211 protein-coding genes and 3 pseudogenes (2 of these 214 running past the window's edge) are annotated in these 224,621 nt (G+C 63.4%); 110 read left to right on the top strand and 104 right to left on the bottom strand.

The genetic code is table 11. The features are described from left to right. From ACYQ2U_RS11480 to ACYQ2U_RS11345, 28 genes are all read left to right on the top strand, one after another. Positions 1-298, top strand: partial view of an SIS domain-containing protein gene (locus ACYQ2U_RS11480; protein WP_459950506.1) — the end only. Its footprint begins 311 nt before the window's first position; only the last 298 of its 609 coding nucleotides appear in the window; its start codon lies beyond the left edge, outside the window; the stop codon is at positions 296-298. A gap of 3 nt (positions 299-301) precedes the next feature. Then, a complete protein-coding gene (locus ACYQ2U_RS11475) occupies positions 302-1,015 on the top strand; it encodes an SDR family NAD(P)-dependent oxidoreductase (RefSeq protein ID WP_459950505.1) in 714 nt (237 codons plus the stop codon). Beyond that, the gene (locus ACYQ2U_RS11470; protein WP_459950504.1) at positions 1,008-2,087 is read left to right on the top strand and encodes an AroB-related putative sugar phosphate phospholyase (cyclizing); all 1,080 of its coding nucleotides are present in this window, start codon (positions 1,008-1,010) and stop codon (positions 2,085-2,087) included. Before ACYQ2U_RS11475 ends, ACYQ2U_RS11470 begins: the two co-directional genes overlap by 8 nt. Then, positions 2,074-3,027 carry a phosphoglycerate dehydrogenase gene (locus tag ACYQ2U_RS11465; RefSeq protein WP_459950503.1) on the top strand — a complete coding sequence of 318 codons (954 nt, stop codon included), beginning with the start codon at positions 2,074-2,076 and terminating at the stop codon, positions 3,025-3,027. Before ACYQ2U_RS11470 ends, ACYQ2U_RS11465 begins: the two co-directional genes overlap by 14 nt. A gap of 7 nt (positions 3,028-3,034) precedes the next feature. Continuing rightward, the gene (locus ACYQ2U_RS11460; protein ID WP_459950502.1) at positions 3,035-4,126 is read left to right on the top strand and encodes a pyridoxal phosphate-dependent aminotransferase; all 1,092 of its coding nucleotides are present in this window, start codon (positions 3,035-3,037) and stop codon (positions 4,124-4,126) included. Next, on the top strand, positions 4,123-5,226 hold the full coding sequence (locus ACYQ2U_RS11455) for a Gfo/Idh/MocA family protein (protein ID WP_459950501.1): 1,104 nt from the start codon (positions 4,123-4,125) through the stop codon (positions 5,224-5,226). Before ACYQ2U_RS11460 ends, ACYQ2U_RS11455 begins: the two co-directional genes overlap by 4 nt. A 21-nt stretch (positions 5,227-5,247) precedes the next feature. After that, entirely contained in the window at positions 5,248-6,030 is a 783-nt protein-coding gene (locus ACYQ2U_RS11450; RefSeq protein ID WP_459950500.1) for a 3-deoxy-manno-octulosonate cytidylyltransferase, read from the top strand. Positions 6,031-6,032: 2 nt separating this feature from the next. Then, positions 6,033-6,800, top strand: coding sequence for a methyltransferase (locus ACYQ2U_RS11445; RefSeq protein WP_459950499.1), 768 nt, complete (start codon positions 6,033-6,035; stop codon positions 6,798-6,800). A 68-nt stretch (positions 6,801-6,868) separates the two neighbouring features. Next, positions 6,869-8,728, top strand: coding sequence for a TIGR04326 family surface carbohydrate biosynthesis protein (locus ACYQ2U_RS11440; RefSeq protein ID WP_459950498.1), 1,860 nt, complete (start codon positions 6,869-6,871; stop codon positions 8,726-8,728). After that, positions 8,725-9,663, top strand: a complete 939-nt coding sequence (locus tag ACYQ2U_RS11435) for an SDR family oxidoreductase (RefSeq protein WP_459950497.1) — start codon at positions 8,725-8,727, stop codon at positions 9,661-9,663. The genes ACYQ2U_RS11440 and ACYQ2U_RS11435 overlap by 4 nt, the downstream gene beginning before the upstream one ends. After that, a complete protein-coding gene (locus tag ACYQ2U_RS11430; RefSeq protein WP_459950496.1) occupies positions 9,653-10,561 on the top strand; it encodes a glycosyltransferase in 909 nt (302 codons plus the stop codon). Before ACYQ2U_RS11435 ends, ACYQ2U_RS11430 begins: the two co-directional genes overlap by 11 nt. Before the next feature lie 331 nt (positions 10,562-10,892). Then, entirely contained in the window at positions 10,893-11,261 is a 369-nt protein-coding gene (locus ACYQ2U_RS11425) for a hypothetical protein (protein WP_459950495.1), read from the top strand. Further along, complete coding sequence (locus ACYQ2U_RS11420) at positions 11,261-11,545, top strand: hypothetical protein (protein ID WP_459950494.1); 285 nt, start codon at positions 11,261-11,263, stop codon at positions 11,543-11,545. Before ACYQ2U_RS11425 ends, ACYQ2U_RS11420 begins: the two co-directional genes overlap by 1 nt. Before the next feature lie 611 nt (positions 11,546-12,156). Further along, complete coding sequence (locus ACYQ2U_RS11415; RefSeq protein ID WP_459950493.1) at positions 12,157-13,107, top strand: NAD-dependent epimerase/dehydratase family protein; 951 nt, start codon at positions 12,157-12,159, stop codon at positions 13,105-13,107. Continuing rightward, positions 13,104-14,258 carry a glycosyltransferase gene (locus ACYQ2U_RS11410; RefSeq protein WP_459950492.1) on the top strand — a complete coding sequence of 385 codons (1,155 nt, stop codon included), beginning with the start codon at positions 13,104-13,106 and terminating at the stop codon, positions 14,256-14,258. Before ACYQ2U_RS11415 ends, ACYQ2U_RS11410 begins: the two co-directional genes overlap by 4 nt. 126 nt (positions 14,259-14,384) lie before the next feature. Next, positions 14,385-15,698, top strand: coding sequence for a hypothetical protein (locus tag ACYQ2U_RS11405; protein WP_459950491.1), 1,314 nt, complete (start codon positions 14,385-14,387; stop codon positions 15,696-15,698). 31 nt (positions 15,699-15,729) lie between these two features. Further along, entirely contained in the window at positions 15,730-18,165 is a 2,436-nt protein-coding gene (locus ACYQ2U_RS11400) for a hypothetical protein (RefSeq protein ID WP_459950490.1), read from the top strand. After that, positions 18,162-19,412, top strand: coding sequence for a glycosyltransferase family 4 protein (locus ACYQ2U_RS11395; protein ID WP_459950489.1), 1,251 nt, complete (start codon positions 18,162-18,164; stop codon positions 19,410-19,412). The genes ACYQ2U_RS11400 and ACYQ2U_RS11395 overlap by 4 nt, the downstream gene beginning before the upstream one ends. Continuing rightward, entirely contained in the window at positions 19,409-20,263 is an 855-nt protein-coding gene (locus ACYQ2U_RS11390) for a dTDP-4-dehydrorhamnose reductase family protein (protein WP_459950488.1), read from the top strand. The genes ACYQ2U_RS11395 and ACYQ2U_RS11390 overlap by 4 nt, the downstream gene beginning before the upstream one ends. 31 nt (positions 20,264-20,294) lie before the next feature. Beyond that, entirely contained in the window at positions 20,295-21,287 is a 993-nt protein-coding gene (locus tag ACYQ2U_RS11385; protein ID WP_459950487.1) for a polysaccharide biosynthesis protein, read from the top strand. Continuing rightward, entirely contained in the window at positions 21,280-22,410 is a 1,131-nt protein-coding gene (wecB, locus tag ACYQ2U_RS11380) for a non-hydrolyzing UDP-N-acetylglucosamine 2-epimerase (protein ID WP_459950486.1), read from the top strand. The genes ACYQ2U_RS11385 and wecB overlap by 8 nt, the downstream gene beginning before the upstream one ends. A gap of 4 nt (positions 22,411-22,414) precedes the next feature. Then, positions 22,415-23,362, top strand: a complete 948-nt coding sequence (locus ACYQ2U_RS11375) for a UDP-glucose 4-epimerase family protein (protein WP_459950485.1) — start codon at positions 22,415-22,417, stop codon at positions 23,360-23,362. Beyond that, the gene (locus ACYQ2U_RS11370; RefSeq protein WP_459950484.1) at positions 23,359-23,919 is read left to right on the top strand and encodes a sugar transferase; all 561 of its coding nucleotides are present in this window, start codon (positions 23,359-23,361) and stop codon (positions 23,917-23,919) included. The genes ACYQ2U_RS11375 and ACYQ2U_RS11370 overlap by 4 nt, the downstream gene beginning before the upstream one ends. Positions 23,920-23,981: 62 nt before the next feature. Next, on the top strand, positions 23,982-25,904 hold the full coding sequence (locus tag ACYQ2U_RS11365) for a polysaccharide biosynthesis protein (protein WP_459950483.1): 1,923 nt from the start codon (positions 23,982-23,984) through the stop codon (positions 25,902-25,904). 247 nt (positions 25,905-26,151) lie between these two features. Then, the gene (locus ACYQ2U_RS11360; protein ID WP_459950482.1) at positions 26,152-26,913 is read left to right on the top strand and encodes an FHA domain-containing protein; all 762 of its coding nucleotides are present in this window, start codon (positions 26,152-26,154) and stop codon (positions 26,911-26,913) included. 24 nt (positions 26,914-26,937) lie between these two features. Further along, positions 26,938-29,160: a CHASE2 domain-containing protein gene (locus ACYQ2U_RS11355; protein WP_459950481.1), complete on the top strand. Its 2,223-nt coding sequence runs from the start codon at positions 26,938-26,940 to the stop codon at positions 29,158-29,160. A 147-nt stretch (positions 29,161-29,307) separates the two neighbouring features. Then, positions 29,308-31,686: an ATPase, T2SS/T4P/T4SS family gene (locus ACYQ2U_RS11350; protein WP_459950480.1), complete on the top strand. Its 2,379-nt coding sequence runs from the start codon at positions 29,308-29,310 to the stop codon at positions 31,684-31,686. A gap of 34 nt (positions 31,687-31,720) precedes the next feature. After that, positions 31,721-33,349 carry an HD domain-containing phosphohydrolase gene (locus ACYQ2U_RS11345; RefSeq protein ID WP_459950568.1) on the top strand — a complete coding sequence of 543 codons (1,629 nt, stop codon included), beginning with the start codon at positions 31,721-31,723 and terminating at the stop codon, positions 33,347-33,349. Between the two features lie 96 nt (positions 33,350-33,445). Here ACYQ2U_RS11345 and ACYQ2U_RS11340 read toward each other — a convergent pair whose 3' ends face one another. The 3 genes from ACYQ2U_RS11340 to ACYQ2U_RS11330 all read right to left on the bottom strand — a co-directional run bounded on the left by ACYQ2U_RS11340 (position 33,446) and on the right by ACYQ2U_RS11330 (position 36,597). Beyond that, entirely contained in the window at positions 33,446-34,228 is a 783-nt protein-coding gene (locus ACYQ2U_RS11340) for an IclR family transcriptional regulator (protein WP_459950479.1), read from the bottom strand. A gap of 87 nt (positions 34,229-34,315) precedes the next feature. Beyond that, complete coding sequence (locus ACYQ2U_RS11335) at positions 34,316-34,801, bottom strand: DUF3124 domain-containing protein (protein WP_459950478.1); 486 nt, start codon at positions 34,799-34,801, stop codon at positions 34,316-34,318. Next, positions 34,798-36,597: a cation:proton antiporter gene (locus ACYQ2U_RS11330; RefSeq protein ID WP_459950477.1), complete on the bottom strand. Its 1,800-nt coding sequence runs from the start codon at positions 36,595-36,597 to the stop codon at positions 34,798-34,800. The genes ACYQ2U_RS11335 and ACYQ2U_RS11330 overlap by 4 nt, the downstream gene beginning before the upstream one ends. 76 nt (positions 36,598-36,673) lie before the next feature. Here ACYQ2U_RS11330 and ACYQ2U_RS11325 point away from each other — a divergent pair, with 76 nt between their 5' ends. Next, on the top strand, positions 36,674-37,918 hold the full coding sequence (locus tag ACYQ2U_RS11325; protein ID WP_459950476.1) for a cation:proton antiporter: 1,245 nt from the start codon (positions 36,674-36,676) through the stop codon (positions 37,916-37,918). After that, positions 37,911-39,281: a cation:proton antiporter gene (locus tag ACYQ2U_RS11320; RefSeq protein WP_459950475.1), complete on the top strand. Its 1,371-nt coding sequence runs from the start codon at positions 37,911-37,913 to the stop codon at positions 39,279-39,281. The genes ACYQ2U_RS11325 and ACYQ2U_RS11320 overlap by 8 nt, the downstream gene beginning before the upstream one ends. Before the next feature lie 9 nt (positions 39,282-39,290). On the opposite strand, the gene ACYQ2U_RS11315 is transcribed toward ACYQ2U_RS11320, so the two are convergent. Further along, on the bottom strand, positions 39,291-40,910 hold the full coding sequence (locus tag ACYQ2U_RS11315; protein ID WP_459950474.1) for a diguanylate cyclase domain-containing protein: 1,620 nt from the start codon (positions 40,908-40,910) through the stop codon (positions 39,291-39,293). Positions 40,911-41,103: 193 nt separating this feature from the next. Here ACYQ2U_RS11315 and ACYQ2U_RS11310 point away from each other — a divergent pair, with 193 nt between their 5' ends. Beyond that, positions 41,104-41,493 (top strand): sirohydrochlorin chelatase, encoded by a 390-nt coding sequence (locus ACYQ2U_RS11310; protein ID WP_459950473.1) that lies wholly within the window; start codon positions 41,104-41,106, stop codon positions 41,491-41,493. On the opposite strand, the gene ACYQ2U_RS11305 is transcribed toward ACYQ2U_RS11310, so the two are convergent. Beyond that, positions 41,494-41,799, bottom strand: a complete 306-nt coding sequence (locus ACYQ2U_RS11305) for an antibiotic biosynthesis monooxygenase family protein (RefSeq protein WP_459950472.1) — start codon at positions 41,797-41,799, stop codon at positions 41,494-41,496. Between the two features lie 35 nt (positions 41,800-41,834). Then, entirely contained in the window at positions 41,835-43,310 is a 1,476-nt protein-coding gene (locus tag ACYQ2U_RS11300) for a hypothetical protein (protein ID WP_459950471.1), read from the bottom strand. A 165-nt stretch (positions 43,311-43,475) separates the two neighbouring features. On the opposite strand from ACYQ2U_RS11300, the gene ACYQ2U_RS11295 reads away from it, so the two are divergent. The 7 genes from ACYQ2U_RS11295 to ACYQ2U_RS11265 all read left to right on the top strand — a co-directional run bounded on the left by ACYQ2U_RS11295 (position 43,476) and on the right by ACYQ2U_RS11265 (position 48,594). Continuing rightward, positions 43,476-44,099 (top strand): MotA/TolQ/ExbB proton channel family protein, encoded by a 624-nt coding sequence (locus tag ACYQ2U_RS11295; RefSeq protein ID WP_459950470.1) that lies wholly within the window; start codon positions 43,476-43,478, stop codon positions 44,097-44,099. Between the two features lie 7 nt (positions 44,100-44,106). Next, entirely contained in the window at positions 44,107-44,532 is a 426-nt protein-coding gene (locus ACYQ2U_RS11290; protein ID WP_459950469.1) for an ExbD/TolR family protein, read from the top strand. Between the two features lie 2 nt (positions 44,533-44,534). Further along, a complete protein-coding gene (gene lpxK / locus ACYQ2U_RS11285; RefSeq protein ID WP_459950468.1) occupies positions 44,535-45,539 on the top strand; it encodes a tetraacyldisaccharide 4'-kinase in 1,005 nt (334 codons plus the stop codon). Next, positions 45,520-45,699, top strand: a complete 180-nt coding sequence (locus ACYQ2U_RS11280; RefSeq protein ID WP_459950467.1) for a Trm112 family protein — start codon at positions 45,520-45,522, stop codon at positions 45,697-45,699. Before lpxK ends, ACYQ2U_RS11280 begins: the two co-directional genes overlap by 20 nt. Next, positions 45,699-46,463 carry a 3-deoxy-manno-octulosonate cytidylyltransferase gene (kdsB, locus tag ACYQ2U_RS11275; protein ID WP_459950466.1) on the top strand — a complete coding sequence of 255 codons (765 nt, stop codon included), beginning with the start codon at positions 45,699-45,701 and terminating at the stop codon, positions 46,461-46,463. Before ACYQ2U_RS11280 ends, kdsB begins: the two co-directional genes overlap by 1 nt. A 111-nt stretch (positions 46,464-46,574) precedes the next feature. After that, a complete protein-coding gene (adk, locus tag ACYQ2U_RS11270) occupies positions 46,575-47,240 on the top strand; it encodes an adenylate kinase (RefSeq protein ID WP_459950465.1) in 666 nt (221 codons plus the stop codon). A 94-nt stretch (positions 47,241-47,334) separates the two neighbouring features. Then, positions 47,335-48,594 carry a 6-phosphofructokinase gene (locus ACYQ2U_RS11265; protein ID WP_459950464.1) on the top strand — a complete coding sequence of 420 codons (1,260 nt, stop codon included), beginning with the start codon at positions 47,335-47,337 and terminating at the stop codon, positions 48,592-48,594. A gap of 134 nt (positions 48,595-48,728) precedes the next feature. Here the strand turns inward: ACYQ2U_RS11265 and ACYQ2U_RS11260 are convergent, their stop codons facing one another. Further along, positions 48,729-49,016 (bottom strand): DUF3579 domain-containing protein, encoded by a 288-nt coding sequence (locus tag ACYQ2U_RS11260; RefSeq protein ID WP_459950463.1) that lies wholly within the window; start codon positions 49,014-49,016, stop codon positions 48,729-48,731. Between the two features lie 252 nt (positions 49,017-49,268). On the opposite strand from ACYQ2U_RS11260, the gene ACYQ2U_RS11255 reads away from it, so the two are divergent. After that, positions 49,269-49,490, top strand: a complete 222-nt coding sequence (locus ACYQ2U_RS11255; protein ID WP_459950462.1) for a hypothetical protein — start codon at positions 49,269-49,271, stop codon at positions 49,488-49,490. Positions 49,491-49,498: 8 nt separating this feature from the next. On the opposite strand, the gene ACYQ2U_RS11250 is transcribed toward ACYQ2U_RS11255, so the two are convergent. Beyond that, positions 49,499-50,266 (bottom strand): ParA family protein, encoded by a 768-nt coding sequence (locus tag ACYQ2U_RS11250; RefSeq protein WP_459950461.1) that lies wholly within the window; start codon positions 50,264-50,266, stop codon positions 49,499-49,501. A gap of 166 nt (positions 50,267-50,432) precedes the next feature. Here ACYQ2U_RS11250 and ACYQ2U_RS11245 point away from each other — a divergent pair, with 166 nt between their 5' ends. The 7 genes and pseudogenes from ACYQ2U_RS11245 (at position 50,433) to ACYQ2U_RS11215 (ending at position 55,734) form a co-directional block, all read left to right on the top strand. Next, complete coding sequence (locus tag ACYQ2U_RS11245; RefSeq protein ID WP_459950460.1) at positions 50,433-51,608, top strand: acetylornithine/succinylornithine family transaminase; 1,176 nt, start codon at positions 50,433-50,435, stop codon at positions 51,606-51,608. A gap of 3 nt (positions 51,609-51,611) precedes the next feature. Further along, the gene (argF, locus tag ACYQ2U_RS11240) at positions 51,612-52,535 is read left to right on the top strand and encodes an ornithine carbamoyltransferase (protein ID WP_459950459.1); all 924 of its coding nucleotides are present in this window, start codon (positions 51,612-51,614) and stop codon (positions 52,533-52,535) included. Between the two features lie 33 nt (positions 52,536-52,568). Continuing rightward, a pseudogene (locus ACYQ2U_RS11235) lies at positions 52,569-53,792 on the top strand (argininosuccinate synthase); the annotation flags it as partial. A gap of 140 nt (positions 53,793-53,932) precedes the next feature. Continuing rightward, a complete protein-coding gene (locus tag ACYQ2U_RS11230) occupies positions 53,933-54,142 on the top strand; it encodes a DUF2788 domain-containing protein (protein WP_459950458.1) in 210 nt (69 codons plus the stop codon). Between the two features lies 1 nt (position 54,143). Then, a complete protein-coding gene (ppnP, locus tag ACYQ2U_RS11225; RefSeq protein WP_459950457.1) occupies positions 54,144-54,458 on the top strand; it encodes a pyrimidine/purine nucleoside phosphorylase in 315 nt (104 codons plus the stop codon). A gap of 147 nt (positions 54,459-54,605) precedes the next feature. Beyond that, a complete protein-coding gene (locus tag ACYQ2U_RS11220; RefSeq protein WP_459950456.1) occupies positions 54,606-55,100 on the top strand; it encodes a YajQ family cyclic di-GMP-binding protein in 495 nt (164 codons plus the stop codon). A 19-nt stretch (positions 55,101-55,119) separates the two neighbouring features. Further along, complete coding sequence (locus tag ACYQ2U_RS11215) at positions 55,120-55,734, top strand: 3'-5' exonuclease (RefSeq protein ID WP_459950455.1); 615 nt, start codon at positions 55,120-55,122, stop codon at positions 55,732-55,734. Positions 55,735-55,822: 88 nt separating this feature from the next. Here ACYQ2U_RS11215 and dnaJ read toward each other — a convergent pair whose 3' ends face one another. From dnaJ to hrcA, 8 genes are all read right to left on the bottom strand, one after another. Continuing rightward, positions 55,823-56,956 (bottom strand): molecular chaperone DnaJ, encoded by a 1,134-nt coding sequence (gene dnaJ, locus ACYQ2U_RS11210; RefSeq protein ID WP_459950454.1) that lies wholly within the window; start codon positions 56,954-56,956, stop codon positions 55,823-55,825. A gap of 79 nt (positions 56,957-57,035) precedes the next feature. Continuing rightward, positions 57,036-58,967, bottom strand: coding sequence for a molecular chaperone DnaK (gene dnaK / locus ACYQ2U_RS11205; protein WP_459950453.1), 1,932 nt, complete (start codon positions 58,965-58,967; stop codon positions 57,036-57,038). An 88-nt stretch (positions 58,968-59,055) separates the two neighbouring features. After that, positions 59,056-59,604, bottom strand: coding sequence for a nucleotide exchange factor GrpE (gene grpE, locus ACYQ2U_RS11200; protein ID WP_459950452.1), 549 nt, complete (start codon positions 59,602-59,604; stop codon positions 59,056-59,058). Between the two features lie 128 nt (positions 59,605-59,732). Then, positions 59,733-61,334: a methyl-accepting chemotaxis protein gene (locus tag ACYQ2U_RS11195; RefSeq protein ID WP_459950451.1), complete on the bottom strand. Its 1,602-nt coding sequence runs from the start codon at positions 61,332-61,334 to the stop codon at positions 59,733-59,735. Positions 61,335-61,426: 92 nt separating this feature from the next. Continuing rightward, complete coding sequence (locus ACYQ2U_RS11190; protein WP_459950450.1) at positions 61,427-62,482, bottom strand: hypothetical protein; 1,056 nt, start codon at positions 62,480-62,482, stop codon at positions 61,427-61,429. Positions 62,483-62,587: 105 nt separating this feature from the next. Next, a complete protein-coding gene (gene trxC, locus ACYQ2U_RS11185) occupies positions 62,588-63,022 on the bottom strand; it encodes a thioredoxin TrxC (protein ID WP_459950449.1) in 435 nt (144 codons plus the stop codon). Between the two features lie 16 nt (positions 63,023-63,038). Beyond that, positions 63,039-64,121: a ferrochelatase gene (gene hemH, locus ACYQ2U_RS11180; protein ID WP_459950448.1), complete on the bottom strand. Its 1,083-nt coding sequence runs from the start codon at positions 64,119-64,121 to the stop codon at positions 63,039-63,041. 26 nt (positions 64,122-64,147) lie between these two features. Next, a complete protein-coding gene (hrcA, locus tag ACYQ2U_RS11175; RefSeq protein ID WP_459950447.1) occupies positions 64,148-65,167 on the bottom strand; it encodes a heat-inducible transcriptional repressor HrcA in 1,020 nt (339 codons plus the stop codon). Between the two features lie 137 nt (positions 65,168-65,304). Between hrcA and ACYQ2U_RS11170 the strand changes: the two genes are divergently transcribed. Further along, complete coding sequence (locus tag ACYQ2U_RS11170; RefSeq protein WP_459950446.1) at positions 65,305-66,651, top strand: (Fe-S)-binding protein; 1,347 nt, start codon at positions 65,305-65,307, stop codon at positions 66,649-66,651. A gap of 4 nt (positions 66,652-66,655) precedes the next feature. On the opposite strand, the gene ACYQ2U_RS11165 is transcribed toward ACYQ2U_RS11170, so the two are convergent. Together ACYQ2U_RS11165 and ACYQ2U_RS11160 are read right to left on the bottom strand one after the other, a co-directional pair. Beyond that, positions 66,656-67,597, bottom strand: coding sequence for an AEC family transporter (locus ACYQ2U_RS11165; protein WP_459950445.1), 942 nt, complete (start codon positions 67,595-67,597; stop codon positions 66,656-66,658). A 69-nt stretch (positions 67,598-67,666) separates the two neighbouring features. After that, complete coding sequence (locus tag ACYQ2U_RS11160; RefSeq protein ID WP_459950444.1) at positions 67,667-69,313, bottom strand: methyl-accepting chemotaxis protein; 1,647 nt, start codon at positions 69,311-69,313, stop codon at positions 67,667-67,669. 206 nt (positions 69,314-69,519) lie between these two features. Between ACYQ2U_RS11160 and ACYQ2U_RS11155 the strand changes: the two genes are divergently transcribed. The 3 genes from ACYQ2U_RS11155 to ACYQ2U_RS11145 all read left to right on the top strand — a co-directional run bounded on the left by ACYQ2U_RS11155 (position 69,520) and on the right by ACYQ2U_RS11145 (position 72,724). After that, positions 69,520-70,758, top strand: coding sequence for a TIGR03862 family flavoprotein (locus ACYQ2U_RS11155; RefSeq protein WP_459950443.1), 1,239 nt, complete (start codon positions 69,520-69,522; stop codon positions 70,756-70,758). Between the two features lie 158 nt (positions 70,759-70,916). After that, positions 70,917-72,311, top strand: a complete 1,395-nt coding sequence (gene dnaB, locus ACYQ2U_RS11150; RefSeq protein ID WP_459950442.1) for a replicative DNA helicase — start codon at positions 70,917-70,919, stop codon at positions 72,309-72,311. A gap of 71 nt (positions 72,312-72,382) precedes the next feature. Further along, positions 72,383-72,724: a zinc ribbon domain-containing protein YjdM gene (locus ACYQ2U_RS11145; protein WP_459950441.1), complete on the top strand. Its 342-nt coding sequence runs from the start codon at positions 72,383-72,385 to the stop codon at positions 72,722-72,724. 17 nt (positions 72,725-72,741) lie between these two features. Here ACYQ2U_RS11145 and ACYQ2U_RS11140 read toward each other — a convergent pair whose 3' ends face one another. The 12 genes from ACYQ2U_RS11140 to ACYQ2U_RS11085 form a co-directional block, all read right to left on the bottom strand. Then, a complete protein-coding gene (locus tag ACYQ2U_RS11140) occupies positions 72,742-73,062 on the bottom strand; it encodes a hypothetical protein (protein WP_459950440.1) in 321 nt (106 codons plus the stop codon). Positions 73,063-73,067: 5 nt separating this feature from the next. Beyond that, positions 73,068-73,601, bottom strand: a complete 534-nt coding sequence (locus tag ACYQ2U_RS11135; protein ID WP_459950439.1) for a flavodoxin — start codon at positions 73,599-73,601, stop codon at positions 73,068-73,070. A gap of 165 nt (positions 73,602-73,766) precedes the next feature. Beyond that, entirely contained in the window at positions 73,767-74,450 is a 684-nt protein-coding gene (locus ACYQ2U_RS11130; RefSeq protein WP_459950438.1) for a chemotaxis protein CheD, read from the bottom strand. Between the two features lie 24 nt (positions 74,451-74,474). Further along, on the bottom strand, positions 74,475-75,563 hold the full coding sequence (locus ACYQ2U_RS11125) for a protein-glutamate methylesterase/protein-glutamine glutaminase (protein ID WP_459950437.1): 1,089 nt from the start codon (positions 75,561-75,563) through the stop codon (positions 74,475-74,477). After that, the gene (locus ACYQ2U_RS11120; RefSeq protein ID WP_459950436.1) at positions 75,560-76,381 is read right to left on the bottom strand and encodes a CheR family methyltransferase; all 822 of its coding nucleotides are present in this window, start codon (positions 76,379-76,381) and stop codon (positions 75,560-75,562) included. The genes ACYQ2U_RS11125 and ACYQ2U_RS11120 overlap by 4 nt, the downstream gene beginning before the upstream one ends. A gap of 40 nt (positions 76,382-76,421) precedes the next feature. Continuing rightward, positions 76,422-76,976, bottom strand: a complete 555-nt coding sequence (locus ACYQ2U_RS11115; RefSeq protein WP_459950435.1) for a chemotaxis protein CheW — start codon at positions 76,974-76,976, stop codon at positions 76,422-76,424. A 10-nt stretch (positions 76,977-76,986) separates the two neighbouring features. Further along, positions 76,987-78,609 (bottom strand): methyl-accepting chemotaxis protein, encoded by a 1,623-nt coding sequence (locus ACYQ2U_RS11110; protein WP_459950434.1) that lies wholly within the window; start codon positions 78,607-78,609, stop codon positions 76,987-76,989. 45 nt (positions 78,610-78,654) lie between these two features. After that, a complete protein-coding gene (locus tag ACYQ2U_RS11105; RefSeq protein WP_459950433.1) occupies positions 78,655-80,301 on the bottom strand; it encodes a methyl-accepting chemotaxis protein in 1,647 nt (548 codons plus the stop codon). 14 nt (positions 80,302-80,315) lie between these two features. Further along, positions 80,316-82,514 (bottom strand): chemotaxis protein CheA, encoded by a 2,199-nt coding sequence (locus tag ACYQ2U_RS11100; RefSeq protein WP_459950432.1) that lies wholly within the window; start codon positions 82,512-82,514, stop codon positions 80,316-80,318. 8 nt (positions 82,515-82,522) lie between these two features. Further along, entirely contained in the window at positions 82,523-82,852 is a 330-nt protein-coding gene (locus ACYQ2U_RS11095; RefSeq protein WP_459950431.1) for an STAS domain-containing protein, read from the bottom strand. A gap of 35 nt (positions 82,853-82,887) precedes the next feature. Continuing rightward, entirely contained in the window at positions 82,888-84,159 is a 1,272-nt protein-coding gene (locus ACYQ2U_RS11090; RefSeq protein ID WP_459950430.1) for a methyl-accepting chemotaxis protein, read from the bottom strand. Positions 84,160-84,173: 14 nt separating this feature from the next. Further along, positions 84,174-84,539, bottom strand: coding sequence for a response regulator (locus ACYQ2U_RS11085; RefSeq protein WP_459950429.1), 366 nt, complete (start codon positions 84,537-84,539; stop codon positions 84,174-84,176). A gap of 324 nt (positions 84,540-84,863) precedes the next feature. Between ACYQ2U_RS11085 and bioA the strand changes: the two genes are divergently transcribed. The 5 genes from bioA (at position 84,864) to thrC (ending at position 90,444) form a co-directional block, all read left to right on the top strand. Then, positions 84,864-86,198: an adenosylmethionine--8-amino-7-oxononanoate transaminase gene (gene bioA, locus ACYQ2U_RS11080; protein WP_459950428.1), complete on the top strand. Its 1,335-nt coding sequence runs from the start codon at positions 84,864-84,866 to the stop codon at positions 86,196-86,198. Then, entirely contained in the window at positions 86,195-87,364 is a 1,170-nt protein-coding gene (gene bioF, locus ACYQ2U_RS11075; protein ID WP_459950427.1) for an 8-amino-7-oxononanoate synthase, read from the top strand. Before bioA ends, bioF begins: the two co-directional genes overlap by 4 nt. Beyond that, positions 87,364-88,149, top strand: coding sequence for an alpha/beta fold hydrolase (locus ACYQ2U_RS11070; protein WP_459950426.1), 786 nt, complete (start codon positions 87,364-87,366; stop codon positions 88,147-88,149). Before bioF ends, ACYQ2U_RS11070 begins: the two co-directional genes overlap by 1 nt. Beyond that, positions 88,146-88,925 carry a methyltransferase domain-containing protein gene (locus ACYQ2U_RS11065; protein WP_459950425.1) on the top strand — a complete coding sequence of 260 codons (780 nt, stop codon included), beginning with the start codon at positions 88,146-88,148 and terminating at the stop codon, positions 88,923-88,925. The genes ACYQ2U_RS11070 and ACYQ2U_RS11065 overlap by 4 nt, the downstream gene beginning before the upstream one ends. Before the next feature lie 91 nt (positions 88,926-89,016). Further along, positions 89,017-90,444, top strand: a complete 1,428-nt coding sequence (gene thrC / locus ACYQ2U_RS11060) for a threonine synthase (protein ID WP_459950424.1) — start codon at positions 89,017-89,019, stop codon at positions 90,442-90,444. A gap of 78 nt (positions 90,445-90,522) precedes the next feature. On the opposite strand, the gene ACYQ2U_RS11055 is transcribed toward thrC, so the two are convergent. Genes ACYQ2U_RS11055 through ompR form a run of 4 tightly spaced genes read right to left on the bottom strand, consistent with a single transcriptional unit; the run spans position 90,523 to position 93,690 of the window. Then, positions 90,523-91,224, bottom strand: coding sequence for a SapC family protein (locus tag ACYQ2U_RS11055; RefSeq protein WP_459950423.1), 702 nt, complete (start codon positions 91,222-91,224; stop codon positions 90,523-90,525). 7 nt (positions 91,225-91,231) lie between these two features. Next, entirely contained in the window at positions 91,232-91,675 is a 444-nt protein-coding gene (locus tag ACYQ2U_RS11050; RefSeq protein WP_459950422.1) for a group II truncated hemoglobin, read from the bottom strand. After that, positions 91,672-92,973, bottom strand: a complete 1,302-nt coding sequence (locus tag ACYQ2U_RS11045; RefSeq protein WP_459950421.1) for an ATP-binding protein — start codon at positions 92,971-92,973, stop codon at positions 91,672-91,674. Before ACYQ2U_RS11045 ends, ACYQ2U_RS11050 begins: the two co-directional genes overlap by 4 nt. A gap of 6 nt (positions 92,974-92,979) precedes the next feature. Then, the gene (gene ompR, locus ACYQ2U_RS11040) at positions 92,980-93,690 is read right to left on the bottom strand and encodes an osmolarity response regulator transcription factor OmpR (RefSeq protein ID WP_459950420.1); all 711 of its coding nucleotides are present in this window, start codon (positions 93,688-93,690) and stop codon (positions 92,980-92,982) included. Between the two features lie 112 nt (positions 93,691-93,802). Between ompR and ACYQ2U_RS11035 the strand changes: the two genes are divergently transcribed. Further along, the gene (locus ACYQ2U_RS11035; RefSeq protein ID WP_459950419.1) at positions 93,803-94,168 is read left to right on the top strand and encodes a DUF3106 domain-containing protein; all 366 of its coding nucleotides are present in this window, start codon (positions 93,803-93,805) and stop codon (positions 94,166-94,168) included. 17 nt (positions 94,169-94,185) lie between these two features. On the opposite strand, the gene ACYQ2U_RS11030 is transcribed toward ACYQ2U_RS11035, so the two are convergent. The 3 genes from ACYQ2U_RS11030 to ACYQ2U_RS11020 all read right to left on the bottom strand — a co-directional run bounded on the left by ACYQ2U_RS11030 (position 94,186) and on the right by ACYQ2U_RS11020 (position 97,318). Further along, a complete protein-coding gene (locus ACYQ2U_RS11030; protein WP_459950418.1) occupies positions 94,186-95,154 on the bottom strand; it encodes an alpha/beta hydrolase in 969 nt (322 codons plus the stop codon). 99 nt (positions 95,155-95,253) lie between these two features. Then, positions 95,254-96,522 (bottom strand): glycosyltransferase, encoded by a 1,269-nt coding sequence (locus ACYQ2U_RS11025; protein WP_459950417.1) that lies wholly within the window; start codon positions 96,520-96,522, stop codon positions 95,254-95,256. Positions 96,523-96,541: 19 nt separating this feature from the next. Beyond that, entirely contained in the window at positions 96,542-97,318 is a 777-nt protein-coding gene (locus tag ACYQ2U_RS11020; RefSeq protein ID WP_459950416.1) for a GNAT family N-acetyltransferase, read from the bottom strand. A 210-nt stretch (positions 97,319-97,528) separates the two neighbouring features. Here ACYQ2U_RS11020 and pstS point away from each other — a divergent pair, with 210 nt between their 5' ends. The 8 genes from pstS to crcB all read left to right on the top strand — a co-directional run bounded on the left by pstS (position 97,529) and on the right by crcB (position 104,529). Continuing rightward, positions 97,529-98,554, top strand: a complete 1,026-nt coding sequence (gene pstS / locus ACYQ2U_RS11015; protein WP_459950415.1) for a phosphate ABC transporter substrate-binding protein PstS — start codon at positions 97,529-97,531, stop codon at positions 98,552-98,554. A gap of 72 nt (positions 98,555-98,626) precedes the next feature. Then, positions 98,627-99,592 carry a phosphate ABC transporter permease PstC gene (gene pstC, locus ACYQ2U_RS11010; RefSeq protein WP_459950567.1) on the top strand — a complete coding sequence of 322 codons (966 nt, stop codon included), beginning with the start codon at positions 98,627-98,629 and terminating at the stop codon, positions 99,590-99,592. Further along, positions 99,589-100,452: a phosphate ABC transporter permease PstA gene (gene pstA, locus ACYQ2U_RS11005; protein ID WP_459950414.1), complete on the top strand. Its 864-nt coding sequence runs from the start codon at positions 99,589-99,591 to the stop codon at positions 100,450-100,452. Before pstC ends, pstA begins: the two co-directional genes overlap by 4 nt. A 32-nt stretch (positions 100,453-100,484) precedes the next feature. Next, positions 100,485-101,267, top strand: coding sequence for a phosphate ABC transporter ATP-binding protein PstB (gene pstB, locus ACYQ2U_RS11000; protein WP_459950566.1), 783 nt, complete (start codon positions 100,485-100,487; stop codon positions 101,265-101,267). 11 nt (positions 101,268-101,278) lie between these two features. Further along, positions 101,279-101,998, top strand: coding sequence for a phosphate signaling complex protein PhoU (phoU, locus tag ACYQ2U_RS10995; protein ID WP_459950413.1), 720 nt, complete (start codon positions 101,279-101,281; stop codon positions 101,996-101,998). Positions 101,999-102,014: 16 nt separating this feature from the next. Continuing rightward, positions 102,015-102,737 (top strand): phosphate regulon transcriptional regulator PhoB, encoded by a 723-nt coding sequence (gene phoB / locus ACYQ2U_RS10990; protein ID WP_459950412.1) that lies wholly within the window; start codon positions 102,015-102,017, stop codon positions 102,735-102,737. A gap of 16 nt (positions 102,738-102,753) precedes the next feature. Next, positions 102,754-104,085, top strand: coding sequence for a phosphate regulon sensor histidine kinase PhoR (phoR, locus tag ACYQ2U_RS10985; protein ID WP_459950411.1), 1,332 nt, complete (start codon positions 102,754-102,756; stop codon positions 104,083-104,085). Between the two features lie 60 nt (positions 104,086-104,145). Next, on the top strand, positions 104,146-104,529 hold the full coding sequence (crcB, locus tag ACYQ2U_RS10980; protein ID WP_459950410.1) for a fluoride efflux transporter CrcB: 384 nt from the start codon (positions 104,146-104,148) through the stop codon (positions 104,527-104,529). A 331-nt stretch (positions 104,530-104,860) separates the two neighbouring features. On the opposite strand, the gene ACYQ2U_RS10975 is transcribed toward crcB, so the two are convergent. Then, the gene (locus ACYQ2U_RS10975; protein WP_459950409.1) at positions 104,861-105,649 is read right to left on the bottom strand and encodes a helix-turn-helix domain-containing protein; all 789 of its coding nucleotides are present in this window, start codon (positions 105,647-105,649) and stop codon (positions 104,861-104,863) included. 369 nt (positions 105,650-106,018) lie between these two features. Between ACYQ2U_RS10975 and ACYQ2U_RS10970 the strand changes: the two genes are divergently transcribed. The 5 genes from ACYQ2U_RS10970 to ACYQ2U_RS10950 all read left to right on the top strand — a co-directional run bounded on the left by ACYQ2U_RS10970 (position 106,019) and on the right by ACYQ2U_RS10950 (position 110,567). Beyond that, positions 106,019-108,112 carry a TonB-dependent receptor gene (locus tag ACYQ2U_RS10970; protein ID WP_459950408.1) on the top strand — a complete coding sequence of 698 codons (2,094 nt, stop codon included), beginning with the start codon at positions 106,019-106,021 and terminating at the stop codon, positions 108,110-108,112. Between the two features lie 27 nt (positions 108,113-108,139). Beyond that, positions 108,140-108,406, top strand: a complete 267-nt coding sequence (locus ACYQ2U_RS10965) for a hypothetical protein (protein WP_459950407.1) — start codon at positions 108,140-108,142, stop codon at positions 108,404-108,406. After that, on the top strand, positions 108,403-108,675 hold the full coding sequence (locus ACYQ2U_RS10960; RefSeq protein WP_459950406.1) for a hypothetical protein: 273 nt from the start codon (positions 108,403-108,405) through the stop codon (positions 108,673-108,675). The genes ACYQ2U_RS10965 and ACYQ2U_RS10960 overlap by 4 nt, the downstream gene beginning before the upstream one ends. 6 nt (positions 108,676-108,681) lie before the next feature. Continuing rightward, positions 108,682-110,301, top strand: a complete 1,620-nt coding sequence (locus ACYQ2U_RS10955) for a PepSY-associated TM helix domain-containing protein (RefSeq protein ID WP_459950405.1) — start codon at positions 108,682-108,684, stop codon at positions 110,299-110,301. Positions 110,302-110,369: 68 nt separating this feature from the next. Further along, positions 110,370-110,567 carry a hypothetical protein gene (locus ACYQ2U_RS10950; RefSeq protein WP_459950404.1) on the top strand — a complete coding sequence of 66 codons (198 nt, stop codon included), beginning with the start codon at positions 110,370-110,372 and terminating at the stop codon, positions 110,565-110,567. Positions 110,568-110,925: 358 nt separating this feature from the next. Here ACYQ2U_RS10950 and ACYQ2U_RS10945 read toward each other — a convergent pair whose 3' ends face one another. The 9 genes from ACYQ2U_RS10945 to nifH all read right to left on the bottom strand — a co-directional run bounded on the left by ACYQ2U_RS10945 (position 110,926) and on the right by nifH (position 118,418). After that, positions 110,926-111,903 (bottom strand): hypothetical protein, encoded by a 978-nt coding sequence (locus ACYQ2U_RS10945; RefSeq protein ID WP_459950403.1) that lies wholly within the window; start codon positions 111,901-111,903, stop codon positions 110,926-110,928. Then, positions 111,900-112,649 carry a 4Fe4S-binding leucine-rich repeat protein gene (locus ACYQ2U_RS10940; protein ID WP_459950402.1) on the bottom strand — a complete coding sequence of 250 codons (750 nt, stop codon included), beginning with the start codon at positions 112,647-112,649 and terminating at the stop codon, positions 111,900-111,902. The genes ACYQ2U_RS10945 and ACYQ2U_RS10940 overlap by 4 nt, the downstream gene beginning before the upstream one ends. Then, positions 112,636-112,917: a hypothetical protein gene (locus tag ACYQ2U_RS10935; RefSeq protein WP_459950401.1), complete on the bottom strand. Its 282-nt coding sequence runs from the start codon at positions 112,915-112,917 to the stop codon at positions 112,636-112,638. The genes ACYQ2U_RS10940 and ACYQ2U_RS10935 overlap by 14 nt, the downstream gene beginning before the upstream one ends. After that, positions 112,914-113,627, bottom strand: a complete 714-nt coding sequence (locus ACYQ2U_RS10930; RefSeq protein WP_459950400.1) for a dinitrogenase iron-molybdenum cofactor biosynthesis protein — start codon at positions 113,625-113,627, stop codon at positions 112,914-112,916. The genes ACYQ2U_RS10935 and ACYQ2U_RS10930 overlap by 4 nt, the downstream gene beginning before the upstream one ends. Positions 113,628-113,729: 102 nt before the next feature. Beyond that, positions 113,730-113,927: a 4Fe-4S dicluster domain-containing protein gene (locus tag ACYQ2U_RS10925; RefSeq protein ID WP_459950399.1), complete on the bottom strand. Its 198-nt coding sequence runs from the start codon at positions 113,925-113,927 to the stop codon at positions 113,730-113,732. Positions 113,928-113,968: 41 nt separating this feature from the next. Beyond that, on the bottom strand, positions 113,969-114,193 hold the full coding sequence (nifT, locus tag ACYQ2U_RS10920; RefSeq protein WP_459950398.1) for a putative nitrogen fixation protein NifT: 225 nt from the start codon (positions 114,191-114,193) through the stop codon (positions 113,969-113,971). Positions 114,194-114,291: 98 nt separating this feature from the next. After that, complete coding sequence (gene nifK, locus ACYQ2U_RS10915; RefSeq protein ID WP_459950397.1) at positions 114,292-115,860, bottom strand: nitrogenase molybdenum-iron protein subunit beta; 1,569 nt, start codon at positions 115,858-115,860, stop codon at positions 114,292-114,294. Positions 115,861-115,954: 94 nt separating this feature from the next. After that, a complete protein-coding gene (gene nifD, locus ACYQ2U_RS10910; RefSeq protein ID WP_459950396.1) occupies positions 115,955-117,427 on the bottom strand; it encodes a nitrogenase molybdenum-iron protein alpha chain in 1,473 nt (490 codons plus the stop codon). A 109-nt stretch (positions 117,428-117,536) separates the two neighbouring features. Further along, a complete protein-coding gene (gene nifH, locus ACYQ2U_RS10905; protein WP_459950395.1) occupies positions 117,537-118,418 on the bottom strand; it encodes a nitrogenase iron protein in 882 nt (293 codons plus the stop codon). Between the two features lie 225 nt (positions 118,419-118,643). On the opposite strand from nifH, the gene ACYQ2U_RS10900 reads away from it, so the two are divergent. Then, a complete protein-coding gene (locus tag ACYQ2U_RS10900) occupies positions 118,644-119,426 on the top strand; it encodes an NAD(+)--dinitrogen-reductase ADP-D-ribosyltransferase (RefSeq protein WP_459950394.1) in 783 nt (260 codons plus the stop codon). Positions 119,427-119,545: 119 nt separating this feature from the next. On the opposite strand, the gene ACYQ2U_RS10895 is transcribed toward ACYQ2U_RS10900, so the two are convergent. Continuing rightward, positions 119,546-119,803, bottom strand: coding sequence for a hypothetical protein (locus ACYQ2U_RS10895; RefSeq protein ID WP_459950393.1), 258 nt, complete (start codon positions 119,801-119,803; stop codon positions 119,546-119,548). Between the two features lie 150 nt (positions 119,804-119,953). Further along, positions 119,954-121,876 (bottom strand): putative bifunctional diguanylate cyclase/phosphodiesterase, encoded by a 1,923-nt coding sequence (locus ACYQ2U_RS10890; protein WP_459950392.1) that lies wholly within the window; start codon positions 121,874-121,876, stop codon positions 119,954-119,956. Between the two features lie 205 nt (positions 121,877-122,081). Between ACYQ2U_RS10890 and ACYQ2U_RS10885 the strand changes: the two genes are divergently transcribed. Together ACYQ2U_RS10885 and ACYQ2U_RS10880 are read left to right on the top strand one after the other, a co-directional pair. Beyond that, positions 122,082-122,927, top strand: a complete 846-nt coding sequence (locus ACYQ2U_RS10885) for an SIR2 family protein (RefSeq protein ID WP_459950391.1) — start codon at positions 122,082-122,084, stop codon at positions 122,925-122,927. Positions 122,928-123,027: 100 nt separating this feature from the next. Continuing rightward, on the top strand, positions 123,028-126,018 hold the full coding sequence (locus ACYQ2U_RS10880; RefSeq protein ID WP_459950390.1) for a bifunctional diguanylate cyclase/phosphodiesterase: 2,991 nt from the start codon (positions 123,028-123,030) through the stop codon (positions 126,016-126,018). A 65-nt stretch (positions 126,019-126,083) separates the two neighbouring features. Here the strand turns inward: ACYQ2U_RS10880 and ACYQ2U_RS10875 are convergent, their stop codons facing one another. The 9 genes from ACYQ2U_RS10875 to ACYQ2U_RS10835 form a co-directional block, all read right to left on the bottom strand. Then, the gene (locus tag ACYQ2U_RS10875) at positions 126,084-126,302 is read right to left on the bottom strand and encodes a Nif11-like leader peptide family natural product precursor (protein WP_459950389.1); all 219 of its coding nucleotides are present in this window, start codon (positions 126,300-126,302) and stop codon (positions 126,084-126,086) included. Between the two features lie 53 nt (positions 126,303-126,355). After that, complete coding sequence (draG, locus tag ACYQ2U_RS10870; protein ID WP_459950388.1) at positions 126,356-127,279, bottom strand: ADP-ribosyl-[dinitrogen reductase] hydrolase; 924 nt, start codon at positions 127,277-127,279, stop codon at positions 126,356-126,358. A 25-nt stretch (positions 127,280-127,304) separates the two neighbouring features. Then, positions 127,305-127,664, bottom strand: a complete 360-nt coding sequence (locus ACYQ2U_RS10865; protein WP_459950387.1) for a 2Fe-2S iron-sulfur cluster-binding protein — start codon at positions 127,662-127,664, stop codon at positions 127,305-127,307. Between the two features lie 81 nt (positions 127,665-127,745). Further along, entirely contained in the window at positions 127,746-128,033 is a 288-nt protein-coding gene (locus ACYQ2U_RS10860) for a 2Fe-2S iron-sulfur cluster-binding protein (RefSeq protein WP_459950386.1), read from the bottom strand. 113 nt (positions 128,034-128,146) lie between these two features. Further along, complete coding sequence (locus ACYQ2U_RS10855) at positions 128,147-129,409, bottom strand: FprA family A-type flavoprotein (RefSeq protein WP_459950385.1); 1,263 nt, start codon at positions 129,407-129,409, stop codon at positions 128,147-128,149. 29 nt (positions 129,410-129,438) lie between these two features. Further along, entirely contained in the window at positions 129,439-129,909 is a 471-nt protein-coding gene (locus ACYQ2U_RS10850; RefSeq protein WP_459950384.1) for an ArsC/Spx/MgsR family protein, read from the bottom strand. Positions 129,910-129,918: 9 nt separating this feature from the next. After that, positions 129,919-130,212: a 4Fe-4S binding protein gene (locus tag ACYQ2U_RS10845; protein WP_459950383.1), complete on the bottom strand. Its 294-nt coding sequence runs from the start codon at positions 130,210-130,212 to the stop codon at positions 129,919-129,921. 104 nt (positions 130,213-130,316) lie between these two features. Further along, on the bottom strand, positions 130,317-131,801 hold the full coding sequence (nifB, locus tag ACYQ2U_RS10840) for a nitrogenase cofactor biosynthesis protein NifB (RefSeq protein ID WP_459950382.1): 1,485 nt from the start codon (positions 131,799-131,801) through the stop codon (positions 130,317-130,319). Positions 131,802-132,015: 214 nt separating this feature from the next. Then, positions 132,016-132,165 carry a hypothetical protein gene (locus tag ACYQ2U_RS10835; protein WP_459950381.1) on the bottom strand — a complete coding sequence of 50 codons (150 nt, stop codon included), beginning with the start codon at positions 132,163-132,165 and terminating at the stop codon, positions 132,016-132,018. 221 nt (positions 132,166-132,386) lie between these two features. Between ACYQ2U_RS10835 and ACYQ2U_RS10830 the strand changes: the two genes are divergently transcribed. Further along, positions 132,387-132,797 (top strand): GNAT family N-acetyltransferase, encoded by a 411-nt coding sequence (locus tag ACYQ2U_RS10830; protein ID WP_459950380.1) that lies wholly within the window; start codon positions 132,387-132,389, stop codon positions 132,795-132,797. A gap of 51 nt (positions 132,798-132,848) precedes the next feature. Here the strand turns inward: ACYQ2U_RS10830 and ACYQ2U_RS10825 are convergent, their stop codons facing one another. From ACYQ2U_RS10825 to ACYQ2U_RS10810, 4 genes are all read right to left on the bottom strand, one after another. Next, a complete protein-coding gene (locus tag ACYQ2U_RS10825) occupies positions 132,849-133,172 on the bottom strand; it encodes a nitrogen fixation protein NifZ (protein ID WP_459950379.1) in 324 nt (107 codons plus the stop codon). A 5-nt stretch (positions 133,173-133,177) separates the two neighbouring features. Continuing rightward, positions 133,178-133,501 (bottom strand): (2Fe-2S) ferredoxin domain-containing protein, encoded by a 324-nt coding sequence (locus tag ACYQ2U_RS10820; protein ID WP_459950378.1) that lies wholly within the window; start codon positions 133,499-133,501, stop codon positions 133,178-133,180. 207 nt (positions 133,502-133,708) lie between these two features. Then, a complete protein-coding gene (locus tag ACYQ2U_RS10815; protein ID WP_459950377.1) occupies positions 133,709-134,083 on the bottom strand; it encodes a NifB/NifX family molybdenum-iron cluster-binding protein in 375 nt (124 codons plus the stop codon). 92 nt (positions 134,084-134,175) lie between these two features. Then, entirely contained in the window at positions 134,176-135,375 is a 1,200-nt protein-coding gene (locus ACYQ2U_RS10810; protein ID WP_459950376.1) for an MFS transporter, read from the bottom strand. 111 nt (positions 135,376-135,486) lie between these two features. On the opposite strand from ACYQ2U_RS10810, the gene ACYQ2U_RS10805 reads away from it, so the two are divergent. The 4 genes from ACYQ2U_RS10805 to ACYQ2U_RS10790 all read left to right on the top strand — a co-directional run bounded on the left by ACYQ2U_RS10805 (position 135,487) and on the right by ACYQ2U_RS10790 (position 139,776). Next, a complete protein-coding gene (locus tag ACYQ2U_RS10805) occupies positions 135,487-136,482 on the top strand; it encodes a LysR family transcriptional regulator (RefSeq protein ID WP_459950375.1) in 996 nt (331 codons plus the stop codon). 144 nt (positions 136,483-136,626) lie between these two features. Further along, a complete protein-coding gene (locus ACYQ2U_RS10800; RefSeq protein ID WP_459950374.1) occupies positions 136,627-138,408 on the top strand; it encodes a DEAD/DEAH box helicase in 1,782 nt (593 codons plus the stop codon). Between the two features lie 347 nt (positions 138,409-138,755). Further along, positions 138,756-139,355: a nucleotidyltransferase domain-containing protein gene (locus ACYQ2U_RS10795; protein WP_459950373.1), complete on the top strand. Its 600-nt coding sequence runs from the start codon at positions 138,756-138,758 to the stop codon at positions 139,353-139,355. After that, a complete protein-coding gene (locus tag ACYQ2U_RS10790; protein ID WP_459950372.1) occupies positions 139,348-139,776 on the top strand; it encodes a hypothetical protein in 429 nt (142 codons plus the stop codon). Before ACYQ2U_RS10795 ends, ACYQ2U_RS10790 begins: the two co-directional genes overlap by 8 nt. 76 nt (positions 139,777-139,852) lie before the next feature. Here ACYQ2U_RS10790 and katG read toward each other — a convergent pair whose 3' ends face one another. Beyond that, on the bottom strand, positions 139,853-142,066 hold the full coding sequence (gene katG, locus ACYQ2U_RS10785; RefSeq protein WP_459950371.1) for a catalase/peroxidase HPI: 2,214 nt from the start codon (positions 142,064-142,066) through the stop codon (positions 139,853-139,855). Between the two features lie 254 nt (positions 142,067-142,320). On the opposite strand from katG, the gene ACYQ2U_RS10780 reads away from it, so the two are divergent. Next, positions 142,321-142,605, top strand: a complete 285-nt coding sequence (locus tag ACYQ2U_RS10780) for a CopG family ribbon-helix-helix protein (protein WP_459950370.1) — start codon at positions 142,321-142,323, stop codon at positions 142,603-142,605. Between the two features lie 2 nt (positions 142,606-142,607). Then, positions 142,608-142,904 (top strand): type II toxin-antitoxin system RelE/ParE family toxin, encoded by a 297-nt coding sequence (locus ACYQ2U_RS10775; RefSeq protein WP_459950369.1) that lies wholly within the window; start codon positions 142,608-142,610, stop codon positions 142,902-142,904. A 239-nt stretch (positions 142,905-143,143) separates the two neighbouring features. On the opposite strand, the gene aceB is transcribed toward ACYQ2U_RS10775, so the two are convergent. Then, on the bottom strand, positions 143,144-144,742 hold the full coding sequence (gene aceB / locus ACYQ2U_RS10770; protein ID WP_459950368.1) for a malate synthase A: 1,599 nt from the start codon (positions 144,740-144,742) through the stop codon (positions 143,144-143,146). 112 nt (positions 144,743-144,854) lie between these two features. Between aceB and ACYQ2U_RS10765 the strand changes: the two genes are divergently transcribed. Next, complete coding sequence (locus ACYQ2U_RS10765) at positions 144,855-145,754, top strand: LysR family transcriptional regulator (protein WP_459950367.1); 900 nt, start codon at positions 144,855-144,857, stop codon at positions 145,752-145,754. A 292-nt stretch (positions 145,755-146,046) separates the two neighbouring features. Here the strand turns inward: ACYQ2U_RS10765 and ACYQ2U_RS10760 are convergent, their stop codons facing one another. Together ACYQ2U_RS10760 and ACYQ2U_RS10755 are read right to left on the bottom strand one after the other, a co-directional pair. Further along, entirely contained in the window at positions 146,047-147,015 is a 969-nt protein-coding gene (locus tag ACYQ2U_RS10760) for a TerC family protein (RefSeq protein WP_459950366.1), read from the bottom strand. Between the two features lie 11 nt (positions 147,016-147,026). After that, positions 147,027-147,272, bottom strand: a complete 246-nt coding sequence (locus ACYQ2U_RS10755) for a hypothetical protein (RefSeq protein ID WP_459950365.1) — start codon at positions 147,270-147,272, stop codon at positions 147,027-147,029. A gap of 299 nt (positions 147,273-147,571) precedes the next feature. On the opposite strand from ACYQ2U_RS10755, the gene ACYQ2U_RS10750 reads away from it, so the two are divergent. Then, complete coding sequence (locus tag ACYQ2U_RS10750; RefSeq protein WP_459950364.1) at positions 147,572-149,527, top strand: B12-binding domain-containing radical SAM protein; 1,956 nt, start codon at positions 147,572-147,574, stop codon at positions 149,525-149,527. A gap of 20 nt (positions 149,528-149,547) precedes the next feature. Here ACYQ2U_RS10750 and ACYQ2U_RS10745 read toward each other — a convergent pair whose 3' ends face one another. Genes ACYQ2U_RS10745 through ACYQ2U_RS10715 form a run of 7 tightly spaced genes read right to left on the bottom strand, consistent with a single transcriptional unit; the run spans position 149,548 to position 156,696 of the window. Then, positions 149,548-150,612, bottom strand: a complete 1,065-nt coding sequence (locus tag ACYQ2U_RS10745; protein ID WP_459950363.1) for an RNA methyltransferase — start codon at positions 150,610-150,612, stop codon at positions 149,548-149,550. A gap of 17 nt (positions 150,613-150,629) precedes the next feature. Further along, positions 150,630-152,468 (bottom strand): DNA helicase RecQ, encoded by a 1,839-nt coding sequence (gene recQ / locus ACYQ2U_RS10740; RefSeq protein ID WP_459950362.1) that lies wholly within the window; start codon positions 152,466-152,468, stop codon positions 150,630-150,632. Then, positions 152,465-153,232 carry a UDP-2,3-diacylglucosamine diphosphatase gene (locus ACYQ2U_RS10735; protein ID WP_459950361.1) on the bottom strand — a complete coding sequence of 256 codons (768 nt, stop codon included), beginning with the start codon at positions 153,230-153,232 and terminating at the stop codon, positions 152,465-152,467. The genes recQ and ACYQ2U_RS10735 overlap by 4 nt, the downstream gene beginning before the upstream one ends. Before the next feature lie 21 nt (positions 153,233-153,253). Continuing rightward, positions 153,254-153,757 carry a peptidylprolyl isomerase gene (locus tag ACYQ2U_RS10730; RefSeq protein ID WP_459950360.1) on the bottom strand — a complete coding sequence of 168 codons (504 nt, stop codon included), beginning with the start codon at positions 153,755-153,757 and terminating at the stop codon, positions 153,254-153,256. A gap of 15 nt (positions 153,758-153,772) precedes the next feature. After that, on the bottom strand, positions 153,773-154,339 hold the full coding sequence (locus tag ACYQ2U_RS10725; protein ID WP_459950359.1) for a peptidylprolyl isomerase: 567 nt from the start codon (positions 154,337-154,339) through the stop codon (positions 153,773-153,775). 60 nt (positions 154,340-154,399) lie between these two features. Continuing rightward, positions 154,400-155,614 (bottom strand): L,D-transpeptidase family protein, encoded by a 1,215-nt coding sequence (locus ACYQ2U_RS10720; RefSeq protein ID WP_459950358.1) that lies wholly within the window; start codon positions 155,612-155,614, stop codon positions 154,400-154,402. Continuing rightward, on the bottom strand, positions 155,614-156,696 hold the full coding sequence (locus ACYQ2U_RS10715; protein ID WP_459950357.1) for a YybH family protein: 1,083 nt from the start codon (positions 156,694-156,696) through the stop codon (positions 155,614-155,616). Before ACYQ2U_RS10715 ends, ACYQ2U_RS10720 begins: the two co-directional genes overlap by 1 nt. Before the next feature lie 279 nt (positions 156,697-156,975). On the opposite strand from ACYQ2U_RS10715, the gene cysS reads away from it, so the two are divergent. Further along, positions 156,976-158,355, top strand: a complete 1,380-nt coding sequence (cysS, locus tag ACYQ2U_RS10710) for a cysteine--tRNA ligase (protein WP_459950356.1) — start codon at positions 156,976-156,978, stop codon at positions 158,353-158,355. 72 nt (positions 158,356-158,427) lie between these two features. Here cysS and ACYQ2U_RS10705 read toward each other — a convergent pair whose 3' ends face one another. Then, a complete protein-coding gene (locus ACYQ2U_RS10705) occupies positions 158,428-159,132 on the bottom strand; it encodes a type 1 glutamine amidotransferase (RefSeq protein WP_459950355.1) in 705 nt (234 codons plus the stop codon). A gap of 22 nt (positions 159,133-159,154) precedes the next feature. Between ACYQ2U_RS10705 and ACYQ2U_RS10700 the strand changes: the two genes are divergently transcribed. The 7 genes from ACYQ2U_RS10700 to ACYQ2U_RS10670 all read left to right on the top strand — a co-directional run bounded on the left by ACYQ2U_RS10700 (position 159,155) and on the right by ACYQ2U_RS10670 (position 168,799). Beyond that, positions 159,155-159,790: a CoA pyrophosphatase gene (locus ACYQ2U_RS10700; protein WP_459950354.1), complete on the top strand. Its 636-nt coding sequence runs from the start codon at positions 159,155-159,157 to the stop codon at positions 159,788-159,790. 19 nt (positions 159,791-159,809) lie between these two features. Then, a complete protein-coding gene (locus tag ACYQ2U_RS10695; RefSeq protein WP_459950353.1) occupies positions 159,810-160,739 on the top strand; it encodes a CobD/CbiB family protein in 930 nt (309 codons plus the stop codon). A gap of 27 nt (positions 160,740-160,766) precedes the next feature. After that, positions 160,767-161,948 (top strand): acetyl-CoA C-acyltransferase family protein, encoded by a 1,182-nt coding sequence (locus ACYQ2U_RS10690; protein WP_459950352.1) that lies wholly within the window; start codon positions 160,767-160,769, stop codon positions 161,946-161,948. 205 nt (positions 161,949-162,153) lie between these two features. Next, positions 162,154-163,566 (top strand): circularly permuted type 2 ATP-grasp protein, encoded by a 1,413-nt coding sequence (locus ACYQ2U_RS10685; RefSeq protein WP_459950351.1) that lies wholly within the window; start codon positions 162,154-162,156, stop codon positions 163,564-163,566. Position 163,567: 1 nt separating this feature from the next. Continuing rightward, positions 163,568-164,515: an alpha-E domain-containing protein gene (locus ACYQ2U_RS10680; protein ID WP_459950350.1), complete on the top strand. Its 948-nt coding sequence runs from the start codon at positions 163,568-163,570 to the stop codon at positions 164,513-164,515. Between the two features lie 87 nt (positions 164,516-164,602). Beyond that, entirely contained in the window at positions 164,603-165,337 is a 735-nt protein-coding gene (locus ACYQ2U_RS10675; protein ID WP_459950349.1) for a peptidase, read from the top strand. 57 nt (positions 165,338-165,394) lie between these two features. Next, the gene (locus ACYQ2U_RS10670) at positions 165,395-168,799 is read left to right on the top strand and encodes a transglutaminase family protein (protein WP_459950348.1); all 3,405 of its coding nucleotides are present in this window, start codon (positions 165,395-165,397) and stop codon (positions 168,797-168,799) included. Positions 168,800-168,817: 18 nt separating this feature from the next. Here ACYQ2U_RS10670 and ACYQ2U_RS10665 read toward each other — a convergent pair whose 3' ends face one another. The 5 genes from ACYQ2U_RS10665 to ACYQ2U_RS10645 all read right to left on the bottom strand — a co-directional run bounded on the left by ACYQ2U_RS10665 (position 168,818) and on the right by ACYQ2U_RS10645 (position 174,038). After that, a complete protein-coding gene (locus tag ACYQ2U_RS10665) occupies positions 168,818-169,972 on the bottom strand; it encodes an alpha/beta hydrolase family protein (protein ID WP_459950347.1) in 1,155 nt (384 codons plus the stop codon). A gap of 89 nt (positions 169,973-170,061) precedes the next feature. After that, positions 170,062-170,679 (bottom strand): Spy/CpxP family protein refolding chaperone, encoded by a 618-nt coding sequence (locus tag ACYQ2U_RS10660; RefSeq protein WP_459950346.1) that lies wholly within the window; start codon positions 170,677-170,679, stop codon positions 170,062-170,064. Between the two features lie 162 nt (positions 170,680-170,841). Continuing rightward, positions 170,842-171,561, bottom strand: coding sequence for an EF-hand domain-containing protein (locus ACYQ2U_RS10655; RefSeq protein ID WP_459950345.1), 720 nt, complete (start codon positions 171,559-171,561; stop codon positions 170,842-170,844). A 420-nt stretch (positions 171,562-171,981) separates the two neighbouring features. Beyond that, positions 171,982-173,313: an ATP-binding protein gene (locus tag ACYQ2U_RS10650; protein ID WP_459950344.1), complete on the bottom strand. Its 1,332-nt coding sequence runs from the start codon at positions 173,311-173,313 to the stop codon at positions 171,982-171,984. Then, complete coding sequence (locus ACYQ2U_RS10645) at positions 173,310-174,038, bottom strand: response regulator (protein WP_459950343.1); 729 nt, start codon at positions 174,036-174,038, stop codon at positions 173,310-173,312. Before ACYQ2U_RS10645 ends, ACYQ2U_RS10650 begins: the two co-directional genes overlap by 4 nt. Positions 174,039-174,092: 54 nt before the next feature. Between ACYQ2U_RS10645 and dinB the strand changes: the two genes are divergently transcribed. After that, positions 174,093-175,253, top strand: a complete 1,161-nt coding sequence (gene dinB, locus ACYQ2U_RS10640) for a DNA polymerase IV (protein WP_459950342.1) — start codon at positions 174,093-174,095, stop codon at positions 175,251-175,253. A 6-nt stretch (positions 175,254-175,259) separates the two neighbouring features. On the opposite strand, the gene ACYQ2U_RS10635 is transcribed toward dinB, so the two are convergent. Then, positions 175,260-176,954, bottom strand: a complete 1,695-nt coding sequence (locus ACYQ2U_RS10635) for a Na/Pi cotransporter family protein (RefSeq protein WP_459950341.1) — start codon at positions 176,952-176,954, stop codon at positions 175,260-175,262. A 183-nt stretch (positions 176,955-177,137) separates the two neighbouring features. On the opposite strand from ACYQ2U_RS10635, the gene ACYQ2U_RS10630 reads away from it, so the two are divergent. The 7 genes from ACYQ2U_RS10630 to ACYQ2U_RS10600 all read left to right on the top strand — a co-directional run bounded on the left by ACYQ2U_RS10630 (position 177,138) and on the right by ACYQ2U_RS10600 (position 186,184). Beyond that, positions 177,138-177,992 carry a DMT family transporter gene (locus tag ACYQ2U_RS10630; RefSeq protein WP_459950340.1) on the top strand — a complete coding sequence of 285 codons (855 nt, stop codon included), beginning with the start codon at positions 177,138-177,140 and terminating at the stop codon, positions 177,990-177,992. A gap of 109 nt (positions 177,993-178,101) precedes the next feature. Next, on the top strand, positions 178,102-179,172 hold the full coding sequence (locus ACYQ2U_RS10625) for an efflux RND transporter periplasmic adaptor subunit (RefSeq protein WP_459950339.1): 1,071 nt from the start codon (positions 178,102-178,104) through the stop codon (positions 179,170-179,172). Positions 179,173-179,176: 4 nt separating this feature from the next. Next, positions 179,177-182,257, top strand: a complete 3,081-nt coding sequence (locus ACYQ2U_RS10620) for an efflux RND transporter permease subunit (RefSeq protein WP_459950338.1) — start codon at positions 179,177-179,179, stop codon at positions 182,255-182,257. A 169-nt stretch (positions 182,258-182,426) separates the two neighbouring features. Then, the gene (locus tag ACYQ2U_RS10615) at positions 182,427-182,744 is read left to right on the top strand and encodes a DUF3240 family protein (protein WP_459950337.1); all 318 of its coding nucleotides are present in this window, start codon (positions 182,427-182,429) and stop codon (positions 182,742-182,744) included. Continuing rightward, positions 182,741-184,009, top strand: a complete 1,269-nt coding sequence (locus tag ACYQ2U_RS10610) for a TolC family protein (RefSeq protein WP_459950336.1) — start codon at positions 182,741-182,743, stop codon at positions 184,007-184,009. Before ACYQ2U_RS10615 ends, ACYQ2U_RS10610 begins: the two co-directional genes overlap by 4 nt. Positions 184,010-184,046: 37 nt before the next feature. Continuing rightward, the gene (locus ACYQ2U_RS10605) at positions 184,047-184,718 is read left to right on the top strand and encodes a response regulator (protein ID WP_459950335.1); all 672 of its coding nucleotides are present in this window, start codon (positions 184,047-184,049) and stop codon (positions 184,716-184,718) included. Continuing rightward, on the top strand, positions 184,718-186,184 hold the full coding sequence (locus ACYQ2U_RS10600; protein WP_459950334.1) for an ATP-binding protein: 1,467 nt from the start codon (positions 184,718-184,720) through the stop codon (positions 186,182-186,184). The genes ACYQ2U_RS10605 and ACYQ2U_RS10600 overlap by 1 nt, the downstream gene beginning before the upstream one ends. A gap of 58 nt (positions 186,185-186,242) precedes the next feature. On the opposite strand, the gene ACYQ2U_RS10595 is transcribed toward ACYQ2U_RS10600, so the two are convergent. The 5 genes from ACYQ2U_RS10595 to ACYQ2U_RS10575 all read right to left on the bottom strand — a co-directional run bounded on the left by ACYQ2U_RS10595 (position 186,243) and on the right by ACYQ2U_RS10575 (position 191,793). After that, complete coding sequence (locus ACYQ2U_RS10595) at positions 186,243-186,542, bottom strand: addiction module antidote protein (RefSeq protein WP_459950333.1); 300 nt, start codon at positions 186,540-186,542, stop codon at positions 186,243-186,245. Positions 186,543-186,547: 5 nt separating this feature from the next. Then, positions 186,548-186,844: a type II toxin-antitoxin system RelE/ParE family toxin gene (locus ACYQ2U_RS10590; RefSeq protein WP_459950332.1), complete on the bottom strand. Its 297-nt coding sequence runs from the start codon at positions 186,842-186,844 to the stop codon at positions 186,548-186,550. Positions 186,845-187,019: 175 nt separating this feature from the next. Continuing rightward, entirely contained in the window at positions 187,020-189,677 is a 2,658-nt protein-coding gene (locus tag ACYQ2U_RS10585) for an HD domain-containing phosphohydrolase (protein ID WP_459950331.1), read from the bottom strand. Positions 189,678-189,984: 307 nt separating this feature from the next. After that, positions 189,985-190,641: an oxygen-insensitive NAD(P)H nitroreductase gene (gene nfsB, locus ACYQ2U_RS10580; RefSeq protein WP_459950330.1), complete on the bottom strand. Its 657-nt coding sequence runs from the start codon at positions 190,639-190,641 to the stop codon at positions 189,985-189,987. Between the two features lie 39 nt (positions 190,642-190,680). Beyond that, on the bottom strand, positions 190,681-191,793 hold the full coding sequence (locus ACYQ2U_RS10575; protein WP_459950329.1) for an HD-GYP domain-containing protein: 1,113 nt from the start codon (positions 191,791-191,793) through the stop codon (positions 190,681-190,683). A 244-nt stretch (positions 191,794-192,037) separates the two neighbouring features. Between ACYQ2U_RS10575 and ACYQ2U_RS10570 the strand changes: the two genes are divergently transcribed. After that, on the top strand, positions 192,038-193,720 hold the full coding sequence (locus ACYQ2U_RS10570) for a chorismate-binding protein (protein ID WP_459950328.1): 1,683 nt from the start codon (positions 192,038-192,040) through the stop codon (positions 193,718-193,720). Positions 193,721-193,783: 63 nt separating this feature from the next. Here the strand turns inward: ACYQ2U_RS10570 and ACYQ2U_RS10565 are convergent, their stop codons facing one another. Next, complete coding sequence (locus tag ACYQ2U_RS10565; protein WP_459950327.1) at positions 193,784-194,683, bottom strand: LysR family transcriptional regulator; 900 nt, start codon at positions 194,681-194,683, stop codon at positions 193,784-193,786. Between the two features lie 88 nt (positions 194,684-194,771). Here ACYQ2U_RS10565 and ACYQ2U_RS10560 point away from each other — a divergent pair, with 88 nt between their 5' ends. Next, complete coding sequence (locus ACYQ2U_RS10560; protein WP_459950326.1) at positions 194,772-195,581, top strand: NAD(P)H-dependent oxidoreductase; 810 nt, start codon at positions 194,772-194,774, stop codon at positions 195,579-195,581. 35 nt (positions 195,582-195,616) lie between these two features. Here the strand turns inward: ACYQ2U_RS10560 and ACYQ2U_RS10555 are convergent, their stop codons facing one another. From ACYQ2U_RS10555 to ACYQ2U_RS10535, 5 genes are all read right to left on the bottom strand, one after another. After that, on the bottom strand, positions 195,617-196,177 hold the full coding sequence (locus ACYQ2U_RS10555; protein WP_459950325.1) for a dihydrofolate reductase family protein: 561 nt from the start codon (positions 196,175-196,177) through the stop codon (positions 195,617-195,619). Continuing rightward, positions 196,174-196,635, bottom strand: a complete 462-nt coding sequence (locus ACYQ2U_RS10550) for an EVE domain-containing protein (protein WP_459950324.1) — start codon at positions 196,633-196,635, stop codon at positions 196,174-196,176. Before ACYQ2U_RS10550 ends, ACYQ2U_RS10555 begins: the two co-directional genes overlap by 4 nt. Positions 196,636-196,746: 111 nt before the next feature. Next, complete coding sequence (locus ACYQ2U_RS10545) at positions 196,747-198,147, bottom strand: ATP-binding protein (RefSeq protein ID WP_459950323.1); 1,401 nt, start codon at positions 198,145-198,147, stop codon at positions 196,747-196,749. Further along, complete coding sequence (locus ACYQ2U_RS10540) at positions 198,134-198,820, bottom strand: response regulator transcription factor (protein ID WP_459950322.1); 687 nt, start codon at positions 198,818-198,820, stop codon at positions 198,134-198,136. Before ACYQ2U_RS10540 ends, ACYQ2U_RS10545 begins: the two co-directional genes overlap by 14 nt. Then, a complete protein-coding gene (locus tag ACYQ2U_RS10535) occupies positions 198,817-199,644 on the bottom strand; it encodes a MipA/OmpV family protein (protein ID WP_459950321.1) in 828 nt (275 codons plus the stop codon). The genes ACYQ2U_RS10540 and ACYQ2U_RS10535 overlap by 4 nt, the downstream gene beginning before the upstream one ends. 229 nt (positions 199,645-199,873) lie before the next feature. Here ACYQ2U_RS10535 and ACYQ2U_RS10530 point away from each other — a divergent pair, with 229 nt between their 5' ends. The 3 genes from ACYQ2U_RS10530 to ACYQ2U_RS10520 all read left to right on the top strand — a co-directional run bounded on the left by ACYQ2U_RS10530 (position 199,874) and on the right by ACYQ2U_RS10520 (position 203,529). Continuing rightward, positions 199,874-200,557 (top strand): helix-turn-helix transcriptional regulator, encoded by a 684-nt coding sequence (locus tag ACYQ2U_RS10530; RefSeq protein ID WP_459950320.1) that lies wholly within the window; start codon positions 199,874-199,876, stop codon positions 200,555-200,557. Positions 200,558-200,641: 84 nt separating this feature from the next. Then, complete coding sequence (gene mgtA, locus ACYQ2U_RS10525) at positions 200,642-203,200, top strand: magnesium-translocating P-type ATPase (protein ID WP_459950319.1); 2,559 nt, start codon at positions 200,642-200,644, stop codon at positions 203,198-203,200. Next, on the top strand, positions 203,197-203,529 hold the full coding sequence (locus ACYQ2U_RS10520; RefSeq protein WP_459950318.1) for a hypothetical protein: 333 nt from the start codon (positions 203,197-203,199) through the stop codon (positions 203,527-203,529). Before mgtA ends, ACYQ2U_RS10520 begins: the two co-directional genes overlap by 4 nt. A gap of 70 nt (positions 203,530-203,599) precedes the next feature. On the opposite strand, the gene ACYQ2U_RS10515 is transcribed toward ACYQ2U_RS10520, so the two are convergent. Further along, positions 203,600-204,226 (bottom strand): response regulator transcription factor, encoded by a 627-nt coding sequence (locus ACYQ2U_RS10515; protein WP_459950317.1) that lies wholly within the window; start codon positions 204,224-204,226, stop codon positions 203,600-203,602. A gap of 7 nt (positions 204,227-204,233) precedes the next feature. Next, positions 204,234-206,189, bottom strand: a complete 1,956-nt coding sequence (locus ACYQ2U_RS10510; protein WP_459950316.1) for an ATP-binding protein — start codon at positions 206,187-206,189, stop codon at positions 204,234-204,236. A 127-nt stretch (positions 206,190-206,316) separates the two neighbouring features. On the opposite strand from ACYQ2U_RS10510, the gene ACYQ2U_RS10505 reads away from it, so the two are divergent. The 7 genes from ACYQ2U_RS10505 (at position 206,317) to fumC (ending at position 213,453) form a co-directional block, all read left to right on the top strand. Next, a complete protein-coding gene (locus ACYQ2U_RS10505) occupies positions 206,317-207,573 on the top strand; it encodes a dicarboxylate/amino acid:cation symporter (RefSeq protein WP_459950315.1) in 1,257 nt (418 codons plus the stop codon). A gap of 168 nt (positions 207,574-207,741) precedes the next feature. Further along, complete coding sequence (locus tag ACYQ2U_RS10500) at positions 207,742-208,743, top strand: TRAP transporter substrate-binding protein (protein ID WP_459950314.1); 1,002 nt, start codon at positions 207,742-207,744, stop codon at positions 208,741-208,743. A 78-nt stretch (positions 208,744-208,821) separates the two neighbouring features. After that, positions 208,822-209,526, top strand: a complete 705-nt coding sequence (locus ACYQ2U_RS10495) for a TRAP transporter small permease (RefSeq protein ID WP_459950313.1) — start codon at positions 208,822-208,824, stop codon at positions 209,524-209,526. Then, complete coding sequence (locus ACYQ2U_RS10490) at positions 209,523-210,806, top strand: TRAP transporter large permease (RefSeq protein WP_459950312.1); 1,284 nt, start codon at positions 209,523-209,525, stop codon at positions 210,804-210,806. Before ACYQ2U_RS10495 ends, ACYQ2U_RS10490 begins: the two co-directional genes overlap by 4 nt. Positions 210,807-210,940: 134 nt before the next feature. Then, a complete protein-coding gene (gene bioD / locus ACYQ2U_RS10485; RefSeq protein ID WP_459950311.1) occupies positions 210,941-211,597 on the top strand; it encodes a dethiobiotin synthase in 657 nt (218 codons plus the stop codon). 48 nt (positions 211,598-211,645) lie between these two features. Then, on the top strand, positions 211,646-212,008 hold the full coding sequence (locus ACYQ2U_RS10480) for a hypothetical protein (protein WP_459950310.1): 363 nt from the start codon (positions 211,646-211,648) through the stop codon (positions 212,006-212,008). 65 nt (positions 212,009-212,073) lie between these two features. Then, entirely contained in the window at positions 212,074-213,453 is a 1,380-nt protein-coding gene (gene fumC / locus ACYQ2U_RS10475) for a class II fumarate hydratase (protein WP_459950309.1), read from the top strand. A gap of 43 nt (positions 213,454-213,496) precedes the next feature. Here the strand turns inward: fumC and ACYQ2U_RS10470 are convergent. The 11 genes and pseudogenes from ACYQ2U_RS10470 to ACYQ2U_RS10420 form a co-directional block, all read right to left on the bottom strand. Further along, positions 213,497-213,592: pseudogene (locus ACYQ2U_RS10470) on the bottom strand (SEC-C metal-binding domain-containing protein); the annotation flags it as partial. A gap of 60 nt (positions 213,593-213,652) precedes the next feature. Further along, positions 213,653-214,234: pseudogene (locus tag ACYQ2U_RS10465) on the bottom strand (YecA/YgfB family protein); the annotation flags it as partial. A gap of 168 nt (positions 214,235-214,402) precedes the next feature. Next, on the bottom strand, positions 214,403-215,125 hold the full coding sequence (locus tag ACYQ2U_RS10460; protein WP_459950308.1) for a hypothetical protein: 723 nt from the start codon (positions 215,123-215,125) through the stop codon (positions 214,403-214,405). A 233-nt stretch (positions 215,126-215,358) separates the two neighbouring features. Continuing rightward, complete coding sequence (locus ACYQ2U_RS10455) at positions 215,359-216,105, bottom strand: SAM-dependent methyltransferase (protein ID WP_459950307.1); 747 nt, start codon at positions 216,103-216,105, stop codon at positions 215,359-215,361. A 109-nt stretch (positions 216,106-216,214) separates the two neighbouring features. After that, positions 216,215-216,616: a hypothetical protein gene (locus ACYQ2U_RS10450; protein WP_459950306.1), complete on the bottom strand. Its 402-nt coding sequence runs from the start codon at positions 216,614-216,616 to the stop codon at positions 216,215-216,217. Between the two features lie 89 nt (positions 216,617-216,705). After that, positions 216,706-217,614: a PIN domain-containing protein gene (locus ACYQ2U_RS10445; protein WP_459950305.1), complete on the bottom strand. Its 909-nt coding sequence runs from the start codon at positions 217,612-217,614 to the stop codon at positions 216,706-216,708. A gap of 80 nt (positions 217,615-217,694) precedes the next feature. Continuing rightward, a complete protein-coding gene (locus ACYQ2U_RS10440) occupies positions 217,695-218,663 on the bottom strand; it encodes a hypothetical protein (RefSeq protein ID WP_459950565.1) in 969 nt (322 codons plus the stop codon). Between the two features lie 96 nt (positions 218,664-218,759). Then, complete coding sequence (locus ACYQ2U_RS10435; RefSeq protein WP_459950304.1) at positions 218,760-219,377, bottom strand: nucleotidyltransferase family protein; 618 nt, start codon at positions 219,375-219,377, stop codon at positions 218,760-218,762. Between the two features lie 407 nt (positions 219,378-219,784). After that, positions 219,785-220,810: an XdhC family protein gene (locus ACYQ2U_RS10430; protein WP_459950303.1), complete on the bottom strand. Its 1,026-nt coding sequence runs from the start codon at positions 220,808-220,810 to the stop codon at positions 219,785-219,787. A 363-nt stretch (positions 220,811-221,173) separates the two neighbouring features. Then, positions 221,174-223,375 carry a xanthine dehydrogenase family protein molybdopterin-binding subunit gene (locus ACYQ2U_RS10425; RefSeq protein WP_459950302.1) on the bottom strand — a complete coding sequence of 734 codons (2,202 nt, stop codon included), beginning with the start codon at positions 223,373-223,375 and terminating at the stop codon, positions 221,174-221,176. 10 nt (positions 223,376-223,385) lie between these two features. Beyond that, positions 223,386-223,844 (bottom strand): (2Fe-2S)-binding protein, encoded by a 459-nt coding sequence (locus tag ACYQ2U_RS10420; protein WP_459950301.1) that lies wholly within the window; start codon positions 223,842-223,844, stop codon positions 223,386-223,388. 193 nt (positions 223,845-224,037) lie between these two features. Here ACYQ2U_RS10420 and ACYQ2U_RS10415 point away from each other — a divergent pair, with 193 nt between their 5' ends. After that, positions 224,038-224,621, top strand: partial view of an AraC family transcriptional regulator gene (locus tag ACYQ2U_RS10415; RefSeq protein WP_459950300.1) — the 5' portion only. 346 nt of this gene lie beyond the right edge of the window; 584 of the gene's 930 nt are visible here — the first part of the coding sequence; it begins with the start codon at positions 224,038-224,040; the stop codon falls past the right edge of the window.

The raw sequence follows: 224,621 nt of genomic DNA, 5'->3' as shown, positions 1-224,621 counted from the left end.
AGAGGTGTTCGTGCGCCAACTTAAGGTACTGGGGCGTCCCGGCGATGTGCTCGTGGCGATTTCAGCCTCGGGGAACTCCCCCAACCTACTGCGTACCATGGAGCATGCCAAGGCGGTGGGCATCAAGACCGTGGCGGTAACAGCCTTCGATGGCGGCAAGATGAAGCAGGTGGCCGACGACGGCATCCATGTCCCGACGGGACCCAAGGAGTACGGACCTGCTGAGGATGCGCACATGGTGCTGGACCATCTGGTAGGTGCCTACCTCATGCGCCTGGTGCACCAGACAGTCGCCTGATTCATGGGCTGGACAGACAGAAAGGTCTTCGTTACCGGGGCATCCCGCGGAATCGGCCGGGCCATCGCGCTGGCATTGCGCCAGCAGGGCGCCTGGGTTGCCGGCAGCCGCACTACCGACGCGGAATCCGATGATGCTTGCCAGGACTGGGTGGTGGCCGATTTTTCTCGTTCCGAGGACATCGAGCATTGCGCACAGGCGCTGCGGTCCCTCCAGGTGGACATCCTAGTGAACTGTGCGGGTATCAACAAGATTGCACCGTTCGTGGAGATTGATCCGGCAGATTTCCAGTGCATCCAGCAGGTCAATATCTATGCGCCGTTCCGTTTGTGCCAGGCCGCGTTGCCGGCCATGCTCGAACGTGGATGGGGCCGGATCGTCAATATTTCTTCTGTCTGGGGAAAAGTTAGCAAGGAATTCCGTGCTGCGTATTCGGCCAGCAAGTTTGCCCTCGATGGCCTGACGCTGGCGCTGGCGGCAGAGCACGGCGACCAAGGCGTACTGGCTAATTGCGTGGCTCCGGGGTTTATCGACACCGAGCTGACACGCTCGGTACTGGGTGAGGAAGGTATCAGCAAGATGTGCCGGGGAGTGCCACTGGGACGATTGGGGTCGGCAGAGGAAATTGCGCGCTTGGTGGTGTGGCTGTCCAGCGAGGAAAACACCTACATAAATGGCCAGAACATCGCGATCGATGGAGGTTTCACCCGTGTCTGAGATCATGGAGATCCAGTCCCACAAAGGGCCTTATCGGGTGTTCTTTTTGCCGGGGTTGCTGGATACACCAGGGCCCATCACGCAGGGCGACTGCCATTTCCTGGTCGATGCCCGGGTGGAGGCCCTCTACCACCATCAATTGCTGCCCGTGCTGATGCCGCAGCGAACCATCCTGATCGAGGCGGTGGAAGAATCCAAGTCACTACAGAACATCATCCCGGTCATCGAGCGGCTGGTAGCTGCCAAGGTGCGGCGGGGGCAGGTGTTGGTAGCTATCGGTGGAGGCATCATCCAGGACATTTGCTGCTTCATAGCGAGCACGCTATTGCGCGGCATTGAATGGCGGTTCGTGCCGACCACGCTGCTGTCGCAGGCTGACTCCTGCATCGGTTCCAAGAGCTCGATCAACCTGGGTGACGCCAAAAATATCTTGGGGACATTCAATCCTCCCGCACAAATTCTGGTCGAACCGGCCTTCCTGGATAGCCTGGATGAACGCGAGATTCGTTCCGGGATAGGTGAAATCCTCAAGGTTCATGCGATTGCCGGCCCTCAGGACTTCGACATGCTGGCGCGGGATTTCCCTCAACTATTCAGCGACCGCATGGTGCTCCTCCACTACATCCGCCGGGCGCTACAGATCAAGCAGCGCTACATTGAGCAGGATGAGTTTGACCGCGGCATCCGCAATATCTTCAACTATGGTCACAGTTTTGGCCATGCGATCGAGTCGGCCACCTACTACGGCATCCCGCATGGTATAGCCGTGGCCATGGGCATGGACATGGCCAACTTTATTTCCGCGCGGCGGGGCCTGCTGCCACAGGCGCATTACAGACGCATGCACCCCACGCTTCACAGTAATTACGCACCCTTCGCCGCGACGCCCATCCCGTTGGAATCACTACTGGCGGCGCTACAGAAGGACAAGAAGAACACCGCCACCCAGCTTGGTCTCGTATTCCCCCTTGGGGAGGACGCCGCGGTGAGCCGCGTACAGATGGAGTCAGATCCGCAGTTCGCGGAGGACTGCCGTGTCTTCCTGGAGGGCCTTGCCCATGAATACCACTGACAAGGTCGCGGTCTGCTCCCGCTCATTTTCCAACAACCCAGTGCTGCGGGCGGAGCTTCTGGGGCGTTACCAGCATGTGACCTTTAATGAAACCGGGGTTTCGCTTGCAGGGGATGTGCTGATCGACTTCCTGCAAGGGCATGACAAGGCTATCACTGCGCTGGAAACACTGGACGAGCGTGTACTTTTGGCACTGCCCCAATTGCAAGTGATAGGCAAGTACGGTGTCGGTCTGGATATGATCGACCTGAGGGCGCTGCATCGCCTGGGCAAGCGTATCGGCTGGACCGGTGGCGTAAATCGGAGATCGGTGGCCGAGTTGGTCATCTCCGTTGCGATCGCTATGTTGCGCTATGTGCCAGCTGCCAACCGCGAGGTGCTAGCGGGTACTTGGCGCCAGCATGTCGGACGCAACCTGAGCGCCCGTACCGTGGGCATAATCGGCTGTGGCTATGTGGGCAAGGACTTGGCGGGACTGCTTGGTGCCTTTGGCTGCAAGGTACTGGCCCATGACATCCTAGATTTCTCGGATTTTTATGCCGCTCATGGCATCGAAGCGGTGGGATTGGACGAATTGCTCAGGCGCTCTGAAGTGGTTAGTCTGCATGTGCCGCTGGATGACAGCACGCGCGGAATGCTCGATGCCAGCCGGCTGGCGCTGCTGAGGCCCGACGCGGTGCTCATCAATGCTTCGCGTGGGGGCATGGTGGATGAGGCTGTGCTCAAAGCGATGCTCAAGGAAGGGCGCTTGGCCGCCGCTGCGTTCGATGTATTTGCCACGGAGCCCCCGTCCGATATGGAGTTGCTCGCTCTGCCCAACTTCTTGGTGACGCCGCATATCGGCGGTTCGTCCTATGAGTCCATCCTAGCCATGGGCCGCGCCGCAATTGATGGACTGGACAAGAACCAGATTCCCACAGCCGATGGTCAGCTGTCCTAGGAGCCCGATGACTATTCGCCCTCGTCCTACACTGCTCGACCCCACATTGCAGCGGCCCAGTGCACTGGCTTCGAAACCGCGCGCCCCGTCATTGATCTGGCTGGACAAGAACGAGAACCTAGATCCCACGCTGATGCAGGTCACCAGCGCGGTGCTGCAGAAGGTCGACCGCAGCGCGCTGACCTGCTACCCCGAGGCGGGAGCGCTGTACCGCAAGCTCGGAGCCTGGGCCGGGGTGTCGCCGGACTCGCTGCTGCTGACGCCGGGCAGCGATGGCGCCATTCGGCTGGTGTTTGAAAGCTTTGTCGAGCCGGGTGATTTGGTGTTCATCACAGAACCCACGTTTGCAATGTACCCGGTGTATGCCAAGATGTTCGGTGCACGGGTGACCGCGCTGCAATACCAGCCCGGTGAACGAGGCCCGCAGCTGGACTATTTTGCCCTAGCACGGTTGGTGCGTGAGCAGAAGCCTAAGCTGCTGTGCCTGCCCAACCCGGACAGTCCCACCGGTACCGTCGCCCCGCCCGACGCCATGGCGAAACTGCTGGCGGCCTGCGAGGTGGCTGGTACCGTGTTCTTGGTTGATGAAGCCTACCACCCCTTCCACTCCGAGACCCAGATCGGGCATACGCAGACCAGCCACAATCTGGTCGTGGCACGGACCTTTGCCAAGGCCTGGGGCGTGGCCGGGTTGCGCATCGGCTATGCGGCGGCCCATCCGGAGACCATAGGTCTGCTGCATAAGATGCGGCCAATGTACGAAGTCAGCACGTTGGCCACCGACTTCATGACGCATATGCTGGACAACAGCGATGCCATGCAGGCGTCGGTCGACCGTACGCTTGCGGGTAAGCAGTGGTTCGCAAGTGAGATGCGAGCCCTGGGGTTTGAGGTGCTGGAGACCGCCGGCAATTTCCTGCACGTGCGGTTTGGCGCGGCAGGCACGGTGGTTCACCGAGCGATGGAAGATCGAGTGCTGTACCGCAAGGGCTTTGATGTCCCAGCGCTGGCTGGCTACAGTCGTTTCAGTATGGCGCCGCAAGAAATTCTTGCGCCGGTGGTCGGTCTGATTCAGGAGGCATTGAAAGGGATAACATGAGCGAGAGTTTGGTTAGGGTTGGAATCATTGGTTGCGGACGGATATCCGGCCACCATTGTCGAGCCATTGTCGGTACTCCGGGTGTGGAACTGGTTGCAGTCTGTGATCTCGAGCCTTCCAAGGCTCAGGCCTACCAGCAGGAGTTCGGTTGCAAGGCGTATGTTAACTACCATCGCATGATCCAGGAGAACCCTGGTATCAACATGGTCGCGGTCATTACGCCATCGGGCATGCACCTAGAACATGTCAAGGACGTTATTACCCGCTACCGCAAGAACATCATCGTCGAGAAGCCGACTTTCATGCGTACGTCGGATATGTGCGAAGTACAGGCTTGCGCCGAGGCTACAGGCGTACGCCTGTTTCCGGTATTCCAGAACCGGCACAATAAGGCGGTGCAGCGGGTGCTGCAAGGCCTTCGGTCCGGCGAGTTGGGGGGCTTGCGCATGGCGTCGGTGCGGGTACGCTGGTGCCGCCCCCAGCGCTACTACGACCTAGCACCTTGGCGCGGCACCTTTGCCATGGACGGTGGTTGCCTGACTAACCAGGGCATTCACCATATCGATTTACTACGTCAACTCGGTGGCGAAGTGGTGCGGGTCTGCTCCACACACCGCACCATGGGAGCGAACATCGAGGTCGAAGATACGGCGGCTGCCGCGCTAGAGTTCGCCAGCGGCGCCGTGGGCACTCTGGAGATCACTACGGCCGCGCGCCCCATCGACTACGAGGCCAGCCTATCCTTGGTCTGCGAGAACGGTCTGGCGCAGATCGGCGGCATCGCGGTCAACGAACTGCAGGTCTATACCCCAGATCCATCAGCCTGCGCCGAATGTTCGGAGGATTTCTCCGGCAATGTCTACGGCAATGGGCATGCCAAGATCTATGGCGAAATCGTGGCGTCATTCGCCAGCGGCGCACCGTTCTCGGTTACCGCGCAGGATGCCCAGGCATCTATACAGTTACTCAATGCCTTCTATGTGGCGGATGAATCACGCGACTGGGTCAGCGTCCAGGGCGCCGGTGACAGCCAGCGGCTGGGTCGTGCCAACAATGGCTTGGCCAACCTCTACCGTACCCCTTTCCAGTCTTTTTCCTGAACTATCTAACAGGTGTTGACCATGGCGAAAAAACCGAAAATTCTGGGCCTTGTTCCCGCCCGAATGGCGGCGTCACGCTTTCCCGGCAAGCCGCTGTTCCCGATCCTGGGGCGTCCGATGGTTGAGCACGTGTTCATCCGGGCTGCGATGTACACCGGCTGGGACGCGTTGGCGCTGGCCACATGCGATCAGGAAATCGCCGCACTGGGCGAGAGCAAGGGGTTCCCAGTCGTTATGACCGGAAATCACCATACCCGTGCGCTAGACCGGGTCGCTGAGGCAGCGCTGAAACTGGGTGTCACGGTGGACGACGAGGACATTGTCGTCTGCGTGCAGGGCGATGAGCCCATGATGCGCCCCAATATGATCGAAACCGTCATCGCCCCGCTGCTGCAGAACCAGGATATTGCCGGAACCATTCTGGCTATGCACATCGTGGACAAGGAAATCTGGCTGAATCCGGATACGGTCAAGCTGGTCTACAACGCTAACGGCGAGGTGCTCTACACGTCCCGTGCGCCCGTGCCGTACTGCAAGGGTGAATTTGGACCTGAACTGGAGGCACGGCGTATCTATGGCATCTTCGCTTTCCGCTGGAAGAATCTACGCGCCTTCACCGAGCATGACGAGACCCGCCTTGAAAGGCTGGAGGCCTGTGACAGCAACCGTATTCTGGACATGCCGTTCCGTCAGCATATTGCGCCCTATCCCAACCTGCCTTCGTTTTCGGTTGATAGCCCCTCGGACATCGGACTGGTTGAAGCGCACATGGCAACCGATGAAATCTGGTTGAAATACCGATAACTATGGCCAATATCGAATACCAGACCAGCGCAATAGCCCGCTACTTTGCGACAAACCGGATTCGTTGGGACCAGTTCTACGAATCCGAACGCCGGGTAATACAGGCGCTGGGCCCGGATGCCAACTGCAGCGTACTCGATATCGGCTGTGGATGCGGCGGCCTGGGCCTGGCGCTGCGAGCGCACTTCGGCATCACGCGCTACACGGGCGTGGAGATCAACGCTGAAGCCGTTGCGGCGGGCAACTGCATGAATCCTGGGGCCCTGTTGCATGGCGATATCCTGCAGGTTCGCGACGATCAACTGGCGGGACGGAAATTCGATCTGGTGGTTTCACTGAGCTGCGTGGACTGGAATGTCGAATTCACGGACATGCTGCGCACCGCATGGGACCTAGTCCAGCCGGGAGGCGACTTCGTGGCCACATTCAGGCTGACCGATGGCACTGGTTGCAGTGACATGACAAAGTGTTACCAGCACATCAATTACCAAGGTGAGCGCGAAGGCGAGTTGGCTTCCTATGTCGTGCTCAATGCGGGTGAGCTGATGTCCAAGCTGCTTGACTTCGACCCTGCTCGAGTGTACTTCTATGGTTATTGGGGTGCCCCATCCGCGAGCGCAGTGACCCCGTATGGACGTCTATGCTTCGTTGCCTGCTCGATGTCCAAGCGAAGTGTAGCCGATGGCAACTCGCCGTTGCAGGTCTCGCTGGATCTGCCGCCAGAAATCCGGGCGCAGATGGGGCAAGCGCTGAACGCCTATTCCAGATAGCTAGGTCGTCAGTGGGTTCGCTTGGTGTCAACACTGTGCTGCTGGTTTGGGACCACGCTGTCCCACCTATGCACGATCTGGGAGAACTGGTTGTTCTGGCCGGACAGCATGACGCGCCACCCGGAAGCATTTCATTGCCGGCATACCTGGACACGCATGGTGACGCGCTGCGTGCCGCCTATGTGGCCTTTATCCATGAACTGGGTGCGCAGGATGTCCAGGGGCGATCCCTGGCGGCGGCACTGACTGACCATGAGGGTTTCAGCTACTGGTGGATGACACATCTAGCGGAGAAGAGTCCATTCAAGTCACCTCGCATCTACGATTGCCTTCGCCTGCTCGGGCTGGAGATGCTGATGCGGGAAAGCGCCGCGCAGGCCAGCTGCCTAGTTCTCTACGGAGGCGATGTCGCCCTTTCGACTACGTTAGCGTCGTTCTGCGGGCGCAGGGGCTTGGCGTTCCGGCATCAGCCCGTGGCTGCCATTGGCAAGCCTAGCCTACTGTCCCGGCTGCATCACGCCCTGCCGTGGCGGTTGAAAGGCTTGTTAAGTATGCGGCACTGGCTGCGGCGCTGGAGTCTTCGCGGTCTCTCGTCACCCGCCTGGTTTACCAAGCCTAAAGGGGTGCTTTTCTGCTCTTACTTCTTCAATCTCGATGGGCAGAGGGCTGATGCGGGCAGTTTCTATTCCCGTCAGTGGGAGCTGTTGCCAGCGCAGCTGCAGCGTGACGGCTGGCGGCTGAACTGGCTCCACCACATGCTGTTGCTCCCGGGAATACGCAGCGTGCGTGAGGCACTGGAAAAGGCCATGAGCTTCAATGCAGACGGTGCGGGGCAGGGATGCCATAGTTTCGTGGAATCACAGCTGAGTGTTCGCCTGATCGCCGGCGCGGCGCTCGAGTGGCTGCGAATCGGTCAGCGCGCCAGCAAGCTGCGACCTTGGCTCTCGTTTGTGCCGGCGGGGTCGCAACTTGACCTCTGGCCATTGCTAGAGGACGATTGGGAAACTTCGCTGACCGGCTCTGTAGGGCTTGCCAACTGCATATGGCGGCGGCTTTTCGACCAGACATTGTTGACCATGCCAGCTCAGGCAGGCGCTTTTTATCTTTGGGAGAATCAGGGTTGGGAGGTTGCGTTCCTTCATGCTTGGCGACGTCACCAGCGTTCGCAGGTCATCGGATTTCCGCATGCCACTACAGCTTTCTGGCACGTGAACAACTTCGATGACCCGCGTCTCTTCGCGGACAATAACGTGGATGCCACCAAACCCTTGCCGGACCTGCTGGCAGTCAGCGGACCGATGGCTTGGCACATGTTTGTCCAGAGCGGGTATCCGAGTGCGCGCATGGCACCGGTTGAAGCAGTGAGGTTCCTGCACCTTCTGCAGCGTCCACCAACGCTGCAGCGGCATCCGCGCAAAATAGGTAAGCCACTGAAGATCCTGTTGCTGGGGGACTTTTCCCGAGAGCAAAGCAGGGCCATGGGAGCTTGCCTAGCGCATGCTGCACGGATGTGGGGAGGGCAGATGGAATTGACTGTGAAGCCGCACCCGATTACCCTGCTGGGGAGCCAGGATCTGCTTGGCTTATCATTCACCCTGTCGGACAGGCCGCTGGGAGACATCCTTCAGGAGTTTGACTTGGCCTTTGCAAGCAATTCGTCTTCGGCCGCACTGGATGCATGGCTGTATGGGGTGCCGGTGGCGGTTTTTCTGGACGATTCCAGCCTGAACCACAGCCCCATGCGAGGTGCGCCGGGAGCATGCTTTGTCAGCAACGGCGTGCAGTTGGCTCGAGTGTTGGCGGAAGGAGTCGAGCATCCGCCAATGCCAGTCGGTGAGTTCTTCTGGCTGGATGGAAGTCTGTACCGATGGCGCCAGTTGGTGGCGCAAGCGACAGGCCAGGTCCAGACAAGCGAACACAACCCATGACTATTCGGAAAATTTTGATTACGGGCGGCAGCGGCCTGCTGGCGCTCAACTGGGCGTGCGCGCTGCGACAGCGGTGCCGGATCACGCTAGGTGTGCATCGACACGATGTGAGGCTTGCTGGCGTGGACAGCCTGCGATTGCGGCTAGATGATGCCCAGTCCTTTTCCAGCCAGCTGCGTGAGCTCGCACCGGATTTGGTGGTCCATGCCGCCGGGTTAACGCGGGTCGACCTGTGCGAACAGGATCCTGCGGCCGCCAAGTTTGCCAATGCTGAAATTGCCCGGATCGTTGCGCAATGCGTTCACTCTCAGGGAATCCGGTTGCTGCACATCTCTACTGACCACCTATTTTCTGGACAACAGAGCATGTATTCCGAGACAGCGCTACCCCAGCCCTTGAACGAATACGGCCGCAGTAAGCTACTGGCGGAACAGTGGGTGGCTCAGGCTTGTCCGCACGCGCTGATCTTGCGCACCAACTTCTTTGGTTGGGGACTCTCGAGCCGGCAGTCCTTTAGCGACTGGGTAATCTACGGTTTGCGCGAAGGTCTTCCCCTGTCAATGTTTACCGACGTGTATTTCACGCCCATCCTAGCGGATGCGCTGGCGCTGTCGGCGCACAAATTGGCTTCCTCGGATGCTTCAGGCCTATTCAACCTTGTGGGCAGCGAGCGCATTTCCAAATATGAATTTGGATTGCGGCTTGCACGCGCCTTCGACCTGCCGCAGGACCTAGTGCAGCCGTCACATGTCGCGCAGGCGCGGCTGAAGGCTCAGCGTCCCCCCGACATGTCACTGGACAACCACCGTTTTCTGGATCGGCTCGGCGAGCCGTTGGGCAATCTGGAAGATTGGTTTGAGGTCCTGCGCGAGCAGGAGCGCCTTGGACGCCGCGAAGAATTACTGTCCGCTGTAGAGGAAGCTCGTGCGGGTTGATGCCAGGGATACAGCCCAAGGCAGCGCTTTTGAACCTGCGATCAGCGTAGTCATCGCTACGCTGGGAGGGCCGACCTTAGCCGATACCTTGCAGATGCTCAACCAAGGCAGTGTGGAACCGGCGGAAATCCTGGTTTGCATTCCGCAGCGTGAAGCCCAGCGGGTGCAGGGACTGGACTTTGCGAATCTGCGTGTGCTGGTCACGGAATGCCGAGGGCAGGTTGCGCAGCGTATACAAGGTTTCCGTGCAGCCGCTAGTCCGCTGGTTCTACAGTTGGATGACGACATGCTGCCGGCACCGGATTGCCTGCAGCGCTTGTGCCAGACCTTGCTTGCGCATGGCAGCAGCTGCGCAGTTGCCCCCGCGATGGTGGATCGCACTACTGGTATTTCTGCCTATCGCAAGCCGGTGACCGAGCCGTGGGTACTACGCATTTACTACTGGTTGATGAACGGCAGCCAGGGCTATGTACCGGGGTATGTTGATCGCGCCGGTAACGCAGTTGGTGTGGATGCCGATGCTGTTGGTCACCAGAAGGTGGTGCATGCAGAATGGCTCGCCGGGGGTTGCGTGCTGCACTACAAGAGCAATTTGTTGCTTGAGAACTATTTCCCGTTTCCCGGGAAAGCCTATGGGGAGGATGTCATCCATTCCCATTTGCTGCGAAGCAGGGGAATTGAATTGTTGGTGGATACCGATGCCCGGTGCGCGCTAGATCTAGTTTATGCGCATAGCATGAGCTGGCGAGATTTCTGGAAGAACCTGCGCGGTGACTGGCGCGCGCGTCGCTATGCCATGGCCTTGCGGGGGCGCTCCAGTCCCCGGATTGTTTTCATTTATCTGGTCAGCATCGCCGGCTACCTAGCGCGAAGAATCCTGCGACGGAGGGCAGCATGACGCAAATCGCCGGTCGTCACTGCCTGGTCGTGTTGGGGAAAACAGGTTTCATTGGAGGGTATTTCCTACCGGCTGCGCAGGCCCATGGTTGGGGGGGCGGGTTGACGCGCAGCGTCAAGTCGGAGTCGAACTGCGATGGAGAGGAGTGGGCGCCGACTAATATCCAGGATGCGGCGGTCTGGCAGCAGCTGCTTATCCCGGATCGCGATGTGGTCAGCTTGGCTCACGCTAACCAGGCAGCGGGGACTAAAGAGCGGACGCGACCCGCTTCATGGCGGATGTCTGTAAGCAAGCCGGGGTTTTCCGGTTGGTACATTGCAGCAGCATTTCGATGTGCACCCACGCGTCGATGTGGTCGGTTGATGGGCGGTCATTGTCGGCCGTTTTTCCGCAAAGCCAAGTGGTGACCATCAGTGCAATTACCTCTGCTGCCGTTGACGCCTATTGTGCCGAGCGTTCAGTCACGCAGGTCACAAGTGGCCGTGGCCTGAATGTAAATGTCCAGCGCGGCAAGGATGGGGCGCTTGTGGAATCTCCAAGCGAACTGATCCATGGGCTGAATCAGGCCGAGGCAGAGAAGGCCCCCTTTGCACATGCAGATCATTACTTCAATCTGTGTGTGTCGTTGCTGGGGGGCATTCTGGCCTCCGGGAGTGCCGTAGGCGTGATGACCACAATTGGGGTAGCGGGAGAGATGTGATGTCGATGTCGCAAGAGATTCCGATACCAGACAATACCGCGCCAGCTAACTTTCCCATTGTCATTCCTGGCCTAGGCAGCGAGCTGATCACACTGGCCATCGAGAAGATAAATCTCGGCTCGGCGCGCCCGAAGGAAATCCTCGTGTGTATTCCCGAGATGGAGACCCACAGGGAGCAGGATCTTCTCTACGACAATGTCCGGCTCGTTCCGACGCCTGTTTGTGATCAGGTCGCCCAGAGAGTGTTCGATTTCTCACAAGCCAGGCCTTCGCTCGTGATGTAACAGAGCGGATATCATGCTTACACACGATACCATTACTACTTTGTTCAGCGCCTTGATCTCACTAGGGCCGGGGCACACCGTCGGGCCTGTGTTCCACAACGTCGAGGTCGGTGCGCGGCTGTTGAAGATCGACAGCAGACTCAAGGGGCTCGTGATCAACGTGTATTCTGCTTTGATCCGCAGCATGCCAGGGGGAGGAGAATAATGGGCGCACTTAGTGATATCGGCGGGTGCGGGTGTTTCGATTCTCACCTGTACGACGTGGCTCTGGTCAGATCGGCGTGGTTGCAGGGGGAATACTCGGTGTCGTATAGCGACGAACTCGTCTTCGAGGCATTCCTTCCCTACCCGGGGAAAACGTTTTCCGATGGTGTGCTTCATTCGGCGCGGAGAGCACGCAATGCTATTACGCAACTTATCATCATACATGCAAAGACGACCATCCTGCTGCTCGAACGTGGTATGACTCTTCACAGCGTGGTCGCTGAGATCAGGGCTCGGCGATATGCGACACGGATGCTCGCCGGGGATACTGCACGCGCATGCATTACCTCAGTTCTGGGCATTCTGCGGCGACAGATCGCTGTCATGCTGACACGGTAGGTAAGCGCGTGAAATCCTCCCCAATCGTTGTTACGGGTGCAAGCGGCTTTATCGGGAAACATTTCCTCGATGCGGCGCGAGCGCGAGATGTGCGTGCCCTCAGTCGATCAGGGAAAGACCGGGGTAACGGTCACGACCAAGTTCGATGGATTGAGGGCAATCTGGCCTCGGCGAAATGTTGGCAGGGGGTGCTAGAGGCTGGCTGCACGGTCATTAACCTAGCCTATCCGAAGAGCCTGCCAGCCAAGGAAGCGGTGACGGCGGCGCGGCACATGGTGGCAGCGTGCGCAGAATACCAGGTCGCACGGCTGATTCATTGCAGCACCGTGTCGGTCTACGGTAGGACCGAGGGTGGAGTAATCGACGAATCGACGCTGTGCAAACCACAGGATGATTACGGTAGGACGAAGCTGGCAATCGAAGAGGCGATCTTGAGCACCGAAACCGGCGCCTGTGATGTCGGGGTAATACGACCTGCCGCGGTGTTCGGCGCTGGTGGGCGCAATCTCGTGACGTTGGCGCAAAGTCTGCAGCACGGTTCGAACGTTAGCAATTACCTCCGGGCCTCGTTATTCGGGCGCAGGAAGATGCACCTAGTACCGGTCGAATCGGTGGTGGCCGCGCTGTTGTTCCTGTGCGACAGCACGCGTCCGTTGTCCGGGAACGTATTCAACGTGGCAGAGGACGACAACGCATTGAACAACTTTCAGGACATCGAGCGGATGCTGGCAAAGGGAATGGGCGTGGAAGGACGGTGCGTTTCGCCACTGCCGATCCCTCCGTGGGTGCTTCGCATGCTGTTGCGCTCACGTGGCCGCAGTGAGGTTGATCCCAACTGTGTCTATCGAGCAGACAAAATCCGCGCTTGGGGCTTCGTCAGCCCCGTGTGCTTCGAAGAGGCTCTCATGGCTTTTTCCGCCAATTTCCGCAGTAACACGAGTTCGCGAGGGCTCTCTTGAAAATCCTGCTCGTCAATCATCTGCTCGATCCGGTGAGCGGTGGCGGGACGGCTGAGCGAACGTTGCAGTTAGCCCGGTTCCTTGTGCGCGAGGGCGCCGAATGCACCGTGCTTGGACTGGATATCGGGGATATGGACGCCGGTAAGCATCTGGTCAGTCGGTATGGGGTCCGAGTGAATGCGGTTCCATGTATCTACCAGCGGTTTTTCGTTCCTTGGTTAATGCCGTGGCGGCTCGACCAGATGGTTCGTGAGGTGGATGTCGTCCTTCTTTCTGGGCACTGGACGCTCCTGAACGCGCTGTTCTTCTGGGCATGCCGCCGCAGGGGAACACCTTACCTGTTCTGCCCTGCCGGAGCGCTAAAGCCGTTCGGGCGGTCGACGTTACTGAAGTGGATCTACGCTAAGCTAGTTGGTAGTGCCGTGGCCCGAGGGGCTGCAGCATGCATTGCGGTAACCGAAGCCGAAATTACCGATTTTGTAGACTGCGGTGTGGCTGCCGAGCATGTGGAAGTGATCCCGAACGGGATCGATCCGGATCAGTACAAGCTTGATGACACGACAATCGCTGTTGAGCGCTTCCGCTCGGCACACGGACTTGGCGATGCGCGTGTGGTTCTCTTTCTGGGGCGTCTGAACCCCATCAAAGGCCCAGATCTGTTGCTTGAAGCGTTCTCGCAACTTGCGCAGCGGCTGCCGGACGTGCACCTACTCCTGGCTGGACCCGATGGTGGAATGCGAACAGAGCTGGAGGCCCGAGCGTACACACTGGGGCTTGCTAGCCGGGTTCATTTTGCTGGCTACGTAGGTGGGGCTGACAAGCTGGCAGCCCTCCAAACCGCTGAAGTCCTGGCGATTCCGTCGCGCCGTGAAGCGATGTCGATCGTTGTTCTCGAGGCGGGGATCTATGGGCGCCCCTCCGTCTTCACAGACACCTGCGGGCTCGACGGGCTTGCAAGGGCTGGGGCAGGAATAATGACATCGGTATCAGTGAATGCGCTTGCTGCTGGCCTGCTCCAGTTGCTTGAAGCTCCCGATCAATCGCGCGAGGCTGGAGTGAAGCTTCAGCGTATGATCCGTTCGGAATATCTGTGGGAGTCTCAGGCAAGGCGCGTTCTTGCCCTTGCGGCACGGGTTCTGCTGCGCCGCTGACGTTAAGGTTTTTGTTAAGGCTGCCCATCCATGATTCGGTCGATATACGTCTTTTCCCTGCTCGTAGTCACTGGCCTTTATTTCCTGGCAGCGCCTCACTACCCAGGTCACTGGCTTGAGTACCTCGTGTTTTCCATCGCCGCCAACGGATTACTGTTTGCCGGTTTTCGTCGTCGGGCGCTCTATTTTGATACCTTCATTGGCGTTTTTCTCTGGTTGGGCTTCTGGCTGAAACTGTCCCTGCGTTTAGTGATTGCTGGTGGGGTGTTCAGTGAGCCTGTGGGGGCTTTCGACGGGGCGCCGGCATCTTTCGATGCCGTCATGCAAGTTGCTACATTTGCATTTTGTGCGCTGCTCTTCGCCAGCTTTGTAAGAGAGCGCGCCTTCACCTATCCTATTCGGGTGCCCGCATGTGGTGACTCAGGCCTGTTTCGCTTCTACAACCGTTATCGTTGGAAGATCCTAGCTGCCCTGTTCTTTGTCGTTGCAGCCACGGCAGGGACGAATCTCTGGCTGGGTATCTATCAACGCGGCATGGTCGCCGAGACTCGGCTGCTCTTTGGTTTAAATGGGGTGTTCGCATGGGCGTTGCAGTTCGGTCTGGCTTCATCCGTAGCGATTATCGTGCGCTTCGAGTTGGATATGAAAGAGCGACTCTCCGCCGTAGCGGTGCTAGCGCCGGTGATAGAAGGGTTCATGACAAACACGTCGATGCTGAGTCGTGGGATGGTGCTCAACGGGATGGCCGTTGGCTTGGGCGGGTTGCGGACCATGCTGGCGCGGCGCCTGCCGATCGGCGTCTGGCGAATCGCCGCGGCATCGGGGCTGTTCTGTTTTTTCTTTGTGGTGTCTGTGTTCGCGGTCAATTACCTGCGGATTTCCAAATTTAATATGGGCGAAGCCGGACTGAGCTCACAAACAACGACAATGACTCGAAGCTTAACTACGCCTTTGTTCATCGATCGCTGGGTCGGTATTGAAGGTTTGATGGCTGTCGCATCTTCAGACAGGCGTGGTTGGGATCTTTGGAGAGATGCCTGGCTAGAGGAGTTTCAGCCGGGGACGCCAAGCCTTTATGATTCACAATTGATCGTTTCACCTTACGTTGCGGGTATTGATGGAACACGCAACCATTTTGTTTCCCTTCCTGGAATAGTCGCGTTTTTGTACTATCCTGGCTCGCTACCATTTATGCTTGTTTGCCTTGTATTGGCAGCCTGGCTGGCAGCATTCCTCGAAGCGCTCGCGTTCATGTTTTGCGGACATAATTGGGTGCTTTGTGCGCTTTTTGCTCAGGTGATTGCGTTTCGCTATGCGAGTTTCGGCTATGTGCCCGGGCAGTCGTATCTGCTGTTCGGCGCGCTCTTCCTGAATGGGCTCATTATCCATGTGGCAGACAGACTGTGTCTGACGTGGTATTCGCAAAGAGCGTCGTCATGATCTGCAGTGAATCGGACATTCGAGAGGCAGCATGAGGCAAAAGACTTTCTTGCTGTTTCCCCTTGCAGTCCTGTTCAATTCGTTTTCCATGACCGCTCTGATGTTGGCCTTTGGCTTAGTGGGGCGCTCCGAGGTGGCGGCTGATATTGGACTCGTGCAGGCTGCGTCCCTGGCGTTGTTCTTCGCGTTTTCGGCTAATGGGCGCAACGTGGTACTCGCCGAGACTGGCGCCGGTGCTCGGGAAGCAGCGTCGTCGCTGATTCTGACGAGACTGGCGCTCATGGTCCCGCTGGCTGTTGCGACCTACTTCCTGAGCGTGTCCGTAGGGGGGGCGATTGCTTCCCTGTCAGTGGTGCTCATCCTGCGGCGGGCAAGCGAGTGGATCGGCGAAATTGCGTTGGCTAGGCATGAAGTACTCGGGAACGTGCGTGCTGCTTCGCATACGGTCTTGGCTGAAAGCGTCTCATTGCTCGGCTGCCTCGTCGGCACGGTGCTCTTTGATATCGATCTGTCAATTTGCACCTTGCCCTGGGCGCTGGTGCCACTGGTTGCTGTCCGGGGGGGCGGTCTGGCGTTGGGCTCTCAGCATCTGGGATTCCGTGCGTTGCTTCCGCATTTCGGTTCGTCGGGCATCATTGGCGCGAGTGTTTTCGTCTTTCGACTTTCTGTCACGCTGCTTGCCGGAAAAGCCACGGCGGGAAGCCTGTTTACTGCGTTTGCAATTGGTAGCCTGATTCCGACCGTGTTTGGTCAGGCGCTCGCTCCGACATTGATTCGACGCTATGGCAATGGTCGTTTGCCCCGTGCGTTTGCCATTGCGCCCTTGGGTATGCTGCTGGCAGGGGCAGCGCTAGCCGGGTCTTACGTTCTGTTTCCTGCGTTCGTGTCAGATACAGGGCTCGCTCCCATCTTCTGGCTCGCAGCGGGGCTTTCCATCATCGGTGGCGGTCTCATGACTCTGGCGATCCTGCTTCGCACTCGAATTCTCCTCGACCGAGGAGGGAATGTATTCGGACCGGATTTGCTCGCTAATGTGCTGATCGCGACGTGTGTACCTTTTGTCTACCATGTGTGCGGAGTTAAATGCCTCGGTGCACTCTATATGTTGAGTGCGCTTCTCAATCTCGCGTTCCTGGTCGGCGCGAAACGCCAACATCTCGAACGTCGGAAGGGCCAGTATTGCTTTGTGCTGATCATTTGTCTGCTGCTGGTCGCTCCCGTGTTTTTCCAGTTGGAGGGGGGGATTTTCAGCGATCCTGCATTCGTTTTTGATGCACAAGGGAGCATCCTGAAGCTCCCGTTGCCAGTGTCGATTCTGGCACTGTTCGTGGGTATTGCGGTACTGGGAAATTACTGGCAAGCATCACGAACGCTTACGACGTTGTTTTTTTCTGCCCTTTTGTTTGTGATGACCTCACTGATCACGGCTCAGGGGGTTGGCGCTCAGGAGAGCGCCAAGCTGCTCCTTCTGGCGCAGTACCTGATGCCGATGTTTGCGCTTGTTCTGGGGGAGATGATTGGCGTTACCTTCTACGGCGGCCGGCTGTTTTTGTGGGCAGCATGTACCACGCTGCTCTTGGTACTGCCCGCACAGTTAATAGCCAGCATCCTCCAAGGTTACACATTGCTGAGTCCAAAGGTTTTTTTGTTCAGCATCTATCAACATCTTCAATATTTTCCGATGGTCGTTTCGGCGTTGGTGATCGCGGTATTGATTCCCTTCTACAGCCGAGGCGGGGTTGAGAGGCTAGCGGCGGGCGCACTTCTGGTCGTGTCGACGGTTTTCCTTCTTTGGGCACAGTCATTAGTGTCCATTGTCGGCCTAGTTATCGCAATCTGTGGCATTTTTGCGGCCCATCTGTCGCAGAAGTATTTTTCTCGCCGAGCCATGCTTGTTTCGGCAGGCTTTTTGGTGACGCTGGTCGGTCTTGTGATGGTGGGGCTGACTTGGGTGATCGATGCGAAAATCGAACCGGCGAGCGACCAGCAGACATGGCACTCCAAGTTTTCAGCGAAGTCGAATGCGGCAGGTACCGGGTTGCCCTCTGGCCTCGAAGAGCGCAAGGCGCATTGGCGCTTCTTTTATGATGGAGTTGTCGAGTCCCCGAGGGTGTTTCTGATCGGGCACGCGTTACCCCCGCCGCGCGAAGCACACCCAAGTGCACACAATTACTGGCTCGATACTGCTTACAACTTTGGCATCCTTGCGCTTCTGCCGATGGGGTTGCTGCTTGTCTGGAGCGTACGTCACATCTACCGTGCGAGAGTGAACTTGCTCGTGCAACCCGAGACACTCGGTCTTGTGCTTGCGCTGAGCTACCTGTTGTTCATTGAAAATATGTTAAAGGTTGGGATGCGACAGCCTTATCCCGGTATACTTACTTTCTTTCTCTGGGGCTTGCTCGTGGCCCGTCTGCGGGCCGATTATTCGGTGTGCAAGACCACAGCGGAGGCCTCAAAGGGATGAGGGTGCTGGTTCTGTCTCAGTATTTCTGGCCGGAGAATTTCGGCATCACGAGGCTTGTGAAGTCGCTGGAGGATCGCGGCGTGGAGCTGACGGTGCTGACCGGGCAGCCAAACTATCCGGATGGCGCGGTTTTCGATGGCTATTCCGCCTGGCGAACCTCCCGGGAGTTGATGGATGGGATTCCGGTGTTTCGTGTCCCGATTGTGCCACGAGGGAATAAGTCTGTTTTGAGGCTTGCCATCAACTACCTTGCTTTTGTCGCAAGTGCGTTCGCATTCGGTCCGTGGTTGTTGCGTCGTCAACGTTTCGACGTTGTCTTCGTCTATGCCCCATCTCCGTTGCTCCAGGCGATTCCGGCCATTTTCATCTCGTGGCTGAAGCGCGCTTCGTTGGTGCTCTGGGTCCAGGATCTCTGGCCTGAGAGCCTGTCGGCGACAGGCTTTGTCCGTAATGCGCGCGTACTCGGATGGATCGGTTCGGTGGTTCGTTTCATCTATCGACACACTGATCTGGCCCTCATTCCCTCGGAAGGTTTTCGCAAGCCGATTGAGAAACTTGCTCCCCCTCGAATGCCGATCGAGTACTACCCCAATGCTGTTGCCCGCACCGATCCCCGTTCCGAGCCACTTTCCGATCCTATCCAGGCACTGCTAGCCAGGATCGCAGGGTGCCGCTCAGTGGTTTTCGCCGGTAATCTGGGGGCTGCGCAATCCTTGGAAACGATCCTGGGTGCCGCAGAATATCTGTTTAAAGAAGGACATGATGCGCGGTTCTTCCTGGTCGGCAGCGGTAGCCTGTCGGATTGGCTTGCAGCGGAGATTGAGCGCAGAGGGCTTTCAAACGTATCGCTTCCTGGACGCTTTGCACCAGAGTTGATGCCGGCTATCTATGATGCAGCGTCGGTACTTCTGGTCAGTCTTCGTGATGAGCCGATTTTCGCATTGACTATTCCAAGCAAGGTGCAGAGTTATCTTGCAGCGGGAAAGCCGATTATTGCTGCGCTCAACGGTGAGGGTGCTCGGCTTGTCGAAGCTGCCCGCGCTGGTGTTACTGCACCTGCTGGTGACTGTAGGGCGCTCGCGGACCGTGTCATTCAAATGTTCGGACTGGAAGCGGCCGTGCGACAAGATATGGGGGGTAATGGGCGGCGGTTTGCACAAAAGCATTTCGAAGTCGATGGACTAGCGGACACACTGGTCTCCCTGTTAAATGATTTGACCGTGAAACGGAGAAACTCTTCACCATGAGGATTCTGGTACTTGGCGTGTCGGGCATGTTGGGCAATGCCATGTATAGGACGCTCTTCCGGGCCTCCGGGCTTGAGGCTTGGGGGACGGTGAGGTCTGCGGGCGTAATTCGTCACTTCGACGATGAGATGAGGGCACGCATCTTGTCAGGAGTCGATGTCGAGACGGCCGATGGGCTGTTGGGCGTGTTCGAGCGTGTGAAGCCGCAACTGGTGGTAAATTGCATCGGGTTAGTTAAGCAATTTGCGGCGGCACAGGACCCTTTGCTCGCACTCCCGATCAATGCGATGCTGCCTCACCGGTTGTCGCGATACTGCGCTCTCGTAGGTGCCCGCCTAGTGCACTTCAGCACCGACTGCGTGTTCAGCGGGAAAGTCGGCGGGTACCGTGAATCGGACACGTCTGATGCTGAAGACCTCTACGGGAAGTCAAAGTTCATCGGCGAGGTGTCGGATGCTCATACGGTGACGCTCAGGACCTCGATTATTGGGCATGAACTGGAAAGTCATCATGGGCTAGTCGAGTGGTTTCTGCGCCAGATGGATTGTGTCTACGGATATCGACGCGTTATTTTTTCGGGGCTCCCAACGGTCGAAATTTCAATGATCGTCAGGGATTTTGTGATCCCTCGACCCACTCTGTCCGGTGTCTTCCACGTGGCATCGGCTCCCATTACCAAGTACAACCTGTTGCAACTGGTCGCTGCGGAATATGGCAAGTCGATCAGTATCTTGCCTGACGATTCGGTCGTGCTCGACCGCTCGCTCGTCGCCGATCGTTTCAGGGATGCGACGGGTTATGTGGCGCCGGACTGGCCTGAGCTAGTCAAGCGCATGAAAAACTTCAGCTAAGAGGACGTATATGTTTTCCGGAAAGACACTGATGATCACCGGCGGAACGGGGTCGTTCGGCAATACGGTTCTGACTCGGTTTCTCGACACGACGATCAAGGAAATTCGAATCTTCAGCCGCGATGAAAAGAAGCAGGAAGACATGCGTATTGGGCTCAATCATCCTAAGCTACGGTTTTACATAGGCGATGTGCGCGACGAGGCAAGCTTGAGGCAGGCCATGAAGGGGGTGGACTATGTATTTCATGCGGCGGCATTGAAACAGGTCCCCTCCTGCGAGTTCTACCCGATGGAGGCCATGCGCACCAATGTGATGGGCACCGAAAACGTGCTAAATGCCGCAACGGATGCAGGCGTCGAGCGTGTGGTGGTGTTGTCTACCGATAAGGCGGTCTACCCGATCAACGCCATGGGCATATCTAAGGCAATGGCCGAGAAGGTGATGGTGGCCAAAGCGCGTTTGCAGCAGCCGGGTGAAACTGTTTTCTGTGCCACCCGCTACGGCAACGTCATGGCATCCCGTGGGTCTGTGATTCCTTTATTCGTGTCCCAACTCAAGGAAGGGCGGCCACTGACAGTCACCGACCCCAACATGACCCGTTTCCTGATGTCTCTGGAAGACTCTGTTGACTTGGTGTTGTATGCCTTCACCCATGGTCAGCAGGGTGACATTTTTGTGCAAAAGGCGCCTGCCTCAACCGTGGGAGACCTTGCACAAGCACTGAAAGAACTGTTTGGTCAGCCCGAAATGCAGACGCAGGTGATTGGAACGCGGCACGGTGAGAAGCTTTACGAATCGCTGATTTCCCGTGAGGAGATGGCGCACGCCATCGACATGGGCGGCTACTACCGTATCCCCGCAGACAACCGCGACCTGAACTACGCCAAGTACTTCAGCGAGGGGGAGACAGATATTTCCACGCTGGACGACTACACCTCACACAACACTCGCCGGCTGAACGTTGAGGAGGTCAAATCCTTGCTGCTGACCTTGGACTACATCAAGGACGAGTTGCATGCTTAAAGTCATGACCATAGTCGGCACCCGGCCAGAGCTCATCAAGATGAGTCGGGTGATCGCCGAATTCGACCGCCACACCCAGCATGTGCTGGTACACACCGGCCAGAACTACGATTACGAGCTGAATCAGGTTTTCTTTGACGACCTTGAAATCCGCAAGCCTGACCACTTTCTCGAAGTTGTGGGGGACAATGCGGCGCAAACCATTGCGAGGGTGATCGAGAAAGCCGACGAGGTGCTGGCTGCAGAGCAGCCGGACGCCGTGATGCTGTACGGCGACACCAACTCCTGCCTGGCGGTCATTGCCGCGAAGCGTCGCAAGGTACCGGTGTTTCACATGGAGGCGGGCAACCGCTGCTTCGATCAGCGAGTGCCCGAAGAGCTGAATCGCAAGGTGTTGGACCATCTGAGCGACATCAACCTGGTCTTGACCGAGCACGCACGCCGTTATCTGATTGCCGAAGGCATTCCGCCTGAAACGATCATCAAGACTGGATCGCACATGCGCGAGGTCTTAGACCACTACATGCCCAAAATCCAGGCCTCTGATGTGCTCCAGCGCATGCGGCTTGATCAGGGCCGCTACTTCATCGTCAGTGCGCACCGCGAAGAAAACGTGGATTCCGAAGAAAACCTCCTGGATTTGCTGGATACCCTGAATGCACTGGCTGAAACGTACGATGTGCCCGTGATCGTCTCGACCCATCCTAGAACACGCAAGCGGCTCGACGCCCTGTCGGGGGTGGAGCTAGATACTAGGGTTCAGTTCATGAAGCCATTTGGTTTTTGTGACTACATCCGGCTGCAGATGGAGTCGTTGTGCGTGATTTCTGACAGCGGAACGATCACTGAGGAAGCCTCGCTGCTGAATCTGCCTGCCATCACGATTCGTAATGCGCATGAGCGTCCTGAAGGGATGGATGCAGGAACGCTGATCATGGCAGGGCTGAAGAAGGAACGTGTGCTGGATGCGGTTCGAATCACAGTAGCGCAACACACCAATGAGAAGGCCACAGTGCGCCCTGTGCAGGATTACGAGAACCCTTCGGTCTCCAAGCAGGTCCTTCGCATAGTGGAAAGCTACACCGATTACGTGAACCGAACGGTCTGGCGTAAGGCCCTGTAAATCCATGACAACGTTGGTGACGGGCGCGAACGGGTTTGTCGGTTCTTCGCTTTGTGCGAGATTGCGCAGAGACGGCGTCTTTGTACGAGGTGCTGTGAGATCGCTGAACTCAAAGCCAGATGGTGCTGAGGCTTTCGCGATTGGCAGCCTTTCGTCAGTCACCGACTGGACGGAGGTCTTGAGCAAGGTGGAGCAGGTTGTGCACTTGGCCGCCCGCGTTCACGTCATGAACGACAAGAGCTCGGACCCATTGGCAGAGTTTCGTCGCGTGAATGTCGAAGGCTCGGCTGCTCTTGCACGCCAGGCAGCGGTCGCGGGGGTAAGGCGCTTTGTTTTTCTAAGCTCCGTCAAGGTGAACGGTGAATTCACGGAAGCGGGGCATCCGTTCACTGCAGATGATGCGCCTGCACCAGAAGATTCCTACGGCGTGTCCAAGTACGAGGCAGAGCAGTTGCTCCGACAGATTGCCGATGAAACAGGCATGGAGGTAGTGATCATTCGACCGCCCCTGGTGTATGGACCGGGCGTGAAAGCCAACTTCGAGTCCATGATGCGTTGGCTGGCGCGCGGTGTCCCGCTGCCACTGGCTACAGTGACTGAAAACCGCCGCAGCTTGGTCGCACTGGACAACCTGGTGGACTTGACCATGACCTGTTTGAACCACCCTGCAGCAGCCAACCAGACATTCCTAGTGAGTGACGGAGAGGATATATCAACTGCAGAACTGCTCAAGCGTATGGGCGCTGCCATGGGGAAGCCGGCACGACTGTTTTGCGTTCCATCTGCACTCTTAAAGCTGGGCGCAACCGTATTGAACAAGCCGGGTATCTATCAGCGTCTGTGCGGCTCGTTGCAGCTGGACATTGCCAAAACCAGACAACTGCTTGGGTGGGCCCCACCGGTGTCGGTGGATGAAGGGCTGCGGCGTGCCGCTGAAGGCTTGCGGTCATGAAGCGTTTGTTTGACGTGGTTGTGGCGTTGGTGGCGGCTGTGTTTCTTGCCCTGCCGATTGTGATGACGGCGCTGGCCGTTCGTCTTACTTCGCCTGGGCCAGCCTTGTACTGGAGCGACCGTGTGGGCCGCCATAACCGAATTTTCAGAATGCCCAAGTTCCGCAGTATGCGCATCGACACGCCGGCGGTGGCCACGCACTTGCTGCAGAACCCTGAGCAATGGCTCACTCCCGTCGGTTCTTTTCTGCGCCAATCCAGCCTGGACGAGCTGCCCCAGTTGTGGTGCATCCTGAAAGGGGACATGAGCCTTGTTGGCCCACGCCCGGCGCTGTTTAATCAGGAAGACCTGATTGCTTTGCGCACAGAAAAGGGCGTGCACGAACTGGTGCCTGGTTTGACCGGGTGGGCACAGGTTAACGGACGAGATGAGCTGCCAATTCCTCAGAAGGTGGAGCTGGATGCGGAGTATCTGCAGCGTCGGTCATTGCTGTTTGATCTGAAGGTACTGTGGATGACGGCGTTAGTGGTTCTGGCAAGGAATGGAGTGTCACATTGAAGAAAAGCACAGATCATCTTGAGGACTCAGGATTCAGGAAGCTGTACGCAATGAGAATCTGCATGTCTAAGCTCGTTGTCCCGTTACTGGGTTTGCCACGAGCAGCAAAGCGATTTTTGGTCCTATCCGTAGATATGGGGCTGTGTGTCCTGACCGTATGGCTTGCCTACTACCTGCGACTTGGTGAGTTCGTCGCCCTTTCTGGTGCCGCCCTTTGGGCCGTAGGCGCTTCAATCGGAATTGCACTGCCCATCTTTATCGTGTCAGGTCTGTACCGTGCCATCTTCCGTTACAGCGGCTGGCCGGCCTTGCTGGCGGTGGCCCGTGCCGAGGGAATTTACGGCTTGCTCTATGCCTCGGTCTTCACTGCCATAGGTGTAACCGGTGTGCCACGCACGATCGGCATCATCCAACCTATCCTGCTGCTGCTGTTTGTGGGTGCGTCGCGCGCACTGGCCCGGGTCTGGTTGGGTGACCAGTACCTAAGCATCCTCAAGCACGCCTCGCGGCCCAAGGTGCTGATCTACGGTGCAGGCAGCACAGGGCGCCAGTTGGCGGCGGCCATGGCCAACAGCCACGAAATGCAGGTGGCTGGATTTCTGGACGACGATGATCGTCTGCACGGCCACGTGCTCAATGGTCAACCCATCTACAATCCGGCTGATTTGAACAGCTTAGCCAGCACCCTCAATATCAGCGACGTGTTGCTGGCAATGCCCAGTCTTTCGCGCCGCCGCCGCAACGATATTCTGGGCCAGGTCCGTGTGGCAAAAGTAGCTGTGCGTACCCTACCCAGCGTGACCGATCTGGCGCAGGGCAAGGTCAGCATCTCAGATCTGCGCGAACTAGACATTGACGACCTACTCGGTCGTGAGCCGGTGATGCCCAATCACATCCTGCTGGCCATGAACGTGCGCGGCAAGGTCGTGATGGTGACCGGTGCCGGCGGTTCCATCGGTAGCGAACTATGCCGCCAGATCCTGACGATCGGCCCAAGCAAATTGCTGTTGATCGAACAAAGTGAGTTTGCGCTCTATGGCATTCATCAGGAACTCGAAGAAAAGCTCGCTGGTCGTGACATCGTTCTAGTACCCTTACTGGCCTCGGTACAAGAAAACGAGCGTATGCACGAGATTATGTCAACCTGGCATCCAAATACGGTCTACCATGCGGCAGCCTACAAGCATGTGCCCATGGTGGAGCACAACCCAGCCGAAGGGATCAAGAACAACGTGCTCGGCACACTGCGTACAGCCCAAGCGGCGGTAGAAAACGGTGTCTCGGATTTCGTTCTCATCAGCACCGACAAGGCGGTTCGACCGACTAACATCATGGGGGCCAGCAAGCGACTGGCAGAAATGGCGCTGCAGGCTCTTGCTGTGATCAGCCTCGGTACCAAATTTAGCATGGTGCGCTTCGGCAATGTTCTGGGCTCATCGGGGTCAGTGGTACCGAAGTTCCGACAGCAGATTCGTGATGGCGGGCCGATTACGTTGACGCATCCTGAAATCACTCGATACTTCATGACAATTCCTGAAGCCTCGCAACTGGTGGTCCAAGCTGGCGCCATGGCAAAGGGCGGGGATGTGTTCGTTCTCGATATGGGACAGTCGGTCAAAATTATGGATTTAGCTCGTCGCATGATTGAGCTTTCAGGTCTGACCGTCAAAGATGAACAAAACCCCGATGGTGAAATCGAGATCGAGATTACTGGTCTGCGTCCCGGTGAGAAGCTCTATGAAGAACTGCTCATCGGTGACAACCCCAAGCCCACAACCCATTCGCGGATCATGAAAGCCCATGAGGACTTCATTCCGTGGTCTGAGTTGGAGCCAAAACTCAAGGCTCTGGAGTTGGCTTTGAACCTGAACGATGTTGCTGTGATTCGTTTGATGATGCAGCAATTGGTGACTGGGTATGTTCCCAATAGTGAAATTGTTGACTGGGTCTACATGGAGCAAGAGGCCGAGGCTCAGGCTGGTTGAAAGTAGAGACCACTTGAACGTCAATGCGCGAAGCCCATCTTTACGGTGGGCTTTTTGTTTGGACGGCGTGGTTGATTGAGGCGATAGCTGGTGCTCACCAGTTTGCCAGTCGTAGGTGAAACCGCACAATTTGATGTTACGACCATGTTTTCTAAGGTTTATTGTTGGTAAGCTCTATAACCAATAGCCATGCCTCCACATGATGTGGCAAATGCGGTGGTCTGATGGGGATTTCAAGGAAAGTGCGATGGCGAAGCTCATTTTGAGTATGGATGGTCTGACGTTGAAGGAGATTCCGCTCGTCAAAGAGCGGGTCACCATCGGTCGCAAGCCTCATAACGACATCCAAATCGATAATCTGGCGATTTCTGGCGAACACGCCGCCATCGTGACCATTCTGAACGATTCCTTTCTGGAGGATCTGGCCAGCACGAACGGTACTTACGTGAATGGCAAGCAGATCCAGAAACACTTCCTTCAGCCCAACGATGTCATCGAGTTGGGTAAGTACCGTCTCAAGTACATCAATGATGTTCCTGTTCAACAGACGCAGGATTTTGAAAAAACAATGGTGCTGCGCCCGGACATGATGCGGGCTAGCGTGGCTAATGCGCCATCTCTAATGCCGTCTGCTGCGACGCGGACAAGTGAGGAGGCCGATGTCCCAGGGGGAGGCGTTCCTCCCATGGGTCAGCGTCCGCCCGTCGAAGTGTCCGCTGCTACCAGCCAAGACCAGGCAATGCCCTTGGGCGTCATCCAGGTGTTGAGTGGTGGCGCTCACGGTCGGGAGTTGGCCCTGGTCAAACCCTTGACGACCTTGGGCAAGACCGGTCTTCAAGTGGCGGCGATTACTCGCCAGCCTCTGGGCTACTTCATTACTCATGTCGAAGGGACCACATTCCCCATCGTCAACGGGACGATGCTCGATACCAAAGCCCACCCCCTTCAGGATCGGGATGTGATCGAGTTAGCGGGCGTCAAAATGGCATTTTTTCTGAAACGTGCCTGACCGTCGCCGACCGTGAGACTCTCCTTGAATCAGCATTGGATCCGCTATTGCCTGGGCTGTGCCATTGCCTTGGTACTCCTGGGGCACTCGGTCCAACTCTATCGCATTCCCCTCATTAGTCATCTGGATGCTATTGCCTATGACGCCAAGGTACGGTTGACCTTGCCAGGCGGTATCGACGACAAGGTGGTGATCGTCGACATTGATGAAAAATCCTTGGCGGAAGTGGGCCGCTGGCCATGGGGCCGGGATAAGCTGGCGAAACTGATGGACCGCTTGTTCGATCAGTACAAGGTCGCCGTGGTGGGTTTCGACGTGGTCTTTGCCGAGCCCGACGATAGTTCGGGCATGGGTTCCCTCAATCGCTTGGCGAGCAAGGACCTGAAGGATAACGAGGCCTTCCAGGCGCTTCTGAACAGCCTGCGGCCACGGCTTGATTACGATGCCCGCTTCGCGGCCGCCTTGGCCAAGCGTCCCGTCGTCCTCGGTTACTACTTCTCGAATCAGGACGAAGTCCACACGAGTGGCGCCTTGCCCGCGCCGGTGGTGCCTGCAGGGGCCATCCCCGAGGGGAGTACGGCGATTTCTTCCTGGTCGGGTTACGGCGCCAATCTGGAGCGGTTCCAGCAAGCCGCCGGGGCCGCCGGCCATTTCGATGCCCTGGTGGATTTTGACGGCACCACGCGCCGGGTGCCGCTGCTGGCCGAATACCATGGCGCTTATTATGAGTCCCTGGCCCTGGCCATGGTGCGGCGACTATTGGACGTACCCACGGTCTTCCCCGGCTATCCCGACGATGCCGATCCCCGCAGCTTTGGTTCGATGGAGTGGTTGGACCTTCCCTCCGATCGTGGCCTGCTGCGCATTCCCGTCGACGAGAACGGCGCCACCCTGGTGCCCTATCGCGGCTATCGCGGCAGCTTCCGCTACATCCCCATGGCCGATGTCCTGGCGGGACGTACACCGGCGAGCCAGTTGGCGGGAAAAATCGTGTTGATCGGTGCCAGCTCGCCCGGCTTGATGGATTTGCGGGTAACGCCCGTGGGCAATGTGTACCCCGGTGTCGAGGTGCATGCCAACTTGGTGGCTGGCATCCTCAACGGCAACTTGAAACACAAGCCCGCCTACGTGCTCGGGGCCGACTTGTTGTCGGTGCTGCTGGCGGCAGTGGCCATGATATTCCTGTTGCCGCAGTTGAGTCCGCTCAAGGCCAGCCTCGCGGCGGCCGGCATTGCGGCGGCGCTGATCGGCGTCAATCTGTCTTTCTGGAACAGCGGCATGGTCCTGCCGCTGGCGAACGGCTTGGTCTTGGTGGCCTTGCTCTATGGCCTCAACATGGCGTGGGGTTACTTTGTCGAGTCCCGCACCAAGCGCCAGTTCACCGAACTGTTCGGACAATACGTTCCACCGGAGTTGGTGGAAGAAATGGCCCGTAATCCGAAGGGCTACAGCATGGACGGACGCAAGGCCGAATTGACCGTGCTGTTTTCCGACGTGCGGGGTTTCACCACGATTTCCGAAGGCCTGGCGCCGGATCAATTGGCCACCCTGATGAATGAATACCTGGGGGCCATGACGGCCGTTATCCGCGATCAAAAGGGCACCCTGGATAAATACATCGGCGACGCCATCATGGCATTCTGGGGAGCGCCAATGGAGGATCCCCAGCACGCCAAGCGTGCGGTGGCGACGGCGCTGGCCATGCAGCAAGCCCTGGTCGATTTGAACCGTCACCTGGTGGCGCGCGGCTGGCCGGAATTGAAGATCGGTGTCGGCATTAATACCGGGGTGATGACCGTCGGCGACATGGGTTCGCCGGTGCGCAAGGCCTACACGGTCATGGGCGATGCGGTAAACCTGGGCTCGCGCCTGGAGGGCATCACCAAACAATACGGCGTCGGCATCATCGTCGGTGAAACCACGCGCCAATTGCTGTTGGACATAGCGGTATTCCGCGAGTTGGATCGGGTGCGGGTGAAAGGCAAAGAAGAGCCGGTGGGCATTTACGAACCCCTGGGATTCCAAGGGCAAGTGGCTGCGGCCGAACTGGAGGAGCTCGCTTGCTGGGCGCAGGCCTTGAACGCTTACCGCGCCCAACAGTGGGATCAGGCCGAAACTTTATTGCGCCGCCTGACAGGGGATAATCCACGCTATCTCTACCAGCTCTACCTGGAGAGAATCGCCCATCTGCGGCAGGATCCGCCGGGGGACGGCTGGGATGGAGTCACGACGTTTGAAACAAAATAAGCCCTGCCACGAGGAGCGCCCAATGACCTCGGATTGCCGAGGGGAGTGCCTCTGTTTGGCCCGGCGCCTGGGTGTCCGGCCCGGGGCCGGGGCGGCGGGCATAATAATGGGCATGAAGGGCAGTCGGCACGCAGAGGGGGAGCAACAATGAGCGCAATACCGGCCAATCCGGCGGACGGTGCCGGACAGGCGGATGTGGTCAGCCGGCTGGCGTTTTTCAAGAGCCTGCAATCGGTCACCAACAAAATCCATGCGACCTCCAACATCGACGAGATCATGCTGGAGTTGTCCCAGGACATCTGTAGCCTGTTCAACGCGGACCGCTTGACCATCTACGCCGTCGGTGACGACAAGGCCTCCATCATCTCCAAGGTCAAGACGGGGCTCAATTCCTTCAAGGACCTGCGCCTGCCCATCACCGACCAGAGCATCGCCGGCTACGTCGCCCTGTCCAAGCGCATCATCAACATCAGCGACGTTTACGACGAAAAAGAACTCAAGAAAATCCACCCCAGCCTGCGCTTTCTCCAGGAGGTGGATGCCAAGACCGGTTACCGGACCAAGCAGATGCTGGTGGCGCCCATCGTTGACCATGTCGGCGGCGAGTTGTTGGGGGTGGTGCAGATCATCAACAACAAGGCCGACACGCCCTTCATCCAGGTGGCGGAAGAGGGCGTCAAGGGGCTTTGCGAAACCCTGGCCATTGCCTTTACCCAGCGCAACAAACCAGCCCAGATCGCCCGGTCGAAGTACGACTTCCTGGTGGCCGACGCCGTCATTGGCGCCGACGAACTAGAACAGGCCAAGCGTGCCGCCCGCAAGGAAAACTGCAATATCGAAGTGGTCCTTGCCAGCCACTACCAGGTGCAATTGCCGGCCCTGGGCGCCGCCCTGTCCAAGTTCTTCAACGTGCCCTACGAGCCGTTCAAGTCCGATCGGGTCAAGCCGGTGGACTTGCTCAAGAATCTGAAACGCGAGTATCTGGCCCAGTACCAGTGGGCGCCCATCGACGACAGTCAGGAGGGCATCGTCGTCTTGTGCCTCGATCCCGAACAGGTGAAGGGCTCGCGGGTGGTGAGCAACGTCTTTCCCCGGCGCAAGATCGTCTACCGCGTCACCACCGCCCATGAGTTCAAGGAAACCTTGGACCAACTGTTCGGCCCCAGCGGCCCGGCCATGGACGAAACTTCCGTCGGCGACCTGCTCTCCAGCCTCGACGAGGGCGACGGCGATGGCTTCGAGTCCACCGACGACGACGTTTCCGCCGCCGCCGATAACGAGCTGGTCAAGCTGGTGAACAAGATCATTGTCGATGCCTACCAGCAGGGCGCTTCCGATATCCACATTGAGCCGGGCATCGGCAAGGACAAGGTGTTGATCCGCTTCCGCAAGGACGGCTCCCTGGCCAAGTACATCGAGGTGCCCGCGGTCTACCGCAACGCTATCGTCGCCCGGATCAAGATCATGTGCGACCTGGACATCGCCGAGCGGCGCAAGCCCCAGGACGGCAAGATCAAGTTCAAGAAGTTCGGCCCCCTTGACATCGAGTTGCGGGTGGCGACCATTCCTTCCACCGGCGGGGTGGAGGATGTCGTGATGCGGATCCTCGCCGCAGGCGAACCCATCCCCATCGACAAGCTGGGTGTGCTGCCGCGCAATCTGGAAAAGCTCAAATCGGCGGTGAGCAAGCCCTACGGTCTGTTCTTCGTCTGCGGTCCCACCGGTTCCGGCAAGACCACCACCCTGCACTCGGTGCTGGGCTATCTCAATACGCCGGACACCAAGATCTGGACCGCCGAGGATCCGGTGGAAATCACCCAGAAGGGCCTGCGCCAGGTTCAGGTGAACAAGAAGGTGATGGACTTCGCCACGGTGATGAAAGCCTTCCTCCGGGCCGATCCGGACATCATCATGGTGGGGGAAATGCGGGATGCCGAAACCACCAGCATCGGCATCGAGGCCTCCCTGACCGGGCACTTGGTGTTCGCCACCTTGCACACCAACAGCGCGCCGGAATCCATCATCCGTCTGCTGGACATGGGCATGGACCCCTTCAACTTCGCCGATGCCCTGCTGGGCGTCCTGGCCCAGCGCTTGGCCAAGCGCCTGTGCAGCAAGTGCAAGGAAGCTTACGTCCCCGACGCGGAGGAAGTGAAGCTGTTCATGGCCGAGTACTGCAACGAGCTGCTCAACACGGCGACCTTCAAGCGCGACGGCAAGGCCGCCTACGAGAACGTCTACCGCCGCCTGGTGAACGACTACGGCGACGACGGCAAGCTGACCCTCTACCGGGCCGTGGGCTGCCCCGAGTGCGGCGGCACCGGCTACAAGGGCCGTGTCGGCCTGCACGAGCTGATGCTGGGCACCGACGCCACCAAAAAATTGATCCAGGAACACGCGCGGGTGGCCGAGTTGTTCGCCCAGGCCCTGGAGGATGGCATGTTGACCCTGAAGATGGACGGCCTGGAAAAGTGTCTGCAAGGCATCACCGACGTCAAACAGGTGCGGGCCGTCTGCATCAAATAATCCCTTGCCGCGAGACCACACCTCCAGCACCGACATGGACAATGCCGACGACCTGTTCCGCCGTTTGGAGATGCTCAACGCGGTGGGAACCGCGTTGTCCCAGGAACGGGACATCCAGCGTCTGCTGGAAGGCATCCTGCTGGCGGCCAAGGACATCACCCGGGCCGATGGCGGCACGCTCTACGGTCTGACCGAAGACCGCAACCACCTGCGCTTCGAGATCATGCGCACGGACTCCCTGGGCTTGGCCCTGGGCGGCACCACGGGCAACCCCATCAAGCTGCCCGACGTGCCCCTCTACGACGAGAGCGGCCGGCCCAATGACGCCACGGTGGCGGCCTATGCCGCCCTGCATGGCTGCACCGTCAACATCGCCGACGTCTATGCCGCCGCCGGTTTCGATTTTTCCGGCACCCGCCGCTTCGACCAGAAAACCGGCTACGCCTCCAAGTCCTTTCTCACCGTGCCCCTGCGCAATCACGAGAACGAACTCATCGGCGTCCTGCAATTGATCAACGCCGTCGATCCGGCCACGGGCCAGGTACAGGCCTTTTCCCCGGGCGATCAGCGCCTGGCCGAGTCCCTGGCTTCCCAGGCTGCCATCGCCCTCACCAACCGGCAGCTCATCAGCCAGTTGGAGACGCTGTTCGAATCCTTCATCGGCCTCATCAACCTGGCCATCGATGAAAAGTCCCCCTATACCGCCGGCCACTGCCAGCGGGTCCCGGAACTCACCTTGATGCTGGCCGATGCGGTCAACCGCACGGAGCAGGGCCCCCTGGCGGATTTCGCCATGTCGGAGCGGGATCGTTACGAACTCAAGATTGCCAGCATGCTGCACGACTGCGGCAAGGTCACCACGCCTGTTCACGTGGTGGACAAGGCGACCAAGCTGGAAACCCTGTTCGACCGTATTCATCTGCTCGACACCCGTTTCGAGGTGATTAAGCGGGACGCGGAGATCGCGGCCCTGCGTCGTCAGGCCGACCTGCCCGACCCCACCGATGCACAAGCCAAGGCCGCCATTCAGGTGGAGTTGGAGGCGACCCTGCGCCAACTGGAGGACGACCGCGCCTTCCTGCGCCGTTGCAACATCGGTGGCGAGACCATGAAGGACGAGGATCAGGACCGGGTGCGGCGAATCGCCAAGGCTTACCAGTGGCGCAATCCGGCCGGGGCGGAAGCGGATTTCCTGTCCGTCGACGAGATCGAGAACCTGTCGATTCGCGCCGGCACCCTCACCGCCAAGGAACGGGAAGTCATCAATTACCACATCGTCGCCACCATCAAGATGCTGGAGCAACTGCCCTGGCCCAAGCATCTGCGCAACGTGCCGGAATTCGCCGGCGGCCACCACGAGCGCATGGACGGCAAGGGCTATCCGAAGGGTCTCACCCGCGACCAGATGTCGGTCCAGGCCCGCATCATGGGTATCGCCGACATCTTCGAGGCCCTGACCGCGCGGGACCGTCCCTACAAGGCGGCGATGAAGGTTTCCCAGGCGGTGAACATCCTGGCGGCCTTCGCCCGCAACGGCCATATCGATCCCGACCTGTTCCAGATTTTCATGCAGGAAAAAATCTACCTGCACTACGCCCATCGCTTCCTGGACCCCGGCCAGGTGGACGCGGTGGATCCGGTCGCCGTTCTGGCCAGCCTGTAAGACTGTCTATAAGCCCGCCGAGGGACCATGAAAAAAGGAGGCATCGCCTCCTTTTTTCATGGGTCGCCGCCATTCATGGGCGGTGGTGGACCGCCCTCAGTCCGCCTTGACGTAGCCGATGGCGGCGGAAATGGTGTCGGCGGTTTCCTTGAGGATGGCGGCCCAGTCCGGTTTGTGGCGGTCGCTCGGGGCCGAGATGGACAGGCCCGCCACTAGCTGGCCGCTGTCGTCCCGCACCGGCGCGGCGATGCAGCGCAGGCCCTGCTCGATTTCTTCCCGGTCGAAGGCCACGCCGTGGCGGCGCACCCAGTCCAGTTCCTTTTCCAGGGCGGGCAGGGTGGTGATGGAGTTGGGCGTGGGGCCGGGCAGGCCGGTGCGGCGGGCGTAATCGCGCACGCTGTCGGCGCTGTCCTCGGCCAGGTAGAGCTTGCCCACCGAGGTCACGTGCAGGGGCGCCCGGGCGCCCACCAGGTGCACCACCCGCACCGACGAGCGGCCGCTGGAGGTCCGTTCCACGTAAACGATCTCGTCGCCCTGGCGCACCCCGAGGTTGATGCTTTCCCCCAGGCGTTGGTGCAACTGCTGCATCAGCGGCATGGCGGCGTCACGGATGTTGATGCGGGATTTGACCAGGTTGCCGAGTTCCAGCAGGCGGATGCCGAGACGGTAGGTGCCGCCGTCGGCTTTTTCGGCGAAGCCCGAGGCGGCCATGGCGGCCAGGATGCGATGGGCGGTGGAGGGATGGAGGTCGGTTTCCAGGGCCAGTTGCTTGAGGCTGACCGGGTCGTGGTAGTAGGACAGCACATCCAGCAGGCGCATCATCCGCTCGATGACCTGGATGCCGCCCTTTGCTTCCGTCGTTTTTTCAGTACCCGCCACGTTGTCCATCCGTCGTTTCACGAGGCGCAGAATGTATCACATTGTGAAACGAAGTTCCCGGCCATCTCGGGAGGCCGGGAGTTTTCTTCACTTTTTCAGTACCTTGCCGGTGGTGATGAACACCACGCTGCGGGAGGCCCGGATATCCGCATGCAGGGCCTCGACCAGGGGCGGATTGATGGCCGCGTCGGCGTTCCAGACGATGATGAAATTAGCGCCGGAGCCGCCGGAAACGTCGGTATGGGGCACGAACAGTTCCAGGGTACCCAGGGGCGGCACGGTGCGGGGGCTGGGCACGTATTCCTTCAACAGCTTGCCGTTGGTGTCGTAGTAGCGGGCCGAGGCCACCCGCAGGCTGGCACCGCCGTCCGTGTTGCGGATGCTGATGTGGGCCGAGGTCAGGGTTTCCCCGGGCTTGCCGCTACGGTCCAGGTCGCCGTGGTAGAGGTGGGAATAGATCGGCAGGTAGAGGGTCTGTCCCGTGGTCAGGGCTTCCTGGGCCAGGGCGAGGCCGCTGCTCCACAGGGCGGCTAGGAGCGCGAGCAGTGCCAGGGGGCGGAATGCGGTTTTCATGTTTTGGATTCCTCCGGGGTGTCGGTGCTGCCGGCCACGTCCTTGCGCCGGATTTTCGCCAACCCCCTTTTTATCATGCCGGTTCGTTCCTGCTGGTAGTACTCCCGCAGGGAGGCGTAGCGTTCGGCGCGGATGGCCCGCACCCGCATCAATGCCTGCTCGGTGGGAATACCCAACTGGGACAGGGTTTCTGCCGCGATCATCAGGCTGCCTTCGAGCACCTCGGGCACCACTTCGGTGGCGCCGGCCGCCTTCAGGCGCGGCACCGAGGATTCGTCCTGGGTGCGCACCACCACGGGAATATCGGGGCGCTGCTGACGTACCACCCGCAGCACCTGCTCGATGGAGGACTGGTCCGGGTAGGTGATCACCACCGCCCGGGCGCGGTCGATGCCGGCGGCCTTGAGGATCTCCTCCCGGTCGGCGTTGCCGAACACCACCCGTCGTCCTCGCGCCACCGCTTGCCGCGTGCGCCGCGGATCCACGTCCAGGGCCAGGAAGGGCACGCTCTCCCCTTCGAGGAAGTCGGCGATGCGGGCACCGGTGCGACCGTAGCCGCAGAGGATGACGTGGCCGTCCAGGGCGCCGCCTTCGGCCGCCACCTGTTCCACAACCTTGGCACCGCGACTGCTGGCCCGGCTGCGGGCAAGATGGCTGCCCAGTCGGGCGGCCTGGGCTATCAGGAAGGGGGCGAGGAACATGGAGATCAGGGCCGCAGCGGTGACCACCTGGAAGGTTTCGCCGCCGAGCAGTTTCTGGTCGTGGGCCAGCTCGATCAGCACCAGGCCGAATTCGCCGGCCTGGGCCAACTGAGCGGCGGTGCGCAGGGCCACCTCGCGCGGGCTGCGGGCGGCCAGGGAGACGATCAGCACCACCAGCCCCTTGCCCGCCACCAGGGCGAGCAGGGTCAGGGCCAGCAGGTGCAGGTGGAGGGCGACGAAGTGCAGGTCGAGCATCATGCCCACGGTGACGAAGAACAGCCCGAGCAGGATGTCGCGGAAAGGACGGATGTCGGCTTCCACCTGATGGCGGTAGGCGGTTTCCGACACCAGCATGCCGCCGACGAAGGCGCCCAGGGCCAGGGACAGGCCGCTGCGGGCGGTGGCGTAGGCCAGGCCCACCACGACCCAGAGGATGGTGAGCACGAACAGTTCCTGGGAGCGGTGGTGGGCCACGGCGTCGAACAGGGGCTGCATCAGGCGTTGTCCCAGCCAGACCAGCACGGTGAGCACCAGCACCGCCTGGAGCAAGGCCGCGCCCAGGGTGTTGAACATGTCCGCCGCCGGCTCGGCCAGCGCCGGCAGCAGGATCAGGCAGGGCACCACGGCCAGGTCCTGGAACAGCAGCACCCCCATGGTCTGCCGTCCGGAACGGGAATGGAGTTCGAAGCGTTCCGACAGCATCTTGGCGACGATGGCGGTGGACGACATGGACAGGGCCAGGCCCATGGCCAGACCGCTGCGCCAGTGCTGGCCGACGGCCAGTGCCACCGCCAGCGTGACGCTGGTGGTCAGCAGCATTTGCGCGCCGCCGAGACCGAACACCAGGCCGCGCATGGCCTTGAGCCGGGTCAGGCTGAATTCGAGACCGATGGAGAACATGAGGAAGACCACGCCGAATTCGGCCACGGTATCCACCGTTTCGCTTTCCGCCAGCAGGCGCAAGCCGTGGGGGCCGATGGCGATGCCCACCGCCAGGTAGCCCAGCATCGGGGGCAGGTTAAAGCGACGGGTGGCGGACACCGCGCCGACGGCGGCGGTCAGGAGCAGCAGCAGGGAAAACAGGGAGTTGTGCATCGGCGACGAAAAAGGGTGGGTATGGCGCTTGCTAGAATTCGGGTTTCCTATCCCCCATTGTAGTGAAAGCGACCTGATGGAATCCTCCGCCGCGATCGAATTAGCCAAACACGTCCTGTCCACCTTCGGCCTGATCCTGGCCTTCGGCACCGCCTTCGGCCTCTTGGCACAGAAGCTGAAGGTGCCCGACGTGGCCGTCTTCCTGTTGTTGGGCATGGCCCTGGGCCCGGGCGTGAGCGGTGTGGTGGACATCAAGCCCGATTCCGCCCTGAACCAATTGATCCTGATCTTCGGTTCCTGCTACATCCTGTTCGACGGCGGTGCCTCGCTGCGGCTCAAGGTGCTCAAGGAGGTGTGGGTTTCCATCGTGCTGATGGCCACCGTCGGTGTGCTGATCACCGCCTTCATCACCGCTGCCGCCGCCTGGTACGTGTTCTCGCTGCCCTTCATCGTTGCCCTGCTGCTGGCCTCCACCATCGCCTCCACCGATCCGGCCACCCTGGTGCCGGTGTTCAAGCAGGTGAAGATCAAGGACCGGGTGGCCCAGACGGTCATGTCCGAGTCGGCCTTCAACGACGCTACCGGCGCCATCATCACCTTCGTCGTGCTGGGCCTGTCCATGGGCCAGGGCGAGTTCTCCCTCGGCGCTTCCCTGCTGGACCTGGCCCAACAGGCCTGCATCGGCTTTATCGCCGGCGGTGTGTTGGGTTATCTGGCGGCCTTGCTGATTGCCCACGAGAAGTACGCCTTCCTCCAGGAGTACGCGCCCATCGTCACCTTGATGGCGGTGATCGGCGCCTACCTGGGGGCGGATGGTCTCCACGCCAGCGGCTTCATGGCCGTTTTCGTGTTCGGCATCATCATCGGCAACAAGGACGTGTTCGGCTTCGACATGGAAGAAGGCGAACAGGAAAAAATGGAGGACTTCGTCGCCACCACCGCCCTGGTGATGCGCATGTTCATTTTCATCCTGCTCGGCACCCAGGTGGACTTCGGCCTGATGGCCAAGTACTGGCTGGGCGGCGTGGCGGTGGTCCTGGTGTTCATGCTGGTGGCCCGTCCCGCCACGGTTTTCCTCTGCGCCTTGCCGGACCGTCGCGCCCGCTGGTCGTTCAAGGAGCTGTTGTTCATGTGCTGGACCCGGGAAACCGGCGTGATCCCCGGCGCCCTGGCAGGCTTGCTGGTGGGCCTGGGCGCGCCGGAAGCCAAGCTGATCGCTTCGGTGACCTTCATCGCCATCCTGGCCACCATCCTGCTCCAGGCCACCACGACCAAATGGCTGGCGGGCAAGCTGGGGCTGCTGGTGCAAGACGATGCCTAAGGTCGCGTCGATTTCGCCGCGTCGCGGCGGCTTCACGCCGCTCCTGCTGTTGGCCTTGGGCATGCCCGCCATCGCCTGGGCCGCCGGCGACGGCACGGTCGGCATCAATCTGTTGTGGCTGGCTCTGATCCTGATGGCGGCCCGCCTGTTTTCCCCCCTGGCCGCGAAGCTGGGGGTGCCGGCGGTGTTGGGCGAACTGCTGCTGGGGGTGGTGTTGGGCAACCTCAGCCTCCTGGGGCTGACTTTTTTCGATGCCATACCGAAGGACCCCATCATCGCCTTCATCGCCGAGCTGGGGGTGATCGTGTTGCTCTTGCAGATCGGCCTCGAAACCCGTCTGGCCGACCTGGTGCGGGTTGGCGGCCGGGCCTCGCTGGTGGCGGTGATCGGCGTTGCCGCGCCTTTCCTGATCGGCCTGTTGCTGGCCGGTCCGCTGCTGTTGCCGGGGCAGTCCCACAACACCTATCTCTTCCTCGGTGCCACCCTGGCTGCGACTTCCGTCGGCATCACCGGTCGGGTCTTCCGCGATCTGGGCAAGCTCGATCTGCCGGCCGCCCGTATCGTGCTGGGGGCGGCGGTGATCGATGACGTGCTGGGTCTGGTGATCCTGGCGGTGGTTTCCAGCCTGGTGCAGGCGGGCACCGTGGGTGTCGGCGAGATTGTGTTGATCATCGCCAAGAGCGTGGTTTTCCTGGCCGGCAGCATTGGCATCGGCCGCTGGGTGGCGCCCCATTCCAGCCGCTGGCTGGCCCGCATCGACCGGGGCCATAGCATGCTTTTCGCCCAGGTTCTGGCCACGGCCTTGTTCCTGGCCTGGTTGGCCCATCTGGCGGGCCTGGCGCCCATCATCGGCGCGTTCGCGGCCGGGCTGTTGTTCGAACCGGTGTTTCTCAAGGACTTCCGTATTCCGCAAGTGGTGGCCGACGTGGAACCCCTGTTGGCCGGTGGCGACCCGACCCTGAAGGAGCGAGTGAAGGCGGTGCTGATGCGCCACACCCACCATCAGCACGAACACATGATCGAGCCCATCGGTTACCTCTTCGTTCCGGTGTTCTTCGTCCTGACCGGCATGCAGGTTGACCTGCGGGCCTTCGCCGAGCCGCAGACCCTCATGGTGGCCTTGGGCATCACCGCCGCCGGGGTCGTGGGCAAGCTCTTGTCGGGGCTGGCGGCGGGAGGTTCCGGGCGCTGGCTGGTGGGCTGGGGCATGGTGCCCCGGGGCGAGGTGGGCCTCATCTTCGCCATGGCGGGGCGGCAGTTGGGCGTGATGGACGAAGGCCTGTTCTCCGCCGTGGTGGTGATGGTGATCCTCACTACCCTCGCCACGCCCCCCGTGCTGACGGCCCTGCTCAAGGGGCGCTGAGTACCCTGCTCAGGCTTCCGGACGGTAGATCTGGAACTGGTTGCGACCTGCCCGCTTGGCCCGGTACATGGCGATGTCCGCATGGCGCAGCAGGGTTTCGGCGTCGCCATAATCCCGCGGGAAGATGGTGGCGCCCAGGGTCGCCGTCACTTGAAACTCGGCGCCGTAAACCTCGTAGGGCTTGGCGACGCTGTCCAGAATGCGGCCCAGGGCGGGCGCCAACTCGTAGCCGTGCTCCAGCTCCGTCAGCAGAATGACGAACTCGTCACCGCCCAGCCGGGCCACGGTGTCGCCGCCGCGCACCGCCGCCGTCAGCCGCCCCGCCACTTCCACCAGCAGGGCATCGCCACAGGCGTGGCCGTGGAGGTCGTTCACCGGCTTGAAGTTGTCCAGATCGAGGAAGCACACCGCCACCGGCCGGTTGTAGCGGGTGGCGTTCGATAGGGCCTGTTGTAGGCGGTCCATCGCCAAGATCCGGTTGGGCAGCCCGGTCAGGGCATCGAAGTTCACCAACCGCTCAAGATTGCGCTGGGTGTTCTTCAACTCTGTGATTTCGGTGAAGACGCCGACGTAGTGGAGCACGTTGCCCTGTCCGTCATGGACGGCATTGATGTCCAGGATGCCCGGGCACAGGGAGCCGTCCTTGCACCGATTCCAGATCTCGTTGCGCCATTTGCCCGTGTAGTTCAGGCTGTGCCACATGGATTGGTAGAAGGCCGAGTCCTGGATGCCGGAATTTAGGAAACGGGGGTTCTGGCCCCGCACGTCCTCCAGGCCGTAGCCCAGAATGCGGGTGAAGGCGGCATTGATGCGGACGATGCGGCGACTGGCGTCGGCGATGAGGATGGCTTGTTGGCTGTGGTCGAACACCGTCGCATCGATGGCCAGCATGTCGCGGATCGAGACCTCCTCGGTGATGTCGCGGATGGTGCCCACCATCGACTGGGGGCGGCCGTCGTCGGCGTAACTGATCACGCCCTTGCCCTGGACGCAGCGTACTTCGCCATCGCAAGGACGGACGATGCGGTATTCCCGCAGGAAGTTCTTGCGCTGGGCCAGGGTGTCTTCCATGTAGCGGGCCAATTCGTCGCGGCACTCGGGCGCCACTAGGCCAAGCCAGCCTTCCCGGCTACGGGGATAGGATTCGCCGATGCCGAAAATACCGTTGAGGATGTCCGAGCTTTCCCAGTGGTCCTGTTCCAGGTCGTAGGTGTAGTACCCCAGTCGGGCGATCTCCTGGGCCTGCTTGAGCAGCCGGCGTTGGTCCTCCAGGGCCTTCTGCGTGTCCTTGAGGTCGGTCACGTCGAAGCAGTAGCGGGTATAGCCCTGGCCTTCGTCGTCGGGCACGCCCTTGTCGAGTATCCAGCGGAAATCGCCGCCTTCCTGGCGCATGCGGTATTCCATCGAGAACGGCTGGCGCGCGCTGACGACGGCGCGGTAGATGGACAAACAGGTCATCAAATCGTCGGGGTGGATGTGCTCCATCCAGCCCCGGCCTTTTTCCTCGGCCACGGTGCGGCCGGTGAATCGCAACCACGTATCGTTGCACCAATCGCAGTTGCCTGCGGCGTCGGCATGCAGCACCATGATCGGTGCTTGGTTGAAGGAATACAGCGCGGTCTGTTGCAAGGCGGGGCCACCTTTCTGACGGACTTTCGAACATTTGCCACTATCAAATGATGGTGAAAAGACGCATTGATCTAGGGCAAATCCCCTCGGGAAAACCTTGTCGAGAAAATGGTCGGTGGCGGACAGCGTGATCGGTATCATGGCCGGATGGTTTTCTCCTCAGGGGAGGGGCCGCACCGCGAGGATTCTGTTCATGAAGCAAGCCGTCATTCTTTTCGGCCACGGCGCCCGCAATGCCGAATGGGCCGAGCCTTTCCACCGCATCCGCGCCGCCATGACCCAAATGGCGCCGCAAACGCCGGTGGCTCTGGGTTTCTTGGAGTTGATGCAGCCTACGCTGGAGGAGGCTATCGCCGACCTGGCGGGGCAGGGGGCCGATCTCATCACCATCGTGCCGATCTTCATGGCGGCGGGTAGTCACGTCAAAAAGGATCTGCCCCAACGGGCCGCCGATGCCATGGTGCGCCATCAGGGCCTGACGATCCGCCTGGCGCCGCCAGTGGGGGAGGCGGATGCGGTGATCGCCGCCATGGCGGCCTACGCCCTGTGCCCCCCGATCACGGCGGAGGCGTCCGCGACCTGATCAGAGGACGCTGGAGAACAGCTCCAGCTGGGGCGGGCCAAGATACAGCTCGCGGGCACTGGCGCCGGCATTGGCGTGGGCCTTGCGAAAAGCCTCGGACTGGGTCCAAGCCTCAAAGGCGGCTTCCGATTCCCATTGGGTGTGGGAGGCGAACAGGGTGAACTCCCCGTTGCTGGGGCCTTGGAGCAGGTGGAACTGCTGGAAGCCGGGGACTTCGTGCAAATAGCTGTTGCGCTGGCGCCAATGGTCGATGAACTCCTGCTCACGGCCGGCGGCGATGCGGAAACGGTTCATGGCAAGAAACACGGCGGACTCCTGAGCAGAAGGGATGACAGGGCGGATCAAGAAGGGTTGCCGGCGGTTTCCGTGGCGGATTCGGCGGCGCCGGGCGCGGCTTCCTCCCAGCCCAGATCCCGCAAGTGGACCTTGGCAAGGTCGATCTGGAGGTCGATCTGGTCCATCAACTCCCCCAGCAGGTTGCGCTTTTGTTTGCGGGCGATGCGCTCGGCCTGGAACAGTTCATAGAGCCGCGAGGCGTAGAGGCTGTCCAGTTCCTGCTGAATCTCGGCCAGGCGCGCCTTGAGGCGCTCCAGTTGGAGTTCCAGTTGGTTGCGATCGGCCAGGCCCAGGCTGTCGGTGGGTTGGCCCTGCTGCCAGAGCAGGAGCACCTGTTGCAGGGTGGCGACGTCGCCGCTGCGATAAGCCCGGTTGGCCTCGGCCATGAGGTCGGTGCGGCGGCGGCGGTCGGCCTCGTTGCGGGCCCGGTCGGGGTGGATCTTCTGGGCCACCTGACGGAACAATTTCTTCAGGTCGGCGCTGGGCCGGAACTGGGTTTTTTCATTGGCCTCGCGGGCCGCGTCCCGGTAACGCCGGTCTTCCTGCCGGGATTGTTCGGCCCGGTCCTTGGCTTCCTCGGCATCGGCCTTGGCACCGGAGTCGTTGGGGGCCTGGGCGGCCTTGCGCAGGGCCAGCTCGGCTTGCAGCGCGTCCAGGGCGGCGATGCGCTGGCCCACGGTGTCGTGGTAGCGGTGGCTGAATTCGGACAGTTCCCCCTTCGCCGTGGCCAGTTCCAGTTCCAGTTCGGCGATGTCGCGGCTGACCATTTCCACCTGGCCCCGCAGCAGCAGATCCTTGTCCGACAGGGCAATGGCGCCGCGAAAAGCCTCCCGCACCGGCGGCGGGTTGAAGATCAATACCTGGCTGGCGGCAAGCAGGGCGTCGGCGGCCTCGGGCAGGGGCTCCCGTTCCAGCACCAGGACCAGGTCGGCCGGCGGCGAGGCGCCGTCGCCGGCCCCTTGCTCCAGGTCCAGGGCCCGGCTGACGGGCGCGATACGGACCGGGAACAGGCGCACCAGTCCCCGCGGCCAGGAGTTGGCCCGTTCCGCCGCGCTCCATTCCAGGGCCGCCCGCCACAAGGCATCCTGTTCGGCCATGCGCTGTTTCTGGCCATCCCAGACCGTGTGCCAAGCCTCGTCCACTTCGCGGTTGAGGCGGCTCTTGAGCAGGGCCAGGCTGGCGCGCAGGGTGATGCGGGCGGTGAAATCGGCCTCAGGCAGCACCAGACAAAGGGGGCGCACCGCCAGGTCGAGGGCGTTGGACAGTTCCGGCAACAGTTGGTCGTCGGCCACCAGCAGCCAAAGGGTCTTGCCTGCGGCCAGGGCCTGCTCGCACAGGGCGGCGAGGAGGGGCACGGGATCGGCCGGGGCGTCGGTTTCCAGGGGCATGGACCCCGCCGGCCGGCTGTCGAGGCGGGCCAGCCAGGCACTGGCCAGGGCCGGGATGTCGTCGGCGGAGGGATTGGGGGGCGGGGAGGCCATGGCGGGATTGTAGCGGGGCGGCGCCGGCCCGGTGCGCTGGGAATGGCGCGGTTTTTTCGGCGACGATGGCCCGATATGCCCGGAATTTGCAGTGATTTACCGCCTTGCCCCGGACCGGTCATGCCGCTAAAGTGCCGGCTTCGCTTTCGTATTCAGGAGTTGCCCGTGTTTTCCATCATCCAGGCTGCCGGTTGGCCCATCTGGTTCCTGCTGTTGTGCTCGGTTCTCGCCGTGGCGCTGATCATCGAGCGGGGCACGGCCCTGCGCCAACGCAAGGTGGTGCCGCCGACCCTGTTGCAGAGCGTGGTGGGGGACTTCCGCCAGGGTGCCATCGATGCCCAGGCCCTGGTACGCCTGGAAAATGCCTCTCCCCTGGGCCAGGTGTTCGCCGCCGGCCTGCGCAACGTCAAGAGCAGCCGCGACGTGATGAAGGAAGCGGTGGAGGAAGCCGGCCGCGCCGTGGCCCACGAGTTGGATGGCCACGTGGGCGGGGTGAACCTGCTGCAACTGCTGGGCACCATCGCCTCCGTCTCGCCCCTGTTCGGCCTGTTCGGCACCGTGGTGGGCATGATCGAAATCTTCGGTTCCGCCACCGCCGCCGGCAACAATCCCCAGGCCCTGGCCCATGGTATTTCCGTGGCCCTCTACAACACCGGTTTCGGCCTGCTGATCGCCATCCCTAGCATGATCTTCTACCGCCACTTCCGCGCCCTGGTGGACAGCTTCGTCGTGGACATGGAACAGCAGGCGGTGCGCTTGGTGGAACTGCTGCACAACGAACGGGCTTGAGGCGATCATGAACTTCCAACGCGGCAAGGCACGGGAAGAACCGGAGATCAACCTGATCCCCATGATCGACGTGCTGCTGGTGATCCTGATCTTCCTCATGATCACCACCACCTATTCCAAGTTCTCCGGCATGGAGATCAACCTACCCACGGCCGACGCGCCGGCGGCCAAGGAACAGCCCACCGAGATCAACGTGGCGGTCACCGCCAGCGGCGACGTGTTGGTGAACAAGGATGCCGTCGGCAGCCATAGCGTCGAGGCCATCGCCACGGCCCTCAAGCGGGCCTCGGGCAGTCCGGCGGAAGGCAAGGAGCCGGTGGTCATCATCAGCGCCGACGCCAAGGCCACCCACCAGAGCGTCATCGACGTGATGCAGGCGGCCCAGCAATCCGGTCTCTCCCACATTTCCTTTGCGACCCAGCAAAACAAGTAACCGTGGGCTCGTCTAGCCCCCGCCTGCCGCAGCTCTGGCGGACCCGGGGCCCCCGGGTCTGGCCGCTGCTGCCCCTGGTCGGGTTGTTCGCCGCCCTCGCGGCCCTGCGTCGCGCTGCCTATCGCCTTGGCTGGCTGCCCGTGCAGCGCCTGCCCGTGCCCGTGGTGGTGGTGGGCAACATCACCGCCGGTGGCGCCGGCAAAACCCCCCTGACCCTTTACCTGGCCCAGGCCCTGCGCGCCGCCGGCCGCCGGCCGGGCATCGTCAGCCGGGGCTACGGTGGCAGCGGCGAGGTGAGGGCGGTGGAAGCAGATAGCGACGCGACTGTCGTCGGCGACGAGCCCTTGTTGCTGCGTCGGCGCGCCCAATGTCCGGTCTTCGTCGGCCGCCACCGCGCCGAGGCCGGCCAGGCCTTGCTGGCGGCCCATCCCGAGTGCGACGTGATCCTCTGCGACGATGGCCTGCAACACCTGGCCTTGGCCCGGGACATGGAAATCGCCGTGCTCGACCGGCGCGGCGTCATGAACGGCCTGCCCCTGCCGGCCGGTCCCTTGCGCGAGCCGGTATCGCGTCTGGCGACGGTGGATGCCCTGGTGCTCAACGGCCTGGCGGACTTCCCCGGCGACGGGCCGCGGCGCTTTGCCATGAGCCTGGCCGGCGAGCGCTTTTATCGGCTCGGCGATCCCGGACAGACCTGCACCGCCCGGGATTTGGCCGGCCTCAAGCTGCATGCCCTGGCCGGCATCGGCGAACCCCAGCGCTTTTTCGACCACCTGGCGGGTCTGGGCCTGACGGTGGCAGGCCATGCCTTTGCCGACCACCACGCTTATACGACGGACGATTTGCCTTGCACGGGCGATGCTCTCCTGACCACGGAGAAGGATGCAGTAAAATTCGCGGCCCTCGCCCCCCGCCTGCCGGTGTGGGTGCTTCCCGTGGAGGCGCGCGTCGCGCCCGACCTGGCCCGCTTTGTTCTGGAGAAACTGGATGGATCCCCGTCTGCTTGAAATTCTTGTCTGCCCGATTTGCAAGGGGCCTCTCGAACAACGCAAGGCCCAGGGCAACGCCGAACTGGTGTGCAAGCCCTGTCGCCTGGCCTATCCGGTCAAGGACGACATCCCCGTCATGCTCGAGGGCGAAGCCCGCTCCCTGAGCAGCGACGAATAATGGGCTTCAAGGTCGTCGTCCCGGCCCGCTACGCCTCGACCCGGCTGCCGGGCAAGCCCCTGGCGGACATCGCCGGCAAGCCCATGGTGCTGCGGGTGGTGGACGCTGCCCGCCGCAGCGGCGCCGAAGGCGTCTGGGTGGCCACCGACGACGAACGCGTCAAAGATGCCGTGATCCGCGCCGGCCATGCCGCCGTGATGACCCGCGACGACCACCCCAGCGGCACGGACCGCATCGCCGAAGTGGCGACCCAACTGGGTTGGGCGGACGAGGACATCGTCGTCAACGTCCAGGGTGACGAGCCCCTGATCGATCCGGCCCTGGTGGCCGGCGTGGCCCAGGCCCTGGCGGCCGACCCCGCTGCCGCCATCGCCACGGCGGCCCATGGCCTGACCGAAGCGGCGGAGTTCTTCAATCCCAACGTGGTGAAGGTGGTGTGCGACGCCGCCGGTCGCGCCCATTATTTTTCCCGGGCGCCGATTCCTTATGCCCGGGATGCCTTCGCCGCTGATCAGGCAAGCCTGCCCGCCGATCTGGGGGCCCTGCGCCATATTGGCCTCTACGCTTATCGGGTGGCCTTCCTCAAGCGCTACGGCAGCCTGCCGCCGGCTCCCACCGAGCGCTGGGAATCCCTGGAGCAGTTGCGGGCCCTGTGGCACGGTTATCCGATCCGGGTGCTGGTTTGTGACCATCCGCCGATGCCCGGTGTCGACACGACCGAGGATCTGGCCCGCGTGCAGGCCATGTTTGCCGCCATGCCGTAGAAATTGGCCCGGGCGACGGCAAGTCGGTCATTTTTCTGAAATAATTCGGGCCAACAAAAAATACATTTCAAGTTTTTTTATCCACGCCACTCATATCTGGAGCCTTCTTTCATGAGACTCATCCTCCTCGGCCCCCCCGGCGCCGGCAAGGGCACCCAAGCGAACTTCATCAAGGAAAAGTTCGGCATCCCCCAAATTTCCACCGGCGACATGCTGCGTGCCGCCGTCAAGGCTGGCACCCCCCTGGGCCTGGAAGCCAAGAAGGTGATGGACGCAGGCGGTCTGGTGTCCGACGACATCATCATCGGTCTGGTCAAGGATCGCCTGAAGGAAGCCGACTGCAAGGCCGGTTACATGTTTGACGGCTTCCCCCGCACCATCCCCCAGGCCGAGGCCATGAAGGCCGCCGGCGTGCCCATCGACTTCGTGCTGGAAATCGATGTGCCCGACAGCGACATCGTCGAGCGTATGAGCGGTCGTCGCGCCCACCTGCCCTCCGGCCGCACCTATCACGTCAAGTACAACCCGCCCAAGGTGGAAGGCAAGGACGACGTGACCGGCGAACCCCTGGTGCAGCGGGACGACGACAAGGAAGAGACCGTCAAGAAGCGCCTGGACGTGTATCACTCCCAAACCAAGCCCCTGGTGGATTACTACGGCAAGTGGGCGGCCAGCGGCGACGCCCCTGGCGGCCTGAAGGCACCCCAGTACCGCAAGATTTCCGGTCAGGGTGCCGTGGAGGAAATCACCAAGCGCGCTTTCGACGCCCTGAAGTAATTTGATTTCACGTTAAGCGCAGTAACATCCGTCGCCCCGCCGTAGTGTTTGTCCGGCGGGGCGATTGCTTTTCAGGAACCGACAGGAGTTTTCCATGGCAGCCAAGAATGCCTTCTACGCCCAGTCCGGCGGCGTCACCGCCGTCATCAACGCCACCGCCTGCGCCGTGATCGAAACCGCCCGGCAGCATCCGGACAAGATCGGCAAGGTGCTGGCGGGCCGCAACGGCATCATCGGCGCCCTGACCGAGGATCTGATCGACACTTCCCTCGAATCCGCCGCGGACATCGCCGCCCTGCGCCATACGCCCGGTGGCGCTTTCGGCTCCTGTCGCTACAAGCTCAAGGGCATGGACCAGCACAAGGCCCAGTACGAGCGCCTGATCGAGGTGTTCAAGGCCCACGACATCGGTTACTTCTTCTACAACGGCGGCAACGACTCCATGGACACCGCCTGGAAGGTGTCCCAGATTGGCGAGCAACTGGGCTACCCGGTGGTCTGCGTCGGCATTCCCAAGACCGTGGACAACGACCTGCCCGTCACCGACAACTGCCCCGGTTTCGGCTCCGTGGCCAAGTACGTGGCCACCTCCATCCGCGAGGCGGCCTTCGACGTGGCCTCCATGGCTAAGACGTCCACCAAGATCTTTGTTCTGGAAGTGATGGGCCGCCACGCCGGTTGGATCACCGCCGCCTGCGGCCTGGCTGCCGAGAAGGAGGGCGACGGCCCCCACATCCTGTTGTTCCCCGAGGTGCCCTTCGACGAGGCCGCCTTCCTGGCCCGGGTCAAACAATGCGTCGAGAAGTACGACCACTGCGTGATTGGCGTGTCCGAAGGTCTGCTCAACCAGGAGGGCAAGCTGATGGCGGAGGCTGGTGGCAAGGACGCCTTCGGCCATTCCCAGTTGGGCGGCGTGGGGCAGGTGATTGCCCAACTGATCAAGGACAAGCTGGGCTACAAGTACCACTGGGCCCTGGCGGACTACCTGCAACGCAGCGCCCGCCACATTGCCTCGGCCACCGACGTGGAGCACGCCTACGCCGTGGGCAAGGCGGCGGTGGAACTGGCCCTGCAAGGCCGCAACGCGGTGATGCCGGCCATTCTGCGCGCCTCGGACGCGCCCTATCGCTGGGAGATCGGCACCGCCGAGCTGAAGGACGTGGCCAATGTGGAAAAAATGATGCCCAAGGACTTCATCACGGCGGACGGTTTCGGCATTACCGATGCCTGCCGCAGCTATTTGTCGCCCCTGATCGCCGGGGAAGCGCCACCCCCCTATCGCAACGGCCTGCCCGACTATGTGCGGCTGAAGAACCAGGGCGTGGCGCGCAAGCTGGCGCCTTACACGGTCTAAGGGCGTTTCACGGGGGAGGGTACGGGCGGGGAGGGTTTCCTCGCCTGGCCGCTACCAAGCGACCACCAGGAAGGGTAGGGCGCCTGTCAGGCCGCTGTGTGCCTGTGGCGTGTTCGGGGAAGCGAGAGGGCGGTTTATTCGCCGGGGGTCCAGGGTAGGACTTTGAGCTTGTTGTCCCGGGCGAAGTTTTCCAGGAAGTGGTAAGCCTTGGATTCGATGTCGTGGATGCGGATATCCACGTAGACGCACTTATGGCCGTCCCGGTCGCCTGGCTGCACGTAGGGAGAGTAAGCCATTCTGCGTTCGGCACCGAAAATCGACATGGTGCCGCACAACCGTTCTGCCCAATCACTGGGCCTGAATTTGTGGCCATCCTCGGTTACACCGATGATGACGAAGCTCTCGTGCCGGGATTTTGTCATGCGCGGAGTCGTTGGCGTCTGTTCGGACACGGGGTAAGTGTCGGACAAACTTGAGTCATTTATAAGACTTGAATTCTAGCAGAAAGCCCTTAAACGCTGTTTGAACTCCCCCCTGGGGGGCGGACCTGACTTTCGCGATATGCAGCGGTGTTGTTTAAAAGAGAAAAACTATTGATAAATAAAGAACTAGCTTGATAAGTCAGAATTGGGTGCATATACTCCCTCTATCTTCATGACCAAGAAGGGGTTTCAATGCATCCCCCAATTCTTACCAAGTTCGGTTTCCGCATCCGTACCCGGGTGGGCATGGTAGTGGACAATTTGATGATCCACGGTCAGGACGAGGCGGAGGCCCAGCGCAAGCTGCGGCAAATGTACCGGGATTGCGAAATCCTGGAATGCACCTGCCATCGCGGCGGCGTGCGCACCCCGGTTTTCAGCTACGAGCGCATCATCGATCTGATTACCCGCTGAGCGGCCGCTCAGCCCAGGAATCCCGTTGTTTCCAGTTCGTCCCTGAGGGCCAGATAGTCTTTGGCGCCCTTGCTGTGTTCATCGTGGCTGAACACGTCCCGGTTGAGGGAGGGGGCCTCGGCGATGGCGACATTTTCCGAAATCACCGTTTCACACACGTCGGCGTTGCCGAACATGTCCCGCAGCCGTTGGTGGATTTCGGCGCACATCCTGCGGCGGCGGTCGAAGCGGGTCAGCAGATAGCGCCGCTCCACGCGTTTTTTCAACACCGGCTCCAGGGCTTGCAAGGTCCGGTCGATTTGTTGGGCACCGCGCAGGGAGAGGAAGTCCGAGGAAACCGGGACCAGTACCCGGTTGGCGGCGAAAATGGCGTTCAGGGAAAGGACGCCGAGGAAGGGGCAGCAGTCGATCAGGGTGATGCGCCCCGGCTTGTGCTGCTCCAATTCCGTCAGGCCGTGGTTCAGCTTGCCGAGGACGTTGGGACCCTTGCCGAACAGGGAATCCACCTTGATCAACTCGGCGTGGGCGGGAATCAAGCCGCCGATGCCAGGCCATTCCACTTCGAGGGGGTGCAAGCCGGCGTTTTGCTGGTAAAGGGCGAACAGGCTGTGTTCCACCCGCGCCGGGATGCTGCCGTGAATAGCCGTCAGGTGCGCCTGGGGATCCAGATCCACCAGGAGCACCGACTGAGAACGGCGGGCAATGGCGGCCCCCAGGTTGAGGGCCGTAGTGGTCTTGCCGACGCCGCCTTTTTGGTTGAAAACGGCAATACGCATCAGCCCAGATTAACCCGTTTCAGGTGGCCCATACCTGTACAGTAGGGGCTTTTTCACTTACTATTCCCCCTCTGTACGGACGGCGGCGCAAGCCGCCGTATGTTTTTACGGTCCCGAGAAAATTCCTTTCGTTTTCCCGACTTGACTGTGTGACGCGGAGCCCTCCATGGCGCACCTGATGAATACCTATTCCCGCCTGCCCATCGCATTCACCCACGGGCAGGGTTGCCGACTGTTCGACGAACAGGGCAAGTCCTACCTCGATGCCGTCGCCGGTGTCGCGGTCAACACCCTGGGCCACAACCATCCCCGCTTGGTCAAGGCCCTGGCCGATCAGGCCGGTCGCCTGATCCACGCCTCCAACCTGTACCGCATCCGCGAACAGGAAGCCTTGTCCGACAAGCTCGTCGCCCTGGCGAAAATGGACGAGGTGTTCTTCTGCAATTCCGGTGCCGAGGCCAACGAGGCCGCCATCAAGCTGGCCCGCCTGTTCGGCCACCAGCAGCGCAACATCGACAACCCCGCCATCATCGTCATGGAGCACTCCTTCCATGGCCGTACCTTGGCAACCCTTTCCGCCACCGGCAATCGCAAGGTCCAGGCCGGCTTCGAGCCCCTGGTGGCCGGCTTCGTCCGCGTCCCCTTCGACGATCTGGCAGCCGTGGAGCAGGTGGCCGCCAACAATCCCAATGTCGTGGCGGTGTTGTTCGAGCCGGTCCAGGGCGAAGGCGGCATTCATGCCGCCCATGTCGAGTATATGCAGGCCCTGCGGCGCATTTGCGACGAAAAGAACTGGCTGTTCATGGTCGATGAAGTCCAGTGCGGCATTGCCCGTACCGGCGCCTGGTTCGCCCATCAGAGCGCGGGCGTGCTGCCCGACGTGATGACCCTGGCCAAGGGCCTGGGCTCCGGCGTACCCATCGGCGCCTGCCTGGCCGCCGGCAAGGCGACGGGCGTGTTCAAGCCCGGCAATCATGGTTCCACCTTCGGCGGCAATCCCTTGGCGTGTACCGCCGCCCTGACCACTCTCGACGTGATCGAGCAGGACGGCCTGTTGGCCCAGGTGGTGCGGGTCGGTGACCATTTGCGCGACGTGCTGCGCCAGGCCCTGGCCGAGGTGCCCGGCGTGGTGGAAGTGCGTGGCATCGGCCAGATGACCGGTATCGAGTTGGACCGTCCTTGTGCCGACATCGTCGGCCGGGCCCAGGACCAGGGCCTGCTGGTGAACGTCACCGCCGAGCGGGTGGTGCGTCTGGTGCCCTCTTTGGTCATGAATGAAGCCGAAGCCGAGGAACTGGCCACCGCTCTGGCGACGGTGATCCGCGGCTTTCTGGGAGCGTGAGCCATGAATGCCCCGCGCCATTATTTGCAGTTCAATGATTTCAGCCGGGAAGAGTACGACTACCTGTTCCAGCGCACCGCCTGGATCAAGCAGCAGTTCAAGTCCTACCAGAAATACTGGCCCCTGACCGACCGTTCCCTGGTCATGATTTTCGAGAAGGCCAGCACCCGTACCCGCCTCTCCTTCGAGGCCGGCATGCAGCAGCTGGGCGGTTCCGCCATCTATCTCAATACCCGCGATTCCCAGTTGGGCCGGGGCGAGCCGGTGGAGGACGCGGCCCAGGTGATCTCCCGCATGAGCGACATCGTGATGATCCGCACCTTCGAGCAGGACATCATCGACCGCTTCGCCAAGTTCTCCCGGGTGCCGGTGATCAACGGCCTCACCAACGAATACCATCCCTGCCAGATCATGGCCGACATCTACACCTGGATCGAGAAGAACGGCTCCATCCAGGGCAAGACCGTGGCCTGGATCGGCGACTCCAACAACGTCTGCAACACCTGGCTGCAAGCTGCCGAGGTGCTGGATTTCCACGTCCACGTGTCCACGCCGCCGGGCTACGAGGTGGAACCGGAGCGCGCGGGCCTCTACGGCACCGGCCATTTCGCCCAGTTCGCCGACCCCATGGAAGCCGCCAAGGGTGCCGACATCGTCACCACCGACGTGTGGACCTCCATGGGCTTCGAGGCCGAGAACGAGGAACGCATGAAGGACTTCGCCGATTGGCAGGTGGATGCCGACATGATGAAGGTGGCCGCGCCCCACGCGGTCTTCATGCATTGCCTGCCCGCCCACCGCGGCGAGGAAGTGTCTGCCGAGGTGATTGACGGGCCCCAGTCCGTGGTCTGGGAAGAAGCGGAAAATCGTCTCCACGTGCAAAAGGCATTGATGGAATTCCTGCTCCTAGGCAAGGTCAGCGTTTAGTCTGTTGTTGAATTTTCGATTGGAAGATCAGTCATGAGCGAAGTGAAAAAAGTCGTCCTCGCCTATTCCGGCGGCCTCGATACCTCCGTGATCCTCAAGTGGTTGCAGGACACCTACCAGTGCGAAGTGGTGACCTTCACCGCCGACCTGGGCCAGGGCGAAGAGCTTGAGCCCGCCCGCGCCAAGGCCCTGAAGCTGGGCATCAAGCCCAAGAACATCTTCATCGACGACCTGCGCGAAGAGTTCGTGCGCGACTTCGTCTTCCCCATGTTCCGCGCCAACACCATCTACGAAGGCGAGTACCTGCTGGGGACCTCCATCGCTCGCCCCCTGATCGCTAAACGCCTGATCGACATCGCCCGCAAGACCGGCGCCCAGGCCATCTCTCACGGTGCCACCGGCAAGGGTAACGACCAGGTGCGTTTCGAACTGGGCGCCTACGCCCTGATGCCCAACGTCAAGGTGATCGCCCCCTGGCGCGAATGGGACCTGCTCTCCCGCGAAAAACTGATGGCCTACGCCGAAAAGCACGGCATTCCCATCGACATGAAGCACAAGAAGGGCGGCTCGCCCTATTCCATGGATGCCAACCTGCTGCACATCAGCTACGAAGGTCGCCACCTGGAGAACCCCTCCGCCGAGGCCGAGGAATCCATGTGGCGTTGGACCGTCTCCCCCGAGAAGGCCCCCAACAAGCCCGAATACCTGGACCTGCAATTCGTCAAGGGCGACCTGGTTGCCATCAACGGCAAGAAGATGAAGCCCCACGTCCTGTTGGCCACCCTGAATGAAATCGGCGGCAAGCACGGCATCGGTCGCCTCGACCTGGTGGAAAACCGCTACGTCGGCATGAAGTCCCGCGGCTGCTACGAAACCCCTGGGGGCACCATCCTGCTCAAGGCCCACCGCGGTATCGAGTCCGTCACCCTGGACCGGGAAGTCGCCCACCTCAAGGACGACCTGATGCCCCGCTATGCCAGCCTGATCTACAACGGCTACTGGTGGAGCCCCGAGCGCAAGGCCCTGCAAACCCTCATCGACCATACGCAAGAAAGCGTCAACGGCTGGGTCCGCGTCAAGCTCTACAAGGGCAGCGTCACCGTGGTGTCCCGCGACTCCAAGACCGACTCCCTGTTCGATCCCACCATCGCCACCTTCGAGGATGACGCCGGTGCCTACGACCAGCGCGACGCCGCCGGCTTCATCAAACTCAACGCCCTGCGTATGCGCATCGCCGCCAACGCCCGCATCAAGCGCGAGGCCAAGGCCGCACCCAAGGTGGCCGCCAAGCCAGCAGCCAAGAAGCCCGTGGCCAAGCCTGTTGCGAAGAAGGTTGCTGCCAAGCCCGCCGTCAAGAAAACCACCGCCAAGCGCTGATCGGTCAAGGAGTCCCGGCCATGTTCGATTTCACCGAAGAACAAGTCTCCAATTTCGGCATGACCTTCGTGCTGGGGGGCTTCATGCTCTTCATGTTGTTCATCATCGGCGAACTGGCCTGGAAATCCAAGGCGGGCAAGACCGGCACCTTCGTTTTGTTCTTCGTTCTGGCCTTTGGCATGGTCGGTTTCGTGGCCAAGGGCATCATCCAAAAAATCTGGGGAATCTGAAATGTCGCAATTCGACAACGTATCCGTCGTCAAGAAAGCCAACGTCTATTTCGACGGCAAGTGCGTCAGCCACACCGTGGTGTTCGCTGATGGCAGCAAGAAGACCGTGGGTGTGATCCTGCCCGCCAGCCTGACCTTCAACACTGGCGAACCCGAAATCATGGAATGCGTGGGCGGTGCCTGCCGCTATCGCCTGAAGGGTGAAACCGAGTGGAAGACCTCCGCCGCGGGCAGCAGCTTCAAGGTGCCCGGCAACTCCAGCTTCGACATCGAAGTTACTGGTGAGCCCTACCACTACGTCTGCTACTTCGGCTGAATCCGCGAATAAACCTACTGCGCAGGCCAATCCCGCTCCTGCGATGCTCGCCGTACTCACTGTACGGCTGTGCTTCTCGAAACGGTCTTGGCCTGCTCGCTACGGTTTCTTCACGAATTCTGGTCATTTGTTTTAAGGAGTCATCCCATGCCCTCTTTTGACATTTCCTCCGAAGCCGACATGGTGGCATTGAAGAATGCCGTGGAGCAGGCCGGTCGCCTCATCGGCAACCGCCACGACTTCAAGGGCACGTCCGCCAAGGCCGAGTTGAACGAGAAGGACAAGGTCATCACCGTCTGGGGCGATTCCGATTTCCAATTGGGCCAGATCAAGGACATCCTCTTTCCCCAACTGGAAAAGAAGCAGCCGGAAAGCACCAAGCGCCTGGACATCGGCGACGTGCAGGTGGTGTCCGGTAACAAGGCCAAGCAGGAACTCAAGATCAAGGTGGGTATCGAGTCCGAGCTGGCGAAGAAGATCGTCAAGCTCATCAAGGACAGCAAGCTCAAGGTGCAGGCCGCCATCCAGGGCGATGCCGTGCGCGTGACCGGCGCCAAGCGCGACGTGCTGCAAGACACCATCGCCCTGGTGCGCAAGAGCATCACCGACTACCCCCTTCAGTACGGCAACTTCCGCGACTGATTCTCCCGCCGCCCGGGTTTTGACCACCTACGCCGTCATCGACTTCGAAACCACCGGCGTCTCGCCGGGGCAGGGTGCGCGTCCCACGGAGATCGGCATCGTCTTGGTCCGCGACGGGCAACTGGTGGACCGTTACCAGAGCCTGATGAATCCGGGGCAGCCCATTCCCTGGCAGATCCAGCAATTGACCGGCATTACCGACGCCATGGTGCGCCAGGCGCCGGCGGTCGCTGCCGTCATGGCCGAGGCGGCGGATTTCGTCGGCCAGGCTGTTCCTGTGGCGCACAACGCCGCCTTCGATCGTAAGTTCTGGCAGGCGGAATTGGCCGCCCTGGGCTTGTCCGGGGAGCAGGAGTTTTTGTGTTCCCTGCTCCTAGCCCGTCGTGTCTTCCCCCTGGCCCCCAACCACAAGCTGGCGTCCCTGGTCGAGTTTCTCGGCCTGCCACTGACGGGACGTTACCACCGGGCCCTGGCCGATGCCGAGGCGACGGCGCATTTGTTTGTGCGGATCAAAGCGGCCCTGCGGGACAAGCAGGTCGCCGCCATCTCGCCGCGACTGTTGGCTGAGGTGCAACGACTACAACCCAAACACTTGTCCACGTTTTTGCAGGGGGAACGCGCCAGGGGCGGCTGACAAGGTGATGGGCCGCTGTGACCCCCTGGGGCAATAAAAAAAGGCATGTCCAACAGGACATGCCTTTTTGTTTTGGCACCAGGGTCGGTCAGCCGGCGAAGAAATCTTTCACTTTGTCCATGAAGGACTGGGCCCGGGGATTGTGCTTTTTGACGTTGCCCTGGCTGATTTCCTCGAACTCCTTGAGCAGTTCCTTTTGCCGGTCGGTGAGGTTGATCGGGGTTTCCACCGCCACGTGGCACAGCAGATCGCCGTGACCCACGGAGCGGATGCCCTTGATGCCCTTGCCGCGCAGGCGGAAGACCTTGCCCGATTGGGTTTCGGCGGGGATCTTGAGCTTGGCCACGCCATCCAGGGTGGGAATCTCGATCTCGCCCCCCAGGGCGGCAATGGTGAAGCTGATGGGCATCTCGCAGTGCAGATCGTCGTGGTCCCGCTGGAAGACGGTGTGTTCCTTGAGGTGTACTTGCACGTACAAGTCGCCGGGAGGGCCGCCGTTGACGCCGGGCTCGCCCTCGCCGCTGAGGCGGATGCGATCGCCCTCGTCGATGCCGGCGGGAATCTTGACCGACAGGGTCTTGTGGGTTTTCTTGCGTCCGGCGCCGTGGCAGCTGGGGCAGGGGGTGGGAATGTAGCGGCCGGTGCCGTGGCACTTGGGGCAGGTCTGCTGGATGGAGAAGAAGCCCTGCTGCATGCGCACCTGGCCGTGGCCGTTACAAGTGGGGCAGGTCTTGGGCTCGGTGCCCTTCTTGGCGCCACTGCCGCCGCAATCCTCGCACTCCTCCATGGTGGGGATGCGGATGCGGGTCTCGGTACCCCGGGCGGCTTCCTCCAGAGTGATTTCCAGGTTGTAGCGCAGGTCGGCGCCGCGATAAACGTTGGAACGTCCGCCGCCGCCGCTGCGTCCGCCGCCGAAGATGTCACCGAAGATGTCGCCGAAGGCATCGGCGAAGCCGCCCATGCCGCCACCCCCCATGCCGGCACCGCCCATGGAAGGATCCACGCCGGCGTGGCCGTATTGGTCGTAGGCCGCCCGTTTCTGGCCGTCGGACAGAATTTCGTAGGCCTCCTTGGCTTCCTTGAATTGTTCCTCGGCCTTGGGGTTGTCCGGATTGCGGTCCGGGTGGAACTTCATGGCCAGCTTGCGGTAGGCCTTCTTGATCTCGTCGTCGCTCGCATCGCGGTTGACGCCGAGAACCTCATAAAAATCACGTTTCGCCATGGCGTTCTCTAGTCATTCAGTAACGAAAAGGGGCCGCGGCTGACATCAGCCGACGGCCCGCGTTTCTTTTGCCGGCTGATTACTTCTTGTCTTTGACTTCGGTGAACTCGGCATCCACCACGTCGCCGTCGTCCTTCTTGGCCTCGCCGCCGGGAGCGGCACCGGCACCGCCGGCGGCACCCGCGGCTGCCTGGGCGTCGGCGTAGATCTTTTCACCCAGCTTCTGGCTGACCTGCGCTAGGGCCTCGGACTTGGCGTCCAGGGCGGCCTTGTCGCCACTCTTGATGGCTTCCTCGGCGTCCTTGATGGCTGTTTCGATGGCTTCCTTCTCGGCCGCCTCGATCTTGTCACCGTGCTCGGCCACGGCCTTCTTCACGGAGTGCACCAGGCCGTCCAGTTGGTTGCGGGCATCCACCAGTTCGTGGGCCTTCTTGTCTTCCTCGGCGTGGGCCGCGGCGTCCTGCACCATGCGGTTGATTTCATCCTCGGACAGACCGGAGTTGGCCTTGATGGTGATCTTGTTTTCCTTGCCGGTGGCCTTGTCCTTGGCGGACACGTGCAGGATGCCGTTGGCGTCGATGTCGAAGGTGACCTCGATCTGGGGCATGCCGCGCGGGGCGGGCGGAATGTCGGTCAGGTTGAACTGGCCCAGGCTCTTGTTGCCGGTCGCCATTTCCCGCTCACCTTGCAGCACGTGGATAGTCACGGCGTTCTGGTTGTCGTCGGCGGTGGAGAAGGTCTGGCTCTGCTTGGTGGGGATGGTGGTGTTCTTGGTGATCAGCTTGGTCATGACGCCACCCAGGGTTTCGATACCCAGGGAGAGGGGGGTCACGTCCAGCAGCAGCACGTCCTTCACCTCACCTTGCAGCACGCCGCCCTGGATGGAGGCGCCGATGGCCACGGCTTCGTCGGGGTTCACGTCCTTGCGGGGTTCCTTGCCGAAGAATTCCTTCACCTTCTCCTGCACCTTGGGCATGCGGGTCATGCCGCCCACCAGGATCACGTCGGCGATGTCGCTGACCTTGACGCCGGCATCCTTGATGGCCAGGCGGCAGGGCTCGATGGTGCGCTCGATCAGCTCTTCCACCAGGGATTCGAACTTGGCACGAGTGATCTTCAGGGCCAAGTGCTTGGGACCGGAAGCGTCGGCGGTGATGTAGGGCAGGTTGACTTCGGTCTGCATGGAGGAAGACAGCTCGATCTTGGCCTTTTCGGCGGCTTCCTTCAGGCGTTGCAGGGCCAGCACGTCCTGCTTCAGATTCACGCCCTGTTCCTTCTTGAACTCTTCGATGATGTAGTCGATCAGGCGTTGGTCGAAGTCTTCACCGCCGAGGAAGGTGTCGCCGTTGGTGGACAGCACTTCGAACTGGTGTTCGCCGTCGATTTCGGCGATGTCGATGATGGAAATGTCGAAAGTGCCGCCGCCCAAGTCGAACACGGCGATCTTGCGGTCACCTTCCTGCTTGTCCAGGCCGAAGGAGATGGCGGCAGCGGTAGGTTCGTTGATGATGCGCTTCACTTCCAGACCGGCGATACGGCCGGCGTCCTTGGTGGCCTGACGCTGGCTGTCGTTGAAGTAGGCGGGCACGGTGATCACGGCCTCGGTGACTTCCTCGCCCAGGTAGTCCTCGGCGGTCTTCTTCATTTTCTTCAGCACTTCAGCAGAAACTTGGGGCGGAGCCAGCTTCTTGTCACGGACGCCAACCCAGGCGTCGCCGTTGTCGGCCTTGACGATGGCGAAGGGCATCAGGTCGATGTCCTTTTGCACTTCCTTTTCTTCAAAGCGGCGGCCGATCAGGCGCTTGACGGCGAACAGGGTGTTCTTGGCGTTGGTCACGGCCTGACGCTTGGCGGGGGCGCCCACCAGGATTTCGCCATCTTCGGCATAGGCCACGATGGAGGGGGTGGTGCGTGCGCCTTCAGAGTTTTCAATCACCTTGGGCTTGCCGCCTTCCATCACGGAAACGCAGCTGTTGGTGGTGCCCAGGTCGATACCGATAATCTTGCCCATGTTGAGTTCCTTCGTTTGAATGTGGTTTGCCTTGCGGCGAATACTTGCTTGTTCTGGAAGTGGGGTTATCGCCCCGAATTTCAAGCCCTTATTGGGAGACCACCACCAGGGCCGGACGGATCACCCGGTCGTGGAGGGCATAGCCCTTTTGCAGCACGTTGAGCACGGTATTGGACTCGGTGCCTTCGGGGCCGGGGATCTGGCTGATGGCCTGGTGCTTATGGGGATCGAACTTCTGGCCGAGGGGATTGATTTCGGTCAGGGTGGACTTTTCAAAAGCCGCCACCAGTTGCTTGAGGGTCAGCTCGACGCCGGATTTGAGGGTTTCGGCATCCTGTTTTTCATTGGCCAGGGCGGCTTCCAGGCTGTCCTTGACCGCCAGGAGCTCGCTGGCGAACTTTTCCACGGCGAATTTGCTGGCCTTGGCGATGTCCTCCTGGGCGCGGCGGCGGATGTTTTCGCCTTCGGCCTTGGCCCGCAGCCAGGCGTCGTGGTGTTCGGCGGCCTTCAATTCGGCGGCCTTGAGGGATTCCTCCAGGCTGGGCATGACTTCCGCCGTGTCGGCGGTGGTGTTGGCGGTAGCGTCGGGGGCCGGGGTTGCCGGATCTTGGGCTTGGTTTTCGAGGGAGTCCGTCATGATTCAATGAGATGGGTGAAAACGATAGCCCCCATATGGGGCGGGTTTTGCCCGATTCAAGGGGGAGGGGCGCGAAAAACGCAAAAAAAAACGGCTCCCGCAGGAGCCGTCCTTGGACCGGGGCGATTTCAGGTACGGAAACGGCCCACGGCGCTTTGCAGATTGTTGGCCAGGGTTTGCAGGGCGTGGGCGGCCGAGGCGGTCTGGTCGGAGGCCGTGTGGTTGTCCCGTGCCATGGCGGTGATGGCCTCGATGGTCTTGGCGACCTCGGTGAATACGCGACGCTGTTCCTCGGTGGCGGCGGCGATGGTATCCAGGCCGTGGCCCACCTCGGTGACCGAGTTGGCGGCGGCGGTGAGCACGTCGGCCACGTTTTCCACCTGGGAGTGGCTGGAGGCGATGTGCACCAGGCCTTCGTCGATGGAGTGGCGGACCGCTTCGGATTGCTCGGTGAGGCTGCGGGTCACGGTATCGATTTCGCTGGCGGAGGAGGCGGACTTCTCGGCCAGCTTGCGCACCTCGTCGGCCACCACGGCAAAACCGCGGCCCTGCTCGCCGGCCCGGGCCGCCTCGATGGCAGCATTCAAGGCCAGCAGGTTGGTCTGGTCGGCGATGTCCCGCACTTCCCGGGTCATGCTGGTGATGGCTTCCATGCTGGACACGAAGTGGCTGACGGATTCGGCGATCTGGCGCACGGTGGTTTCCACCATGCTCACCTCGCCTACCAACTGGGTCAGGCTGCGAGTGCCTTCCTGGGAGCGGCGCTCGCTTTCCCGGGACTGTTCGTGCACCTTGTCGGTGCTGTGGGCGATGTCGGCGATGCTGGAGACGATTTCCTCCACCGCGTGGGCGGCCTGGTCGGCCATGGTGTGCTGCTGGGTCGAGCTGCCGGCGACCTGTTCGGCGCCGCCCACCAGGTCGCGGGCTGCGGAGGACACCTGGCTGGCGGACTCGCTGACATGGCTCACCAGGCCGGAGAACTTGACCATCATGTCGTTGAAGACGGAGGAGGCCTGGCCGATTTCGTCGCGGCCACGGACTTCCAGGCGGCGTGTCAGGTCACCCTCGCCGGAGGCGATGTCGCGCAGGCCGTCCACCATCTTGTCGATGGGGTTGGTGACGAAGTTGCGGATGAAGATATAGACGAAGGTCAGCAGCGGGATGCTAATGACCAGGGCTGCCAGCAGGGACTTGATGCGCTGGGCGGAGACGGCGGCATTGACGTTGTCCAGGGAGATCTTCATGCTGACCACGCCCAGGGGAGTCTTTTCCGGTACTTGGTGGCACATCAGGCAGTCCTTGCCCAGGTAGTTGTGCTGGGCCAGGGCGGGACGCACGACGCGCAGGTACTCGCCCTTGTCGTCGGATTGGACTTCGCTGAATTCCTGGCCGGTGGTCAGTACCTTCTGTTCCACCTCGTCGGCCTTGATTTCACTGGCGTTGCCGGGGCCGAACTGCTTGGAAACGGGCTCGCCACGGATGACCTTAAGGTCGCGGATGATGGATAGTTGTTTGATCTGGTCGAGGAAAACCTCCCGCTGGCCGACGGTGCCGGTGATCATCATGCCGGTCAGACCCGCCAGGGTGGCTTCGTGCATGGACAAGGAGAACTCCTTGGCCTGGGAAATGGCCGTCTGCCGGCTGGAATGGCTTTCCCACACAATCATCCCCGACCAAGCCAAGATCATCATGAACCCGATGGCGAGGGTGAGACGAAGCCAAATTTTCATGTCCGAAAAGCGCGGCATTGAACAATCCTCCGATAGTGATTCTGGCAGTTTAAGCCTGAATCACGTCGGGTGTTCACCGGAAATGGGCTGCCTCACACAGTCAAATCAAGTTCTTGCAACGTTCCGCTGCTGCCGTCCTCGCGCAGGAATAGACCGGTTGCATTGACCGCGCCCAGATCGCTGTTGCCCCGGCCGCGCAATTCGAAGGGGCTGGCGACGTGGCCGGTGTAAAGGGCGCCGACCTGGAGGGAGGCCAGGGACTGCAGGCGGCCTTCGCCGTTTTCGTCCGGCGTCCACACGGATAGCTTCCCATAGGCGTCGTCGTTCTCGTCGATCCAGCCGTTGTGGTCGCTATCGAGCTGAGCTAGTTCGCCGAAGCCTGAGTTCGTGGCCGGGCCGAACAGTTCCTGGCCGTTGTCGATGCGGCCGTTGCCGTTGCGGTCGAAGGCCAGATAGCCGCTGCCCCAGCCCAGTTGGGCCAGGCTTTCCTTGTTGCCGTCGCTGTTCAGGTCGAAGCTGAAACGCTGGTCGCGCAATTGGGCGGCGGTGCCGGCGAAGTTGATCACCAGCGGGTCTTGGCGTTTTTTCGCGCCGACCTCAATGCTGACCTGGCTTTCCTCGCGGTAACTGCGGTTCATCGTCAGTCCCAGGGAGAGTTTGATTTCCTGCCCGTCGGTGGTGCGTACCGTGCCTTCCGCCGAAACCTGGGTGGTTTCGTTTTCCTCGTAGCTGTGGCTGTATTCGTAGCGCATGCCGGTGCTCAGCCGGACTGGCGTGGCAACCTCACCGGTCGTGGCGAGGTGAACTTGGCCGTCGGCGGGAAGGGCGACGCTGACGCTGGGGCTGTCGCTCTCGGCGTCGGCGGTGAAAAACAACAGGTGAATGGGCTGGCCGGTGATGGACTCCACCACCCGCAACAGCAGCTGCAATAGGGGATCCTTGCTGGCCGCCTCCTGGGCGGCGGAAAGCTGTACTTGCTGGTTGGCCAGGGATTGGCCGGCATCGGAGACGGAAACCAGGGCGGCCTGACTGGCCTGTTGTTTCGCAGGGGTGGCGGTGACCCAGGTCTCGAGGGATGTGCTGGTCTGTTCCTTGGCGAAGTAGCTGTGGCTGGCGTTCAGCTCGATGTTGGCGGCGCTGATTTTCATGGCGGGCGAGTTCCGTGAAGGGTGGTAGACCCGTCAACGGCGCCCTAAGTCATTGCTTTAGAAAGTATTTTTATTTGTCATGGGAGCGGTAGAAAAAACAACCGCTTAGACGACGGATTGAATCCAAGTCATGAGGTTGTGCAGATCCGTGGCGCCGGCGCGGCGTGCTACTTCGCGTCCCTGGTGGAACACGATCAGGGTCGGAATGCTGCGGATGTTCAAGCGTGCCGCCAAGGCGCGGTGGGCCTCGGTGTCCACCTTCGCCAGTTGATAGCGGGGCTCCAGTCGGCGGGCGGCTTCGGCAAAGACGGGCGCCATGGTGCGGCAGGGGGCGCACCAGGGCGCCCAGCAATCCACCACCACCGGCAAGTCGCTACGTCCGACCAGGGCGTCGAAGGCGCTGTTGTCTAGGGCCTGGACAACCCCGGCAAACAGCGGCTGCTTGCATTTGCCGCAGTTGGGCCCTTCCGACAGCCGCGCTGCCGGCACCCGGTTGGCGGCCTGACAGTGGGGGCAGGGGATGATGAGGCCGTCGCTCATGGCGTATCGGGACGGGTTATGCCAGGGCGCCGAAGATCCTGGCCCGTTCCAGTATCGAAGGATCGGCGGTTTCGACGGGCCAACCGGCCAGGTGTTCCTGCACCAGGTCCGCCAGGGCGGCAATGCCATCCGGGCGCTCGTTGAGGCAGGGAATGTAGTGGAAGGTCTTGCCCCCCGCGGCGAGGAAAGCCGCCTTGCATTCCAGGGCGATTTCTTCCAGGGTTTCCAGGCAGTCGGCGACGAAACCGGGGCAGATCACATCCACCCGCTGGGTGCCGGCCTTGCCCAGGGCTTCCAGACTGGGCTGGGTGTAGGGCTCCAGCCATTTGGCCTTGCCGAAACGGGACTGGAAGGTGACGGCGTACTGCTCCTGGCCCAGCCCCAGGGCTTCGGCCAGCAGGCGGCCGGTTTTCTGGCACTCGCAATAGTAGGGGTCGCCCAGGTCCAGGCTGCGTCGGGGCAGGCCGTGGAAGCTCATCACCAGCTTGTCCGGGCGGCCGTTGATGGCCCAGTAATCCCGCACCGATTGGGCCAGGGCGGCGATGTAGCCCGGCTGGTCGTGGTAGTGGTGGACGGCGCGCAGTTCCGGTTGGCTGCGCACGGTCTTGAGCCAGTCCGCCACCTCGTCCATGACACTGGCCGTGGTGGCCGCGGCGTATTGGGGGTAGAGGGGCACCACGAGAATCCGGTTGGCGCCCTTGGCCTTGAGCCGGTCCAGCACCGCCGGGATGGACGGCTGACCGTAGCGCATGGCCCAGTCCACCAGCAGGTCCTGGCGGCCGCGTTGGCCGAGCAGGCCGCGCAGCAGCGTGGCTTGTTTTTCCGTATGGACCTGGAGCGGCGAGCCCTCCTGCTGCCAGATGGCGGCGTATTTTTTCGCCGATTTGGCCGGGCGCAGGTTGAGGATGATGCCGTGCAGGATGGGCCACCAGAGCAGGCGGGGAATTTCCACCACGCGGGGGTCGGAGAGGAATTGCTTCAGGTACTGGCGCAGGGCGGGTGCCGTGGGGGCGGCCGGGGTGCCGAGGTTGACCAACAACACGGCGGTCTTGCCCGGCGTGCCGTGGCGGAAATCGGGTTCGGGTGCGAAACGGGGCATAGGTGGCGAGAATCGAAGAGGACGGCTCAGGGGGCCGAGAGCGCGGAGGAAATCAGTTTGGCGGTGACGTCCACGATGGGGATCACCCGTTCGTAGGCCATGCGGGTGGGACCGATGACGCCCACGGTGCCCAGCACCTGGCCGTCCACCTCGTAGGGGGCGGCCACCACGCTACATTCGTCCAGGGGGGCGATGCCGGATTCGCCGCCGATGAACACCTGCACGCCTTCCGCCCGGTTGGACAGCTCCAGCAATTGGGCGAGGGACGTCTTGTGCTCAAACAGGTCGAACAGTTGCCGCAGACGGCTCATGTTGGAGGAAAAATCCTCCACGTCGAGCAGGTTGCGTTCGCCGGAAATCACGTACTGGGCGGAGGTGTCGGCGGTGGCCTCGTGGCCGGCCTCCATGGCGGCGGCCATCAGCTCGGTCATGTCGCTGCGCAATTGGCGCAACTCTTCCTGGAGTTTGCTGCGCATCTGTTCGAAGTCCAGGCCCAGGCAGTGTTGGTTGAAGTAGTTGGCCGCTTCCACTAGTTCCGACGGGGTGTAGGTGCGTTGGGTGAACAGGATGCGGTTCTGCACCTCGCCGTCGGCGGTGACGATGATGAGCAGGATGCGCTTGTCCGAGATGTTGATGAACTCCACCTGCTTGATGCGGGGCTGTTGGCGCCGGGGTGCCACCACCACGCCGGCGAAGTGGGTCAGTTCCGACAATAGCTGCGAGGCCTGGCTGATGATGCGCTGGGGCTGGCTGGGCTGGATGACGCCCTGCAATTCGCTGATTTCCTGCTTGGCCAGGGGTTGCACCGTGAGCAGGGTGTCCACGAACAAACGGTAGCCCAGGGGAGTGGGCACCCGGCCGGCGGAGGTGTGGGGGCTGGTGATGAAGCCCATTTCCTCCAGGTCCGACATGACGTTGCGGATGCTGGCCGGCGACAACTCCAGACCCGAATACTTGGACAGCGTACGGGAGCCGATGGGCTGGCCCTCGGCGATGTAGCGTTCGATCAGGGTTTTGAGCAGGGTCTGGGCGCGGGCGTCGAGCATGGGCCGATTCTAACGAAAGAGCGAGGGGCTGAGGATTGTCGGATTCATGACGCACAGATGGCGGGTAAGTGGTTGAAATTCAAGGAGGCCCAAGGGGAGTAAATCTTGCATGGCATCCCCCGTGCAAGGGAGATTCCATGAAACACCATCTTGATTGGTCGTCCTACGAAACCGCCGGCCAGGGCGATGCCTACGCCGGTATTCCGGCCACCGGCGGCGATTTCGCCAAGGCCGTGGCCGTCTGCATCAGCGACAAACTGTGCCAGCGCAAGCCCAAGGGGGTCATGTGCCCCAGCTTTCGCGTCACCGACGATCCGGCCCAATCCCCCGGCGGGCGGGTGCTGGCCCTCAAGGCTGCCCTCAATGGCGAACTGGGGGAACAACCCTTCGCCCATCCCCAATTGGCCGAGGCCATGGATCTTTGCGTCGGCTGCAAGGGCTGCAAGCGCGAATGCGCCAACGCGGTGGACATGGCGGCCATCAAGATCGAATACCAGGCCCAGCGCAACGAGGTGAGCGGCGTGCCCCTGCGCGACCGCTTGTTCGCCGGTCTGCCGCGCTGGTTGCAATACCGTGGACTGTTGGGGCGCCTGGTGGCCTGGCGCAATCGCAGTACCGTGCTCAAGACCCTGGGCGAGGGCTGGCTGGGGATTTCGGCCCGGCGCCAACTGCCTCAACCGGCGCCCCAGGCCTACCAGGAGCCCGTTGCCGCGCCGTCGCAAGCCGCCGAGGACAAGCCCGTGTACCTGTTGGTGGATACCTTCGCCCGCCACTTCGAGCCCGAGATCGCCGAGGCCGCCCACGCGGTGCTGACGGCGGCGGGCTACCAGGTGCGGGTGTTGGCGCCGGCGGCCAACGACCCAGAACCGGGGCGGCCCCTGTGCTGCGGCCGGACCTGGTTGTCCCTGGGCCAGGTGGACGCGGCCCGGCGCGAAGCCGCACGCATGTTGGAAGCCCTGCGTCCGGCCCTGGAAAGCGGCATCCCCATCGTCGGTCTGGAACCGTCCTGCATCCTGTCTCTGCGCGACGAACACCTCAAGCTGGGTCTGGGCGAGGCGGCCCAGGCCTTGGCCAAGCAGGTCTATTTGTTTGAGGAATTCATCGCACGGGAGCACGACCGCAAGAACATGAGCCTGGACCTGAAGGCCGTGGCCCTGCCCAAGGCCCTGGTCCATGGTCATTGCCACCAGAAGGCGGTGGGGGCCATGAAGTCATTGCGCAAGGTGCTGCGCCTGATTCCCGGTCTGGAGTTCGAATTCATCGAGGCCAGTTGTTGCGGCATGTCCGGCAGCTTCGGTCTGGATGCCGAGCACCGGGACATCTCCCTGCAAATGGCCGAGGCCGAGTTGTTGCCCGCCGTGCGGGCTGCCGGCGAGGACACGGCCCTGCTGGCCAACGGATTTTCCTGCCGCCACCAGATCGAGGAAGGGGCCGGACGCAAGCCGGTCCATGTGGCGGTGCTGCTGCGGCAGGCCCTGGCCTGAGGGCTCAGAGGCTGACCAGGGTCAGCGCCAGGGGCGTGGTGATGGCGGCCAGCACGGTGGAAATCACCAGGCTGGAGGCCACGGGGCCTTCCAGGGTCTTGAACTGGTGGGCCATCAGGTAGACGTTGACGCCGATGGCCACCGAGGCCAACAGCACGACCACTTGCGTTTCCAACTTGGGCAAGCCGATCAGGGCGGCCAGGGCCCAGACCACCAGGGGCTGGACCACCAGTTTGAGGGTGCAGATGGCGCTGCTGAGGCGTAGGTGGCTGCGCCAGCCGTAGCGGGCCAGGCCCATGCCCAGCACGATCAGGGAGAGGGGCGTGGCGGCGTCGGCCGTCATGGTGAGGGGACCGGTGATCATGGTCGGCAGCTTGATGCCGGTCAGGCCCACGGCGGTGCCGCTGAGAATGGCGGCGACGATGGGGTTGGTCAGCACGCTCTTGGCGGTCTTGGTCTGGCCCCGCAGGGAAAAGCTGCCGTGGCGGGACCATTCCACCGACACCGTGGCCAGGGTCCATAGGGTCAGGGAGTTGAACACCAACACCAGGGCGACGCAGGGAATGGCGGCTTCGCCCAGGGTGGCCCGGGCCAGGGGGATGCCCAGCAGCACGTTGTTGGAAAAAATGCCGCCGAGGGCAAATACCGATTGGCTGACGCCATCCAGGCCGAACAGTTGCCAGCCCGCCAGGCGGCCGATGACGAAGGTGATCAGGCAGCCGCCGAAAAAGGCGCCGAGCAGGCGGCTGTCCACCGGCGGCAGGCGGGACAGGTCGCTCATCAGGTGGAACAGCAGGGCCGGCAAGGCCAGGGTGAACACGAAGCGGTTGAGGGCTTCGACCCCTTCCCGGGTCCAGGAGGAAAAACGCGCCAGCAGATAGCCGGCCAGGATCAGGACGAAGAGGGGAACGGCGAGGGCCAGGTGGTGCAGGAAGGTGGCGGTCATGATGCGGGCTGATCAAAACACAACGGCCCCGATGAACGGGGCCGTCGCTTCGGAACCGACAGTGTGCGGTCAGAGCCGGAATCGTGCAATAGACGCCTGCATGCTGCGGGACACGCTTTCCATCTGGGACGCGGCGGCGCTGACCTTGTGGGCCTCGGCGGCGCTTTGTTCGGCGATGTGGGCGATCTGTTCCAGGTTCTGGGCGATCTGGGTGCTGGCCAGGCTTTGCTCGCGGATGGAATCGCTGATGGCGTTGATCACCTCGGTCACCTGGGTGGCGCCCTGCTGGATTTCGGTCACGGCTTCCGCCGCCTTTTCCGCCAGCACCACGCCGCCGCCGGCCTTGGTCACCCCCTGGGCCATACTGCCGACCGCGTTCTGGGTGCCTTCCTGGATGCGGGCGATCATGGTGGAAATCTCCGAGGTGGAGGAGGAAGTCCGCTCCGCCAGTTTGCGCACCTCGTCGGCCACCACGGCGAAACCGCGGCCCTGCTCGCCGGCCCGGGCCGCCTCGATGGCGGCGTTCAAGGCCAGCAGATTGGTCTGGTCGGCGATTTCCTGAATGGTGTTGACGATGGAGGTGATTTCGCCGGAGTGACGGCCCAACTGCTCGATGATGCCGGAGGACTGGTTCACCACTTGGGAAATCTGCTGCATCTCGCCGCCGGCCTCGTGGATCACCTGGCTGCCTTCCAAGGCGGTCTTTTGCGCCTGGACGCTGAATTCATGGGCCTCGGCCGCATTCTTGGCGATCAGGTCGATGCTGACGGTCATTTCCTCCACCGAGGCGGCGATGGACTGGGCCGCATCGCTTTGCTGGTCGGAACGCTGGGAGGATTCTTCCGCCATCACCATCAATTGGTGGGACTGCTTGCCCAGGGCTTCGCCTTCCTGGTTCATTTCGGCGAACATGCCGCGCAGGTTGTCTTGCAGACTCTTCATGCCGGCCAGCAGGCTGCTGTCGTCGCCGGCGTTCACGTGCACCGGCTGGCTCAGGTCACCGGTGGCGATGCGGCGTGCGATGGCGACCGCATCCCGGGGCTCGCCCCCGAGCAGGCGGATCAGGCGACGGTGGAAGAACAGGATGGGCAGCACGATGGCGGCACCGATCACCAGGGTGAAGATGGTGAACTTGATCAGCTCGCGATGGAACACCGCATCCAGGTCGTCGATGTAGATGCCGCTGCCGACGGCCAGGTTCCAGGCGGCTTTCTTGACGTAGGAAATCTTGGCGACGGCTACATCGCTCCCCGGGTGGGGCCACACGTAGTCCACGTAACCCTCGCCCTTGTCCTTGGCCGCATTGTTCATGTCCACGAAGAAGGTCTTGCCCTGCTTGTCCTTGGTCTGGGAGAAGGGGGCGCCCAGCAAGGCCTTGGAGAAGGGGTGCATCACCGTGGTTTCCTTGGCCGTGTCGAGCACGAACAGGTATTCCTTGTTGCCTTCGCCGTAACGCTGTTGGCTGATGGCTTCAAGGGCCTGCTTCTGGGCCTCCTCCGGCGAGAGCTTGCCTTCCTTGGCCAGGTTCTCGTAATAGCCGATGGTGGTCACGGCCACGGCGACCACGTCCCGCAGGCGGGACTTGCGGTCTTCCAATAGACTGCTCTTCTGGCTGAAGAGAACCACGGCGCTGAGGGCGACCAGGGTCACGACCACGGTGGTCATCGTGATCATCAATTGGCGTTTCAAGGTGAAGTCTGCGTGTGTCGCGGTCATGGCGGTTCCCTTGCTGGCAAGATTTGGGATGAAATGTTCTTGTATAACTTAAGTAAGCGTCATCATAGTATGACTTTAGTATTGTGTCCAGACCAATTCTGTTTAATTGATAAATAAAAATACCTTTGTGTTTCATTTGGTTATTTTTGTCTGGCGGGCGGTTGATGATTTTTTGTCATCTATTACTTTGGTTTTGTAGGTGAAAAATGCTTGGTGATGCGGTCGATGTCGTGGTGGTAGGCGGTGGTCCGGCGGGCCTGATGGCGGCCGAGGTCCTGGCCGGGGCCGGCGTGGGGGTTGCCGTGTTCGACGCCATGCCCAGCCTGGGACGCAAGTTCCTCATGGCGGGCAAGGGGGGCATGAACATCACCCATGCCGAACCCTTGGCGGCGTTCGCCGGCCGTTACGGCGAAGGCACGTCGGTCCTGGCTCCCTTGCTGCACGCCTTCGGTCCCAGTCAGCTCCGGGCCTGGATGACGGGGCTGGGGGTGGAAAGCTTCGTCGGCAGTTCGGGCCGGGTCTTCCCCCGGGAAATGAAGGCCGCGCCCCTGCTGCGGGCCTGGCTGCACCGCTTGCGACAACAGGGCGTGCACTTCCACGTCCGCCATCGCTGGCTGGGGTGGACGGCCGACGGCGCGCTACGGATTGCCGGGCCGGAGGGCGAGCGCCATTACCGTCCCCGGGCCACGGTGCTGGCCCTGGGGGGCGGCAGTTGGGCGCGGCTGGGCTCGGATGGGGCCTGGGTCGAATGGTTGCGGGCGCGGGATGTGCCGGTGGCGCCCTTGCTGCCGGCCAACTGCGGTTTCGACGTGGGCTGGAGCGAACACTTCCGCCAACGCTACGCCGGCGAGCCGGTTAAAAACCTCGGCGCCACTTGCTTCGGCGCGGACGGCAGCCTGTTGCCGCCACGCCAAGGGGAACTGATGATCACCGACGGTGGCGTGGAAGGCGGGCTGGTCTATAGCCTTTCGGCTCCCTTGCGGGACCATCTGTTGCGCCATGGCCGGGCCACGCTATTGCTGGACCTGCTGCCGGGCAAATCCGCGGACCAGGTGCTGGCCGCCGTGACGGCGCCCCGTGGCGCCCGTTCCCTGTCCAGTCACCTGCAAGGCAAGCTCGGGCTGGCCGGCGTCAAGGCCGGGCTGCTGCGGGAATGCACGGACGCGGAAACCCTGGCCGATCCTGTCCGCCTGGCCCGGGCGATCAAGGCCCTGCCCCTGCCGCTGCGGGCGACGCGCCCCCTGGACGAGGCCATCAGCAGCGCCGGCGGCGTCGCCTTCGCCGCCTTGGATGCATCACTGATGATCAAGTCCCTGCCGGGGGTGTTCTGCGCCGGTGAAATGCTGGACTGGGAGGCGCCCACCGGTGGCTACCTGCTGACCGCCTGCTTTGCCACGGGCCATGCGGCGGGGCTGGGGGCGGTCCGCTGGCTGGCCGGGGCGTGAGACCGGCAGGCGTGGCGGCCCGGGGCGGCCATGCACAACTTGTACACCGCTCGCCCACAGCTTTTCCCCCGACTGCCCACAGGATTTCCACAGGCTTATGCACCGGGAAATGGACGGGGGAAGAGTAGACTCGCCCCCCTGTTTCAGGAGATGACTTCATGGCCCAGGCTCGCGCCTTCAACGTTCCCTCGTCCGACCCCCAGGTGGCGGCCCTCAAGCTGCCGCCCCATTCCGTGGAGGCCGAGCAGTCCCTGATCGGCGGCCTGCTGCTGGACAACAGCGCCTGGGACCGGATCGGCGACGTGGTGTCCGAGGCCGACTTCTACCGCGACGATCATCGCCGCATCTTCGGCCACATCCGCAAGCTGGTGGAAACCGGCCGTCCCGCCGACGTGGTGACCGTGTTCGAGTCCATCGAAAAGTCCAACGAAGTGGACCAGACCGGCGGCCTCGCCTATCTCGGCGAGATCGCCAACAGCACCCCCTCGGCGGCCAACATCCGTCGCTACGCCGAGATCGTCCACGAACGGGCCGTGCTGCGCAAACTGGTCACCGTCGGCGACGAGATCGCCGCCAGCGCCCTGACCCCCGCCGGGCGCGACGTGAAGGACCTGCTGGACGAGGCGGAACAAAAGGTTTTTGAAATCGCCGAAGCCGGCAACAAGGGAAGCCAGGGTTTCGTCGCCATGCCCGAGGTCCTGGGCGAGGTGGTGGAGCGCATCCAGATGCTCTACGACCGGGACGATCCTTCCGAGGTGACCGGCACCCCCACCGGCTATGTGGACCTGGACCGCATGACCTCCGGCCTGCAACCGGGCGACATGATCGTCGTCGCCGGCCGTCCCTCCATGGGCAAGACCGCCTTCGCCCTCAACATCGCCGAGTACGTCGGCGTCGAGTGCAAGCTGCCGGTGGCCATCTTCAGCCTGGAAATGTCCGGGCCCCAATTGGCCCTGCGTTTCCTTTCCTCCGTCGGCCGCCTCGACCAGCACAAGCTGCGTACCGGCAAGCTGGGGGACGAGGAGTGGGACAAGATGACCGTGGCCCTGGGCAAGCTCCACGATGCGCCGATCCACATCGACGAAACCGGCGCCATCAACGCCACCGACCTGCGCGCCCGGGCCCGCCGCCTGCATCGCCAGTTCGGCAAGCTGGGCCTGATCGTGATCGACTACCTGCAATTGATGACGTCGAGCAAGGGCAACGAAAACCGGGCCACGGAAATTTCCGAAATCTCCCGCTCCATCAAGGCCCTGGCCAAGGAGTTGCAAGTGCCCGTGATCGCCCTGTCGCAGTTGTCGCGGAAGGTGGAGGAGCGCAACGACAAGCGTCCCCTGATGTCCGACTTGCGGGAATCCGGCGCCATCGAGCAGGATGCCGACATCATCATCATGATGTACCGCGACGAGTACTACAACAAGGATACCCAGGACAAGGGCGTCGCCGAGGTGATCATCGGCAAGCACCGTAACGGTCCCACCGGTACCGTCAAGCTCACCTTCCTCGGCGAGTACACCAAGTTCATGAATTTCGCCACGCCCGGCGGTTACTGAGCGCTTTCATTTTTTTTCGGCCGGGAGACTGTCCCGGCCGGTTTCCTTTTTTCTTTTTCAAAGGACCCAGCATGAGCGGTTTGCCCCCCTGTCCCCAGTGTGGTTCCCAATTCACCTACGAGGACGGCCCACTGTACGTCTGCCCCGAGTGCGCCCATGAGTGGTCCGCCACGGTGCCCAGCGAGAGCGCCGAGCAACAAAAGGTGATCAAGGACGCCAACGGCAACGTGCTCCAGGACGGCGACACCGTGACCGTGATCAAGGACCTCAAGGTCAAGGGCTCGTCCCTGGTGGTGAAGGTGGGCACCAAGGTGAAGAACATCCGCCTGGTGGACGGCGATCACGACATCGACTGCAAGATCGACGGCATCGGCGCCATGGGCCTCAAGTCGGAGTTCGTCAAGAAGGTCTAGGCAAGCCTCTGGCGCGCTCAGACCACGTCGAAATGGGTGCGCAGCAGGTCCGCCACCTTGTCCAGGGGAATGTTCTCGTGGATGTCGGGCGGGGCGATGGACTGGCCGGGAAAGACCGGGTATTCCAGATGCAGGCCGAAACAGCCGGCCTCCTGGCCGAAGGTGTAGAGGTAGGCCACCACGTCTTCCTGATCGCGCTTGCACAGCACCACGGCGCCCGGATGGTCGCAGCGGCGCGGGCTGAGGGCGAAGCTCTCCGCACCGAGGCGCTGCGCCAGCTTGAGCAGGGTGGCCCGTACCGCCTTGTCCTTGGGCAGGGCCCAGATATTCACGTCCATGGGGCTCAGGCCGGCAGTTGCGGCCCGATCTGGGCCAGCCAGGCGTCTACTCGGGGTTCGGTCAGGGCGTTCTGGGTCACCAGGTCCAGGGCCAGGCCGACGAAGCGACCATCCTCCACGGCGGTGGACGCGGTGAAGTGGTAGCCCTCGGTGCTCCAGTCGCCGATCAGGGTGGCGCCGGCGGCAAGGAAATGGTCGTAGAGAGTGCCCATGGCATCGACGAAGACATCCGGGTACTTCTCCTGCTCGCCCAGGCCGAATAGGGCGATGGTCTTGCCGGCGAAGCTCAGTCCCGCCAGACGGGGCAGGAACTCCCACCAACTCTCGCTCTGACAGCCGATGTCGAGGCCGGGCAGGGCGCCTTCGCCGTAGGTCGGGGAGCCGAGGATCAGGGCGTCGTACTTGAGCAGGTCTTCCGGCTGGGCCTTGTTGACGTTCACCGGATCGTCCGCCCGGTCCCCCAGCTTGCGGGCAATCATCTTGGCAATCTTGCGGGTACGCCCCGTATCGGTGCCGAAAAAAATACCAATGGACGCCATGTTTCCTCCCTGAACCGGCCCGGACGGCGACGCCGGGACCCTGTTGGCTTTGCGACAAAAGGGGCCGGACCAGCCCCCGCCAGGGGAAGCAAGCAACGGGGGTGCCAAGAGGGAAGTGCTGGGAGGAGCGCCGCGCCGCCAGGGAGACCGGCGCGCCGGTGTGGCTTAAAACAGTTCGATGTGCTTGCTGCGGGGGGCGACGAGGGATTGCTCGTATTCGGCTTCGGCCCGAACGGTGGCGAGGCTGTCGCCCTGGTTCACCAACATGCGCCGGCAGAAGGCGTCGCCGGTGGCGGGAACGCAGATCACCTTGCGCGACCAGCCGCCACCCAGGTTGGCGGCCACCAGGGGGATGTTTTCTCGGGCCAGCCATTCTTTGGCGAATTCGGCGTTGCGGTCGCCGATGGCGTTGCGGATGGAACTGACGATGTTGCCGCCGCCGAAGGCCTTGGCCACCAGCCGCTCGCGGCGGGCGCCCAGCTTCAGCATGCCGTTGAGCAGCACTTCCATGGCGTAGTCGCCGTTCAGCACTACGTCCGTCTCGGCGTAGCTGCTGTTGGTGATGGTGGGCAGCAGGAAATGGTTCATGCCCATCAGCTTGAGCTGGGGATCGTAAAAGCACACGGCCACGCAGGAGCCGAGCAGGGTGCTGATCGGGCGGTCGCGGCTGATCATCCAACCACCGGGATTGATGTTGACGGCGAGCCGTTCGTAGTCCTTGCCAGTGAGTGCGGGGGAGGGAGGGGCAGGGCTGCGGTGCTGGCCCCCTAGGCCAAAGCCGCCGGGGCCCAGGGCGCGGAGCGTGTGGTGGCCGCCGGCGGGCAAGGTGTCGGGTCTGCTGATGACCATGGTGGGGACGCTGGGGAGCCGCGATCAGCGGCCGTAGGCGACGATCTCCTTGGCCATCTGGTCGAGGGGCAGCACCCGGCTGACGCCGCCCAGGCGAATGGCCTCCTTGGGCATGCCGAAAACGACGCAGGTGGATTCGTCCTCGGCCAGGGTCTGGCTGCCGGCGTCGTGCATTTCCTTCATGCCCCGGGCGCCGTCGTCCCCCATGCCGGTCATGATGATGCCCAGGGCGTTCTTGCCGGCCACCTGGGCCACGGAACGGAACAGGACATCCACCGAGGGCTTGTGGCGGTTGATCAGGGGGCCGTCGGCCACCTCGACGTAATACTGGGCGCCGCTGCGCTTGAGCATCATGTGGCGGCCGCCGGGGGCGATCAGGGCGCGGCCGGGGGTGACCCGGTCGCCGTTTTCGGCTTCCTTCACTTCCACCTGACAGAGACCGTTGAGGCGCTGGGCGAACATGGCGGTGAACTTTTCCGGCATGTGCTGGACGATGACCATGCCGGTACAGACCGCCGGCAGCTTGGTCAGCACGGCTTCCAGGGCCTGGGTGCCGCCGGTGGAGGTGCCGATGGCGACGATGCGTTCCGTGGTCATGGCCATGGCCGTGGCGCCGGCGGCCTTGGCGGCCAGCATCATGTCGGCGGTGTTCTTGGGACGCAGGATCGGCGCGGCCTGGCTCGACGACAGGCTGACCAGGCGCCGCATGTTGGCCTGGGCCGCGGCCCGGATCGCGCCGACCATGTCGCCGGCGCTGTCGGCGAGGAACTGCTTGAGGCCCATCTTGGGCTTGGTGATGATGGCGACGGCACCGGCCGCCATGGCCTCCATGGTGGTGCTGGCGCCCTTTTCCGTCAGGGTGGAGCAGATCACTACCGGGGTCGGGTGTTCGGCCATGATCTTCTTGAGGAAGGTGATGCCGTCCATGCGGGGCATTTCCACGTCCAGCAGGATCACGTCGGGCCAATCGGTTTTCATGGCCTCCAGGGCGAACAGGGGATCGGAGGCGGCACCGCTCACCACAATGTCGGGTTCCTTGCTGAGGATTTCCTTGGCAACTTGGCGCACGACAGCGGAGTCGTCCACCACCATGACTTTGATTTTTTTGCTCATGTCGGTCTCTGGTAAATGGTGGGCTGAACGGAACGCAACTCCTCATTGAGTCCATTCAGGGTTTCGGAGTGGCCGATGATGAAGTGGCCCCCGGGGCGCAGCTTCTTGACCATTCTGGCGACGACCTCACGCTTCGTCTGTGCATCGAAATAGATCATCACATTGCGCAGGAAGATGATGTCAAAAGGGCCGATCTCGGGCAAGGATTGATTCAGGTTGATCTGTCGAAAGCGAGTGTGGGCGCGCAATTGAGGCCCCACCAGGAAGGTGCCGGCCTGGCTGCGCACGCCCTTCAGGCAGTATTTGCGCAAATACTCATGGGGCAGGCCACGGGTCTTTTCCAGGGAATACTGGCCGGCTTCGGCGATCTTCAGCACCGACAGGCTGATGTCGGAACCGGTGATGGTCCAATTGCCGTCGATGCCCAACTCGTCGGCCAGCACCATGGCGATGGTGTAGATCTCCTCGCCGGTACTGGAGGCACCGCTCCACACGTCGAAAGAGCGACCCCGGCCATGGGCGAGATGGGCGTGGGCCAGTTTGCGCAAGAAATCGAAATGTTTGCCTTCGCGGAAAAAGTAGGTCTCGTTGGTGGTCAGCAGGTCCACCATGAGCTGGAATTCCTGCTGGTTGGCCCCCTCCGTCACGTAGCGGTAGTACTCGTCGAAGGTATCGAAGCGGTAGTGGCGCAGACGCTTGGCCAGGCGCCCGGCCATCATCACCTGCTTCGAGTCCGCCATGCTGATCCCGGCCACCTCGTAAATCAATTTCTGGAAGCGGGAGAACTCCGCCTTGGAGATGGTCGGGTTGCCGGTCATGGCGTCGGTTGCGATCGTGCGTTGCTGCGACGGGCGTGAATCAGGCAGTGGGGGCCGAAAGTGCGGCCACCTCGCCATGATGGTCGATGCTGTTGGACAGCATGGCCATTTCCTCCACGGACAACACCTGCTGAATGTTGAGGATGATGACGAACTTCCCTGCCACCTTGCCCATGCCGTCGATGAAGTCGGCACGGATCTTGGCGCCGAAGGAAGGGGGCGGTTCGATCTCGCCGGCGGGGATGTCGATGACTTCGCTGACGGCATCCACCACGATGCCGATATCCTGACGCAAGTCCACGTCACGCAGCTCGAGGATGATGATGCAGGTGCGGCGCCCGATCTGGGTCTGGCTGCCGCCGAAGCGGGCCGCCAGATCAATCACCGGCACCACGGCGCCGCGCAGGTTGATCACGCCGCGGATGAAGGCCGGCATCATGGGGATTTCCGTCAGGGAGCCGTACTCGATGATTTCCTTGACGTTGAGAATCCCCACCGCGTACATCTCGCCGGACAGGGAAAAGGTGAGGTACTGGCTGGCCTCGCCAGCACTGGCGACTGGGGTCGCGCTCGGTTTTTGGACAAGTTCACCCATGATGGTCACCTCAGAATTTCTCGAAGTCGGATTCGACGATTGACTGCGGCGCATTGATTTTGGTCGGTGCGGGCCGGGCTGCCACGGAACGGACGGGGGCACTCTTGCGTTCGTTCTTGCTATCGGCGCCGTCATTGACCTTGAAGAAGAGCATGAGCTCCTGGAGTTGGGTAGCCTGGGCACCCATTTCCTCGGCGGTGGCGGCGAGTTCCTCGGAAGCGGAGGCGTTCTGTTGGGTGGCCTGGTTGAGCTGGCCCATGGCGCTGTTGATCTGGCCGACGCCGGTGGATTGTTCCTGGGAAGCGGCATTGATCTCCTGCACCAGGTCGGAGGTCTTTTTGATGGTGGGGACCATCTCGCTGAGGAGGGTGCCGGCCTTCTCGGCCATCTTGACGGAAGAGCCGGCGAGTTCGCCGATTTCCTGGGCGGCGACCTGGGAGCGCTCGGCCAGCTTGCGCACCTCGGCGGCCACCACGGCGAAGCCCTTGCCGTGCTCGCCGGCACGGGCGGCCTCGATGGCGGCGTTGAGGGCCAGCAGATTGGTCTGGTAGGCGATGTCGTCCACGATGCCGATCTTCTCGGCGATCTGCTTCATGGCCTCGACGGTTTCCGTAACGGCCTGACCGCCCTCGTTGGCCTCGGCGGCGGCCTTGGTGGCCATGGAGTCGGTGACGCGGGCGTTCTCGGTGTTCTGGCTGATGGAGGCGGTCATTTCCTCGATGGAGGCGGTGGTTTCCTCGACGGAAGCGGCCTGTTCGGAGGAGGACTGGGAGAGGGACTGGGCAGTGGAGGAGACCTCCTGGGAAGCGGAGGAGAGGGAGTCCGCCGCGCCACGCACCTCGCCGATGATCTGCGACAGCTTGTCAATCATGGCCTTGATCGCGAACAGCATGCTGCTGTTGTCATTGGCCTTGGTCTCGATGCGCACCGTCAGATCGCCGTCGGCCACCGCCTTGACGATATCGGTCACGTAGGCCGGTTCGCCGCCCAACTGACGCAGCAGGTTGCGGGTGATGACCATGCCCAGGATCACCACGACACCCAAGGTGCCGAGGGAAATCAGGATGGAAATCCACATGGCGCTCTTCTTGGTTGTCACTGCTTCTTCCGCGGCCTTGTTGCCCAATTCGATGTTGTAGTCCATGTGAGCTTCGATGGCGGCGGTGATTTTGCTGATTTTCACGCCGGTGGCTCCGCCCAGGGCGAACTCTCTCGCCTGGTCGGCGTGCTTTTCCTTGACCAAGGTGAAGATTTGATTGCGGATTTCGTCATAGTCCGCCAGGGCCGCCCGGTCCGCAGCCAACAGGGCCTTGTCCTTGTCGTCTGTTATGTATTCCTTTTCGTATTTTTTCAGGGCGTCTTCCATTTTCTGGCGGGCAGCGCCGGCGCGTTGCTCGATTTCCCCCATCTTGGAGAGATCGGTCAAGGCCATGGCTTTCCATAATTCCACGCGCAGCACGGCCAGGGATTTAACGGCGCTATCCAAGGCGACCAGGCTGGGGACGGTGTTGACGTTGGCGTAGTTGGCCGAGTCGTAAACCCGGTTGGTCTGGAAAATGCCCAGGCCGGCAACGCTAAGGACGCCCAGGGCGGCGCACAGGATCAGAAGAAACAAACTTTTGGCAACGGACATGATGGACCTCTCTCGCTAATGATCTGTTGGACGGGGTAGCGACGGTTAAAACTTTTCAAAATCCGATCCGACCGATTGCAGCGCAATCGACGGTTTCGGAGCGGTGTTCACTGTCGTGGTCAGTCGGTTGGCAGAAGAACGGGTTGCGACACTTTTACGTTCGTTCTTGCTGTCGGCGCCGTCATTGACCTTGAAGAAGAGCATGAGCTCCTGGAGTTGGGTGGCCTGGGCGCCCATTTCCTCGGCGGTGGCGGCGAGTTCCTCGGACGCGGAGGCGTTCTGCTGGGTGGCCTGGTTGAGCTGGCCCATGGCGCTGTTGATCTGGCCGACGCCGGTGGATTGTTCCTGGGAGGCGGCATTGATCTCCTGGACCAGATCGGAGGTCTTTTTGATGGTGGGGACCATCTCGCTGAGGAGGGTGCCGGCCTTCTCGGCCATCTTGACGGAAGAGCCGGCGAGTTCGCCGATTTCCTGGGCGGCGACCTGGGAGCGCTCGGCCAGCTTGCGCACCTCGGCGGCCACCACGGCGAAGCCCTTGCCGTGCTCGCCGGCACGGGCGGCCTCGATGGCGGCGTTGAGGGCCAGCAGATTGGTCTGGTAGGCGATGTCGTCCACGATGCCGATCTTCTCGGCGATCTGCTTCATGGCCTCGACGGTTTCCGTAACGGCCTGACCGCCCTCGTTGGCCTCGGCGGCGGCCTTGGTGGCCATGGAGTCGGTGACGCGGGCGTTCTCGGTGTTCTGGCTGATGGAGGCGGTCATTTCCTCGATGGAGGCGGTGGTTTCCTCGACGGAGGCGGCCTGTTCGGAGGAGGACTGGGAGAGGGACTGGGCGGTGGAGGAGACCTCCTGGGAAGCGGAAGAGAGGGAGTCTGCCGCGCCGCGCACTTCGCCGATGATGTGGGACAGTTTTTCGATCATGGCCTGCATGGCGGTTTTGAGTTGCCCGGTCTCATCCTGACGGTCGACGGTGACACGTACCGTCAGATCGCCTTGCGACAGGCGGGTGGCCACGTCCACCACTTCGCTGATCGGTTGGGTGATGGAGCGGGTGATCCAGAACGCCAAGAGGATGGCGATCACCAATGCCGTCAGGGACAATCCCAGCACCAAGTATTTTGCGTTTTGCGCCATGGACAGGGCTTCAGTACCCGCCTTGCCGGCGCTCTCCCGTTCGTAAGTACTGAGAGCTTTGAGGTTATTAACGTAGCTGGTTGCCGCCGTACCGAAATCGCCGAATAGAAATTGCACAGCCTTGTCTTGGTTGTACTGACTGGAAGAAATACTGGCCAGGGTAATCAAGGTGTCAGTTGCTTCGCTGTAATTTTTCCGAGACTCCATGAGCTTGGCCATGATGGCCTTGCCCTCCTCGGAATGGGTATTGGCGACCAACTTTTCCAACAGTTCGTTATTGCGCTTCCGTGTTTCGTTGATGGTGTCGACCTGGGCTTTTTCGATCGCCTTGTCCTTGGTGAGGAGAAGATTTCGCACCGATCTGGCGATGATGAAGACGTTGAGGGAGATCTCATCGGCCATCTCTATTTTGGGGATGCGATCGTTGACGATGAGGTCGGTTGCTTCGCTCAAGGAGGTGATGCGCAAGGTGGACGTTGCTGATATCACCGCCAGCAGCAGGAGAACGAAAGCAAACGCGCCACCGAGGCGAACTCCAATGCGTTGGTTCTTGAACATGATCATTCCCTTTCTTAGGTGCGTGCTGCATTGGGTGCGCGGTTTTCCGCATGGGTCGCCAGTTCCGTGAGGGCCTGGACGTCCAGGATCAAGGCCACGTCGCCGGTGCCGAGAATGGTGGAGCCGCCGATGCCGCGCAGGTGACGGAAAATGCTGGCCAGGGGCTTGATGACGGTTTGGAATTCCCCTTGCAGGACATCCACGACGATGCCGGCCTTACGGCTGCCGCTCTTGACCACCACCACGTTTTCCCGAGCCGGTCGCGGTCCGTCGATCTCGAACAGTTCGCGCAGGCGGACGAAGGGCAATACCTCGCCACGCAGATTGAGGTAATGGCGATCCTGGTCGAGGTTTTGCAGTTCCAGGCACTCCACCACCATTTCCAGGGGGATGACGTAGGAGGACTTGTCGATGCCCACCAGGAAGCCATCAATGATCGCCAGGGTCAGCGGCAGGCGGATGATGAAGCGGGAGCCCTGGCCTTCGCGGGTGGTGACTTCCACCGTGCCGCGCAGGGCCTGGATGTTCTTTTTCACCACGTCCATGCCGACGCCGCGTCCGGACAGGTTGGTGATCTTTTCCGCGGTAGAAAAGCCGGCCTCGAAGATCAGGTTGTTGATCTCGTGGTCGGTGAGGTTCTGGCCGGGCTGGACGATGCCTTTTTCGATGGCCTTGTTGAGGATGCGGTCCCGGTTGAGGCCGCCGCCGTCGTCGATCACCTCGATGATGATGCTGCCCGAGTCGTGGTAGGCGTTGAGCTCAACCCGGCCTTTGGCCGGCTTGCCCTTGGCGATGCGGGCCTCGGCCGGCTCGATGCCGTGGTCCATGGCGTTGCGCACCAGGTGCATCAGCGGGTCGCCGATCTTCTCCACCACGGATTTATCCAGCTCGGTTTCCGCACCGCTGATGGCGAGGTCGATGTCCTTGTTCAATTCCTTGGAAACGTCCCGGACCACCCGGTGGAAGCGGTTGAAGGTTTCGCCGATCTGCACCATGCGTAGCTGCAAGGCGGAGTCGCGGATGTTTTCCACCAGGTCGGAGACGATGGAGGTGGCCTCCACCAGGGTGGCTTGACCGCTTTTTTGCGCCAACAGATTGGCGGAGGCGCCGGCGATGACCAGTTCCCCCACCAGGTCGATGAGGTGGTCCAGCTTATCGGCCTGGACCCGGATCAGGCGAGCCTCGGTGCCCTTCTTTTCCGCCACCTGCTTTTGCTTGGCAGCGGCGGCTTCCACGATTTCGGGTTGCACCATGTGTTGCTGCACTAGGATTTCTCCCAGGTGGTGGGACGGTCCCGGCGGTGCCAGCAGGCCTTCCTGGGCGGCGATGCGGGCGGCGATGGTTTCGCTGGCCTGTTGGCGGCGCAGGCCGACTTCGAGTTCCTCCTGGGTCAGGGCACCGCTACGCACCAGGATTTCCCCCAGGCGCAGGTTTTCTTCCGGCAGCTTCTCGATCAGGTCGTGGTAGCTGCTGAGCTTGCTGTAGGGGGGCAGGATGTGAAGGTCGCACTCGTCCCGGACGAAGTCGAAGACCCGTTCGATGGCGGCCTTGTCGGCATCGCTGCGCAGGCGGATTTCGAAACCCAGATAGCAGGCCTCTGGGTCCATTTCCTCGGCGTCGGGCATGGCGTCCGGCACGGTGGTCAGGTGGGCGATCTCCCCCAGGGAGAGCAAATAGCGCAGGAAGGCGATGGGCTCCATGCCGTTGCGCAAGACGTTGGGACCAAAACGCACCGAAATGTGCCAGCAGTCGTTCATGGCGGTATCGCCATCGGCGACGGAGGCATCCAAGCATTGCACCGCAGTGGGCACGGCGACCGGTACGCCGTCGCCGGTGAGGGCGCGCAACTCGACGGCAACCGCTTCGCCGGACTCTTCCAGGGCCGGGTTGATGTCATGATGGCCTTCCTCGACCCGTCCCAACAGGGCGTTCAAATGGTCGCAGCCGCGCAACAGGGAGGTGATGAGTTCGCTGCTGACCTCCATTTCGTTGTTGCGCAGCTTGTCCAGGAGGTTTTCCAGGACATGGGTGAACTTCTCGATGTGGGTCAGCTCGACGACGCCCGAGGCGCCCTTGATGGTGTGGGCGGAGCGGAATATGGCATTGATGGTTTCCGGATCCCGGTCGCCCTGTTCCATGCGCAGCAGGCCGGATTCCAGTTCGGTCAGTTGTTCCCGCGCTTCCTGGGCAAAAACGCTGTAAATCTCGTCCATGATCGCTCCTAGGCCGTGGTGCCGTGGGCAGGGTTGTCGATGCCGAGCAGGGCTTCCAGGTTGTAGAAGCCGACGATCTCGCTCACTGCCTCGCTCAGGGCGGTGATGCGGAAGGGCTTGTCCTGACGCTGGCATTCCTTGTGGGCCATGATCAGCAGTTGGACGCCCGCCGTGTCCATGGCGCCCACCTGGGACAGGTCGAGGTTCAGGCTGTCGTTGCTACGGGCCGCCGTGATCAGGTGCTGCTTGATCGCCAGGGCGTCGTAGATCGTCATATCCCCATCGATGAGGACGCTGCCGCTACCTTCCGTGGCAGGTTGTTGAATGAATTCCATCATGGCAACTCCCGGAAACTGGTGGATGGGCGAAAAACTTAGAACAGTTCAACCTTCGGCGCCGAGGCGTCGGCACTCGGGCTACCCTGGTCAAGGGCCGAGTGATGGCTCTGGCGCTGGGAATGCATGACGTAGTTGCCGTACATCTGGTCGAGGTGTACCGAAAGGGGTTGCAGCTTGACGTTGGGGTCGTCGCTTTGCTCCAGGCGGCTGGCCAGCAGGCTGGAGTGTTCGTCGAGACGGTTCAGGGCATCGGCCACTTGTTCGATCTGTTGCCGGGTCACGTCCTGGAACTGGACGCTGGCCATGGCGTTCATGAACATTTCCGACAGTTGTTCGCTGGTTTCCTGCACTTTCAGCAACACCTGGGTTTCATGGGCCATGACCTCCTGGTAGCTTTGGCCCAAGTCGTCCAATTGCTTGGCAAAACTCTCCAGGGCGCACTTTTCGGCGTTGATGTGGTCGTGGGAGAGCTTTTCCTGGAACTGGGTCTCGATGGTCTGGGCCACGTCCTGGATACCCTTGTTGATTTCGGTGACGGCCTTGTCTGATTCCGCCGACAGCTTGCGTACCTCGTCGGCCACGACGGCGAAACCGCGACCGGCCTCCCCCGCCCGTGCCGCTTCGATGGCGGCATTGAGGGCCAATAGATTGGTTTGGCTGGAAATGTTCTTGATCAGTTGCACCAGGGACGACAGGGAGCGGGCCTCTTCCACCACCAGCGTCACCCGTCGTTGGTCCTCGTGGGCGGCGGCCATGCGTTCCTGGATGAAGGCGTCCAGGGTCTGGATCATGTGCTGCTTGGCCTCGATCTTCGCCTCCGACTCGTTCAGCAACTGACTGGACTCGGTCTGGGTACTGTTAACGAAGGCGGAAAGACTGCCCACCACTTCGTCAATGCCCTGAAGACGGGAGGTGATGTCGTAGGCCGCTGCTTCGGTTTCCTGGGTGACCGTATGGAGTTGGTTGCGCACCACCTCGTTGAAAGTCCGCACCTGCTTCAATTCGGCGGTGACCTCCTTGGCCGCGGCGAGGATGGACTGGATGGTCGCGCCCTGGTTTTCCGTTTCCTGCTGGGCGCCGTACATGGGATCGGAAAACGCCATCTGGGAGAGGACTCGTATTGCCATCACACCCACCGTCAGGATCAGCGCGGCTCCCAGAGCGTCGCCGATGGGCTGGCTGAGGCCGAGGGCGGGCAGGAAATCCCGATGAAACCAGTCGTTGAAAAAGTAGATGGTGGCGATAACGCCAGTGTTAACAACGACAAGTAGCAGCAGGGAGCGCTGTTTGAATTTCTTGACGTGCATCCCGTGGGCGCTCCCTAGCGAAGAACCAACTTGATCGTATTGAGCAACTCATCGGCGCTGGCGGGCTTGACCAGCCAGCCGGAGGCGCCGGCCGCCTTGGCTTCCATGCGCTTGCTTTGTTGGGATTCCGTCGTCAGGAACAGGATGGGCATGAACTTGTAGCTGGGGAGCTTGCGGACTTCCTTGATGAACTCGATGCCGTTCATGCCCGGCATGTTGAGGTCGGTGATCAACAGATCGGCCTTGACCCCCCCCTTGAATTTGGCCAAACCCTCAATGGCGTTGGGCGCCTTTTCCACCCCGTAGCCCGCCTTGGTCAGGATGTTCGAGATCGAGAGAAGGATCGTTGCGGAATCATCTACCAACATAATGGTTTTCATGGCTGGTCAGTCCAATCTGGGTAAGTTGATCAAAGTCATGGCTTTAATTAAAAGCGGATATTACTTAAGAATAACTTACAGGATATTACAAAAGTTAGATTGATTTTTTTATGTCTCCTCTTTTCCGCAAAAGACCTCGGTTTTTGCATGGTTTTATCTTTTTTAGAGCATGCAAATTTGTTATGGCAAAAGCTTAAACCTGATGGGCGCGAGTGGGTGTCTTTTTATGTCGGGGGTATAAATGGGTGCGCCTTCGGGGCAACAGGGGAAAAGGGGGAAATAGCGACGTGTAGAATTCCGCTTTTGCCCACGCGAAGCGAACCCGTGCCCTCCGGCGAATCCCTTCTCTCCCGCAGTCTTGCCAGCGTCTGGCACCCCTGCACCCAAATGAAACACCACGAGCAGTTGCCCCTGGTGCCCATCGCCCGGGGCGAGGGGCCGTGGCTGTTCGACCCCGAGGGGCGGCGCTATCTCGATGGGGTGAGCAGTTGGTGGGTGAACCTGTTCGGCCATTGCAACCCGCGCATCAATGCTGCGCTGCGAGATCAGTTGGACAGGTTGGAGCACGTGATGCTGGCCGGTTTCACCCACGAGCCGGCGGTGCAACTTTCGGAGCGTCTGGCGGCCTTGACCGGCCATGCCCTGGGGCACGCTTTCTATGCTTCCGACGGCGCCAGCGCCACGGAAATCGCCCTCAAGATGAGCCATCATTACTGGCGCAACCAGGGCCAGCCGGGCAAGACCGGTTTCCTCTGCCTGGAGGGCAGTTACCACGGTGAAACCCTGGGTGCCCTGTCGGTGACCGACGTGGCCATCTTCCGCGATGCCTACGCCAGCCTGAGCCGCGATGTGCGTACCGTGCCCAGTCCCGATGCGCGCCTGGCGGGTCCTGGCGAAACCGCCATCGATGTGGCCCGCCGCGCCGCCGCTGGCCTGGAACGGGCCCTGGCCGAGAGCCCCGGCCAGATCGCCGCGCTGATCGTCGAGCCCTTGATCCAGTGCGCCACCGGTTTCGCCATGCACGACCCGGAATACCTGCGTCTGGCGCGGGCCTTGTGCGACCGGTACGGCGTGCATCTGATCTGCGACGAAATCGCCGTGGGCTTCGGTCGCACCGGCACTTTCTTCGCCCATGAGCAGGCCGGCATCAAGCCCGACTTTCTCTGCCTGTCCAAGGGCATCACCGGCGGCTACCTGCCCCTGTCCGTGGTGCTGACCACCGATCAGGTTTATGGCGCCTTCTACGACGACGCCACCGCCCGGGGCTTCCTCCACTCCCATTCCTATACCGGCAATCCCCTGGCTTGCCGGGCGGCCTTGGCAACCTTGGACATCTTTGCGCAGGATGATGTGATCGTCGCCAACCGGGCCAAGGCCCAGTGCTTCACCGAGCAACTGGCACCTTTGGCCAATCATCCCCGGGTGGCGAACTTCCGCCAGCGGGGCATGATCTGGGCCTTCGAGGTGACGGATGCGCCCGCCGACTTTTCTCGTCGCTTCTTCGCCGCCGGCCTGGAACGGGAAATCCTGCTGCGTCCCATCGGCAACACGATCTACTTCATGCCGCCCTACGTGCTCAGCGAAGCTGAAAGCGGTTTCCTCGCGGCGCAAACCTTGGCGGCCCTGAATGCCACCTTGGAGGCAGTGCCGGCGGCATGATCTACGACGACATCGAACAACAACTGGAGGCCCTGGACCACCAGCATCTGCGCCGTCACCGACGGGTGGTGGATGCCCCCGTCGGGCCACGCACCACGGCCGACGGCAAGCCGCTGCTGTCCTTTTGCAGCAACGACTACCTGGGCCTCGCCGCCCATCCCGCCATCGTCGATGCCCTCTGCGAAGGGGCGCGACGCTGGGGCGCCGGCAGTGGCGCTTCTCATCTGGTGGGTGGCCATTTCCGGCCCCACGAAGACCTGGAAGAACAACTCGCCGAGTTCGTCGGCCTGCCCCGAGCCATCACCTTTTCCACCGGCTACATGGCCAACTTGGCCGTAACGCCGGCCCTGGTGGGACGCGGCGATGCGGTGTTTGCCGACCGGCTCAACCATGCCTCCCTGATCGATGCTGCCCTGACGTCCCGGGCCGAGCACAAGCGCTACGCCCACAACGACATGGCCGCCCTGGAAAAACTCCTGGCCGCCAGCAGCGCCAAGCGCAAGCTGATTCTCACCGACGCCGTGTTCAGTATGGACGGTGACGTGGCGCCCCTGGACCAACTCTTTGCCCTGGCCGAGCGTTACGACGCCTGGCTGGTGGTGGACGACGCCCACGGCTTCGGCGTCCTCGGTCCCCAGGGCCGGGGCAGCCTGGCGTACTTCGCCGTGCCCGCTTCGCCCCGGGTGATTCTCATGGGCACCTTCGGCAAGGCCGCCGGCGTGGCCGGGGCCTTTGTCGCCGGTGACAGCCGGGTCATGGAATGGCTGATCAACAGCGCCCGCACCTACATCTTCACCACCGCCGCGCCGCCGGCCCTGAGCTGTGCCTTGACCAAGAGTCTGGAACTGATCGAACAGGGCGACGGGCTGCGTCACCAGCTCCAGGCCCGCATCAGCCAGTTACGCCAGGGTCTCGCGCCCCAGTGCGCGGCAAAGGGTTGGCAACTGGCCGAGCAGGCGGTCACCACCGCCATCCAGCCCGTGGTGATCGGTCAGAACAAGGCGGTTCTCGACCTTTCCAAGGCCCTGGAAGGGGCCGGGCTCTGGGTGCCGGCCATTCGCCCGCCCACGGTGCCCAACGGCACGGCCCGCCTGCGGGTATCCCTTTCCGCCGCCCACGACGCGGCCGATGTGGCCCGCTTGTTGGCGGCCCTGGAAGGGGCGTGATGACGCTTTCTCTTGCCGTGAATAGCCAGGGTCAGGGCCCGCAACTGACCCTGGTGCACGGCTGGGGCCTGGGCAGCGGTGCCTGGGCCCTGGTGTCCCACTTGCTGGCCAAGCACTTCACCGTTCACAACGTGGATCTGCCCGGCTACGGCGCCTCGCCTCCGGCCCCCGGCGCCAGCCTGGAAGACCTGGCCGATGCCCTGGCCGCCACCCTGCCGCCCCGGGCCATGGTCTGCGGCTGGTCCCTCGGCGCCCTGGTATGCCTGATGGCGGCCCAGCGCCACCCGGACAAAATCGCCCGCCTGGTGCTGGTGGGGGCCACGGCCTCTTTTGTCCAACGCGAGGGCTGGCTGGAAGCCTTGCCGCCGGCCCAGTTGGCGGCCTTCATGGACGGCCTGGCGGCCGACCCGGCGGCCCTGCTCAAGCAGTTCGCCAGCCTGATCCACCAGGGCGACGCCCATATGCGGGAAGCCATCCGTGCCCTGCGCGGCTGTCTGGCCGGCGCCGAGGGCGGCTTGCCCGCCGATCCTGCGTCCCTGCGGGCCGGCCTGGCCTTGCTCGGCGAGAGCGACCTGCGCCCGCTCCTGTCCGCCCTGCGGCAGCCGGTGCTGCTGATCCACGGCGCCGCCGATCCACTGATGCCCCTGGCCGCCGCCGAGCGCCTGCAAGACCGCCTGCCCACCGCGACCTTGAGCGTGTTCGCCGACAGCGCCCACGCCCCGTTCGCCTCCGACCCCCTGCGCTTCGTCCGGGAATTGACCGACTTCGCCGGAGTGGGCGGATGAGCGCCAGCGACGTGCGCCAGGCCTTCGCCCGGGCCGCCGACCGTTACGATGCCGTGGCCGACTTCCAGCAGCAAGTCGGGCTGCGCCTGCTGGCGGACCTGCCCTGGAGCGGGCTGCACGGCCTGTGCCTGGACCTGGGTTGCGGCACGGGCCACGGCAGCGGCTTGCTGGCGCGGGCCTTCCCCGGTCTGGAGTTGCTGGCCCTGGACTTCGCCCTACCCATGGTGGCCCGCCGTCCCGCCGCGTCCCTGCGCCTCTGCGCCGATGCCCAGGCCCTGCCCCTGGCCGATGCCAGCGTCGACGCCTGCTGGTCCAGCCTGGCCATGCAGTGGTGCGATCCGGGCCGTTTCCTGGCCGAGGCGGCGCGGGTGCTCAAGCCTGGCGGCCGCATTGCCCTCAGTACCCTGGGGCCGGATACCTTCGCCGAATTGCGTCAGGCCTTTGCCGCCGTGGATGGCTATCGCCACACCATCGACTTTTGCGACGAGGCTGCCCTGCGCCAGGCCTTGAGCGACGCCGGCCTCGCGCTGTGCCGTTGGCAGCGCCGTACCATCACCCTGCATCGCCCCGATCTACGCAGCCTGCTGGCCGGCGTGCGGGACCTGGGCGCCAATCGGGTGCGGGGCGACAACCGGCGTAGCGGCCTGATGGGCAAGACCGCCTGGCAGTGCCTGTTGGCCGCCTACGAGGCCCTGCGCCAGCCCGAGGGGCTGCCCCTCAGCTACGACACCTTCTTCCTCTACGCGGAAAAAGCGGCGTCCTTAGCAAGCTCCTAGGCGCCGGAGCCGGGGCTGGCACCGGTTCCCGAGGCGGGCCGGCATGGGCCGCTATAATGTCGCCCTTTCCAGCCTAACGAAGCGCCTTTCCATGCGTTACATCAGCACCCGCGGGCAGTCCCCCGCCGAATCCTTCTGCGACATCCTGCTCGGCGGCCTGGCCCCCGATGGCGGCCTTTACCTGCCGGAAACCTATCCCCAGGTGAGCAAGGAAACCCTGGCCCGCTGGCGCGATCTGTCCTACGCCGACTTGGCCTTTGAGGTGCTGTCCCTGTTCATTACCGACATTCCCGCTGCCGACCTCAAGGCCCTGGTGCACAAGACCTACACCGCCCAGGTGTACGCCTATGCGCGCAAGCCCGAAGCAGCCAAGGACATCGTGCCCCTGACCGAACTGGAACCCGGTCTGGCTCTGCTGGAGCTGTCCAACGGCCCGACCCTGGCCTTCAAGGACATGGCGATGCAGCTCCTGGGCAACCTGTTCGAGTACGTGCTCGACAAGCGAGGCGAGACCATCAACATCCTCGGTGCCACCTCCGGCGACACCGGTTCCGCCGCTGAATACGCCATGCGCGGCAAGCACAACGTAAAGGTCTTCATGCTCTCGCCGGACGGCAAGATGAGCGCCTTCCAGCGGGCCCAGATGTACTCCCTGCAAGACGCCAACATCTTCAACATCGCCGTGCGCGGCATGTTCGACGACGCTCAGGACATTGTGAAGGCCGCTTCCAACGATGCCGCCTACAAGGCCAAGAACAAGATCGGCGCGGTGAATTCCATCAACTGGGCCCGCGTCGCCGCCCAGATCGTCTATTACTTCAAGGGCTACTTCGAAGCCACCAAGAGCAATGACGAGCAGATCGCCTTCTGCGTACCCTCGGGCAACTTCGGCAACATCTGCGCCGGTCACATCGCCCGCCAGATGGGCCTGCCCATTGCCAAACTGGTGCTGGCCACCAACGAAAACGACGTGCTGGACGAGTTCTTCAAGACCGGCGTCTATCGTCCCCGCAAGACGGCGGAAACCAGCGTCACCTCCAGCCCTTCCATGGATATTTCCAAGGCCTCCAACTTCGAGCGTTTCGTCTTCGACCTGGTGGGCCGCGATGCAGCCGTGGTACGCGAGCTGTGGGCCAAGGTGGATGCCGGTGGTGCCTTCGACTTGCGCGGCACACCCCATTGGGACAAGCTGGCCGGTTTCGCCTTCGTCTCCGGCCGCAGCACCCACGCCGACCGCCTGGCGACCATCCGCAACACCTGGGAAAAGTACGGCCAGATGATCGACACCCACACTGCCGACGGTCTCAAGGTGGCCCTGGAATATCGCCAGCCCGGCCAGACCATGGTGGTGCTGGAAACCGCCCAGGCCGTGAAGTTCGCCGAAACCATCCGCGAGGCCCTGGGCCGCGATCCCGTCCGTCCCGCCGCCCTGGAGGGCATCGAGAAGCTGCCCCAGCGGGTCGAGGTGATGGACGCGGACGCCGCCGCCATCAAGGACTTCGTCGCTCGCCACGTGTGAGCGGGATTTTCCGGCCCGCAAGGTTGCAATAAAAAAGCCCGCAGTCGCGGGCTTTTTTATTGGGGAAGGATGGCCGTTTCAGGCCTTCGGCAGTCTTTCCAGCAGGCGGTCGAGGTTGCGCAGGGACAGCAGGTGGGCGTGGATCAGGGCCAGCCAGCCGGCGCGGAACAACTCGTCCACCGTGTCCTTGTCCAGGGCCCGCAGTTTTTCCTCGTCCACCACCGAGAAGCCCTGCAATTGGTAGTGCTTGCCGTCCGTCGTGGTGGCCTTGGCGCCGGATTCCTTGAGCAGGCCGAGGGATTGGAGCCGCTGCACGAAACGCAGGGTCTGTTCGGCCTCGGCCTGGAATTGGCGCAGGAACTGGACGGCGTTGTCGAGGAAGGGCGTCGGCTCGCCCTCCTGGGTGAACAGGGCCTGGCCCTCCGTCGCGCCCACGGCCGGATGGGCCTCGTCCACGCAGACCAGCAACTGGTCGTTCACCGGCGCCAGGACGAAGGGATAGCGGCGCACGAAGGCGGGCACGTAATGGCCCAGCCAGCGGCCGTCGGCACCCACCAGCAGGTTCTCGCCGTCGCGCAGGCCGAGCAGGACAGCGGGGGATTGACCGCCGGCGAAGACGATGGGGTATTCCCGTGCCGATTCGAAAAACTCCGCCGCCGTCAGGGGCACGGAATTGGTCTTGGCGGCGAAGGCGTAGTCGGTGACGGGGCCGATGCGCAGATGACGATGCTGGTTTTTGTCCACCGGCACCACGGTTTCGTAGATCAACAGCTCGGCCATGGCGGGCTCAGTGGTGGTCGTTGACGACGGGCAGGGTGCCGGCTGCCGGCTGGCCCTCGGCCTGGTTGCGCATGAAGTCGGCCAGGTCGCGGATGGGCTTCATGATGGCCTGGCGCAGGGGCTCATCGGCGACGACCTCGGTCATGGCCTGGTCGAAGCACAACAGCCACTGGTCGCGGGCGTCGGCGTCGATGGGGAAGGGCATGTGCCGGGCGCGCAGGCGCGGGTGGCCGAACTGCTCGATGTAGAGGTTGGGACCGCCCAGGTAGCCGGACAGGTACATGAAAAGTTTTTGCTCCGAGCCGGACAGGTCCTCGGGGTGCAGCTTGCGAATGCCGTAGGTCTCCGGCAGGGTGTCCATCAGCTCGTAGAAGCGCTTGACCAGTTGACGGATGGCGGCTTCGCCGCCGATGCGTTCATAGACGCTGGGCTTGGGATCGGGTGTGCTCATGATGCGGGAATCGTAACACGGGCCAGCAGGCCGCCGCCCTCCCGGGGCAGGAGTTCCAGATGGCCGCCGTGGTGGCGGGCGATGCGTTCGACGATGGCCAATCCGAGGCCGGCGCCGCCGGTATTGCTGCGGGCCGATTCGAGGCGGGTGAAGGGGCGCTTGAGCCGTTCCGCCTCGGCGGCGGGAATGCCCGGCCCCCGGTCGGCCACGGCGAGCACGATCTTGCCCGCCTCGACGGCCAGGCTCAGGTTGACGCTATGGCCGGGGGCATAACGCAGGGCGTTGTCCACCAGGTTGGCGGCCATGCGGCGCAGGGCCTGGGGCTGGCCCTGGAGCGGCGGAACCGGGCCGATGTCGGTGCTCACCGCCTGTTGCCGGCGCTGGTATTGGGCGCCCAGGTCGGTCAGGATCTGGTCCAGCCGCACTTCCTGCTTGGCCTCGCCACCGTCGCTGCGGGCGAAGTCGAGGAACTGGCCGATGGTGCGGTCCATTTCCTCCACGTCGGCGCTCATGGCGTTGCGCGATTCCTCGTCCTCCACGCCCATTTCGATGCCCATGCGCAGGCGCGTCAGGGGCGTGCGCAGGTCGTGGGAGACGCCGGCCAGGATCAGGGCCCGGTCCTGTTCCAATTGGCTCAGGTCGGCGTTCATCTGGTTGAAGGCCTGGGCCACGGCAGCCAGTTCGTCGGGGCCATCCTCGGGCAGGGGCGGCGGATGCTGGCCGGCACCGATCTGCCGGGCCGCTCGGGCCAGATTGCGCAGGGGCCGGGTCAGGCGCGAGACGAAGGCGGCGGCGGCAAGCAGGGCCACGGCGGCGGCCAGAGCGCTCCAGCCCATCCATTGCAGGGAACGGGAACGTTCCCAGCGGTCGCGGGGCAGGGCGATCCAATAGTCGTCGCCGGCAATCTGGGTGCGCAGGAACAGGGCGCGCTCGCCCTTGCGGCTCAGGGTCAGGTGGGTATTGGGGCCGAGGTTCTGCTGGAGCACGGTCTGGGTATCCAGCAACAGCTGGTCGTCGGGCGGCGGCGGCATGGGCTCGTCGTCGTCGGCGATGTCGATGCGCAGGCCCTCGGCCCGGGACAGGTCATCGAGCAGGTTGAGGCGCTGGTTGGGGTGGGCGGAGACGATGGCGGCCCGGGTCAGGTTGGTGATGCTGGTGAGGATCTGGGCCAGATGCTGGGCCCGGGGCTGACGGTCGGCGAAGACGAAGATGCCGGCCCAGGCCAGGGCCGACAGGGTCATCGCGGCGGCCAGCAGCAGGAACAGCCGGGCCAGCAGGGTACGAGTCAGGGCGCGCACCGGACCTTATTCGGGGACGAAGACGTAGCCGAAGCCGCGTACGGTCTGGATGTGGCGCGGGCTGGCCGGATCTTGCTCCACCAGCTTGCGCAGGCGCGAGATCTGCACGTCGATGGCCCGGTCGAAGGCGCCGTACTCCTTGCCCCGGGCCAGTTCCGACAGGCGGTCCCGGGACAGGGGCTGGCGCGGGTGGGTGACCAGCACCTTGAGCAGGCCGAATTCGCCGGTGGTCAGGGGCTGCTCCTCGCCGTTGCGGGTGAGCAGGCGCCGGCCCAGGTCGAGAGCGCATTCGCCGAAGCTCACCACTTCGGGGATTTCCGCCGGGGCACCGGGTACCGGGGCGCTGCGCCGGCGCAGCACGGCGTTGATGCGGGCCACCAGTTCGCGGGGGTTGAAGGGCTTGGGCAGGTAGTCGTCGGCGCCCATCTCCAGGCCGACGATGCGATCCACTTCCTCGCCCTTGGCGGTGAGCATGATGATGGCGACCACCTCGTCGGCGGCCCGCAGGCGGCGGCAGATGGACAGGCCGTCCTCGCCGGGCAGCATCAGATCGAGGACCACCAGGTCGTAATGTTCCCGGGCCAGGGCCCGGTCCATGGACTGGGCGTCCTCCACCGAGCGGGAGGTGAAGCCTTGCTCGCGCAGGTAGCGTTCCAGCAACTGGCGCAGGCGCAGGTCGTCGTCGACGATGAGAATTTTGGGGGCGCGTTCATTCATGGGCCAAGCATATCCCAGAAGGTAGGGGGCCTGTAACGATGGGGAAACATGCCGTAACAAACCGGGCTTTTTCCTTTATCCCGCCGTTACCGGCCCAAGGCAGAATGCGGGCATGGACTCGCACCGTCATCTTTCCCTCGTCGATCATGCCGCGCGCCGGGCTTTGGCCCTGGCCCTGCTGGGCTGTTGCCTATTGGGCGCGGCACCGCTGCGGGCCGAGGAGGGCGGCTGGTCCTGGGGCCCGCTGGCCGCCCTGACGCCGGAAGAACGGGAACAGATGCGGGAACAGATCCGCCAGCAGTGGCTGAGCAAGACGCCGGAGGAACGCCAGCGTTTGAAGGATGAGTACCGCGAGCGGCGCGACGCCATGAGCCCCGAGGAGCGCCAGCAATTCCGCGAACAGGCGCGGGAACGTTGGCAGCAATTCAGCCCCGACTCCCGCCCCGATCCGCGGGGCCGCCGCGGCGATCCCCGCTGACGGCGGCGCGGCCTGGGTCAGGGCCGCAGCCGGCTGGCCAGGGTGCCGTCCAGCGTTGCCATGAACGCCTCCACCCGCTCGGTGTAGGCGCCGGGTTTACCCAATTCACCGTTGATATCGCCGTGGGACAAGGGCTGCCGCAGTACTTCCGTGCGCAGGCCGAGCCCCTGGGCCTGGCTGGCCATGGCGTCGGCCTGGGCGCAAGAATCGCTGCGGCGGGTGGAGCACACCATCAACAGCGGCGGCGCGGCGGCGGTCAGGACGTGGCGGGGGGAAGCCTTGCGCCAATAGGCCGGGTCCTTGCCGAAGGCCTCGTCGTAGAAACCGTAATGCTTGGCGGCCATGATGGCGGGCACGTCCATGGCCGCGCTGTCCAGGGCCACCGCGCCGAGCCAGGGGTGGGCACCGAGGCCCCGGGCCAGGCCGGGATCGGCATTGAGCAGGGCGATCAAGTGGGCGCCGGCGGAGTGGCCCATGAGCACGAATTTGTCGGGATCACCGCCCCAGCGGGCGGCATTGGCCTGGGCGTAGGCCAGGGCCTTGGCCACGCTCTGGGCCTGTTGCAGTGGATCGGCCTGGGGCAGCATGGGGTAGTTCACCGAGACGAGGACGATGCCCTTGGGCAGCCAGCGTTCGGTTTTGTGCTCGACCACTTTGCTGTGGTCCTTGTCGCCGATTTTCCAGGCGCCGCCGTGAACCATGAACACCACCGGCGCGCCGGCCGTGCCCTTGGCCGGGAGGTAAACGTCCAATTTCTGTTCGGGGGCCGGGCCGTAGGCCAGGTTGCGCAGGGGTGAACCCTCGGCGGCGGCTGAATCCACGCGCTGGCCGACCGCGCTGTTGTCTGCCGTCGCGGCCCTTTCCGCGCGCCTCTCCTTGAGCCGATCCAGCAAGGGGCCGGCGTCGGCGGGGGGCAAGGCCAGGCCGGTGAGGAGTGCCGCACTCGCAAGCAGCAGGGGGCGGCGACAGGATGGACGCAAGGTCATGGTGGGCTCCGCTGAAAAAAAGACGGCCCCAGTCTACGGGGCCGTGGCGGATTGCCAACCAGGATTCTTGTTTCCTTCGGTAAATCTTTGTGCGACACCTCAGTCCAGTGCGACCACCAATCCCCGCTCGGCCCGCTGGCAGCGGTGATGGCCCTGGATGACTTCCTTGAACACCCGGGTCAATTGGTCGGCGGCATGGGTCCGTTCCAGATGGGCGACGGAGGCCGGTGCCCGCAGCCGCAGCCGGGGCAGCAGGGTGATTTCGGCGCCGATCAGGCCGAGGATTTCGCCGTAGCGGGCCGGCGACTGCATTTCGTCGGCGCCGGTCGCCACCAGAAAACCGTTGTGGCCGTCCTCGATGAAGGTCTGGCTCAACTCGGTGCGCCGGGCCAGCACCGCCAGGCCGCAGGCCAGGGCGTGGGGCACCAGTTGCGGGTGGGCGTCGGGATGGGGCGCCAGCAGGATGTCCGCCGAGGCCAGCAGGGTGGCGAGGGAAGGTTTGCGCTCGCCACTGCGACGACCCAGGGGCTGGTCGCGCCAGTCCTCGCTGCGCAGGGGCCGCAGGGCCTGGAGCCGGGTGGGAATGCGGCCCGCCTCGATCAGCAGCAGCCGGGCCTGGGGATGCTGGGCCAGCAGGGCGGCCATGGCGCTACGCAGACAATGGACCGTGTAGGCGTCGTCCACCGGGCCGAAGTGGGCCAGCACCGGTGTGTCGGCGCGGATGCCCCACTGGTGGCGTAGGGAAAGTGAGCGCTGGGACGGATGCCAGAGGCTCAGGTCGATGCCCCGCGGCGCGAGCCGGGCGTGGTGCAGGCCCTGTTGCCGCAATTGCTGGATGTCGGTGAAGGTGCCGGCCAACAGGGCGTGGGCAGCCTGGCGGATGTGCCGGGTCCAGCGTTGGCCCAGCTTCTGCTGCCAGCGGCCGCGCAGGCTCTGGGGGTGGTGCAGGGGATCGAAGCCCCGGTTGCCGTTGCAGGCGACGCCCACCGGCAGGCCCATCTGGCGCGCGGTGTGGGTGGCGGCCCAGCCCAGATAGCCCTGGTCCAGCACGAACACCAAGTCAGGGGTGTGCTGGCGCCAGTGGTATACCAAGCGGGCCGGGGAGGGCACCAGGGGCAGCAGGACTTCGCGCAAGCGTTCGTCGCTGGCCGGTTGTTCCCACTTGTGGCGGCGGGGGCGGATCAATTGCACCCGTTGTCCCAGCAGGCGCAGGTCTTCCGCCAGTTCCGGGACGAAATGGAAGGCGTCCGGCGTATTGCCCGCCACCAGGGCGATGTGCAGCGCCGGCTGGTCGGAACGGAGGTGGTAGGTCGGCCGTTCCGATGCCAGCAGGTCGTCGTCGAGGGGGGCGTGCAGCCGGTCGTTCATGGTCGCGTCCGCCAGGGCGTCAGCCCTTGACGAAGTGGCGCACGTAGCGCGGGTTGATGCGAGACATGGGCAGCAGCACCAGCAGGTCGGCGGTGTTGAAGTCGGGATCCCAGGCGGGTTCGCCGCAGATCCAGGCGCCGGCGCGCAGATAGCCCTTGAGCAGGGGCGGCACTTCGGCGCTCTGGCCGTTGGTCAGGCGCTCGAAGGGCAGGCGGGAGCGGGGAAAGCCCCGGTATTCCACCGGCGACAGGTTCTTGTCGATCAGGTTGACGAACAGGTTGGCGGCGTTGTGGCCACCGTCGGCCATGCTGATGGAGGCGCAGCCCATCAGGTATTCGTAGCCGTTTTTCAGCATGAACTCGGCCAGCTTCATCCACAGCAGGGCGATCACGGTGCCGTTGCGGTATTCCGGGTCGATGCAGGAACGGCCCAGTTCCACCAGGCGGGAACGCAGGTGGTTGAAGCGGGTCAGGTCGAATTCGCTCTCGGAATAGTAGCCACCCACCTGGCGGGCCGCTTCCGGCGTCAGGATGCGGTAGGTGCCGACGATGCGGCCCTGGGCTTCGTCGCGCACGATCAGGTGCTGGCAGTAGGGGTCGAAGAAGTCGCTATCGACGCCTTCTTCCTTGCAATGGAGGGTGGCGCCCATTTCGCCGGCGAAGACGCGGTAGCGCAGTTTCTGGGCCTCGCGGATCTCGCTGGGGCTGCGGGCCAGGCCCACGTGGTACTGGGGATGTTGCAGGCCGGCATCCTGTTCTACCGATACGGCCTGTCCTTGTTCGCGTTCGTTCAACATCGCGTGCTCCTGTGTCGTTGGTTTTTTTGACACTGGGCATATTGGCGGGGCGGGGTTTCATCCTTGTGTCCTTTGTGTTGCAGATTTGTGTCGTAAAGGATGGGATGGGGTGGCGCCAAGGCGCGTAAATTCGCCCTCTGTAACAGCTCTGTCACAAACAGATCCTAGACTGGCTCCAGTTTTCCCTGACCCCTTGAATGGAGCAAAACCATGATGCGTAACCTCAAGTGGATGGCCCTGGCCTCCGCCTTCGCTCTTTCCACTGCCGCCCAGGCCGCCGAAGTGACCGGTGCCGGCGCTACCTTCCCCGCCCCCATTTACGCCAAGTGGGCCGATGCCTATCAAAAGGCCACCGGCAACAAGATCAACTACCAATCCATCGGCTCCGGCGGCGGCATCAAGCAGATCAATGCCAAGACCGTGGACTTCGGCGCCTCCGACATGCCTCTCAAGCCCGAAGAGCTGGAAAAGAGCGGCCTGATCCAGTTCCCCACCGTGCTCGGTGGCGTGGTCCCCGTGCTCAACGTGGAAGGCATCAAGCCCGGTGAGCTGAAGCTGACCGGCACCGTGCTGGCCGACATCTTCCTCGGCAAGATCAACAAGTGGAACGACAAGGCTATCGCCGAACTGAATCCCAAGTCCCACCTGCCCGACGCCCCCATCGGTGTGGTCCGTCGTGCCGATGGTTCCGGCACCTCCTTCATCTTCACCAACTACCTGTCCAAGGTCAGCGAAGAGTGGAAGTCCAAGGTCGGTGAAGGCACCGCCGTGCAGTGGCCCGTGGGCCTGGGCGGCAAGGGTAACGAAGGCGTGGCCGCTTTCGTGCAGCGTCTGCCCGGTTCCATTGGCTATGTGGAATACGCCTACGCCAAGCAGAACAAGATGACCTACGCCATCATGCAAAACGCCTCCGGCAGCTACGTCGCTCCCGACGACCTGACCTTCAAGGCCGCTGCTGCTGGTGCCGAGTGGAAGAACAGCTTCTATGAAATCCTGACCAACCAGAAGGGCAAGGACGCCTGGCCCATCTCCGGTGCCACCTTCATCCTGGTGCACAAGGTGCAGGACAAGCCCGCCCAGGGCGCTGAAACCCTCAAGTTCTTCGAGTGGGCCTACAAGAACGGCGCCAAGATGGCCGAGGACATGGACTATGTGCCCATGCCCGAGTCCGTGGTCAAGCTGATCAACACCGCCTGGACCAATGTGAAGGACGCTTCCGGCAAGGCCGTCAAGTAATTGACTCCTCCGGTTCGCTAAACTTGTCCGGCATCCCGATCCCGGTCGGGATGCCGGTCTGATTTTTAAGGAATTCCCAACGTGAGCAGTTCTTCCGGCCTTACCCGGCACCAAGTGGGGGATTGGATTTTTTTCAATCTCACCCGCTTCTTTGCCCTGACGACCTTGCTGCTGCTGCTGGGCATCATCGTGTCCCTGATCCATGGGGCCATGCCCGCCATCCACAAATTCGGTTTCTCCTTCCTCTGGACCGGAGATTGGAATCCCCCCGCCGAACAGTTCGGCGCGCTGATTCCCATCTACGGCACTCTGGCCACCTCCGTGGTCGCCCTGGTGATCGCCGTGCCGGTCAGCTTCGGCATCGCCCTGTTCCTGACCGAACTGTCCCCCCCCTGGCTGCGTCGTCCCCTGGGCATTGCCGTGGAACTGCTGGCGGGCATCCCCTCCATCGTGTACGGCATGTGGGGCTTGCTGGTGTTCGCCCCTCTCTTCGCCAAATACGTGCAGCCCCTGCTGGCCGCCACCCTGGGCAAGGTGCCCCTGCTGGGCGTGCTGTTCTCCGGTTCCTCCCTGGGCATCGGCATCCTCAGCGCCGGCATCATCCTCGCCGTGATGACCATTCCCTTCATCGCCTCGGTGATGCGAGACGTGTTCGAAGTCACCCCCGCCATGCTCAAGGAATCCGCCTACGGCCTGGGGTGTACCACCTGGGAAGTGGTCTGGAACGTGGTGCTGCCCTATACCAAGGTCGGCGTCGTGGGCGGCGTCATGCTGGGCCTGGGCCGCGCCCTGGGCGAAACCATGGCCGTCACCTTCCTCATCGGCAACATGAACTTCTTCAACGGCTTCTCCCTGTTCCTGCCCGGCAACTCCATCGCCTCCGCCCTGGCCAATGAATTCGCCGAAGCCGAGTCCGAGGTCTACACCGCCTCCCTGATCGAGCTGGGCCTGATCCTGTTCCTCATCACCCTGGTGGTGCTGACCATTTCCAAGGTGCTGCTGCTGCGCCTGTCCAAGCAGGAAGGGAAAAAGTCATGAGCGCCCTGACGACCAACAGCGCACTGCACCGCTACCGCCGCTTCAAGAACAAGCTGGCCCTGACGATTTCCATGCTGGCCATGGGCTTCGGCCTGATCTGGCTGGTGTGGATCCTGGCCACCACCATCGAGCTGGGGATTTCCGGTCTCCACCTCAATCTGTTTATCCACATGACGCCGCCGCCGGGCAGCCAGGACGGCGGTTTGGCCAACGCCATCTTCGGCAGTATCGTCATGGTTTCCATCGCCGTGGCGGTGGGCACGCCCATCGGTATTTTTGCCGGGATTTATTTGGCGGAGTTCGGCCGCCATTCCTGGCTGGGCAGCACCACCCGCTTCGTGAATGACCTGTTGTTGTCGGCGCCCTCCATCATCATCGGCCTGTTCATCTACGAGCTGGTGGTGGCGCGCATGGGTAACTTCTCGGGCATCGCCGGCGCCTTGTCGCTGGCGCTGATCGTGATCCCGGTGGTGATCCGCACCACCGAGAACATGCTGCAACTGGTGCCCAACGCCATGCGGGAAGCCGCCTTTGCCCTGGGGGCGCCCAAGTGGGCCGTGATCGGCCGCGTCACTTTGCGCGCCTCCCTGGCCGGGGTGATGACCGGCATCATGCTGGCCATCGCCCGGATTTCCGGCGAAACCGCGCCGCTGTTGTTCACCGCCCTGTCCAACCAGTTCTGGAGCGCCAAGCTGACCGATCCCATGGCCAGCCTGCCGGTGACCATCTTCAAGTTCGCCATGAGCCCCTATACCGACTGGCAGCAATTGGCCTGGGCCGGTGTGTTTCTCATCACTCTGGGCGTACTTTTCCTTAACATCATGGCGCGGGTGTTCTTCCGTGCCAAACACAAGCAATAAAGACCGCCATGAAGATCGACAAGGACCTCATCATGCAAGGCATCACCAACGACACCGAACTGGAAACCCAGATTGCCTTGCGCAATTTCAATTTCTACTACGGCAAGTACCATGCCCTGCGCAACATCAACCTGGACATCTACAAGCGCAAGGTCACGGCCTTCATCGGCCCCTCCGGCTGCGGCAAGTCCACCCTGTTGCGCACCCTGAACCGCATGTACGACCTCTACCCCGAACAGCGGGCCGAGGGCGAACTGCTGCTGGACGGCAACAACCTGCTGGACAAGGGCGTGGATCTCAACAGCCTGCGTGCCAAGGTGGGCATGGTGTTCCAGAAGCCGACTCCCTTCCCCATGTCCATTTACGACAACATCGCCTTCGGCGTGAAGCTCCATGAGCGTCTGTCCCGGGTGGAAATGGACGAGCGTGTCGAGTGGTCCCTGCGCAAGGCCGCCCTGTGGAACGAAGTGGCGGACAAACTGAACCAGAGCGGCATGAGCCTTTCCGGCGGTCAGCAGCAACGTCTCTGTATCGCCCGCGGCATCGCCGTCAAGCCCGAAGTGCTGCTGTTGGACGAACCCACCTCGGCCCTGGACCCGATTTCCACCATGCGCATCGAGGAACTGGTGAGCGAGCTGAAGGACGAGTTCACCATCGTCATCGTGACCCACAACATGCAGCAGGCGGCGCGGGTGTCCGATTTCACCGCCTACATGTACCTGGGCGAACTGATCGAAGTCGGCAAGACCGACGACATCTTCATCAAGCCCAAGGACAAACGGACCGAAGACTACATCACCGGTCGCTTCGGTTAAGGAGAGCAGAGATGGTTGCCCTGAACGAACACGTATCCAAGAAATTCGACGCCGAGCTGGAAAGCCTGCGTTCCCGCGTCATGCAAATGGGCGGGCTGGTGGAAACCCAGATCAACACCGCCATCGAGGCCTTCATGACCGGCGACCTGGACCAGATGGAACAGGTCATCGCCGACGACCACCAGGTGAACGGCTTCGAGGTCAGCATCGACGACGACTGCGCCCACATCGTTGCCCGTCGTCAGCCCACCGCCGGCGACCTGCGCATGGTGATGGCCGTCAGCAAGATCGTCACCGATCTGGAGCGGATTGGCGACGAAGCGGCCAAGGTCGCCCGCATGGCTCGGGAAATCTACCAGCGCGACCGTCTGCAAATCCCCCGCCTGACCGACGTGCGCAAGATCAGTGGCGTGGGCGTGGCCATGCTGCGCGACGTGCTGGACGCCTTCGTCCGCCTCGACGCCAATGAGGCCGCCCGCATCGTGCGCGAGGACGCCACGGTGGATGACTACTTCCGCGGCATCATGCGGCAACTGGTCACCTACATGATGGAAGATCCGCGTACCATTACCACCGCGCTGGACATTGTCTTTATCGCCAAGTCCATCGAGCGCATCGGCGATCACGCCAAGAACATCGCCGAGAACGTGATCTACATCGTCAAAGGACAGGACGTGCGCCACATCGCCATCGACCAACTGGAACAGACGGTGATGGCCGCCGAACGCTGAGCGGAAGAGATTTGTCATGGATGCCAATATCGTCGTTGTCGAAGACGACCCCGCCATTCAGGAAGTGCTGCGTTACACCTTGATCCAGGCCGGATTCCAGGTGCGCATCGCTTCCTCGGCGGAGGAAGGGCTGGCCTCGGTGCGCCAGGTGCTGCCCGACGTGCTGCTGGTGGACCTGATGCTGCCGGGCATGTCCGGCACCACCTTCGCCAAGCAGATCCGCCAGGACGCCCGGACCAAGGACGTGCCCCTGATCATGGTTACCGCCAAGGCCGACGAGGGCGACCGGGTGACCGGTCTGGAACTCGGTGCCGACGACTACGTCACCAAGCCCTTCAGTCCCCGTGAGCTGGTGGCACGCATCCGCGCCGTTTTGCGCCGTCGCGCGCCCCAGCACAGCGGCGACGTGTTCGAGGTGGCCGGCCTGCGCCTGGATCCGGTGGCCCACACCGTGACCTGGCAGGACGCACCCCTGGATCTGGGGCCGACGGAATTCAAGCTGCTCCAGTATCTGCTGTCCCACCCGGGCCGCGTCTTCAGTCGCCAGCAACTGCTCAATGCCGTCTGGGGCGACCACCGCTTCATCGAGGAACGCACCGTGGACGTCTACGTGCGCCGCCTGCGGGCGGGCCTGGGTAGCGAGGCGGAGCAGTTGATCGAAACCATCCGTGGCGTGGGTTACAAACTACTGACCAGCATTGCGCCGGCCCAGGCCGCCGCCGACACCATTGAACAGTAACCGGGCGTCCTTGCCGATGAGTCTGTTGGGGTGGGGCGTCTGGCTGCGACTGGTGATCCTGGTGGTGGTGGGTGGCGGGGTCGGGTTTTTCTACGGCAGCCACAGCGCCCTGATCGCCGTTGCCGTCCTGCTGCTGTTGATGCTGCTGTTCCATTGGTGGCAGCTGTCCAAGCTGATGCGCTGGATTCAGTCCGGCCAGGTGGACGAGGTGCCTGAGGGCAGCGGCCTCTGGGGCGACGTCTTCGCCGCTCTCTACCATCAGCAGAAGGCCCATGGCCGCGACCGGGCCGAACTGGCCGCTTCCCTCGACCGCTTCCTCATGGCCGCCAGCGTGCTGCCGGACGGCGTCGTCATCCTCGACAAGGAAGGACGCATCGAGTGGTTCAACCACGTCGCCTCCAGCCAATACGGCCTTGACCCCACCCGCGACATCGGCACCCCCATCACCCACCTGGTGCGCCAGCCCGAGTTCGCCGCCTACCTTTCCTTCATCCCGAGCAGCCAGGAGTCTCTGCCGCTGCGGGAACCGGCCCTGATCAAGGCCGGCAACAAGGGCAGTGAGCGCTATTCGGTGTCCCTGATCCCCTTCGCCGACGACGGCCGGCTGATGCTGTCGCGGGACGTGACCCAGATCGAGCGGGCCGACACCATGCGCCGGGATTTCGTCGCCAACGTCTCCCACGAGTTGCGTACCCCCCTCACCGTGGTCATGGGCTTCCTTGAGCACATGATCGGCAGCGAGTCCGATCCGGCCATGCCGGAAGAAACCCGCCAGCGTTTCCTCACCCTGGTGCAGGACCAGGTAGGCCGCATGAACCGCCTGGTGGACGACCTGCTGACCCTGTCCCGACTGGAGAATTCGGCCCAGTTGCAAAACGAGGAAGTGGTGGATGTCCCCGCCCTGGTGGCGCAGGTGGCGGAAGAAGGCAAGGCACTCAGCCGGGGGCGGCACACCATCCAGGTCGAGTCCTGTCCGGCCCGCATCAAGGGCAGCCTGTCGGAACTGCGCAGCGCCTTCGGCAATCTGGTGGGCAATGCCGTGCGCTACACGCCGGAAGGCGGCCGCGTCACCCTGAGTTGGGGCATGGAGGCCGGCGTGCCGGTGTTCTCCGTGAGCGACAGCGGCATCGGCATCGCGCCGGAGCACCTGCCCCGTTTGACCGAGCGCTTCTATCGGGTGGACAAGGGCCGCTCCGCCGCCACCGGTGGCACCGGCCTGGGCCTTGCCATCGTCAAGCACGTACTGCAACACCACCAGGCCACCCTGGATATCCGCTCCAGCCAGGGCGAGGGCAGCACCTTCCGCGCCGTGTTTCCCCTGGCGCGCCTGGTGCCGGCCCACGCCTGAGCGTCACCGAAGCGGGGCCATGGCCTAGAATCCGGCCATTGCCGCTTTTCGGAGAAGCCCTTGAATCCCGTCTCGTTCATCGCCATCGGCATTGGTGCTGCCCTGGGGGCCTGGCTGCGCTGGGGCCTGGGTCTGCTGCTCAACCCCCTGTTCCCCACCGTTCCCCTCGGTACCCTGGCCGCCAACCTGCTCGGCGGCTATCTGGTGGGGGTGGCGGTCACGGTGTTCCACGTCAACGTGGAGCTGTCGCCGGAACTGCGACTATTCCTGATCACCGGCTTCCTCGGCGGCCTCACCACCTTTTCCACCTTTTCGGCGGAAGTGGTGGCCCTGATCCAGCGCGCCGAATATCTCTGGGCCGCCGGCGCCGCGTCGGTGCACCTGGGCGGCTCCCTGCTGATGACCTTGCTGGGGATCTGGACCATCCAGCGCCTGGCTGCTTGAAGGGCCGTTCGGGGCTACTGATGTTCTCCACCCCGGTACGGGACATGAAGCGTAGGGTTTTGGTTTGTGCCATGGCAGAAACGAAATCGTAACCAGCAACCTTGAGGATCAGGTTGCTGAGAATGGTTTGGGTGATCAGTGCGCCATCTTCAGGGTGTAGGGCAACGGGGGGCGAAGGGAAATTGGTCGTGAGGACGAGGATGAAAATCCAGTCAAGGCCGACGGTTGCCATGCTACCGATGCTCGTAGCGGTCAAGGGTGTTGTGGCAAATACTCGGTAAGGTTGAAAGTTGCCTGAAGGTACCGCCGATTTCTCGGCAAGCATTGCTGTTCAAATAGTGATGCGAGATTGGCTCGGCGTGATGCCGAACATGCGTCGATAGGCGGTAGCGAAGTTGGCCGTACTGTTGTAGCCAGCTATGTCGGCTGCTTCAACGATTGACCGTCCTTCGCGTTCCAAAGCGAAACGTGCCCGCGTTAAACGGGAGCAACGTAGGTAATCAAAGATCGAGGTTCCAAAAGCAGCTCGAAATTGTTTTTGCAGGGTGCTCACATTCGTGCCTGCATGGCACGCGATTTCAGCAAGGCTGAGATTATCCGCGGCACCACTCTCGAGTAGATCGCGCACGAAATCAACGCGTTTTTGCTCGCGTTGCCGTAACTGTGGGTTAGGTGCTTCCCCTGCCATGTTGGACAGCGCTTCTGCGGTCATCTCAATGGCGCGGCTTTCTAGGTATAGGCGTTGAAGTACCGGTGTATAGCCAGTTGGATGGATCATTTGTTCCGCTAATGCAGCGATTCTTGCCGTTGGTGTCCAAGTTTTGATCGCAAGATGCTGGTCAAACAGTGTTTTCAGGCTCTTGCTCTCGCTTTCATCGGGCAAACAGGTTTCTAAAAGCCATTCACGACTGAAGGTAACACTGACTTTGCGCTCATATTTTCCGCGCCAGCCGCGCCTGACGAAAGACTCCGGTTCGCGCAGCGCTACTAGGGCTGCCTGGGGCTGACGGTTACTCCCTCGGGCACTATTGAGTCCTAGGCGGTGAGCACCAAAAGAAACATCAACTTCGCCGTCGAGCACGACCACTAGTCGCAAACTTTGCTCCTGCATCGTGTGCATGGTCAGATCACATAAATCATGCACATCGGCACAATGTGCCCAGAGACCGGGACGAAGAAAGTGCGCGTGATGCTTGCCTCGGAGCACAGGCTCTTCTGGTGCCAGCTTAGGCTCAGTCAGCTGCTGAGTAATTCCTCTAACTGAATCAGTGGGATACAAGTCACAGTACCGGACTATCTTCTGGCTAGCATCCCATGGTTTAGACATTTTGGCTCCCGACTCCGTTGGCAGACGGTAACGTGAAGTTCAGCGATTCGTGATCGGCCCGCCCGCAAACAACAATCTTTCTTGCGCAAAGGTGACCGCTTCAACGGAATGCGATACTACCAAAGATGCAAATACAAATCATTCTTATCTTTGGTGGATGTTATGCAAAAATTACCTCGCTGCAACCGGTTCAAACCGAAGACCATTACGATCACAGCGCTCACTGCTGCCGCCATGACAGTCCATGCTCAGGAAGGGGCTCCGACGTTACCCACCGTTCAGGTCATCGGTGAGAAGATGGGACGCAGCACTCAGGATTCGGTAACGGCCGTCACAGTGTTTACAGCTGAGGATGTGGCTGAGAGGGACAAAAAGACGGTGCTGGATCTGGTTGCCGAGGTGCCCAACGTGACCATTGGCGAGTTTGGTGGTGTAGCGAATATTCGTGGCAGCAACGGCGCGGGACCTGGTTTCTCTTCCCTGGCCTGGAAAGGGGCCACACGGGCACGCACGGCGACAATCATTGATGGCGTGAGTCAGGTTTGGACAGGCGGAAACCTGCTAAGTAACGGCCTGTGGGATTTAGAGCAGGTCGAAGTGCTGCGAGGACCGCAATCGACCATGCAAGGCAGATCAGCTGTGAGCGGAGCGATTGTCATCAAGACAAAAGATCCTAGTTTTAAGCAGGAGGGGGCTGTCCGGTTCGGCCTACAGCAGGCCAACGGCAAGCTACTCAACCAGGTTGCGGGAGTCATTTCTGGCCCGTTGTCGGATGAACTGGCTTACCGCCTGAGTGCGGACGTTACCCGCGGAGATCACTTCATTGATTACGTGGACAATAATGCCAACGCGGGCGTGGATTATTCTTCGAATCCGGGGAAAGTAGAACATAACGACATCAAGGCCAAGCTGCTTTGGGCACCCAAAAGCAACACTGATCTAGTCAGTCGCCTTGACCTTCAGTATCAATCGCAAAAAGGACCTTACCTGAACCAGGTGAACGTAGGCGATAACGGCGGCTACGTCGCGTCCATGGACAAGGTAAACCATCGTATTGGCGATACCACCATGAATACCGTGATATCGAATACCAACTACAAACTCGATGCAAATCGATCAGTGGACGTACTGCTGTCATTGAGTCAATTGAAAGCGGGCTTTACGCATAATCAAACAGCAGCGGCGACCAGCACGGCAACATACTTCGATGCCAAGTCGAGTCAAGACGGTAGCGGTATGGAGGTGAGACTGAACCTGGCCTCGCCAAGCTCGGACATGAAGTCGATGGTGGGCGTATCAAACTTCGTGGATGACCTGACTGTACGTACCAAGCGATACAACGGAACGATCCCCTATTCCGGTGATACCAAGACAAGGGCAACATCAATTTTCGGCGAAGTGGACTATCCCCTGAACAATCGATGGGCGTTGATTGCCGGCGGTCGGGTCGAGCGGGAGTCCCAGGATCGCACCATTACCAACGGGACGGTGACCCAGGCGCGGGATGCCAGCAAGACCTATGTGCTGCCCCGCTTTGCGGTGCGCTACAAACACGATGCACAGACCGTATTCGGGCTGGATGTGCGCAAGGGCTACAACCCCGCGGGTATCAGCATGGACACGACCAGCAGCAACATCTCGAGTTACGAAACCGAATACGTCACGGCCTACGAGGCCAGTGTGAAGCAGAGCTTCAACGGCGGCAAGGGCAGCTGGTCGGTAAATCTGTTCAATAATGCTTTCACGGATTATCAGGCCAGAAATGGTACGTTGATCTCCAACGTCGATAAGGCGTACATCCGCGGCATCGAGTTGGAGGTCAGCAGTGCGCTGGGCAGTGCTACCCGCGCCTATGCCAATGCGAGCGTGCAAAGCAGCAAGATCGAGAGTTTTGCCGCCAACACTTCCTATGTGGGCAACCAACTGCCTTACGCGGCGCCACGCACCTACGGGGCTGGGGTGTCCCATAAGCTGACGTCGGCACTCACACTTGGCGCCAACGCCAAGTACGTGGCGTCCTACTATGTGGATATTTCTAATGCTGCCGGATCGACCGCAGGGCAGAAGGCCAAGGCCGGCGACTATACCTTGGTGGACGTGAGCGCGAGCTATGCCTTCGACAAACAGACATCCGTGCGGGCCTATGTGAACAATCTGTTTGATGAATACGTGGTCAATACCTACTTCCAGGGAACCACGACCCAGGATGTACTGGCGCCTCGTACCGTTGGGGTGCAGCTTGATTACCGATTCTGATGGTGGTTTCCTAAGTTGAGCGTAATCATGTTTGTGGGGCTGTTGCTGGTTGCCGGTGGCTGTGTCAGCGTTTACCTGGCTTCGCCGAACCAGCGTTGGTGGGCAGCATCCCTGCCCGCCAAGCCGGCACGGCTGGCGGGGACGGTGCTGCTCATTGCGGGGCTGGTGGTGCTGATGCAAACCTTAAGGGCGCCAGCAGCGTTATTCGTCTTTGTCCATTGGTTGATGCTGCTCTTTGTTCTCTTTCCCTATTTCGGCGCATTGCGTAGCAGCCGTAGGCGGGAGTCGCCATGACCATCGCCCGGGATTGGTGGTCCAAGACCCTGGCCGGACTGCTGCTCGGCTTCCTTTTGGCTGTGGGTTGTGCCGGTATTTTCAATTGGCTGGCTGCCGATATGGCCCTAGGCGTGCGCGGTCAGTTGGCTATGTGGCTATTGGCGCCGGTTTGGCTGGGCGTGTTGGCCGGTGTTTATTTCTTCCGCAGTGGGTGGCGTGCCTGGGGCTGGCTGGGAGCTGCCAACCTGCTGGTCTTCGGCTTCCTGGCGGCAATCCGACTGACCTGAGTTTCCATGCGTTCTGAATTCATCCGCATCTACAAAGCCGTTCACACCTGGACCGGAATCATTGCCGGCATGGCACTGTTCATCGCCTTTTACGCCGGCGCCATCACCATTTTCCAGGAGCAGCTGACGCGATGGGCATCGCCGCCTGCGGTAAACGCCGCACTGCCGCTGGACGAGGTGCCGACCCTCATTACTCGCACCTTGCAAGCACATCCTGCGGTGGCCAAGGATTTTCGCCTGGAATTGCAAGAGGACGAGCATTGGCCAAAGGGGATTTCATGGCAAGTGCACGAGGCTGGCGCCGAGGAGCACGACTATCATGCCGCCCGTCAGTTTGTCGCGACATTGGAGGGCGATGCCGCGAGGATCGAGGAAATACATCCCTCTGGACTGGCTGATTTCATTGATACATTGCACCGCGTGGTCGGACTGCCGGTGGACAACGATCCAAGTCGATGGCTAATGGGGGTGATCGCAGTGCTGTATGCCCTGGCCCTGGTCTCCGGGGTCATTGTGCTGCTGCCTTCACTGGTCAAGGATTTCTTTGCCCTTCGCGTGGGGAAGAACCTCAAGCGCATGTGGCTGGATGCCCATAACGTAGTCGGCATCATCAGTCTGCCATTTCATGTCGTTATGGCGTTAACCGCCGTGGTTTTTGCCTATCACGACGGGTTCTATGCCATTGAAGACAAGCTGATCCACGATGGCAAGTGGGCCACCGCCTTCGCCCGTGGCAGTGCTCCGGCATCAGCGCCACCGCGCGATCCAGCAGCGATGCGTTCCCCCACCGAGTTGCTGGCCGCCGTGCACTCCTTGTCACCGTCATTCGAACCGACCTCTCTGCAATACCTGAACGTAACCGGTCCGCGTTCTCTTGTCCGTGTCTGGGGGCACGATCCTTCCGCCCATTCACCCCGGTTCATGGGGGGCTTTGTCGCCGTCGACCCCTACAGTGGAAAAATAATCAACACTGATTTTCTGCCAGGCAAGCAGAGTTTTCCCAATGCCATCGTAGGCAGTTTTTTTGCCTTGCATTTTGGTACCTATGGCGGCATGTCGGTGCAATGGATATATTTCTTGCTGGGCTTGGCCGGTGCTTGGTTGTTCTATGGCGGAAATCTGCTCTGGGTGGAAACCCGTCGTATCAAAGCCGCTCGTGAGAGTGAGGCTGCTTGCATTCCCCCCGTACAGCGCCGTGATGTTCGGGGAATGGCTGCCGCAACCATCGGCGTATGTCTCGGCGCCGTATGCGGTATCTCCCTGACCATCGTTGCCGCCAAATGGCTGCATGGCCATGTCGGCGATCTCAGTGTCTGGCACCAGTTGGTTTATTACGCGGTATTTTTTGGCGCCTTGATTTGGTCATTTGCGGCGGGCGCGGCAAGGGCTGCCATTCACCTCCTGTGGTTGGCGGCCATATTCACTTTTGCTATCCCGGCAACAACCCTGCTGGCCTGGCTGTTACCGGGTCTGGGCATGTGGGCCCATGGCAGCGCGGCCACCCTGGGCGTGGATGTCACCGCACTGGTGGGCGGGATAGGTTTCGTCTGGATGGCTCGTGTGACGAGTAAACGTGTGACGCAAGGCCCTGCCGACAGTGTCTGGTCTGTACGGAAAACTACCTAACCGGTAGTGTTGTCTTTTCGTCATGCGGCTTGCTGTCAATTCTGCTGAAACAGCCACGCAGTAAACCTGTGTGCGGTTGTCCCCTCCATACTCCGGCATTGCAACTTGGCGCCCGGCGGCTGACCCTGGTTGGCTACTCCGGCGGTGCTGCCGCGCTGCTGGCGGCACGTTGCAGTGACGTGGTTCGCCTCGTCACCATCGCTGGCAATCTGGACCATCGCGCCTGGACCCGCTATCACCACATCACCACCTTACTGGTTCTCTGAATCCAGCCGACGACAAGATGGCCCTGGCCAGCCTGCCCCAATGGCATTGGGTCGGTGAGCGCGACAAGATCGTGCCGCCCTTTTTGACACAAAACTTCGCCGCCGGCCTGCGGGAGGCCAGGGTGACGGTCGTCGCCGGCTATGATCACACCTGTTGCTGGGCCGAGAGCTGGGCACGGCTGTGGACCAGCATGTCGCCCTGACCGTTGTCGCCCACGACGGCAGTCGCGCGGACGGCCATCAGTCAGCACGAGTGGTTTATGCGCGGAGAGTCTGCATCACTGTTGGTCATGGCCAGTGCGCAGAAAACGACAACGCCGACGGCTTTTGCCGTCGGCGTTGTCATGTGGGGTGTTGCTTAGAAACCGTAGGGGGCGTAGAGCCAGTCCTTGACGATGGCGGCGTCTTTTTCCGGGAGGTAGGAGAAGCCGGCCTGGAGGTCGTTGATGACGGCGCTGGCGACGGCGTGGGGCACGGCCTTGGTGGTCAGCATGTGGAAGAACCAAGCCATGGGGTAGCCCACCTTCTTGTCGAAGCGTTGCAAGGCCTCGTTGAGGGCCAGGCCCTGGGCGCCGAAGGACAGGTCGAAGCGGGGCGGGGCGCCGTTGAGGGCGGCGGCGGGCGTGGCGTGGAGGATGGGCTGGTGGTAGCGGTCCAGATGCTCGCGCACGGACAGCACCCAGTGGTTGCAGAACACGGCGGCGTTGCCGGCGCTGGACTTTTCCCAGGCCTCGATGAAACGGTGCACCGGTTGCGGATCGGGTTTTTGTTCGCCCATGCGACCGACGAAATCGGCGATGTCGGTGACCCGGCGCAAGGCGTAGAAGGGGATGCCCAGCGGGGTGAAGGTCGTGTTATCGCCCCGGGGATCCACCAGTTCGTCGAGACTGGTGGGCGGGTTGTCGTCGGAGAACAAAGGGTGTGCGACGACTTCCTGCAACTCTTCCACTTCCACCTGGATGAAATCGGTGGCGTCGTCGCCGGTACCGGCGACCAGGTAGTGGGTCTTGCCGGTGAGATGGGTGCTGCGCAGGCCGGCGTCGGCATAGCGGTCATAAAGGGCGCCGAAGTCGTCGCCGGCATTTTCCAGTTCGGTTTCGGCCCAGGCTTCCAAATCCTCGGCGATGCGGTCGCCATCCTTGTTGACCACGCCGCCGAGACGGTACCAGCCGCCCCGGGCCAGCACGTCGCGGAAATCGAGTCCGGGAATCAGGTCGCTGGCGGCCCGGGCCAGGGGACCGCAGCCGGCGGCCACCGGCGATTTGACGCAAAGCTCGGCCAGGGCGCGGGACAGGTCGTTGAGTTTTTCGGTGGTCAGGCTAAATGGGCTATTCATGAAGTCTCCGCTTCGGCGAGACGCTGCCATGCCAAGTGGCGCACGTCGGGTTCAGGGTCATTCAAGGCAATTCGGATGGATTCCCGAGGGGCATTCTGTACCGCGGCGAGGCGCACCAGCCAGTCCGGATCTTCCAGCAGCAAGATGACATCTTCGGGTAGGCCGCGCTCGGCGACGATGCGCCGCACCTCGGGTTCCGGGTCGTTCAGCATGCGCGCCAGAGCGAAGGCCGGCAGGCGCTGGGCCACGGTCTTGCGCACTTCCCGTTCGGGGTCGTTGGCCAGCTTGGGCAGCTTGCCGTGGGAGAGGCGGCGGGCCACCACGACCCGCACCATGTAGTCGGGATCGGCGGCCATGGGCATCAGCAATTCCGGGTCGATGCGCTGGGCCACGGTGATGCGCACTTCCCGGTCGGGATCCTTGCTCATGGGCTTGAGCTCGTCGGGGGGCAGACGCATGACCACGGCGCGGCGCACCACTTCATCGCTGTCGTTCTGTAGCGCCAGCACGCTTGCCACGGGCGCGTAGCGCACCGCGATGGCCCGCCGCTCCCAGAAGCCGTCCCGCAGATAGAGTTCCGCTAGGCTTGGGTTTGCCCGGAAAAAACGGTCGATCTGGCGTCCGCTATGGGCGCGGACGCAGGCGTCCCCGGGGACGCAGCCCTGGCTGGTGAGCAGGGTGGTGTGGGGACAGTTGGCGCAAAGGCCGTGTTGGCCGAGGCCGAGTACGGGTTCAGTCGTCGTCACCGATCAGGCCCACCACGATGCCGCTGGCCGCTGCGGGCTCACTGGTAAATTTGACGCAATGTTCGCCCGTGTCCATGAAATAAAGATGACAGACGTCGTTGCCGGTGACCGGCTTGACGTTGGCGGGGATGTGATCGTCGTTGCACACCACGACCTTGAGGCCGGGGAACTGCCCGCGTAGGGTCTGATTGACACCGTTTTCGTCTGCAAGGGAGGGCAGGGCGGCCACGGCATCGGCCACCTGCTGGAGCACGGGGGCCTCGATCATGCTTCCTCCTCTTCGCCCATTTCGGCAAAGCGGGCGAGGGAGCTGGGGGCGACCCCCATGATCTTGGCCAGCCATGGCGGCGGGGAAAGCAGGGTGGTTTGCAACTGGGCCAGGGTTTCCCGGGCCTCGGCCACCTTGGGGATTTTCACTGGATGCACGCCGGCACGCACGACCTTGGCCGCTGCCGGACCGCCGATGGATTGGACGTAGACGACCTGGCAGTCGCCGATCAGGCTCGCCCGGGCGACGTTGCGGTCCTCGGCTTCGTCCGCCGCCGCCGTCGAGCGGATGTCGATCAAGCGCAGTTCGGTGGGGGAGACCTGGTAGACCAGGAAGCGCTCGCAGGAGCCGAAATGGCCATCGAGCTTTTCTTCGCTGTTGGAGGCCACCGCCACCCGGATCGAGCCGGGCATGTCGCCTTCGTTGAAGGCCTGGATCGGCAAGGTGACTTCGCTTTCGATGCCCTCGCCCCAGAGCAGGCGCACGGAAGCCTTGATTTGTTCGGTGCTGAAATCGGGCTCGACGACCTCGTCGCCCTGGATCAGGGCCTTGAGATCGGCGACGGTGACCTTCGCCAGGGCCGCTTCCGTCAGCGGCAGGCCGAATTTGTCGGCCAGGGCCGCGGCCAGTGCACGGGACTCTATGCCGGGCAGCGCACGGGCCGCCAGGCCGATGCGCAGCGCGACTTCACGGGTGATGGGGGACGACATGGCGCTCTCCTATGACCGCAAGCAAGGGCCGTCCACCCCGGTGTGGGATGGACGGTTCGGTTGAATGGGCCGCCCCGCCGCTAGGCGCGGGACGGCTCCGCTTCACACGTAGACGATGCAGCTATCGCCCGCCGGGCAGGCGGACAGGCACTGGGGTTCGTCGAAATCGCCATCGCACTCGGTACAGGTGTCGGCGTTGATCTTGAAGATGCCGCCCTTGTCGGTGATGGACTTGGTGGGGCAGACGGGCTTGCAGTCGCCGCAGGAGGTACATTCGGCCTGGATGATCTTCATTGCCATGATGGTTTCCTTTCGTTCGTTACCTGGGATTGCCGTTCGCCTTATTCCGCCGCGTCCAGACGCTTGGCGCGCAGGGAAATGGGGAGTCGGGCAGGAGCAGCCTGGGGTTCGATGTAGTAGCTGCCGCCGTTGTTCAGCTTGATTTCGCCGCCCCATTTTTCCGGGGTGTCGAATTCCATCGAGGTGATGGTGTCTTCCAAATCCCGCTTGGGGAGATAGAAGATGTAGCTGCCGGCAGCATCCTTGCGAATCATGATGTTGGCCATGGAGGGCCTCCGTTCTATTGCTTCTGAAACCTGAAAACCGCGGCACCGCCCGGTTGCCCTCAAGGAGAGGGGCCGGGACGGCGCGCGCGGCGACGTGATTAGCGAACCAGGTCGAAGTTGTAGTCGGTGGTACCCATGCCCATGGTCTCTTGATCAAGACGCTCAAGTACTGCATTGACCAGGGTTGTCACGACTTGCATGGTGCCTTCGTACCCGAGGGTGGTCTGGCGATGCAGATGGTGACGGTCGAACAGGGGGAAGCCGAGGCGGATCAGGGGCACTTCGAATTCCTTGCCCTTGAAGGCCGTGTCGCGCTGGATGTACTTACCGTAGCTGTTACCGATCAGGAAATCGGGCTTGTCGGTGAAGCACAGGCTGCGCAGATGCCACAGATCGTTGCCGATGTAGACCTTGCCGTTGGCGCCGAAGGGGCTGGACTCGAGCAGCTTGTCCATGGCCTTGGCCCAGCGCTTGCCGCCGTTGTGGGACAGGATGTGGGTGGGCTCGGCGCCGACTTCCAACAGGATCTTGGTCATGCCCATGACGAAGTCGGGGTCGCCGTAGAGGGCGAACTTCTTGCCGTGGAGCCAGGCATGGGAGTCGGAGATCAAGTCGGTGCAACGGCCGCGTTCCTTGGCCAGGGACTCGGGGATCGGCTTGCCGGTGACTTCGGAAACCTTCATCAGGAACTCGTCGGTCCATTCAACACCCATGGGGATGTTGAGCTTGGGCACTTCGTGGTTCCAGGTGTTTTCCACGAGCTTCTTGGTCTTTTCCAGTTGCCAGGGTTGCAGCAGGATCGTGGTGTAGGCGTTGGGCGCGTCCTTCATTTCAGCCTGGCTGGTGCCACCGGCGTACATGCGGAATTCGCCGTCGGCCGGGGTGTCCAGCACTTCGGTGGGGTCGGACAGCATGACGTTGTCGACGCCCATCTCGGTCAGCATGCGCTTGATGACGCGGAAGTTGCCCAGGTATGTTTCAAAGCCGGGAACCAGGTTGACCTTGCCGTTGCTTCCGGGCTTCTTGCCTTCCATGTGGTTCAGCGTGAAGTAGCGAGCAATGCCTTCGAACATGTTGTCCCAACCGGTGGTGTGGGAACCCACGAAGGAGGGGGTATGGGCGAAGGGGACCGGGTAGTCCTGGGGAATGTGACCTTCCTTCTTCGAGTTGTTGATGAAGGCGTTCAAGTCGTCACCAATCACCTCGGCCATGCAGGTGGTGGACACGGCGATCATGTCGGGCTTGTAGATCGCCTTGCAGTTTTCCAGGCCGTCGAACATGTTCTTCTGGCCGCCGAACACCGCAGCGTCTTCCGTCATGGAGTCGGACACGCAGGAGATGGGTTCCTTGAAGTGACGGTTGAAGTAGGAACGGAAGTAGGCCACGCAGCCTTGGGAACCGTGCACATAGGGCATGGTCTTTTCAAAGCCCAGGGCGCAGAGCACGGCGCCGAGGGGTTGGCAGGCCTTGGCCGGATCGACGGTCAGGGCTTCACGCTTGAAGTTGAGTTCCTGGTATTCCTTGGTGGTGGACCAGAGGAAGGTTTCCTTGATCTTGGCTTCGTCGTGACGCTCTTCGAACAGGTCCTGCTTGTTCTTGATGGATTCCTTGTAGTCGTCGTCCCGGAACAGGGGGTAGCACGGCTTGATATCTTCTACGGCTTGCATCTCTATCTCCTTAGCCCGGCCATCTCATGTGTGGACGCGGGCACAAGTTGAAAAATGGGTGGCGGGTCGTTGTCGGACCCGCCGGTCCGGGGTGTTACGCAACCTTCTTTTCAGCCTCGGCTTCAGTCTTCTTCCAGGGCGGAACAAGATTCTTGAAGGTGGGGCTGCTGATGGCGATGTCCATATCGCGGGCGAAGATGGCGAAGCCGTCGTAGCCGTGATAGGGGCCGGAGTAATCCCAGGAGTGCATCTGACGCAGGGGGATACCCATTTTCTGGAAGACGTACTTTTCCTTGATGCCGGAACCGACCAGGTCGGGCTTGATGCGCTTGACGAACTCTTCCAGCTCGAAACCGGTGACGTCGTCGTAGAGCAGGGTGGCGTCGCCCATTTCCTTGATGGTGCGGTCGTAGTCGTCGTTGTGGGCGAATTCGTAGCCGGTGCCGACCACTTCCATGCCCAGGTCTTCATAGGCGCCGATCACGTGACGGGGACGCAGGCCGCCCACGTACAGCATGACCTTCTTGCCTTGCAGGCGGGGCTTGTACTTGTCGATGACGGCTTGCATCATGGGCTGGTACTTGGCGATGACGCGCTCGGCACCTTCCTTGATCTTGTCGTCGAAGAAGTTGGCGATGTTGCGCAGGGCCTCGGCGATCTTGGTGGGACCGAAGAAGTTGTATTCCATGTAGGGAATGCCGTACTTCTCTTCCATGTGCCGGCTGATGTAGTTCATCGAGCGGTAGCAGTGCAGCAGGTTCAGCTTGGCCTTGGGAGTGTTCTCCATTTCGGCCAGGGTGCCGTCGCCGGACCACTGGGCGATCACGCGCAGGCCCATTTCTTCCAGCAGGATGCGGGAGGCCCAGGCGTCGCCGCCGATGTTGTAGTCACCGATAATGGTGACGTCGTAAGGGGTGGACTCGAAGGGCTGACCGTCGCGGTTGCCCAGCACCCAGTCACGCACGGCGTCGTTGGCGATGTGGTGGCCCAGGGACTGGGACACGCCACGGAAGCCTTCGCAACGGACGGGAACGATGGGCTTGTTGATTTCCTTGGCACCCTTCTTGGACACGGCTTCGATGTCGTCGCCGATCAGGCCGATGGGGCACTCGGATTGCACGGAAATACCCTTGTGCAGGGGGAACAGCTGTTCAACTTCCTGGATCAGCTTGGCGAGCTTCTTGTCGCCGCCGAACACGATGTCCTTTTCCTGGAAGTCGGAGGTGAAATTCATGGTGCCGAAAGTGTTGATGCCGGTGACGCCGACGTAGTAGTTACGACGGCCGGCGCGGGAGTACTGGCCGCAACCGACGGGACCGTGGGAGATGTGGATCATGTCCTTGACGGGACCCCACACCACGCCCTTGGAACCGGCGTAGGCACAGCCGCGGATGGTCATCACGCCGGGCAGGGACTTACGGTTGGAGGTGATGCACTTCTTGGATTGCTCCAGGGTCACATCATTGGCGGCCAGGTGCTTGGCACGATCCTTCTTGGCCTTTTCGGGGTAAACCTCGAGCACCTCCTGGATGAGGGCTTCGGTTTCTTCACGGGTAAGCGTGGACATCTTGCATCTCCTTGTCAGATTCGGCGCCAATCTGCGCACGATGACTCAAAGGACTTCAGGACCCCCGGCTCGACAGGTCGCCGAACCGGGGAATCGGTACGGCGACTACTTAGGCAGCGGCTTCGGCGGCGGTCTTGCCGACGATGGACTCGTCTTCCTGTTCCATGATGCCGAATTCCATCAGCAGCTCTTCCAGCTCGTCCATGGTGACGGGGGTGGGGATCACGAACTTGGTGTTCTCCACAACCTTCTTGGCCAGGGCGCGGTATTCGTCGGCTTGCTTGGCCTTGGGATCGTATTCGATCACGGTCATACGACGGATTTCAGCGTGCTGCACCACGTTGTCGCGGGGAACGAAGTGGATCATCTGGGTGCCGAGGCGCTGGGCCAGGGCGATGATCAGTTCGTCTTCGCGGTCGGTGTTACGGCTGTTGCAGATCAGGCCGGCCAGACGCACGCCACCGGAGTTGGCGTACTTCACGATGCCCTTGGAAATGTTGTTGGCGGCGTACATGGCCATCATTTCGCCGGAGCAGACGATGTAGATTTCCTGGGCCTTGTTTTCGCGGATGGGCATGGCGAAACCGCCACACACCACGTCACCCAGCACGTCGTAGAAGACGAAGTCGAGGTCTTCGTCGTAGGCGCCTTCTTCTTCCAGGAAGTTGATGGCGGTGATCACGCCACGGCCGGCGCAACCGACGCCAGGCTCGGGGCCACCGGATTCAACGCACTTGACGCCGCCAAAACCGACGGACAGCACGTCTTCGAGTTCCAGATCTTCCACGGAGCCGGCTTCGGCAGCCAGTTCCATCACGGAGTTCTGAGCCTTGCTGTGCAGGATCAGGCGGGTGGAGTCGGCCTTGGGGTCGCAACCGACGATCATCACCTTCTTGCCCATTTCAGCCAGGGCGGCGACGAGGTTTTGCGTGGTGGTAGACTTTCCGATACCACCCTTGCCATAGATGGCGGCTTGACGAAGTTTTGCCATGATGCAATCTCCTTGTGTTGAGTCTCTTCGGGCGTTGGGGGAATCCCGTGCTCCCATCCCCATTTCCGCAAGAGCTATGCCAGTGCCTTTTTGATTGCATAATGCTCTGATAAATAAGTGAATTTATATAATTCCCCAGCGCCGGACTCGGGCTCTTCATCCGACAATGACCTGCCCCCTTGTAGGGCCTCCGACAAGGGGGCATGGCTGCCCGCGCGGGCCCGTTTGCCCGTCAACCGCTGCAATTTGCCGGCGGTCATCCTGGGCGGCCTGACCTATCAGCAGCACCCGGTTCCCCTTCAGCTCGATGGCGTGGTGGAGTTGCACCGGGGCTTGTTCCGTCATTTGGATGGGGTGGCCGACTTGGCCGAGCGGGGACGCTTGTTCCGGGACTACATGGCGGCCCATTTCTGCCTAGACCAATTGGAGGCGGCGGGCTTCGATCCCGCCAGCGGTAGCCGCGGCAAGGCTAATTGGCTCAGGGTGTTACGGGGCTGGAGCTTCGATGCGGACGGTCTGGAGGGGGCGGCCCTGAAGGCCTGGGTGGAGTCCCGCTTTGGCCTGGTGCCGCGCTTCCACGGCCAGCCCCTGCGGGACTACGACGGCGAACCCTGGCGTCGCTACGAGGAAATGCGGTCGCGGGCCTTGTATGGCACCAATGCCCTGGAAGCGCAGTTGGACGTGCTCTACGCCTGGTGCCAATACGAGTTCCGCCGTGATGGCCTGGATGGACGCGGCCACCTGACCCTTTACCGAGGCGTGAACCGACTGGCGGAGCACGAGGTCCTGGGGCGGGAAGCAGGGGGAGAGCTGGTGTTGTTCAACAATCTCACCTCCTTCAGCCGCTCACGGGAGCGGGCCGGGGAGTTCGGTGACGCCATCCTGGAGGCCCGGGTACCCACGCCCAAGGTCTTCTTCCATTGCCGGCTGCTGCCCGAGATTTTGGGCGGCGAGGATGAACACCTCGTCATTGGCGGCGTTTACCGCGTTCAGATCATTGATTTTTAAGGACGAATGGCTTTGTCGTGTTTGCGACAGTCGGCCTTTTCCTGGGGGCAATGCCGTTCCTGGGGCGATAAATCGGCAGGGGCCAGGGCGAAAAGGGCGGCGCTAGCGCCGCCCAACCGTCAGACCGCCGTCGCCGCATCGGCGATGTGTTTTTGCTCCGCGTCGGCCAGGGGTTTGTGGAAGAAATAGCAAAGGGACGAGGTCAGCGCCGTCAGGGCCCAGAACATCAGGAAGCCGATGGAGTAACCGGCGGTCTTGCTCCAATGCACCGGCTCGCCGAGCAGATAAAGCTCTTGGGGATCGATGAAGGCGAAGAACACCACTTCGCCGGCGATGGCGCTGATGAACGAGGGCCAAAGAATGTAGATCCACTTCATGGGTATTGCCTCCTGTCGATGGTTGGCACATGAAAGTCTTAGGCGACCCGGGGTCGCAGGCTTCCTTCTGTGGGAAGAGCGTAGTGCATCGTCATTGTTGCGATGGCCGCCGGCAAAGGCAAGTTGCAGTGCAACCAAGCGCAGGGAGCGTCAGCGGGCGCCGTTGCCGCCCAGCAGGCCCTCGATTTCCTCGGCGGGCAGGGGGCGGCTGAACAGGTAGCCCTGCATTTCGTCGCAGCCCTCGCCACGCAGGAAGTCCGCCTGGGATTCTGTTTCTACCCCCTCGGCGATGACCGTCAGTTTCAGGTTGCGGGCCAGGGTGATGATGGTGCGGGTGATGGCCTTGGCATCCTCCTGGTCGGGGATGCCGCGGATGAAGGATTGGTCGATCTTCAGCTTGGTCACCGCCATGCGGCTCAGGTAGGCGAGGGATGAATAACCGGTGCCGAAGTCGTCGATGGAGATCTGTAGGCCCATGGCCCGCAAGGCATCGAGGGTGGCGGCCACTTCCGCCGTATCGCCCATGATGATGCTTTCGGTCACTTCCAGTTCCAGGTAGCGGGACGGCAAGCCGGTTGCCGCCAGGACGTCCGCCACTTGTCGCGGCAATTGGGGTTGATGGAATTGGATGGCGGAAAGGTTCACCGCCACGGTGACGGGATTCCCCGCATCCAGCCAGCGCTTGGCCTGTAGACAGGCTTCCCGCAGGACCCAGGTGCCGAGGGGAATGATGAGGCCCGTTTCCTCCGCCAGGGGGATGAAGCGGCCAGGAGGAATCATGCCTTGTTGCGGGTGGCGCCAGCGGACCAGGGCTTCGACGCCGCACACCTTGCCGTCCTGGGTCAGCTGGGGTTGGTAGTGCACGACGAAGTCCCCCTGGGCCAGGCTACGGCGCATGTCGTTTTCCATGGCCAGCCGCTCCAGGCTGCGGCTGTTCATGTCGGACTGGTAGAAGGCGCTCTGGTTCCTGCCCTGGCTGATGGCGTGGTGAAGCGCGGCCTCGGCATTGCGCATCAGGGTCGCATCGTCGTCGGCGTCGTCCGGATAAAGGGCGATGCCGACGCAGGCGGTGGTTTCCGCCATGCAGACGGAGCCCAGGTCGATGGGGGCGCTCATGGCGGCCAGGGCCTGGCCGGCCAGGTGGCGGGCATCGTTCTCGGTGACGGCACCGGACAGCAGCAGGGCGTAGAGGTCCGCGCTCATGCGGGCCACCGTGCCGCCCCGGGGCATGACGTGGTGGAGGCGCTTGGCCACCTCCAGCAGCAGGGCATCGCCAGCCTGGTGGCCGAGGGAATCGTTGATGTCCTTGAACCGATCCAGGTCGAAGAAAATCAGGATGACCCGGTGGCCATGGCTGCGCGCCACCTCGATTTCCTGGCGCAGCCGTTCCATCAGCAGCATGCGGTTGGGCAGGCCGGTGAGGGCGTCGAAATAGGCCAGGTGGTAAATGCGGTCCTCGGCCTGGCGCCGTTCGGTGATGTCCTTGGCGATCACCATGCAGGCCGGGTGGCCTTCGAAGTCCAGGGTGTGGGTGGCGATTTCCATGTCCATCAGGGTGCCGTCCTTGCGGACATGGCGCCAAATGCCTCCCGGGTTGATGCACTTAGCCAGTTGCAATTGGGCGTCTTCGGGGTGGGGCGCCAGGTCCGGCGGGCGGAGATCATGCAGGGTCAGGCGCTGCCATTCCTCCCGGCTGTAGCCATAGTGGCGGATGGCCGCTTCATTGACCGCCAGAATCTTGTGGTTCTCGGTGTCGAACACCCAAGCCGGTAGCGGGCTTTGGGCAAACATGCGGTGGTAGCGTTCCTCGCTGGCGATCTGGGCCGCCCGCGCCAAGTCCAGGTCCTGGCGGGCTTTGGCGTAGCGGGCCATTTCCTTGTGTACCAGCAGGCCCAGCAGCAGGGCGGTGACCGAGACAAAACCCAGGCCTTTCCAGTTCTGGGCCATGGTCAGGGTCTGCGGATCGCTGAACATCTCCGCCACCACCCGATCGGACCAGACGATCCACGCCACCGACACCAGCAGGTAGATGAGGGCAATGCGCAGGGCGGGCAGCAGGATCAGTCTATCCATCGGGTCAGCTCCAGCAAGGAGTGCAGCCAAGGGGATATGCTGAGTCCATAGTAGGGCAAAAAACTTGTCATGAACACCACAAGATTGCCGCCGCCGCTGCATATTCGACAGTCTTGACGCGATGTTTACCCTTTTTAAATCATGGTCTTGCTTCCGGCCTGCTTCTTGCTGTGGAAGGGCTAACCCCTGCCCGGAGACAAGCACAATGATTACTCCCGAACTGCGCAAACTGTGGATTGCCGGCCTCAAGGACGGCAGCATCGTTCCCTATGTCGGTCCCGGCGTGCTGTCCGACGTCAAGTCCAAGCTGGATGGCCGTCCGATTCCGGCCACCAGCGACCAATTGATCCTGGCCATGAACAACGGCCAGCCCATGGCGCCCAAGCTGATGTACGAATTCCCCCGGGCCGCCATGAACGTGGAGTTGAAAAAGGGGCGCAGCACCGTGACCCGTTTTCTCGACACCACCTACGGCCAGACCCAATGGACCCGCAGCGCCTTCCACGACTGGCTTCAGGCGGTACGCCCGCCCTACGTGGTCGACATCAACCGCGACACCCAGTTGCAGGACAGCTATAGCGACCAGCCCCATACCCTGATCGTGGGCTGTGCCCGCATCGGCGGCACCGCCTTCCGCTTCAAATTGTTCGCCTGGGATGGCCAGAGCTATTCCGCCATCCAGCCGGAGCAGGCCGCCCTCAACCTGCCCATCCTGTTCAAGCCCATGGGTACGCCCCGGCCCCAATCCACCTACATCGCCTCCGACGCCGATTACGTGGACTACATCACCGAGCTGATGGGGGGCTTCGCCATCCCCGGTCCCCTCAAGAAGTATCGCCAGGAAAAGCGCTATCTGCTGGTGGGCATGCGCCTCAACCGGGATTCCGAGCGCATGGTGCTGTCCGACATCATTTACGGTGCCAACGAACAGAGCGGTTGGGCCTTGATCGCCGAACCCAACGACAAGGAGCGGCGTTTCTGCAAAAAGCTTGGGCTTGAAATCGTCGAGGCCGACATCGGCACCCTGCTGGCGGAGCCCTTGGCGGCGTAAGTTGCTATTTTTCTTGTTTTCATTGCCCCCTTTCTCGTACTTTAGTTTAATGCTCCTGTGATACAGTCGGGCCTCGGCAGCGGAAGGAGGGGCAAGGGGAGTGAAAGCGGTATTGCGCGTGGGCGGCGGTTTGGTCGCCCTGCTATGGCTGTGCTTGGTCGTATGGACCGGGGTTGACCTGCTCCAGGCCCGGCAGCGGGAGTTCGACGCCGCCGGTCGGGTCGGCGACACCCTCAACCGGGTGCTGGAAAGCCACTTGCAAGCCACCGTGCAGAAAATCGACCTGCACCTGTCCGCCTTCGTCCTCCATTACGAGGGCGCCGTGGCCCGCCGCGCGCCCCGGCCCGAACTGGAAAAGGAACTGTCCCGTTACCTCTCCCTGTTCCCCGAGGCCCAGAGCTTCCGCGTGGCGGACCGGGACGGGAACTACATCTACGACGCCTCCCGGGTCCTGCCCCAGGTCAATATCGCCGACCGGGAATACTTCAAGCAATTGCGCGCTGATCCCGATGCCGGGCTGGCCATTTCCGGCCCCCTGCAATCCCGCATCACCAGCGCCCCGGTGATCGTCCTCGCCCATCGTCTCGAGGACGAAAAGGGCCGCTTTAACGGCGTGGTCCTGGCGGCGATCAAGATCTCCTTTTTCGAACGCCTGTTTTCCACCCTCAACGTCGGGCCCCACGGCTCCATCGCCCTCCTTACCGAGAAAATGGAAGTGATCGCCCGCCAGCCGCCGGTGGACGGCTGGCGCGGCAAGGTCATCGGCGAAAGCCCGGTGCCCGGTCTGATCGCCCAGGGCAAGTTTGCCGGCAGCTTCGTCCGCAATGCCATACTGGACGAAGAACGGCGCTTGTTCGTCTACCGCAAGGCAGAAGGACTGCCTTTCATCGTCAACATCGGCTTCGCCGAGCAGGACGTGCTGGCGGATTGGCGCCATCGGGCTTGGGCGTATGCCGGTTTCGGCCTGGCGTTGACCTTGGCCCTACTGGGTCTGGTCCGGGCCTGGGTGCAGAATTACCGACGGGCCGAGGCCACGGCGGAAAACATGAGTCTCGCCTTCCGGGAGAAGGAACGGCAAGCCCGGGCCCTGCTCAACTCGATTCCCGCTCCAGCCTGGTTGGTGGATACGGAAGGCCGCTATTTGGCGGTGAACCAGTATTTCTGCCAGATCGCCGGCATGGCCGAGGATGCCCTGTTGGGCAAGACCGCCCATGGCGTTTTCCCCGAGCAGATCGCCGAGGCCCTGCGTCAAGGGCAGTTGCTCACCTATGAGCAGGGCGGCAACTCTCGGGAAGAGCGCTGGTTCGACATCGGCAAGGGACCGCAGCTGTTCCAGTTCGTCCGGGTGACCGTCTTCGACGACCAGGGCAAGGCCAACGGCCTGGCTGGCGTCGCCTGGGACATCACCGAGCAGTACCGGAGCCAGGAGCGGCAGCGCCTCATGACCCACGTCCTGGATCACAGCGTCGAGGCCATGTTGATCCTCGATGCCAACCGGCAGATCATCGCCTGCAACGAAACCTTCGTCGCCCTCACTGGTTATTCCTTGGAGGACATCCGCGAGCACGAGCCCTGGATCCTGGCTTCCGAGCGTCACGAGACGGCTTTCTTCAACCGGATACGCACCGATGTGAGGGAAACCGGCAACTGGCGGGGCGAAACCTGGGTGCGGCGCAAGAACGGCAGCGAGTGCCCGGTCTGGTGCAACATCGGCGTGGTCACCGACGATCAACGGCAAATCGTCAATACCGTGATCCTCATGTCCGACCTGTCGGAGCGCAAGGCCACCGAGGCCCGCATCGAATCCCTGGCGACCCTGGATCAGATGACCGGCCTGCCCAACCGCTACGGCTTCGCCCGGGAGTTCGCCGCCTGGCTCAGCCAGGGCAAGCAGGGTGCCCTGCTGGTGCTGGACATGGACCAATTGGCCCGGGTGAACGATGCCTTCGGTCACGACGCCGGCGACTTCCTCCTGCTCCAGGTCAGCCAGCGCCTGCGCAAGGCCCTGCGGCCGGGTGAGTTGTTGGGCCGTCTCGGCGGCGACCAGTTTGGCCTGCTGACCATGAGTAGCGACATGGCGGCGGTGGAATTCCATGCCCGCAGCCTGCTGGACCACGTGGCGGAGCCCATCGTGATGGACCAGGGCGACGTGGTGGCCACCGCCAGCATGGGCATCTGCCATTTCCCCCAGGACGGCGCCGACGCCGTGGCCCTGCTGCGCAACGCCGATGCCGCCATGCACCAGGCCAAGGGGGCCGGCTTCGGCCAACTGCGTTTCTTCGCCCGGGAAATGAACCTGCAAATGGCCGAGCGCCTGCGCCTGGAAAGCGATTTGCGCTGCGCCGTGCAGCGCAACGAACTGCACCTGTTCTTCCAGCCCCAGGTCGAAATCAGCAGCGGCGACATCATCGGCTACGAGTGCCTGCTGCGCTGGCGCCATCCCGAACTGGGCCTGATCTCTCCCCTGCGCTTCATCCCCATCGCCGAGGAAAGCCGGCTGATCCTGCCCATTGGCGCCTGGGTGCTGGAACAGGCCTGCCTCGCCAACAAGGCCTGGCAGGACCAGGGGCTGGGCCAGTGGGTGGTGGCGATCAATCTGTCCGCCATCCAGTTCCACGATGGCAAGCTGGTGCAGACCGTGTCCCGCGCCCTGGCGCTGTCAGGCCTGGCGCCCCAGTGGCTGGAGTTGGAAATCACCGAAAGCGTGCTGATGGACGACCCGGAGAAAGTGGTTGGCGTGTTGGAGGAACTCAAGGCCCTGGGGGTCAAGCTGTCCATCGACGACTTCGGCACCGGCTATTCCAGTCTGGCCTATCTGAAGCGTTTCCCCATCGACAAGATCAAGATCGACCGCTCCTTCGTCAGCGACATCCACCGCGACCCCAACGACGCCGCCATCGTCCGCATGGTGATCGGCATGGCGGAGGAACTGGAGCGCAAGGTGATCGCCGAGGGGGTGGAAACCCAGGAGCAGGCGGATTTCCTGCGCCAGCACCGTTGCGACGAAATCCAAGGCTATTTCTACAGCCCGCCCATGCCCCACGAGGAAGTACCGGCCTACACCGTGCGCCATCGGCGCACCGCCGGCTAGGCGCCGACAAAAGAAAACCGGCGGGGCTTGCGCCGCCGCCGGTCTTGGGCGTCGCCCCGGGCCATTCAGGCCCGCAGCAGGGCCTTGATCAAGCGTTCGGACAACTGGTCCTCGGTGAACTGGGGTTCATTGGGGGGATACAGTTCGTCCTCGACGATGGTGATGCCATTGTCGGCGGCCAGGGCCTTGAGTTCCTTGATCTTCTGACACTCCTTGAGCTGGGCGCCGAGGGCGGCGTCGCTGCGGGCTTTGTCGGAAAAGGCTTTGATATCTTTGACGGACATTTTTTTGACTCTCGTTTTGGTTGAACAAAAGGGTTGAAGAAAAGGGGTCTCGCTCAGGCCACGGCACGGGCCACCCGGGCCAGGGCACGGTTTTCCGCGCCGGCGATGAGTTGTCCGGCCTGGTCGCGGCAGCGCTGGCGCACCTCGGGCAGCAGGCTGTCCACCCAGTCGTCGGGCAGCGCCGTGCGGCCGTAGAGGGCACCGGCCAACATGCCGGCGATGGCGCCGGTGGTGTCGGCATCGCCGCCCCGGTTCACCACCTCGATCAGGCAGTCGTTGAAACTGCCCGTGTCCATCAAGGCCTGCAACACGCATTGCAGCGTGTCCACCACGTAGCCGCTGGGGTTCTCCACCCGCTTGCGGCGGTAGGAGAACTGCGGCCAGTCGGTGACGAAGGGCTTGATGCAGTGGCGATAAACATCCCGCAGGCAGGCACCGAGCAGGGCGTCCTTGAGGGCCAGGGCGAGAAAAACGCAGGCGGCATCGGACACGTCGTTGTGGTGGGTGACGTGGGCCTGTTCACGGCAGGCCTGGGCCATCTCCTCGTCGCTGTCGTAGAGATAGGCCAGGGCCACGGGCAGTACCCGCATGGCGGCGCCGTTGCCGGCGTCGTGCTCGGAAAAAGCCGCCTCCACCTGGCCGGTACGACGGAACTGGATCAGGTTGCGGCGCACGGTGTTGCCGATGTCCACCGGCTTGGCCCGCATCCAGGCGTCGAAGGCCTGGGCGCAGGCAGCCGCCTCGACCCGGCCGTTGCGGGCGAGGATGGCCTCGCCCAGGGCCCAGGCCATGGTGGTGTCGTCGGTGACCTGGCCGGCCTTGAGCTTGAGCCAGCCGCCGCCGCAGATGTCCTGGTGAATGCCATGCTGGCGGGCGATTTCCCGTGGCGTCATGAACTCCACGGTGGCGCCCAGGGCGTCGCCAATGGCCATGCCCAGATAGGCGGCCTCGGCGCGGGCCAGGATGTCGGCATTCATCGGGTCGGCGGCGGACCGGCTAGCCTCAGACGCTCGGGTATTCGACCAGGATGTCCTCGTCGCGCACCACCATCTGGCAGGCCAGACGGGTGCTGGTGGGCGGAATGTCGTCCACGTACATCTGGTCGATCTCGGCCTGGGTGATCAGGCCCATGCCCTTGAGCACGGCCACTTCGCGGGCATTGAGGGGCCCGGCCAGGGGCTTCTTGCGGTCGATGCTGGTGACCTTGACGACGCAGGTGCCGCATTCGCCGTTTTCGCAGTTGAAGTCGATGGGGATGTGGTTTTCCTTGGCCAACTGCAAGATGGTCTTGGTGTGGCTACCGGCGGTGGCATAAACGGTTTTGTCCTTGTGCATCGGACTGGTGAAGGTGATATCGGCCATAGTGGGCTCCTAGCGTAGTGGTGGTGGTTGAACAAAAACGCGTTGGGGGAAGTGCGTTTTCTTTTTTTATGGGGAATGTCGTCAGGCCGGTTTGACCACTACCTCGCCGCCCAGCACCTGGGCCTGGCAGGCCAGGCGGTGCTTGCTCGGGGCCAGATTGTCGGAAAGCACGCGGGCCTCGAGGGACGAGGGGTCGGCCAGGTTTTCGATGCCGGAGACGATCTTGGTCAGGCAGGTGCAGCACTCGCCCTCGCGGCAGCCGTAGGTGATGCCGGCACCGACTTTTTCCGACACTTCAATCAGCCGGGTGCCGGCAGGGACGGTGACGGTGACGCCGATGTCCTGAAAGGTGACTTGGGCTTTTGCCATGGTGGTTCTCCAGAGTGGATCAGTGTGAGTTGGAATATCGAGTGAAGCGAACCCATATCGTCACCTCCCCGTGAAGGGAGGCTGGGAGGGGTGGGCGTTTGTTTGCCATGGCGTCACGCCAGCGACGCCATGTCGATCACCCGGGCCTCGGCCTTGCCCACTAGGTGCAGGGCGGCCTGGCGGCCCAGGGCACGGCATTCGGCCAGTTCGTCGTCGGTGGGGATCAGGCGGGCGCGCACGCCGGGTACGGGCACCCGCAGCTTGAGCCGGCGCAGGCGGTCCTCGACCATGGGTACCGCCTCGCCGCTCCAGCCGTAGGAGCCGAAGGCGGCGCCGAGCTTGCCCTTGACGTTCACCAGGGTCAGGGAGGAAAGCACGTCCCAGACGGGCTTCACCGCGTCACCGTTGATGGTGGGGCTGCCAAACACCAGGCCGTCGGCCTCTTCGATCAGGTCCACGAAGGGGGCGGTTTCCGAGCCCTCGATGTCGTAGAGGGAAACCCGCACACCGTCCACCTCCTCGGCGCCGGCGGCGACGAACTCGGCCATGCGCCGGGTGGAACCGTAGGACGAGATGTAGAACACCAGCAGGGTCTTGGATTCGGCGCCGTGCAGGTTGGAGGCCGACAGGGTGCGGTAGCGGCGCAGATAGTCCTGGGGCGAGTCGCGCAGGATGGGGCCGTGGGCGGGGGCTACCAAGTTTGGCGCCAGGGGCTCGATCAGGTCCAGGGCATGACGCACGTGGTCCCGGAAGGGCCGCATGATGTGGCTGTAGTAGTAGTCGAAGGAAAAGCGGAAATCCCCCACCGCGTCGTTGAACAGGCGGGCGTCGCAGAAGTGGCAGCCGAGGAAGTCGCCGGAAAACAGCACGCCATCCTGTTCGAGGAAGGTGCATTGGGTGTCGGGCCAGTGCAGGTAGGGCGTGTTGAAAAAGCGCAGGCTGCGGTCGCCGAGGCTGATCCGGTCGCCGGTGTTCACCGGAATGATGCGATGTTCCACCGGCCCGGTGTCGAACAGCCCCTTCATCATGGCCCGGGCCTGGGGCGAGACGTACACCTTGGCCGCCGGCGCCCGCGCCATGAGTTCCGGCAGGGCGCCGGAGTGGTCGGGTTCCAAGTGGTTGAGGACGATGGTGGTGATTTCGTCGTAGCGGGCCACCGATTCCAGGCGGCGGAAGAAAACCCCGGAGTACATCTCCTTCACCGTGTCGATTACCGCCACGCCCTGGGAGCCGCGCACCACGTAGGCGTTGTAGCTGGTGCCGTTGGCGGTGCGGAGAATGATGTCGAAGCTGCGCAAATCCGGGTCGAGCGCGCCCACCCAGTGCACACCGGGTAGCACGTCGACCGCGTCAAGGCTGGAGCCCGCGTGGGGCATGGCGCTTCTCCGTTATCAGTAGGGCAGGGTCAGGCTCGGGCGGGGTAGGGGTCGTGGCAACGGGCGGACGTCGCTGACTCCCCGTCGTGGTGGTGATCGTGATCGTGGTGGGCGCAGGCTTCCAGATTGCGTTGCGGCAGGGTCTGGCTGCCGAGACCGATCCAGGCGTCCACCGCCTGGGCGTCAAAGCCCACCATGCGGCGGCCATCAGCTTCCATCAGCGGGCGGCGCAGCAGCAGCGGGTTTTCCTGGAGCAGGCCGAGGGCCGTGGCTTCGTCCAGTTCCTCGGGCACGATGCTGCCGTCCTTGACCGCCGTGGCATTGCGGTTGAACCAATCCGCAATGGGCATCGTGCCGAAGAAGGACAGCAGGCGATCCCGCGTCCAGCACACGTCGCGCAAGTCCTTGGCCCGCACCTCGTGGCCGGCTGCCTCGAGGATGGCCTTCTGCTTGCGGTTGCCGGAACAGCCGGATTTTTCGTAGAACTGAATGACCGCCATATTGCTTCCTTACAGGGATGAGCCGCCGCGGGCCTGGATTTCGGCCTGGGCCGCGGCCCAGCGCTCGGGCGGGATGCCGGTCAGGGAGCCGGGAGGATTCAGGGCGACGTTGAGTTCGTCCACGATGGCGCCCTCGATGGGACAGATGCTGGCGCACTGGGCGTCGGCAAAGTCGCCCACGCATTCGGTGCACTTGTCCGCATTGATGAGGAAATGGGGCTTGGCCTCGTAGATGGCGTCGTTGGGGCACACCGGCTGACAGGCGTAGCAGTTGACGCAGGTTTCGATGATTTCCAGTGCCATGGCGATCTCCGTTTCGTTCCGGGCGTCATTCCCGCGTAGGCGGGAATCCAGTGGCGTTTAAAGTCCCTGGATCCCCGCTTTCGCGAGGATGACGGCATGTTGTCTTACGCGCGCTTCTTCGCTTCAGCCGGCTGGTCCAGCTTGCCGGCGGCCAACATCTCGTTCCACACTGCCATCACGGCTTCCTCGATGGGCTCCATGGCGTGTTCGCCATTGGGCTGGATGCCGGCGGCTTCCAGTTCGCCCCAGGGCTCGAAACCGATCTTGGAACAGAGCACCACCTCGCAGCCTTCCAGGGCCTTGATGGTGCGACCGAGGATGGATTCGCCGTCGCCGCAGGTTTCGTCGCCGGCGCAGTAGGCTTCCGCCTTGCGGTGGCCGACGAACTTCACGCCTTGGTAATCGGCCTCGTACACCAGGAACTCCTTGGCGTGACCGAAGTGGATGTTGATGACGGGGCCCTTGGCGGCCACGGCCATCAGCACCGGGCGGCCTTGGGGCTCGGCGCTTTCCAGGGCCACCACCTTGGCGTCCTTCTCGGCGCGCTTGGCGTCCAGTTCGGCCTGGATGCCCTTGCGCACTTCGGCGCGGAATTCCATGGCCTTGCCGTAGTCGATGTCCATGGCGTCGATCTTGTCCAGGGTGAACTCGGCGCCCCGGTCTTCGCCCAGCAGGCCCACCGCATCGGCACGACACTGGCGGCAGTGACGCATCATGTTCATGTCGCCTTCACAGGCGTCCTGCAAGTCCTTCAGCTCGGCGGGGTTGGGCGAACGCTGGCCCATGACGCCGTAGAAGGTGCCGTGTTCGGCTTCGGCAATGAGGGGCATCACGTTGTGCAGGAAGGCGCCCTTGGCCTTCACCACCTTGGAGACTTCCTTCAGGTGCTGGTCGTTCACGCCGGGAATCAGCACGGAATTGACCTTCACCAGAATGCCCCGGGCGGTGAGCATTTCCAGGCCTTTTTGCTGCTGCTCGATGAGGATGGCAGCGGCTTCACGGCCGAAGATGCGCTTGTTCTTCCAGTAGATCCAGGGATAGATCTGGGCGCCCACGTCCGGGTCGATACAGTTGATGGTGATGGTGACGTGGTCGATGTTGTGCTTGGCCAGCTCGTCCACGCTTTCGGGCAGGGCGAGGCCATTGGTGGACACACAGAGCTTGATGTCCGGGGCCTTCTCGGACAATTGGCGGAAGGTCTCGAAAGTCTTTTCCGGGTTGGCCAAGGGGTCCCCGGGTCCGGCGATGCCCAGCACCGTCATTTGGGGAATGGTGGCGGCCACGGCCATGGTCTTCTTCACCGCCTGGTCGGGGGTCAGCACCTCGGACACCACGCCGGGGCGGGACTCGTTGGCACAGTCGTACTTGCGGTTGCAGTAGTGACACTGGATGTTGCAAGCAGGGGCCACGGCCACGTGCATACGGGCGAAGTAGTGGTGGGCCTCTTCGGAATAACAGGGATGGTCTTGCACCTTCTGTCGGATCTCGTCCGACAGGTGGCCTAGCTGGTCATCGGTGGAGCCGCAGCTCCCGGCGCTGCACCCGCCTTTCTTGGCGGCGGGTTCTTCCTGATAAATCGGCAGATCCATGACTTGCTCCCTTGGGGTTGGGTGACATGGACCTTGAGCAACTGCCGTGCCGGTCGCGGCGGTGTCTTTTAACTACATGAATTCAATGGGATAAATTGGGTTTTTCGATTGTCCTAATCGTGACATTCGTACCGAAAGGGACAAGGCCAACAAAACCGGACGGGAAGGGTCATCCTTCCCGTTGGGATGGGGCGGCGTTTGGCGGGCGGGGCGGTCAGCCGTGGAAACGGGGTACGGGTTGGAGCTTGACCCCGATTTCGCTGGCCTTGGCCAGGGAGCCCCATTGCTGTTCGATGAAACGGGTGGCGTAGACCAGGGTGCCGGTGAAGCGGCTGATGCCCTTGAAGGAAACTTTGAATTGCATGGCGGTTGCCTCCTGCGTATAAGTCACACAAGGCAATCAACGGCAGTTCTGGCTAAAACTTTAGTTATATCTTTCCACGTTTAATCAAGCGTTTGGAGCGGCAAGCTGAGGCGCTGCTTCAGCCCTGGCCATGCGCCGCCACTGGGTTCGGCGCCTTCGTCGGGGACATCGTTGTCGTCCTCGTCAGCCTGGCGGGGGGCGGGGCCTGCTATGGTGGCGCCATGAAAACCGCCACCGATCTTCGCTATGGCCGCGATGAACCCATCGCCGCCGCCGACCTGGCCGAATTGTTCCGCGCCTCCGGCATCCGCCGTCCCGTGGACGATCTACCCCGCCTGCAACAAATGCTGGACCGGGCCGACCTGGTGATCAGCGCCTGGGACGGCGAACGCCTGGTGGGCGTCTGCCGCGCCCTGACGGACTTTTGCTACTGCTGTTACGTGTCCGATCTGGCGGTGCACGGCGACTGGCAGCGGCGGGGCATCGGCGCCGCCCTGCTGACCCAGTTGCGCGCCGCCCTGGACGAACGGGTGTCGGTGCTGCTGCTGTCGGCGCCGGAAGCCATGGACTACTACCCGGCCCAGGGCTTTGCCGCGGCGGACAACGCCTTCCTGATCAAGCGCCTGCGCTGAGCCGCGTCGCGCCGGGCGCGGCTATCGGCGACCACCGCTGATCGCGGTCGCTCAGGCCTCGGCGGCGATGATGCCGCTGCCGGCGCTACCGCCGGCAGCTTTCCATTCCGCCAGCAGCGCCTTGGCCCGGGGTTCGTCCTGGGTCAGCTCGTCGGTCAGGCAGCCCACCGGTGGGCCGAGCACGCCATCCTCGCCTTCGAAGCGCACCAGATAGATTTCCTGCTGGGGGTCCGCCTCGGCGTAGCCGAACATGACCACCACGCCGGTGGCGCCCGGCGGCGCCATCAGGGCGTCCTCGGGAAGTTCAGGAATGAAGCCGTCGTTGTAGATGGGTTCCAGGGGGAACACCATATCGCCGATGTCGTACTGTTCCATGATGGTCACCAGACTTGGGGCGGAACCTTGAGCCGTTCCACGGGTTGGTCGAAGAGCAGGTGTTCGTCGATGATGGTGGCCACGTCCTCCACCTTGACGCCGCCGTACATCACTCCCTCGGGATAGACCAGCACGCTGGGGCCCAGGGTGCAGGGGCCGAGGCAGCCGGTGTTGGTGAGCAGGTAGTCCTGGAACAGGTTGCGCTTCTGGAACTCGCCCATGAAGGCGTTGAACACGTCCATGCAGCCCTTTTCCTGGCAGGAGCCACGGGGATGGCCGGCGGGGCGGCCCTGGGTGCAGACGAGGATGTGTTTTTTGGGCTTGGGCATGGCGTTCTTCCTTTTGCTGGGATACGTGACGTTCAGCAAAGTCGGTGCCATGGCGCCGAGGCCCGTGGTTGGGGGCTGACGCCCGGCCCGTGGGCGGCGTCCGCGGTGGATTGTCGGACTTGCGACAATCCTTCTCAATCCTTCTTTGTGGCCTCAGCCGGTTTCCGCCGGGGCGGGCGGCAGACGCCTACTGGGCCTTGCCCCGGGTCAGCCTTGTGTCGCCGGCCGCTTGGCGAACCAGTCCAGCAGCGAGGTGTCGATGGCGCCGTAGGCGTAGTCGGCCACGGGCTCGATGCCCGCCTCGCGCAGGCGTCCGGCCGGGCCGTCGCCCACCTTGGCGACGAACAGGGCGCAGCAGTCGGCCAGGGCGCGCAGGATCACCTCGCGCTTGTCCTCGTCGCCGTAGCCGCCCTGGCAGTAGTGTTCCACCAGGCGCACTTCCAGCAGGGTCGCGGCGTCGGCGCCCACCGCGTAAATCTTGAATTCGTCGGCGTGGCCGAAGTGCTCGTCGATCTGCACCATGTTCTTGGTGGCGACGGCAACCCGCAGGCTGCCAGACGGGAGGGGGACGGCGTTGGGCATGGGTTTTCCTTGTCGTTGTTGGGAATGGCCCGGTCCCCGTGCAAGCCTGGTGCCAGACAAGACCGCGTCCTGTCGGCAGCCGCCCCGTCCCCTTAGGCCCGGTGCGGTTCCGGCCAGCAGCGGACGATGAAGGCGGCCAGGGCGCCGCTGGCGGCCAGGGCACTGACGGCGGCCCAGCCCCAGTGGGCCAGCAGCAGGCTGCCCAGGGCGGCGCCGCTGGCCATGCCGGTGAACATGCCGACGAACAGCACCGCGTTGAGCCGGCTGCGGGCGGCCGGGTCGATACCGTAGACGATGGTCTGGTGGGCGATCAGGCTGGCCTGCACGCCCAGATCAAAGCCCACCGTCGCCACCACCAGCACGGTCAGTTGCGCGGCGGGCGGCAGCAGGGTGCCCAGGCCCATGAGGGCGAAGGAAACAAAGCTCAGGCCGGTGCCCAGCCGGGTCACCAGGGCCGGGCCGCGTCGGTCCGCCAGATGGCCGGCGAGGGGCGCGGCCAGGGCGCCGGCAGCGCCGGCCAGGCCGAAGGTGCCCGCCACCGCGCTGCCCAACTGGAAGTCCTTGTGCAGCATCACCGCCAGGGTGGACCAGAAGGCGGAAAAGCCCATGGATTGCAGGCCCTGGGCCAGGGCGGCGCGGCGCAGGGCGCTGTGCTGGCCGAGCAGGGAGGCGAGGGAGCGCAGCAGGGCGCCGTAGCCGAGTTGGGTGGTGGGCGGCAAATGGGGCAGGGCGCGCCACACCGAGACGCCGATGATCCCCACGCTGACCGCGGCGATCACGAACATGCTGCGCCAGCCCAGGTGTTCGGCAACGATGCCGCTCACCACCCGCGACAGCAGAATGCCCAGCAGCAGCCCGGTCATCACCGTGCCCACCACCTTGCCCCGCTGCCGTTCCGGCGCCAGGGTGGCGGCGGCGGGCACGATGTCCTGGGCCAGGGTGGCGAGCAGGCCGATGGCCAGGCTGGCCGCCAGCAGTCCCGCCAGGGACGGCGCCAGGCCGGCGCCGAGCAGGGCCAGCACCAGCAGCAGGGATTTGGTGAGGATGATGTTGCGCCGGTCGTGGCGGTCGCCCAGGGGCGCCAGGAACAAAATGCCCAGGGCGTAGCCGAGTTGGGTCAGGGTCGGCACGTTGCCGATGGCCTGCTCGCTGGCACCGATGCCCGTGGTCAAAATGCCCAGCATCGGCTGGCTGTAGTACAGGGTGGCCACCGACAGCCCGGCCCCGGCGGCCAGCAGCATCACCAGGGGTTTGGATAGGGCGCTTTCATGCGTTATTTGAATGGTAGTCATGGCAGTCTCGGCAGGGGTTGGGGTGCGCAATGTGACGATGTGCGGCATTGTTTCCTGGTTGGCGGCCAAACGGTAGTGGCGGCATCGGTACAGTTGTTATACATTGAATGTATGAGCGATGCTGACAAACCCGCCACCCCATCCGCCAACACGTCCAGCGGCGCAATACCGCCCGCCGGCCAGCCCACGCCGGCCTTGAGCGGCGACCGCATCGAGCTGATGCAAACCTTCATTCGCATCGTCGAGGCTGGCAGCCTTTCCGCCGCCGCCGCCCAACTCGGCACCACCCAGCCCACCGTCAGCCGCCGCCTGCAAACCCTGGAACGCTCCCTCGGCCTGCGTCTGCTGCAACGGAGCACCCACGCCATGCGCCTGACGGTGGACGGCGAGCGTTGCTTCGAGCGGGCCAAGGAACTGCTCACCAACTGGGCCGCCTTCGAGGCCGAACTGCGCGGCGCCAGCGACGAACCCGAAGGCACCCTGCGCGTCGTCGTGCCCCACGCCTTCGGCCAGGACCGGCTGATCGCGCCCCTGGCCGACTACCTGCGCCGTTACCCGCGCATGCGTGTCGAATGGCTGCTCCACGACGACCGCGCCATCGGCGACTACATCGCCGCCGGCATCGACTGCGCCATCCAGGTCGGCGAAATCACCGACCCCAGCCTGGTGGTGGTGCGCCTGTCTGAAGTGCCGCGCATCGTCACCGCCGCACCCGCCGTGCTGCAAGGCATCGCCATGCCCCAGCAAGCCGCCGATCTCGCCCGCCTGCCTTGGCTGGCCCTGCGCACCTACTATCGCAACGAAGTCGTGCTCACCCACAAAACCAGCGGCCAGGTGGAACGCATCACCATCGACCCGGTAGTCAGCACCGACAACCTCTACGCCCTGCGCAGCGCCGCCCTACAAGGCCTGGGCGCCTGCATCAGCTCCGCCTGGGTGCTGCAAGACGACCTGGCCCAAGGCAAGCTCGTGCACCTCGTCCCCCAATGGCAGGCCGCGCCCTTGCCCGTGAGTCTGGTTTATCCCTACGCCAAGTTTTATCCGGCGCGGCTGCGGCGGTTTGTGGAGGCGATGAAGGAGGCGGTGCCGGGGGTGTTTGGGGCGTAGGCAATACCGGTGCGGCAGGAATCTATGCATGTCGCTGTGAACATGCATAGGAAACGGCCATTTTCTATGCGGGTTGGGTACGATGCGGGATGTGTCCTCGTTGCGGAACGGCGCGGATGGATTGACTGAATAGGCGGAGCAACCATGGCGGTACTGATCCCTTCCCTCGGTAGTTGCACTTTTGATAGCGGCGGAGAGCGTCGTTTAGCGGAACGTCTGGAAGACAAACTCGAAGCCGACTACCTCTGCTGGTACAACGTTCCCTTGGGCGATGACGGGCTACACCCGGATTTCATCGTCTTTCACCCGCGTCGTGGCCTGCTGATCCTGGAAGTCAAGGATTGGAAAGAGGGCACCATTATCGAAGCCAACAAGCAGGACTTTCTGATTCACACCGACAGCGGGCCAAAGTCTGTCCTGTGCCCCCTTGAGCAAGCCCGTCGTTACGTCCACGCCGCGACGGATGTGCTGGCCAAAGACCCGCAACTGGTGTTTTCCAGCGGACGAGCACGAGGGCAATTGGTGTTCCCCTGGGCCTATGGCGTCGTGTTCCCCAACCTGACCCGGCGTCAGTTTGAAACCGGGCAATTGGAAGAGATCATTCCCGGCCATCAAGTCATTTGCCGGGACGAAATGACCGAGACGGTGGAAGCCGAAGCCTTTCAGGCGCGGTTATGGGGCATGTTCAAGGTGCCCTTCCACGGCGCCTTGAGTCTGCCCCAGATAGATCGTATCCGCTGGCATCTTTTCCCTGAAGTCCGCATTCCCAGTAAACAACAGGATTTGTTCTCCCCCGAGGAACTCAGTCCCGACCTGATGCGGGTAATGGACCTACAGCAGGAACAACTGGCACGTAGTTTGGGCGAAGGCCATCGGGTCATCCATGGCGTGGCCGGGTCTGGCAAGACCCTCATCCTGGGTTATCGGGCCGAGCATTTGGCCCAGGCAGCCACCAAGCCGATTCTCATCCTTTGCTACAACGAATCCCTGGCCCGTCGCATCAATGCCACCATGCAAGCCAAGGGCTTGGGAGGCAAGGTGATGACCCACCACTTTCATCAGTGGTGCCGGGCGCAACTCACGGCCTTCAACGTGGACTTACCGCCCAAGAACGACGATAAGGAAGCCTTCTTCGCCGATATGGTGGATAGAGTGATCCGTGCCGCGGAGCGGGGTCAAATTCCCGCCGCCCAATACGACGCAGTGCTCATCGACGAAGGCCACGACTTCCGCCCCGAATGGTTCAAGCTCGTGGTGCAGATGGTGGACCCCAAGACCAACAGTCTGCTGGTGCTCTACGACGATGCCCAGTCCATTTACGGCGACGAAAAACACAAGAAGTTCAGCTTCAAGAGCGTGGGCATTCAGGCTGCCGGGCGCACCACGATTCTGCGCATCAACTACCGCAACACCGACGCCATTCTGCGCTTTGCTCGGGATATCGCCCAAGGCATTCTTAAACCGAGTAATGCCGACGATGACGGTGTTCCGCTACTGGCGCCTCAGTCGGCCGGTCGCCCCGGAAAAGAGCCGGAGATCGTCAAGCTCCCCAGTCGCTATGAAGAGAATGGTTACATCGCCAAACGGTTGAAAGAAGCCCATCGTCATGGCATGCCGTGGCGGGATATGGCCGTGGTCAGCCACTACAACAAAGACCTGGAGTCACGCGGTAGCGTATTGGAGAAACTCGGCATCCCCACCGTCAGTTTCCGCAATGCTACCTATAGCAGTGACGAAGACAAAGTGACCCTCATCACCATGCACTCCTGCAAGGGGTTGGAGTTTCCTTTGGTGGTAATCCCCGGTACTGAGCGCTTCGGTAGCGATGATGAGCTTGACCCGCAAGAAGCCAAGCTGCTCTATGTGGCGATGACGAGGGCTACGCAGGAGTTGGTGTTGTGTGGAGTCGCGGAGTTGAATGCCTAGCCAGAACCTGCTGGGGTGCCCTTAGTTCCCATCTATTTCTATGTCCCTCCGGCATAAGCACACCGGTTTACGTTGAAGTGGGGGGGGGCACGAATAACTCAACTACGTGTCGCGTTTTGGACTGAACATCGACATGTTTTAAGGACGTGTCGAAAAACTCGAATTATTTCGACATGAAAACGACGCCGATTGACTCTCGGTGCCGTTTTCATTGTGCGACTGCCTTATTCCTTCGCCTTGAACGGTGCCAGGATCAAAAAAGCAGGGGCACTCGGGAAAGCATTTATGGCTTGATAAGTCCCAATTTGGGAATTATCATTCCCTAATTGGGACTTATTGGGGTTGTCATGGAGCCTGTTTCTCTTGGCGATGCACTGTTTACCTCCACCCAGCAAAAGGTGCTGGGCTTGCTCTATGGCAAGCCGGATCGGAGCTTTTACACCAATGAAATTGCTCGCTGGGCGCAGGTCGGTAAGGGGAGTTTGACCCGGGAGTTGGACCGTTTGCAGCGGGCGAGCATTCTGGTCGTGAGCCGTCAAGGCAACCAAACCCACTATCAGGCCAACCCGGACTGCCCTATTTACGGGGAGTTGGCGGCCATTGTGCGTAAAACCTTCGGTATCGGCGAGCAACTGCGCACGGCCCTGGCGCCTTGGGCGGACCGTTTGGTGTGGGCGTTCATTTACGGCTCCATTGCCAAGGGGACGGCGCACGCGGACAGCGATATCGACCTGATGTTGATTGGCGATAATCTGATTTATGCGGATATCATCGAAGGCTTGGTGCCGGTGGAAGAGCGTTTGGGGCGAGCCGTTAATCCGACCCTCTACACCTGGGATGATTGGCAGGCAAAAAAAGCGGCGGGCAACGCTTTCGTTTTGCGGGTTGAGCAGCAGGACAAAATGGATTTGATCGGAGGTCGACCGGAGGTGTCGGATCGTGGGTAGTCAGGAGAGTCTGGAAAACCTGGTGCGGAGCGGCGGGCTCAAGGCTGAGCCGATGGATCGCAAGGAGTGCGACGGTCTGCTGCGTTCCGCGATGGATCGTTTGGTGGATGCCGGTAATCCATCCCTGTCCTTCGCCAGTCGTTTTGACCTTGCCTACAACGCCGCCCATGCCCTGGCGCTGACGGCGCTTCGGCACCGGGGATATCGTTCGGATAAGCGATACCTCGTGTTTCAGTGCTTGGTGCATACCCTGGATTTGAGCAAGGCCCAGGTGCGCATGTTTGCCCTGTGCCATGAGCGCCGGAACCTTGCGGAATACGAGGGTTATATGGATGTGGATGAAGCGCTGTTGGCGGAGTTGATCGCTGCGACGGAGGTTTTGTTGCAAGAGGTTCGGAAGGCCATGGGCCAAGCTGATTAAGAAATGGGCCAGGAATAAACAAACGGCGCCGGGTTTCCCTCGGCGCCGTTTGTCTTTGATGCTGGGCGATGTTGTCTTATTTCAAGTCAAACCGATCCAGCTCCATCACCTTGTTCCAGGCGGCGACGAAGTCCTTCACGAACTTCTCCTTGGCGTCGTTCTGGGCGTAGACCTCGGCCAGGGCGCGGAGTTGGGAGTTGGAGCCGAACACCAGATCGACGCGGCTGGCGGTCCAGCGGAGCTCGCCGCTCTTGCGGTCGCGGCCTTCAAAGCTGTCGGCGGCTTCGGAGGTGGGCGTCCATACGGTGCTCATGTCCAGCAGGTGGGTGAAGAAGTCGTTGCTGAGGACTTGGGGCTGGGTGGTGAAGACGCCCTGGCGGTTATCAGCCGTGTTGGCGCCCAGTACCCGCAGGCCGCCCACCAGCACGGTCATTTCCGGCGCGCTGAGGGTGAGTAGTTGGGCCTTGTCCAGCAACAGTTCTTCGGCGGCGACGCTGTAGGTTTTCTTCTGGTAGTTGCGGAAACCGTCGGCGATGGGTTCCAGCAGGGCGAAGGATTCCACGTCGGTCTGGTCTTGGCGGGCGTCGGCCCGGCCCGGGGTGAAGGGCACGGTGACGCTGTGGCCGCCGGCCTTGGCGGCGGCTTCAACGGCGGCGCCACCGGCCAGCACGATCAGGTCGGCGAGGGAGATTTTCTTGCCGCCGCTTTGCTGGCTGTTGAATGCCTGCTGGATGCCTTCCAGCGTTGTCAGCACCTTGGCCAGTTGGGCGGGCTGGTTGGCTTCCCAATCCTTTTGCGGGGCGAGGCGGATGCGGGCGCCGTTGGCACCGCCGCGCATGTCGGAGCCGCGGAAGGTGGAAGCGGAAGCCCAGGCGGTGGACACCAGTTCGGCGATGGAAAGGCCCGAGGCCAGCACCTTGGCCTTGAGGTCGGCAACGTCCTTGGCGTCCACCAAGGAGTGATCCACGGCGGGAATGGGGTCTTGCCAGATCAGGTCCTCCTTCGGTACTTCGGGGCCCAGGTAGCGGCTCTTGGGGCCCAGGTCGCGGTGGGTGAGCTTGAACCAGGCCCGGGCGAAAGCATCGGCAAAGGCGGCGGGGTTCTGATGGAAGCGGCGGGAGATGGGCTCGTAGATCGGGTCGAAGCGCAGGGCCAAGTCCGCCGTGGTCATCATGGGCGGGTGCTTCTTCGTGGCGTCGTGGGCGTCGGGAATCAGGTGCTCGGGTTTGACGTTCTTCGCCACCCATTGGTGGGCACCGGCGGGGCTCTTGGTGAGTTCCCATTCGTAGCCGAACAGGGTGTCGAAGTAGCCGTTGTCCCAGGTGGTGGGGTTGGGTTTCCAGGCGCCTTCAATGCCGCTGGTGGTGGTGTGCACGCCCTTGCCGCTGCCGAGGCGGTTGATCCAGCCCAGGCCCTGGGTTTCCAGGGGTGCGGCTTCGGGCTCGGGGCCCACCAGTGCCGGGTCGCCGGCGCCGTGGGCCTTGCCGAAGGTGTGGCCGCCGGCTACCAGGGCCACGGTTTCTTCGTCGTTCATGGCCATGCGGGCGAAGGTTTCGCGAATGTCGCGGCCCGAGGCCACGGGGTCGGGCTTGCCGTCCGGCCCTTCGGGGTTCACGTAGATCAGGCCCATCTGCACGGCGGCGAGGGGATTTTCCAGATTGCGCTCACCGCTGTAGCGGCTGCCGGGTTTGTCGCTGGTGGCGAGCCACTGCTTTTCGGCGCCCCAGTAGATGTCTTCTTCCGGTTGCCAGATGTCGGCGCGGCCACCGGCAAAACCAAAGGTCTTGAAGCCCATGGATTCGAGGGCGACGTTACCGGCCAGGATCATGAGGTCGGCCCAGGAGATCTGGTTGCCGTACTTTTGCTTGATGGGCCAGAGCAGGCGGCGGGCCTTGTCCAGGTTGCCGTTGTCGGGCCAGCTATTGATGGGTGCGAAGCGCTGGTTGCCGGTGCCCGCGCCGCCGCGACCGTCCGCCGTGCGGTAAGTGCCGGCGCTGTGCCAGGCCATGCGGATGAACAGGCCGCCGTAGTGGCCCCAGTCGGCGGGCCACCAGTCCTGAGAGTCGGTCATCAGGGCGGTGAGGTCCTGCTTGAGGGCTTGGTAGTCTAGTTTCTGGAAGGCCTTGCCGTAGTCGAAGTCCGCGCCCAGGGGATTGGAGGCGGGAGCGTGCTGGTGCAGGATGTTCAGGTTGAGTTGATTGGGCCACCAATCCCGGTTGGACTGGACGGCATGGGTGGACCGGGCGCCATGGGCGCCGTGGTGGAATGGGCATTTGCTTTCGGTAGTCATGGCTGCTCCTCCTTATGGACTGAACCGGTGTTGCAACGGTGTTGCAATGGAGTCAGCTTAGTCGCCCGCCATGGCCGAAGCCAGCAACTTGATTTAATGGTATTGATACCCTGTGGCTATCAATAACTAAAAATCGATTGTTTTATTAATTGACAAAAAACAACGCCGGGGCCCTGCTGTCCGGTTGCGGTTTATGGTCGGCGTGTCACTGTTGTGCTACATTGGCGCGTATTGAGCCTTGTCTGGAGTTTTCCATGAGCACCACGACCATCCGTCTTACCGATGAGCTGAAGGCCCGCGTGGCTGCCGCTGCCGGCCGCGCCGGCACGACCCCACACAACTTCATTCTTGAGGCGATTGCCGAAAAGGCTGCGCAGGCGGAACGTCGGGCGGAATTCGATGAGGTGGCGGAAGAACGTTATGCCCGCATGGTGGAAACCGGCAAGGCGATTCCGTGGAGCGAGATGCGTGGTTACCTGGAGGGGCGCGTCGCCGGTAAGGCGGTAAAACGCCCTGCGGCACGCAAGCTGGCGAAGTAGCCATGTCCAGGATCGAGCTGGCTCCCGAGATCAGCGAGGATTTCGACCGGATACTCGACCATCTCGACCAATACCGCGTCGAGAATCCCGCCGAGCGGATACGCGAAATTGTCGAGGCCATTGATGTGCTTGGGTCGAATCCCTTGATCGGTCGTCCTGCTGAAAACGGCAAGCGGGAGCTGGTGATTGGTCGCAGGACACACGGTTATGTGGCGCTTTACCGCTATGTGGCCGAGATCGATACCGTTTTCGTCTTGGCGATACGCGCCCAACGCGAAGCCGGTTTCGGCGGGGAGTGATCGGGCGGGGGAGGGGCGTACTGGAGTTTTCGGTTCTTCTTGGCGACGACCTTCGCCCCGCAACCCTCATTAGCAGCCCTGATTGCTTCGTCGTTCCCCGATAAAACGCCAAACAAAAACGGCACCGGGTCGCCCTCGGTGCCGTTGTCCTGAGTCAGCGTTCATCCTTTGACTTCGCACCTGGGCGCGGAGCCTGTCCAGAGCGTGACGAAGGGTTCTGGACGAACGCAGCTTGAGGCTTATTCCATCGCTTCGTACAGCGGCAGCGTCAGGAACTCGGGGTATTCGGGGGTCAGGCTCATCTTGTCGAAGATGACGGCAGCCTGGTCGTAGGTGGCGGTGTCCTCGCCCTGGGCGCTGACGGTGGCCTTCACCTTGGCCAGTTCCTCGGCGATCATGGGGCGCACCATGTCCACGGTGACCTTGCGGCCGTCGTCCAGCACACCCTTGGGCGACACCACCCATTGCCACACTTGGGAGCGGGAGATTTCGGCAGTAGCGGCGTCTTCCATCAGGTTGTGGATGGGCACGCAGCCGTTGCCGCCCAGCCAGGAACCCAGGTAGTGGATGCCGACGTTGATGTTGTTGCGCAGGCCGGCTTCGGTGATGGGGGTTTCGGGCACGAAGTTGAGCCAGTCCTTGGGACCGAAGCTGCCGGTGACTTGCTTGCCCCATTGGTTGGGCTTGTCGCCGAGCACCTTCTGGAACTCTTCCTGGGCGATGGAGACCAGACCGGGGTGAGCCACCCAGCCGCCGTCGAAGCCGTCGTTGGCGTCGCGGGTCTTGTCGTGGCGGATACCGGCTAGGGCCTTTTCATTGGCAACGGGGTCGCTCTTGATCGGGATCAGGGCCGACATGCCGCCCATGGCGGGGGCGCCGCGCTTGTGGCAGGCCTGCACCAGGGCCAGGGCGTAGGAGCGCATGAAGGGCACTTCCATGGTGATGGCGCCGCGTTGGGCCAGGCAGAAGTTGGCGTTCTTCTTGAACTTCTTGATGCAGGAGAAGATGTAGTCCCAACGACCGGCGTTCAGGCCGGCGGAGTGGTTGCGCAGTTCGTAGAGGATTTCTTCCATCTCGAAGGTGGCGAGAATGGTTTCCACCAGCACGGTGGCCTTGATGGTGCCTTGGGGCAGGCCGATGTGGTCCTGGGCCATGACGAAGATGTCGTTCCACAGGCGGGCTTCCAGGTGGCCTTCCATCTTGGGCAGATAGAAGAAGGGGCCGGCGCCGCGGGCGATTTGCTCTTTGGCGTTGTGGAAGAACACCAGGGCGAAGTCGAAGATGCCGCCGGACACGCGCTGACCGTCAACGGTCACGTGCTTTTCGTCCAGGTGCCAGCCGCGGGGGCGGATTTGTAGGGTGGCGATCTTGTCGCCCAGCTTGTATTCCTTGCCGGCTTCGTTCTTGAAGCTGAGTTCGCGGCGGATGGCCTTGTAGAGATTCACCTGACCCTGGATCTGGTTTTCCCACTTGGGGCTGTTGGAATCTTCGAAGTCGGTCATGTAGCTGTCAGCGCCAGAGTTGAAGGCGTTGATGATCATCTTGGCTTCGACCGGGCCGGTGATTTCCACGCGGCGGTTTTCCAGGGCCTTGGGCAGGGGGGCGATCTTCCAGTCGCCTTCGCGCACGGCCTTGGTTTCCGGCAGGAAGTCGGGCATTTCACCGGCGTCGATGCGGGCTTGGCGGGCCACGCGGGCCTTGAGCAGTTCCTGGCGGCGGCCTTCAAAGGCTCGGTGCAGCTTGGCGACGAATTCCAGGGCCTCGGGGCTGAGGATGAATTCCCATTCGGGCTTGATGGGGGCGGTGATCTGCATACCGGCGGGCAGGGTGATGGCCATGGCAACTCCTCTATAAGACATAAGGGTTAAAAGGGATGGAAGGAGTGTATTGCTGGATGATGTTGCTGATAAGTCCCGATAAAATCAATTCATCTTATACCGGGGGTAATAAATGGACCGCCTGACCCAGATTGAGGCCTTTGTCGCGGCGGCGAACAAGGGGAGTTTAAGCGCAGCCGCCCGTCAGGAGGGGGTGACGCCCGCCATCATGGGCCGGCGCATCGACGCCCTGGAGCAGCGCCTGGGGGTGCGGCTGCTGGTGCGCACCACCCGCAAGCTGAGCCTGACCCAGGAGGGCGCTGCTTTCCTGGAGGATTGTCAGCGTCTGCTGGCCGAACTGGGTAACGCCGAGGCCTCCGTCAGTCTGGGGGCGATCCGGGCCAGCGGCCATTTGCGCATCTCCGCCCCGGCAGGCTTCGGCCGGCGCCACGTGGCGCCCCAGGTGGCGGAGTTTCTCGACGCCCACCCCGAGGTGACGGTGAGCCTCGATCTTTCCGACCGCACCGTGGACATCGTCAACGAGGGCATCGACTGCGCGGTGCGCATCGGCGGCCTGGCGGACTCGAACCTGATTTCGGTACGGCTGGGGGAGGTGAAACGGGCCCTGGTGGGCAGCCCGGCCTATCTGGCCCAGCGCGGCACGCCGCGCAGTCCCGAGGAGCTGGCGGGGCACGAATGTCTCAGCCTGGTACAACAGGCCGGTTGGCTGTTCGCCGATCCTGCGCGAAAAAGCGACACCCGCCTGGTGAAGGTGGAAGGCCGCCTGCAATGCAACGACGGCTCGGTGCTGCACGAATGGGCCTTGCAGGGTCGGGGCCTGGCGTGGCGCTCCCTGTGGGAAGTGGGGGACGACCTGCGGGCGGGACGCCTGGTGGCGGTGCTGGAGGATTGGGCTGCACCACCTTTGGGCATTCGGGCCGTTTTCCCCCAGCGGCAGATGCCCCTGCGTCTGCGCTTGTTCATCGAACACTTGAAGGCGGCCTACGCCGCGCCCGGTTACTGGGGTGCCTGAGACAGGTCGCCGCCAAGCCGCGCCAGCAGGGGATCGGCGGGCAATGCGGGCGGCGGCACGGGCAATGACGTGGGAATGGTGGGGGAATGACGGCGTCGTCTATGACCAAAGCTGGAGTGTTGCGCGCCGCAGGTTGGCATGGTTGATGCTGCTATGCCCTTAACTGGCCCGCGCTCCCACCGGGCCGGCGGTCCGCGAATTCAGTTTGTGGAAGCGTTGCGTGGTAGATCTCCTCCTCCGACCCGCTAGGGTCGGTTTCATGGCCGCAGGGCTTTACCCCTGCGGCCATTTTTTATGACTTTTTCGCCTCCTCGTCCCGGGGCGCCAGCCACAGGCTGGCGAGGATGGAGGCCCCCAGCAGTACGCCCACCACGGCCAGGGAGGCGCCGACGGGGATCTTGATCCAGGGGGCGATCAGCATCTTGGTGCCGATGAAGGCCAGCACGAAGGCCAGGCCCACCTTGAGCAGATGGAAACGCCCCGCCATGTCCGCCAGCAGGAAGTACAGGGCGCGCAGGCCCAGCACGGCGAAGATGTTGGAGGTCATGACGATAAAGGGGTCGGTGGTCACCGCGAAAATGGCGGGAATGCTATCCACCGCGAACACCGCGTCGGTGATGCCGATCAGCGCCACGACCAGGAACAGCGGGGTGAACCAGCGTTTGCCGTCGCGCCGCAGGGACAGCCGGTTGCCTTCGTAGCCGGGGGTAATGGACAGGTGGCCGCGCATCCATTTGAGCAGGGGATTTTTTTCCAGCTCGGGCTCTTTTTCGGTGGAAACCAGCATGCGCAAACCGGTCACCAACAGGAAAGCACCGAACAGGTAAAGCAGCCAGTGGAAGCGGGCAATCAGCCAGGCGCCGATCAGGATCATCACCACCCGCAGTACCACCGCGCCGATGACACCGATGATCAAAGCGCGCTTTTGCAGGGCGGCGGGCACGGCGAAGCCGGTGAACAGCAGGAGGAAGACGAAGATGTTGTCCACCGACAGGGATTTTTCGATGAGGTAGCCGGTGAGGAATTCCGCCGCCTTCTGGTTGGCGATTTCGCGCCCCGCGTGCTGGTCCAGCCACCACCAGAGCAGCAGATTGAAGGCCATCGCCAGGCTGACCCAGAGCAGGGACCAGCCCAGGGCCTCCTTGACGGTGACGCTGTGGGCACCCTGTTTCTCCAGGGCGAACAGGTCCACCGCAATGGCGACGACGACGAAGACGGCAAAACCCAGCCAGAGTTCGGGCGTGGCAATGGTATCGAACATGACGGGCTACCTCAGCGCGGGTCGTGGATGCGGCGGAATTCGCCTTCGAAGACGCGGCCGCTGGGGGCAGACGCCGGGCGCGGGGTGTGGGCCGGCACCAGCAGCTGGCGGGCGAACACCAGGGCGACGAAGGCGCTGGCGAAGGCGGCCAGCCGGCTGCGCGGGGCGCGGGCCAGCAGGTAGGCGAAACCCTTGCGCACCAGGGTGGTGAACAGGGTGGGGGCGTCGTGGGAGCGGGAAGCTTCGGGGTTTTTCATTGCGGACTCCTGAGTTGCTGTTTGCGCCGGTCCAGCCACGCCGACGGGTCCGCAAACAAAAAAGACCTTTGCCGGGCGGCAAAGGTCTTGCTGTGATTCGTGCTGCTGAATCACCCACGGCACCGGGATTCTTGCGAATCCGTCCTGACGACACCGTGGCGGAGCTACTCCCCTTTGTGAATCTGCGATCTTGCTGGCAGAAACGCTGATGGACGGACTGTAGGGGAAGCCGCGCGGCGGGTCAACACTTTTGCCAGTGGGGACATCGCCGCGCCAGGGGGCGGGCCGGAGCCGTTATCATGCAGGCCGTTTCCCCCGTTGCCCGCTCCATGCCCGATTCCCGCCCGTCCTTGCGCGTCCTGTCGCTGATTCCGCCCATGACGCAGCTCAACACGCCCTATCCGTCCACCGCCTATTTGACGGGGTTTCTCCGTTCCCGGGGCGAGGACGCGGTGCAGGAGGACCTGGCCCTGGGCTTGGTGCTGAGCCTGTTCTCCCGGGCGGGCCTGGCGGAATTGCGCGCCTGCGCCGAGGCGCTGCCGGCGCGGCAACGCTCGGCCAGCGTGGCGGGTTTCCTCGACCGTTTCGAGCGCTACGCCGCCACGGTGGAGCCGGCCCTGGCCTATCTCCAGGGTCGCGATCCAACCCTGGCCCATCGCATCGCCGGACGCAATTTCCTACCCGAGGGGCCGCGCTTCGACAGCCTGGACGCCTATCTGGACCCGCAGGACCCGGACGGCGGCGATCCCCTGGCCTGGGCTTTCGGCGCCCTGGGTAGCAGCGACCGGGCGCGGCATCTGGCGACCCTGTACCTCAACGATCTGGCGGACGTGTTGCGGGAGGCGGCGGATCCGCGCTTCGAGTTCGTCCGCTACGCCGAGTCCCTGGCCCAGAGCCAGCCCAGCTTCGAGCCCCTGGCCCGGGCCCTGGCGGCGGAAGAAACCCTGGTGGATCGCCGCCTGCGGGCGCTGACCCTGGCCGCCATCGAGCGCCATCAGCCCCAGGTGGTGATGCTCTCGGTGCCCTTCCCCGGTTCGGTGTACGGCGCCTTCCGCATCGCCCAGACGATCAAGACGGCCCGGACCGGGATCGTCACCGTGCTCGGCGGCGGCTTCGTCAATACGGAATTGCGCGAGTTGAAGGAACCCCGGGTCTTCGACTACTTCGACTACGTGACCCTCGACGACGGCGAACGGCCCATCCTCGCCCTGCTCGACCACCTGCGCGGCGGGCGGGGGCGCGAGCGCTTGGTGCGCACCTTCGTCCGCGAGGACGGCGGGGTGCGTTACTGCCATTTTCCCGAACCCGACGTGCCCTTCGCCGAAGTGGGCACGCCCACTTGGGACGGCCTGCCCATCGACCGCTACCTGTCGGTGCTGGACATGCTCAATCCCATGCACCGGCTTTGGTCCGACGGGCGCTGGAACAAGCTCACCGTGGCCCACGGTTGCTACTGGAAGAAATGCAGTTTCTGCGACGTGAGCCTGGACTACATCGGCCGCTACGACGGCGCGCCGGCCACCCTGTTGGTGGACCGCATCGAGGCGGTGATGGCGGAAACCGGTCAGAGCGGTTTCCATTTCGTGGACGAAGCCGCCCCACCCAAGGCCCTGCGCGCCCTGGCGGAGGAAATCCTGCGGCGCGGGCTGTCGATTTCCTGGTGGGGCAACATCCGCTTCGAGAAATCCTTTACTCCCGAGCTGTGCGATCTGCTGGCGGAAAGCGGCTGTATCGCCGTGTCCGGCGGTCTGGAGGTGGCGTCGGACCGGCTGCTGAAGCTGATGCAAAAAGGGGTGTCGGTGGAGCAGGTGGCGCGGGTGACCCAGGCTTTCGCCCAGGCCGGCGTGCTGGTGCATGCCTACCTGATGTACGGCTTCCCCACCCAGACCGTGCAGGACACGGTGGATGCCCTCGAATACGTGCGCCAGTTGTTTGAAGCCGGCTGCATCCAGTCCGGCTTTTTCCACCGCTTCAGTTGCACCGTGCACTCGCCGGTGGGGCTGCGTCCCGAGGACTACGGCGTGACCCTACAGCCCCTGCCGCCGGTGAGTTTCGCCAAGAACGACGTGGGCTTCATCGACCCGACCGGGGTGGATCATGCCGTCCTCGGCAAGGCGCTGAACAAGGCCCTCTACAACTACATGCACGGTATCGGCCTGGACCAGGACGTGCGCTCCTGGTTCGGCCCCGGCACGCCGAAGAGCCGGGTGCCGCGCCGCTTCATCGAGCGGGCCCTGGAGACCTTGGGCGCTTAGCGCCCTGCTGAAACAGGCGCCTAGGCCGCCGGTCCCGCCGCCTTGCGCCGACCGGGGTGGACGGTGACGGTGGTTTCGCCGATGATCCGCGCCCGCAGTTGGCCGCAGCCGCCATCCACGTCCTGTCCCGCCGAGTTGCGCAGCTTGGCCAATACGCCGCGTCGATGCAGATATCGGGCGAGTTCCGCCGCCTTCTCCCAACTGGGGCGCTGGTAGTCCAGTTCTGCCACGGTGTTGAAGGGGATCAAATTCATCATGGCGTACTTGCCCTTGAGCAGACGGACGATCTCGTCCATCTCGTCGAGGCCGTCGTTGACGCCTTCAATCAACGTCCATTGGTACTGGATGGGGTAGCTGGTGCGGCGGGCGTAGTCCTCCGCCAGGGCCACCAGTTCCGTCACGGGGATGGGCTGGGCGCGGGGCAGCAATTGGGCCCGTAGCTGATCCTTGGTGGTGTGCAGGGACAGGGCCAGGGCGGGTTTCACCGGGCCCTGGGGCAGACGCTCGAACACCCGCAGATCGCCCACGGTGGAGAACACCAGGTTCTTGTGGCCGATGGCGCCGGCGGTGCCTAGTAGCTCGATGGCTTCCAGCACGTTGTCCAGGTTGTGGGAGGGTTCGCCCATGCCCATGAACACTACCTTTTTCACCGGCCGCCGCTGGCGGGCCAGTACCACCTGGGCCACGATCTCGGCGCTGCCCACCTGGCGCAGCAGGCCGCTTTTGCCGGTCATGCAGAAGGTGCAGCCCACGGCGCACCCCACTTGGCTGGAAACGCAGAGTCCGTCCCGCAGCAGCAGTACGCTTTCCACGGTCTGGCCATCGTTCAATTGCACCAGCAGGCGGGCGGAGCCGTCGTCGCCGGGGTGTTCGGAATGCACCTGCGCCAGTTGCGCCAGTTCTTCACTCAGGGCCGGCAGGGCTTCCAGCAGGGGCTTGGGAAAGAAACCCTCGGCCTGGCGATTGCGCTTGCCTTCGGTGAGGGGGCGACCAGACAGCCAGGCCCGCAGCAGCCGGCCTTCATGGTCCGGCTTGGCGCCCAGGTCCCGCAGGCGTTGGCGCAAATGTTCGATGCGGTGGAGCATGGCGGCTTGGGTTGGCCTCAGGCGAAGGCGGCTTCGTCCATGACCCGCAGCAGGGCGCCGCCGTAGCGTTCGGCCTTGGCTTCGCCGATGCCGGGGACGTTGAGCAGTTCGCTGCGGGTGGCGGGCTTCAATTGGGCCAGTTCGCGCAGGGTGCGGTCGTGCATGATGACGTAGGCCGGTACGCCCTGTTCCTTGGCCTCTTCGGCGCGCCAGGCGCGCAGGGCCTCGAACAGGGCCAGGTCGCCGATGTCGAGTTCGATCTTTTCCTCGGGGCGACTGTAGCGGGGCGGCTTGCCACCGTTGGGCAACTTGCGCGGGCGGCGCAGCATGAGGGTGGTTTCGCCCTTGAGCACGGGGCGGCCCGCCTCGGTGACGGTGATGGCGCCGAAGCGCTGGGCATCGGCGTGGAGAATGCCAGCCACCAGCAGTTGCCGGGCCACGGCGCGCCAGGTGGCTTCGTCGATGTCCTTGCCGACGCCGAAGGTGGGCAGTTGGTCGTGGCGGTATTCGCTGATCTTGGGGTTGAGCTTGCCCCGCAGCAGGTCGATCAGGTGGCCGCTGCCGAATTTCTGGCCGGTGCGCAGGGCGGCGGATAGCAGCTTTTGCGAGGCGACGGTGCCATCCCACAGTTCCGGTGGCGCGGTGCAGGTGTCGCAGTTGTTGCAGGCGTCTCGCTCCTCGCCGAAGTATTGCAGCAGCACGGTGCGGCGGCAGGTGCCGGCTTCGCAATAGGCCAGCATGGCATCGAGCTTCTGCCGTTCGACGCGCTTTTGTTCCTCGGGGGCGGCGGACTCGTCGATGCGCTGGCGGTGGATCACCACGTCGTTGAGGCCGTAGGTCATCCAGGCTTCGGCCGGGTCGCCGTCGCGCCCGGCGCGGCCCGTCTCCTGGTAGTAGGCCTCCAGGCTCTTGGGCAGGTCCAGGTGGGCGACGAAGCGCACGTCGGGCTTGTCGATGCCCATGCCGAAGGCGATGGTGGCGACCATGACCACGCCTTCCTCGCGGACGAAGCGCTGCTGGTGTTCCCGTCGGACATCGGCACCGAGACCGGCGTGGTAGGGCAGGGCATTGATGCCCTGTTCCTGTAGCCAGGTGGCGGTTTCATCCACCTTCTTGCGGGACAGGCAATAGACGATGCCTGCCGCACCGCGATGGCCGGCGAGGAAGCCCTGCAACTGTTTTTTCGGGTTGTCCCGTTCCACGACGGTGTAGCGGATGTTGGGTCGGTCGAAGCTGGAAACGAACTTGCGGGCTTCTTCCAGGCCCAGGCGATGGACGATCTCGTTGCGCGTGGGTTCATCCGCCGTGGCCGTGAGGGCGATGCGGGGCACCGTGGGAAAGCGCTCGTGGAGCACCGAGAGCTGGATGTATTCGGGGCGGAAGTCGTGGCCCCATTGGGACACGCAGTGGGCTTCGTCGATGGCGAACAGGGCGAGTCGTCCCTCTTCGTAAAGCTGGTCGAGCAGCCCAAGGAAGCGTTCGGTGAGCAGGCGTTCCGGGGCGACATAGAGCAGGTCGAGGCCGCCGGTCATCATGGCCCGCTCGGTGGCGACGCTGGCCTGGAAGTCCTGGCTGGAGTTGAGATAGGCGGCCTTGACGCCGGATTGCAGCAGGGTGTCCACCTGGTCCTGCATCAGGGCGATCAGGGGCGACACCACGATGGCGCAGCCGGGGCGGAGCAGGGCGGGGATCTGGTAGCAGAGGGACTTGCCGCCGCCGGTGGGCATCAGCACCAGGGCGTCGCCGCCCTGGGTCACGTGGTCCACGATGGCCGCCTGTTCGCCGCGGAAGGCGCTGTAACCGAAAACGCTGTGGAGGATGTGCAGCGCGGTGTCGGGCGATGGCGTGCTACTCATGGCTGGGGCAGGGACAGGAAACGACAGCCCGTGGCGTCGCAAAGGAGGGCGTTGCCCTGACTGTGGCCGTGGTCGCCGGTCTCGTGCCAGTCGCCGAGCACCCAGCGGGTGCGTTCCTGGCCGTCTACCGTCAGCCGGTGTTCGGCCTGGCGGTGGGTGTGACCGTGGACCATGCGGTTCACGCCATGCTGGCGGAAAGCGTCGGTCACGGCGTCGGCATTGGTGTCCATGATGGCCATGGGCTTGACCTGCTTTTGCGCCTCGCTGCGGGCCCGCAGGCCTTCGATCACGGTCTTGCGCTGGGCCAGGGGCTGGGCGAGGAAGTCCCGTTGCCAGTCCTCGCCGCGCACGGTGCGACGGAACTGCTGGTATTCGGCATCATCGGTGCACAGCAGGTCGCCGTGGAGCAGCAGGGTGGGGATGCCGGCGATGTCCAGGACCGTCGGTTCGGTCAGGATGGTCATGGCGCTGGCGGCGGCAAAGGCCGGGCCTACCAGGAAGTCGCGGTTGCCGGGGATGAAGAAGAGCTGGACACCCCGCCCGGCGCAGTCGTGCAGGGCGGCGCAGACGTCGGCATTGAGGGGATCGGCCAGGTCGTCGTCGCCGGCCCAGGCGTCGAACAGGTCGCCCAGGATGAAAACGGCACCGGCCCGGGTGCCGAGATCGGCGGCCGGGCCGGCGAGGAACTGCCGGAGCAGGGCCGTCACGCCGGGGCGCGACGGGTGCAGGTGCAGGTCGGAGATGAAGAGAGCGCTTTCAATCACTCCGGTACTCAGCGCTGGCGTTTAGACCACTTCGGCCCGCTCGATGATCACGTCGTCCACCGGCACGTCCTGGTGGAAGCCGGCACGGCCGGTCTTCACGGCGCGGATGGCGTCCACCACGTCGAGACCGTCCACCACCTTGCCGAAGACGCAATAGCCCCAGCCGCTGGGATTGGCGGCCTTGAAGTCGAGGAAGTCGTTATCCACCGTGTTGATGAAGAACTGGGCGGTGGCGGAGTGGGGATCGGAGGTGCGGGCCATGGCGATACTGCCGCGCACGTTCTTGAGGCCGGCCTTGCTGGTGCGCTCGCCTTCGTTCTCGATCTCGGCGCCGGTGGGCTTTTGCTTCATGCCGGGCTCGAAGCCACCGCCCTGGATCATGAAGTCCTTGATGACGCGGTGGAAGATGGTGCCGTCGTAGTGGCCGGCGGTGGCGTAGTCGATGAAGTTCTGGCTGGTGATGGGGGCGTTCTCGGTATCCAGTTCCAGGGTGATGACGCCGTGGTTGGTGTGGAGCTTGATCATGGTTTTTCCTCGGGTTTATTTCTGCTCGGGGAGCAATTTGACGGATTCGATCACCACGGGGGTGACGGGAACGTTCTGGTAGAAGCCGGCGTTGCCGGTGGGCACGCGAGCAATCTTCTGCACCACGTCCATGCCCTGGACCACTTGGCCGAACACCGCGTAGCCCGCGCCATCGGGATTGGGGTAGTCCAGCATGCGGTTGTCCACGTGGTTGATGAAGAACTGGGCCGTGGCGGAGTTGGGATTGTTGGTGCGCGCCATGGCGATGCTGCCGGCCACGTTCTTGAGGCCGTTCTTGGCCTCGTTGATGATGGGCTCGCGGGTGGATTTTTCCTTCATGCCGGGCTCGAAGCCGCCGCCCTGGATCATGAAGCCGGGGATCACCCGGTGGAAGATGGTGCCGTTGTAGAAGCCGTCCTTGACGTACTGGAGGAAGTTCTTGACGGTGACGGGCGCGCGCTCGGCGTTGAGCTCAAGGACGATGGTGCCCTGGTTGGTCTTCATTTCCACCTGGGGATTGGCGGCGAGGGCGGTACAGGCAAACAGCAGGGAAGCGCCCAGGGCGCTGAGGATTTTCTTCATGGCGTTCCAGCGTAAGGAGTGGCGGAAAAAGGCGACCGGGCCGACGGCTGCCGGCGGGGATCAGGCGGCGCCTTCGTAGAGGATCTTCCAGCGCCCGTCTTCCTTGATCCAGTACTGGCGCTTTTTCATCACGTTGTCGAGGTTGTTGCTCTTGTATTCCTGGTCGAAGGTGACCACGACGTAGTCTTCCTTGCCCGGATTGCGGAACATGCTGATGTTGCGGGTCTCGACCTTGATCCAGTCCTTGCCGGCGTTGACCTTGCGCTTCTGCTCGACCCATTGGTCCTTGCCCTGGCCGTCGGCGGAGAAGTTGCGGGCGTAGTGGCCGGCGTACTTGTCGGTGTTGCGGGACTCCCAGTCCTTGCGCCATTCGTCGATCATGCCGAGCAGGGACTGGCGTTCCTTCTGCCAGTTGTCCATGGACAGCCATTCGATGCTGTTGCTGATGATGACGGGGGTGAGGCCGATTTGCAGGTTCTTGGACAGGGAGTTCAGATCCTGGTTGGTCAGCACCACGCAGCCATCGGAGGCCTTGGGTGGGCGGGAATAGGTGTCGGACGGCGTGCCGTGCAGCCAGATGCCGTGGCCGTTGCGGCCCATGCGCTTGTCCCATTCGTTGGGATAGTTGATGGGGAAGGCGCCGCTGCCGTAGAAGTCGCCCACCTTCTCGCGGGGCAGGCTGGAAGTGACGTGGTAGACGCCGATGGGGGTCTTCTTGTCGCCTTCCTTGGTCTTTTCCGCGCCCAGCTTGCCCTGGGTGATGTAGTAGTCGGCGACGAAGCGGGGGGTGCCCTTGTCGTTCTGGTACAGATAGAGGCGGGACTTCTGGGTGTCCACCACCACGGCGTATTTCTGGTCGGCCTGCATTTGCAGCAGGTAGCGGGGCACGTAGTCGGCCTGGGGCTTGTTCTTGTAGGCCTTGAGCCGGGCGATGGCCTCGTCGCGCAGGTCGGCCACCTTGTCGCCGGCCTGGGCGCCGCCCTCGCCGAAGCGGGTCAGGGGCTTGGTGCGGGCCAGCAGCAGGTCGCCACGAATCAGATGGGCGAGCCGGTAGTTGGGGTAGGTCTTGAGCAGGGCGTCCACCTGCTGGAGCGCCATGTCGAAGCGGCTTTGCTCGATGGCGTTGAAAATGTTGGCCAACAGGGGCTCGGGGCCGGAATCCGAATAGTTGGGCTGGGCCTGGAGGCTGCCGCCACTGGCCAGGCCGAGGCCGAGGGCCGCGCCCAGCACCAGGGCGCGAGCGATCGCCGGTTTCCGTTGCCGAGTCTTGGTCATCAGTTGCCGATCCGTTCCTGTTGAATGAGCCATTTACCGCCTTGCTTCACCATGACCAACGTCTTGGTGCTGCCGGACTTGAGGTTGGCCGAAGCATATTGTTGGCGGAACCGTACTTCAGCCTTGTCGCCGTCCTGGGAAACCACCTTGAGGGCTTCCACCGATACCTGAATATTGCCCGGTTTTTTGATGCGTTGGGTACGTTCCGTCTCCCAGGCACTGCGGGATTGATTGCCGGGGACCTTGAAGTCCTTGGCGTAGCGGGCCAGATAGGCCTTCACGTCCTTGCGCGACCAGTCGGCAGCCCAGGCTTCCACGGTCTTGCCGATCTCGCCGGCGCCGCTGTCGGCAACGGGCTTGGCCGGGGCAGCGGCGGGTTTTTCGACCTTGGCCGGGGTGGGCTCGACCTTGGCCGGTGCCGCGGCAACGGGGGCCGGGGCGGGTGCCGGCTTGGGGGCCTCGGCTACCTTGACGGGGGCGGGGGGCGCTGCCGACGGTGCGGCCGCCACGGTGGGGCCGCTCGCCAGGGCGGGCTTGGCCGGCGCGCCGCTGCGGGAGGAGACGCTGATCAGGTCGCGGATCACCGCCAGCTTGGTCTGCGCGGCGGCATTGGAGGAGTCCAGTTGCAGGGCCTTGTCGTAGGCCTGGCTGGCGAGACGGGCGTAAATGTCGCCCAGGTTCTCGTGGGCCGTGGCGTAGGAAGGATGGGTGCGGATGGCCTTTTCCAGGGCCAGCTTGGCCTTGTCGAACTGCTTTTGCTGGGCGTAGATCACCGCCAGGTTGTTGTAGGGCTCGGGCAGTTCAGGGAATTCCTCGGTGAGCTTGGTGAACACCGAGACCGCCTCGCTGGTCTTGCCCATTTCGGTCAGGATCACCCCCTTGAGGAAGCGGCCCTGGGGATCCTTGGGCTTGTCGGACAGGTGTTTTTCCACCTGTTCCAGGGCCTGGGGGTACTGTCCCTGCTTGAGCAACTGTTGCGCATCCTGGTAGGGGGCGCCGATCGCCAAGCAGGAAAAGCCGGTAACGGCGGCCACCGCCAGGGTCAGGAGTCCAGTGCGTACTGAGAGGGAGATAGGGGGCATGCTATACTTGTTCGCGTTGCGGTTGGGTCGTTCGAAAGCCGTAGATCGGCTCCTGATGCGGGTTTCAGGAGGGCAGGTCGAGGGGCAATGAGGCGCGGTGGGAGCCGGACATGAAGCCATCGTTCCTCGTTTCCGCCAGCCGACGGCTGGAACACAATCGATAATTTTATCAAGAAAGCTCAATTCCATTTCACCAGATCGCTTCCGGCCTTAAGCGCCGAAAATCGGCAGCTTCCCGGCCGTTCTTCGTCGGACCGGCGGTGCGATCCACCGAACTCCATGCTCAAGCTCTACAACACCCTGGACCGCGAAAAGCAGGCCTTTGTTCCCCTCGAGCCCGGCAAGGTTCGCATGTATGTCTGTGGCATGACCGTTTACGACTACTGCCATCTGGGGCACGCCCGGGTCATGGTGGTGTTCGACATGGTGGCCCGCTGGCTGCGGACCAGCGGCTATGCGGTGAACTACGTGCGCAACATCACCGACATCGACGACAAGATCATCAAGCGGGCCGCCGAGAACGGCGAGACCCTGCGCGCCCTGACCGACCGCTTCATCGCCGCCATGCACGAGGACGCCGATGCCTTGGGCGTGCTGCGGCCCGACCACGAACCCCGCGCCATGGACTACGTGCCCCAGATGCTGGGCTTGATCGCCCAGCTGGAAAAGAACGGCCTGGCCTACCGGGCCGACAATGGCGACGTCTGCTACTCGGTGCACAGCTTTCCCGGCTATGGCAAGTTGTCGGGCAAGTCCCTGGATGACCTGCGCGCCGGCGAGCGGGTGGATGTGACCGAGGGCAAGCGCGATCCGCTGGACTTCGTGCTGTGGAAGCACGCCAAGGACAACGAGCCGGACGAAGCCAAGTGGGAATCCCCTTGGGGCACCGGCCGGCCCGGCTGGCACATCGAGTGTTCGGCCATGAGTTCCGACCTGCTCGGCGACCATTTCGACATCCACGGCGGCGGCCAGGACTTGCAGTTCCCCCACCACGAGAACGAGATTGCCCAGTCCGAGGGGGCGCACCAGCACGCTTTTGTGAATTACTGGATGCACAACGGCTTCATCCGGGTGGACAACGAGAAGATGTCCAAGTCCCTGGGCAACTTCTTCACCATCCGCGACGTGCTCAAGCAGTACGACGCCGAGGTGGTGCGCTTCTTCATCCTGCGCGCCCACTACCGCAGCCCCCTCAACTATTCGGATGCCCACCTGGACGATGCCCGCCAGGCTTTGACCCGGCTGTACACCGCCCTCAAGGGCTATGCCGGCGAAGGCAAGGTGGATTGGAACGAGGCCCACGGCCAGCGTTTCAAGGCGGCCATGGACGACGACTTCGGCACCCCGGAGGCGGTGGCCGTGTTGTTCGACCTTGCACAAGAGGTGAACAAAAGTCACGACGTCGCGCTGGCGGCCCAGCTCAAAGGCCTGGGGGCCGTGCTCGGCCTGTTGCAGCGGGACGCCAGCGCCTTCCTGCAAGGCGCCCCCGCCGAGGCAGGCGGTCTGACGCCGGACGCCATTGAGGCCCTGATTGCCGACCGGATCGCAGCCAAGAAGGCGAAGAACTTCACCGAGTCCGACCGCATCCGCGACGAACTCAAGGCGGCCGGCATCCTGCTGGAGGACGGTCCTCAGGGCACCACCTGGCGCCGCGCCTGAGAACTCGCTTACCCAACGAAAAGGGCCGCAAGATTGCGGCCCTTTTCGTTGGCGGTGCCTGAAGGTAGCGTCTTACGTCGCCAGGCCGCTGATCCAGTGGCTGTAGAGCCGGTCGGAGAACTGGCGCATGCGCTGGATGCGGGCCTCCATGTCGCTCATCATCTGCTCCGGCGTCAGCACGGAGGGACCCGCCGGCACGCCTTCTTCCGCCCATTGGCGGCACCAGAGGCGGATCATGGCCTCGGTCATTTCCACGTGGCACTGCATACCCAGATGGGGCCCCATGACGAAGGCCTGGTTGGCGCAGTGGGCGCTTTCCAGCAGGCGGGTCGCCCCCTGGGGAATGGAGAAGGTTTCCCCGTGCCAATGAAAGGCCTCGAATTCGGTGCTGTCTCCCAGCCATGCCTTGGCCACGGGATCGACGGTGCGCACCTGGCCCCAACCGATTTCCTTGACCGGGTTGCGGGTGATGACGCCGCCCAGGGCCTTGGACATCAACTGGCCGCCCAGGCAGTGGCCGATCACCGGCACGCCACGGGCCACGGCGTCGCGGATCAGGTTGAGCACGGGGGGGATCCAGGGCAGGTCGTCGTTCACGCTCATGGGACCGCCCATGAAGCAAAGACCGGCGGCCTCGGCGGCGGAGGCGGGCACGGCCTCGCCTTCGTCGATCTTGATCAGGGTGTGGGGGACCGAGTGGGCCTCGAGGAATGTGGCAAAATAACCCGGGCCTTCTCCGGCGGTATGCCGGAAGATCAGAACGTTCTTCGGGTGCATTTCAATCGACGCGAACAAGTTAATGGCAGAACCCCATTCTAGCCATATCCAGACTGCGGTTCCCCGTTTCGATCCGACGTTGATTGAACGCTTGCGGGCGCGCATCGCCCGGGGCGATTTGCCCGAAAACTACGCCCGTGGCTACGGCGCCGATGCCGCGAACCTGACCCCGGCCGCCGTGCTGGTGCCGCTGGTGGTGCGGGAAAGCGGCATCACCGTGTTGCTGACCCAGCGTACCGCCCATCTCAATGACCATGCCGGGCAAGTGAGCTTTCCCGGCGGCCGCCGCGACGATACCGATCCCGACTTCGTTTTCACCGCCCTGCGCGAAGCCAGGGAGGAGGTGGGGCTCGACAGCGCGACGGTGGACGTACTGGGCACCTTGCCCAATTATCTGACCGGTACCGGCTTCAGCGTCGTGCCGGTGGTGGGCCGGGTGACGCCGCCCCTCAACCTCAAGCTCGACGATTTCGAAGTGGCCGAGGTGTTCGAGGTGCCCCTCGAATACCTGGTCAACCGCCGCAACTGGCGCCGCGACACCCTGGAACGGGACGGCCGCCAGCGCCAGTTCTGGGCCACGGACTGGAACGGCTACTACATCTGGGGCGCCACCGCCGGCATGTTGGTCAATCTCATGGCCTTGCTGGAAACCTGTTGATCCGACGACGACTTATCCCATGACGCTTTTTTCCGCCCTTATCGCCCTTTTTATCGAACAGTTCCTGCCCCTGCCCGCCGATCGCTGGGTGGACCAGCCCCTGGGGCGCTGCGCCCGCTGGCTGGAGGACAAGCTGGACGACGGCCAGTATCGTCATGGCATCGTGGCCTGGTGCCTGGGGGTGGCCGTGCCGTCCCTGCTGGTGCAGGGCCTCTACCTCTTCCTGCTCTGGGCCCATCCCCTGCTGGCGGCGCTGCTGGGGCTGTGCGTGCTCTACGTGACCATGGGCTTCCGTCAGTTCAGCCATTTCTTCACCGACCTCCAGGCCTCCCTGCGGGCCGGGGAGTTGGAGCAGGCGCGGAGCCTGTTGGCGCAATGGACGGGCCGTAACTGCGACCGCCTGAATGCCTCGGAAATGGCCCGGGTCGCCATCGAACAGGCCCTGGTGGCTTCCCATCGTCATGTTTTTGCGCCCCTGTATTGTTTCGCCCTGCTGGGGCCGGCGGGGGCCATGGTTTATCGTTTGTCGGCCTTCTATGCCGGCCATTGGCGGGAGACCATTCCCGTGCCGGGCCAGGAACGGAGCCGCTTTGGCGAGTTTTCCCGGCGCGCCTTCTTCCTCATCGACTGGCTGCCGATCCGCTTGACCGCTACCGGTTTTGCCGTGGTCGGCGACTTCGAGGACGCGGTTTATTGCTGGCGCGGCCAGGCGAGTCATTGGCCTGACATTACTTCAGGTGTATTGTTATCCAGTGGGGCGGGTGCCATGGGCATAAGTCTTGGTTTGCCGCTCCACGATGATCTGGATGTGGAGGACCGTCCGGAGCTGGGTCTAGGCGACCCGGCGGACGTGGATCACATGCAGAGCACCATCGGCCTGGTTTGGCGTACCCTGGTGCTAGGACTGCTGGTCCTGGCGCTGTTCTGGGTGGCCAGTTGGGTTGGGTAACAATTCTTCTAATAGTGGGAGGCAGTAATGGCAAGAGAAGTCGTCGTTTTGAGCGCGGTCCGTTCCGCCATCGGTACTTTTGGCGGTTCCCTGGCGGATATTGAACCTGCGGAACTGGGCGGCACCGTGATGAAGGAGGCCGTGGTTCGCTCCGGCGTCGATCCCCAACTGATCAACTACGTGACCGTGGGCACCACCATGCCGACGGATTCCCGCTATCCCTACGTGTCCCGCGTGGCCTCCATCCAGGCAGGGTTGCCCATGGATTCCGTGGCCATGCAACTGAACCGCCTGTGTTCCTCCGGTTTGCAGGCCATCGTCACCACCGCCCAGAACATCATGCTGGGCGATGCCGACTACGGCGTCGGTGGCGGCGTGGAAGTCATGTCCAAGGCCGCCTATCTGCTGCCGGCCCTGCGCAACGGTGCCCGCATGGGCGACACCAAGGCCATCGACGGCATGGTGGCCGTGCTGACCGACCCCTTCGGTGTCGGCCACATGGGCATCACCGCCGAGAACCTGGCCGCCAAGCATGGCCTGACCCGGGAAATGCAGGATGAATTCGCCGTCGAATCCCAGCGTCGCGCCGCCGCCGCCATTGAGGCCGGCCGCTTCAAGTCCCAGATCGTCCCCATCGTCAAACAGACCCGCAAGGGCGAGGTGGTGTTCGACACCGACGAGCACGTCAAGCCCGGCACCACCCTGGAATCCCTGGCCAAGATGAAGCCCGCCTTCAAGAAGGATGGCACCGTCACCGCCGGCAATGCCTCCGGCATCAATGACGGCGCTGCTTTCTTCGTTTTGGCGGCCGCCGACGTGGCTGCCAAGGCCGGGCAGAAGCCCCTGGCACGGCTGGTGTCCTACGCCGTGGCCGGCGTGCCCAACGACGTCATGGGCGAGGGCCCCATCCCGGCCACCAAGCTGGCACTGAAAAAGGCCGGCCTGAGCCTGGACCAGATGGACGTCATCGAGTCCAACGAAGCCTTCGCCGCCCAGGCGCTGACCGTGTCCAAGGTGCTGGGCCTCGATCCCGCCAAGACCAACGTCAACGGCGGCGCCATCGCCCTGGGCCACCCGGTCGGCTGTTCCGGCGCCTTCATTGCCACCAAGGCCCTGTATGAGTTGGAGCGGGTCGGCGGCAAGTACGCCCTGGTGACCATGTGCATCGGCGGAGGCCAGGGGATCGCCACGATCTTCGAACGCATCTGAGCGACGTTTCATTCCCTGCGCAGGCCCGGCCCCGTAAAGGTGCCGGGCCTGTTTGCTTTTGGGGTCTACCCTGCACCGCGCTGGGGCGTCGGGCATGGCAATGGTGCGGCTTTCGCCGTCGCGTGGTGCGTAAACAGCGGTTCGGCGCCGAAAACCGGGTGGCATGCTTCGTGCGAAAGCCCAGATACGGTTCGGAGGCACTTTTATGAGCAAAGCGTACGATGAGATGTATCTAAACGCGGACACCCTGCGTTCCCACTACCAAAGCTACGCCCAGTGGCTGGAATCCACCCCCCCCGAGATCATCGCCCGCAAACGTGAAGAAGCCGACCTGGCCTTTCACCGGGTCGGCATCACCTTCGCCGTCTATGGCGAGGATGCGGGCAAGGAGCGGCTGATCCCCTTCGACATCGTGCCGCGCATCATTCCCGCCGAGGAGTGGCGCATCATGGAAGCGGGGCTCAAGCAGCGGGTCAAGGCCCTCAACGCCTTCCTCCACGACATCTACCACGATCAGGAAATTCTCAAGGCCGGCCGCATTCCCAAGGAGCAGGTGCTGGACAACGAGTTGTTCCGCAAGGAAATGGTGGGCGTTGACCTGCCCTGCCAGGTGTACGCCCACATCGCCGGCATCGACCTGGTGCGGGCCGGGGCCGGGGAGTACTACGTGCTGGAGGACAACCTGCGCACCCCTTCCGGCGTTTCCTACATGCTGGAGGACCGCAAGATGATGATGCGGCTCTTCCCGGAGTTGTTCGCCCGGCAATCCATCGCGCCGGTGGAACACTACCCCGACCTGTTGCTGGAAAACCTGCGGGCCGTGGCGCCGGACCACATCGCCGAGCCCACGGTGGTGGTGCTGACCCCCGGCCAGTTCAACAGCGCCTATTTCGAACACGCCTTCCTGGCCCAGCAGATGGGCGTGGAACTGGTGGAGGGCAGCGATCTGTTCGTCGCCGAGGACGGCGTCTTCATGCGCACCACCCAGGGCCGCAAGCGGGTGGACGTGATCTATCGCCGCATCGACGACGATTTCCTCGATCCCCTGTCCTTCCGCAAGGATTCCGTGCTCGGCGTGCCGGGCCTGTTCAACGCCTACCGCAAGGGCCAGGTGACCCTGGCCAACGCCGTGGGCACCGGCATCGCCGACGACAAGGCGATGTACATCCACGTGCCGGAGATGATCCGCTTCTATTGCGGCGAAGAGCCCATCCTCTCCAACGTGCCCACCTGGGAGTTGTCCAAGTCCGACGACCTCAAGTACGTGCTCGACCACTTGCCGGAGCTGGTGGTGAAGGAGGTGCACGGTTCCGGCGGCTACGGCATGCTGGTGGGGCCCACCTCGAGCAAGGAGGAAATCCGCCTGTTCCGCGAGAAGATCATCGCCAATCCCGGCAACTACATCGCCCAGCCCACCCTGTCCCTGTCCACCTGCCCGACCTTCGTCGAGAGCGGCGTTGCGCCGCGTCACATCGACCTGCGCCCCTTCGTCCTCTCCGGACGGGAAGTCACCCTGGTGCCCGGCGGCCTGACCCGGGTCGCCCTCAAGGAAGGCTCCCTCGTGGTGAATTCGTCCCAAGGGGGCGGCACCAAGGACACCTGGGTTTTGGAGAACTGACATGCTATCGAGCACCGCCGACCACCTCTACTGGATGGCCCGCAGCATGGAGCGGGCCGAGAACACCGCGCGCATGCTGGACGTCACTTACCGCATGTCCCTGCTCAAGCACGGCACCCTGGAACCGGCCCAGGAGTGGAGCGCCATGCTCAACATCAGCGGCCTCCACGTTGCCTTCACCGAGCGCTACGACGAGATCAACGCCGACAACGTGATCCGCTTCATGGTGCTGGACGAGGACAACCCCTCCAGCATTTACAACAGCCTGCAATCGGCCCGGGACAACGCCCGCACCGTGCGCGGCACCGTCACTTCGGAAATGTGGGAAGCCCTCAACTCCACCTGGATCGAAGTGAAGAAGGTGCGCGAAAAAGGCATCGCCACCGACGGCATCGCCGACTACTTCGACTGGGTGAAGGAGCGGTCCCATCTGTTCCGCGGCATCACCTACGGCACCATGCTGCGGGACGACGCCTACCGCTTCATCCGCCTCGGCACCTTCCTTGAGCGGGCCGACAACACCGCCCGCATCCTTGACGTGAAGTACCACATCCTCTTGCCCAGCCTGCAAGAGGTGGGCGGCGCGGCGGATTACTACCAATGGGGCGCGCTGCTGCGCTCGGTGTCCGCCTTTGAAACCTACCGCAAGGCCTACAAGGACGTGATCACCCCGCGCCGGGTGGCGGAGCTGATGATCCTGCGCGCCGACATGCCCCGTTCCCTTCATGCCTGCATGGAGGAACTGGACGAACAGGTGAAGGCCATCAACGGTCCCCGTTCCGGTGAGTTGCTGCGCCTGTCCGGCCTGCTCCGGGCAGAGTTGCGCTACGGCCGCATCGACGACATCATCGCCCAGGGCCTGCACGAGTACCTGACCAAGTTCGTGGCCCGGATCTACGCCATCGGCGACCAGATCAATTCCACCTATTTCTGGCCCTCCGACGACTGATTCGCCCCGTTTCATGGACTTGCCCATTGTTGAAGCTTCCGCTAAGGTGCGCGGTTTTCTTTTGCCCGTAATGGCGGAGTTGTTTTCATGACTTATTGCGCTGCCACCATGCTCGACGCGGGGATCGTGTTTGCCTCCGATTCCCGTACCAATGCCGGCGTGGACAATATTTCCACCTTCAAGAAGATGAAGGTGTTCGAACGTCCCGGCGACCGGGTGCTGGTGACCCTTTGCTCCGGCAACCTGGCCATCACCCAGGCCACCCTCAACCACCTGGAGCACGTCATCCGCAAGAACGACCGCGACGAGCCCAATCTGTTCAACGTCGCCACCATGTACGAGGTGGCGGAATTGATCGGTAACGCCCTGCGCGAAGTCCGCCATCGGGACGGTCCTTTTTTGCAACAGAGCAATGTTGACAGCGGCGCCAACTTCATCGTCGGCGGCCAGATCGCCGGCGAGGAACAGCGCTTGTTCATGGTCTATTCCGAAGGCAACTTCATCGAGGCAACGGCCGAAACCCCCTATTTCCAGATCGGCGAGGTCAAGTACGGCAAGCCCATCCTGGACCGGGTCATCACCGCCGGTACCTCCCTGGAAGAGGCGGTGAAGTGCGTGCTGGTGTCCTTCGACTCCACCATGCGCTCCAACCTGTCCGTGGGGCTGCCCATCGATCTGCTCTGCTACGAGAAGAACAGCCTGGCGGTGACCAAGGTACGCCGTTTCGACGACAAGGATGAATACATGCGCAACCTGCGTTCCCAGTGGAGCGAGGGCTTGCGCAAGGCCTTCGCCGGCCTGACGAATTTTGAGTGGAACTAGGCCGAACAAGCCCTCCCCATGGAGGAGGGCGGCGCGGCCATTTGCAGAGAGAACCCCATGACCATCCGCGTCGCCCTCAACCACCAAACCCACTACCGTTTCGACCGGCCGGTCAAGCTCTGGCCCCACGAAATCCGCCTGCGTCCCGCCGCCCATAGCCGTACCCCCATCAGCGGCTATTCCCTCAAGGTTTCCCCGGAAAAGCACTTCATCAACTGGCAGCAGGATGCCTTTGGCAACTGGCTCGCTCGCTTGGTTTTCCCCGAGCCCGCCGACCATCTCGACATCGAGGTGGACCTGGTGGCGGACATGACCGTCGTCAATCCCTTCGACTTTTTCGTCGAGGAATACGCCGAGACTTTTCCCTTCGACTATCCGCCCCTGCTGAAAAAGGAACTGGCCCCCTACCTGGAGGCCGATCCCGCCAGTCCCCTGCTGAGCCAATGGTTGGCGGAAGTGAAGGCCGAAGTGGTCAAGCCGTCGCAGCGCATCGTGGACTTCCTCTGGGCCATCAACGCCAAGGCCCAGCGCGACATCAACTACATCGTGCGCATGGAGCCCGGCGTGCAGACGCCGGAACAGACCCTGGAACTCAAGCTCGGCTCCTGTCGTGACACCGCCTGGATGCTGGTCCAGGCCCTGCGCCACATGGGCCTGGCGGCGCGCTTCGCCTCCGGCTACCTGATCCAGTTGGTGGCGGACCAAAAGGCTCTGGACGGTCCTTCCGGCACCGACAAGGACTTTACCGACCTCCACGCCTGGACCGAGGTTTACGTGCCCGGCGCCGGCTGGATCGGCCTCGACCCGACCTCTGGCCTGTTTGCCGGCGAGGGCCACATTCCCCTGGCCTGTACCGCCCAGCCGTCCTCCGCCGCGCCGGTGATCGGCGCCACCGGCATCTGCGAATCCCACATGGATTTTTCCATGACGGTGACCCGCATCCATGAGGACCCACGGGTTACCAAGCCGTATACCGAAACGCAATGGCGGGCCATCCTCAATCTGGGCCATGCGGTGGACAAGGAGCTGCGGCAGGGGGACGTGCGCCTGACCCAGGGCGGGGAACCCACCTTCGTTTCCATCGATGACATGGACGGCCCCGAATGGAATTTCACCGCCCTGTCCGCCAAGAAGCGTGAACTGGCGGGGCTGCTACTCAAGCGATTGCAGGACCGTTACGCTTCCGGTGCCCTGCTGCATTTTGGCCAAGGCAAGTGGTATCCCGGCGAACCCCTGCCCCGGTGGGCTCTGGGCTGTTATTGGCGCAATGACGGCCAGCCCCTTTGGCGTAAATCTGCGCTGCTGGATCGGGGCGATCTCAAGGACAATCGGGAAAAACGCGAGGCTGGTCGTTTTCTGTTCGCCCTGACGGCCCATCTGGGACTGTCCGAGCGCTATGTGATCCCCGCTTTCGAAGACGTGGTGCATGCCATCGACCAGGAAAGCCGCTGGCCGAAAAACTTGGACCCCTTGGCCGTGGACCTTAAAAGCGCCGACGAGCGTCGCCGCATTGCGGCCTTGATCGCCGAGGGCCTGGGCGACCCCCGTGGCTACGTGCTGCCCCTCAAGCCCCTGGCCCGAGGAGAGGGAAAGGGCAAGGTCACCGCGCCTGCGGGTTGGCGCTCCAGCCCCTGGCCTTTCCGCCGTGGCCATCTGTTCCTTTTGCCCGGCGACTCTCCCATGGGGTTGCGACTTCCCCTGGCCTCCTTGCCCTGGGTCGCACCGGAGGACATGGAACTGGATTTTCCCCGGGATCCCTTCGATGAAGGGGAGGCCCTGCCCGATGGCGGCAAGCGCAGCAAGCCTAGCGCTAAACGCGAGCCCAAGGCCCGAGAGCAGGATTACGACCCGCGGGAAATCATCCATACCGCCCTCTGCGCCGAAGTGCGGGACGGCGTGCTGCACCTCTTCATGCCGCCGGTCCCCCTGCTGGAGGACTATGTGGATCTGCTCCATGCCATCGAAAACGCTGCCGATGAGTTGCAGATTCCGGTCCGCATCGAGGGTTATCCGCCGCCCAATGACCCCCGGTTGAGGGACTTCAAGGTTACCCCCGATCCCGGCGTGATCGAAGTGAACATCCAGCCCGCCCGTACTTGGCCAGAACTGGTGGACAACATCACCTCCCTCTATGAAGAAGCGCAGCTATGCCGGCTGGGGACCGACAAGTTCCAGCTCGATGGCCGACACACCGGCACCGGTGGCGGCAACCATGTCACCCTGGGCGGTATCACGCCGGGTGACTCCCCCCTGTTGCGCCGGCCAGACGTGTTGATGAGCCTGATCACCTACTGGCAGAACCACCCCAGCCTGTCCTACCTGTTCTCGGGCATGTTCATCGGCCCCACCAGCCAGGCGCCCCGGGTGGATGAGGCCCGTCACGAAAGCCTGTACGAACTGGAAATCGCCTTCCAGCAAATGGCCGAACGGCTCAAGCCAGGTGAGGAAAGCCTGCAACCCTGGCTGGTGGATCGCCTACTGCGCAATCTGTTGGTGGACCTGTCGGGCAACACCCATCGCGCTGAATTCTGCATCGACAAGCTCTATTCGCCGGATAGCACGTCCGGCCGTCTGGGCCTGCTGGAATTCCGTGCCTTTGAAATGCCGCCCCATGCCCAGATGAGCCTGCTGCAAATGCTGCTGCTGCGGGCGTTGTTGGCCCGCTTCTGGAAAAAGCCTTATGAGGGACGCCTCATCCGCTGGGGCACCGAACTGCATGATCGCTTCATGCTTCCCCATTTCGTCGCCCAGGATTTGAGCGACGTGATCACCGACCTGCAACGGGCCGGCTATGACTTCGAGCACGAATGGTTCGCGCCCTTCGTCGAGTTCCGCTTCCCCCGTTACGGCACCGTGGTTTATCACGGCATCGAGATCGAGTTACGCCAAGCCATCGAGCCCTGGCATGTGCTGGGGGAAGAAGTCAGCGCCGGTGGCACCGCCCGTTATGTGGACTCCTCGGTGGAGCGTCTCCAGGTACGGGTGAGGCACATGAACGATACCCGGCACATTGTTACCTGCAATGGCCGGCCCCTGCCTTTGACGCCCACCGGCGTGCGCGGCGAATACGTGGCCGGGGTGCGCTATCGGGCCTGGAACCCGCCCTCCGCCCTGCATCCCACCATTGGTGTCCATGCGCCCCTGGTGTTCGACCTGGTGGATACTTGGAGCAGCCGTTCCATCGGCGGTTGTACCTACCACGTGGCCCATCCGGGCGGGCGCAACTACGACACCTTCCCCATTAACGCCAACGAAGCCGAGTCGCGCCGTCTGGCCCGGTTCTGGAATCATGGCCACACACCCGGCGAAATGCATCTGCGGCGCGAGGGTGCCAACCCCGATTATCCCTTCACCCTGGATTTGCGCCGAGCGCCCGAAGCCTGGGTGGAAGGGCCGCCGGCGGTGGCAGTGGAAGTGCCGTCGCCGCCCAAGCCAGCAAGACGGCGGACAACAAAGAAATAAGGCCGCCGTCGGCGCTGTTTATTTCACCGTCAAGGTACCGGTGTCCCGCAGCCAACGGCGGGCGTCGCGTCGCAGCCATTCGCGGGCGATGTCGTCGTCCTTGACCAGGCTGTCGAGAAAGGCGGTGGTCACCGCCTTGATGGCGGGCTGGAGATAGGCCCCGCTGTCCCCACCCCGACCGCCGTCACTGCCGGGGCCATTGCCTTCCCCACCAGGGCCGCCAGGGCCGCCGCCCATGCCGCCGCGGCGACCGCTGCGGCTTGCTTGCCGCGACTCGCCCCGTTCCGTTTCCGCTTCCGCCGCCTTCAGGGCATTGCCCGCGAACAGGTCGTGACTGGCGTCGTCCAGGCTCAGCAGATACTTGCTGCCCGCTGGCATGTGCTGGAAGGGAGCGGCTCGCAGCGCGGGGGAAACCCAGCCATTGCCGTCCGCGTCGCCGGGGCCGGTGACGGCAAGGAAGGGCGCGCGGATCGCGGCGTAGCGGGTGTCGAAGCCTGTGCCGGAAAAGTCGGCATAGGGGCTCAGGGCGATGACGCCGGCCAGGTTCGTCAGGGGGCCGCCGCCCACGCCGCGCACCTGTTCCCCGGCGGCCACCTGGGCCGTGTAGGCCCCCAGGTCGTAGCCGGCCAACACCAACCGTGAGGTGTCCACGTTCTGGCGCCAAGGCTCGTCGCCGCGTTTTTCCAGCTCGCTGATCAGGCTGCGCAGGGCCGCCAGGCGCGCGGCCATCGCCGTGTTGCCATAGCGTTCCCGCAGCAGGGCCTTGAAGTCGCCGTTGCGGGCTGCCGCCGATTGCCAGGCTTGGCCGTCTTCCGCCAGCAGTTGGATCGAGATCACGGCGTAGCCGGCCTGGGCCCAGGCCGCGCGCCAGGCATCGCCCGCCACGCGGCTTTCCCCCAGGCCCGGCAGGTAGATCACCAGGGGGTACTTGCCCGGACGTACCGGCACGCTGGCGATGAAGTTCAGGTCGTGACCGGCCACCGTCCATTGATGACTGGTGGTGCTGAGGGAAAACTGTTCCTCGCTCAGGTAGCCCTTGCCGGCAAACTGCTGGACCTGGGCCTCCTGTTGCCGGGGCGGCCCGGGATGACTGGCGCAGCCGGCCAACACGGCCAGGGCCAGGAGGCTGTACTGAGTGCCGCGTTGCAAGGGGTGGGGCGGGTTTTTCTTCATTGCGCAAACTCCACAAAAAAGAGGGTGCCGAAGCACCCTCAAGCCAAATCCCAGGAGGTGGGAGTCAAATGAACGGGAAATAAAGGTCCTCAGCGGGCGGGGCCGGGGCGGGGGGGCATGTCACCGGCGGGGCCCATGCCGTGGCCGGCCATGCCGACCTGGCCCAGCAGGAACTGGCTGGCCTTCTGCTTCTGTTCGGGGTTGAGGGCGTCGTAGAACTTCAGCCAGCCTTCACGGGCGGCCTTATGCTTTTGCTGACGGGCTTCCTGGTCCTTGTCCATTTCGGCGACGATGGTGCGCAGGTCGGGGTTCTTGCCTTCCAGCAACTTTTGCAGCTTGTCGCGGCGGGTCCGCCATTCGTCCCGTTGTTCCTCGCGCAGCTTGTCGGTGCCGGCCTTGGCGCTCTTCCACAGGGCTTCCTGGTCGGCGTTCAGGGCCAGTTGCTGGTGCAGGGTTTCCAGTTGCCGTTGCGGGTCGCGGCTGGGACGGTGGAAGCAGTCACGCTTGGCCTGGCCGTCGGGACCGCAATCGCGGGGCATGGGTTTCTCGTAGCCGGTGGTGGGGCGGGCTTCCTTTTCTTCCGGCGCGGCCTGGGCGGCCAGGCCGATGCCCAAGCCCACCAGGAGGGCGGTGGCCTTGATCACGCCGAGTTGGAAGCGGCGCATGGTGCCGGAGGTGGCGGGTGCGGGGAGTGTGGTGGATGTCATTGCGTTCTCCTTGTTGTCGATGGACAGGAATGCCCTGTCCGTGGAGACGCAATGTACGGGGGGGATGTTGCTACAGAGTGAACGGGGCGGCTTGCTTGGTAACCGTATGTTTCGTCGCGGTGAAAAGATGACGGCGACCCTGGTGGGCCGCCGTCGCCGGGCTTAGGCCGCCACGGAGAGGGTGCTGCTGGACGTGCTGCTGTCGGCCAGGCCGACGCCGTAGGCTTGCAGCAGCTTGAGGATCTGCTGCTGCACGGCGTTGTCGTTGGCGGCAGCGGTCGTGGTGCTGCTGGTGCTGTCCGTGCTGGCGCTGCTGGTCGAGGAGGAATCCAGGGACTGGTTGTAGGCCTGGGCTTCCTTGAAGGTGACCTTGCCGTCACCGTCGGCATCGGCGGCCTCGAAGTTGTTGACCACGTTGGAAATGAACGTGGAACGCTCGCTGTCGGAGCTGCCGATCTCGCTCAACTGCTGGGTCAACTCGTCCTTGGTGAAGCCCGAGTCCTGGCCGCCCTGGCCGCCACCGGGCGGGGGGCCGGGAGGAGGACCGCCGGCGCCGCCAGGGCCACCTTGACCGCCGCCCATGCCCATGCGCATCTGGTCGAACTGGCTGTTGAGCTCGTCGGCCACTTTTTGCAGGGAGGACGTCAGTTCGTCCTTGGTGACCTTGCCGTCGCTATCGCTGTCCAGGGTCGAGAAAAGCTGGTCAACGTCGCTCGTGGCGGAGGTGGAGGAGGTGCTGGAACTGCTTGATGTACCGATCTGGTCGAAGGCGGCCTGAAGACTGGCCTTGTCGATATACCCCTGGTTGCTGGTATCGACCTTCGAGAAGATCTTGGTGGCCCAGGCCGAAGCCAGGCTGCTACTGCTGACACTGCTCACCATGATGAACTCCTTCGAGTGGGTGATGGGAAAACCTGAAACAGGTTCTTCATACCGGGTAACGAATCCGGTTCCGTTGCGTCGATGGCGATGCCTCGGGGCTGGATCCTTGTTTCCGGTAACGGTCTTATTCAGCGAAATATGAGCCCGCGCAGCCGCCTAAAGTGTGAACAGAAATTAACCGGGTGGAACCTTGTAAACCCTCTCTGTGAGCGGGTTTACAAGGTTGTGTGAATGGTCGTCGAAGGTGTTAACAGTTCATTAACACTCTGTTCACATCTCTGTCGAAAGACTGACGTCGTGCCGCGTCTCGATCTGGCGGCAATTGCCGTCGATGGCGGTCATTGTTGCCGTCGGTGTGGTGTTTGTGCGGCGATTTTTGCCGCTCGGCCCGGTGCTGTTTTGTGTCGGTGACGCCCTGGCTCAGGCGGTTCTGGGCAGCACGATGCTGGCTTGCAGACCGCCGCCAGGGGCGGCTTCCAGCACCAGGTGGCCGCCGTGGGATTCGGCGATGCGGTTGGCGATGGACAAGCCGAGGCCGCAATGGCCCTGGCGGCCTCGGGATTCATCGAGGCGAGTGAAGGGCCGCAGGGCCCTGGCCTGGTCGGCGGCGGCGATGCCGGCACCATGGTCCCGCACCCGCAGCATGATCCGTTCGTTGTCCTGAAGGAGGCTGACTTCCACCGGTGTCGCACCGTATTCCAGGGCATTCTCGATCAGGTTGCACAGGGCGCGGCGCAGGCTGCTGGCCTGGATCGGCAGGATCGTATCGGTGGCCTCGGTGTGGCAGGACACGCCCTGATCCTCGTAGGGGGCCGCCACCTCGGCGAGGAAGGCGTTGAGTTCCCACTCGGTCTTGGCCTCCGCCTCGCCGCCACGGGCATAGAGCAGGAACTGGTCGACGATGGCTTCCATGCTGCTCAGGTTGCGTAGCATGTCCTGTTGCCGCGGACTGTTCTCCAATTCCAGTTGCAAGCGCAACCGCGTCACCGGGGCGCGCAGGTCGTGGGCGACGCCGGCCAGCATCACCTCACGATCCTGTTCGTGTTGGTGCAATCGCGCCATCATGCGGTTGAAGCGCTCCGCCAGCCGCTTCACCTCACCCGGGCCGTGCAGTTCGAGGGGCACGGGCGTGGCGTTGGGCGTGATCTTGTCCAGGGCCTGCTCCAGTTGGCGCAGGGGAACCTGTACCCGCCACAGCAGGGCCATGCCGCCGACAAAGACCACGGCAAAACTCACCAGCAGCCCCCAGGTCCAGGGTTCCACGCCCCGTCGGCCCGGGGGGCCGGGGGGCGCGCCCGGCATCATGCCGGGGCCCTCGCCGAAGCGTGGTGGTCCGTCGTGGCGGGGCGGGAGGGGGAGTCGCCACCAGGTCGGTATCGGTAGCGCCAGGCGCAGCCAGAGGCTGTCTTCCTTGACGCCATGGCGCAGGGTCACCGGTCGCCCCAGGTCTTCTTCCAGGCGGCTTGCCAGGTCTGGCGGCGAGAAGAAGGGCGTGCCCGGTTCGGTGTCCGGCGGTGCCTCGCCACGGTACAGGTTCAGGTCGTCCGACTCGGGCAGCGCGTCGTCGGGATGGCGGGCGAGGAAGGATTCGATCAGGCGCGCCTGCTCCGCCAGGCCGTGGCGCACGCCCCGGGCGCGGTCCTGCTCCATGTGGTGGTGGAACAACCAGCCCACGGTGAAAAAGCCGGCTAATAGGGCGACCGCCAGCACCAGGGCGAGGCGCAGGTAGAGGGAGTCGAGGCGGAATCTCACCGGGGTTCGAATTCCGCCGTGTCCGGCACGAAGACGTAGCCGTAGCCCCACACGGTTTGGATGAACTGGGGCTTGGCCGGGTTGGCCTCGATCATCTTGCGCAGCCGCGAGATCTGGACGTCGATGCTGCGCTCGAAGGTGGCGGAGCCCGGCCCCCGGGCCAACTCCACCAGACGCTCCCGGGTCAGGGGGCGGTGCGGGTGGCGGGCCAGGGCGCTGAGCAGGGAGTATTCGCCGGAAGTGAGGGTGAGCTTTTCCGCTCCCCGCCACAGGCTGCGGCTGGCGAAGTCGAGGCGGCAGGGGCCGAATGCGAGCACGTCCTGGTCCAGCATCGGCGAGCCCGCCGGCAACGGCGCCCGGCGCCGCAGCAGGGCGTGGATGCGGGCCGTCAACTCGCGCGGCACGAAGGGCTTGCCCAGGTAGTCGTCGGCGCCGCTCTCGATGCCGACGATGCGGTCCACCGCCTCGCTCTTGGCGGTGAGCATGATGATCGGCACGTCGTCACCGCCGGCGCGGATGCGGCGGCACAGGTCGAGGCCGTCCTCGCCAGGCAGCATGCGGTCCAGCACCAGGATGTCGGGCCGTTCCCGGCTCAGGCGCCGTTCCACGTCGCGGGTATCGGGAAAGGCGCGGACCTCGAAGCCTTCCTCGCTCAAGAAAGTGTCCAGCAGGCTGCGCAACTCGGGGTCGTCGTCCACCAGCCAGACCATGGGTTTCCGGTTCATCGCGGCAGTGTACCCAGCCGATTCTCGGGGGCTTTCCTTAAAATGTTACAAAGTATGCCTGATCCCGCCCTCCAGCCCCCTGCCCGCCGCATCGCCCATCTCGACATGGACGCCTTCTTCGCCTCGGTGGAGCTGTTGCGCTATCCCGAGCTCAAGGGCCAGGCCGTGGTGGTGGGGGGCGGGCGCCAGCATCAGCCGCTGCCCCGGGCCGACGGCGGCCACGATTTCCAGCGGCTCAAGGACTACGTCGGGCGCGGCGTGGTCACCACCTCCACCTATCCGGCCCGGGCCCTGGGCGTGTTTTCCGCCATGGGCATGATGAAGGCGGCGCAGTTGGCGCCCGAGGCGGTGCTGCTGCCCACCGACTTCGACGCCTATCGCCGCTACTCGCGCCTGTTCAAGGCCGCCGTGGCCGCCATCGCCCCGCGTATCGAAGACCGGGGCATCGACGAAATCTACATCGACCTCACCGATCTGCCCGACGACAGCCTCACCCTGGCACGCCGCCTCAAGCAGGCGGTGTTCGACGCCACGGGCCTGACCTGTTCCATCGGCATCGCCCCCAACAAGCTGCTGGCCAAGATCGGCTCCGACCTGGACAAGCCGGACGGCATTACCCTGCTCGGCGCCGAGGACGTACCGACCCGCATCTGGCCCCTGCCGGCACGCAAGATCAACGGCATCGGTCCCAAGGCCGGTGAAAAGCTGGCGGCCCTGGGCATCGCCACCATCGGCGAGTTGGCCCAGGCCCGGCCCAGCCTGTTGCAGCAGCACTTCGGCCTCAGCTACGCTGCCTGGTTGCTGCGGGTGGCCCGGGGCGAGGACGATCGTCCGGTGGCCACCCGCAGCGAGCCCAAGTCCGTGAGCCGGGAAACCACCTTCGAGCGGGATCTGCACCCCAGGCAGGACCGCGCACTCCTCGGCGAGATCTTCACCCGCCTCTGCGCCCGGGTCGCCGAGGACTTGCAACGCAAGCGCTACCGGGGGCGCACCATCGGCATCAAGCTGCGCTACGACGACTTCCGCACCGTGACCCGGGACGTCTCCCTGGCCGAGGCCACCGCCGACGCCGCCACTATCCGCCGCGCGGCGGGGGAGTGTCTGCGTCGGGTGCCCCTGGACCGTCGCCTGCGCCTGCTCGGCGTGCGAGTCGGCGCCCTGGTGCCGGCCGCCGACGAGGAGGTCGGGCTGATCCAGGGAGAACTGCCCCTCTGACCGGGTTCAGGACGCGGCGAGGCCGTCCGCCGGGGGCTCGGTCGCGGTGTCGCCCGGGGTCTTGAGGCGATTGGGGTGGAGTTCGCCGGCCGCTTCCAGCACGGGATAGGCGGTGGCGCAGATGTGGGAATGGATGCGCTTCAGGTCGCGCAGGATGTCCAGGTGGAGGGAACTGGTTTCGATGCTTTCCACACGGCCTTCCCGCAACCGGGCCAGGTGGTTTTCCGCCGCGGCCATTTCCAGTTCGCGAATGCGGGTTTTCTCGGCGAGCAGTTGCCGGGCCAGCCGGACGTCGCCGGAGAGGAAAATACTGAACGACAATTTCAGGTTGTCGATGATGAGGCGATGGAATTCCTCCAACTCCCGTGCCCCTTCCTGGGAAAACTGGGCCTGGCGCTTGATCTTTTTCCCGGCCAGTTCCATCAGGTTCTTGTCCACGATGTCGCCGATGTGCTCAAGGTTGATCGATAGCGCCATGATTTCCATGGCCCGGCGACCTTCCGCTTCCTCCAGGCTGTCCCGGGTCAGCTTCACCAGATAGAGCTTGATCGCCTCGTGCAGGCTGTCCACGGCGTTGTCGAGACGGGACACCTCGGCGACCAGCTTGCGGTCGTTGGTGAGCAGGGCGGTCATGCCCTGGCGCAGCATGCTTTCCACCAGGTCGCCCATGTGCAGGGTTTCCCGGGAGGCGCAGGCAAGGCCGACGGAGGGCAGTTCGACCACGCTCTCGTCCAGATACAGGGGCATGGCCGCATCGGTGGCGTCCTTGCGTTCCGGCAGCGCCCGTACCAGGAACCTGGCGATGGGCGTCAAGGGAATGAGGAACACAATCGCCATCACCACGTTGAACAGGGTGTGAAAGTCGGCGACGACGCGCACGGGTTGTGGGTCGATGCGACCGATGAGTTCGGCCAGCGGCGTCAGGAAGGGCAAAAAGATGACGCAGCCGAGGATGCGGTTGAGCAGGTTGCCCATGGGCAAGCGACGATGGGCAGGGTTGCCGCTAGCCAGCCCTTCCAGCAGGGGATTCATGGCGCTGCCCAGGTTGGCACCCAGCACCAGGGCCAAGGCGGCGGGCAGGGTGATGAAATTGGTGAGGGCCAGGGACATCACCATCAACACCGTGGCGACGCTGGAATGGGCGGCCCAGGTGAGCAGGGCGCCGATCAACAGATTGAGCAGCGGATCGCCAGTGATGGCGGCCAGGAGTTCCCGCACGACCGGGGCGTTTTCCGCCGGTGCCAGGGTGTCGAGCAGGAGGTGCAGGGAAAGCAGCATCAAGCCCAGGCCGATGGCGACCCGACCCAGGTCGCGGGTCATGGTTTTCGCGCCGCGCTTGAAGGCGATGACGCCGCTGAACAGCAACAGGGGAGAAATGACGGACGAGTCGAAGGACAGGAGCTGAACGATGAGGGTGGTGCCGACGTTGGCGCCGAGCATCACCGCCATGGCCGGCGCCAGTTCCACCATGCCCGAGGCGGAAAAGGAGGACAGCATCAAGGCGGTGGCCGTACTGCTCTGGAGCAGGGCCGTCACGCCGAGTCCGGCCAGGAAGGCATTGATCCGGTTCTTCAACACCGTGCCCAGCAGGCGCTTGATACGGGCGCCGAAGGCCCGTATGACGCCGCTGTGGACCATGTGCAGACCCCACAGCAGCAGCGAGACGCCGCCCACCAGGTCGAGCAATACCGCGACACCCATCTCGTTCTCCCACTCTCGTTATCGTCGGTCGGGCATGATGGCGTCAAGCGATGGGGCCGGTCATGTCGCCTGCCGTGAAGTCCGTCGCCCCGCAACCTTGGCCGATGGTGGACCCGTGGCGGTCGTGATGTCAATATCGCGAACCTTCACGCCCGTAAAGCACCCGCCCATTTCACAACACCCATGGCCCCCATCCGCATCGTCTTCCTCACCTTTCTGACCATGGCCGCCTTCGCCGCCAACTCCCTGTTCTGCCGCCTGGCCCTGCGCCTGGGCGAGATCGGTGCGGCGGACTTCACCCTGTTGCGCATCGCTTCCGGCGCCCTGACCCTGGCGCTGCTGTTGCGCCTGCGCAGCGGGGGCGAGACTGTCCGGCGCGGCGACTGGCCCTCGGCCCTGGCCTTGTTCGCCTATGCCGCCGCTTTTTCCTACGCCTATCTCGACCTCACCGCCGCCACCGGGGCGCTGCTGTTGTTCGGCGTGGTGCAGGTGACCATGATCGGTTACGGCCTGCACCGGGGTGAACGCTTCAGTCGGCGTCAATGGTTGGGGTTTGCCGCCGCCTGTGCCGGGCTGGTGGGCCTGCTGCTGCCGGGCCTGACCGCGCCCCCCTTGGGCGGCGCCCTGCTGATGGCCATGGCCGGCCTGGCCTGGGGGATCTATTCCCTGCGCGGCCGGCGCCAGGGCGGCGACCCCACCGCCGTCACCGCCGGCAACTTCCTCCGCGCCGTGGCGCCGGCCCTGGTCCTCGCCGCGCTACAGCGCCTGCTGGCTGGGGCCGTGCCGGTGTCGGCGACGGGCGTCGCCTATGCCCTGGCCTCGGGCGTGCTCGCCTCGGGCCTGGGCTACGCCCTCTGGTACCGGGTGCTGCCCGCCCTCCAGGCCGGCAGCGCCGCCACGGTGCAACTGAGCGTGCCGCCCCTGGCCGCCATCGGCGGCGTGTTGCTGCTGGGCGAAGCGGCGACGCCCCGATTGATCCTGGCTTCCCTGGCGATCCTGGGCGGCATCGCCCTGGTGCTGCGCAAGGGCCGAGGCTGAAGACCGCATTCGTGCTCGGCATGGGGCGAGCGATACCGGCATCGGCCCGTTAATGTCCGCTTAATCCTGTCCCCTCATCATGGTGCCCATCGTCACGATGGGATTTGCCATGAGTGTTTTTGCCAAGCGTTTGTCCTTGCTGCCCCTGGCGGCGCTGTTCCTCGCGGCAGGCGCCGCCTGGGCCGGCGAAGAGGTGGCCTTGAGCGCCGCCCAGCGCCAGAACCTGGGTATCCAAACCGAGGCGGCCCAGGCCGCCAGCCAGGGCGCGGCCACCAGTTTGCCGGCCCAGGTGGTGGTGCCCCTCGACCAGTTGCGGGTGGTCGCCGCGCCCCTGGCCGGCATGGTGGAGCAGGTGACGGTGGCCGCCGGCGACACGGTCAAGGCGGGGCAGGTGCTGGCCCGCCTGGCCAGCCCCCAGTTATTGGAACTGCAACGCAACAGCATCGTCGCCCGCAGCCAGGCCGACCTGGTCGGGCGCAGCCTGAAGCGGGACGAGGCTCTGTACGCCGAGGGCATCATCGCCGAATCGCGCCTGGCAGCCACCCGCGCCAGCGCCGCCGAGGCCGCCGCCCTGGCACGGCAAAGCAGTGGCGCCTTGCAGATGGCCGGTGGCGACGGCACGATCCGCGCGCCCATCGCCGGCACGGTGCTGGAACAGAATGCGGTGCCGGGGCAGCGGGTGGAAGCCGCCGCGCCCCTGTTCCGCATCGGCAAGCTCAGCACTCTGTGGCTGGAAATCCAGGTGCCGGCGGTGCTGGCGGACAACCTCAAGCCGGGCCTGGCGGTGACGGTCAAGGACACGGCGGCCAAGGGCCAGTTGGTGAACGTCGGCCGCCAGTTGGGCAACAGCCAGACCCTGACCCTGCGCGCCCGCATCGACCAGGGCGTCGAGGCGTTACGGCCCGGTCAGGCGGTGGAGGCCCAGGTGGCGACCGCCGCCAGCGCTGCCGGCGCGGCGCTCTGGCGCATTCCGGGCGCCGCCCTGGTCCGCCTGCCGGAACCCCATGTGTTTCTCGAAACCGCCAAGGGGTTCTCGCCCTTGCCGGTCAAGGTGGTCGCCGAGGCGGCCGGCGGCGTACTGATCGCCGCGCCTCTCAAGGCCGACAGCCGCGTGGCGACGAAGGGCGTGGCTGCCCTCAAGGCCGCCCTCGAGGCGCAACGCACGGCCGGCAAGGAGTAAGGCCGTGTTCCATCGCATCGTCGAGTTTTCCCTGACCCAGCGTCTGTTGGTGCTGATGGCCACCCTGTTGCTGATCGGCGCCGGCGTGGCCGCCTTTCAGGCCCTGCCCATCGACGCCTTCCCCGACGTGTCCACGCCCCAGGTGAAGATCATCGTCAAGGCGCCGGGCATGACGCCGGAGGAAGTGGAGGCCCGGGTCTCCGTGCCCCTGGAGCAGGAACTGCTGGGCATCCCCCACGAAAAGGTGCTGCGCGCCACGGCCAAGTATGCCCTCGCCGACATCACCATCGACTTCGACGAAGGTACCGATGTTTACTGGGCACGGCAGCAGGTGGCGGAACGCTTCGCCAACGTCGCCGCCGATTTCCCGCCCGGCGTCGGCGGCGGTCTGGCGCCCCTGACCACGCCCTTGGGTGAGATGTTCATGTTCACCATCGAGGGCCCCTTGTCCCTGGAGGAAAAGCGCACCCTGCTCGACTGGACCATCCGGCCCCGGCTGCGCACCCTGCGCGGCGTGGCGGATGTGAACAGCCTGGGCGGCTTGGCCAAGGCCTTCGAGGTGGTGCCCGACGTGGCGGCGCTGAACGCCCGAGGCCTGAGCCTGGAACAGTTGCGCCTAGCCCTGGAAGCCAACAACCGCAACGACGGTGCCGGGCGCTTGAGCGAAGGGGAGGAAACCCTGCTGGTGCGGGCCGAGGGCAGCGTCAAGAGCCTGGACGACCTGCGGGCGCGGGTCATCGCCACCGTGCAAGGCATCCCCGTCCGCGTCGGCGACGTGGCCCAGGTACGCATCGGCGCCCTGACGCGCTACGGCGCCGTGAGCAAGGACGGCCAGGGCGAGGCGGTGGAAGGCCTGGTGCTGGGCTTGCGCGGCGCCAATGCCCAGCAGGTGGTGGACGGCGTCAAGGCGACCCTGGCGGAGATCGAAAAGACCCTGCCCGAGGGCGTCAAGATCGTGCCCTTCTACGACCGGGGCGCCCTGGTGGAGCGGGCCGTGGGCACCGTGTCCAAGGCCCTGATCGAAGCCATCGTGCTGGTGGTGATCCTGCTGCTGGCCTTCCTCGGCAACCTGCGCGCGGCCCTGGTGGTGGCGCTGATCCTGCCGCTCTCGGCCCTGGGCACTTTCATCCTGATGAACAGCGTCGGCCTTTCCGCCAACCTCATGAGCCTGGGCGGCTTGGCCATCGCCATCGGCATGCTGGTGGACGCCGCCGTGGTGGTGGTGGAGAACGTCGAAACCCAGCTCACCCGCCAGGATGCCCTGGCCCGGCTGCCCAAGCTGCACCTGATCTATCGCGCGGTGAAGGAAGTGACGGCCCCGGTGGTGTCGGGCATCGCCATCATCGTCATTGTCTTCCTGCCGCTGATGACCCTGGAGGGCCTGGAGGGCAAGTTGTTCGTGCCCGTGGCCCTGTCCATCGTCTTCGCCCTGTCGGCCTCCCTGCTGCTGGCGCTCACTGTGGTGCCGGTGCTGTCCTCCTACCTGCTGCACCAGGGCGAGCCCCACGAGCCCTGGCTGGTGCGCAAGCTCAACGCCCTTTACGCGCCCCTGCTGGACAAGGTGCTGGCCAACGGGCGCAAGGCCAGCTACGCCGCCCTCGGTCTGCTGCTGGCCGCCGGCGTGGCCTACACCTTCATCGGCAAGACCTTCATGCCCACCATGGACGAGGGCGACCTCATCGTGCAGCTGGAAAAGCTGCCGTCCATCAGTCTCGCCGCGACCCAGGAATTGGATCGCCGGGTGCAGGCCAGCCTCATGGAGCGGGTGCCGGAAGTGAAGGGCATCGTCGCCCGCAGCGGCGCCGACGAGCTGGGTCTCGATCCCATGGGCCTCAACCAGACCGACAGCTTCCTCATCCTCAAGCCGATCAAGGAATGGCGCAAGGCCGACAAGACCTGGCTCATGGACGAATTGCGCAAGGTGCTGGAGGACTTCCCCGGCGTGGCCTACACCTTCACCCAGCCCATCGAGATGCGGGTGTCGGAAATGCTCACCGGCGTGCGCGGCGACGTGGCCATCAAGCTCTACGGTACCGACATGGGCCAGCTCAACGCCCTGGCCGGCCAAATCGCCGCCACGGTCAAGACCATCGCCGGCGCCGAGGACGTGTTCACCGTCAAGAACGACGGCGTGCAATACCTCAAGGTGGCCGTCGATCCCCTTGCCGCCGGGCGCCTGGGCCTGACCATGACCGCCGTGGAGGACCAGTTGCGCACCCTGGTGGAAGGCTGGCCGGCCGGCATCGTCATCGAACCCACGCGGCGTACGCCGCTGCTGCTACGCGGTGACGACGACCTGCGGGCTTCCTACGCCCGCTTCGCCGACCTGCGCCTGGCCACGCCCACGGGCGCGGCGGTGCCCTTGTCCGCCGTGGCCAAGCTGGAACGGGTGGACGGTCCGGTACAGGTGAACCGGGAAAACGCCCAACGCTACGTGGTGGTCCAGAGCAATGTGCGCGACCGCGACCTGGTGGGCTTCGTCGACGAGGCCAAGGCCAAGGTGGCGCAGCAGATCAAGCTGCCCGAGAGCTATCACATCGTCTGGGGCGGCCAGTTCGAGAACCAGCAACGGGCGGCGGCCCGCCTGGCGGTGGTGGTACCCGTGGCCTTGCTGCTGATCTTCCTGCTGCTGATGTCCACCTTCCGTTCGGTGCGCCAGGCGGTGCTGGTACTGGCCAACATTCCCTTCGCCCTGGTGGGCGGCGTGTTCGCCTTGCTCATCGCCCGCGAATATCTGTCGGTGCCGGCGTCCGTGGGCTTCATCGCCCTGCTCGGCATCGCCGTGCTGAACGGCGTGGTGATGGTCAGCTACTTCAATCAACTGCTGGCCCAGGGCCTGCCCATGGCCCGGGTGGTGGTGGAGGGCGCCAAGCGCCGGCTGCGGCCGGTGCTGATGACGGCCTCCATCGCCGCCTTTGGCCTGGTGCCGCTGCTGCTGGCGAGCGGGCCGGGATCGGAAATCCAGCGTCCCCTCGCCATCGTGGTGATCGGCGGGCTGGTCAGTTCCACGGCCCTGACCTTGCTGCTGTTGCCGGTGTTCTACCGTCGCTTCGGCGTGGCGCCTGCGGCGCGTACTCAGTCTTAAACGGGAACTCTCCGTATGTGTAACCCCACGATCCCCATTCGTCATCCCCGCGCAGGCGGGGATCCCGCGACGTTCAGGCAAAGCCCCTGGATTCCCGCCTGCGCGGGAATGACGGAGTGCGCCATTGACGGCTCGCCACGGTGTAGCTCAACCGGTTGGAGCAAGGGCGATGACTGACTTCACTGGCAATGTCCTATTGACCCTGGTGGTGCCCCCCGCCGTGGAGGACACCGTGATCGACCTGTTGCTGGCCCATCCCGAGCTGGTGCGGGGCTTCACCACCACCCAGGGTGAAGGTCACGGCGCGGCGGTGGAACTGCTGTCCCCGGCCGAACAGGTGCGGGGCAGCGCCCGCCGCACCACGGTGCGCCTGGTGGTGCCGCCGGAAACCGCCCAGGCCCTGGTGGACCTGCTGCGACAGAACCTGGCCGGGGCTCATCTCTTTTATTGGATCACGCCGATTCTGGACGCGGGGAGAATCGAATGACACGGCAACGCTATGGTTTCCTCCTTGTCCTCGGTCTGGCCGTCGCGGTCCATGCCGCGCCCCAGGACGCCGCCGACCTGCCGCCGCCCCACAGCGCCGCGCGCCTGATCCGGCAAAGTCCCGAGGTGGCTGCCGCCCGTGCCCAACTGCTGGCGGAGGAGGCCAACCGCGACCGCCTCGACAGCGGCAGCCACGAAACCAGCCTGCGCCTGGAATCGGCCCGGCGCCGGGTGGATAGCAGCAACCAGCGCTATCCCGAATGGTCGGTGAACCTGGAGCGTCCCCTACGTCTGCCCGGCAAGGCCCGCCTCGACGGCGAAATCGGCGAGCAGGGCGTGGCCTGGGGTCGGGTAGCCCTGGGTGATGCCCTCCATGAAAGCTCGCGCCGCCTGCTCAAGCTCTGGTTCGCCGCGCTGCGCGAAACTGGCTCCGTCGCCCTCTGGCAGCGCCAGGCCGACACCCTGGTGAAGCAGGCCGAGGCGGTGGCGAAACGGGTCAAGCTGGGGGACGCCTCGAAGCTGGAATCATTGCAGGCCGAGGCCGCCGCCGCCCAGGCCCGGGCCGCTGTGCGCCAGGCCGAGGGCCGCGCTGCCATGGCCGCCGCCGAGCTGGGCGCCCGTTTCCCCGGCATCGCCACGCCGGTGGACGTGCTGCCGGCGGCGCCCGCGTCCCCCGCTGGCGCCGATTGGCTGAGCCTCATCCTCGAACACAATCACGAACTCGCCATGGCCAGCGCCGAGTCGCGCCGGGCCCAGTTGCTGGCCCAGCGGGCCGATGCCGAGCGGGTGCCCGATCCTTCCCTGGGCCTGCGCCTGGGCTCGGAAACTGGTGGGGACCAGCGCATCGTCGGCCTCAGCCTGACCATTCCCCTGCCGGGCTCGGCCCGGGGCGCGGTGTCCCGCGGCCAGCTCGCCCTGGCCAGCGCGGCAGCCAGCCAGGAAGCGGCAGTGCGGCGCAAGGTCCAGGCCGAGGCCGCGTCCCTGGTGGCCCAGGCCGAGGCGGCCTATGAAAGCTGGCTGCGGGCCGACGCCGCTGCACGTCAGACCCGCCAGGCCGCCCAATTGACCGAGCGCGCCCGCCTGCTGGGCGAAGCCGACCTGGCCCAATGGCTGCTGGCCCAACGCCAGGCCCACGAGGCCGACCTGACGGCCCTGCTGGCCCGGGCCGATGCCCGGGAAAGCGCCGCCCGCCTGCAACTGGACGCCCACCAACTGTGGGACCTGGACGAGGACGGCGACGGCGCGGACGGCGGCGGCCAGCGGTAACATGCCGGCCATCGCCGACGCGGAGCGAACCAACCCTATGCGCTTGTTACTGGTGGAAGACGATCCCCTGCTGGGGGACGGCCTGCGGGCCGGCCTGGGGCAACTGGGCTACGTCGCCGAATGGGTCAAGGACGGCGAGGCCGCCCTGGCCCTGCTGGTGCTGCCCGCCGCCGAGCCCTTTGCCGCCGTGGTGCTGGACCTGGGCTTGCCCAGGAAGGACGGCCTGGCGGTGCTCAAGAGCCTGCGCGGGCGGGGCGACGCTACCCCGGTGCTGGTGCTCACCGCCCGCGACACGGTGCCCGACCGCATTGCCGGCCTCGACGCCGGCGCCGACGACTACCTGGTCAAGCCCTTCGACCTGGACGAACTGGGCGCCCGCCTGCGCGCCCTGATCCGCCGCGCCACGGGTCGGGCCGATCCGCTGATCCGTCACGGCGACCTGGTGCTGGACCCCGCCGCCCACCAGGTATCCCTGGCCGGCCAGCCGGTGGAACTCTCGGCGCGAGAATACGCCCTGCTCGAACTGCTGCTCAACCAGCGCGGCCGGGTGCTCACTCGGCAGCAGTTGGAGGCCCAGCTCTATGCCCTGGACAAGGGCATCGAATCCAACGCCATCGAAGTGCACATCCACCACCTGCGCAAGAAGTGCGGCAGCAGCCTGATCCGCACCCTGCGCGGCGTCGGCTACATGATCGACAAGGACGCCTGATGGCCGCGCCCGTCACCGCCACGGCGGTCTACTCCCTGCGTCGCCGCCTGCTCTGGGCGCTGACCCTGGTCACCGGCCTGGTCTGGCTGGCCGTGGCCGCCAGCAGCTACGTCCGCGCCCACCACGAGGCCGACGAGATCTTCGACGCCCAACTGGCCGAGGTGGCCCAGGCCCTGCTGGTGATCGCCGACACCGCCAATCCCGCCCAACTGAACCCGGACCAGCTTCTGGCTGAATCGTCCAGCGGGCGCCGCCATCGCCACGATCATGGGCAGGACGAAGACCGCCAGCACCTGCACCGCTACCAACAAAAAATCCTGTTCCAGATCTGGGCCACCCGCAGCGGCCAGCCGACCTTGCTGGTGCGCTCCGACAATGCCCCTGCCGAGCCGGTGGCCCACGACGACGGCTTTTCCGAACGGAACTGGAACGGCGACACCTGGCGCTTCTACAGCCAGCAGGACGCCAGCCCGCCCCTGGCGGAAAACCACCACCGGGTCTTCGTTGCCCAAAGCCACGACGTGCGGGACGAGCTGTCCCGGGACATCGCCCTGCGCCTGATGGCGCCCCTGCTGCTGGGGCTGCCCTTGCTGGCGGCGGCCATCTGGTTCGCCGTCGGCGCGGCGGTGGGGCCCCTTTCCGCCATCGCCGCCCAGGTCCGCCATCGCCAGCCGCAACGGCTCGACCCCATCGTCGCCGATCAGGCCATGCCCCTGGAAGTGGCGCCCCTGGTGACCGCCATCAACGACCTGTTCCAGCGGGTGGACACGGCCATGCAGAACGAGCGCAACTTCACCGCCGACGCCGCCCATGAACTGCGCACTCCCCTGGCCGCCCTCAAGGTCCAGGCCCAGGTGGCGCGCCGCGCCAGCGACGAGGCCCAACGCAACCAGTCCCTGGCCCAGGTGGAAGCCGGCGTGGCGCGCATGACCCATCTGGTGGAACAACTGCTCACCCTGGCCCGGCTCGACCCCCTGAGCCAGCAGCAGTCGGCCCAGGCGCCGAAGCTCGTGGACCTGCCCACCCTGGCGGCGGAAGCCGCCGCCCTTGCCATGCCCCAGGCCCTGGCAAAACGGCAGAGCCTGGAGGTGAACATCGGCGAGGGCCCCGACCAACCCCAGGCCATCCAGGGCAACCCCGCCCTGTTGCAGGTGCTGCTGCGCAACCTGCTGGAAAACGCCATCCGCTACACCCCTGAGGGCGGCGCCATCGAAGTCGGGGTGGCCGGCCGCCGCCTATGGGTGCAAGACAGCGGCCCCGGCATCCCCGCCGAGGCTCACGAACGGGTGCTGGACCGCTTCTATCGCCACGGCGACGCCGTCGGCGTGGCGGAAGGAGCGGGGCTGGGATTGGCCATCGTCGCACGCATCGCAGACCTGCATGGGGCGATGCTATCGCTGGAGGATGGCGACGGCCGGCAAGGGATGGTGGGACTGCGTATCTGTCTGGAATTCAAGCGGGTCTGAACTTCAGGGCTGGTGATTGCCCGTCGAATTCTCGTTTTTGGATTCTGCGAGGTTTGGCTTATCCAGGATTGGCCTCGGCGTGCAGCTTTAAACCCAGGGCGCCGATGACTTTGAGAATGGTGTCAAAGCCAGGGCTGCGCTCCCCGGAGAGGGCCTTGTAAAGGCTTTCCCGGGACAGGCCTGCATCGTGGGCAACTTGGGTCATGCCTTTGGCACGGGCAATGTCGCCCAAGGCCTTGGCAATGAAAGCCGCGTCGCCATTCGCTTCCTCCAGGCAGGCTTCAAGGTACGCGGCCATTTCCTCCGGGGTGCGGAGGTATTCGGCGACATCGTAGCGAGTGGTTGTGGTCTTAGTCATGGCGGCTACTCCGAAAGATGGCGGGCGAGGCGCAAAGCGGTCTTGATGTCTTGGGCTTGGCTGCTTTTGTCGCCACCCGCCAAGAGAATGATCAGTTCCCGCCCTCGCTGTTTGAAATAGACCCGATAACCGGGGCCGTAGTTGATCCGCAATTCCGATACGCCTTCGCCCACAGGCTCGACATCGCCGGGGTTGCCGGCAGCAAGGCGCTCAATTCGAGCCTGGACTCGCGCTCGTCCTTGCAGGTCGCGTAAATCGGCAAGCCACTTGGCGAAGATGTCCGTCTTGCGGATCTCAATCATGGGACGACTGTATCCCTATGGCTACATTGTGTCAATGCTATGGGGCTGGAGAATATTGCTTGGATTGCTGACCTGCATGAGGCGAAGTTGAGTTTGGGCGAGGGGAATGCGGCGAGGGGCTTGCGGGTGGGGGTGGTTTTCCCCGACCGCTGAAGGCCTGTCGTCCGAAGGCAAGTCAGTTTTGTCGCAAGGGCGCGGGGGCGACGTCCTTCGTGAGGAACTGCGTGGCATAGCGGGCAGGAATATCCGACTGGGCAAACAGTTCAAACAGTTCGACGTCGAGGTGTCCCCCCAGAGACATCTTGCGCATGATCTCCAGCGACTCCTCGGGACTCTTGCCCGCCTTGTAGGGCCGGTCGGTCGCGGTGAGCGCCTCGAAAACGTCGGCAATGGCCATCATGCGCGCAGGTATGCTGAGAGAACTGGCGGGAATGGCGCGGGGGTAACCCTGGCCGTCTATGCGCTCGTGGTGTCCGCCGGCGATTTCGGGCACGTTCATCAAGTGTCTGGGGAAAGGCATGGACTCCAGCATTTTGATGGTCAGAACGATATGTTCGTTGATTTTGTAGCGCTCCTCGTCGGTCAGCGTGCCGCGCTGGATGGACAGGTTTTTCACTTCGCCACGGTCGTAAAGCAGCGCCGGCACCCGCATCTTGAAGCCCCACGGATTGTCGTCCGTGAACGCTTGTCCTGGTGGGCGGGCAATCTGGTGCTCCGCCAGATCCCTGAGCAGATACTCCTGGGCCGGTAACGTGTCGCTGTCATGGTCGGCACGACGACGCATTTCGTCGTGGGAAATCCCCAGGCGATCATCCAGGGTGCGCGTCCAGGTCCTGGCCGCCACCCGCTGGATGCGATCGATTGCCTCATCCGACATTTTTTCACAGCCCAGATTGCACTCGGCCACGAAGGCAAAGTCCTCATCCAGGGCCTTCAACTCGCCTGCCAGGCGCTCCTTTTCCGCCGCTGGCAAGCCCTCGGGATGGGCTGCCTGCCACAGCGCCAACTCCGCTTCGCGCTTGCACACCTCGAACCGCATGCGGATTTCATGAATCCGGTCGTACAGGGACTCCAGCTTGGTGGCCTTGTCCACTACGTATTCAGGCGTCACCACTTTTCCGCAGTCATGCAGCCACGCGGCAATGTGCACCGCCTCGCGCAGTTCGTCGTCCAGGTTGAAGTGGGCGACACAGGGGGCGTCGCTGCGGTCGGCCAGTTCGACCAGCCACTCGGTCAGGATGGGAACCCGGTGGCAGTGGCCGCCGGTATGGGGACTCTTGGCATCGACCGCTTCCGCCAGCAACTTGATGAAGGACTCGAAGAGTTGCTTTTGCTGGGCAATCAGCTCTCTTGATTCCAAGGTCAAAGCGGCAAAGCCGGACAGCGCCGCGACGAAGTTCCGGTGGTGTTCGCTGAAGGGCGCGGACCGTTCAATGATCAGGAGCCCCAGCAAGTGTCCGCGACGTCCGGACAGGGGCAGCATCAGGGCGTGATGTCCGTTGCTTTCCTTTTCCGTCGGGCGTCGCTCGCTGCGCACGGCATCCGGGTAGGACAACCATTCCGCCAGCCAATCCCTTTCCCCGGATGCGCCACGTTGCCCGCGCAAATGCCAGGCCGTACCGTCGTGGATATAGAGCCAGGCATTTTCTCCCTGGGCGGCGCTGGTTGTTTCCTCCAGCACGAGGGGCAGCAGTTTCTCCAGGTCCGTTTCGCACGCAACCTTTTCCAGCAGCAGCAAGAAGTTCGCTGAAGTCGTGCGGGCCTGCTCAAGCCCGGCTTCCAGTTGGGCAATTTCCGCGATCTTTGTGTCGGAATGTTTGAACGAGCGAAAATCAAAATTCACCAGTGCATTGGCGCGTTCAGCCAGCGTCTGGAAGACGGAGGAAATCCGCGTGGCGTTGCGTCGTGCAAGTAGCAGGGTCAGGGCGGTGATCAGCATGGTCACCGCCAGAAGGAAGTCCCGTAGTTGCTGTGCCTTGGCCAACAGTCTGTCGCGAGGCACGGCAACATGGAGCAGAAGATCATCGACCTTCTCCAGGTGGACTTTCGCCGTCCCCATCCACCAATACCGCCCCTCGGGGTCCACCATCCACTTGAACGCCTTCCCGTCGGCGACCTGCGTCTTTTCCACCAGCGTCTTGAAGAACACATCCGTTCCCTTTTCGCTTTTGTCGGCGGAAACGATCGCGCCAGTGTTTTCAAACAGGGCGATACGGGCGGCGTAGTCCTGGGCCAGCTTGGCCAATTCCGGTTCGAGTGACTCGACATGAATGTCCATGGCGATCACCCATCCCTGTCCCATGTGGTTGGTCAGGGTGATGCCCGTTTTTCCTGTCGAATAAAAGGTGTACACCGGCGTGCGCATCACGCCGTCGCCGTCCCGGCCGGCACGATACCAAGGCCGGGTGCGGGGATCGTAGTCGGCGCCGAACGTCGCACGCTGGCGGGTCAGCACCTTGAGTTGCTCATCCAGGCTGATCCAGTATTGGTCCTCGCCGTCGGCCTTGTTGACCCTTTGCAGTTGCACCAGCCAGTGTGCCTGGGGCGGGGCCTGGAAACGCTGGCGATCCCAGTCGCTTCTGAGTATGCGCAAGACCAAGAATTGGCCCTGGGGCCCGCCGACATAGACGCTGGAGAGCATCGTGTTGTCGCGTAATAAGGATGCTTGCGCGGGAAGGCGGACCATCCAGTCCGCTTCCTTGCCTGTTTTCAGGTCGGGCACGTTCGCCAGCAGCTTGAGCAGGGTCGTTGCCGGTTGCAGCAAGTGATCGACGGCATAACCCGACTCCCCGGTGATCAACCGCAAGGCCGTCTCCGCATCCTCCTCGGCCATTTTGCTCATCAAGGCGTAACCGCCCATGCTGAAGGCCAGACCAATCAGGAGAACCAAGCCGCCCATCTGGTACTGCATGTACCTGCGAATTTTGATCATGGGGCACCTCTGAGATCAGGCTTGCATCATATGCGCGCCAGTCCGAAAGCGTATATCGAAAATTCGCTCACGGACTTGTCTCTGCTCAACCTTCCGCTGTGCGGCTGGGGACAGTTCGCAGGGCTGTGGGCCGAACGTCATCGGCGTGGAGCAAAGGAAAAGCCAGGAGTCATCCTGGCTTTTTCTATGGCTCCCAGCATTCGGGGGCTTACACCTCCGTCAGCACCTGATCCAACGGCAGCCGCGCTTTCGGCAGCTTCGCATTGAAATCCTCGCCGCTGCGGTAACCCAGGGCCACCAGCACGACGCTGCTGAGGCCTTGGCTGCGCAAGTCGAATTCCTCGTTGATGATCTTGGGGTCGAAGCCCTCGATGGGGGTGGCGTCGATTCCCAGGGCGGCGGCGCCCAGGAGCAGGGTGCCCAGGGCCAGGTACACCTGTTTTTCCATCCAGTGCTGGGTGTCCTTGAGGTCGAAGCGGTGCATGTTCACGTAGAAGCTGCGACCCTTGTGCTGCATCTCCTTGGCTTCGGTGGTGGCGAAGCGACCGGCTTTTTCCTCTTCGGCCAGCAGGGCAGCCAGGTGGGCGTCGTCGACGCTGGTGCGGGCACAGAGGGCGACCACGTGGGAGGCGTTGAGGATCTTGGCTTTGTTGGCGCTGTAACTGCCTTGCTCGACGGCCTTGGCCATGCGGGCCTTGCCGGCATCCGTGGCGGCCAGGATGAAGTGCCAGGGCTGGGAGTTGACGGAAGAGGGGGCGAAGCGGAGCAGGGTCTTCAGTTGCTCGACCTGGTCGGCGGGAATTTTCCGCGTCGGGTCATAGGACTTGCAGGTGTGGCGGGTCTGGGCGAGTTGGGCGATGTCCATCGTTTTTCCTTGGGGGTGGGTCTTGGGGAAAAACGGACTTTATCCCATGCGCCGGATGACCTCGTTGAAATGGCCGATCCAGAAGGGGTCGAACTGTTTGTCGCAGGCATTGACTTCGGCCACGGCCCGCAGCAGGGAGCGGCGTTCGCCCCGGTGGCTGTGCTTGAGGGTGACCGCCTCGAAGGCGTCGGCGATGGCCAGGATCTTGGCGCCGGGGCAGATGGCGTCGCCCTTGAGGGCGCGGGGATAGCCGCCGCCGTCGGGCATTTCGTGGTGTTCGAGGACGATGCGCGCGGCCTCGCTCCAGCCGGGCATGCGCGCCAGCAGGCCGGCGCCCAGGGAGGGGTGTTCGGCCAGGGCCTTGCGGTCGGTCTCGCTCAGGCGATCGGCCTTGAGCCAGACGCTTTCGGGCAGGAACATCATGCCCAGGTCGTGCAGGTGCACCGCTGCTTCCAATTGCACCGGGTCTACCGGGTCGCCGGCCATTTTGTTGGTTTCCAGGGCCAGGCGCAGCAGGCGGCCGCCGCGACCCTTGAAGTGGGGAGAACGGGCTTCCAGTTGCAGGGCCAGGTGGCGGAAAAAGTCCAGGTCCGGGACGTGTTCCTTGCGCCCCGGCGCGGCCTTGGCATGGACGGGGGCAGGCTTGACCTGGGCCGAGGCCAGGCCGGGGCGGAAGCCGGTGATGCCCTCGATCAGGGAGGCGGCGGCCGTCTCCACCTGGTCGGCGGGCAGGGAGTTGAGGGCGTTGAAACCGTCCACCAGGGCCGGCAGGTGCAACTGGTCGATGCCGTGGCGGTTGAACACGGTTTCGGTGGCCATTTCCAGCCGGTCAAGGGCCAGCAGGATCAGGTCCGCCAGCAGGTCGCTGAAGGGCACTTCGCCGCTGCGCAGCCGGGACAGCAGGGTTTCCACCGGGTGAGCCAGCAGCACGCCGAAGTTCACCTTGCAGATGGCGGCGTCGCCCTTGATGTTGTGCAGGGCGCGGAACAGATCGGCGACCAGATGCAGGTCATGGGGCTGGCGGCGCAGGCGGGCCACGTCGCCCTCGATGCTGGGCACCTTGTCGTTGAGGGAGTAGTAGAACTCCGCCAGGGTGTCCCAATCGTCGATATGGGGGTGAATCAGGTCGGCGGGATCGTAGGGCTCGAGCATGGACAAGGCTCCGAACGAGGCGGTGGAAGTCTCCATGGTAGTCGAGGTGGGGCGGCGGGTGGGGCCAGGCGGCGCTTTCTCCCCGCGATGGGGGTCGCTCCGGCACAATGGCGCCTGCGCACGGCACCGGCCTTTTCCGTCCAGGCCGCGTCGCTGCCCCGTTCAACCCCCTTGCCTGCCGCCCATTCCCGCCGCCCGCCCCATGTACGCCCGTCTTGAATTCCCTGGAGAGGCTGATGCTCAAATGCTCGCCTTCCAAGCCCCGCGCCAGGTGCTGGTGGCCTGGCGGCCCGATCAGGTCCGGGGCGTGATCGCGGCCGCCGAGGCGGCGGCCCGGCAGGGACAGTGGGCGCTGGGCCTGGTGGCCTACGAGGCGGCGCCGGCCTTCGACCCGGCCCTGACGGTGCGGCCCGCCCTGGCGGATTTTCCCCTGGCCTGGTTCGCCCTGTTCGACGCTCCCCAGGCGGGGCCAAGCCCCGTGCCGGCGGATTTCGCCTGCACGCCCTGGCGGGCTGAAATCGACGCCGCCCGCTTCGAGGCCGACATCGCCGCGATCCACGAGGACATCCGGTGCGGGCGCCTGTACCAAAGCAATCACACCACCCGTTGGCGCGCCCAGGGCCAGGGCGCGCCCGAGGCCCTATTTGCCGCCCTGCGCCGGGCCCAGCCGGGGGGCTATGGGCTGTACCTGGACGGAGGCGACTGGCAGGTGCTGTCGGTCTCGCCGGAACTGTTTTTCGATTGGGACGGTGCCGGGCGCCTCGCCACCCGGCCCATGAAGGGTACCGCCCCGCGCCACGCCGACCCGACGCAGGACGCAGCGGCGGCTTCCGCCCTGGCGGCGTCGGCCAAGGAGCGGGCGGAAAACCTGATGATCGTGGACCTGCTGCGCAACGACCTGTCCCGGGTCGCCGTCACCGGCAGCGTGGCGGTGCCGCGCCTGTTCACCGTCGAGCCCCTGCCCAGTGTGTGGCAAATGACCTCCAGCGTCGAATGCCGCACCCGACCGGACATCGGCCTGGTCGACCTGTTCGCCGCCCTGTTTCCCTGCGGTTCCGTCACCGGCGCGCCCAAGGTCACCGCCATGCAATCCATCGCCGAGCGGGAAACTTCCCCGCGCGGCCCCTATTGCGGCGCCCTGGGGGTGATCCGCCCCGGCGGCCATGCCACCTTCAGCGTCGGCATCCGCACCGTGCTGTGGCGCGGCGAGGCGGTGGAATGCGGCATCGGCAGCGGTATCACCCTCGACGCCACGGCGGCGGGGGAGGGCGCCGAATGGCAAGCCAAGGGCCGCTTCCTCTGGCGCGCCAGCGCCGGCTTCCGCCTGTTGGAAACCCTGCGCCTGGAGTCTGGCTGCTATCCCTTGCTGCATCGCCATCTGGCCCGCATGGCGGCCAGTGCCGCCCACTTCGGTTTCGCCTGGTCCGAGCCCGCGCTGCGGGATGCCCTGGCGGACCTGGCCGCGGCCCATGCCCAGGGCACGTGGCGGGTGCGCCTGCTGCTGGACCGCGATGGCGCCATCACCGGCGAGGCCTATGCCCTGGAACCGACGCCGGACCACTACGCCGTGGCCTGGGCCGCCGCGCCGGTGGATGGCGGCGATCTTTTCCTGCGCCACAAGACCACGCACCGCCCCATGTACGAGCGCCATGCGCCGCCGCCGGACAGCGGCTGTTTCGACACCCTGCTTTACAACGAGCGGGGCGAGGTGACCGAGTTCACCAAGGGCAATCTCGTTGCGGAAGTGGACGGCCAGCGCCTGACCCCGGCCCTGTCCTGCGGCCTGTTGCCCGGCACGCTGCGGGCGGAACTGCTGGCCCGGGGCGAGGTACGCGAAGCCGTGTTGCATCGCGCCGACGTGGAACGGGCCTCGGCCCTGTGGTTCGTGAACGGCTTGCGCGGCATGGTGCCGGTGCGCTTGAGATAAGCCGAGGCTCTTCGCTTTTCCGCTGAACGGGAGGCTCGAGGCGCACGGCGCCTTCAGTGCCCCTTAGTTTTTCACCGCCGCCGCGATGAAGTCGCGCAGCCACTGGTGGGCCGGGTCGCGGTGGGCTCGCTCGTGCCAGAGCATGGACATTTCGTAGCCGGGCACCTCCAAAGGCGGCTTGACGGTTTGCAGGTCGTTGCCATCGCCCACCAGGCGTGACGGCAGCATCGCCACCAGGTCCGTATTCACCAGCACCGAACGCAGGAACAGGAAGTGGGGCACCGACAGGGCCACTCGCCGAGTCATGCCCAACGCCGCCAGGGCCTGGTCGGTCACGCCACTGAAGCCGCCGCCGTCCGGCGAGACGACCACGTGGTCGAGCTGGCAGAACTGGGCCAGGCTCAGCCGTCGCTTGAGCTTGGGATGGCCGGCCCGCCCCGCCAGCACATAGCGTTCGGCGAACAGAGTCTTGCGCCGCAGGCCCTCGGGCGAGCCAGCACGGGTGTGGAAGGCGAGGTCGATCTCGCCCTGTTCCGCCTGCTTGGCGATCCGGGTCGGGTTCATTTCCAGCACGGCGAGGCGGGTGCCGGGCGCCGCCGTGCGCAGGCCGTTCAGGGCGGGTAGGACGATGGTGGATTCGCCATAGTCCGTGGCCGCCAGGCGCCAGGTGTGGTTGGCCAGTTGCGGGTCGAAGGGTGCCGCCGGCAGGACGGCTTTTTCCAGGGACGCCAGGGCCAGGCGCAAGGGCTCGCGCAGGGCCTCGGCCCGGGCCGTGGGCCGCATGCCCCGTGGGCCGGGCAGCAACAAGGGATCGCCGAAAATCTCGCGCAGCTTGGCCAGGTGCACGCTCACCGAGGGCTGGGCCAGGTTCAGACGCTCCGCCGCCCGGGTGACGTTGTGCTCTTCGAGCAGCACGTCCAGGGTCAGCAGCAGGTTGAGGTCGAGTTTTCTGAAATTGCTCATGGCAATACCTATTATCACGGTAATTCATTTTCAATATACCTGGGGCCGGCTTATCGTGGGGGTCGTCTTGTTCAAGGAGCACACCAACATGAAAGTCCTACTCGTCTATGCCCATCCGGAATCCCTTTCCCTCAACGGATCCCTCCGGGACTTCACCGTCCGTCATCTGGAAGCTGCGGGCCACGCCGTCCAGGTGTCCGACCTTTACGCCATGAACTGGAAGGCCCCATTGGATCCGGCCGACCGCACCGATTTCGCCGAACGGGCGGCGGGCCGGCCCTTTCATCCCTCCCTCGACTCCAAGGAGGCCTACGTCCAGGGCACGCAAAGCGCCGATATCGCCGCCGAACAGGACAAGATGCGCTGGGCCGACGCGGTGATCTTCCAGTTCCCGCTCTGGTGGTTCTCCATGCCGGCCATCATGAAGGGTTGGGTGGACCGGGTTTACGCCTACGGTTTCGCCTACGGCGTCGGCGAACATTCGGACCAGCGCTGGGGCCAGCGCTACGGCGAAGGCGCCATGGCCGGCAAGCGGGCCATGGTGGTGGTAACCACCGGCGGCTGGGATTCCCATTACGGCCCGCGCGGGATCAATGGTCCCATGGACGACATCCTCTTTCCCATCCACCACGGCATCCTCTATTACCCGGGCTTTTCGGTGCTGCCGCCCTTCGTCGTCCATCGCACCAGCCGCATGGACGAGGCCCGCCATGCAGAAACCTGTGCGGCCCTGGGGCGACGGCTGGATGATTTGTGGACGACCGAGCCGATTCCCTTCCGTCCACAGAACACGGGCCAATACGAGATTCCGGCGCTGACCCTGAAAGCCGATATTGCTCCCGGGCGCAGTGGCTTCGCGGCCCACGTGGATGATGGGGCCGCGCCTGGCGATCGCTGAGGAAGCGTGGGGCGGCCTGCGCTTCCCGGCGACCGTCAGTCCCCGCGCCGGTAGTGGTTCTGCACCAGTCCGTTGGCGTAGCACTGGCTGGCTTGGTGCTTGAACAGGCCCCGAGGGGCATGGCCATCGGGGCCGAACAGGGGGATGCCGCTGCCCAGGGCCAGGGGCACGGTGGTCAGGATGATCTCGTCGATCAGGCCGTCGCGCAGGAAATGGCCGGCGGTTTCGCCGCCGCCCATCAGCCAGCACCGTCGTCGTCCTTCTCCGGCCAGGGCATCCAGCAGCGCGGCGGGAACGGTATCGCAAAAGGCCGCGTTGGTCGGCAGGTCGTGCCGGTCCTGGGGCGGCCACGAGGTCATGACGTGGCAGGCGATGTGTGCGTAGGGCCAATCCTTGCCGCACATGGCGCGGCAGTGGCGGTAGGTGCGGTGGCCCATGATCAGGCAGTCCGTGCGGCGTAGTAGGTCCTGGTAGCCGTAGTCCTCGCTGGTGTTTTCATAGGCTCGCAGCCAGTCTAGGCCGCCGTCGGTGGTGGCGATGAAGCCGTCGAGGCTGGCGGCGACGTAATAGGTGACGTGGGGGCGGGGTTGGTTCATGGCAGTTCGGGGTGGCCGAGGGACTGGGCGATGCGGGCGAAATCCTCCACGCCGATGGCCAGGTGGCCGAAGCGGAAGGCGTAGCCCCAATGGCGTTTGTCGCGGATGAAATCCAGGTCTTCAATCAGCGGGCGGATGGGGGCGGGCGCGACCGGCAGAAAGTCCACGTCGCGGCGGAAGGGTACGAAGTCCTCACTCATGGCGAAGGGGTACGCCGTCGCGCCGACAATGCGGCCCAGGGCAGTGAAGGCCTGGCAGGGTTGGGGCCGGCCCATGACTTCCTGGGGCGAGTAATACACCAGCCAGTCTCCCGGCGCCATGCGGCGCAGGGGCTGGGCCTTGCCGTGGCAGAGCTGGCAGAAGCCTCCCGCCACGCCCCGGCGGACGTGTTCGTGGCTGGCGATGCCGATCCAGTAGCAGGGCAGCGAAGCGGTGGAGGAAGAGAAGGTTGCGAGCATTGGATAAGTTGCTTCTGTCGGATCGAATGGGTGGTGAGCGGGTAGGCAGGGTGCGCTACCCGTCCCGGGCGGCACCGCCATGACCCAGCCGGTAAGCGGTCGATCGACTCATCAGATGCGTCCCATATGCGGCACGGCCGTTGGCTCGGTATCGCCGGAATCGCCACGTTCCAGGCGGAAACGCAGTCCGGGGTCGGCGCGCTCGGCCGTGAGTCGCCAGCCGTGCGCCAGAGCGATTTCCTGGCAAATGGCCAGGCCCAGCCCAGCGCCGTGATCGCGTCGGTGCGATGCGCGCCAGAAACGATCGAACAGCCGTGGCAGTTGCGTGGCATCGACCCCGGGTCCCATGTCGCGGACGAGGACTGCGTCATGCCGGATTTCGACGCTGACCTCCGTCTCGGCGGGGGCGTGCTGAATCGCGTTTTCCAACAGGTTCTTCAGCAGAGTGAACAACGCCCCGCGATCCGCTTTCCATTTCACTTCGCCGGTAGCGGAAATCGTCAGGTGAACATGGGCCGCCTCGGCCATGCGCTGCAAGTAGGCGGCGACTTCGTGGGCGACGTCGAGCATACGGACGAGGGTGAGGCTGTAGTTGTGCACCTCGCTGGCTTCGGCCAAGAGTAGAAGCTGCTGCACCTGGCGTGTCATGTACTCCACGTCGCCCAGTAGCGAGTCGCGGTCGGCCTTGCCGCCGCCGTCCCGCAATTCGATCTGGGCGCGGATCAAGGCGAGCGGCGTCTTCAACTCGTGCGCCGCGTTGCCGAGAAACTCCTGTTGCACGCGATAACCTCGTTCCAGACGCTCCAGGACGTGATTGAAGCTGTCGACCAGAGGAGCGATCTCCGAAGGAACCGCTTCAGTCTTCAAGCGGGCGTGAATCGAACGTGAAGAAATGGCGGCGGCGGATTTCGAAATCTCTCGCAACGGCTTGAATGCGTACCTCAGCGTGACATAGCCGCACACGCCGAAGACAAAGAGCAGGACCAGACTGAACACGATGATTCCTGTCCGCGTAGCCGGTAGCACAAATGCATCGAATGAGAGTTCCATGAACCTCGCGCTGACCACGAACTGTAAAAACCAGACGCGTCCTTTGTGCTCGACAGGTTCGGTGGCGCCAAGCATCACAATCCCCTCGCGCTCGAACTCGAAGCTCCCGCGCTCAAGTCGGCTAACAGCAGCGTTCTTTGGCCAAAACGCCTCTCCGGCACCGGAGGACAAGACAGCGTTTCCGGACGCATCCAGCACGCGGTACGCGGTTTCCTGTTTCATGTTTTCGAATATCCATTCGAAGTCGACCACGTCCGGGCTGAATCCGACGGGTACGCCTTCGCTGTCGAACTGGAGGTCTCCGGCCATATCCTTCGCGGTGTCGTCCACGTCCGCCCTGGACACGATGTTACCTTGCGAATTCATGATCGCACTGGCAGCCAGCACGATCAAAAGAATGCTCAACGCCGCGCTGACGACGTAGGCGAATAGTACTTTCACGCCAAGGCTATTCAGCCTCATCGTCTTCCCGGAGCGCATAGCCCACACCTCTGACGTTGACGATCCGCTGGCGCGAACCGATGGCGAGCAGCTTGCGGCGAATACGGTGCAGGGCCACATCCAGCGCGTTCGGCGTGACCGCCTCGCTCAGCCCCCATGCCGCCGCCTCCAGCGCGCTGCGGCGCACGACTTCGCCTTGCCGGTGCGCCAGGAGCAGCATGATCTGCATTTCGGTCGGAGCGAGAGCCACGCTCTCTTCGCTGCAGCAAAGCGTTCCCGCGCCGGGGTGCAGGCTCAAGTCGCCCACCTGTGGATCGAGGGTGCGATGCTCGACCGGGCGCCGCAACAGCGCCTTAACCCGGGCCACCATCTCGTCCATGGCAAAAGGCTTGGGCAGGTAGTCATCGGCGCCGGCATCGAGGCCCTCCACCCGGTCGTGCAGCGCGTCGCGCGCGGTCAGGACCAGACATGGGACACCGAGTCCGGCGCTGCGCATGCGATGCAACAGCGCGAGCCCGTCTCCGTCGGGCAGGCTCCGGTCGAGGACCAGCGCCTGATAGGGCACTTGCGCAAGGGCCGCCCAAGCCGTGTCGATGCGACCGACGACATCGACGGCGACACCGTTCGCCAAGAGCCCCTTGCAGATCAGCTTGGCCAAACGTTCATGGTCCTCAAGCAGAAGTATGCGATTCATCGGAACCTATAGACGTAGCCAAGAAATACGCTGTTTTCGGTGGAACGGTCCACCAGCGGACTGTCCTTGATCTTTGAGGCAAGGCTGGTCACCGCGACATCCAGATAGACGGAGTGGTGTTGGTCAAACATATAGCTACTGCGCAGCCCTATCTCGGCGTTCACACCGGCATCGCCGCGGTAGGCGGCGCGGCCCGTCCGTACTTCGTTATCGCGCACACCAAAGTAGTAGTCGACATACTTGCGATCCTGCCACTTTGCCACGAGACGCGGCGTGAGCATCACATGTTCGCCGATGCGCCAGGTTCGATCGAGCCCCAGACTGAACAGTTGGCCCTTGCTGTTGCCCGACGCATCGCCGGTCCACTCTGCCGTGACATTTACCAGACTGTTCTCCCACTTCGCCTTGGCACCGGCCCAGAAGCTGCCCTTGCGTTCGCTCATGCCAGCCAGCATCGGTGAGTCATCGGCTTCGTAGCCGGCGGAAAGATCGAACCGGCCAACGAGGCCGAAATCGAGCCTTTGCGTATCGCTGATGCGAATGCCCGGCAATTTCACCTCCACCCCCGGCCCGAAGACCCGAACATACTTGTTCTCGAACTGGATGATCGGAATCGCCTTGTTGTCGCGATCAATCCCAGTATATGGCTTCTGCTTGCTTGCCGCGCCGATCCCCAGCCCCCAGGACGAGGAGGGTTCTGTTTTCGGGGACTCCACGGCCGAGGCCGGAAATGAATGGATCAACACTGCCGCGAGGACGGATGCTTTGGCCGACTGAGCGATGCAGGCTCGAAGGGAGGGCGCGGATTCTTGGAGCGCTTTCATGAAGGGGTTCCTTATGGGGTATTGAAAGAGACTCCATGCTCCAGTACCCCGTATTACGCACGACTTACCCGACGCATGTCCCTGGCACGGGGGCGGTGAAATACAATAGTGCCATTGTCGGCAAAGGCTCCTGACAACCTTGTGTCAGGAGCCTAGTATTGGTGCAGAATAGCCTAGTGTTATCCTGACATCTTTATGTCAGGAGCGCCGTGCCGGCGCGGTGTTGTCCATGCGTCGAGCCGACCGATTGTTTCGCATCGTGCTGTTGCTGGGCCGGGGCCGGGTGGTCCGGGCGCGGGAACTGGCCGAGCACCTGGAAGTGTCGGAACGCACCGTCTATCGTGACGTGGCGGACCTGATGGCCTCCGGTGTGCCCATCGATGGCGAGGCCGGGGTGGGCTACCTGCTGCGCAGCGGCTACCAGCTGCCGCCCCTGATGTTCGACGAGGAGGAAATCCAGTCCCTGGTGCTGGGCATCCGCATGGTGCAAAGCTGGACCGACGCCGCCCTGGGCCGTTCGGCGGAACGGGCCCTGGCCAAGATCGAGGCGGTGCTGCCCGGCGCTTTGCGCCGCGCCACGGCCCAGGTCGGTTTCGTCGTGCCCGATTTCCACGTGGCCGAGGCTATGGTGGCGCCGCTGCGTCTGTTGCGCCAGGGCGTGGTGGAAAGCCGCAAGCTGCGCTTCCGCTATCGGCGCGAGGACGGCACGGCCAGCGAGCGCACGGTGCTGCCGCTGTCCCTGTTCTTTTGGGGCAATGCCTGGACCCTGGCCGGCTGGTGCGAGCTGCGGGGCGACTTCCGCAATTTCCGCCCCGACCGCATGGATGATCTGGTCCTGCTGGCGGAGAACTTCGCCGCCGACCATCCCCAGCTGTTGCGGGCATTCTTCGCCCAGGCAACGGGGGAGGCCTGATCGCCAGGCGCCTTCCGTCGCGGGCGATAGGCCACTCCCCTGACCCGGTACACTAGGCGCTTTCCTTGCCGGGCATCGTCCATCATGTCGATTGAAACGCCCTCTGCCGCCTGGTGGCTGGCGCCCCCTCCCGCCGTCGAGCCCAGTCTGGCCAGCGGCCTCGACGAGGGGCAGGCCCGCACGCGCCTGGCTGAGTTCGGCCCCAACCTGCTGCGCGGCAAAAGCAAGGTCTCCCTGTTGCGGCAATACCTGAGCCGGTTCAAGAATCCCCTGGTGTTGATCCTGCTGGTGGCGAGCGCCGTGTCGGCCTTCACCGGCGAGGAAGCCAATTTCCTCATCATCAGCTGCATCGTCCTGCTCAGCGTGACCCTGGATTTCGTCCAGGAGCACCGGGCCAACGCGGCGGCGGAAAAGCTGCGCCTGTCGGTGTCGTTGCGGACGCGGGTGCTGCGGGATGGCCGCGAGACGGAGATCGCCGTGGCCGAGGTGGTGCCCGGCGACGTAGTGCTGCTGTCCGCCGGCGATTTGGTGCCGGCCGACGGCTGGGTGATCGAGGCGCGGGACTTTTTCGTCAAGCAGGCGCTGCTGACGGGGGAGTCCTATCCGGTGGAAAAACACCCCGGCCCCCTCGCATCCCCCGCTGCCGACATGCAGGAGGCCACCAATGCCCTGTACATGGGCACCTCGGTGATCAGCGGCAGCGCCCGCCTGCGGGTGGTCAAAACCGGCGCGGCGACGGCCATCGGCGACATTGCCGAGAGCATTTCCCGCTCCGCCGAGCCCACGTCGTTCGAGGTGGGCACCCGCCGCTTCGGCATGCTGATCATGCGCCTCACGGTGTTGATGGTGCTGTTCGTGTTGCTGGTGAACATCTTTTTCCACAAGCCCTGGCTGGAATCCTTCCTCTTCGCCGTGGCCCTGGCGGTTGGGCTGACCCCCGAGTTGCTGCCCATGGTGGTGTCGGTGACCCTGGCTCGCGGCGCGCTGCGCATGGCCGACCAGCAGATGATCGTCAAGCGCATGTCCGCCATCCAGGACCTGGGCTCCATGGACGTGTTGTGCACCGACAAGACCGGCACCCTGACCGAAGCCAGGATCCGCCTCGAACGCCATGTGGATGCCGCCGGCCAGGTCAGCGACCGGGTGTTGCAACTGGCCTACTTCAACAGCTTTTTCGAGACTGGCTTGAAGAGTCCCCTCGACGAAGCCATCCTCGCCCACGGCCAGATCGAGGTGGGTGCCTGGCGCAAGATCGACGAGGTGCCCTTCGACTTCGAGCGGCGGCGGGTGTCGGTGCTGATCGACAACGGCACATCCCGCTGGCTGGTGGTGAAGGGGGCGCCGGATGAAATCGTGGGCCTGTGCACCCATTACGAAGCCGCCGGCATGGAAGGGCAAGGTCTACTGGATGACCCTGCTCTGGCCCAGGTGAAGGGCCACTACCACGCTCTGGAGGAGGACGGTTTCCGCGTCCTGGGCATCGCCTGGCGCGAGGTTCCCCTGGACCATCCTCACGCCGTGGTGAGCGATGAAATCGAACTGGTGCTGGCGGGCTTTGCCGGTTTCCTCGATCCGCCCAAGGCCAGCGCCGCCACGGCCCTGGCGGCCTTGAAGCAGGCGGGCGTGGACATCAAGGTGGTGACCGGCGACAGCGACCGGGTGACCCGCCACGTCTGCGCCGAGCTGGGCATTGCCGTCCAGGGGCAACTCAGCGGCAGCGAGATCGCCGCCATGGACGATGCCGCCCTGCGGGTGCGGGTGGAGACGGTGAACCTGTTCTGCCGCGTCAATCCGGCCCAGAAGGAACGGGTGATCCGCGCCCTCAAGGCGCGCGGCCACGTGGTGGGCTACCTGGGGGACGGCATCAACGATGCGCCCTCCCTGCACGGCGCGGACGTGGGCCTGTCGGTGGATTCAGCGGTGGACGTGGCCAAGGAAGCGGCGGACATGATCCTGCTGCAACAGGACCTGGCGGTGATCCACGCCGCCGTGCTGGAGGGGCGGCGCACCTTCGGCAACATCATGAAGTACATCATGATGGGCACCAGTTCCAATTTCGGCAATATGTTCAGCATGGCCGGCGCCGCGCTGTTCCTGCCATTTTTGCCCATGCTGCCGACCCAGATCCTGCTTAACAACATCCTCTACGACGTGTCGGAAATCCCGATTCCCCTGGACGAAGTGGACCGGGAGGACATGCTCGGCCCCCGGGTGCTGGACATGGGCTTCGTCAGGAACTTCATGGTGGTCATCGGACCCATCAGTTCCCTGTTCGACTTCCTCACCTTCTACGTCATGCTGACCGTGCTCCAGGCCGACGAAAAACTGTTCCAGACCGGCTGGTTCGTCGAGTCCCTGTGCACCCAGGTGCTGGTGATCTTCATCATCCGCACCCGGGGCAACCCCCTGGCCAGCCGGCCTCATCCCCTGTTGATGGCGGCTTCCCTCGGCGTGGTGGTCAGCGCCATCCTGCTGCCGTTCACCCCCCTTGGCGCCTACTTCGGGTTCGTCCCGCCGCCGGCCCGGTTCTACGTCATCCTCGGCGTCATGGTGATGGCCTATCTGTTCCTGGTGGAACTGGCCAAACGCGGCTTCTACCGCTGGGCCGTGGCACGTACTGGCCGGCAGGGGAGGGCAGCATGAACCGCGAAGAGCGCCGGCCCCTGGTCAAGCGCCGCCGCTTGCGCCTGGCGGCAGCTGATGCCGCCACCCTGGCCGAGGCTTGTCACCGCATCGGCGAGGTGCCGGGGGTGTTGTCGGTGGCGGCGGCGGGGGACGGGCTGTGGGTGAGCTACGACCTGCTGCGCACGGACCTGGTCCGCATCGAGGCCGCCGCCGGCGTGGCCTGGCGGGCGGGGTTGCATGGCCTGCGTCGCGGCTTGTGGAAGTTCACCGAACAGAATGAGCGGGACAACGCCCTGCGGGCCGGTGACCGGCCCTGTTGCAGCCGGCCGCCGCCGCGGCGGCGCTAGGCATTAGGGGCTAGGAGCTGGAGACTAGGGGGCATTGGATTCCCGCTCACGCGGGAATGACGGTGCGGGGTTAACCGGCGTCGCCCTGGCCGGCCAGTAGCTGGGCCAACTCCACGGCGGACTTGACCCCCATCTTCTCGAACACCCGCGCCCGATGGACCTCCACGGTGCGCATGGCGATGTTGAGTTCGCTGGCGATGACCTTGTTCAGCTTGCCCGCCAGCACCGCGTCCATCACTTCCCGCTCGCGCTGGGTGAGGGTGGCGAGGCGTTCGTTGGCGCCGGCTTGCAGGCTGATGCGCTGGTTCACCTCGGCGTCCAGGGCCAAGGCCTCCATCACCCGATCGGCAAGCTGGTTGTCGTTGCTGGGTTTTTCGATGAAGTCGAAGGCGCCTTTCTTCAGGGACTGTACCGCCTGAGGAATGTCGCCGTGACCGGTCAGGTAGATCACCGGCATGCGGCAGCCCATGCTGCGCAGGTGGTCGAACAGTTCCAGGCCGCTCATGTCCTCCATGCGGATGTCCAGCACCAGGCAGCCGCGCATCTGCGGGTGGTAGTCGGCGAGGAAGGATTCGGCGGAAGGCCAGGCGTCGGAGGGAATGCCGCGGGACTTGAACAGCCAGGTGAGGGCGTCGCGGATGGCCTCGTCATCGTCCACGATGTGGGCGGTGCCGGGCAGGGGTGTGGTGCTGGTCATGGCGGAATTATGGCGGATCGAAGGGCAGCAGAATGTGGAAGCGGCTGCCGCCGGTGGGGTTGGCATCGTGCCAGAGGCGGCCCTTGTGGGCCTCGACCACGGTACGACAGATTTTCAGGCCCATGCCCATGCCTTCGGGCTTGGTGGTGTGGAAGGGTTCGAACAGGCGCGGCGCCACCGCCGGCGCGATGCCGGGGCCGCTGTCGCTGACGGTGATGTGCAGGTGGTCGTCTTCCCGACCGGCCTCAATGACCACGCTGCCGCCGTGGCCGCTGGCGGCGTCCACGCCGTTGCGGACGATGTTGAGCAGGGCCTGGGCCAGCAGCACCCGGTCGCCGGTGAGGCGAGGCAGGTCGGCGGCGAGGTGGGTGTCGATGCGGACGTCCTTGCGCCGGGCGTCGGCGTCCACGAAGCCGGTGACCTCGCCGATCAACTGCACCGGATCAAAGGGTTCCGACTTGGGTTCGGAACGGCGCACGAATTCGTAAATGCGGCGGATGATGCGGCCCGCCCGCTGGGCCTGCTCGGCGCTCTTGCCCAGGGCCTGCTCGATGTCCTTGAGGTTGATCCGCTCCGGGTGGTCCTCGTTGGCTTCCAACAGGTTGAGGCAGCCGGTGTTGTAGCTGGCGATGGCGGCCAGGGGCTGGTTCAGCTCGTGGGCCAGGCTGGAGGCCATTTCCCCCATGGTCACCAGGCGCACCGTGGTTTGCAGGCGCTCCTGTTGTTGGCGGGCCCGTTCCTCCGCCTGCTTCTGGTCGCTGATGTCCACCACCGAACTCATCCAGCCGGTCTGCACGCCCCGGGTGTCGATCAGGGGCGTGGTGTGCACCAGGGCGGGGAAGGTCTCGCCGTTGCGGCGGCGGTAAAGGATCTCGTAGCCGGCGCGGGGGCCTTCGCCGGCGAGGATGCGGTCGCTCATGGCCTGGGCGTTTTCCTTTTCCGCCTCGGCCCAGTAGGGCATGGGCGGCAGGTGGCCCAGCAGTTCCTCCCGGTTCCACCCCACCATGCGGCAGAAGGCCGGATTCACGTAGGTGATGCGGCCTTCCAGGTCCCGCGCCCGCAGGCCGGTGTCGAGGGAGTCTTCCATGGCCAGACGGAAGGCATGCTCCTCGCGCAGGGCCTGCTCGGCCTGCAAGCGGCCCTGGACGTGGCGGCGCAGGGCCCAGAAGCTCCACAGCACGGTGCCGGCCAGCAGCACCAGGGTGATGGAGAGCAGGGGCGCCGCCAGGGGCAAGACCTGGCGGTAGGGCGCCGCCTGGAGGAAAAGGCCCTGGCCCGGCGGGTCCAGATTGATCTGGTAGCTGCGCTCGTCGTCGGTGCGGTCGCTGATGCTGCGCCGGGCCAGCATGCGGCCCGGCGTGTCGGTGATGTCTACCTGGTAGCGTTCCACCAGCCACCAGGGCACGGCTTCTTCCAGCATGCGCTGGATTTCATAGCTGCCGATGACGATGCCGGCGTAGCGGTCGTTGCGGAACAGGGGCACGTAAACGTCGATGCGCCAGCCCTCCTGGTCCGGGTTGTAGACGCTGCTGTAGACCGGCTTGCCTCGGGTGCGGGCCAGTTGCAGCAGGTGTTCTTCCCGGGGCAGCGTATCGGTGCTGGGCAGGGCGTGGCGGGCATGGCCGCTGGCATCGAGCCAGATGATCTGGCGCAGGCCGGTCTGGTTGGCGAGCAGGGCCCGGGCATGGCTGGTGAAGGACTTGGCGTCCGCCGCCTGTTCCGGGCCGATTTCCCCCAGCAGTTCCTCGTTGCGGGACAACTGGAACTGGAACACCTGCTCCAGCCAGAGCATGTCGCCGATCAGGGTGGTGCGCTGCTCCTCGTTGCCGGAACGGTTCGAAAGCCAGAGCAGGGCACCCACGGCGGCGATGAAAAGGAAAAAGGCCAGTCGGGGCAGCCACCACAACCAGCGGATGTGGTGGCTTTCCGGCGAAAGGGCGCGCTTGTCGTTCATGGCCGGCATGGTAACGCCTGACAAGGCCCTGTTGATTGGGGAAAACCACAATGTCTGTCGCCGAGGGATAGCACTAAAGTGCTGCGCATCGAAAACCGGCCCGGGCCTGGTCCGCGCCGAGACCAAGGAGACGACAGTGAAACGGATTACCAGTCACATGTATTTCTGGGTGTTGCTGGCCATCGTGGCCGGTGGCACCCTGGGCCATTTCGACGCCAAGGCGGCGGTGAGTCTGAAACCCCTGGGCGACGGCTTCATCTCCCTGGTGAAGATGCTGATCAGTCCCATCATCTTCTGTACCGTGGTGCTGGGCATTTGCGGCGCCGGCGACATGAAGAAGGTGGGCCGGGTCGGCGGCAAGGCCCTGCTCTACTTCGAAGTGGTGTCCTCCATCGCCCTGGTGATCGGCCTGGTGGTGATGAACGTGCTGCGCCCCGGCGACGGCTTCAACGTCGATCCCGCCACCCTGGACGCCAAGGCGGTGAGCAATTACGCCAAACTGGCCTCCGAACAAAGCACGGTGGACTTCCTGTTGCACATCATCCCCAAGACCTTCATCGACGCCTTCACCGGCGGCGGCGACCTGTTGCAGGTGCTGCTGCTGGCCATCCTGTTCGGCTACTCGATGATGCACATGGGCAAGGCCGGGCAGATGGTGCACCACTTCATCGAGGAGCTGTCCCACATCCTGTTCGGCATGATGAACGTGATCATGAAGCTGGCCCCCCTCGGCGCCGGCGGCGCCATGGCCTTCACCATCGGCAAGTACGGCATCGCCTCCCTCAAGCCCCTGGCCGCGCTGATGGGCAGCTTCTACCTGACCTGCGTGCTGTTCGTCGCCGTCGTGCTGGGCATCATCGCCCGTCTGACGGGGTTCTCCATCTTCCGCTTCATCGCCTACATCAAGGACGAACTGCTGACCGTGCTCGGCACCTCCTCCTCCGAGTCGGCCCTAGTGCCCCTCATGGCCAAGCTGGAAAAGCTGGGCTGTTCCAAGTCCGTGGTCGGCCTGGTGGTGCCCTCGGGCTACTCCTTCAACCTGGACGGCACCAACATCTACCTGACCATGGCCGCCCTGTTCGTGGCCCAGGCCCTCAACATCGAGCTGACCCTGGTCCAGGAACTGACCATCCTCGGCGTCGCCATGCTGACCTCCAAGGGCGCCTCCGGCGTCACCGGCGCCGGCTTCATCACCCTGGCCGCCACCCTGGCCGTGGTGCCCGACGTGCCCGTGGCCGGCCTGGCCCTGATCCTGGGCATCGACCGCTTCATGTCCGAGGCCCGCGCCCTGACTAACTTCATCGGCAACGGCGTGGCCACCGTGGTGGTGTCCAAGTGGGAAAAGGAACTGGACGTGACCCGCTTGCGGCGGGAGTTGAGCGGCAAGGCCTGAAGCCAGTTTTGTTGTGCACCGCAAAAGCCCGGACTCCGTTCCGGGCTTTTTTTTCGCCCTCGGCGTCCCGTTGCGGAAAACCACAATATTGCTTTATGCAGAAATTTTCCAGAATGCAAAAAGATCGCGCGAGAATGCGATCTGCTCGCCAAACAAAAGGAGACATCCATGAAGTTCCGCACCGCATTGCTGGGCATCGCCCTGGCTTCCCTCAGCCTGGGCGCCGTTGCCGACCAACCCATCATCATCAAGTTCAGCCACGTGGTGGCCGCCGACACGCCCAAGGGCAAGGCTGCCGAACAGTTCAAGAAGCTGGCCGAAGAAAAGACCAAGGGCCGAGTGAAGGTTGAGGTCTATCCCAACAGCCAGTTGTACAAGGACAAGGAAGAAATGGAAGCCCTGCAACTGGGCTCCGTGCAGATGCTGGCTCCCTCCCTGGCCAAGTTCGGTCCCCTGGGCGTGAAGGAATTCGAAGTCTTCGATCTGCCCTACATCTTCAACGGCTACTCCGCCCTGCACAAGGTCACTGAAGGCCCCATCGGCCAAGGCCTGCTGAAGAAGCTGGAACCCAAGGGCATCATCGGCCTGGCTTACTGGGACAACGGCTTCAAGCAAATGAGCGCCAACAAGCTGCTCAAGACCCCCGCCGACTTCCGCGGCCTGAAGATGCGCATCCAGTCCTCCAAGGTGCTGGATTCCGAAATGCGCGCCCTGGGCGCCACGCCCCAGGTGATGGCCTTCTCCGAGGTTTACCAAGCCCTGCAAACCGGCGTGGTGGACGGCACCGAGAACCCCGTCTCCAACTTCTACACCCAGAAGATGCACGAAGTGCAGAAGTACATGACCCTGTCCGACCACGGCTACCTGGGTTACGCGGTGATCGTGAACAAGAAGTTCTGGGAAGGTCTGCCCGCCGACATCCGCAGCCAGCTTGAAGCGGCCATGAAGGAGTCCACCCGCTACGCCAACGCCATCGCCTCCACCGAGAACCTGGATGCCCTGGACAAGGTGAAGAAGTCCGGCAAGACCCAAGTGGTGGCCCTGACCGACGCCGAGAAGGCCACCTGGGCCAAGGCCCTGGTCAAGGTGCACAAGGAGCAGGAAAGCCGTATCGGCAAGGATCTGATCCAATCCATCTACAAAGAAACCGGCTTCGACCCCAACAAGTAAAAACACGAAGCGCTGTTCCTGCGAACGGCCCCCCGGGGCCGTTCGTGCTGATCTGATCTACCTGGGAGGCAAAGCCTCATGCTGAAAATTCTCGACCGACTCGAGGAAACCATCATCGCGTCCCTGATGGCGATGGCGACCTCGCTGATTTTCGTGGCGGTGGTGCACCGCTACATGTCCGGCCTGCCCTGGCCAGCCCTGCAAGACTTCCTGTTGGAAATCAACCTGTCCTGGGCCCAGGAGCTGTGCATCATCATGTTCGTCTGGATGGCCAAGTTCGGCGCCGCCTACGGCGTGCGCACCGGCATCCACGTTGGGGTGGACGTGTTGATCAACCGTCTCAACACCCCCTGGCGCAACAAATTCGTGCTGTTCGGCCTGCTGGCCGGCGCCACCTTCACCGGCATCGTCGCCACCCTGGGCGGCACCTTCGTCTGGGAAAACGGCGCCCACTACCAGATCTTCAACTGGCTGGGCATCGAGACCCCCGACCTGTTCGAGGGCCCCATCACGCCCGACCTGGAGTGGCCCACCTGGATCGTCTATAGCGCAATTCCCCTGGGTTCTTCCCTGATGTGCTTCCGTTTCCTGCAAGTGGCCTGGAACTTCCTCCACACCGGCGAACTGCCCCACCACGACCACGGTCACGTGGACGGCCTGGAAGAAGAGACCAAGACCCTCTCCGTGGGCGAAGCCATCGTCCGCGCCGAGCAGATGGAACACGCCGACGCCGGCCGTGGTGAAGTGAAGCTGCAAGACGACACCAAGGGAGGCCGTCAATGAATACCCTCATCATCTTCGGGCTGCTGATCGCCCTCATGCTCACCGGCATGCCCATTTCCATCTCCCTGGGCCTGACGGTGCTGACCTTCCTGTTCACCATGACCCAGGTGCCCATCGAGTCCGTGGCCCTGAAGCTGTTCACCGGCATCGAGAAGTTCGAGATCATGGCGATTCCGTTCTTCATCCTGGCCGGCAACTTCCTCACCCACGGCGGCGTGGCGCGGCGGATGATCACCTTCGCCACGGCCATGGTGGGTCACTGGTACGGCGGCCTCGGTCTGGCCGGCGTGCTGGCCTGCGCCCTGTTCGCGGCGATTTCCGGCTCCAGCCCGGCGACGGTGGTGGCCATCGGCTCCATCCTGCTGCCGGCCATGATCAAGGCGGGTTTCCCCAACCGCTTCGGTGCCGGCGTGATCACCACCTCCGGCGCACTGGGCATCCTGGTGCCGCCCTCCATCGTCATGGTGATGTACGCGGTCGCCACCAACAGTTCCGTCGGCGCCCTGTTCATGGCCGGCGTGGTGCCGGGCCTGGTGCTGGCCGGCATCCTCGGCGGCGTCACCTGGTACCGGGCGAAGAAGTTCGACTACCCGCGCCAACCCAAGGCCACCTGGGGCGAACGCCTCAAGGCCCTGCGCGAGTCCTTCTGGGGCCTGTTCCTGATCGTGGTGGTGATGGGCGGCATCTACAGCGGCATGTTCACCCCCACCGAGGCGGCGGCCATGGCGGCGGTGTACGCCTTTATCGTGGCCATCTTCGTGTACAAGGACATGCCCTTGTCCAAAGTGCCCAAGGTGCTGCTGGACTCGGCCAACATGTCGGCGATGTTGCTCTACATCATCACCAACGCCGTGCTGTTCTCCTTCATCATGGCCAACGAGAACATCCCGCAACTGCTGGCCCAGTGGCTGCTGGACATGGGCCTCGGTCCCATCACCTTCCTGCTGGCGGTGAACGTGCTGCTGCTGCTGGCCGGCAACGTCATGGAGCCTTCCTCCATCGTGCTGATCATGGCTCCCATCCTCTTCCCCGTGGCCATGAAGCTGGGCATCGATCCCATCCACTTCGGCATCCTGATCACGGTGAACATGGAAGTGGGCATGTGCCATCCGCCCGTGGGTCTCAACCTCTACGTGGCCTCCGGCATCACCAAGATGGGCATCACCGACCTGACCGTGGCGGTCTGGCCGTGGCTGCTGTCCATGATCGTGTTCCTGCTGCTGGTCACCTACTGGCCGCCCTTGTCCCTGGCCCTGCCCAAGGCCCTGGGCATGATGTAGCGCATTTCCCGCATCGGGCCACCGAGGGCCGCCGGAGCTTGTCTCCGCCGGCCCTCGGCTTTTATGGCGAGGGGAAACGATGGTGTCAGGAGGGCGCTGATAAACTGCCAGCCCGACCATCCTCGACCGCCACAATGAGCGCCTACTTCATTACCGGCACCGACACCGAAATCGGCAAGACCTTCACCACCTGTGCCCTGCTGCACTGCTTTGCCCGCGAGGGGCGCAGCGCCCTGGGCATGAAGCCGGTGGCCGCCGGCCTCGACGGCGCGGGCCACAACGAGGACGTGGAGCAATTGATCGCCGCCTCCAGCGTCAAGGTCGACCGCGCCCTGGTCAATCCCTACGCCTTCAAGAGTCCCATCGCCCCCCATCTGGCGGCGGGGGAGGAGGGCCGGCTGATCCGTTTCGCCCCCATCCACGACGCCCTGGGCCAGTTACGCCGACAGGCCGACGTGGTGCTGGTGGAAGGCGTCGGCGGCTTCCGCGTTCCCCTCGGTCCCGAGGGGGACAGCGCCGACCTGGCGGAAACTCTGGGCCTGCCGGTGATCCTGGTAGTGGGCCTGCGCCTGGGCTGCATCAACCACGCCCTGCTCACCGCCGAGGCCATCGCCGCCCGGGGGCTGACCCTGGCCGGCTGGGTTGCCAACGGCGTCGATCCCCTGATGCAGTCCGTCGCCGAGAACATCGGCACCCTGGAGGAATGCCTGAGCGCGCCGCGCCTGGGCACCATTCCCTATCAGGCGCCGCCCCAGGCCGCCCAGGCCGCCGAATACCTGTGCCTGCCTTGAGACTGGCGCTCTCCTTCGCTTTCTTTTTCCCTTGTCCCTGACGACTTCATGACCGCGATCCACAACTTCATCGAATGGCTGTTCGGCCTCGGCTGGTGGCTGGCCCTGGCCACCTACGTTTTTTATTTCGCCTTCCTGGCCGTCATGGCCCTGCGCAACCGCTGGTCCAATCTCTACACCGTGACCAAGGTCATTGTCATTCCGGGCGTGCTGGTGGCGGTGCTGTTCGACATCCTGTTCAACTGGACCGTGGCCACCGTGCTGTTCCTCGACCTGCCGCGGGAAGCCACCTTCAGCCAGCGCCTGGGCCGCTACATTCCCCGCAGCGACTGGCGCGGTTCCCTGGCCCGCTGGATTTGCAGCCGCCTGCTGGACCCCTTCGAGATCGGCGGCCACTGTAGCGGCAGCTAGTTCCGACTGGCGTCCGGCGCCGGGCCGGATTAGGATGCGCCTGACGCCCTAGCCGAGGAGACGCCATGAGCCAGACCAGAACCGAGCGGGACACCATGGGCCCCGTGGAGGTGCCCGCCGATGCCCTGTGGGGCGCCCAGACCCAGCGCTCCCTGGCGCATTTCCGCATTTCCAGCGAACGCATGCCCGCCGAGTTGCTGCATGCCTTGGCCGAGGTCAAGCGCGCCTGTGCCATCGCCAATCGGGATCTGGGGCTGCTGCCGATGGACAAGGCCGCCGCCATCGTCGCGGCGGCGGACGAAGTGCTGGCCGGCCAGCACGACGACGCCTTTCCCCTCTCGGTGTGGCAGACCGGTTCCGGCACCCAGACCAACATGAACATGAACGAGGTGCTGGCCAACCGCGCCTCGGAACTCCTTGGCGGCGGCCGGGGCGAGGGGCGGCTGGTCCACCCCAACGACGACGTGAACCGGGGCCAGTCCTCCAACGACATTTTCCCCACCGCCATGCACGTGGCGGCGGCCCTCGGCGTGCAGCAACTGCTGGCCAGCGTGGACGCCCTGCGCTTCGGCCTGGACGAAAAGACGGCGGCCTTCGCCGACCTGGTCAAGATCGGCCGCACCCATTTGCAGGACGCCACGCCCCTCACCCTGGGCCAGGAGTTTTCCGGCTACAACGCCCAACTGGCCATGGCCCAGTGGGCCGTGCAGGCCAGCCAGACCGGCCTGCTGGAGCTGGCGGTGGGCGGCACCGCCGTCGGCACCGGGCTCAACACCCATCCCGATTTTGGCGACCGGGTGGCGGCGGAACTGTTCCGCCGCAACGGTCTGCCCTTCATGTCCGCCGCCAACAAGTTCGCCGCCCTGGCCGGCCACGAGGCCCTGGTGTTCACCCACGGCGCCCTCAAGACCCTGGCGGCGGCCTTGATGAAAATCGCCAACGACGTCCGCTGGCTGGGCTCGGGCCCCCGCAGCGGCCTGGGCGAGCTGCGCCTGCCGGAAAACGAGCCGGGCAGTTCCATCATGCCGGGCAAGGTGAACCCCACCCAGTGCGAGGCCCTGACCATGGTGTGCTGCCAGGTGTTCGGCAACGACGTGGCGGTGAACATGGGCGGCGCCTCGGGCAACTTCGAGTTGAACGTGTTCAAGCCCCTGATCATCCACAACGTGCTGCAAAGCCTGCGCCTGCTGCGGGACGCCATGGATAGCTTCGACCGCCACTGCCTGCGCGGCATCGAAGCCAACACCGAGCGCATGGGCGAGCTGCTGTCCCGTTCGCTGATGCTGGTGACCGCCCTCAATCCCCACATCGGCTACGACAAGGCGGCCGCCATCGCCAAGAAGGCCCACGCCGAAGGCAGCACCCTGAAGGAGGCCGCCCTGGCCCTGGGTTACGTCACGGCGGAAGAGTTCGACGACTGGGTGCGGCCCGACACCATGATCTAGGGTGGCGTTGGCCATCCCATCGGCGCGGCGCGCCGGCGGGTACTTAGTGCAGGTTGGCGGCCACGCCGCAGCACTTCTTGAACTTCTTGCCGCTGCCGCAGGGACACGGGTCGTTGCGGCCCACCTTGGGGCCTTCCCGTTGCAAGGTGGTGGCGACGATGCGCTCGTGCACGGCTTCCCGGTAGGGCAGCCAAAAACGGTAAAGGGCCGCCACGCTGGCCGGAATCTTTTGCGCCAGGGCTTCCCGCTGGGCCGGCGTGTTGGTCTGCTTGCGCTGGTCCGCATTCAGGTCGCCGGCCCCCAGCAGGTAGATCGGGTGCAGCGCCGCCATGGCCGACTCGTGCTCGAACAGGGGCTGCCACTCGCGCCGTGCCAGGCCCAGGCCGGTGAGAAAGCCGTAGCACCACATTTCGCCGTCGAGGAATTCCTTTTCCTTGTCCTGGTAGGCCACCTGGTCGAGGATGGGCGAGAAGGCGTCCGCGTCGGCGTGCAGCCGGTCGATGATGCCGTTCAGGTGGCGCTGGATCAGCCCCATCACCCGTTCCGCCTGCTCGGCGGACGCAAAGCGGGGCGCCTCTCCTTCCTTCGGTCCCCAGACACGGGGCAGCCACTGCTGGGCGGGCAGGGTGATGGGGCCGATGGCGATGGCCGCCAGATAGCCGTCCAGGGTGTCCAGCATCATCACCTCGTCGCCGGTGGCGTCGGAACTGAGGAAACGGTCGAGTTCCGCCAGCTCCTCCTCGGTGAGCAGGGTGGCGATGGGCGTGGGGGAGGCAGTCATGGCATGGGGCGGCGAGAGAAGCGAAGCCCCGCATTATCGCAAGGGTGGCGGGGCTTGGGGGAAGGGGTGTGAGGGCGGATCGGCGCTTGTGCGCGTAACAACAGCGCCGGGCGCGGCGCGAACGGACGTTGCCTTAAGTCATTCGCCCCGGGGCCAGCGCCGGGGAACTCATGCCTGGGAAAGCGGCTTGCCGTCGTGGGTGATGCTCAGGGTGCCGTTCGCGGTGAAATTGAGGGCGATGGTGTCAGCGTAGCGGTTGTTGGAGAACAGATAGCTGTATTTCGCCGTTACGGCGGCGATCTCCGCTTGGGACGAGGCCGCTTGGTATTCTTGCAGGTAGGGCAGGGACTTGTTCATCTCCACCAGGTTCGACGACAGGGCGTTGGTGGTGCGCAGCGCCCGCTCCATCACCGGATTGTTTTCCAATGCCTTCTTGAACTCTGCCGCGTAGGGATAATCCGCCGGCAACTGGACTTCCCCCATCATGTCGTAGGTGATTTTTGTGGGTGCGGTGGGTATGCCGTTATCGGACAAAAAGCTGCGCATGTGCTCATTGACGTAGCCGGACAGGGCGTCGATGTTTTTCTGGCTCGGCATCAGCAAGGGCAGGGTGTCCAAGTCCAGCGGCTGACCCTGGTTGGGCGTGAAGTAGGCTTCGATATCCAGCATCTGGGCGCCGTGGTTGGTGTCGTATTCCGCCTTGGTGCCGCTGCTGGCGGACGTCGTGGATTTTGCCTGGGCGGCCTCGGCGGCAAATCGGTCCCGCGCCGCCTGGGAAATCGTGACCGTGTCGGCAGTATTTGCCGGCGACGTGGCGGCGCCTTGCCGGGGCGTAATGGCCCGTGCGATCGTGGTGGCGGAGAACAGGGCGGAAATCGGCTGAATCATCATGGCAGTCCCATTGGGCGATAGCCGTCTGGTGCAATGAGCGTGCCTAAAACCTGGGACGATGGCGCGCGAAGGCCGGCCTCGGTCCCTGGAGCCCTCTGGTAGTTTGCCGAGAAAACCTTCCAGGCCTGCTGAAGTCCCGGCAGCGCCGATCAATGGCCTAAGGGCCGCGCTGTGTGAACCGCGTGACCGGCAGCGTTCCGCCAGTATTGAGCGCGCAAAAACGCCCTGGCGTCTTATCGCCGCATCAGCGCGAACACGCCCCAGCCCAGGTATTCGCGGGTGTAGGCGACGTGGCGTTCGGGTTCCGAGGTGAGCTTGGCGCGAACCTCCGGCGCCAACTCGTCGTCGGGGTTGGCGTCAAGCCAGCGGCGCATGGTGAGCCATTTGGCTGCTTCGTATCGGTCCCAACCGTCCTGGTTGGCCAACACCATTTCCACCACGTCGTAACCGAGGCGGCCGAACGAGGCCACCAGTTCCGGCAGCAGGAGGAAGTCGGCGATGGCGTTGGCCAAGCAGCCCTTGGCGATGGCTTCCGTCGGCGGCAATTGTCGCCAGTAAGGCTCGCCGATGAGGATGATCCCGCCGCTGCGCAGGCTTCGCGCCAACAGTTCGATCGTGCCGGCCACGCCTCCGGCAATCCAGCTCGCACCGATGCAGGCGGCCACGTCCACCTTCTCGGTGGCGACGTAACCCGCCGCATCGCCGTGGATGAACGTCACTTGCTGGGCGACGCCGAGTTCTTCGGCATGAAGCTTTGCTTGCCCGGTGAACAAGGGGCTCATGTCGATGCCGGTACCGACGACGCCGTGATCCCGCGCCCAGGTGCACAGCATCTCCCCGGAACCGCTGCCGAGGTCCAGCACCCGGGCCCCCGGTGCCAGGCGCAACGCCGCGCCGAGGGTGGCGAACTTGTCGGGCGTGAACGGGTTGTGAATGCGGTGCGCACTTTCGGTGATGTTGAATATGCGGGGGATGTCCATTGCGGTGGTTTCTGATGGGGCGAGTGGGTTTGGTCAGGGCTTACGTGGAGTTGAGGGAGCTCGCGCGGCTTTTCGTGCGAGGTCCCTCACGAACGCCGGGTTAGGGGCGTTATTGCTTATGCCAACCACTTTCTTTCTTCACGAAATGTAGTTTCCCGACAATGACGACTGCCTCGCCGGGCTGAAACAGCTTGCTCTGCGAGTTCATAAAGGGCGGCTTCTTCAAGTGAGGACTCATCGAGAACTTCTTTCGCTCTGCGTCATACTCGGCATAGCATGGCGCGATAAAAGTAAGTTGGGCTTTGTAGTCCATTACGTAGCTATGAATTCCAAACACCTCGGAGCTTTGACCATCGGTCTTTTCAAAAGCAGAAACCTTCACGCATTTGTCTTTTCGCGACCAGATCGATGACAGTGCGTCCTGAGCTAAGGAAATGGACGGCGTGTCAGCAGCTTGGGTGCTGAGTGATACAGCAAGGGAGGCAACAAGAAGTAGTGGGGAGATTTTCATTCGATCAGTTCCAAAATGGGAGTAACGCCCCTAACGTTTGAATTCACCGGCCTGCGCAGCTTTTCGCGCAGGTCCGGTGGAATGATGGGTTAGTCATTAGTTGGCGTCCCACTTTGTTTGGCTTGCTGGGCGGCCGCGTATTTCTGAGAGAGTTGCTGCACCATACGGAATATCTCAGCCCAATTTGCGGTTCTGGGCGGGGGTTCTTCGGGTTGAACGACAACCGGAATTGGCTGCGATTCAACGATTTCGCTTTCGGCAGTTTCCTCCTTAGCACTTACCGGAACTGAGAAATGCTTTAGTGCTTCAGATAGCCGGGAATATAGAAGCAGGTTTCGCTTCTTACTGACACGTTCGGCAAACTCCTGTTTGAGATGGTCGTTGATGTATGACTTGCTTTCATAGTGCAGGCCATAGTCCGCATCGCGCGTGACGATAACGAGTTCGGCATTTTCCTTCTGTGCGCAATACACCATCCATTCCCAGTTAATCGCGTCACCAATGGACGTGTCATTCTTCTTTCGCGGAGGGCACCCATGTAAGAAGCGGCGGAACGCTTTTCGCCGAATGAAGTGTCGAATCTTATCCTCACGGGTCAGCACTAGGGAATCAGTTCGATGAAAAATCCGCTGGCACGCTTGATAGACTGGATCGTATCTGGTCGGGTTTTCAAGAGCTTTCGTGAGCTTTGCCTTCAGTGCCTTTACTCGCTTCTCGGCATCCTTCATGCCACGCGTGAGCGCTTCCGATGCACGCGCATCAGAAAAAATACCGGGCCGCAAGATCTGGCCAGGCGCCTTGAGATCCTGAATGCCTTCCACGATCGCCACCTGCCGATTTCGCTTGAATTCCGATTCAAGTTGATAAGTAACGATGACCTTGTCTGCGATGGTTTCTACATGCTTGAGTAGTGCTAAACCCGTCTCGTTACGAGAGCGATAGAAGTCGAGCCAGATATTGGTATCGACGAACAGCAGCTTCTTTATCTTGGTGGCCATAGCAGTCTCGTTCTGATGGCTAACGTGAAGGTAACCGGCCTTGCGCGGCTTTATGCGCAAGGTCCGTGTTGACCGCAGGGTTAGAGGGCTGCGCCATCATTGCTCGGTGGTGTGTAGGTGTAGGCAATGCGAGGTGTTAGCTCGGTCATTGCGTAGTGAACAAACTGTTGGCCTAGTTCGGTAAGTTCGTAGAGTTCCTCTTCGTCGAAAGCGGAGGTGAGTACCTTTGAACCGCCCCCCGAGCTTCGTTTCGCAGCGGGTTTTGCGATGAAGTTTCCGTAGTAGTCGGTTTCGCGATGCTGGCGGATGACGCTACCCATGCTGAGGTCACGAATCAATAGTTTGTACAGGTCGGCGTCGGCAGAGTCTTCGCGAACTGGCCCCTTTCCGATTTTTCGCCAAACAGCCCCACGGCTAATGCCGTTGGAGTTGTATATCGCGCCTATGACCTTGAAGTGAAGTTCTGAGTATTGACCAATCCAGTCAATGAACATGCGGACAACATCGTCACTCGAAACCGTAGAAGCGGCAGCATTGCTAAGAAGATTTCTGATGAGAACGCGCTTGTCTTCGCTTTCCGCGCCCGACCAATCGCGGAAAGTCTTCTTGACCAGCGACTGAAATTCTCGGCTCTCGACTCGTTTAGCGATCTTCTCGTTTTGAAGATCGAGACGCGCCATAATTTCAATTACAGTGGCCTCCTTTTCACGAATCTCCTCTTCGAGCATGCGGACCCATTGATCGAAGAACTGGTTTACCTTCTCCTGCTCACGTTCTGACCACGCGCCAGCAATGGCTGAAAGAAGACCACCCAAAATGGGAACGGCGCCGCTTGCAACTTGGAGTGCGCCACGGATGACTTTCCCGGCCTTACCCTCTTCAGGCAATTCGGAACCGCTGTCAGGTGGATCAGTAGTCATGTAGCCCTCTAACGTGTTGTAGACGACAAAACGGGAAGTAAACAGATTATTGGACACATGATTTCTTCCCCTTCCAGGATCTATCCGTTTGGATTTAAACACATCTCCCAAAGATAAGCCCATCGGCATGTCCAATCATCTGTCCACGTAATACCTCAAGCTGTTCGCGGTATTCGTTCTCTTCCTGGCTATGCAATGAAAAGCGGAAACGGCGCTTAGGTTTCATCACTGATGATCGTGTGCCGTTGGGGCTTGGTTGGTTCTTGGCAGGTCTTCCCGTGTATCCACGTCGTGGAAGATGCCGGGATCGTCCACCTCGCAGAGGGTGATCGCATGGGGTGCGGCTTGCAGCAGGGACCTGGCGCCTTCGTCGCCTTGTAAAGCTGTGAGTTGCTCGTACCACTGGCGGGCGAAGCCCACCGGGTGGCCGCGTTTGCCTTGGTGGCTGGGGACGGCGATGGCGGCGCCGGTTTGTAGGGCGGTGACGATGCGGCGGTGGGTGGTCGGGGCGATGAAGGGCATATCGCCCAGGGCCACTAGCCAGCCCGCTGCGTCGAGGCTAGTCAGCACACCGGCGGCGAGGCTGTGGCCCATGCCCAACTGGGTGTCCGCCGTGACGAGGATTTCGCAGCCCGCATCCATCAGTTGCGCGGCCAGGGCTTCCCGACCGGGGCGCAGCACGGCGATGACCCGGGGGCAGGCCTGGCGCAGGTTCATGGCCGCTGCCAGGGCCAGGGGCGTGCCGTCGGCCAGGGGATGGCTCAGTTTGTCGCTGCCGAAGCGGCGGCTGGCGCCGCCGGCGAGGAGGATGCCGACGATTGGGGGGGAGGGTGGGGTTTCCATGGGCTTGGGGCGGCGATGGGGTGTTGGGTTTTTAGCAGATGGCGGTGGGGGTGGTGTTGCGGTGCGTGCTTTGGGGTCTCGGTTTTTGGGGCTGTGTCCTTCGTGACTTCGCCCTTCGATACCTCAGGGCGAACGGTGTGGGGGAGGGGGCGAACGGTGGTGGTGATGGGGCGAAGGGTGGGGGTAATGGGGCGAACGGCGAGGACTAATGGAGGAGAGGGACGAAGGGAGGGACGAGTGGGGAACGATGTGCGCGGTGGAATGAGCGCTGGAGCGCGGCGCGGCGGGTAGTGGTTCGTGGTGGAGGAGTGAGTGATGTGGATAGGGCCAAGGGCGGCGAGGCGTGACTTTGGCGGGGCTGCCCTGGGGCGATGGCGACAGGCGGGCCTGGCCCGCCCTGTGGGGCTTCAGGCGATTTGGCAGCCGCTACCCAGGCGGGCGTTGTCCGTCGCCGCGCCTTGGGGCGGGCGGCGCAGGGCGGCGGTATCGGTCAGGCCGTTTTTCACCGCCGTCATTTCCGCCAGGATGGCGACGGCGATTTCCGGCGGGGTGTGGCTGCCGATGGGCAGGCCCACGGGGCCGTGGAGGCGGCCTACTTCCTCGGCGGATAAATCAAAGTGTTCCAGCAGGCGTTCGCGCCGTTTGTCGTTGTTGAGGCGGGAGCCCAGGGCGCCGACGTAGAAGGCGGGGGATTTGAGGGCTTCGAGCAGCGCCATGTCATCCAGCTTGGGGTCGTGGGTCAGGGCCACCACGGCGCTGTGGGGATCGAGGGCCAGTTCCAGCACCACGTCGTCGGGCATGCCGGGCACCAGCCTTGCGCCGGGGATGTCCCATTCGGCGCTGTATTCGACGCGGGGGTCGCAGATCAGCACTTCGTAGCCCAGGGCCTGGGCCATGGGGGCGAGGAAGCGCGATATCTGTCCGGCGCCGATGACCAGCAGGCGCCAGCCGGGGCCATGGGGGGTGACCAGGGTGTGGCCGTCCCAGCGCAGGGCGTCGCCCTTGCGGCCGTCGCTGACGGTGACTGCGCCGCTGTCCAGATCCACGCGACGCAGGGCCAATTGGCCGTTGCCGATGCGGGCGGCCAGGTCGTCCAGCAGGGCGGCATTGGGAGCGGGTTCGATCACCAGTTCCAGGGTGCCGCCGCAGGGTAGGCCGAAGCGCTGGGCCTCGTCGCGGGTGACGCCGTAGCGCAGCACGGTGGGGGCGCTGGTGGCGAATTCGCCCCGGCTCATGCGGGCGATCAGGTCATCCTCGATGCAGCCACCGGAAACGGAGCCCTGCACCAAGCCGTCGTCGCGCAGGGCCATCCAGGCGCCGGGCGGGCGCGGTGCCGAGCCCCAGGTGCGGGCCACGGTGACCAGGGCGAAACGGTGGCCGGCGGCGGCCCAGCGGCGGGCGGCGTCGAGGACTTGGGTGTCGAGGCTATCCATGGTTGTTCCTTTCCGATTAGCAGCAATCGCCAGCAAACTGGATCATTCCCGCGCAGGCGGGAATCCCGTGTTGTTCAGTCATCCCCAAAGTCCCTGGATTCCGGCCTGCGCGGGAATGACGTGTTCCCCCTGCCCTTCGACTTCGCGCTGCGCGCTTCGCTCAGGACGAACGGTGGTGGGCGTTGCTTCACGCGCAGGCCAAGTGGCTGCTGGTGGCGTGGCGGATGAGGGGCCGGTTCGGTGGCCCCGTTCATGGTTCGATACCTCACCACGAACGGGGGGAAACTTGGGTGGCGTTTTCACCATTCCCATTTCCCGTTCCCCATTTCTGTTCCCCGTTCCCATTTCCGTTGCCCGTTTTCATTACGCCGCCAGGTCCGCGCTGCTGAAGGGCAGGCGGGTCAGGTGCTTGCCCGTGGCGTTGGCGATGGCGTTGGCCACCGCGGGTGCCAGGGGCGGCACGCCGGGTTCGCCGATGCCGGTGGGGGCGGCGCTGGAGGGCACGATGTGCACTTCCACCTTGGGCATTTCGTTGATGCGCAGGGGCGGGTAGCCGTCGAAGTTGCCCTGTTCGACGCGGCCTTCCTTGAGGGTGATTTCGCCGTGCAGCGCCGCCGAGAGGGCGAAGCCGACGCCGCCTTCCACCTGGGAGCGGATGTTGTCGGGGTTGATGGCGGTGCCGCAATCCACGGCACAGACCACCCGGTCCACCTTGATGCTGCCGTCCTTGGCGATGGTGACTTCCGCCACCTGGGCGACGTAGGAGCTGAAGGATTCATGCACCGCCACGCCCCGGCCCCGGCGCTCACCCGCCTTGGTGGGTTTGAGGGGCTTGTGCCAGTCGGCCTTTTCCGCCGCCAGCTTGAGCACGCCGGCATGGCGCGGGTGCTTGTCCAGCAGTTCCAGGCGCAGGGCCACCGGGTCCTTGCCCGCTGCTGTAGCCACCTGATCGAGGAAGTTCTCGGTGGAGTAGGCGGTGTGGGACGAGCCGACGGAACGCCACCACAGCACGGGCACCTTGATGTCGCTAGGAGTGTGCAGGTCCACGGTCAGGTTGGGAATGGCGTAGGGCAGGTTGGCGGCGCCTTCCACCGAGACGTGGTCGATGCCGTCCTTGACCATGAAGGCCTCGAAGGCCGTGCCCTTGAGGATGGACTGGCCCACCAGCCGATGGCGCCAGCCGATGACCTTGCCGCTGGCGTCCAGGGCCGCTTCCAGGGCGTGATGGAACAGCGGACGGTAGTAGCCGCCGCGCATGTCGTCTTCCCGCAGCCAGACCAGCTTGACGGGCACGTTGCGCTGGCCCCGGTCGGCCAGGGCCTTGACGATGGCGGCGGTCTCGATCAGGTAGTCCGAGGTGGGCACGGCGCGGCGGCCGAAGCTGCCCCCGGCGTAGAGCATGTTGAGCTTGACCTGCTCGGGCTTGAGGCCGAAGACGGCGGCCAGGTGGTTCTGGTCCACGGTCTGCAACTGCTCGCCGTTCCAGGCTTCCAGCTCCGCGTCCTTGAGCACCATCACGCAGTTCATGGGTTCCATGGCGGCGTGGGCGAGGTAGGGAAAGTCGTAGCTGGCCTTCACCACCTTGGCGGCCTGGGCGAAGGCGGCGTCGGTATCGCCGTCGCGCCGGGCCGGGAGGCCGGGCTGCTTGGCCAGCTCCTTGTAGCGGGCGAGGATTTCATCGCTGCCCAGGGTGAAGGCGTCGCTCTCGTCCCACGTCACGGTCAGGGCATCGCGGCCCTTCTTGGCGCTCCAGGTATCGGTGGCCAGCACGGCCACGCCCTGGGGAATCTGCACCACGTTCACCACGCCCTTCACCGCCTTGGCGGCGCTGGCGTCGAAGGACTTCACCCTGCTGCCGAAGCGGGGCGGGTGGGCCACCAGGGCCACCAGCATGCCGGGCAGGTGCACGTCCTGGGTGAACTGGGCCTTGCCGTTGATCTTGTCGGCACTGTCCTTGCGCCTGGCCTGCTTGCCGATGAGGCGGAAGTCCTTGGGCTCCTTGAGTTTGACGATGTCGGGCACGTCTTCCTTGGCGGCGGCTTCGGCCAGTTGGCCGAAGGTCGCGCTGCGCTTGGTGGGGGCATGGCTGACGATGCCGTCCTTGACGCCGACTTCACCCGCAGGCACCTGCCATTGCTTGGCGGCGGCGCTCACCAGCATGGCGCGGCCCGTGGCGCCGGCCTTGCGCAACTGGTCCCAGGAATTGGCCATGGCGGTGCTGCCGCCGGTGCCCTGCATGGGGCCGAAGTTCAGGTTGTTGTAGCGCTTGGCGTCGGCGGGGGCGCCCTCGACGCGGACGTTAGCCCAAGCTGCATCCAGCTCCTCGGCGAGGATGGTGGCGAGGCCGGTGTAAGTGCCCTGGCCCATTTCCAGGTGCTTGGCAATCACCGTCACGGTGTTGTCGGCATTGATGCGGAGGAAAGCGTTGGGGGCGAAGGGTTCGGCACCGGCATGGCTGGCAGCGGCGGCCACCTTGCTGGCGGCGACGGGCAGGACGAAGCCCAGGGTGAGGCCGGCGCTACTTTGAATGAACTGGCGGCGGCTGAGGTTTTCAATGGTGGTCATGGTGTGCTCCTCAGGCCAGGGATTTCGCGGCTTCGTGGATGGCGGCGCGGATGCGCACGTAGGTGGCGCAGCGACACAGGTTGCCGCTCATGGCTGCGTCGATGTCGGCGTCGCTGGGCTTGCGGTTCTGCTTGAGCAGGGCCACCGCGCTCATGATCTGGCCGGACTGGCAGTAGCCGCACTGCACCACGTCCAGCTTGCGCCAGGCGTCCTGCACGGCCTTGCCGACCTTCTCGGCGTCCACCGCTTCGATGGTGGTGACCTTGCGTCCCGCCACGGCGGAAACGGGGGTGACGCAGGAACGGGTGGGGGTGCCGTCCACATGCACGGTACAGGCGCCGCACAGGGCCTGGCCGCAGCCGTACTTGGTGCCGGTCAGTTGCAGGTGGTCGCGCAGGGCCCAGAGTAGGGGCGTGTCGGGGGCGACATCGAGGGCCTGGCCTTTGCCGTTGATGGTGAGTTTGATCATGGGCGGCTCCGTTGTTGGGTTGGGGGCGGCCGGGCATGGCGGCCAGCTTGAGCGGCAATCTAGCGGATGGGGCGTCGGCGTCGATAACAAATTCCTGCGAAATTCTTGCCTGATCCTCCAAACTGATAGCCTAGTTCACAAAAGGGAAAAAAGAACCGGCTATGCTCGCGGATGTTCGAGAAGGGAGAAAACCATGGTGAGAGAAGGTGATTCCGCCGCGGCCGAAACGGGACCGTTGGCGCTGCTGCAACAGGAATTGATCGCCATTATTGAACGATATTGCGACGGCGACGGCATTCACGAAACGCCGATTCCGGGCTTGCTCCTTTACCGTTCTTCCGTGGCCAACCTGCCGTCCTGCGGCATCTACCGTTCTGCCCTGGCCCTGATTCCCCAGGGGGCGAAACGGGTGACCCTGGGGGATGAAACCTATGAATACGGCCGCAACCGCTACCTGGTGACCTCGGTGGACTTGCCCGTGGTGGCCCAGGTGACCCAGGCCTCGGCGGAAAAACCCATTCTCAGTTTTGTCTTCGATCTGGACCCGCAAAAGATCCGCAGTCTGATGGGCGACATGACCCTGCCGACGACGGCCCCCGGCGCCATGGCCCTGGGCCTGGCGGTGAGCGACCTGACCACGGCGGTGCTGGAACCGGCCCTGCGCATGGCCCGCCTGCTGGATACGCCGGCGGATATTCCCATCCTCGCGCCCTTGCTGGAGCGGGAACTGCTCTACCGCCTGCTCACCGGCGAGCGCGGCGCCCATCTGCGCAACAT

The sequence above is a fragment of the Denitratisoma sp. agr-D3 genome, from assembly GCF_054658675.1.
The sequence above is the reverse complement of the archived record's forward strand: the minus strand, read 5'-3'. Positions and strand labels throughout refer to the sequence as shown.

What these genes read in the sequence shown, in the direction of transcription:
- ACYQ2U_RS11475 (WP_459950505.1), top strand. Translation starts at nt 302, where the DNA reads ATGGGCTGGACAGACAGAAAGGTCTTCGTTACCGGGGCATCCCGCGGA.
- ACYQ2U_RS11465 (WP_459950503.1), top strand. Translation starts at nt 2,074, where the DNA reads ATGAATACCACTGACAAGGTCGCGGTCTGCTCCCGCTCATTTTCCAAC.
- ACYQ2U_RS11460 (WP_459950502.1), top strand. Translation starts at nt 3,035, where the DNA reads ATGACTATTCGCCCTCGTCCTACACTGCTCGACCCCACATTGCAGCGG.
- ACYQ2U_RS11455 (WP_459950501.1), top strand. Translation starts at nt 4,123, where the DNA reads ATGAGCGAGAGTTTGGTTAGGGTTGGAATCATTGGTTGCGGACGGATA.
- ACYQ2U_RS11450 (WP_459950500.1), top strand. Translation starts at nt 5,248, where the DNA reads ATGGCGAAAAAACCGAAAATTCTGGGCCTTGTTCCCGCCCGAATGGCG.
- ACYQ2U_RS11445 (WP_459950499.1), top strand. Translation starts at nt 6,033, where the DNA reads ATGGCCAATATCGAATACCAGACCAGCGCAATAGCCCGCTACTTTGCG.
- ACYQ2U_RS11440 (WP_459950498.1), top strand. Translation starts at nt 6,869, where the DNA reads ATGCACGATCTGGGAGAACTGGTTGTTCTGGCCGGACAGCATGACGCG.
- ACYQ2U_RS11435 (WP_459950497.1), top strand. Translation starts at nt 8,725, where the DNA reads ATGACTATTCGGAAAATTTTGATTACGGGCGGCAGCGGCCTGCTGGCG.
- ACYQ2U_RS11425 (WP_459950495.1), top strand. Translation starts at nt 10,893, where the DNA reads ATGTGCACCCACGCGTCGATGTGGTCGGTTGATGGGCGGTCATTGTCG.
- ACYQ2U_RS11420 (WP_459950494.1), top strand. Translation starts at nt 11,261, where the DNA reads ATGTCGATGTCGCAAGAGATTCCGATACCAGACAATACCGCGCCAGCT.
- ACYQ2U_RS11400 (WP_459950490.1), top strand. Translation starts at nt 15,730, where the DNA reads ATGAGGCAAAAGACTTTCTTGCTGTTTCCCCTTGCAGTCCTGTTCAAT.
- ACYQ2U_RS11395 (WP_459950489.1), top strand. Translation starts at nt 18,162, where the DNA reads ATGAGGGTGCTGGTTCTGTCTCAGTATTTCTGGCCGGAGAATTTCGGC.
- ACYQ2U_RS11390 (WP_459950488.1), top strand. Translation starts at nt 19,409, where the DNA reads ATGAGGATTCTGGTACTTGGCGTGTCGGGCATGTTGGGCAATGCCATG.
- ACYQ2U_RS11385 (WP_459950487.1), top strand. Translation starts at nt 20,295, where the DNA reads ATGATCACCGGCGGAACGGGGTCGTTCGGCAATACGGTTCTGACTCGG.
- wecB (WP_459950486.1), top strand. Translation starts at nt 21,280, where the DNA reads ATGCTTAAAGTCATGACCATAGTCGGCACCCGGCCAGAGCTCATCAAG.
- ACYQ2U_RS11375 (WP_459950485.1), top strand. Translation starts at nt 22,415, where the DNA reads ATGACAACGTTGGTGACGGGCGCGAACGGGTTTGTCGGTTCTTCGCTT.
- ACYQ2U_RS11370 (WP_459950484.1), top strand. Translation starts at nt 23,359, where the DNA reads ATGAAGCGTTTGTTTGACGTGGTTGTGGCGTTGGTGGCGGCTGTGTTT.
- ACYQ2U_RS11365 (WP_459950483.1), top strand. Translation starts at nt 23,982, where the DNA reads ATGTCTAAGCTCGTTGTCCCGTTACTGGGTTTGCCACGAGCAGCAAAG.
- ACYQ2U_RS11360 (WP_459950482.1), top strand. Translation starts at nt 26,152, where the DNA reads ATGGCGAAGCTCATTTTGAGTATGGATGGTCTGACGTTGAAGGAGATT.
- ACYQ2U_RS11350 (WP_459950480.1), top strand. Translation starts at nt 29,308, where the DNA reads ATGAGCGCAATACCGGCCAATCCGGCGGACGGTGCCGGACAGGCGGAT.
- ACYQ2U_RS11345 (WP_459950568.1), top strand. Translation starts at nt 31,721, where the DNA reads ATGGACAATGCCGACGACCTGTTCCGCCGTTTGGAGATGCTCAACGCG.
- ACYQ2U_RS11335 (WP_459950478.1), bottom strand. Translation starts at nt 34,801, where the DNA reads ATGAAAACCGCATTCCGCCCCCTGGCACTGCTCGCGCTCCTAGCCGCC.
- ACYQ2U_RS11330 (WP_459950477.1), bottom strand. Translation starts at nt 36,597, where the DNA reads ATGCACAACTCCCTGTTTTCCCTGCTGCTGCTCCTGACCGCCGCCGTC.
- ACYQ2U_RS11325 (WP_459950476.1), top strand. Translation starts at nt 36,674, where the DNA reads ATGGAATCCTCCGCCGCGATCGAATTAGCCAAACACGTCCTGTCCACC.
- ACYQ2U_RS11320 (WP_459950475.1), top strand. Translation starts at nt 37,911, where the DNA reads ATGCCTAAGGTCGCGTCGATTTCGCCGCGTCGCGGCGGCTTCACGCCG.
- ACYQ2U_RS11310 (WP_459950473.1), top strand. Translation starts at nt 41,104, where the DNA reads ATGAAGCAAGCCGTCATTCTTTTCGGCCACGGCGCCCGCAATGCCGAA.
- ACYQ2U_RS11300 (WP_459950471.1), bottom strand. Translation starts at nt 43,310, where the DNA reads ATGGCCTCCCCGCCCCCCAATCCCTCCGCCGACGACATCCCGGCCCTG.
- ACYQ2U_RS11290 (WP_459950469.1), top strand. Translation starts at nt 44,107, where the DNA reads ATGAACTTCCAACGCGGCAAGGCACGGGAAGAACCGGAGATCAACCTG.
- ACYQ2U_RS11280 (WP_459950467.1), top strand. Translation starts at nt 45,520, where the DNA reads ATGGATCCCCGTCTGCTTGAAATTCTTGTCTGCCCGATTTGCAAGGGG.
- kdsB (WP_459950466.1), top strand. Translation starts at nt 45,699, where the DNA reads ATGGGCTTCAAGGTCGTCGTCCCGGCCCGCTACGCCTCGACCCGGCTG.
- adk (WP_459950465.1), top strand. Translation starts at nt 46,575, where the DNA reads ATGAGACTCATCCTCCTCGGCCCCCCCGGCGCCGGCAAGGGCACCCAA.
- ACYQ2U_RS11265 (WP_459950464.1), top strand. Translation starts at nt 47,335, where the DNA reads ATGGCAGCCAAGAATGCCTTCTACGCCCAGTCCGGCGGCGTCACCGCC.
- ACYQ2U_RS11260 (WP_459950463.1), bottom strand. Translation starts at nt 49,016, where the DNA reads ATGACAAAATCCCGGCACGAGAGCTTCGTCATCATCGGTGTAACCGAG.
- ACYQ2U_RS11255 (WP_459950462.1), top strand. Translation starts at nt 49,269, where the DNA reads ATGCATCCCCCAATTCTTACCAAGTTCGGTTTCCGCATCCGTACCCGG.
- ACYQ2U_RS11250 (WP_459950461.1), bottom strand. Translation starts at nt 50,266, where the DNA reads ATGCGTATTGCCGTTTTCAACCAAAAAGGCGGCGTCGGCAAGACCACT.
- ACYQ2U_RS11245 (WP_459950460.1), top strand. Translation starts at nt 50,433, where the DNA reads ATGGCGCACCTGATGAATACCTATTCCCGCCTGCCCATCGCATTCACC.
- argF (WP_459950459.1), top strand. Translation starts at nt 51,612, where the DNA reads ATGAATGCCCCGCGCCATTATTTGCAGTTCAATGATTTCAGCCGGGAA.
- ACYQ2U_RS11230 (WP_459950458.1), top strand. Translation starts at nt 53,933, where the DNA reads ATGTTCGATTTCACCGAAGAACAAGTCTCCAATTTCGGCATGACCTTC.
- ppnP (WP_459950457.1), top strand. Translation starts at nt 54,144, where the DNA reads ATGTCGCAATTCGACAACGTATCCGTCGTCAAGAAAGCCAACGTCTAT.
- ACYQ2U_RS11220 (WP_459950456.1), top strand. Translation starts at nt 54,606, where the DNA reads ATGCCCTCTTTTGACATTTCCTCCGAAGCCGACATGGTGGCATTGAAG.
- dnaJ (WP_459950454.1), bottom strand. Translation starts at nt 56,956, where the DNA reads ATGGCGAAACGTGATTTTTATGAGGTTCTCGGCGTCAACCGCGATGCG.
- dnaK (WP_459950453.1), bottom strand. Translation starts at nt 58,967, where the DNA reads ATGGGCAAGATTATCGGTATCGACCTGGGCACCACCAACAGCTGCGTT.
- grpE (WP_459950452.1), bottom strand. Translation starts at nt 59,604, where the DNA reads ATGACGGACTCCCTCGAAAACCAAGCCCAAGATCCGGCAACCCCGGCC.
- ACYQ2U_RS11195 (WP_459950451.1), bottom strand. Translation starts at nt 61,334, where the DNA reads ATGAAAATTTGGCTTCGTCTCACCCTCGCCATCGGGTTCATGATGATC.
- ACYQ2U_RS11190 (WP_459950450.1), bottom strand. Translation starts at nt 62,482, where the DNA reads ATGAAAATCAGCGCCGCCAACATCGAGCTGAACGCCAGCCACAGCTAC.
- trxC (WP_459950449.1), bottom strand. Translation starts at nt 63,022, where the DNA reads ATGAGCGACGGCCTCATCATCCCCTGCCCCCACTGTCAGGCCGCCAAC.
- hemH (WP_459950448.1), bottom strand. Translation starts at nt 64,121, where the DNA reads ATGCCCCGTTTCGCACCCGAACCCGATTTCCGCCACGGCACGCCGGGC.
- hrcA (WP_459950447.1), bottom strand. Translation starts at nt 65,167, where the DNA reads ATGCTCGACGCCCGCGCCCAGACCCTGCTCAAAACCCTGATCGAACGC.
- ACYQ2U_RS11170 (WP_459950446.1), top strand. Translation starts at nt 65,305, where the DNA reads ATGAAACACCATCTTGATTGGTCGTCCTACGAAACCGCCGGCCAGGGC.
- ACYQ2U_RS11165 (WP_459950445.1), bottom strand. Translation starts at nt 67,597, where the DNA reads ATGACCGCCACCTTCCTGCACCACCTGGCCCTCGCCGTTCCCCTCTTC.
- ACYQ2U_RS11160 (WP_459950444.1), bottom strand. Translation starts at nt 69,313, where the DNA reads ATGACCGCGACACACGCAGACTTCACCTTGAAACGCCAATTGATGATC.
- ACYQ2U_RS11155 (WP_459950443.1), top strand. Translation starts at nt 69,520, where the DNA reads ATGCTTGGTGATGCGGTCGATGTCGTGGTGGTAGGCGGTGGTCCGGCG.
- dnaB (WP_459950442.1), top strand. Translation starts at nt 70,917, where the DNA reads ATGGCCCAGGCTCGCGCCTTCAACGTTCCCTCGTCCGACCCCCAGGTG.
- ACYQ2U_RS11145 (WP_459950441.1), top strand. Translation starts at nt 72,383, where the DNA reads ATGAGCGGTTTGCCCCCCTGTCCCCAGTGTGGTTCCCAATTCACCTAC.
- ACYQ2U_RS11140 (WP_459950440.1), bottom strand. Translation starts at nt 73,062, where the DNA reads ATGGACGTGAATATCTGGGCCCTGCCCAAGGACAAGGCGGTACGGGCC.
- ACYQ2U_RS11135 (WP_459950439.1), bottom strand. Translation starts at nt 73,601, where the DNA reads ATGGCGTCCATTGGTATTTTTTTCGGCACCGATACGGGGCGTACCCGC.
- ACYQ2U_RS11130 (WP_459950438.1), bottom strand. Translation starts at nt 74,450, where the DNA reads ATGGTCATCAGCAGACCCGACACCTTGCCCGCCGGCGGCCACCACACG.
- ACYQ2U_RS11125 (WP_459950437.1), bottom strand. Translation starts at nt 75,563, where the DNA reads ATGAGCAAAAAAATCAAAGTCATGGTGGTGGACGACTCCGCTGTCGTG.
- ACYQ2U_RS11120 (WP_459950436.1), bottom strand. Translation starts at nt 76,381, where the DNA reads ATGACCGGCAACCCGACCATCTCCAAGGCGGAGTTCTCCCGCTTCCAG.
- ACYQ2U_RS11115 (WP_459950435.1), bottom strand. Translation starts at nt 76,976, where the DNA reads ATGGGTGAACTTGTCCAAAAACCGAGCGCGACCCCAGTCGCCAGTGCT.
- ACYQ2U_RS11110 (WP_459950434.1), bottom strand. Translation starts at nt 78,609, where the DNA reads ATGTCCGTTGCCAAAAGTTTGTTTCTTCTGATCCTGTGCGCCGCCCTG.
- ACYQ2U_RS11105 (WP_459950433.1), bottom strand. Translation starts at nt 80,301, where the DNA reads ATGTTCAAGAACCAACGCATTGGAGTTCGCCTCGGTGGCGCGTTTGCT.
- ACYQ2U_RS11100 (WP_459950432.1), bottom strand. Translation starts at nt 82,514, where the DNA reads ATGGACGAGATTTACAGCGTTTTTGCCCAGGAAGCGCGGGAACAACTG.
- ACYQ2U_RS11095 (WP_459950431.1), bottom strand. Translation starts at nt 82,852, where the DNA reads ATGATGGAATTCATTCAACAACCTGCCACGGAAGGTAGCGGCAGCGTC.
- ACYQ2U_RS11090 (WP_459950430.1), bottom strand. Translation starts at nt 84,159, where the DNA reads ATGCACGTCAAGAAATTCAAACAGCGCTCCCTGCTGCTACTTGTCGTT.
- ACYQ2U_RS11085 (WP_459950429.1), bottom strand. Translation starts at nt 84,539, where the DNA reads ATGAAAACCATTATGTTGGTAGATGATTCCGCAACGATCCTTCTCTCG.
- bioF (WP_459950427.1), top strand. Translation starts at nt 86,195, where the DNA reads ATGATCTACGACGACATCGAACAACAACTGGAGGCCCTGGACCACCAG.
- ACYQ2U_RS11070 (WP_459950426.1), top strand. Translation starts at nt 87,364, where the DNA reads ATGACGCTTTCTCTTGCCGTGAATAGCCAGGGTCAGGGCCCGCAACTG.
- ACYQ2U_RS11065 (WP_459950425.1), top strand. Translation starts at nt 88,146, where the DNA reads ATGAGCGCCAGCGACGTGCGCCAGGCCTTCGCCCGGGCCGCCGACCGT.
- thrC (WP_459950424.1), top strand. Translation starts at nt 89,017, where the DNA reads ATGCGTTACATCAGCACCCGCGGGCAGTCCCCCGCCGAATCCTTCTGC.
- ACYQ2U_RS11055 (WP_459950423.1), bottom strand. Translation starts at nt 91,224, where the DNA reads ATGGCCGAGCTGTTGATCTACGAAACCGTGGTGCCGGTGGACAAAAAC.
- ACYQ2U_RS11050 (WP_459950422.1), bottom strand. Translation starts at nt 91,675, where the DNA reads ATGAGCACACCCGATCCCAAGCCCAGCGTCTATGAACGCATCGGCGGC.
- ompR (WP_459950420.1), bottom strand. Translation starts at nt 93,690, where the DNA reads ATGAATGAACGCGCCCCCAAAATTCTCATCGTCGACGACGACCTGCGC.
- ACYQ2U_RS11035 (WP_459950419.1), top strand. Translation starts at nt 93,803, where the DNA reads ATGGACTCGCACCGTCATCTTTCCCTCGTCGATCATGCCGCGCGCCGG.
- ACYQ2U_RS11030 (WP_459950418.1), bottom strand. Translation starts at nt 95,154, where the DNA reads ATGACCTTGCGTCCATCCTGTCGCCGCCCCCTGCTGCTTGCGAGTGCG.
- ACYQ2U_RS11025 (WP_459950417.1), bottom strand. Translation starts at nt 96,522, where the DNA reads ATGAACGACCGGCTGCACGCCCCCCTCGACGACGACCTGCTGGCATCG.
- ACYQ2U_RS11020 (WP_459950416.1), bottom strand. Translation starts at nt 97,318, where the DNA reads ATGTTGAACGAACGCGAACAAGGACAGGCCGTATCGGTAGAACAGGAT.
- pstS (WP_459950415.1), top strand. Translation starts at nt 97,529, where the DNA reads ATGATGCGTAACCTCAAGTGGATGGCCCTGGCCTCCGCCTTCGCTCTT.
- pstA (WP_459950414.1), top strand. Translation starts at nt 99,589, where the DNA reads ATGAGCGCCCTGACGACCAACAGCGCACTGCACCGCTACCGCCGCTTC.
- pstB (WP_459950566.1), top strand. Translation starts at nt 100,485, where the DNA reads ATGCAAGGCATCACCAACGACACCGAACTGGAAACCCAGATTGCCTTG.
- phoU (WP_459950413.1), top strand. Translation starts at nt 101,279, where the DNA reads ATGGTTGCCCTGAACGAACACGTATCCAAGAAATTCGACGCCGAGCTG.
- phoB (WP_459950412.1), top strand. Translation starts at nt 102,015, where the DNA reads ATGGATGCCAATATCGTCGTTGTCGAAGACGACCCCGCCATTCAGGAA.
- phoR (WP_459950411.1), top strand. Translation starts at nt 102,754, where the DNA reads ATGAGTCTGTTGGGGTGGGGCGTCTGGCTGCGACTGGTGATCCTGGTG.
- ACYQ2U_RS10975 (WP_459950409.1), bottom strand. Translation starts at nt 105,649, where the DNA reads ATGCACACGATGCAGGAGCAAAGTTTGCGACTAGTGGTCGTGCTCGAC.
- ACYQ2U_RS10970 (WP_459950408.1), top strand. Translation starts at nt 106,019, where the DNA reads ATGCAAAAATTACCTCGCTGCAACCGGTTCAAACCGAAGACCATTACG.
- ACYQ2U_RS10965 (WP_459950407.1), top strand. Translation starts at nt 108,140, where the DNA reads ATGTTTGTGGGGCTGTTGCTGGTTGCCGGTGGCTGTGTCAGCGTTTAC.
- ACYQ2U_RS10960 (WP_459950406.1), top strand. Translation starts at nt 108,403, where the DNA reads ATGACCATCGCCCGGGATTGGTGGTCCAAGACCCTGGCCGGACTGCTG.
- ACYQ2U_RS10955 (WP_459950405.1), top strand. Translation starts at nt 108,682, where the DNA reads ATGCGTTCTGAATTCATCCGCATCTACAAAGCCGTTCACACCTGGACC.
- ACYQ2U_RS10945 (WP_459950403.1), bottom strand. Translation starts at nt 111,903, where the DNA reads ATGAATAGCCCATTTAGCCTGACCACCGAAAAACTCAACGACCTGTCC.
- ACYQ2U_RS10935 (WP_459950401.1), bottom strand. Translation starts at nt 112,917, where the DNA reads ATGATCGAGGCCCCCGTGCTCCAGCAGGTGGCCGATGCCGTGGCCGCC.
- ACYQ2U_RS10930 (WP_459950400.1), bottom strand. Translation starts at nt 113,627, where the DNA reads ATGTCGTCCCCCATCACCCGTGAAGTCGCGCTGCGCATCGGCCTGGCG.
- ACYQ2U_RS10925 (WP_459950399.1), bottom strand. Translation starts at nt 113,927, where the DNA reads ATGGCAATGAAGATCATCCAGGCCGAATGTACCTCCTGCGGCGACTGC.
- nifT (WP_459950398.1), bottom strand. Translation starts at nt 114,193, where the DNA reads ATGGCCAACATCATGATTCGCAAGGATGCTGCCGGCAGCTACATCTTC.
- nifK (WP_459950397.1), bottom strand. Translation starts at nt 115,860, where the DNA reads ATGCAAGCCGTAGAAGATATCAAGCCGTGCTACCCCCTGTTCCGGGAC.
- nifD (WP_459950396.1), bottom strand. Translation starts at nt 117,427, where the DNA reads ATGTCCACGCTTACCCGTGAAGAAACCGAAGCCCTCATCCAGGAGGTG.
- nifH (WP_459950395.1), bottom strand. Translation starts at nt 118,418, where the DNA reads ATGGCAAAACTTCGTCAAGCCGCCATCTATGGCAAGGGTGGTATCGGA.
- ACYQ2U_RS10895 (WP_459950393.1), bottom strand. Translation starts at nt 119,803, where the DNA reads ATGAAGTGGATCTACATTCTTTGGCCCTCGTTCATCAGCGCCATCGCC.
- ACYQ2U_RS10890 (WP_459950392.1), bottom strand. Translation starts at nt 121,876, where the DNA reads ATGGATAGACTGATCCTGCTGCCCGCCCTGCGCATTGCCCTCATCTAC.
- ACYQ2U_RS10885 (WP_459950391.1), top strand. Translation starts at nt 122,082, where the DNA reads ATGATTACTCCCGAACTGCGCAAACTGTGGATTGCCGGCCTCAAGGAC.
- ACYQ2U_RS10875 (WP_459950389.1), bottom strand. Translation starts at nt 126,302, where the DNA reads ATGTCCGTCAAAGATATCAAAGCCTTTTCCGACAAAGCCCGCAGCGAC.
- draG (WP_459950388.1), bottom strand. Translation starts at nt 127,279, where the DNA reads ATGAATGCCGACATCCTGGCCCGCGCCGAGGCCGCCTATCTGGGCATG.
- ACYQ2U_RS10865 (WP_459950387.1), bottom strand. Translation starts at nt 127,664, where the DNA reads ATGGCCGATATCACCTTCACCAGTCCGATGCACAAGGACAAAACCGTT.
- ACYQ2U_RS10860 (WP_459950386.1), bottom strand. Translation starts at nt 128,033, where the DNA reads ATGGCAAAAGCCCAAGTCACCTTTCAGGACATCGGCGTCACCGTCACC.
- ACYQ2U_RS10855 (WP_459950385.1), bottom strand. Translation starts at nt 129,409, where the DNA reads ATGCCCCACGCGGGCTCCAGCCTTGACGCGGTCGACGTGCTACCCGGT.
- ACYQ2U_RS10850 (WP_459950384.1), bottom strand. Translation starts at nt 129,909, where the DNA reads ATGGCGGTCATTCAGTTCTACGAAAAATCCGGCTGTTCCGGCAACCGC.
- ACYQ2U_RS10845 (WP_459950383.1), bottom strand. Translation starts at nt 130,212, where the DNA reads ATGGCACTGGAAATCATCGAAACCTGCGTCAACTGCTACGCCTGTCAG.
- nifB (WP_459950382.1), bottom strand. Translation starts at nt 131,801, where the DNA reads ATGGATCTGCCGATTTATCAGGAAGAACCCGCCGCCAAGAAAGGCGGG.
- ACYQ2U_RS10835 (WP_459950381.1), bottom strand. Translation starts at nt 132,165, where the DNA reads ATGCAATTCAAAGTTTCCTTCAAGGGCATCAGCCGCTTCACCGGCACC.
- ACYQ2U_RS10830 (WP_459950380.1), top strand. Translation starts at nt 132,387, where the DNA reads ATGAAAACCGCCACCGATCTTCGCTATGGCCGCGATGAACCCATCGCC.
- ACYQ2U_RS10825 (WP_459950379.1), bottom strand. Translation starts at nt 133,172, where the DNA reads ATGGAACAGTACGACATCGGCGATATGGTGTTCCCCCTGGAACCCATC.
- ACYQ2U_RS10820 (WP_459950378.1), bottom strand. Translation starts at nt 133,501, where the DNA reads ATGCCCAAGCCCAAAAAACACATCCTCGTCTGCACCCAGGGCCGCCCC.
- ACYQ2U_RS10815 (WP_459950377.1), bottom strand. Translation starts at nt 134,083, where the DNA reads ATGCCCAACGCCGTCCCCCTCCCGTCTGGCAGCCTGCGGGTTGCCGTC.
- ACYQ2U_RS10810 (WP_459950376.1), bottom strand. Translation starts at nt 135,375, where the DNA reads ATGACTACCATTCAAATAACGCATGAAAGCGCCCTATCCAAACCCCTG.
- ACYQ2U_RS10805 (WP_459950375.1), top strand. Translation starts at nt 135,487, where the DNA reads ATGAGCGATGCTGACAAACCCGCCACCCCATCCGCCAACACGTCCAGC.
- ACYQ2U_RS10800 (WP_459950374.1), top strand. Translation starts at nt 136,627, where the DNA reads ATGGCGGTACTGATCCCTTCCCTCGGTAGTTGCACTTTTGATAGCGGC.
- ACYQ2U_RS10795 (WP_459950373.1), top strand. Translation starts at nt 138,756, where the DNA reads ATGGAGCCTGTTTCTCTTGGCGATGCACTGTTTACCTCCACCCAGCAA.
- katG (WP_459950371.1), bottom strand. Translation starts at nt 142,066, where the DNA reads ATGACTACCGAAAGCAAATGCCCATTCCACCACGGCGCCCATGGCGCC.
- ACYQ2U_RS10780 (WP_459950370.1), top strand. Translation starts at nt 142,321, where the DNA reads ATGAGCACCACGACCATCCGTCTTACCGATGAGCTGAAGGCCCGCGTG.
- ACYQ2U_RS10775 (WP_459950369.1), top strand. Translation starts at nt 142,608, where the DNA reads ATGTCCAGGATCGAGCTGGCTCCCGAGATCAGCGAGGATTTCGACCGG.
- aceB (WP_459950368.1), bottom strand. Translation starts at nt 144,742, where the DNA reads ATGGCCATCACCCTGCCCGCCGGTATGCAGATCACCGCCCCCATCAAG.
- ACYQ2U_RS10765 (WP_459950367.1), top strand. Translation starts at nt 144,855, where the DNA reads ATGGACCGCCTGACCCAGATTGAGGCCTTTGTCGCGGCGGCGAACAAG.
- ACYQ2U_RS10760 (WP_459950366.1), bottom strand. Translation starts at nt 147,015, where the DNA reads ATGTTCGATACCATTGCCACGCCCGAACTCTGGCTGGGTTTTGCCGTC.
- ACYQ2U_RS10755 (WP_459950365.1), bottom strand. Translation starts at nt 147,272, where the DNA reads ATGAAAAACCCCGAAGCTTCCCGCTCCCACGACGCCCCCACCCTGTTC.
- ACYQ2U_RS10750 (WP_459950364.1), top strand. Translation starts at nt 147,572, where the DNA reads ATGCAGGCCGTTTCCCCCGTTGCCCGCTCCATGCCCGATTCCCGCCCG.
- ACYQ2U_RS10745 (WP_459950363.1), bottom strand. Translation starts at nt 150,612, where the DNA reads ATGCTCCACCGCATCGAACATTTGCGCCAACGCCTGCGGGACCTGGGC.
- recQ (WP_459950362.1), bottom strand. Translation starts at nt 152,468, where the DNA reads ATGAGTAGCACGCCATCGCCCGACACCGCGCTGCACATCCTCCACAGC.
- ACYQ2U_RS10730 (WP_459950360.1), bottom strand. Translation starts at nt 153,757, where the DNA reads ATGATCAAGCTCCACACCAACCACGGCGTCATCACCCTGGAACTGGAT.
- ACYQ2U_RS10725 (WP_459950359.1), bottom strand. Translation starts at nt 154,339, where the DNA reads ATGAAGAAAATCCTCAGCGCCCTGGGCGCTTCCCTGCTGTTTGCCTGT.
- ACYQ2U_RS10720 (WP_459950358.1), bottom strand. Translation starts at nt 155,614, where the DNA reads ATGACCAAGACTCGGCAACGGAAACCGGCGATCGCTCGCGCCCTGGTG.
- ACYQ2U_RS10715 (WP_459950357.1), bottom strand. Translation starts at nt 156,696, where the DNA reads ATGCCCCCTATCTCCCTCTCAGTACGCACTGGACTCCTGACCCTGGCG.
- cysS (WP_459950356.1), top strand. Translation starts at nt 156,976, where the DNA reads ATGCTCAAGCTCTACAACACCCTGGACCGCGAAAAGCAGGCCTTTGTT.
- ACYQ2U_RS10705 (WP_459950355.1), bottom strand. Translation starts at nt 159,132, where the DNA reads ATGCACCCGAAGAACGTTCTGATCTTCCGGCATACCGCCGGAGAAGGC.
- ACYQ2U_RS10700 (WP_459950354.1), top strand. Translation starts at nt 159,155, where the DNA reads ATGGCAGAACCCCATTCTAGCCATATCCAGACTGCGGTTCCCCGTTTC.
- ACYQ2U_RS10695 (WP_459950353.1), top strand. Translation starts at nt 159,810, where the DNA reads ATGACGCTTTTTTCCGCCCTTATCGCCCTTTTTATCGAACAGTTCCTG.
- ACYQ2U_RS10690 (WP_459950352.1), top strand. Translation starts at nt 160,767, where the DNA reads ATGGCAAGAGAAGTCGTCGTTTTGAGCGCGGTCCGTTCCGCCATCGGT.
- ACYQ2U_RS10685 (WP_459950351.1), top strand. Translation starts at nt 162,154, where the DNA reads ATGAGCAAAGCGTACGATGAGATGTATCTAAACGCGGACACCCTGCGT.
- ACYQ2U_RS10680 (WP_459950350.1), top strand. Translation starts at nt 163,568, where the DNA reads ATGCTATCGAGCACCGCCGACCACCTCTACTGGATGGCCCGCAGCATG.
- ACYQ2U_RS10675 (WP_459950349.1), top strand. Translation starts at nt 164,603, where the DNA reads ATGACTTATTGCGCTGCCACCATGCTCGACGCGGGGATCGTGTTTGCC.
- ACYQ2U_RS10670 (WP_459950348.1), top strand. Translation starts at nt 165,395, where the DNA reads ATGACCATCCGCGTCGCCCTCAACCACCAAACCCACTACCGTTTCGAC.
- ACYQ2U_RS10665 (WP_459950347.1), bottom strand. Translation starts at nt 169,972, where the DNA reads ATGAAGAAAAACCCGCCCCACCCCTTGCAACGCGGCACTCAGTACAGC.
- ACYQ2U_RS10660 (WP_459950346.1), bottom strand. Translation starts at nt 170,679, where the DNA reads ATGACATCCACCACACTCCCCGCACCCGCCACCTCCGGCACCATGCGC.
- ACYQ2U_RS10655 (WP_459950345.1), bottom strand. Translation starts at nt 171,561, where the DNA reads ATGGTGAGCAGTGTCAGCAGTAGCAGCCTGGCTTCGGCCTGGGCCACC.
- ACYQ2U_RS10645 (WP_459950343.1), bottom strand. Translation starts at nt 174,038, where the DNA reads ATGAACCGGAAACCCATGGTCTGGCTGGTGGACGACGACCCCGAGTTG.
- dinB (WP_459950342.1), top strand. Translation starts at nt 174,093, where the DNA reads ATGCCTGATCCCGCCCTCCAGCCCCCTGCCCGCCGCATCGCCCATCTC.
- ACYQ2U_RS10635 (WP_459950341.1), bottom strand. Translation starts at nt 176,954, where the DNA reads ATGGGTGTCGCGGTATTGCTCGACCTGGTGGGCGGCGTCTCGCTGCTG.
- ACYQ2U_RS10630 (WP_459950340.1), top strand. Translation starts at nt 177,138, where the DNA reads ATGGCCCCCATCCGCATCGTCTTCCTCACCTTTCTGACCATGGCCGCC.
- ACYQ2U_RS10625 (WP_459950339.1), top strand. Translation starts at nt 178,102, where the DNA reads ATGAGTGTTTTTGCCAAGCGTTTGTCCTTGCTGCCCCTGGCGGCGCTG.
- ACYQ2U_RS10615 (WP_459950337.1), top strand. Translation starts at nt 182,427, where the DNA reads ATGACTGACTTCACTGGCAATGTCCTATTGACCCTGGTGGTGCCCCCC.
- ACYQ2U_RS10610 (WP_459950336.1), top strand. Translation starts at nt 182,741, where the DNA reads ATGACACGGCAACGCTATGGTTTCCTCCTTGTCCTCGGTCTGGCCGTC.
- ACYQ2U_RS10605 (WP_459950335.1), top strand. Translation starts at nt 184,047, where the DNA reads ATGCGCTTGTTACTGGTGGAAGACGATCCCCTGCTGGGGGACGGCCTG.
- ACYQ2U_RS10600 (WP_459950334.1), top strand. Translation starts at nt 184,718, where the DNA reads ATGGCCGCGCCCGTCACCGCCACGGCGGTCTACTCCCTGCGTCGCCGC.
- ACYQ2U_RS10595 (WP_459950333.1), bottom strand. Translation starts at nt 186,542, where the DNA reads ATGACTAAGACCACAACCACTCGCTACGATGTCGCCGAATACCTCCGC.
- ACYQ2U_RS10590 (WP_459950332.1), bottom strand. Translation starts at nt 186,844, where the DNA reads ATGATTGAGATCCGCAAGACGGACATCTTCGCCAAGTGGCTTGCCGAT.
- ACYQ2U_RS10585 (WP_459950331.1), bottom strand. Translation starts at nt 189,677, where the DNA reads ATGGCCGAGGAGGATGCGGAGACGGCCTTGCGGTTGATCACCGGGGAG.
- nfsB (WP_459950330.1), bottom strand. Translation starts at nt 190,641, where the DNA reads ATGGACATCGCCCAACTCGCCCAGACCCGCCACACCTGCAAGTCCTAT.
- ACYQ2U_RS10575 (WP_459950329.1), bottom strand. Translation starts at nt 191,793, where the DNA reads ATGCTCGAGCCCTACGATCCCGCCGACCTGATTCACCCCCATATCGAC.
- ACYQ2U_RS10570 (WP_459950328.1), top strand. Translation starts at nt 192,038, where the DNA reads ATGCTCGCCTTCCAAGCCCCGCGCCAGGTGCTGGTGGCCTGGCGGCCC.
- ACYQ2U_RS10565 (WP_459950327.1), bottom strand. Translation starts at nt 194,683, where the DNA reads ATGAGCAATTTCAGAAAACTCGACCTCAACCTGCTGCTGACCCTGGAC.
- ACYQ2U_RS10560 (WP_459950326.1), top strand. Translation starts at nt 194,772, where the DNA reads ATGAAAGTCCTACTCGTCTATGCCCATCCGGAATCCCTTTCCCTCAAC.
- ACYQ2U_RS10555 (WP_459950325.1), bottom strand. Translation starts at nt 196,177, where the DNA reads ATGAACCAACCCCGCCCCCACGTCACCTATTACGTCGCCGCCAGCCTC.
- ACYQ2U_RS10550 (WP_459950324.1), bottom strand. Translation starts at nt 196,635, where the DNA reads ATGCTCGCAACCTTCTCTTCCTCCACCGCTTCGCTGCCCTGCTACTGG.
- ACYQ2U_RS10545 (WP_459950323.1), bottom strand. Translation starts at nt 198,147, where the DNA reads ATGAGGCTGAATAGCCTTGGCGTGAAAGTACTATTCGCCTACGTCGTC.
- ACYQ2U_RS10540 (WP_459950322.1), bottom strand. Translation starts at nt 198,820, where the DNA reads ATGAATCGCATACTTCTGCTTGAGGACCATGAACGTTTGGCCAAGCTG.
- ACYQ2U_RS10535 (WP_459950321.1), bottom strand. Translation starts at nt 199,644, where the DNA reads ATGAAAGCGCTCCAAGAATCCGCGCCCTCCCTTCGAGCCTGCATCGCT.
- ACYQ2U_RS10530 (WP_459950320.1), top strand. Translation starts at nt 199,874, where the DNA reads ATGCGTCGAGCCGACCGATTGTTTCGCATCGTGCTGTTGCTGGGCCGG.
- mgtA (WP_459950319.1), top strand. Translation starts at nt 200,642, where the DNA reads ATGTCGATTGAAACGCCCTCTGCCGCCTGGTGGCTGGCGCCCCCTCCC.
- ACYQ2U_RS10520 (WP_459950318.1), top strand. Translation starts at nt 203,197, where the DNA reads ATGAACCGCGAAGAGCGCCGGCCCCTGGTCAAGCGCCGCCGCTTGCGC.
- ACYQ2U_RS10515 (WP_459950317.1), bottom strand. Translation starts at nt 204,226, where the DNA reads ATGACCAGCACCACACCCCTGCCCGGCACCGCCCACATCGTGGACGAT.
- ACYQ2U_RS10510 (WP_459950316.1), bottom strand. Translation starts at nt 206,189, where the DNA reads ATGCCGGCCATGAACGACAAGCGCGCCCTTTCGCCGGAAAGCCACCAC.
- ACYQ2U_RS10500 (WP_459950314.1), top strand. Translation starts at nt 207,742, where the DNA reads ATGAAGTTCCGCACCGCATTGCTGGGCATCGCCCTGGCTTCCCTCAGC.
- ACYQ2U_RS10495 (WP_459950313.1), top strand. Translation starts at nt 208,822, where the DNA reads ATGCTGAAAATTCTCGACCGACTCGAGGAAACCATCATCGCGTCCCTG.
- ACYQ2U_RS10490 (WP_459950312.1), top strand. Translation starts at nt 209,523, where the DNA reads ATGAATACCCTCATCATCTTCGGGCTGCTGATCGCCCTCATGCTCACC.
- bioD (WP_459950311.1), top strand. Translation starts at nt 210,941, where the DNA reads ATGAGCGCCTACTTCATTACCGGCACCGACACCGAAATCGGCAAGACC.
- ACYQ2U_RS10480 (WP_459950310.1), top strand. Translation starts at nt 211,646, where the DNA reads ATGACCGCGATCCACAACTTCATCGAATGGCTGTTCGGCCTCGGCTGG.
- fumC (WP_459950309.1), top strand. Translation starts at nt 212,074, where the DNA reads ATGAGCCAGACCAGAACCGAGCGGGACACCATGGGCCCCGTGGAGGTG.
- ACYQ2U_RS10460 (WP_459950308.1), bottom strand. Translation starts at nt 215,125, where the DNA reads ATGATGATTCAGCCGATTTCCGCCCTGTTCTCCGCCACCACGATCGCA.
- ACYQ2U_RS10455 (WP_459950307.1), bottom strand. Translation starts at nt 216,105, where the DNA reads ATGGACATCCCCCGCATATTCAACATCACCGAAAGTGCGCACCGCATT.
- ACYQ2U_RS10450 (WP_459950306.1), bottom strand. Translation starts at nt 216,616, where the DNA reads ATGAAAATCTCCCCACTACTTCTTGTTGCCTCCCTTGCTGTATCACTC.
- ACYQ2U_RS10445 (WP_459950305.1), bottom strand. Translation starts at nt 217,614, where the DNA reads ATGGCCACCAAGATAAAGAAGCTGCTGTTCGTCGATACCAATATCTGG.
- ACYQ2U_RS10440 (WP_459950565.1), bottom strand. Translation starts at nt 218,663, where the DNA reads ATGCCGATGGGCTTATCTTTGGGAGATGTGTTTAAATCCAAACGGATA.
- ACYQ2U_RS10435 (WP_459950304.1), bottom strand. Translation starts at nt 219,377, where the DNA reads ATGGAAACCCCACCCTCCCCCCCAATCGTCGGCATCCTCCTCGCCGGC.
- ACYQ2U_RS10430 (WP_459950303.1), bottom strand. Translation starts at nt 220,810, where the DNA reads ATGGATAGCCTCGACACCCAAGTCCTCGACGCCGCCCGCCGCTGGGCC.
- ACYQ2U_RS10425 (WP_459950302.1), bottom strand. Translation starts at nt 223,375, where the DNA reads ATGACCACCATTGAAAACCTCAGCCGCCGCCAGTTCATTCAAAGTAGC.
- ACYQ2U_RS10420 (WP_459950301.1), bottom strand. Translation starts at nt 223,844, where the DNA reads ATGATCAAACTCACCATCAACGGCAAAGGCCAGGCCCTCGATGTCGCC.